This window comes from Streptomyces sp. RLA012 (genome assembly GCF_056270325.1).
This window is the reverse complement of record NZ_JBWDPA010000002.1, coordinates 1310907-1541592: the sequence shown is the minus strand read 5'-3', so window position 1 is coordinate 1541592 and position 230686 is coordinate 1310907. Positions and strand designations below refer to the sequence as shown.

The 230686-nt window shown below is 71.2% G+C and carries 170 protein-coding genes, 2 tRNA genes, 5 pseudogenes and 1 riboswitch (2 of these 178 only partly in view); of the genes and pseudogenes, 109 read left to right on the top strand and 68 right to left on the bottom strand.

Going from position 1 to position 230686, the window contains the following annotated elements:
• The 7 genes from RV986_RS07340 to RV986_RS07310 all read left to right on the top strand — a co-directional run.
• A protein-coding gene (locus RV986_RS07340) for an ABC transporter ATP-binding protein (protein ID WP_475916613.1) crosses the window boundary here: on the top strand, window positions 1-1143 show its 3' portion. It extends 672 nt beyond the left edge of the window; 1143 of the gene's 1815 nt are visible here — the last part of the coding sequence; its start codon lies beyond the left edge, outside the window; it ends in the stop codon at window positions 1141-1143.
• A 599-nt stretch (window positions 1144-1742) separates the two neighbouring features.
• Window positions 1743-2930 (top strand): ATP-binding protein, encoded by a 1188-nt coding sequence (locus RV986_RS07335; RefSeq protein ID WP_475916612.1) that lies wholly within the window; start codon window positions 1743-1745, stop codon window positions 2928-2930.
• Window positions 2927-3328, top strand: coding sequence for a roadblock/LC7 domain-containing protein (locus RV986_RS07330; protein ID WP_475916611.1), 402 nt, complete (start codon window positions 2927-2929; stop codon window positions 3326-3328). Before RV986_RS07335 ends, RV986_RS07330 begins: the two co-directional genes overlap by 4 nt.
• Window positions 3325-3702 carry a DUF742 domain-containing protein gene (locus tag RV986_RS07325; RefSeq protein WP_475916610.1) on the top strand — a complete coding sequence of 126 codons (378 nt, stop codon included), beginning with the start codon at window positions 3325-3327 and terminating at the stop codon, window positions 3700-3702. The genes RV986_RS07330 and RV986_RS07325 overlap by 4 nt, the downstream gene beginning before the upstream one ends.
• Entirely contained in the window at window positions 3677-4270 is a 594-nt protein-coding gene (locus RV986_RS07320; protein ID WP_095851307.1) for a GTP-binding protein, read from the top strand. The genes RV986_RS07325 and RV986_RS07320 overlap by 26 nt, the downstream gene beginning before the upstream one ends.
• 8 nt (window positions 4271-4278) lie before the next feature.
• Window positions 4279-5625 (top strand): cytochrome P450, encoded by a 1347-nt coding sequence (locus tag RV986_RS07315; protein ID WP_475916609.1) that lies wholly within the window; start codon window positions 4279-4281, stop codon window positions 5623-5625.
• Window positions 5626-5963: 338 nt separating this feature from the next.
• Complete coding sequence (locus tag RV986_RS07310) at window positions 5964-8579, top strand: tryptophanase (protein WP_475924204.1); 2616 nt, start codon at window positions 5964-5966, stop codon at window positions 8577-8579.
• 70 nt (window positions 8580-8649) lie between these two features.
• Here RV986_RS07310 and RV986_RS07305 read toward each other — a convergent pair whose 3' ends face one another.
• Together RV986_RS07305 and RV986_RS07300 are read right to left on the bottom strand one after the other, a co-directional pair.
• Window positions 8650-10302, bottom strand: coding sequence for a serine/threonine-protein kinase (locus tag RV986_RS07305; protein WP_475916608.1), 1653 nt, complete (start codon window positions 10300-10302; stop codon window positions 8650-8652).
• A gap of 102 nt (window positions 10303-10404) precedes the next feature.
• A complete protein-coding gene (locus tag RV986_RS07300; protein WP_475924203.1) occupies window positions 10405-10932 on the bottom strand; it encodes an NUDIX hydrolase family protein in 528 nt (175 codons plus the stop codon).
• Window positions 10933-12122: 1190 nt separating this feature from the next.
• Here RV986_RS07300 and RV986_RS07295 point away from each other — a divergent pair.
• The 8 genes from RV986_RS07295 to RV986_RS07260 all read left to right on the top strand — a co-directional run bounded on the left by RV986_RS07295 (window position 12123) and on the right by RV986_RS07260 (window position 21343).
• Window positions 12123-14519: a M4 family metallopeptidase gene (locus tag RV986_RS07295; protein WP_475916607.1), complete on the top strand. Its 2397-nt coding sequence runs from the start codon at window positions 12123-12125 to the stop codon at window positions 14517-14519.
• 421 nt (window positions 14520-14940) lie between these two features.
• Window positions 14941-15531, top strand: coding sequence for an RNA polymerase sigma factor (locus RV986_RS07290; protein ID WP_475916606.1), 591 nt, complete (start codon window positions 14941-14943; stop codon window positions 15529-15531).
• A 95-nt stretch (window positions 15532-15626) separates the two neighbouring features.
• The gene (locus RV986_RS07285) at window positions 15627-16214 is read left to right on the top strand and encodes a hypothetical protein (RefSeq protein WP_475916605.1); all 588 of its coding nucleotides are present in this window, start codon (window positions 15627-15629) and stop codon (window positions 16212-16214) included.
• Window positions 16215-16365: 151 nt separating this feature from the next.
• A complete protein-coding gene (locus RV986_RS07280; protein ID WP_475924202.1) occupies window positions 16366-17928 on the top strand; it encodes an ABC1 kinase family protein in 1563 nt (520 codons plus the stop codon).
• 55 nt (window positions 17929-17983) lie between these two features.
• Window positions 17984-18865, top strand: a complete 882-nt coding sequence (locus tag RV986_RS07275; RefSeq protein ID WP_475916604.1) for an SAM-dependent methyltransferase — start codon at window positions 17984-17986, stop codon at window positions 18863-18865.
• A gap of 2 nt (window positions 18866-18867) precedes the next feature.
• The gene (locus RV986_RS07270; RefSeq protein ID WP_475916603.1) at window positions 18868-19335 is read left to right on the top strand and encodes a hypothetical protein; all 468 of its coding nucleotides are present in this window, start codon (window positions 18868-18870) and stop codon (window positions 19333-19335) included.
• On the top strand, window positions 19332-20348 hold the full coding sequence (locus RV986_RS07265; RefSeq protein ID WP_475916602.1) for a phosphatidylglycerol lysyltransferase domain-containing protein: 1017 nt from the start codon (window positions 19332-19334) through the stop codon (window positions 20346-20348). The genes RV986_RS07270 and RV986_RS07265 overlap by 4 nt, the downstream gene beginning before the upstream one ends.
• A 41-nt stretch (window positions 20349-20389) precedes the next feature.
• The gene (locus RV986_RS07260; protein WP_475916601.1) at window positions 20390-21343 is read left to right on the top strand and encodes a ferritin family protein; all 954 of its coding nucleotides are present in this window, start codon (window positions 20390-20392) and stop codon (window positions 21341-21343) included.
• Between the two features lie 193 nt (window positions 21344-21536).
• Here the strand turns inward: RV986_RS07260 and RV986_RS07255 are convergent, their stop codons facing one another.
• The 8 genes from RV986_RS07255 to RV986_RS07220 form a co-directional block, all read right to left on the bottom strand.
• A complete protein-coding gene (locus RV986_RS07255; RefSeq protein ID WP_475916600.1) occupies window positions 21537-22406 on the bottom strand; it encodes an esterase/lipase family protein in 870 nt (289 codons plus the stop codon).
• 104 nt (window positions 22407-22510) lie between these two features.
• The gene (locus RV986_RS07250; RefSeq protein WP_475916599.1) at window positions 22511-23086 is read right to left on the bottom strand and encodes a flavin reductase family protein; all 576 of its coding nucleotides are present in this window, start codon (window positions 23084-23086) and stop codon (window positions 22511-22513) included.
• On the bottom strand, window positions 23079-23561 hold the full coding sequence (locus RV986_RS07245; protein ID WP_475916598.1) for a type II toxin-antitoxin system RatA family toxin: 483 nt from the start codon (window positions 23559-23561) through the stop codon (window positions 23079-23081). The genes RV986_RS07250 and RV986_RS07245 overlap by 8 nt, the downstream gene beginning before the upstream one ends.
• A gap of 45 nt (window positions 23562-23606) precedes the next feature.
• Window positions 23607-25004 (bottom strand): aspartate aminotransferase family protein, encoded by a 1398-nt coding sequence (locus RV986_RS07240; RefSeq protein WP_475916597.1) that lies wholly within the window; start codon window positions 25002-25004, stop codon window positions 23607-23609.
• Window positions 25001-26155 carry an SDR family oxidoreductase gene (locus RV986_RS07235; protein ID WP_475916596.1) on the bottom strand — a complete coding sequence of 385 codons (1155 nt, stop codon included), beginning with the start codon at window positions 26153-26155 and terminating at the stop codon, window positions 25001-25003. Before RV986_RS07235 ends, RV986_RS07240 begins: the two co-directional genes overlap by 4 nt.
• A 396-nt stretch (window positions 26156-26551) precedes the next feature.
• On the bottom strand, window positions 26552-27700 hold the full coding sequence (locus tag RV986_RS07230; RefSeq protein WP_475916595.1) for an acyl-CoA dehydrogenase: 1149 nt from the start codon (window positions 27698-27700) through the stop codon (window positions 26552-26554).
• 107 nt (window positions 27701-27807) lie between these two features.
• Entirely contained in the window at window positions 27808-28470 is a 663-nt protein-coding gene (locus RV986_RS07225) for a hypothetical protein (RefSeq protein WP_475916594.1), read from the bottom strand.
• A 54-nt stretch (window positions 28471-28524) separates the two neighbouring features.
• Window positions 28525-29337, bottom strand: a complete 813-nt coding sequence (locus tag RV986_RS07220) for an SAM-dependent methyltransferase (RefSeq protein ID WP_475916593.1) — start codon at window positions 29335-29337, stop codon at window positions 28525-28527.
• Between the two features lie 256 nt (window positions 29338-29593).
• Here RV986_RS07220 and RV986_RS07215 point away from each other — a divergent pair.
• From RV986_RS07215 to RV986_RS07205, 3 genes and pseudogenes are all read left to right on the top strand, one after another.
• Window positions 29594-30775 (top strand): annotated as a pseudogene (locus RV986_RS07215) (thiolase family protein); the annotation flags it as partial.
• 124 nt (window positions 30776-30899) lie between these two features.
• Window positions 30900-31673, top strand: coding sequence for a sulfite exporter TauE/SafE family protein (locus tag RV986_RS07210; protein WP_475916592.1), 774 nt, complete (start codon window positions 30900-30902; stop codon window positions 31671-31673).
• A gap of 21 nt (window positions 31674-31694) precedes the next feature.
• Window positions 31695-32486, top strand: coding sequence for a cobalt-precorrin-6A reductase (locus RV986_RS07205; protein ID WP_475916591.1), 792 nt, complete (start codon window positions 31695-31697; stop codon window positions 32484-32486).
• A 13-nt stretch (window positions 32487-32499) separates the two neighbouring features.
• On the opposite strand, the gene RV986_RS07200 is transcribed toward RV986_RS07205, so the two are convergent.
• The 4 genes and pseudogenes from RV986_RS07200 to RV986_RS07185 form a co-directional block, all read right to left on the bottom strand.
• Entirely contained in the window at window positions 32500-32685 is a 186-nt protein-coding gene (locus RV986_RS07200) for a hypothetical protein (RefSeq protein ID WP_475916590.1), read from the bottom strand.
• Window positions 32639-33166, bottom strand: a pseudogene (locus tag RV986_RS07195) (MFS transporter); the annotation flags it as partial. The pseudogene RV986_RS07195 and the gene RV986_RS07200, both read right to left, overlap by 47 nt.
• 200 nt (window positions 33167-33366) lie before the next feature.
• Window positions 33367-34137, bottom strand: coding sequence for a precorrin-6A synthase (deacetylating) (gene cobF / locus RV986_RS07190; protein ID WP_475916589.1), 771 nt, complete (start codon window positions 34135-34137; stop codon window positions 33367-33369).
• A gap of 251 nt (window positions 34138-34388) precedes the next feature.
• On the bottom strand, window positions 34389-34916 hold the full coding sequence (locus tag RV986_RS07185; protein ID WP_475916588.1) for a DUF309 domain-containing protein: 528 nt from the start codon (window positions 34914-34916) through the stop codon (window positions 34389-34391).
• Window positions 34917-35016: 100 nt separating this feature from the next.
• On the opposite strand from RV986_RS07185, the gene RV986_RS07180 reads away from it, so the two are divergent.
• Window positions 35017-35090, top strand: a tRNA-Pro gene (locus tag RV986_RS07180).
• Here RV986_RS07180 and RV986_RS07175 read toward each other — a convergent pair.
• Together RV986_RS07175 and RV986_RS07170 are read right to left on the bottom strand one after the other, a co-directional pair.
• Window positions 35072-35842, bottom strand: coding sequence for a class I SAM-dependent methyltransferase (locus RV986_RS07175; RefSeq protein WP_475916587.1), 771 nt, complete (start codon window positions 35840-35842; stop codon window positions 35072-35074). The two genes, RV986_RS07180 and RV986_RS07175, sit on opposite strands and share 19 nt — an antisense overlap.
• A gap of 62 nt (window positions 35843-35904) precedes the next feature.
• Entirely contained in the window at window positions 35905-37029 is a 1125-nt protein-coding gene (locus RV986_RS07170; protein WP_475916586.1) for a DUF2235 domain-containing protein, read from the bottom strand.
• 96 nt (window positions 37030-37125) lie between these two features.
• On the opposite strand from RV986_RS07170, the gene RV986_RS07165 reads away from it, so the two are divergent.
• From RV986_RS07165 to thiD, 5 genes are all read left to right on the top strand, one after another.
• A complete protein-coding gene (locus RV986_RS07165) occupies window positions 37126-37815 on the top strand; it encodes a class I SAM-dependent methyltransferase (RefSeq protein ID WP_475916585.1) in 690 nt (229 codons plus the stop codon).
• Entirely contained in the window at window positions 37812-38684 is an 873-nt protein-coding gene (locus RV986_RS07160; protein WP_475916584.1) for a dioxygenase family protein, read from the top strand. The genes RV986_RS07165 and RV986_RS07160 overlap by 4 nt, the downstream gene beginning before the upstream one ends.
• Window positions 38681-39778, top strand: coding sequence for a maleylacetate reductase (locus tag RV986_RS07155; protein WP_475916583.1), 1098 nt, complete (start codon window positions 38681-38683; stop codon window positions 39776-39778). Before RV986_RS07160 ends, RV986_RS07155 begins: the two co-directional genes overlap by 4 nt.
• Window positions 39779-39902: 124 nt before the next feature.
• A riboswitch (TPP riboswitch) is annotated at window positions 39903-39997 on the top strand.
• Complete coding sequence (locus tag RV986_RS07150) at window positions 39987-41390, top strand: purine-cytosine permease family protein (protein ID WP_475916582.1); 1404 nt, start codon at window positions 39987-39989, stop codon at window positions 41388-41390. (Overlaps the previous riboswitch by 11 nt.)
• A gap of 41 nt (window positions 41391-41431) precedes the next feature.
• The gene (thiD, locus tag RV986_RS07145; RefSeq protein WP_475916581.1) at window positions 41432-42256 is read left to right on the top strand and encodes a bifunctional hydroxymethylpyrimidine kinase/phosphomethylpyrimidine kinase; all 825 of its coding nucleotides are present in this window, start codon (window positions 41432-41434) and stop codon (window positions 42254-42256) included.
• A 72-nt stretch (window positions 42257-42328) separates the two neighbouring features.
• Here the strand turns inward: thiD and RV986_RS07140 are convergent, their stop codons facing one another.
• The gene (locus RV986_RS07140) at window positions 42329-43603 is read right to left on the bottom strand and encodes an ArgE/DapE family deacylase (protein WP_475916580.1); all 1275 of its coding nucleotides are present in this window, start codon (window positions 43601-43603) and stop codon (window positions 42329-42331) included.
• Window positions 43604-43736: 133 nt separating this feature from the next.
• Between RV986_RS07140 and RV986_RS07135 the strand changes: the two genes are divergently transcribed.
• The 5 genes from RV986_RS07135 (at window position 43737) to RV986_RS07115 (ending at window position 48101) form a co-directional block, all read left to right on the top strand.
• A complete protein-coding gene (locus RV986_RS07135) occupies window positions 43737-44174 on the top strand; it encodes an Lrp/AsnC family transcriptional regulator (RefSeq protein ID WP_475924201.1) in 438 nt (145 codons plus the stop codon).
• 319 nt (window positions 44175-44493) lie between these two features.
• Window positions 44494-44694 (top strand): hypothetical protein, encoded by a 201-nt coding sequence (locus tag RV986_RS07130; protein ID WP_475916579.1) that lies wholly within the window; start codon window positions 44494-44496, stop codon window positions 44692-44694.
• Window positions 44695-45436: 742 nt separating this feature from the next.
• Complete coding sequence (locus tag RV986_RS07125; protein ID WP_475916578.1) at window positions 45437-46204, top strand: NPP1 family protein; 768 nt, start codon at window positions 45437-45439, stop codon at window positions 46202-46204.
• A 195-nt stretch (window positions 46205-46399) separates the two neighbouring features.
• Window positions 46400-47914, top strand: coding sequence for a hypothetical protein (locus RV986_RS07120; protein ID WP_475924200.1), 1515 nt, complete (start codon window positions 46400-46402; stop codon window positions 47912-47914).
• A 113-nt stretch (window positions 47915-48027) separates the two neighbouring features.
• Window positions 48028-48101, top strand: a tRNA-Pro gene (locus RV986_RS07115).
• Window positions 48102-48173: 72 nt separating this feature from the next.
• On the opposite strand, the gene RV986_RS07110 is transcribed toward RV986_RS07115, so the two are convergent.
• Window positions 48174-49970 (bottom strand): FAD-dependent oxidoreductase, encoded by a 1797-nt coding sequence (locus tag RV986_RS07110; protein ID WP_475916577.1) that lies wholly within the window; start codon window positions 49968-49970, stop codon window positions 48174-48176.
• A gap of 266 nt (window positions 49971-50236) precedes the next feature.
• Between RV986_RS07110 and RV986_RS07105 the strand changes: the two genes are divergently transcribed.
• From RV986_RS07105 to RV986_RS07075, 7 genes are all read left to right on the top strand, one after another.
• The gene (locus RV986_RS07105; protein ID WP_475916576.1) at window positions 50237-51361 is read left to right on the top strand and encodes a SchA/CurD-like domain-containing protein; all 1125 of its coding nucleotides are present in this window, start codon (window positions 50237-50239) and stop codon (window positions 51359-51361) included.
• A gap of 69 nt (window positions 51362-51430) precedes the next feature.
• On the top strand, window positions 51431-51913 hold the full coding sequence (locus RV986_RS07100; RefSeq protein ID WP_475916575.1) for a cupin domain-containing protein: 483 nt from the start codon (window positions 51431-51433) through the stop codon (window positions 51911-51913).
• Window positions 51910-53178: a beta-ketoacyl-[acyl-carrier-protein] synthase family protein gene (locus RV986_RS07095; protein WP_475916574.1), complete on the top strand. Its 1269-nt coding sequence runs from the start codon at window positions 51910-51912 to the stop codon at window positions 53176-53178. The genes RV986_RS07100 and RV986_RS07095 overlap by 4 nt, the downstream gene beginning before the upstream one ends.
• Window positions 53175-54422 (top strand): ketosynthase chain-length factor, encoded by a 1248-nt coding sequence (locus RV986_RS07090; protein ID WP_475916573.1) that lies wholly within the window; start codon window positions 53175-53177, stop codon window positions 54420-54422. Before RV986_RS07095 ends, RV986_RS07090 begins: the two co-directional genes overlap by 4 nt.
• Before the next feature lie 24 nt (window positions 54423-54446).
• Complete coding sequence (locus tag RV986_RS07085) at window positions 54447-54704, top strand: phosphopantetheine-binding protein (RefSeq protein WP_475916572.1); 258 nt, start codon at window positions 54447-54449, stop codon at window positions 54702-54704.
• Window positions 54705-54706: 2 nt separating this feature from the next.
• Window positions 54707-55183, top strand: coding sequence for an SRPBCC family protein (locus RV986_RS07080; protein WP_475916571.1), 477 nt, complete (start codon window positions 54707-54709; stop codon window positions 55181-55183).
• A 25-nt stretch (window positions 55184-55208) separates the two neighbouring features.
• Window positions 55209-55541 carry a TcmI family type II polyketide cyclase gene (locus tag RV986_RS07075; RefSeq protein ID WP_475916570.1) on the top strand — a complete coding sequence of 111 codons (333 nt, stop codon included), beginning with the start codon at window positions 55209-55211 and terminating at the stop codon, window positions 55539-55541.
• A 139-nt stretch (window positions 55542-55680) separates the two neighbouring features.
• Here the strand turns inward: RV986_RS07075 and RV986_RS07070 are convergent, their stop codons facing one another.
• The 5 genes from RV986_RS07070 to RV986_RS07050 form a co-directional block, all read right to left on the bottom strand.
• Window positions 55681-56709: a methyltransferase gene (locus tag RV986_RS07070; RefSeq protein ID WP_475916569.1), complete on the bottom strand. Its 1029-nt coding sequence runs from the start codon at window positions 56707-56709 to the stop codon at window positions 55681-55683.
• Between the two features lie 41 nt (window positions 56710-56750).
• Window positions 56751-57818, bottom strand: coding sequence for a right-handed parallel beta-helix repeat-containing protein (locus tag RV986_RS07065; RefSeq protein WP_475916568.1), 1068 nt, complete (start codon window positions 57816-57818; stop codon window positions 56751-56753).
• 189 nt (window positions 57819-58007) lie between these two features.
• Window positions 58008-60227 (bottom strand): NADP-dependent isocitrate dehydrogenase, encoded by a 2220-nt coding sequence (locus tag RV986_RS07060; protein WP_475916567.1) that lies wholly within the window; start codon window positions 60225-60227, stop codon window positions 58008-58010.
• Window positions 60228-60557: 330 nt separating this feature from the next.
• Window positions 60558-61643: a mechanosensitive ion channel family protein gene (locus RV986_RS07055; RefSeq protein ID WP_475916566.1), complete on the bottom strand. Its 1086-nt coding sequence runs from the start codon at window positions 61641-61643 to the stop codon at window positions 60558-60560.
• Window positions 61644-62184: 541 nt separating this feature from the next.
• Window positions 62185-63156 (bottom strand): lysylphosphatidylglycerol synthase transmembrane domain-containing protein, encoded by a 972-nt coding sequence (locus RV986_RS07050; RefSeq protein WP_475916565.1) that lies wholly within the window; start codon window positions 63154-63156, stop codon window positions 62185-62187.
• 246 nt (window positions 63157-63402) lie between these two features.
• On the opposite strand from RV986_RS07050, the gene RV986_RS07045 reads away from it, so the two are divergent.
• Window positions 63403-65304 (top strand): ABC transporter ATP-binding protein, encoded by a 1902-nt coding sequence (locus RV986_RS07045; protein WP_475924199.1) that lies wholly within the window; start codon window positions 63403-63405, stop codon window positions 65302-65304.
• Window positions 65305-65318: 14 nt separating this feature from the next.
• Here the strand turns inward: RV986_RS07045 and RV986_RS07040 are convergent.
• Both RV986_RS07040 and RV986_RS07035 read right to left on the bottom strand, forming a co-directional pair.
• A pseudogene (locus RV986_RS07040) lies at window positions 65319-66114 on the bottom strand (dienelactone hydrolase family protein).
• Window positions 66115-66492: 378 nt separating this feature from the next.
• On the bottom strand, window positions 66493-67044 hold the full coding sequence (locus RV986_RS07035; protein WP_475916564.1) for a MarR family winged helix-turn-helix transcriptional regulator: 552 nt from the start codon (window positions 67042-67044) through the stop codon (window positions 66493-66495).
• A gap of 1045 nt (window positions 67045-68089) precedes the next feature.
• Here RV986_RS07035 and RV986_RS07030 point away from each other — a divergent pair.
• On the top strand, window positions 68090-68593 hold the full coding sequence (locus RV986_RS07030; RefSeq protein WP_475916563.1) for a CAP domain-containing protein: 504 nt from the start codon (window positions 68090-68092) through the stop codon (window positions 68591-68593).
• Window positions 68594-68733: 140 nt separating this feature from the next.
• Here the strand turns inward: RV986_RS07030 and RV986_RS07025 are convergent, their stop codons facing one another.
• Together RV986_RS07025 and RV986_RS07020 are read right to left on the bottom strand one after the other, a co-directional pair.
• A complete protein-coding gene (locus tag RV986_RS07025) occupies window positions 68734-70032 on the bottom strand; it encodes an MFS transporter (RefSeq protein WP_475916562.1) in 1299 nt (432 codons plus the stop codon).
• An 89-nt stretch (window positions 70033-70121) separates the two neighbouring features.
• Entirely contained in the window at window positions 70122-71438 is a 1317-nt protein-coding gene (locus RV986_RS07020; protein ID WP_475916561.1) for an MFS transporter, read from the bottom strand.
• Window positions 71439-71492: 54 nt separating this feature from the next.
• Here RV986_RS07020 and RV986_RS07015 point away from each other — a divergent pair, with 54 nt between their 5' ends.
• From RV986_RS07015 to RV986_RS07000, 4 genes are all read left to right on the top strand, one after another.
• Window positions 71493-72272: an AraC family transcriptional regulator gene (locus RV986_RS07015; protein WP_475916560.1), complete on the top strand. Its 780-nt coding sequence runs from the start codon at window positions 71493-71495 to the stop codon at window positions 72270-72272.
• A 130-nt stretch (window positions 72273-72402) separates the two neighbouring features.
• Window positions 72403-72822: an aspartate 1-decarboxylase gene (gene panD, locus RV986_RS07010; RefSeq protein ID WP_475916559.1), complete on the top strand. Its 420-nt coding sequence runs from the start codon at window positions 72403-72405 to the stop codon at window positions 72820-72822.
• A gap of 59 nt (window positions 72823-72881) precedes the next feature.
• Window positions 72882-73226 carry a GNAT family N-acetyltransferase gene (locus tag RV986_RS07005; RefSeq protein ID WP_475916558.1) on the top strand — a complete coding sequence of 115 codons (345 nt, stop codon included), beginning with the start codon at window positions 72882-72884 and terminating at the stop codon, window positions 73224-73226.
• Window positions 73226-73873, top strand: a complete 648-nt coding sequence (locus RV986_RS07000) for an aspartate/glutamate racemase family protein (protein WP_475916557.1) — start codon at window positions 73226-73228, stop codon at window positions 73871-73873. Before RV986_RS07005 ends, RV986_RS07000 begins: the two co-directional genes overlap by 1 nt.
• Window positions 73874-74233: 360 nt before the next feature.
• On the opposite strand, the gene gndA is transcribed toward RV986_RS07000, so the two are convergent.
• On the bottom strand, window positions 74234-75673 hold the full coding sequence (gene gndA, locus RV986_RS06995; protein WP_475916556.1) for an NADP-dependent phosphogluconate dehydrogenase: 1440 nt from the start codon (window positions 75671-75673) through the stop codon (window positions 74234-74236).
• A 384-nt stretch (window positions 75674-76057) separates the two neighbouring features.
• Between gndA and RV986_RS06990 the strand changes: the two genes are divergently transcribed.
• Window positions 76058-77278, top strand: coding sequence for a transglycosylase family protein (locus RV986_RS06990; RefSeq protein WP_475916555.1), 1221 nt, complete (start codon window positions 76058-76060; stop codon window positions 77276-77278).
• Here RV986_RS06990 and RV986_RS06985 read toward each other — a convergent pair.
• Window positions 77268-78443, bottom strand: a complete 1176-nt coding sequence (locus RV986_RS06985) for a DMT family transporter (protein ID WP_475916554.1) — start codon at window positions 78441-78443, stop codon at window positions 77268-77270. The two genes, RV986_RS06990 and RV986_RS06985, sit on opposite strands and share 11 nt — an antisense overlap.
• Window positions 78444-78653: 210 nt before the next feature.
• Between RV986_RS06985 and RV986_RS06980 the strand changes: the two genes are divergently transcribed.
• From RV986_RS06980 to RV986_RS06955, 6 genes are all read left to right on the top strand, one after another.
• Window positions 78654-79415, top strand: coding sequence for a (2Fe-2S)-binding protein (locus RV986_RS06980; RefSeq protein WP_475916553.1), 762 nt, complete (start codon window positions 78654-78656; stop codon window positions 79413-79415).
• Between the two features lie 81 nt (window positions 79416-79496).
• Window positions 79497-80648, top strand: a complete 1152-nt coding sequence (glgA, locus tag RV986_RS06975; protein WP_475916552.1) for a glycogen synthase — start codon at window positions 79497-79499, stop codon at window positions 80646-80648.
• An 80-nt stretch (window positions 80649-80728) separates the two neighbouring features.
• Window positions 80729-81949, top strand: a complete 1221-nt coding sequence (glgC, locus tag RV986_RS06970; RefSeq protein ID WP_475916551.1) for a glucose-1-phosphate adenylyltransferase — start codon at window positions 80729-80731, stop codon at window positions 81947-81949.
• Between the two features lie 170 nt (window positions 81950-82119).
• Complete coding sequence (locus RV986_RS06965; RefSeq protein WP_475916550.1) at window positions 82120-84723, top strand: PA14 domain-containing protein; 2604 nt, start codon at window positions 82120-82122, stop codon at window positions 84721-84723.
• Between the two features lie 238 nt (window positions 84724-84961).
• Window positions 84962-86293 carry a wax ester/triacylglycerol synthase family O-acyltransferase gene (locus RV986_RS06960; protein WP_475916549.1) on the top strand — a complete coding sequence of 444 codons (1332 nt, stop codon included), beginning with the start codon at window positions 84962-84964 and terminating at the stop codon, window positions 86291-86293.
• Window positions 86294-86522: 229 nt separating this feature from the next.
• Window positions 86523-88076 (top strand): SDR family NAD(P)-dependent oxidoreductase, encoded by a 1554-nt coding sequence (locus RV986_RS06955; RefSeq protein WP_475916548.1) that lies wholly within the window; start codon window positions 86523-86525, stop codon window positions 88074-88076.
• Between the two features lie 28 nt (window positions 88077-88104).
• Here RV986_RS06955 and RV986_RS06950 read toward each other — a convergent pair.
• From RV986_RS06950 to RV986_RS06935, 4 genes and pseudogenes are all read right to left on the bottom strand, one after another.
• Window positions 88105-88564 (bottom strand): annotated as a pseudogene (locus RV986_RS06950) (cytochrome P450 family protein); the annotation flags it as partial.
• 128 nt (window positions 88565-88692) lie between these two features.
• A complete protein-coding gene (locus RV986_RS06945) occupies window positions 88693-89313 on the bottom strand; it encodes a hypothetical protein (RefSeq protein WP_475916547.1) in 621 nt (206 codons plus the stop codon).
• A gap of 104 nt (window positions 89314-89417) precedes the next feature.
• Window positions 89418-89873 (bottom strand): hypothetical protein, encoded by a 456-nt coding sequence (locus RV986_RS06940; RefSeq protein WP_475916546.1) that lies wholly within the window; start codon window positions 89871-89873, stop codon window positions 89418-89420.
• A gap of 106 nt (window positions 89874-89979) precedes the next feature.
• Complete coding sequence (locus RV986_RS06935; protein ID WP_475916545.1) at window positions 89980-91209, bottom strand: permease; 1230 nt, start codon at window positions 91207-91209, stop codon at window positions 89980-89982.
• A 494-nt stretch (window positions 91210-91703) separates the two neighbouring features.
• Between RV986_RS06935 and RV986_RS06930 the strand changes: the two genes are divergently transcribed.
• Window positions 91704-91880, top strand: a complete 177-nt coding sequence (locus RV986_RS06930; protein WP_475916544.1) for a hypothetical protein — start codon at window positions 91704-91706, stop codon at window positions 91878-91880.
• A gap of 169 nt (window positions 91881-92049) precedes the next feature.
• Here the strand turns inward: RV986_RS06930 and RV986_RS06925 are convergent, their stop codons facing one another.
• Entirely contained in the window at window positions 92050-92463 is a 414-nt protein-coding gene (locus tag RV986_RS06925; RefSeq protein WP_475916543.1) for a hypothetical protein, read from the bottom strand.
• A gap of 273 nt (window positions 92464-92736) precedes the next feature.
• Window positions 92737-94080: an amidase gene (locus tag RV986_RS06920; protein ID WP_475916542.1), complete on the bottom strand. Its 1344-nt coding sequence runs from the start codon at window positions 94078-94080 to the stop codon at window positions 92737-92739.
• Window positions 94081-94334: 254 nt separating this feature from the next.
• Here RV986_RS06920 and RV986_RS06915 point away from each other — a divergent pair, with 254 nt between their 5' ends.
• Genes RV986_RS06915 through RV986_RS06905 form a run of 3 tightly spaced genes read left to right on the top strand, consistent with a single transcriptional unit; the run spans window position 94335 to window position 100092 of the window.
• Window positions 94335-96680, top strand: a complete 2346-nt coding sequence (locus RV986_RS06915) for an alpha-L-fucosidase (protein WP_475916541.1) — start codon at window positions 94335-94337, stop codon at window positions 96678-96680.
• Window positions 96673-98535, top strand: a complete 1863-nt coding sequence (locus RV986_RS06910; RefSeq protein WP_475916540.1) for a family 20 glycosylhydrolase — start codon at window positions 96673-96675, stop codon at window positions 98533-98535. Before RV986_RS06915 ends, RV986_RS06910 begins: the two co-directional genes overlap by 8 nt.
• An 18-nt stretch (window positions 98536-98553) precedes the next feature.
• Window positions 98554-100092: an alpha-L-fucosidase gene (locus RV986_RS06905; protein ID WP_475916539.1), complete on the top strand. Its 1539-nt coding sequence runs from the start codon at window positions 98554-98556 to the stop codon at window positions 100090-100092.
• Window positions 100093-100175: 83 nt separating this feature from the next.
• On the opposite strand, the gene RV986_RS06900 is transcribed toward RV986_RS06905, so the two are convergent.
• Window positions 100176-101219 (bottom strand): LacI family DNA-binding transcriptional regulator, encoded by a 1044-nt coding sequence (locus RV986_RS06900; RefSeq protein WP_475916538.1) that lies wholly within the window; start codon window positions 101217-101219, stop codon window positions 100176-100178.
• 217 nt (window positions 101220-101436) lie between these two features.
• Between RV986_RS06900 and RV986_RS06895 the strand changes: the two genes are divergently transcribed.
• From RV986_RS06895 to RV986_RS06870, 6 genes are read left to right on the top strand one after another with little or no spacing between them, the layout of a single operon-like run.
• Window positions 101437-102729, top strand: a complete 1293-nt coding sequence (locus RV986_RS06895) for an ABC transporter substrate-binding protein (RefSeq protein WP_475916537.1) — start codon at window positions 101437-101439, stop codon at window positions 102727-102729.
• A gap of 6 nt (window positions 102730-102735) precedes the next feature.
• The gene (locus RV986_RS06890; RefSeq protein WP_475916536.1) at window positions 102736-103650 is read left to right on the top strand and encodes a carbohydrate ABC transporter permease; all 915 of its coding nucleotides are present in this window, start codon (window positions 102736-102738) and stop codon (window positions 103648-103650) included.
• A 20-nt stretch (window positions 103651-103670) separates the two neighbouring features.
• Window positions 103671-104588, top strand: a complete 918-nt coding sequence (locus RV986_RS06885) for a carbohydrate ABC transporter permease (RefSeq protein WP_475916535.1) — start codon at window positions 103671-103673, stop codon at window positions 104586-104588.
• Window positions 104589-104627: 39 nt separating this feature from the next.
• Window positions 104628-105869 (top strand): glycoside hydrolase 5 family protein, encoded by a 1242-nt coding sequence (locus tag RV986_RS06880; protein ID WP_475916534.1) that lies wholly within the window; start codon window positions 104628-104630, stop codon window positions 105867-105869.
• 14 nt (window positions 105870-105883) lie between these two features.
• Entirely contained in the window at window positions 105884-107899 is a 2016-nt protein-coding gene (locus tag RV986_RS06875) for an endo-beta-N-acetylglucosaminidase (protein ID WP_475916533.1), read from the top strand.
• Window positions 107900-107942: 43 nt separating this feature from the next.
• Window positions 107943-110960, top strand: a complete 3018-nt coding sequence (locus RV986_RS06870; protein WP_475916532.1) for an alpha-mannosidase — start codon at window positions 107943-107945, stop codon at window positions 110958-110960.
• A 314-nt stretch (window positions 110961-111274) separates the two neighbouring features.
• Here RV986_RS06870 and RV986_RS06865 read toward each other — a convergent pair whose 3' ends face one another.
• Window positions 111275-111976 carry a FadR/GntR family transcriptional regulator gene (locus RV986_RS06865; RefSeq protein ID WP_475916531.1) on the bottom strand — a complete coding sequence of 234 codons (702 nt, stop codon included), beginning with the start codon at window positions 111974-111976 and terminating at the stop codon, window positions 111275-111277.
• A 194-nt stretch (window positions 111977-112170) separates the two neighbouring features.
• Here RV986_RS06865 and RV986_RS06860 point away from each other — a divergent pair, with 194 nt between their 5' ends.
• From RV986_RS06860 to RV986_RS06825, 8 genes are all read left to right on the top strand, one after another.
• Window positions 112171-113277 (top strand): sugar ABC transporter substrate-binding protein, encoded by a 1107-nt coding sequence (locus RV986_RS06860; RefSeq protein WP_475916530.1) that lies wholly within the window; start codon window positions 112171-112173, stop codon window positions 113275-113277.
• Complete coding sequence (locus RV986_RS06855) at window positions 113274-114767, top strand: sugar ABC transporter ATP-binding protein (RefSeq protein WP_475916529.1); 1494 nt, start codon at window positions 113274-113276, stop codon at window positions 114765-114767. Before RV986_RS06860 ends, RV986_RS06855 begins: the two co-directional genes overlap by 4 nt.
• Window positions 114760-115794 (top strand): ABC transporter permease, encoded by a 1035-nt coding sequence (locus RV986_RS06850; protein WP_475916528.1) that lies wholly within the window; start codon window positions 114760-114762, stop codon window positions 115792-115794. The genes RV986_RS06855 and RV986_RS06850 overlap by 8 nt, the downstream gene beginning before the upstream one ends.
• Before the next feature lie 86 nt (window positions 115795-115880).
• Window positions 115881-117251 (top strand): L-fuconate dehydratase, encoded by a 1371-nt coding sequence (locus RV986_RS06845; RefSeq protein ID WP_475916527.1) that lies wholly within the window; start codon window positions 115881-115883, stop codon window positions 117249-117251.
• Window positions 117248-118006 (top strand): SDR family NAD(P)-dependent oxidoreductase, encoded by a 759-nt coding sequence (locus tag RV986_RS06840; RefSeq protein WP_475916526.1) that lies wholly within the window; start codon window positions 117248-117250, stop codon window positions 118004-118006. Before RV986_RS06845 ends, RV986_RS06840 begins: the two co-directional genes overlap by 4 nt.
• Complete coding sequence (locus tag RV986_RS06835; protein ID WP_475916525.1) at window positions 118003-119040, top strand: aldo/keto reductase; 1038 nt, start codon at window positions 118003-118005, stop codon at window positions 119038-119040. Before RV986_RS06840 ends, RV986_RS06835 begins: the two co-directional genes overlap by 4 nt.
• Complete coding sequence (locus RV986_RS06830) at window positions 119037-119351, top strand: L-rhamnose mutarotase (RefSeq protein WP_475916524.1); 315 nt, start codon at window positions 119037-119039, stop codon at window positions 119349-119351. The genes RV986_RS06835 and RV986_RS06830 overlap by 4 nt, the downstream gene beginning before the upstream one ends.
• Entirely contained in the window at window positions 119348-120187 is an 840-nt protein-coding gene (locus tag RV986_RS06825) for an amidohydrolase family protein (protein WP_475916523.1), read from the top strand. Before RV986_RS06830 ends, RV986_RS06825 begins: the two co-directional genes overlap by 4 nt.
• Here the strand turns inward: RV986_RS06825 and RV986_RS06820 are convergent.
• Window positions 120175-121596: a lipase maturation factor family protein gene (locus RV986_RS06820; protein ID WP_475916522.1), complete on the bottom strand. Its 1422-nt coding sequence runs from the start codon at window positions 121594-121596 to the stop codon at window positions 120175-120177. The two genes, RV986_RS06825 and RV986_RS06820, sit on opposite strands and share 13 nt — an antisense overlap.
• A gap of 145 nt (window positions 121597-121741) precedes the next feature.
• On the opposite strand from RV986_RS06820, the gene RV986_RS06815 reads away from it, so the two are divergent.
• The 3 genes from RV986_RS06815 (at window position 121742) to RV986_RS06805 (ending at window position 125651) form a co-directional block, all read left to right on the top strand.
• Window positions 121742-122566 carry a hypothetical protein gene (locus RV986_RS06815; protein WP_475916521.1) on the top strand — a complete coding sequence of 275 codons (825 nt, stop codon included), beginning with the start codon at window positions 121742-121744 and terminating at the stop codon, window positions 122564-122566.
• 79 nt (window positions 122567-122645) lie between these two features.
• Window positions 122646-124721 (top strand): SpoIIE family protein phosphatase, encoded by a 2076-nt coding sequence (locus tag RV986_RS06810; RefSeq protein WP_475916520.1) that lies wholly within the window; start codon window positions 122646-122648, stop codon window positions 124719-124721.
• 69 nt (window positions 124722-124790) lie between these two features.
• Window positions 124791-125651, top strand: coding sequence for an Fpg/Nei family DNA glycosylase (locus tag RV986_RS06805; RefSeq protein ID WP_475916519.1), 861 nt, complete (start codon window positions 124791-124793; stop codon window positions 125649-125651).
• A 103-nt stretch (window positions 125652-125754) separates the two neighbouring features.
• On the opposite strand, the gene RV986_RS06800 is transcribed toward RV986_RS06805, so the two are convergent.
• From RV986_RS06800 to RV986_RS06790, 3 genes are all read right to left on the bottom strand, one after another.
• Window positions 125755-126411, bottom strand: coding sequence for a zf-HC2 domain-containing protein (locus tag RV986_RS06800; RefSeq protein WP_475916518.1), 657 nt, complete (start codon window positions 126409-126411; stop codon window positions 125755-125757).
• Window positions 126412-126693: 282 nt separating this feature from the next.
• Window positions 126694-127209 (bottom strand): hypothetical protein, encoded by a 516-nt coding sequence (locus RV986_RS06795; protein WP_475916517.1) that lies wholly within the window; start codon window positions 127207-127209, stop codon window positions 126694-126696.
• Between the two features lie 152 nt (window positions 127210-127361).
• Window positions 127362-127901 carry a sigma-70 family RNA polymerase sigma factor gene (locus RV986_RS06790; protein WP_266580368.1) on the bottom strand — a complete coding sequence of 180 codons (540 nt, stop codon included), beginning with the start codon at window positions 127899-127901 and terminating at the stop codon, window positions 127362-127364.
• Between the two features lie 242 nt (window positions 127902-128143).
• On the opposite strand from RV986_RS06790, the gene RV986_RS06785 reads away from it, so the two are divergent.
• Complete coding sequence (locus RV986_RS06785; RefSeq protein ID WP_475916516.1) at window positions 128144-129310, top strand: CapA family protein; 1167 nt, start codon at window positions 128144-128146, stop codon at window positions 129308-129310.
• Between the two features lie 27 nt (window positions 129311-129337).
• On the opposite strand, the gene RV986_RS06780 is transcribed toward RV986_RS06785, so the two are convergent.
• Entirely contained in the window at window positions 129338-129841 is a 504-nt protein-coding gene (locus RV986_RS06780; protein ID WP_475916515.1) for a universal stress protein, read from the bottom strand.
• A gap of 110 nt (window positions 129842-129951) precedes the next feature.
• Here RV986_RS06780 and lysX point away from each other — a divergent pair, with 110 nt between their 5' ends.
• Both lysX and RV986_RS06770 read left to right on the top strand, forming a co-directional pair.
• Window positions 129952-133320: a bifunctional lysylphosphatidylglycerol synthetase/lysine--tRNA ligase LysX gene (lysX, locus tag RV986_RS06775; RefSeq protein ID WP_475916514.1), complete on the top strand. Its 3369-nt coding sequence runs from the start codon at window positions 129952-129954 to the stop codon at window positions 133318-133320.
• A gap of 81 nt (window positions 133321-133401) precedes the next feature.
• Window positions 133402-134250, top strand: a complete 849-nt coding sequence (locus RV986_RS06770) for a polysaccharide deacetylase family protein (RefSeq protein WP_475916513.1) — start codon at window positions 133402-133404, stop codon at window positions 134248-134250.
• Window positions 134251-134415: 165 nt separating this feature from the next.
• On the opposite strand, the gene RV986_RS06765 is transcribed toward RV986_RS06770, so the two are convergent.
• A complete protein-coding gene (locus RV986_RS06765; RefSeq protein WP_475916512.1) occupies window positions 134416-135093 on the bottom strand; it encodes a class F sortase in 678 nt (225 codons plus the stop codon).
• 968 nt (window positions 135094-136061) lie between these two features.
• On the opposite strand from RV986_RS06765, the gene RV986_RS06760 reads away from it, so the two are divergent.
• Window positions 136062-136481, top strand: a complete 420-nt coding sequence (locus tag RV986_RS06760) for a hypothetical protein (protein ID WP_475924198.1) — start codon at window positions 136062-136064, stop codon at window positions 136479-136481.
• A gap of 149 nt (window positions 136482-136630) precedes the next feature.
• Here the strand turns inward: RV986_RS06760 and RV986_RS06755 are convergent, their stop codons facing one another.
• The 3 genes from RV986_RS06755 to RV986_RS06745 form a co-directional block, all read right to left on the bottom strand.
• Entirely contained in the window at window positions 136631-137248 is a 618-nt protein-coding gene (locus RV986_RS06755; RefSeq protein ID WP_475916511.1) for a hypothetical protein, read from the bottom strand.
• 286 nt (window positions 137249-137534) lie between these two features.
• Entirely contained in the window at window positions 137535-138299 is a 765-nt protein-coding gene (locus tag RV986_RS06750) for a bestrophin-like domain (RefSeq protein ID WP_475916510.1), read from the bottom strand.
• 15 nt (window positions 138300-138314) lie between these two features.
• A complete protein-coding gene (locus RV986_RS06745; protein WP_475916509.1) occupies window positions 138315-138443 on the bottom strand; it encodes a hypothetical protein in 129 nt (42 codons plus the stop codon).
• 46 nt (window positions 138444-138489) lie between these two features.
• Between RV986_RS06745 and RV986_RS06740 the strand changes: the two genes are divergently transcribed.
• The 6 genes from RV986_RS06740 to RV986_RS06715 all read left to right on the top strand — a co-directional run bounded on the left by RV986_RS06740 (window position 138490) and on the right by RV986_RS06715 (window position 145339).
• Window positions 138490-139011 (top strand): hypothetical protein, encoded by a 522-nt coding sequence (locus tag RV986_RS06740; protein WP_475916508.1) that lies wholly within the window; start codon window positions 138490-138492, stop codon window positions 139009-139011.
• Window positions 139012-139305: 294 nt separating this feature from the next.
• Window positions 139306-140253 (top strand): SCO0930 family lipoprotein, encoded by a 948-nt coding sequence (locus RV986_RS06735; RefSeq protein WP_475916507.1) that lies wholly within the window; start codon window positions 139306-139308, stop codon window positions 140251-140253.
• A gap of 860 nt (window positions 140254-141113) precedes the next feature.
• A complete protein-coding gene (locus RV986_RS06730) occupies window positions 141114-141926 on the top strand; it encodes an SAM-dependent methyltransferase (RefSeq protein WP_475916506.1) in 813 nt (270 codons plus the stop codon).
• Window positions 141923-144058: a putative bifunctional diguanylate cyclase/phosphodiesterase gene (locus RV986_RS06725; RefSeq protein ID WP_475916505.1), complete on the top strand. Its 2136-nt coding sequence runs from the start codon at window positions 141923-141925 to the stop codon at window positions 144056-144058. Before RV986_RS06730 ends, RV986_RS06725 begins: the two co-directional genes overlap by 4 nt.
• Before the next feature lie 196 nt (window positions 144059-144254).
• Entirely contained in the window at window positions 144255-144527 is a 273-nt protein-coding gene (locus tag RV986_RS06720) for an alpha/beta fold hydrolase (RefSeq protein WP_475916504.1), read from the top strand.
• A 32-nt stretch (window positions 144528-144559) separates the two neighbouring features.
• Complete coding sequence (locus RV986_RS06715) at window positions 144560-145339, top strand: SDR family NAD(P)-dependent oxidoreductase (RefSeq protein ID WP_475916503.1); 780 nt, start codon at window positions 144560-144562, stop codon at window positions 145337-145339.
• A 47-nt stretch (window positions 145340-145386) separates the two neighbouring features.
• Here the strand turns inward: RV986_RS06715 and RV986_RS06710 are convergent, their stop codons facing one another.
• Complete coding sequence (locus RV986_RS06710) at window positions 145387-146268, bottom strand: LysR family transcriptional regulator (RefSeq protein ID WP_475916502.1); 882 nt, start codon at window positions 146266-146268, stop codon at window positions 145387-145389.
• Between the two features lie 119 nt (window positions 146269-146387).
• Here RV986_RS06710 and RV986_RS06705 point away from each other — a divergent pair, with 119 nt between their 5' ends.
• From RV986_RS06705 to RV986_RS06685, 5 genes are all read left to right on the top strand, one after another.
• On the top strand, window positions 146388-147059 hold the full coding sequence (locus RV986_RS06705; RefSeq protein ID WP_475916501.1) for a succinate dehydrogenase: 672 nt from the start codon (window positions 146388-146390) through the stop codon (window positions 147057-147059).
• 2 nt (window positions 147060-147061) lie between these two features.
• Window positions 147062-149008, top strand: coding sequence for a fumarate reductase/succinate dehydrogenase flavoprotein subunit (locus RV986_RS06700; RefSeq protein WP_475916500.1), 1947 nt, complete (start codon window positions 147062-147064; stop codon window positions 149006-149008).
• Entirely contained in the window at window positions 149005-149754 is a 750-nt protein-coding gene (locus RV986_RS06695; RefSeq protein ID WP_475916499.1) for a succinate dehydrogenase/fumarate reductase iron-sulfur subunit, read from the top strand. Before RV986_RS06700 ends, RV986_RS06695 begins: the two co-directional genes overlap by 4 nt.
• A 316-nt stretch (window positions 149755-150070) precedes the next feature.
• Window positions 150071-150841 (top strand): GNAT family N-acetyltransferase, encoded by a 771-nt coding sequence (locus RV986_RS06690; RefSeq protein ID WP_475916498.1) that lies wholly within the window; start codon window positions 150071-150073, stop codon window positions 150839-150841.
• The gene (locus RV986_RS06685) at window positions 150841-151755 is read left to right on the top strand and encodes a lysophospholipid acyltransferase family protein (RefSeq protein ID WP_475916497.1); all 915 of its coding nucleotides are present in this window, start codon (window positions 150841-150843) and stop codon (window positions 151753-151755) included. Before RV986_RS06690 ends, RV986_RS06685 begins: the two co-directional genes overlap by 1 nt.
• Before the next feature lie 240 nt (window positions 151756-151995).
• Here RV986_RS06685 and RV986_RS06680 read toward each other — a convergent pair whose 3' ends face one another.
• Window positions 151996-152982 carry an LLM class flavin-dependent oxidoreductase gene (locus RV986_RS06680; protein ID WP_475916496.1) on the bottom strand — a complete coding sequence of 329 codons (987 nt, stop codon included), beginning with the start codon at window positions 152980-152982 and terminating at the stop codon, window positions 151996-151998.
• Between the two features lie 268 nt (window positions 152983-153250).
• Between RV986_RS06680 and RV986_RS06675 the strand changes: the two genes are divergently transcribed.
• The 3 genes from RV986_RS06675 to RV986_RS06665 all read left to right on the top strand — a co-directional run bounded on the left by RV986_RS06675 (window position 153251) and on the right by RV986_RS06665 (window position 156978).
• Window positions 153251-155032 carry an FAD-binding dehydrogenase gene (locus RV986_RS06675; RefSeq protein WP_475916495.1) on the top strand — a complete coding sequence of 594 codons (1782 nt, stop codon included), beginning with the start codon at window positions 153251-153253 and terminating at the stop codon, window positions 155030-155032.
• A gap of 108 nt (window positions 155033-155140) precedes the next feature.
• Window positions 155141-156724: an amidohydrolase gene (locus tag RV986_RS06670; RefSeq protein ID WP_475916494.1), complete on the top strand. Its 1584-nt coding sequence runs from the start codon at window positions 155141-155143 to the stop codon at window positions 156722-156724.
• Window positions 156721-156978 (top strand): hypothetical protein, encoded by a 258-nt coding sequence (locus tag RV986_RS06665; protein WP_475916493.1) that lies wholly within the window; start codon window positions 156721-156723, stop codon window positions 156976-156978. Before RV986_RS06670 ends, RV986_RS06665 begins: the two co-directional genes overlap by 4 nt.
• Window positions 156979-156998: 20 nt before the next feature.
• Here RV986_RS06665 and RV986_RS06660 read toward each other — a convergent pair whose 3' ends face one another.
• A complete protein-coding gene (locus tag RV986_RS06660; protein WP_475916492.1) occupies window positions 156999-158348 on the bottom strand; it encodes a lysine N(6)-hydroxylase/L-ornithine N(5)-oxygenase family protein in 1350 nt (449 codons plus the stop codon).
• Between the two features lie 54 nt (window positions 158349-158402).
• On the opposite strand from RV986_RS06660, the gene RV986_RS06655 reads away from it, so the two are divergent.
• Window positions 158403-159350, top strand: a complete 948-nt coding sequence (locus tag RV986_RS06655) for a methionyl-tRNA formyltransferase (RefSeq protein ID WP_475916491.1) — start codon at window positions 158403-158405, stop codon at window positions 159348-159350.
• Window positions 159351-159488: 138 nt separating this feature from the next.
• On the opposite strand, the gene RV986_RS06650 is transcribed toward RV986_RS06655, so the two are convergent.
• From RV986_RS06650 to RV986_RS06640, 3 genes are read right to left on the bottom strand one after another with little or no spacing between them, the layout of a single operon-like run.
• Window positions 159489-160394 carry an ABC transporter ATP-binding protein gene (locus tag RV986_RS06650; RefSeq protein WP_475916490.1) on the bottom strand — a complete coding sequence of 302 codons (906 nt, stop codon included), beginning with the start codon at window positions 160392-160394 and terminating at the stop codon, window positions 159489-159491.
• Window positions 160395-160399: 5 nt separating this feature from the next.
• Window positions 160400-161488, bottom strand: coding sequence for a FecCD family ABC transporter permease (locus tag RV986_RS06645; RefSeq protein ID WP_475916489.1), 1089 nt, complete (start codon window positions 161486-161488; stop codon window positions 160400-160402).
• A gap of 2 nt (window positions 161489-161490) precedes the next feature.
• The gene (locus RV986_RS06640) at window positions 161491-162516 is read right to left on the bottom strand and encodes a FecCD family ABC transporter permease (protein ID WP_475916488.1); all 1026 of its coding nucleotides are present in this window, start codon (window positions 162514-162516) and stop codon (window positions 161491-161493) included.
• 197 nt (window positions 162517-162713) lie between these two features.
• Here RV986_RS06640 and RV986_RS06635 point away from each other — a divergent pair, with 197 nt between their 5' ends.
• Together RV986_RS06635 and RV986_RS06630 are read left to right on the top strand one after the other, a co-directional pair.
• Window positions 162714-184997: a non-ribosomal peptide synthase/polyketide synthase gene (locus RV986_RS06635; protein WP_475916487.1), complete on the top strand. Its 22284-nt coding sequence runs from the start codon at window positions 162714-162716 to the stop codon at window positions 184995-184997.
• Window positions 184998-185112: 115 nt separating this feature from the next.
• Window positions 185113-185322, top strand: coding sequence for an MbtH family protein (locus RV986_RS06630; protein ID WP_475916486.1), 210 nt, complete (start codon window positions 185113-185115; stop codon window positions 185320-185322).
• A 78-nt stretch (window positions 185323-185400) separates the two neighbouring features.
• On the opposite strand, the gene RV986_RS06625 is transcribed toward RV986_RS06630, so the two are convergent.
• The 3 genes from RV986_RS06625 to RV986_RS06615 all read right to left on the bottom strand — a co-directional run bounded on the left by RV986_RS06625 (window position 185401) and on the right by RV986_RS06615 (window position 190042).
• Window positions 185401-186480 (bottom strand): iron-siderophore ABC transporter substrate-binding protein, encoded by a 1080-nt coding sequence (locus RV986_RS06625; protein WP_475916485.1) that lies wholly within the window; start codon window positions 186478-186480, stop codon window positions 185401-185403.
• Window positions 186481-186581: 101 nt separating this feature from the next.
• Window positions 186582-188363 (bottom strand): ABC transporter ATP-binding protein, encoded by a 1782-nt coding sequence (locus tag RV986_RS06620; RefSeq protein ID WP_475916484.1) that lies wholly within the window; start codon window positions 188361-188363, stop codon window positions 186582-186584.
• Entirely contained in the window at window positions 188360-190042 is a 1683-nt protein-coding gene (locus RV986_RS06615) for an ABC transporter ATP-binding protein (RefSeq protein WP_475916483.1), read from the bottom strand. Before RV986_RS06615 ends, RV986_RS06620 begins: the two co-directional genes overlap by 4 nt.
• 290 nt (window positions 190043-190332) lie before the next feature.
• Between RV986_RS06615 and RV986_RS06610 the strand changes: the two genes are divergently transcribed.
• A complete protein-coding gene (locus RV986_RS06610) occupies window positions 190333-191310 on the top strand; it encodes an aldo/keto reductase (protein ID WP_475916482.1) in 978 nt (325 codons plus the stop codon).
• Between the two features lie 131 nt (window positions 191311-191441).
• Window positions 191442-192692 carry a L,D-transpeptidase gene (locus RV986_RS06605; protein ID WP_475916481.1) on the top strand — a complete coding sequence of 417 codons (1251 nt, stop codon included), beginning with the start codon at window positions 191442-191444 and terminating at the stop codon, window positions 192690-192692.
• Here RV986_RS06605 and RV986_RS06600 read toward each other — a convergent pair.
• Window positions 192685-194542, bottom strand: a pseudogene (locus tag RV986_RS06600) (glycoside hydrolase family 9 protein). The gene RV986_RS06605 and the pseudogene RV986_RS06600 overlap by 8 nt on opposite strands.
• Window positions 194543-195089: 547 nt before the next feature.
• Between RV986_RS06600 and RV986_RS06595 the strand changes: the two are divergent.
• Window positions 195090-197006, top strand: coding sequence for a ricin-type beta-trefoil lectin domain protein (locus tag RV986_RS06595; protein ID WP_475916480.1), 1917 nt, complete (start codon window positions 195090-195092; stop codon window positions 197004-197006).
• Between the two features lie 28 nt (window positions 197007-197034).
• On the opposite strand, the gene RV986_RS06590 is transcribed toward RV986_RS06595, so the two are convergent.
• The 3 genes from RV986_RS06590 to RV986_RS06580 all read right to left on the bottom strand — a co-directional run bounded on the left by RV986_RS06590 (window position 197035) and on the right by RV986_RS06580 (window position 200858).
• Window positions 197035-198288 (bottom strand): polysaccharide deacetylase family protein, encoded by a 1254-nt coding sequence (locus RV986_RS06590; protein WP_475916479.1) that lies wholly within the window; start codon window positions 198286-198288, stop codon window positions 197035-197037.
• A 309-nt stretch (window positions 198289-198597) separates the two neighbouring features.
• Entirely contained in the window at window positions 198598-199335 is a 738-nt protein-coding gene (locus tag RV986_RS06585; protein ID WP_475916478.1) for a DUF4232 domain-containing protein, read from the bottom strand.
• Window positions 199336-199460: 125 nt separating this feature from the next.
• Window positions 199461-200858: a serine/threonine-protein kinase gene (locus tag RV986_RS06580; RefSeq protein WP_475916477.1), complete on the bottom strand. Its 1398-nt coding sequence runs from the start codon at window positions 200856-200858 to the stop codon at window positions 199461-199463.
• A gap of 674 nt (window positions 200859-201532) precedes the next feature.
• Here RV986_RS06580 and RV986_RS06575 point away from each other — a divergent pair.
• The 3 genes from RV986_RS06575 to RV986_RS06565 all read left to right on the top strand — a co-directional run bounded on the left by RV986_RS06575 (window position 201533) and on the right by RV986_RS06565 (window position 205450).
• Window positions 201533-201733, top strand: a complete 201-nt coding sequence (locus RV986_RS06575; RefSeq protein WP_475916476.1) for a DUF6229 family protein — start codon at window positions 201533-201535, stop codon at window positions 201731-201733.
• A 264-nt stretch (window positions 201734-201997) separates the two neighbouring features.
• Complete coding sequence (locus RV986_RS06570) at window positions 201998-204850, top strand: type 2 lanthipeptide synthetase LanM family protein (RefSeq protein WP_475916475.1); 2853 nt, start codon at window positions 201998-202000, stop codon at window positions 204848-204850.
• Between the two features lie 48 nt (window positions 204851-204898).
• Window positions 204899-205450 carry an RNA polymerase sigma factor gene (locus RV986_RS06565; protein WP_475916474.1) on the top strand — a complete coding sequence of 184 codons (552 nt, stop codon included), beginning with the start codon at window positions 204899-204901 and terminating at the stop codon, window positions 205448-205450.
• A 96-nt stretch (window positions 205451-205546) separates the two neighbouring features.
• On the opposite strand, the gene RV986_RS06560 is transcribed toward RV986_RS06565, so the two are convergent.
• The 4 genes from RV986_RS06560 to RV986_RS06545 all read right to left on the bottom strand — a co-directional run bounded on the left by RV986_RS06560 (window position 205547) and on the right by RV986_RS06545 (window position 212442).
• The gene (locus RV986_RS06560) at window positions 205547-206896 is read right to left on the bottom strand and encodes a jacalin-like lectin (protein WP_475916473.1); all 1350 of its coding nucleotides are present in this window, start codon (window positions 206894-206896) and stop codon (window positions 205547-205549) included.
• 42 nt (window positions 206897-206938) lie between these two features.
• The gene (locus RV986_RS06555; protein WP_475916472.1) at window positions 206939-208324 is read right to left on the bottom strand and encodes a glycoside hydrolase family 43 protein; all 1386 of its coding nucleotides are present in this window, start codon (window positions 208322-208324) and stop codon (window positions 206939-206941) included.
• A 53-nt stretch (window positions 208325-208377) separates the two neighbouring features.
• Complete coding sequence (locus tag RV986_RS06550; protein ID WP_475916471.1) at window positions 208378-209787, bottom strand: AbfB domain-containing protein; 1410 nt, start codon at window positions 209785-209787, stop codon at window positions 208378-208380.
• Window positions 209788-209880: 93 nt separating this feature from the next.
• Window positions 209881-212442 (bottom strand): beta-L-arabinofuranosidase domain-containing protein, encoded by a 2562-nt coding sequence (locus tag RV986_RS06545; RefSeq protein ID WP_475916470.1) that lies wholly within the window; start codon window positions 212440-212442, stop codon window positions 209881-209883.
• Between the two features lie 246 nt (window positions 212443-212688).
• On the opposite strand from RV986_RS06545, the gene RV986_RS06540 reads away from it, so the two are divergent.
• The 3 genes from RV986_RS06540 to RV986_RS06530 all read left to right on the top strand — a co-directional run bounded on the left by RV986_RS06540 (window position 212689) and on the right by RV986_RS06530 (window position 215300).
• The gene (locus tag RV986_RS06540; protein ID WP_475916469.1) at window positions 212689-213180 is read left to right on the top strand and encodes a phosphatase domain-containing protein; all 492 of its coding nucleotides are present in this window, start codon (window positions 212689-212691) and stop codon (window positions 213178-213180) included.
• Between the two features lie 781 nt (window positions 213181-213961).
• A complete protein-coding gene (locus RV986_RS06535) occupies window positions 213962-214408 on the top strand; it encodes a hypothetical protein (protein WP_475924197.1) in 447 nt (148 codons plus the stop codon).
• A 52-nt stretch (window positions 214409-214460) separates the two neighbouring features.
• Window positions 214461-215300 (top strand): transposase family protein, encoded by an 840-nt coding sequence (locus tag RV986_RS06530; protein WP_475916468.1) that lies wholly within the window; start codon window positions 214461-214463, stop codon window positions 215298-215300.
• 501 nt (window positions 215301-215801) lie between these two features.
• On the opposite strand, the gene RV986_RS06525 is transcribed toward RV986_RS06530, so the two are convergent.
• Window positions 215802-216710, bottom strand: a complete 909-nt coding sequence (locus tag RV986_RS06525; RefSeq protein ID WP_475916467.1) for a DUF6424 family protein — start codon at window positions 216708-216710, stop codon at window positions 215802-215804.
• A 295-nt stretch (window positions 216711-217005) separates the two neighbouring features.
• Between RV986_RS06525 and lpdA the strand changes: the two genes are divergently transcribed.
• From lpdA to RV986_RS06505, 4 genes are all read left to right on the top strand, one after another.
• A complete protein-coding gene (gene lpdA, locus RV986_RS06520) occupies window positions 217006-218406 on the top strand; it encodes a dihydrolipoyl dehydrogenase (protein ID WP_475916466.1) in 1401 nt (466 codons plus the stop codon).
• A 23-nt stretch (window positions 218407-218429) separates the two neighbouring features.
• On the top strand, window positions 218430-219164 hold the full coding sequence (locus RV986_RS06515) for a hypothetical protein (RefSeq protein ID WP_475916465.1): 735 nt from the start codon (window positions 218430-218432) through the stop codon (window positions 219162-219164).
• 320 nt (window positions 219165-219484) lie between these two features.
• Window positions 219485-220279 (top strand): alpha/beta fold hydrolase, encoded by a 795-nt coding sequence (locus RV986_RS06510; RefSeq protein ID WP_475916464.1) that lies wholly within the window; start codon window positions 219485-219487, stop codon window positions 220277-220279.
• Window positions 220280-220479: 200 nt separating this feature from the next.
• A complete protein-coding gene (locus RV986_RS06505) occupies window positions 220480-221310 on the top strand; it encodes an alpha/beta fold hydrolase (RefSeq protein ID WP_475916463.1) in 831 nt (276 codons plus the stop codon).
• A gap of 75 nt (window positions 221311-221385) precedes the next feature.
• Here the strand turns inward: RV986_RS06505 and RV986_RS06500 are convergent, their stop codons facing one another.
• The gene (locus RV986_RS06500; protein WP_475924196.1) at window positions 221386-222345 is read right to left on the bottom strand and encodes an ABC transporter substrate-binding protein; all 960 of its coding nucleotides are present in this window, start codon (window positions 222343-222345) and stop codon (window positions 221386-221388) included.
• A gap of 332 nt (window positions 222346-222677) precedes the next feature.
• On the opposite strand from RV986_RS06500, the gene RV986_RS06495 reads away from it, so the two are divergent.
• From RV986_RS06495 to RV986_RS06480, 4 genes are read left to right on the top strand one after another with little or no spacing between them, the layout of a single operon-like run.
• Complete coding sequence (locus tag RV986_RS06495; protein ID WP_475916462.1) at window positions 222678-225518, top strand: sensor histidine kinase; 2841 nt, start codon at window positions 222678-222680, stop codon at window positions 225516-225518.
• Window positions 225519-225520: 2 nt separating this feature from the next.
• Window positions 225521-225994 carry a roadblock/LC7 domain-containing protein gene (locus tag RV986_RS06490; RefSeq protein ID WP_475924195.1) on the top strand — a complete coding sequence of 158 codons (474 nt, stop codon included), beginning with the start codon at window positions 225521-225523 and terminating at the stop codon, window positions 225992-225994.
• Window positions 225995-226053: 59 nt separating this feature from the next.
• Window positions 226054-226485: a DUF742 domain-containing protein gene (locus tag RV986_RS06485; RefSeq protein ID WP_475924194.1), complete on the top strand. Its 432-nt coding sequence runs from the start codon at window positions 226054-226056 to the stop codon at window positions 226483-226485.
• A complete protein-coding gene (locus tag RV986_RS06480; RefSeq protein ID WP_475916461.1) occupies window positions 226436-227047 on the top strand; it encodes a GTP-binding protein in 612 nt (203 codons plus the stop codon). Before RV986_RS06485 ends, RV986_RS06480 begins: the two co-directional genes overlap by 50 nt.
• Before the next feature lie 53 nt (window positions 227048-227100).
• Here RV986_RS06480 and RV986_RS06475 read toward each other — a convergent pair whose 3' ends face one another.
• Genes RV986_RS06475 through RV986_RS06465 form a run of 3 tightly spaced genes read right to left on the bottom strand, consistent with a single transcriptional unit; the run spans window position 227101 to window position 229627 of the window.
• Window positions 227101-227775: an ABC transporter permease gene (locus tag RV986_RS06475; protein WP_475916460.1), complete on the bottom strand. Its 675-nt coding sequence runs from the start codon at window positions 227773-227775 to the stop codon at window positions 227101-227103.
• On the bottom strand, window positions 227772-228479 hold the full coding sequence (locus RV986_RS06470) for an ABC transporter permease (RefSeq protein ID WP_475916459.1): 708 nt from the start codon (window positions 228477-228479) through the stop codon (window positions 227772-227774). Before RV986_RS06470 ends, RV986_RS06475 begins: the two co-directional genes overlap by 4 nt.
• On the bottom strand, window positions 228476-229627 hold the full coding sequence (locus RV986_RS06465) for an ABC transporter ATP-binding protein (protein ID WP_475916458.1): 1152 nt from the start codon (window positions 229625-229627) through the stop codon (window positions 228476-228478). Before RV986_RS06465 ends, RV986_RS06470 begins: the two co-directional genes overlap by 4 nt.
• Window positions 229628-229927: 300 nt before the next feature.
• Between RV986_RS06465 and RV986_RS06460 the strand changes: the two genes are divergently transcribed.
• A protein-coding gene (locus RV986_RS06460) for a GH92 family glycosyl hydrolase (RefSeq protein WP_475916457.1) crosses the window boundary here: on the top strand, window positions 229928-230686 show its start. It continues 1326 nt past the right edge of the window; only the first 759 of its 2085 coding nucleotides appear in the window; the start codon lies at window positions 229928-229930; the stop codon falls past the right edge of the window.

The following is a 230686-nucleotide window of genomic DNA, read 5'->3' as shown; positions in this document are numbered from 1 at the left end:
GACACGGTGCGGGCATTCGCCGCCGAGGAACGCGAGGCCGCCGAGCACCGGTCCCGCGTCGCGGTGTCGCGACGGCTCATGCTGCGGTCGTGGGACTACGGCAACCTGCGCATCGACACCCTCGTCGCGCCGATGTCCGTGCTGACCAACGGGCTGGGCCTGCTGCTCGCGGTCGCGCTCGGCGGGGGCAGCCATGGCGTCGAGGCGGTCGTGGTGGCCTTCACGTACTACAGCAACGCGACGCGGATCATGTTCGAGTTCAACCAGATCTACCGCCGCATGGAGAGCTCGATGACGGAGGCCGCACAGTTCACCGAACTGCTGCTGGCGCCGCCGACCGTGCTCGACCCGGTGTCGCCGGAACCGCTCTTGCCCGGGGCCGCCGACGTCCGCTTCGACCAGGTGACCTTCGCCCACGCGGGCGCGGAGCCGCTCTTCGAGGGCCTCGACCTGGCTGTGCCCAGCGGGGCGAAGATCGGGCTCGTCGGCCGGTCCGGCGGGGGCAAGACCACACTCAGTCGGCTGCTGCTGCGGATGACGGACATCGACGCCGGCCGGATCCTGATCGGGGGTCAGGACATCAGCATGCTGCGCCAGGCCGATCTGCGCAGCCTGATCGCCTATGTGCCGCAGGACCCGGCGATGTTCCACCGCACGCTGCGGGACAACATCGCGTTCGCCCGGCCCGACGCCACCGACGCCGAGATCCGCCGCGCGGCGGAGGCGGCGCACGTCACGGAGTTCGCCGACGCCCTGCCGGACGGCTTCGACACCATGGTGGGCGAGCGCGGAGTCAAGCTGTCCGGCGGACAGCGCCAGCGGGTCGCCCTCGCCAGGGCGATCCTGCGCGACGCGCCGATCCTGCTGCTCGACGAGGCGACCAGCGCGCTGGACTCCGAGAGCGAGATCCTCGTCCAGGAGGCGCTGTGGCGCCTGATGGAGGGGCGGACGGCGCTCGTCGTGGCGCACCGGCTGAGCACGGTCGCGACCATGGACCGGCTCGTCGTCCTCGACCGCGGACGGATCATCGAGCAGGGCACGCATCAGGAACTGCTCGCGTCGGAGGGCGCCTACGCGAAGCTGTGGCAGCACCAGTCGGGCGGCTTCCTCGACGACAACCCCGCGCGGGCCCACCTGCACTGAACGCGAGGCCCGCGCACGCCGGCGCCCCACGCTGCCTACGACATCGGCGGCGCCGGCGTACACAGGGCAGGGCAGGCAAGGCAGACAGGGCAGGGCGGCCAGGGCGGGCAACGCCGGCAGGGCGGGACGGGCAAGGCGGCCCGGGTCGCACGGGCAAGGCGGGACGGGTGAGGCGGGCAAGGCCGACTGGGCAGGCGCCGCCGGGTGGTTGGGCGTACGGCGCCCGTTCGCCCGTGACCGTTCGCCCGTGACCGTTCGCCCGTGACCGTTCGGCGGGAGCTCTCTCCCCGATGTGTATTCCGGGCCCGCTCCGGGTCCACTCCGGGCACCGCTTGACGAAAGCCGCAGAGCCGCCTTTTCGGATACCCCTCACAGGAGCTGACTGACCGTCAATGTCCGCAACTGCTCCCCATATTGACGGTCCGTCATGAGTTGGCGCGATGATACGATCGCCGCACTTGCCGAGCGGGCTATGGGCACAAAACGACTTTTCTGGCCAACGGTACGGCCCGGACGGTAAACCCTGCGCAGTGGGCTGTCAGCCCGCCGCACTGATGGGAATTTTAGTAGCTGGCTGTCAGTCGCTTGAAGAGAGTCTTATGACGCAATACATGCAGGACCCGGCTCTCTGGGCTCTTATCGCTGGAACTCCGCTTGCAGCTACCGCCATTATTCGTGGACAGCGGGCGGTGCGGAGTTTAAAGCGGGAGAATCAAGGGCTCAGAGATCACTACGCCGAGCTTGAGAATCAATACTCGGCCTCAGTGAAGAAGGCTCAGGAGCAAGCAGAAGAAGCAACGAGAACCGCGCTCAAATCGGCGATGCGAACCCTTCAGGGTCTCGCCGGCGAGCAGCAGCTGGCCATTTCGAAACTGCAGAGCAAGTACGGTGAGTCGGTGATTCTCCAGGATCTCCTGGAAATCGACCACATGAACTCGCAGTTCGGACGGCGCGCCCAGTCCATCGCGGTGCTCTGCGAAGGCTGGCTCGGGCGGCAGCGTGACATCGCGTCGGTCTACGACGTGGTCCGCAGCGCGCAGGGCAGGATCCGGCACTTCCAGCGGGTGGACATTCTTTCGCAGGTCGATTTCGCGGTCACCAGCCGGGTGGTCGAGCCGGTGGCACTGGCTCTTGCCGAGCTGCTCGACAACGCCACCAGCTATTCGGCGCCGGAAACCAGTGTCGAGATCAATGTCCGTGCCGTGCCCAAGGGCATCTGCATCGTCGTCGACGATGCCGGTGTCGGCATGAACGAGGAGGAGAAAGCCCGAGCGGCGAAACTTCTTTCGAGTGAGCGGGCCTCGGGCGTCTCCGGGCTCGGCAATCCTCCGCAGTTCGGCTTCGCGGTGATCGGTGTGCTCTGCGAGCGTTACGGCTTCACGGTGTCCGTCGACTCGACCTCCCCCTACGGGGGTGTGCGAGCGGTGGTCCTGCTGCCGGACGAGCTGCTCACGAGCATGCCCGAACCAAAGGAGCGAGCACAGACCGTGAGCACTGTTCCCTCGCTGAACCCGAGTGGTCCCGAACCCGCCGTGGCCGCGTCCACGACCGCCGACGGTCTTCCGAAGCGTCGCCGCAGGCGGGCCATGGCCATCGTGCCCCAGAGTTCCGACACCGCGGGCAGTCCGATGACCGCGGGCACCCCGATCCGCTCCGAAGAGGAGACCGCCTCGATCATGGGTGCCTTCCAGCGTGGCACGCAGTCCGGTCGAGCCGTGCACTCGGAGCCCGCGGGCCGGACGAGCAACGCACATGATGCAAGCAGCGAAGGGCATGAGGTTTCGTGAACAACGATCTGTCATGGATGCTTGACGGCGTCCTGGAGATTCCCGGGGCTCTGCACGCGGTCCTGGTCTCCGCCGACGGGCTCTTGATGGCCTCCTCGAAGGGGGTCGGCAGGGACCATGCGGACACCGTCGCCGCCGCGATGAGCGGTGTGCAGTCATTGAGCCGCTCGATCGGGTTCTTCTGCGACGGGTCCGATCTGAAGTGGCGGCAGACGCTCGTTGAGTTCGACGGCGGCTGGGTCTTCCTGATCTCGGCCGGTGACGGTGCCTACCTCGCGGTCTCGGCCTCCACCGACATCGACATGGCGGACATCACCTTCCGGATGCAGCAGCTCGTCGGCCAGCTGGGCAAGGCGCTGACGACTCCGCCGCGCGAGAACATCGGCGCACGCCAGTGACCGATTCCGACAGCCAGGAGCCCGAGGCCGCGGAGTTAGTGCGGCCGTACGTCATCACCAACGGCAGGGATCTCCCCGACGGGGACCAGTTCTCCCTGATCACGCTGGTCACGGCGGCCGCCGACCACCCTCAGCGGCGGACCCGGCTCTCGCCCGAGGAGCAGAGCCTGCTGGAGATGTGCTCCGGCGGTTACCTCTCGGTTGCCGAGATCGCGGGGCACATGCGCCTGCCCATGGGCGTGGTGAAGATCCTTCTCAACGCCCTCGCCGAAGGCGGTTACCTCATCACGCGTGCGCCGGTGGCGCGCGCCCGCCTGGTCGACGAGCAGATTCTTCAGGAGGTGCTGGATGGTCTCCGGGCCCGTTTTGGATGAGAAGGCCTACGTACGCGGTGGAGCGGCACAGACCGCCGTGAAGATCCTGATCGTCGGGCACTTCGCGGTGGGCAAGACCACCTTCGTCGGGACGATGTCCGAGATTCCTCCGCTGTCCACGGAGGAGACGATGACGCAGGCCGGCGAGGAGATCGACGACCTCAAGGGCGTCCGCGGCAAGACCACCACCACGGTCGCCATGGACTTCGGGCGCCTGACGATCAGTGATCACGTCGTGCTGTATCTGTTCGGCACGCCGGGCCAGCAGCGGTTCGTACAGATGTGGGAGGACATGGCACGCGGCGCTCTCGGGGCGCTGGTGCTGGTCGATCCAGAGCGGCTGGCGGATTCCTTCGCCGTCATCGACCTGATCGAGCAGTACGGACTCGCGTACGCCATTGCCGTCAACCACTTCGACGGAACGCCGCTTCGTGGTGAAGAAGCACTGCGTGAGGCGCTGGATCTGCTCCCCGACACTCCTGTCGTCACCTGCGACGCCCGTGACGAGAATTCATCAGCCAGTGCCCTGATCACCCTCGTTCACTATTTGCAGGACCGTGCCCGCTAGGAGCAAGCATGAACACTGATTCCACCGTCCCCGTGCCGCCACCCGGCTGCCCGGCCCATGCCACGGGTGAGCCGGTGCCGCTGCACGGGCCGGAATTCGCGGCCGATCCGCAGGCCTTTTACGAGTACATGCGTCACTACGGGCCGACCGCGCCGGTCGAACTCGCCCCCGGTGTCGAGGCGACTCTGGTCACGGATTACTCCGCGGCGCTCCAGATGCTGCAGAACGCCGGTGCCTTCCGGAAGGACTCGCGGCGCTGGCGGGATTTCAACGAAGGCGCGATCAGCCCGGACAGTCCGGTGCTTCCGCTTCTGGCATACCGGCCCAATGCCATGTTCAGTGACGGGGCCGAGCACATGCGGCTTCGGCAGGCGATCACGGACAGTTTCGCACGGGTCGACTCGCACTGGCTGAGCCAGAGCGCCGAGCGGGTCTCCAATTACCTCATCGCACAGTTCAGTGCGCGCGGCTCGGCCGATCTGCTCAACGACTACGCGAAGCTGCTGCCGCTCTTCGTGTTCAATGAACTCTTCGGCTGCCCCGCGGAGATCGGCGACCGGGTCCTTTTCGGTATATCCGGCATCTTCGACGGCGTGAACGCCGAAAAGGCGAATGAGGTGCTGGGCCAGGCGGTGGGCGAGCTGGTGGCCCTCAAGCGGTCCCGGCCCGGCGACGACGTCACCTCCTGGCTGATGCAGCATGAGGCGCGCCTGACCAATGAGGAGATGGTCCATCAGCTGGTGCTGCTGCTGGGTGCGGGCGCGGAGCCGTTGCGCAACCTCATCTCCAACACCCTGCACCTGCTGCTGACCAACGACCGTTACGCGGCGGGCGGGTTGATCGAAGAGGCCATCGACACCACGCTGTGGAAGAACCCGCCCATGGCGAACTACGCGCCGCACTACCCGACGGCCGACATGGAGTTCGGTGGGCAGAAGCTGGCGGCGGGTGACCTCGTGCTGGTCAGCTTCGCGGCCGCGAACACCGACCCGGCGCTGGCGGCCTCCCGCCATGCCTCCAGCAACCGTTCCCACCTGGCGTGGAGCGCGGGACCGCATGCCTGCCCGGCAAAGGATCCCGCCCGGCTCATCACCGTGGCAGCCATCGAGAACCTCTTCAACCAGCTGCCCGATGTCGAACTGGCCGTGCCCGAGGACAGTCTGACCTGGCGTCCCGGCCCCTTCAACCGGGCGCTGGCCGTGCTTCCCGCCCGCTTCACCCCGGCTCGGGCCGCACGTCAGCCGGAACAGCAGCACCGGACGGAGACCTCCGTGCGCAGCGATCAAGGGGGTGCGCAGGGCAGGCAGGAGCGGGGCGGGCTGTGGAGTTCGTTCCTGACTTGGTGGAAGGCGTGAGCTACGCAACATCGACCAACATTCTTGCACTGCATCAAACTTCAACCGAAGGGGTAGTGAAGAGCGCGGCAACCGTGTTGTTCACAAGTTAAAGGAGGTGTCGTGGAGCCCTCGGCCATCGACGCCACTTCAGCACAGCACTCCGCAGCTACCCCCCACCCCCGACGACGAACCTCCCCGGAGGCCTCCGACCTCCGCGCCATACCCATCGACCCGCATCGGCCGGATGGTGAGATACCCGCCCGCACAGGCGGGTATCTTTTTGCCCTCCCGCCGCTCCCATCCTCCTCACCCATCCCACCCGCCCCATCCGTGCCCACCCGTCGGGAGGGCCCGTGATCACCTCCCGTGTCAGCGGTGGAAAGATCTCGGGAACTCAACCACTCGGCGGGTACGTGGCCGACCAGTTACTTCGACTGTGCGAAGTCGTGGGGCTGGAACGGTCCGACGCCGAGATCTACGCGCGTGTCCTGACGGACAGTCTGGGACCGGTCGCGGAGCGTCCGCTGGACCAACCGCCGCTGTACCCGAGCTTCCTGTCCGACGACCACACGCCGGTGGAGTACTCCCTCGCCTTCCTGCCGGACGCGCCCCCGACCCTGCGCGTGCTGTTGGAACCGGGCTACGGGGCCCAAGGGTTCGCCGAGAACGGACGCACCGGACTGCGCACGGTCCGCGCCATGGCCGAGCGCTGGGGCTTCGCCACCGGCCAACTCGACCGGCTGGAAGACCTGTTCTTCCCGTCCGCCCCCGAGGGCCCGCTGGCACTGTGGCTGGCCCTGGAGCTGCGTCCCGGCGGAGTCCCCAAGGTCAAGATCTACCTGAACCCCGCGGCGTCCGGGGCGGACCGGGCCGCCGAGACGGTGCGCGAGGCACTGGACAGGCTCGGCCACCGGCAGGCGTTCGACGCCCTGCCCCGGGCCGACGGCTATCCGTTCCTGGCCCTCGATCTCGGTGACTGGGACACACCTCGGGTCAAGGTCTACGTCACCCATCGGAACCTGTTGGCAGCCGACGCCGGCAACCTGTCCCGCACGGCCCCCGGCCCGCGGCCCGAGACCGTACGAGAGTTCCTGCGCGTCGCGGCCGGTCTCGGGGGTGCGGCGCAACACCCCGAGGCGGCGGAAGGCGTACGGCCGGAGGCAGGGGAAGGCATACGGCTCGAAGGGCGCCCCGTGCTCTCGTGCCACTCCTTCACCGAGTCTGTGACCGGTCTTCCGAGCGGCTTCACCCTCCACGTACCGGTCAGGGACTACGTCCGGCACGACGGGGAGGCCTATGCGCGCGCGGTGGCCGTGCTTCGCCGACATGGCATGGACACCGCCGCGCTCGACCGGTCGCTGGCCACCGTCACCTCGCGACTGCTGCACGACGGCGTGGGGCTCATCGCCTACCTGGCGCTGGTCCACGAGGAGGGCCGGCCGCCCCGGGTGACCGCGTACATCTCCTCGGAGGCGTACGAGGTACGGCCGCCGTTGGCCGCCCAGCCGCATCGTCAGACTTTCTTCCCCCACCGCTCGGTGCGTACCGAGCCCCGCGAATCCCTTCACTCGGTAGGAAACGGAAAGGCAGGCGCAGAAACCAGGATGGAGCCGTACCGGATCAAGGTCGTGGAACCTATCCCGCTGACGACGCCCCAGCAGCGCAAAGCGGCACTCGAACGAGTGCACTACAACCTGTTCGATCTGCGTGCCGAAGAAGTGACCATCGATCTGCTGAGCGACTCCGGCACCGGCGCGCTGTCCTCCGCGCAGCTCGCCGTGGGCATGGCCGGTGACGAGTCCTACGCGGGCTCGCGCTCCTTCTACCGTTTCCGGGACACGGTGACGGAACTGACCGGCTACGCACACATATTGCCGGCCCATCAGGGGCGCGCGGCGGAACGACTGCTGTTCTCCAACCTCCTCGAACCCGGCGACACCGTGCTGTCGAACACGCACTTCGACACCACCCGGGCCAATGTGGAGCTGGTGGGCTGCGTGGCCCGTGACCTGCCCTGCCCCGAGGCACGGAACCTGGACAGCCGGGCGCCCTTCAAGGGGAACATCGACCTGGAGGCCCTGGAACGGGGGCTCAGCGAGACGACCGGCTCGCGCGTCGCCGCGGTGGTCATGACCATCACCAACAACGGTGGCGGCGGCCAGCCCGTCTCCATGGAGAACCTGCGGCGGACGTCCGAACTCTGCCGTCAGCACGGTGTCCCGCTGATCCTGGACGCCGCCCGGTTCGCCGAGAACGCCTGGCTGGTCACCCGTCACGAGGCGGCCTACCGGAACCACACCCCGCGTCAGGTCGCGGAAGAAGCGTTCCGTCTGTCCGACGGCTGTGTGATGAGCGCCAAGAAGGACGGCATCGTCCACATCGGCGGCTTCATCGGACTGAACGATCCGGAACTCGCCCAGAAGTGCGAACTCCTCCTCATCGCCACCGAGGGGTTCCCGACTTACGGAGGCCTGGCCGGCCGCGACCTCGACATGATCGCCCAGGGTCTGCAGGAGGTGACCGAACCGTCCTACCTCGCGGAGCGTGCGGAGAGCGCCGACCATCTCGCCCAACGGGTCCGCGCCGCCGGCGTGGACATCCTCGAACCGCCCGGTCTGCACGCCATCTACCTCAACGCCGGCCGGCTGCTGCCCCACATACCGCCCCACCAGTACCCCGGCCACGCCCTCGCCTGCCGGCTCTATCTGGAGGGCGGAATCCGGTCGGCCGAGCTCGGTTCGCTCTACCTCGGTGAGGAGGACGAGGACGGCAATCCGGTGAAGAGCCCGCCGTACGAGCTGGTCAGACTGGCGCTGCCGCGCCGCGTCTACACCCGCAGCCACTACGACCACGTCGGCAGGACCCTGGAAAGCATCGCCAAGAACGCCGACTCCGTGCACGGCTACCGGATCGTGGAACAGTCCCCGATCCTGCGGCACTTCCGCGCCAAGCTCCAGCCGGTGACCGTCTAGCACGCCGACGGTTCTTCGGGGCCGCCGCCCGGGTCGCGTCCGCGCCCGTGCGACCCGGGCGGCGGCCCGCCTAACCGAAGTGGCTGTCGGTGATCTGACCGTCCTCGGTGACCGCCGCGGCGACACAGCGGAAGATCCGTAGCCCGTCGGCCCATTCCTGGGCGGTCGGCGGAATGATGTCGGCCTTCCACTGGTCGGTGACGGCCCGGCCGGTGGCCGACCGGGACTTCAGCATCACCTGCTGCGCACACAGCGCCCGCACGGTGGGATGTCTGATCAGGTCACGGGCGTTGTTCGTCATCCCGTCCTTGGGCAGCGGGGCGATGGCGAAGGTCTCCCACACATGCTCGATGTGGCAGTCCGCGCGGCTGACGGTGATGGTTCCCGAGATGTCGGTGATGCCGCTCCAGCACTCGGGTGGCGTGACGCACCGGCCGCCCGCTCCTTCGACGGCCGCCGCGGGGCAGTCCCGGGTGCTGGTCGGCACGCCGCCGAAAGCGTCGCTCCGGCCGGACGGGACGGCCGCGGACCGGGACGCGGTCGAGGGGGACTCGGAGGTGTCCGACGTCCGGTTCTGGTAGGTGATCACGGTGACCGACACGCTCACCGAGACCGCCACCGCCGCGAGTACGGCGATCAGCCGGGGGCGTCGGCTCCGCTTCTCCCGGTCCTGCGGCCCGGCGACGGTGGTCGCGCCCGGCGGACCGGGTTCGGGCGGCGGCGGGGCGTCCCGGTGCGCGGGAACGGTGGTGGTCGTGCCGGGCGCCGGGGCGGTGGTGGCCATGCGGGGTGCGGGGCCGAAGGCTCCCCGGCCGACGGCGCCCGTGTTCGCGGGAGCCGCGTTCACGGCGCTCGGGTCCACGGCGTCCAGGTCCACGGCGGCAAGCGCGTCGCGCAGCATCCCGGCGTCGGACATCCGGTGCGCGGGGTCCGTGGCCAGGGCCTGTCCGAGCACCTCGTTGAGTGCCCTCGGTACGCCGGGCAGGTCGGGGTAGGGCCAGGTGTGCCGCACGATGAGTTCGGCGAGACTGAGCTGGGTGCCGTCCTCCGGGAAGTGCGGCGGGCGGCCCAGGAGCAGGGCGTAGACCGTGGCGGCGAGTGAGTACACGTCGCCGGTCGGGGCCGGTTCGGCCATGTGGAAGGCCTCGGGCGGTGCGTACGCCGGGGTCAACGCCTCCCGTGTGACCGACAGTTCCCGGCCCGGCCGGGGCATGGCCGCGAGCCCGAAGTCGGCGAGGCCGACGCCGCCGTACCGGTTGATCATGATGTTGCCGGGTTTGATGTCCCGGTGCAGTACCCCGGCGGCGTGCGCCGCGGCCACCGCGTCGGCTATACCCACGCCGATGTCGCGCGCCTCCTTCACGGGCAGCGGTCCGTGGCGGTGCAGACGATCGCCCAGCGAACCCCCGGGGCACAGTTCCAGCACCATGTACGGGCGGTCGTCGCCGAGCACCCCGGCGTCGTACACGGACACCACGTGCGGGTGCCCGGACAACTGCCCGGCCGCGGTGACCTCCCGCATGAACCGCTGCCGGTCACGGGGCGAGACCAGCACCCTGCTGTCCACCTTGAGCGCCACCTCGCGGCCCACGGCCCGCTGGTAGGCGCGATACACCGTGGCGAACCCGCCCTGGCCGAGGACCTCCTGGATCTCGTACCCGGCCAGTTCCACCTGTTCGAACCGCATCGTGCCCGTCATCCCCCAGCGCAGAACCACCCCCACGGCAGCGGGTCTGCCCGGGGACGGCGCAGACTCTAGCCGAGGCCTCCGACAGCGGTGCGGCCCGTGCTGCGGAAGGGTTCGGCGCCGGGCTGGGCCATCCCGTCAGGACAGGCGGCCCACATGTGCCAGGGCCTGCTTGAGGAGGGCTCCGTGGCCGCCCGGCATCTCGCCCAGGACCGCGGGCGAGGAGGCCTCCTCGGGGCTGAACCAGACCAGGTCGAGGGCGTCCTGCCGGGGGCGGCAGTCGCCGGTCACCGGGACGATGTAGCAGAGGGACACCGCGTGCTGGCGAGGGTCGTGGAACGGGGTGACCCCGTGGGTCGGGAAGTACTCGGCGACGGTGAAGGGCTGCAGGGAGGTCGGGATGCGGGGGAGTGCGACCGGGCCGAGGTCCTTCTCCAGGTTCCGCAGAAGGGCGTCGCGGACCCGCTCGTGGTGCAGCACCCGGCCGGAGACGAGGGTACGGCTGACCGTTCCGTCCGGCCCTATGCGCAGCAGCAGTCCGATGCTGGTGACTTCGCCGTTGTCGTCGACGCGTACCGGCACGGCCTCGACGTACAGGATCGGCATGCGTGCGCGCGCGAGTTCGAGTTCGTCGGGACTCAGCCAGCCCGGCGTGGTCTCGGTCATGTCAGACATTGGGTGATCATACTTTCAACCCCTCCGGATCCGCGCGCGCCGCTCGCCATGACATCTGACGGTCATCCTCTTCTCCCCACCGCGCGTGTTCGTCCACCGCGTGTTCATCTACAACGTGCGTGACGCCCAACGGGTACGCCCGGCGGTTCCAGGAACGGCGGCTCGTCACCCGGAACGGGCGAGCCGACGCGTTCCTCGGAACCGCCGGTCCCGCTGCGTCCTCTCCGGGCGGCCCGTGAGGTCGCCGAACGGCGGGCGGGCCGGCCCGATCAGTAGGGGAGGAGGCGGCCCGACGGGGTCCTCCGGTCGATCTCGGCCTCGCGTGCGGTGCTGGGCCGGCGGCTGGGGCGGATACGGATCTGGCGGTTCATGGCGCCCTCCTCGGAGTCGTACGACCAGCTTCCACGCCCCCCGTCGCGGGCGCGTCGTGCTCACGGAGGCATCCGCTCCTCCCCCTGGGGGCAGGTGCGTGGTCCGGTCGTACTCCCAGGGAAGGATGTCGCCCCTGGGGGTACGGCCCGGTGCTCGCCGTGTACTACGGGCTTATCCCCACTGAGCCCTCGCGTACTCCGTCGCCGGGCCTCCGACGAAGTCGTGGACCACGCACTGTTCGTCACCGACGACTCGGCCGTCGGGTCCGGGCGGGTCCGGGCGGGTCCGGGCGGGCGCGGGCAAGGGTCGGTGCCCGTCGGCGGTTTCACGGACTCGGACCGGCGTCACCTCGGTTCGAAGGTTCCCGCGGCGAGGCCGAGGCCGGTGAAGTGGACGGCTTCGAGGCGGTCGCGAGGGAAGGCGCGGCGCTCGTCCGGGTTGCCGACCGTCTTGGCCCCCGTCATGACGCATCCTCCGATGCGGCCGTGTGCATCCTTCCCTCCCCTCTCCTCCCGTCGTCAGCCCGCCCGCTCGGTACCGCCGTTCGAGTGAAGGCTGTTTCTCTGGCGTCCCCTGTGAACCCCGCTCGCCCGTGGGACGTGAACGTCGTAGAGGGATAACCCTCGATTGCCCTCCAGGCCCATGACATGTCTCAGTCAAGCTGTCATTCTTCCTCCACCTGCCGTACAGGCCCCCACGGCCTGACCAGGGGCCCCGCACCGCACTGCTCAGCTCGTCCCGGGCAGCACATCCCGTCTGCCCGGGCTGTCACCGGCCGTCGACGCGCGGCCGCAGCAGTAGGAGTACGAGTGAGACGAATCCCCCGTCAGGCGGCCGCAGCCGGAGCACTGGCGGCCACCGCCGCGCTCCTGGCCGTCGGCATACAGACGGTTCCGGCGGTCGCCAAACCCGCCGCCCCCCACCCCAGTCCGCTGCGCACGGGAGGCCTGGAGGCCAAGCTCACCCCGGCCCAGCACACCGCGTTGCTGAAGAGCGCGGCGCAGCAGACCACGGCGACCGCCGACACCCTGGGCCTCGGGGCCCAGGAGAAGCTGGTCGTCAAGGACGTCGTCAAGGACCAGGACGGCACGCTCCACACCCGCTACGAGCGCACCTACGCCGGCCTTCCGGTGCTGGGCGGCGACGTGGTCGTGCACACCCCGCCGGCCTCGCTGGCCGCGGGTACGGTGAGCAGCACCTTCAACAACAAGCGCACCATCAAGGTCGCCTCCACCGCCGCGACCTTCACCAAGTCGGCCGCCGCGAACAAAGCGTTGAAGGCCGCCAAGTCACTCGCCGCCGAGAAGCCCACCACCGACAGCGCCCGCAAGGTGATCTGGGCCGGCAACGGCACCCCGAAGCTCGCCTGGGAGACCGTGATCGGCGGCTTCCAGGACGACGGCACCCCGAGCCAGCTGCACGTCATCACCGACGCAACCAGCGGCGCGGAGCTCTACCGCTACCAGGGCATCAAGACCGGTACCGGCAACACCCAGTACAGCGGCACGGTCACGCTGAACACCACGCTGTCCGGTTCGACGTACCAGCTGTACGACACCACGCGCGGCGGCCACAAGACGTACAGCCTCAACAACGGCACGTCGGGCACGGGCACGCTGATGACCGACGCCGACGACACGTGGGGCACCGGAGCCGGTTCCAACACCCAGACCGCCGGCGCGGATGCCGCCTACGGCGCCCAGACGACCTGGGACTTCTACAAGAACACGTTCGGCCGCAGCGGTATCAAGAACGACGGCGTCGCCGCCTACTCGCGCGTCCACTACAGCACGGCGTACGTCAACGCCTTCTGGGACGACAGCTGCTTCTGCATGACCTACGGCGACGGCACCAGCAGCACCCACGCCCTCACCTCGCTCGATGTCGCAGGGCACGAAATGAGCCACGGTGTCACCTCCAACACCGCGGGCCTGAACTACACCGGTGAGTCCGGTGGCCTGAACGAGGCGACCTCCGACATCTTCGGCACGGGTGTCGAGTTCTACGCCAACAACAGCAACGACGTCGGTGACTACCTCATCGGCGAGGAGATCGACATCAACGGCGACGGCTCGCCGCTGCGGTACATGGACAAGCCGAGCAAGGACGGCGGCTCCGCGGACAGTTGGTACTCCGGTGTCGGCAACCTGGACGTCCACTACTCCTCGGGTCCGGCGAACCACATGTTCTACCTGCTCTCCGAGGGCAGCGGAACCAAGGTCATCAACGGCACCACCTACACCAGTACCACCTCCGACGGCGTCGCCGTCGCGGGCATCGGACGGGCCGCCGCCCTGCAGATCTGGTACAAGGCGCTGACGACGTACATGACGTCCAGCACCAACTACGCGGCCGCCCGCACCGCCGCCCTGAACGCGGCCACCGCGCTGTACGGCGCGAGCTCCACCCAGTACGCGGGAGTGGCGAACGCCTTCGCGGGCATCGCCGTCGGCGCCCACGTCACGCCGCCGTCGAGCGGGGTGACCGTCACCAACCCGGGCAGCCAGTCCTCCACCGTCGGCACCGCGGTGAGTCTGCAGATCTCGGCCAGCAGCACCAACACCGGCTCGCTGACCTACGCCGCGACCGGGCTGCCCACCGGCCTGTCGATCAGCAGCTCCACCGGCGCGATCACCGGGACGCCCACCACCGCCGGGACCTACAGCAGCACGGTCACCGTCACGGACAGCACCGGAGCCACCGGAACGGCGTCCTTCACCTGGACCGTCAGCTCCTCCGGCGGCGGCGGCACCTGCACCTCGACGCAGCTGCTCGGCAACCCGGGCTTCGAGTCGGGCAACACCACCTGGACCGCGACCACTGGCGTGATCACCAACTCCAGCAGCCAGGCCGCGCACGCCGGTTCGTACAAGGCGTGGCTGGACGGCTACGGCTCGACGCACACCGACACGCTCTCCCAGTCGGTGACGATCCCGTCCGGCTGCAAGGCCAGCCTCACCTTCTACCTGCACATCGACACGGCGGAGACGACCACCAGCACCGCGTACGACAAGCTGACGGTCACCGCGGGCACGACCACGCTGGCGACGTACTCCAACCTCAACAGCGCCACGGGGTACGTACAGAAGACCTTCGACCTGTCCTCGCTCGCCGGTACCACCGTCGCCCTGAAGTTCAGCGGTGTCGAGGACTCCTCGCTCCAGACCAGCTTCGTCGTCGACGACACCGCCGTCACGACCAGCTGATCGACAGCATCTGACGCCTCCCCGGCATCAGCAGCGGCGTGGGCCACCCGCACGGGTGACCCACGCCGCTCTGCTGTGTCCTGGTGCCGGCTCGGGCTCCGGACCGGGCTCCCGTCCGCGGTCCAGGATTGGCGCGATCGGGACGTGCGGCGCTGATGCGGGTGTGATGGCGGCGTCCTCATGGGGTGGCCCCGCTCGTGGCGAGACGTTTCCGCAGACGTGAGGCGCCGCACGGGCCCGCAGGGAATGTGTAGCACGACGGACAGAGCGCCGGAACATGATCCTCCGTTTTCCATGCGGATGAGTGGTAGATATTTCCCTTGGTTTGTTGGTGTGTTCGCTCGGAAAAGAACCTTCGCGACGGGCGGGGGATAGACCGTGCGAATATTACGTTTCGCACCAGGAAATCAATCTCGGGGTCATGGATCACAGGGAATTGCTAGACCACTTAGATGAGATCGAAATCGTCGATCGAGCGATTGATCGAGCAAGTCATGAATCCCAGGAAGAAGTACGGCGGGAGCTCTCCTGGGGTGTGATCGCCAGTCACCGGGAGCGGCTGATGAGGCTGGTCCGTCGCCGACTGCCCAATGCTCAGGACGCGGAGGACTGTGTCCAGGAAGCCATGCTCAGAGCGGCCGCCCACGGCGATCTCGACCAGGACCGGATCGGTCCCTTTCTGACCTCGGTCGCTCTGCGCCTGTGTGTCGACCACTATCGCGAGCTGGAGCGGAGACGGCGGCTGTTGCGGCGCGCGGCGGATGTGGGCGGACCCGAGCTGCCGGACGAAGGAGTGTGCGACCAGGACTTCGGTCGCTGGCTGCTCGGTCAGGTCCATCTGCTGCGCGGCCGGGAGCGGCAAGTGGTCCTCGCCCGCGCCCATGGGATCTCCACGCTGGAATTCGCGCGCATGCACCAGATCTCGGTCAAGGCGGCGGAGGGCGCGTTCACGCGGGGGCGGGCCCGGCTGCGGCTGGTCTGCGCCAAGGCCCTGGACGGCGTCGCGGCATAACGGATTTCCGCCTTCTTCCCGTTTTCGACACAGGCCGGGAGCGGGGACGAAAACGGCTCCCGAATTCCGGGAGTGCACATGAAATGGAAAGGGTAGTGACCGTGGGCAAGAATAACACCCAGGACACCATCAAGGATTTCATCGGCGATATCGCCGACAGCACCAAGAAAGCGTTTGACGACATCCTCGACCGGAAAGGCGATGATGGGCACTCCACGGACTGGCTTACCCCGGGAAATCCGTATCAGGCGCTGAACGGGCTTCCCGGTGATGTGCTGCGGACGGTCAGCGCGCTGTCCGCCCTCGGTGGCGTGGCCAACCCCGTGGCAGCACTCGCCAACGCGGCCAACGCCGCGGCCGGCATCGGCGCCGCCAACCCGCTGGCCGCTCTCGCCGGCGCGGCCCCCAACCCGCTGGCCGCACTGGCAGGCGGGGCACCCCATCCCCTCGCGGCCCTCGCGGGCGGCGGTGTGAACCCGCTCGGCGCCCTCGGACAGGTCGCCGGCGGGGCGGCCTCGGCCGTCTCGGGCGCCGCCGACATGGCCGAAGGCCTGGCCGCCCTGCCCCGGCAGATCGCCCAGCTCTCCGAGCTCGTCGCCTCCCTGGTGAACGTGCTGGAGGGCGTCCAGGGGGTGGCCGGTGCCGTGGCCGGGCGTGCCCCGGCGGCGAGGAAGAGCGGCTGAGCGGCCGCTGATCCGGGCCCCATCGGCCGCCGCCGGGCGCGTACCGCCTCACCTCGGTGAGTGATCGCGCCGCATGACCCACGTGCGTGGGCGATCGCACGGATGACCGACGGAACTCGTCAGGCACAGGAGGTTGTGACACGTGGGTGCCATGCTCGGCAATCGGCTCCGGCTGGTTGTGAAGGTGCTGGGAAGCCTCGTCGCCGACGAGGTCGGCCAGGTGACGCGGGAGCGCCGGCGGTCCCGGCAGGACGCGCACTCCCCGGCGGAAGCCGAGGCCTCCGCCGGGGACGGGACTGCTTCCGTGGACGGGGCACGCCGTGCGAAGGCGGTGCGGCACGCCCTGGAGAGCCTCGGCCCGTTCTACGTCAAACTCGGCCAGATCCTCTCCACCCGGCCCGACATGGTGCCCGCCTCCATGATCAGCGAACTGCAGAACCTCCACGACCAGGTCGATGTGCAGCCCTTCTCGCTCTTCGAACCCGTACTCCAGGAGGAGTTGGGAACGGACTGGAAGCGCCGCTTCGACGACATCGAGACGGTCCGCCCGCTCGGGGCTGCCTCGCTGGCCCAGGTCTACCGGGTGACCCTGCCGGGCGGACGGCCCGCCGTGGTGAAGATCCAGCGGCCGGGCATCCGGGACACCGTCCACGCGGACATGGCCCTGATGCGCAGGGCGTCCAGGATCATCGCCCGCACCGCACCCCGTTTCAACGAGGTCATCGACGTCGAGGCGATGCTCGGCTCCATCTTCGACGCGATGGAACCCGAGCTGGACTTCACCGGCGAGGCCCGCAACATGGACGAGGCCCGCGAGAACGTCCGGCGCTATCCGACGCTCGCGGTGCCCCGGGTCATCCACGCCACCCCCAAGGTGCTGGTCCAGTCGCTGGCGCCGGGCGCCTCCGTACGCCACCTCGACCGCCGCTCGTTCAGCGACCGGGAGCGCGCGGACATCGGCAAGGACCTGCTGCGCTTCATGTACCGCGGGTACTTCGTCGACCGGATGTTCCACGCCGACCCGCACGCGGGCAACGTCTTCGCGCGGCCCGGCGGTCCGGCCACGCTCATCGACTGGGGCATGGTCGGCCGCCTCGACCGGCGGACGAGTCTGCAACTGCTGCCGCTCCTCATGGCTCTCGCGCAGAACGACGGCCACGGCCTGGCCTGGGCCTGGGCGGACATGGGCCGGGTCACCGCCTGGTCGAACCTGCCCGCGTTCGCCTCCGACATGGCGGCGTTCGTGCCCAAGGTCGCCACCGCCTCCCTCGAAGACATGAACTTCGGGGTGTCCCTGACCACCGTCCTGGAGAAGGCGACCAAGCGGGGCATCGGCTCGGCCCCCGCCATCTCCCTGCTGGGCAAGTCCTTCGCGAACCTGGAGGGTTCGGTGCGCTGCCTCGCGCCGGAACTCGCCCTCGCGGAGGTCTTCAAGGCGGAGGCGCGCGGGATCATCCTGGCCCTGATCCGTGAGTACTTCTCCCTGGACCAGGCCGCCCGCAACACGATGGACCTGCTGTCCGCCGCGGCGTCCGCCCCCGAACAGTGGCGCGGGCTGCTCTCCGACGCCTCCAACCGCCAGTTCGCGCTCCAGCTCCACGAGCCGCACACGCCCGCCGCCATGGGCGGGCAGCGGTCCTGGTCGCCCTCGCGCGGCCTGCTCGCCCTGGGCGCCGCGGCCCTGTTCCTCGACCGCCGCCGCGCGCCCCGCTGACGTACCCGTCCTCTCTGACCCATCGTCACCAACCGTACACACAAAGGGATCACCCATGACCACGCAGCACCACGACACCCAGCGCGACGCGGGGCCCGGCGGCTCCCTGGGCGGAGTCTCGGAGACGGCCCTGTGGACCGCGCGCATGCGGGCCCAGGAGTCGGCCCGGACGGACGCGCTCTTCCAGGACCGGCTGGCGGCCGAGTTCCTCGAAGCGGCGGGGGCGGCCGGCGCACCTCCGGGAACCGGTGTCCTGCAGAAGGTGTTGCCCGACTGGCTGGCCATCCGTACCCGCTTCTTCGACGACTACCTGCTGACCGCGACGCGTGCGGGATGCGAGCAGGTCGTGCTGGTGGGAGCGGGGCTCGACAGCCGGGCCTACCGGCTCGACTGGCCGACCGCGGCACATGTCTTCGAGGTCGATCTGCCGGCCGTACAGACCTTCAAGGAGCGAGTCCTCGCGGGCCGGAGCCCCGACCTCGTCCGCCGCACCGCGGTCGCCGCCGACCTGCTGGGGGACTGGCGGAGCACGTTGCTCGCCGCCGGGTTCGACCCGGGCCGTCCCACCGCCTGGCTGTGCGAGGGGCTGCTCTTCTACCTCGCGCCCCAGGCCGTGGAAGGGCTGATCGGCACGGTCAGCGAACTGTCCGCGCCCGGCAGCGCCCTCGGCGCCGAGTGCCTGAACGCGGACACCGCCGACTCGCCGTTCCTGAAGCCCTGGCTGGAGGCCCTGTCCGGCTCGGGGACACCGTGGCAGTGGCGACTCGGGGACACGGAGCGCTGGTGGGGCGGATACGGCTGGCAGGCGCGGGCCGCGGACCTGCTCGCCCTGCCGTACGCCGTGGAGCGGTTCGCCCCGCACCTGGCGGCGTTCTCGGGGGTCGAGACGGACACCATGATCCTGGTGACGGCGGCGATGCCGGCCGGCGGACGGTGACCGTGGACGGCCACAACCTCTGCCAGACCCCCACCACCTACCGGCTGCTGCGCCTCGAATACCTGTTGGGGCTCCTGGTGGCCGCCGGATTCTTCCTCGCGCACCTGACCGAGGTGCGCTGGTGGGTCGCCGTCGTCCTCTTCGTCTACGTCGACCTCATCGGCTATCTGCCGGGGGCGATCGCCTACCACCGCAGCCCCGACAAACGGGTCTCCCGTGTCTACTACGTGCTCTACAACACCATGCACAGCCTCAGCGTGCAGGGCGCGGTCCTCGGCACCTGGGCGCTGGTGCACGGCTGGGAGTGGGCGCTGCTGGTGCTGCCCATCCATCTCTTCGGGGACCGCGCGTTGTTCGGCAACTTCGCCAAGTCGTTCACCGTGTCCTTCGAGCCGGTTCCGCACCCTTCCGTCCAGTCCGCGCTGCGGGACTTCGCCACCGTGCCCTGGCACGAGGCGGCGGTGCGGTGAGCGCCCCGCAGGCACTCGCCGACACGCAGGCGTACGAGATGCTGCGTCGGTACGGCAGCCACAGCAGCGCCTTCCTGGCCATGAACCGCGGCAACCGCCGCTTCCGCACGGACGGTGTCGACGGCTTCGTGCCGTACCGGGAGGCCGGACGGCGGCACCTCTTCCAACTGGGCGGTCCCGTCTGCGCGGTCGAGGACCAGCCACGGCTGCTGACCGCGCTGCTGGCCCGGGCCGGGAGCGGGCGGCGCCGGGTCACCGCCGTCCAACTCTCCCGCGCCCAGGCCGAACTGCACGCCGGACTCGGTTTCGTCGTCAACCAGTTCGGGGCCTCCTTCAGCATCGAGCTGGACGGCTACAGCCTGGGCGGCCAGCGCATGGTCAAGGTCCGCAACATGGTCAACCGGGCCCGCAGAGAAGGGGTTTCGGTCACCGAGGTGGCCGCCGAGCAGCGGGACGGCGAGGCGGTCGCTTCGGCCCTCGACGCCGTGGACGCCGCCTGGCTGCGGGCGAAGGGCCGCCACGTCAAGGAACTCGAGTTCCTGATCGGTGAGCGTGGCGGCCCCGGCGCACCGCACCGGCGGCTGTTCACCGCCGTTCACGAAGGCCGGACCGTCGGTTACGTGTCGTACTCCCCGGTCTTCGGTGAGCAGGCCGGATGGCTGTACGACCTCACGCGCCGGCTGCCCGACGCCCCGCCCGGCACGGTGGAACTCCTGTTCGCCACTGCTCTGCGTCAGTTCCAGGACGAGGGGTGCGGCTGGCTGCATCTCGGCTTCACCCCCTTCGTCCAGCTCCGCCCCGAGACTGCCGCGCCCGGCCCGACCAGCGGCTTCCTGCACCGGTGTGTGGAGGTGCTGGCGGCCAAGGGACGGGCGATCTATCCCGCGGCCGCACAGGAGTCCTTCAAGCTCAAGTGGCGTCCACAGCTCATCGAACCGGAGTACCTGGCCTTCCACGGCGGGGTGAGCCCGGGCGCGGTCTGGCAGCTGATGCGCCTCACCAAGTCGGTCTGAGTACCCGTGACAGTCCACGATCCAGAGAGGTTGAGACGACCATGCTCGATTCCAAGATTCCGGTGGAAGCCGACCGGCACCGCGCCCCGAGCCTGCTGGAGGGCGCGCTGCACACGGACCTGACACCGGAGGGCTGCGACCTCGGCTACTGGTTCCGATCCGTACCGCAAGGCACCCTCGGCGGCGATCCGATGGGCCGCTCGCCGGACGTACCCGTGCCGGCGCACATGATGGAGGACGGGCCGCTTCGGCGGGCCGTCATGCAGGAGCTCGCCTTCCGCTCGATGGCGGAGGAGAAGGCGACCCGTGGTCTCTCCTTCCTGGTCGCGTACGCCCCCGACCTCGCCGAGATGGACTTCTACACCTCCCAGCTGATGGACGAGGCCCGCCACGCCTACGCCTTCCGCGGCCATCTGCTCGAACTGGGCACTCCCGAGGACGAGTTGGAAGCGACCATGGAGTCGCTGGCCGGGGCCGACCGGGACGCGATCCTGACGCCGCTGGAGGAGTTCGGACTGGCCGTCGTGGAGAAGGACCGCGACTACATCGGTGGCGTGATCACCCAGACCGTCCTGGTCGAGGGCGTGCTCGCGCCCACCGCGGAGCTGAGCGAGCGCAAGTGGCGCCCCTTCGACGCGCCCGCCGCCGAGATCGAGCGAGCCGCGGGCATCGACGAGATCCGGCATCTGGCGGTGGGCACCACGATCGTCCGACGCCATGTCCAACGCCACCCCGAGGATCTGGACCGGATCAGGGAACTGGTCGCGCGCGGCAGCGAGCTGTGGTCACGGCTTCCCGTGCAGGAGCTGACCTGGCGACGCGAGCAGCTCTATCAGGAGGGTCTGGAGCAGCACCGCGATCTGGTCGGTGACTACGAACTCTGGCCGGGCCGCAAGCTGGTCGACACCACCGCCGAGGAACGGATGGTCACCGCTGCCGAGTGGGCGCACGCCACCCAGAAGGCACAACTCGCCGACATGGGCCTGACTCCGTGAACTCGGTGGGCTCGGTGGGCTCGGTGGGCTCGGTGGGCTCGGTGAGCCCCGTGCGCGCCACCGCCGACATCCGGTCGTCCCCGGACTAGCGGCGACCACGACAGAAGGGGGGTGCGGGCCGAGTCGGCCCGCACCCCCTCTCGTATGTCCGCGGCTGTGGCGCGATCTCTGTGAGACCCCGGCGGTACGGGCATCAGTCGGCCAGCGCCTTGAGCGTCTCCCGCACCACGAGCGGGTCGAACGTCATGGCCAGGTGCGTGGTCCGGTTCCGCGGGGCGAGGAGCTGCAGGCAGATGTTGGTGACGGGGTGGTCCGGCCGGGTGGGCTTCAGCTGCTGGGCCTCGGGAGGCTGGACCACCTCGTCCCGGGTCGACCAGATGACGGTGTAGCCGACCCCGTCCACGGTGTCGCCCGACGCCACCAGCTCCCTCACGAACTCCGAGTCGTTCAGCAGCTGGGTGAAGGCGGGGCTGATCCGGAACAGCACCTGGTCCTCCACGATCGCCTGCACGCCCGGCATCAGACGGACCAGCTTCGTCAGTCCGGCCACCTCGACCCCGTGGTTGCTGGGCGCGATCCCCACGACGCGCCGTACCTTCCCGGCCCCGCCGAGGTACTTGAGGTAGTAGTGCGGGATCATCCCGCCCTGCGAGTGGCCCACGAGGTCCACCCGCGATGCCCTGGTGTCCACCAGCACCCGTTCGACGAAGTCCGCGAGCTGTTTGGACGACTTCCTGATGTCGCCAAGACCGTAGAGGTGCGGGAAGGCGGCCAACTCCCCGTAGTTGAGGCGGAAGATGCGGTGACCGGCTGCTCTGAGCGCGGGTGCGGCCGTCCGCCAGACGGACTCCCGTTCGCCCAGTGTGCCGTGCACGAGGACGACCGGATACGGGCGCGCCGGTGTCGGGGGCAGCCCCCAGTCGTCCTCCGCGGTGTCCGCGTCGAGGGCGGCGCCGATCACGTTCGCGCCGTACCGCGCGTCGCCGGCCAGCCGCTCGGCGGTCCGGAGCAGTTCGGTCGCGGCGCTTTCCGAGTTCACGCCGGGAATGTGGGGCAGGGACATGGGGCCTCCTCGGGCTCGGGTTCTGTGGGCGGGGAGATGCGGGACAGACGGAAGGCCCGGCCGGGAAAAGCCCGGCCGGGCCTCTGTCGAGACATGCGGTGGGCTCAGCCTTCGTGCGTACCGGGCAAGGTGTGGAAGGCGCGGTCGTGCCAGAGCAGCGGCCGTCCGCCGTTCACCTCCACCGCCATCACCCGTCCGACGACGGCGTGGTGATCGCCGTACGGGCGTACGTCCTCGACCAGGCACACCGACCACGCGAGCGCGTCGGCGAGCACCGGCAGGCCGAGCACCTGGCGTACCGGGCTGCCCTCGAAGCGCCTCGCGGGCGGCACGGAGGAGTCGGCGAAGAGTTCAGCGATTGATTTCTGATGATCCGTCAACAGGCTGACGGCAAAGGCGCCTTGTCGCCGCAGCGCGGTCAGGGTGCGGGAACTGCCGCGCAGACAGGCGAGGACCAGCGGTGGCCGCGCCGACAGGGAGGTCAGCGCGGAGACCGTCATCCCGGTCGGCAGGCCCGCACCGTCCAGCGCCGTGACGACCGTGACGCCGGCCGTGAGTTTGGCGTAGAGACCGAGACAGCGGACGGTGTCGGGGCCGGGCTCGTCCCGCAGGGTGTCCCAGCCCGCGGCGGACGGGCCGTCGGGCCGGGACCGCGGGGGTACGAGGGCGAGGTCAGCCATGCGCGGGGGCGACGCTGTCGGCGAGCTGGCCGGTGGTGGGCGTGACCCTGCCCAGCAGTCCGCGCAGGATCCGCTCGATGTTGCTGCGCAGGGTCGAGTCGGCGACCGGGTCGAGGAGTTCCGCCAGTGTCGGGATGCCGAGGTCGAAGACGGCGTCGAAGGTCACGGCCGTGCCGTCCGCGCCGGACGCGCACTGCCAGGTGCCCTCGAACAGCTCGAAGTCGCCCGTCAGTTGGGTGAAACCGATGGTCCGCGTCTTGGGGAAGAACGCGTCCCGCTCCGTCCAGCGCATCAGACCGTTGCGGAAGCGGACGGTCCAGTCCGACACCACCGTGCCGTCGTCATGGGGTGGATGGACCACGACTTCGCGGACCGTCTCGGTCACTTCGGGATACCGGCGGAAGTCGCGGATCCGCTGGTAGGCGGTCTCGGGGTCGACGTCGTGGGCGGTCAGCCGTACGGTCACGTGACGCATGGGAGGGTTCCCTTTCGTAGCGGGTGGGGACGGGACGGGTACGGGTCAGCCGACGTGGGTCGCGACGACGCGCAGGGCCTCGGTCAGGGCGGAGAGGAACAGCCGTACTTCCTCCTCACCGACGATCGCGGGCGGTGTCAGCCGCAGCACCCGGGTCGCGTTGAGGGAGTGGTTCACGAGGACGCCGCGCCCGACCAGTTCGAGGATCAGCTCACCGACGGCCTGGTCCTCGGTGAACTCCAGGCCGATCAGCAGCCCCCGCCCGCGTACCTCGTGCACCAGGCCGCCGGTGTGCGGGGCGCAGGCGGCCCGGACGCCCGCGAGCAGGCGCTCTCCCAGGGCCTTGGCGCGGGGGACGATGTCCTCCCGGTCCAGGGCCTCGACCGTGGCGAGCGCGGCGGCGCAGGCGATCGGGGAGGCCGCGAAGGTGGACGTGTGCAGATAGGGGTCGCGGGAGAACGGGCCGTAGGACGCCTCGGTCGCGACCATCGCCGCGACGGGCACGACTCCGCCGCTGAGGCCCTTGCCGACGAGCAGGACATCGGGTTCAGGTGACTCGGTGTCTTTGGTGCCTTCGGTGGACTCGGTGGACTCGGTGGATGTGGTGGACTCGGCGTCCATGCCCCACCACGAGCCCAGCCGCCCCAGGCCTGTCTGGATCTCGTCGATGATCAGAAACGCCCCGTACGCCCGGCACAGCCGGCTCACCTCCGTCAGATATCCCGGCGGTGGAATGCGTACGCCGCCCTCGCCCTGCACCGGCTCGACGATCACGCAGGCCCGGCGGCCGAGTTCGGCGAGCGTGGCCTCCAACGCGGCCGTGTCCCCGAACGGGACCGCCGTGCTGTCCGGCAGCAGTGGCTGGAAGGGCTGCTGGTACTTGGGGTTGGCGGTGGCGGTCAGTGCGCCCAGGGTCTTGCCGTGGTAGCCGCCGGTGGTGGAGACGAGGGCGGTGTGGCCGTGCGCCCGGGCCAGTTTCAGACCGGCCTCGGTCGCCTCCGCCCCGGAGTTCACGAAGTGGACGTGATCCAGACCGGGCGGAGTCCGTGCGGCCAGTGCCTGCGCCGCGCGCGCCGCGACCGGCTCCAGGAAGACCCGCCCGGCCAGCGGGTGAAGGTCCACCTGACGGTGCACGGCCGCGGTCACGTGGGGATGCCGGTGCCCGAGGATGAAGACGCCGTAACCGCCGAAGTCGAGGTAGCGGCGGCCGTCCTCGGTGAACACCCACGGGCCGTCGGACGCGGTCTCCAGCATGCCGCCGAGCACCGTGCCGAGGAGGGAACGGCCGGAGGACAGGTGCTCGCGGTAGAGCCGGGCGATGTGCGCGCGATCCGTGCCGGGGACGGCGACCGGAGCTGCCGCTGGGGCGGGGGTAGGGGCAGGGGCTGTATCCGTGTTGGTGTCCGTGGCGGGGACGGTGACAGGCATGGGGGCCGCGGTCATGACGCCAGCTCCTGGGCGTGTGTGCTCTGCGAGGCCTGGGTCCTCGGCGCCGTGTCCTGCGCGGGCTGCGTCCGGAGGTGGGCGCGCATGCCGCCGCGCCCGGTGGACCAGGCGGCGAGGTTGCGGACCAGGGCCCGGCGCAGGTCGTCCTTGGAGAGGGCCGAGCCGCAGTGCGGCGAGCCCAGGGACGATTCGAAGGGGAGCGCCCGCTGGAAGACCAGCAGCAGTTCCGCGTACGTCTGGAAGCGGCGGCGCAGCGACTCCGGGAACGTGGGGCCCTCGATCAGCGGGAGCAGCAGACGGTGCACCGACTCCAGCGGGATGAGCCGGGGCGGATGCGGCCGGGGTCCCCACTGGTCGGCGAACTCCAGGCAGGTGTCGACCACTTCACGCTGCAGCAACGCCTCCGCGCCGGCCGTCAGCCAGTACTCGCCGTCCGTGACGCCGGCCCGCAGCAGGTCACCCACCGCACGCGCGACGATGTCCTGCGGCACCATGTCGATCCGCGCGTCCGGCGCTCCGGGAAGTACCGGAACCTGGCCCTTGACGATGGCGCCCAGTGCCCGTGTCAGCCCCTGCATCCCGGCGATCCGACCGGTGACGGAGTCACCCATCACCACCGAGGGGCGCATGATCACACCCGGCACGGGGGCCTCGCGCACCACCTGCTCGGCCGCCGTCTTCGAGGCGAGATACGCGGCGGCGCCGGGGAAGCGCTCCTGCTCCTCCGGCGCCAGCGGATTGGCGACGAAGGCGGTGCTCATGTGGAAGAACCTCGCTCCGGCGCGGACGGCGAGGTCGAGCATCGCGATCGTGCCGTCGAGGTTGGCGCGCCGGATCTGGTCCGGCTCCGCCTTCCAGTTGGTGGCGGCGGCGGAGTGCACGACCAGGTCCACGTCGGCGGTGAGCTGAGCGAGGTCCGCCCGGGTCAGGCCGAGTCCGGGTTCCAGCAGATCGGCTCGGACCTCACGGACCCGGTGGTCGTTGACCGGCGTGCGGTGGCGCAGGCAGATGATTCTGAAGTCCGGCGACAGTTCCTCGATCAGGGCTCTGCCGAGCACTCCGGCGCCGCCGGTGAGCAGAATCGTGGGGCGTTTCGCGGACTGTGGCGGGCTGGTCGGAGCGCTGGGCCGGGGCCGGGACAGAGGCATGGCGGTGTTCCCCTCGGTCGAGTGAGCGCAGGGCGCGGTGGTCCTGTCGGACGGGCGGACGGACAGGCGGGTGGACGTACGGGCGGGTGGACGTACGGGCGGGTGGTTGCGGGGGTTTTGCGCGCAGGGCGCCTATGAGCTCGGTTCTTGCCGTTGTTCGGCGGCGCATGCGGGTTGCGCGTGGCTGGGCGCGCCGTTCCTCGCGCCCCTACGGCGCGCGGTCGGGTCGGCGCACAGCGATGCGGGGCGCGTCCACCGGGCCCACGGATCGGAACGTGTGATCAGGTGGGGGGACTGGATCCGGGTGCACGGGGCGTCGGGTGTGCGATCCCCTGGCGGGAAGGTTCCGCTCGGGCCGGCCGAGGGCAGGGCGGTGCCGGCCCGAGCGGAGTCGGGTCAGGCGATGGTCAGCGGCTCGTCGGCGAGGTAGGCGGACAGCGGACCGGTCATCCGCGACCGCGACGGCGGGTGCAGGGCCAGGCCGTTGGCACAGGCGGCGAGATACCCGACCTCGTCGGAGGTCATGAAGTTGAGTCCGCCGAGCAGCTCGACCGACCGGGGGACGATCCGGGCGAGGGCGTCCTGCACGGTGTAACGCGCGTACAGCGAGTCGGCGAGCGCGGACTCGTCGGGCTCGCCCTCGTCCACCCGGCGGGCGAGGCCCTCGACCGCCGCCGTCGCACCCTCGATCTCCACCAGCAGCCGGACCCGCTCGGCGTCGGGCACCCGGTCGTTGAGCAGTACCCGCTCCACGAGGGCGCTCGCGGCACCGAGATAGCTGCCGGTCATCAACAGTTCGAACCAGACGAGACCGGCGGTCTGCACCGTGTCCAGACGGGCCCCGGCCGGACCGGCCGTGCGCACCAGCAGCTCCTTCGGCACCAGTACGTTGTCCAGGGTGACCTGGTCGCTCTCGGCGCCCGCGAGGAAGCTGCTCGACCAGAACCCGCTGACGGTCAGCCCTTCGCTGTTGGCGGGAACCAGTGCCACGGCCAGCTCCTGACCCTCGCCGTCCTGCCCCGTGCCCTCCTCGCACGGCACCATCACGCTGGCGGTGAGCAGATCCATGGAACGGGCCAGGCTGCAGGGCCGCTTCACCCCGGTGATCCGTACGCCTTCGGGCGTCACCGTGGCGGACATGGAGGGGGACAGGATGCCGGTGCCGCTGCGCCCTTCGGCGAAGCCGGACGCCATCAGCCGGTTCTCGGCGGCGACACCCTGGACGAGCATCCACTCCAGTCCCTCACCGGAGTCGCTCAGTCCGACCAGCGTGGCCATCGAGAAGTGGTGCATGGTCGTCGCCACCGCGAGCGAGGGCGAACGACTGCCCAGCGCGCGCTGCACCCGCAGGGCCTCCAGTGCCGTGGCACCGCGGCCCTGGAAGGCGGTCGGGGCCAGCAGACCAGGGCCTCCGCTCTCCCGGAACAGCCCGATGCCGGGGCTCTTGGGTCCCTCCAGTATCATCAACGGCACCGTCCTCAGACTCTCGTCGAGGCCGGGCAGCAGTTTGGTGAGGGCCGCGCGCTCACGCTCCAGGAATCTCATGTCGTCCCCTGCTCCTTGATCCTCAGGTGTGGCCGGCAGCGTCGTTTCTGTTTACGCGCGAACCGGCCGAACCCCTCGGGGCAAAAGGATGTTGGAGCGTTCGACGGTCAGCGATGCGGCTGCCGGGGCGAGTTCCGCACGACGACGAGGCGGGTGGGCCTGGCCTGTGTCGGTTCCACCCAGCGGGCCGGCTCCTGGTCGTGCGAACCGGTGCGTGTCGCCCGCGCCACGACGGCCGCCGCGGTGTCGTCGGCGCGGCCGTCCCGGGTGAGCAGCCGCAACGGCCAGACGGGCGAGGGCGGTTCCTCCCCGTCGAACGGGTGCCAGTCCCACGGCGCGTCGAACCGCCAGGCGCGCCCCGCGGCATCCGCGACCTCGTCACCCGCCACGAGGCAGGCGTACGGGCGCAGCAGCAGGTCGAGGGCGATCGGGACCCCGTCGTCGGGGGCGATCTCGTAGCCCTGCCACTCCAGGTCGGGATCGTGCGACTGCCCCGCGCGCAGCACCATCACCTGTCTCCCCAGGCGCGGGAGGCGCCCCGTCTCCAGCGGTGGCTCGAACCGCTCGACGCCCATCAGATGCACCACCGTGGGAGGGATACCGACCCGGCACACCGCGCCGACCTCAAGATCCTGGGCCGGCCGTTCGGTGCGGAACAGCTCCAAGTCCCCTTCGTACGAGGCCGGATCGCAGGCCAGGGCCACCTGGCCGTTCCACTCGATCCAGTCGCACTCCGGGTCCACCTCCCACCACGGCCACTCGACGACCACTTCCGTGGTTCCCGAGGCCGAGCGAGCTCGACTGACCCAAGTCCCTTTCCGCGGCTAGGACTTGAAGCTGACCCCGCCGTACAGCGGGACCGGCGTGTCACCGATCTCGTCCTGGTCCAGGGCGAGTTCGGGATGCCAGTCCGCCACCGACACCACACCCGGGTCGACGGGGTCGAGCCCCTTGAAGAAGCGGCTCACCTCTGCGTGCGTACGGGCGACGAGGGTCACGCCACCCGCCGCGTACGCCGCGATGCCGGTCGCGACGGTCACGGGGTCGTAGTCGGCAGTCATCGCCGACAGCACCAGGCAGCTGCCCGGCGCCAGCGCGTCGACCAGGGTGTCCACCAGGTCGTACGCGCCGTCCTCCTCGGCGATGAAGTGCATCAGGGCGATCAGCGACAGCGCGATGGGCTGGTCGAAGTCGAGTGCCTCCGCGGCCTGTTCGAGTACCTTCGCCGGTTCCCGCGCGTCGGCCTGGAGATACTCGGTGACGCCTTCGGGGGTGCCGCGCAGCAGGGCCTCCGCGTGCGCGAGCACGATCGGGTCGTTGTCGACATAGACGATCCGCGCGGCCGGGTCGGCGGCCTGGGCGATCTGGTGGAGGTTCGGCTCCGTGGGAATGCCGGTGCCGATGTCGAGGAACTGACGGATACCCGTCTCCCGGACGAGATAGCGGGTGGCGCGCTGCATGAACCAGCGGTTGCTGCGCGCCGAGCGCGGGGCACTCGGGTCCGTGGACATGATCCTTCGCCCGAGTTCCTCGTCGACCGGGTAGTTGTCCTTGCCGCCGAGGAACCAGTCGTACATCCGTGCCGGGTGCGGCCTGCTGGTGTCGATCCGCTGGGCGGACGGCCCGGTCGCGGTCATGCGGCACTCCTCTGCTCGTGTTGATGTTCGAGCAGTCTGCCACGGGTGGCGCGGGCGGCGGAGCCGTTCCGCCGGGCGCGGCTTCCCCGGGAGCGTACGTACGGGCTATAGTCGAAAACTAGCAGTGCTAATTAATGGTTCTCGGCCCGGCGCCCGATGTCCGTCGCGGGCAGCCGCAGGCGGCCGCAGGCCGCCGCAGGACGTTGCTGTCCGTTGCCGTTCGTCGATGTTCGTCACTGTTCGTCAGGAGTCCGTCGTGCGTCCTGTCCACTTCGCGGCCGCCCGCCGCACCCCCATCGGCAAGTTGCGCGGCGCCCTGTCCGGCGTACGGCCCGACGACCTCGCCGCGACCGTGATCCGCGGCCTGCTCGCCGAGGTGCCCGGGCTCGACCCGGTCCGGATCGACGACGTCTACTGGGGCGCCGCCAACCAGGCAGGGGAGGACAACCGCAATGTCGCGCGCATGGCCGCGCTCCTCGCCGGGCTGCCCGAGTCCGTGCCCGGCGCCACCGTCAACCGGCTGTGCGCCTCGGGCCTGGAAGCCGTCACCACGGCGGCCCGCACCATCGCCGCGGGCGAGGCCGACATCGTCCTCGCGGGCGGCTCCGAGTCGATGAGCCGCGCCCCCTTCGTGCTGCCCCGCCCCGACGAGGCCCTGCCGCACCGCATCGAGACCGTCGACACCCGACTCGGCTGGCGCCTGGTCAACCCCGCGATGAAGGAGCTGCACGGACTGCTCTCGATGGGGGAGACCGCCGAGGAGGTCGCCGAGCGCCACGGCGTCTCGCGCGAACGCCAGGACGCGTTCGCGCTGCGCAGCCACCAACGCGCCGCGGACGCCCGCAAGAACGGCCACTTCGACGAGGAACTCCTGCCCGTGGAACGCCCCGACGGCGTGATCGTGGACACCGACGAGTGCGTACGCGAGGACACCTCGCTGGAGAAGCTGTCCCGCCTCAAGCCGGTGTTCCGCGAGGGCGGCACGGTCACCGCCGGCAACGCCTCGCCCATGAACGACGGCGCGGCCGGCCTTCTCCTGGTCAGCGAGGAGGCCCTGAACGAGCTGGGTCTGGAGTCCCTCGGACGGTATGTCGCCGGAGCCTCGGCCGGGGTCCACCCGGACGTCATGGGCATCGGCCCCGTCCCCGCCACGCACAAGGCGCTGGCCCGGGTCGGCTGGAGCGTCGGCGACATCGAGGAGGCGGAGTTCAACGAGGCGTTCGCCGCCCAGGCCCTCGCCTGCGTGGACCGCCTCGGCATCGACCCGGAACGGGTGAACCCCACCGGCGGCGCCATCGCTCTCGGTCACCCCCTCGGGTGCTCCGGCGCCCGCATCCTCACCACCCTGCTGCACCGCATGCGCCGCACGGGCGGCGGACGGGGTCTCGCCACCATGTGCGTCGGTGTGGGACAGGGCAGCGCGGTGCTGGTCGAGCGCCCCTGGCGGCCGGGCTCACCGGCTGACACAGGGGTGGGGTCACCTGGTGAGACGGTCATACAGGTGTCACCTGGTGAGACGGTCATTACGTGAGGGGATACGTGCGCCTAGCATCGGTTCCCGCATGAACACGATGACGCTCTGGCACATATCCGGCTGGGAATTCGCCGCGCTCGCCGCCGCGGCCCTGCTCGTCGGCTTCTCGAAGACCGCTGTCAGCGGGGCCAACACGGTCAGTCTGGCGATCTTCGCCGCCGTGCTGCCCGCCCGCGCCTCGACCGGCGTACTCCTGCCCATCCTCATCGTCGGGGATGTGCTCGCCGTGCTCACCTACCGGCGGCATGCCCACTGGCCCACGCTGTGGCGGCTGTTCCCGGCGGTCGCCGCGGGCGTCGTGCTCGGCACGCTGTTCCTGGTGTGGGCCGACGACGGGATGGTACGGACCTCGATCGGCGCGATCCTGCTGCTGATGGCGGCGGTGACGATGTGGCGCCGCCGGGCCGCCGAGAAGGACGAGGAACCCGACTCGGTGACGACACGGGCGGGCCGGGTCAAGGCCCGCTCGTACGGCGTCCTCGGCGGCTTCACCACCATGGTCGCCAACGCCGGCGGCCCCGTGATGTCGATGTACCTCCTGTCGGCGGGCTTCCGCAAACTCGGCTTCCTGGGCACCTCGGCCTTCTTCTTCCTCATCGTGAACATCTCCAAGGTGCCCTTCAGCGTGGGCCTCGGTCTGATCGACGGGCATTCGCTGCTCCTCGACGCGGCGCTCGCGCTCTTCGTCGTGCCGGGCGCGTTCCTCGGCAAATGGGCCGTGCACCGCATCAACCAGTTGCTCTTCGAACGACTGGTCATCGCCGCGACGGTGGTGGGCGGGGTGCAGCTCCTGCTGCGCTGACCACCTCGTACGCTCGACGTCATGTGCCCCCATGTGCTGGTCCTCGGCGGCACCACCGAGGCGCGCGAGCTCGCCGCCACGCTGGCGGCGCGCCCCGGCCTGCGCGTGACGACGTCCCTCGCGGGGCGCGTGTCGCGGCCGGGGGCCCTCGACGGGGACGTACGCAGCGGAGGCTTCGGCGGAGCGGACGGGCTCGCGCGGTGGCTGCGGGAGCACCGTGTGGACGCCGTCGTCGATGCCACGCACCCCTTCGCCGCGACCATCACGGCGAACGCGGCGCGCGCCGCCGCGGCCACCGGCGTCCCGGCCGTGGTGCTGCGCCGCCCCGGTTGGACCCCCGGCCCCGACGACCGCTGGCACTGGGCCGCCACCCTCGCCGAAGCCGCCGCGCTCGTCCCGCCCCTGGGCCGTCGCGTCTTCCTCACCACGGGCCGCCTGGGCCTCGCGGCCTTCGCGCACCTCACCGAACTCCACTTCCTGGTCCGCTCGGTCGAGGCGCCCCGGCCGCCGCTGCCCCCGGACGCGGAGGTGCTGCTCGCCCGTGGCCCGTTCACCGTCGACGACGAGAAGACCCTGCTGCGCGCACACCGCGTCGACGTCCTGGTCACCAAGGACAGCGGAGGAGACGCGACAGCCGCCAAACTCGCGGCCGCCCGCGATCTCGCGCTCCCCGTGGTCGTCGTACGCCGTCCACCCCTCCCGGAGAACGTGACCACGGCACCGGACGTACGGTCGGCCCTGGACCTGCTGGATCTGCTGGATCTGCCGAACCGGCTGCACCTGCCGAACCCGCCGGACCCCGGCCCGTCGTGACAGCCGGGTGGGGTCAGCCGGACGTGCTGGACTCCAGCTCCCGGGTGCGGGTGGGCAGGCCGTCGCTCAGGTCCTCGACCGGGAGGCGTTTGGCGATGGCGTCGACGGCGGCTCGGAGGTCGTCGCCGGAGGGACGGCCGAGGTCCTCTTCGATCGGTGAACAGCCCCCCCAGCAGCGGTCCGATGACGGTGGCGACACCGAAGATGGCACCGATCGCGCCCTGGTACTTGCCGCGCTCCCGCAGCGGGATGACATCAGCGATCAGCGCCATCGCGGTCACCAGCAGACCGCCCGCGCCGATGCCCTGCATCCCGCGCCAGGCGATCAGCATCGTCATGTTCGTGGCCGGCCCGCACAGGAACGAGCCGGTGATGAAGATGATCACCGACGCCTGGAAGACCACCTTGCGGCCGAAGAGGTCACCGAACTTGCCGACCAGCACCGTCGCGACGGTCTCCGCCAGCAGGTACGCCGTCACCACCCACGACATGTGCGCCGCGCCGCCGAGGTCCGACACGATCGTCGGCAGGGCGGTGCCCACGATCGTCTGGTCCAGGGCCGCGAGGAGCATGCCCAGCATGATCGTCACGAAGACGATGTTGCGGCGAAGCCGCTTGTCCAGCACCGGGGGCGTGGGCGCCTCCACGGCGGGTCGCGCGGAATCGTCGGTGGTCGTCACACACGGCACCCTCGCACCGCGGTGCCCCCGCCGCCTATGGGGCGGACGTGCCCGGCGCATCGACCCGGAATCCGGCCCTCCGCCATACCCGGGCCGCCGTACCCGGCCCCGAAACAGGACTCCCGAACAGGACTCCCGAACAGGACTCCCGAGCAGGGATCCCCAACAGGGCTCCGAAACCGGGCCCTTGGCGGAGGGACCTATCCGCGCGGATTCCTGCGCAGCAGATATGTGTCCATGATCCAGCCCTTGCGCTCCCGTGCCTCGGCCCGCAGCCGCTCGATACGGGGAGCCGCCTCGGCTATCGGCCCGGAGGCGAGGATCTCGTCGGGCGTGCCGATGTAGGCGCCCCAGTAGATGTCGATGTCCTCCTCGGCGTACTGCCGGAAGGTCTGATGGGCGTCGAGCATGACCACCACGTCGTCGACGCCCTCCGGGAAGCCCTCCGCGAGCCGCCGCCCCGTGGTGATCTGGACGGGACGGGCCACCCGGTTCAACCCCGTCCGATGCCTGGCGACGAGCGCGGAGACACTGCTGATACCGGGCACGACGTCGTACGTGAACGCCACCGCGCCGCGGTTCAGGATCTCCTCCAGGATCCCGAGCGTGCTGTCGTACAGCGCCGGATCGCCCCACACCAGGAACGCGCCGCTCTCGTCCTCGCCCAGTTCCTCTGCGACGAGCCGCTCGTAGATGTCGGCGCGGGCACTGCGCCAGTCCCCGACCGCGGGGGAGTAGGCGGCGCCTCCGGCGGCCCGGTCGCGGTCCGGGTCGCGGGCCTCGACCAGGCGGTACGCCCCCTCGGGCAGATGCGCGTCGAGGATGTCACGGCGCAGCTGGACGAGGTCCGACTTCACCTCGCCCTTGTCCAGGATGAAGAACACGTCCGTGCTCCTCAGCGCCTTGACCGCCTGCAGGGTGAGCTGGTCGGGGTCGCCCGCGCCAATGCCGATGACATGAATCTTTCGCACCCCCCGAGTCTGCCGCACGCCACTGACAACGGACCCACCGCACCCGGTGATGCCGCTCGCACCGCACCCGGGTGACACCACTCGCACCGCACCGGGGTGCATCGACCCGCAACATGGCCGGGGTGAATCGACCCGCACCGCAGCCGGGTGCGCCGACCGCGCAGCAGTGGTACACCACGGGGCCGCGCCGCAGCGATCAACCCCGGGGTCCACTCCGCAGTGGTCAACCCCCGGGGGCAACTCCGCAGTGGTCAAGCCCGGGGTCCGCGCAGCCGAGGCGCCCAGGTCACCGCGCTGATCGTGGGACCCCCGCGCTCCACGACCGCCGCCAACTCCCGTGCCCAGGCGGCCAGTCCGGCGAGGTCCAGCCCGTGCGGACGGGCCCTGCCCGCCGCCCCCGCTGCCCACTCCTCCACGGCCCCGGCCCCGCGCCGCAGCAGCCGGGCACCGCCCGTGGTGTTCCCGCGGGCCGCGTGGGTGAGCCCCACCGCGAGCTGCGCCAGCCCCCGCCAGAGGGTGCGCTCGCCCTCGGGGCCGGACTTCCAGGCGTCCTCGAAGACCTCGTGCGCATGGAACGGCTTCCCCGCGTCCAGCAGCGCCTGCGCCTCGGTCACCGTGTCCTCGGGGCTGCGCACGACGCCCTCCGGCTGCCGCTGCACGCCGTCCGCGCCGTACGGCAGCGGCCGCCCCAGCCCGTCCCGCGGCCGGGCACTGCGCGCCCGCCCCGCCGTGTCCCGATCCCGCCCGCCGCCTCGGCTACCTCCGGATGTTCCGTTCATGCCCCGATTGTCGCGCGCCCAGTGCCGCCTTCGGAGCAGCCACCGACGTGGGGTAAAGTTCTGTTCGCACGATCACGCGGAACACTGCGGGTGACGGCATCGGGACGTGGCGCAGCTTGGTAGCGCACTTGACTGGGGGTCAAGGGGTCGCAGGTTCAAATCCTGTCGTCCCGACTTTTGAAGTCGCGGGTCGGAGGCTGTATCGGAAGAGTCCGATACGGCCTCTTGGTCGTTTCGTAGTACGACGCGACGGCGGGCTGGCCGGTGTAGTTGGGGCCTGCCTGTGGGTCGGCGCCGAGGTAGGCGAAGGGCAGCGCGATCGGGCGGCCGCCCCGCAGGCTGAGGCGGTGGTGGCGGGCCGAGTAGTGGAAGCCGGCGGCGCGCAGTGCCGCCAGGACCGGGCGGGACGCGTCGCCGCCGTCGGGTCGCCGCAGCGTCGAGGGATCGAGGTGGGCGACCAGCAGACCGGTGCCGCTGAGCCAGGACGCGGCCCGCTCCAGCAGGGCGAGCCGGTCGCCGATGTAGTGCAGCCCGTGGACGCAGGTGATGAGGTCGTAGCGGCGCGCCGGGGACCATCGGGCGAGGTCCGCGGTGATGAGTTCGAGGCCGTCGGGCAGTGCTGTCCGCTGCCGCGGGCCGACCAGGTCCACGCCCGTGATGACGGCCTGCGGGAGGTGCCGCGCTGCCGTACGGAGGGCGAGACCCTCCCCGCTGCACAGGTCCAGCCAGGACGGGGCGGGGCCGTGCTCGCTCAGGAACTCGGCGGGGGAGAAGCCGAGTTCGCGGGTGTAGCTGTTGACGCCGGTCAGGACCCGTTCGCGGTTCATGGTGCTGTTGGCGACCACGGAATGGCCGGTCAGTTCGTCGTCCTTGATCAGCCGGGGTGGTGGTGTGGCCGCTGCTGTCGGCGAAGTACCGTCGATCATCGGACCATTGTGCGCGACGGCCGATGTGTCCCGGGGCCGCCGCTCGGCGTGCACGGCACTGGTCAGTGGCGAGGGGGCGGTCCCGTGTGGCCGGTGGCGAAAGGCCGGTTCCGGGAGGCCGGTTCCGGGTGGTCGGCCCGGGCGGTCAGCCAGTCGGGGTCGGACCAGGTCACGGTCGACGGGATGCGGTCGGCGTAGCCCGGTTCCCGCTCCAGGCGCGCGCGGACACTCGCGTGCACCCGCGCGTCCCGCGGAAGCCGACGGCGACGGTAGGTGAGCAGGGCCCAGACCCAGCCCATCCGGTGCACCGTACCCAGGGCGTTCTCGGGGGCGAGCGTCACGTCGCGTGCGTACGCGCCGGGCTTCAGCAGGAGCCGCTCCTCGACGGCGCCGTCCACGATCCACTTGAGTGCGACGCCGGCGAGGCGGGGATCGTCGTCGAAGGTCCCGCCGACGTCGGAGTGCACTCCGGCGAACCACACCTGCTCGACCGACGCGGGCACCGGCCGCTTCTTGTCGCCGGACGTGACGAGGTACTCGGCGTAGGGCCGGCGCTTCTCGTCGATGGCGACCGCGTGCCGCACGCGCAGGACGTTCGGGATCTGACGGGTGTACGGCCAGCGCAGGTTCCAGCGCAGGACCCCGGCGGCCTTCACGGAGTCCCAGATCCCCAGATAGGTGACCGGGATGCCGGTACGCCCGTCCACCGCGTTGCTGAAGGCGGCGGCGAAGTGGTGCAGTTGGTCCCAGTCCTGCCGGGTCCAGTCCTTGTTCTTGGCGTACACGGACACGGCGTACGGGACGAGGTTCTCCATGCCCGGCCGCATCAGGCCGACCGCCCTGAGCATGCCCACGAGGGCCCGGGCCGTGTACGCGCCGCGGCTGAAACCGAAGATGTGGATACGGTCGCCCGGTTGGTAATGGTTCATCAGATACGTGTAGGCCTCGGCCAGGTTGGCCTTCGTCCCGGAGCCGAAGGCGAGACCGAAGAGCCTCGACAGGCGACGGCCGAGGGGTGTCCGGACGCCCGCGGCGGAGAAGGTGCCGACGCCGGGGTCGTAGTAGGCGATCTGCCGGGTGGGATCGGAGAGGTCGAGCATTTCGTAGAGCCGGATGACGTTGGTGTTCCCTTGCGCCTTCAACTGGTTTCCCGTGCCGTCCAGGCAGATGACGAGATTCTTGGCCATGCCGGGCCTCACGTTCGCGCGTTCACGGGCGTACCGGAACATATGGCACTTACCATCTATAATAATTGAAATGCCTCCTCCCGTACCATCGGCGGTATGAGTCCTGGGGCGACAGCGCCGTACGACGAACACGCCGACTGGTACAACGACTTCATGTCGTCGGGGGCCGGCGACTACATCCAGCGGGTGCACGCCACGCTGCGGGAGCTGCTGGGCCCGGGCGACGGCCCGTGCCTGGACGTGTGCTGCGGCACGGGCGCCCACGCCTCCGTGCTCGCCGGGCTGGGACGGACGCCGGTGGGGGTGGATCTCTCGCGCGGACAATTGCGCCACGCCGCCCAGCGGCTGCCCGTCGCCGTGGCCGACGCGGCGGCCCTTCCGTTCGCCGACGACTCCCTCCCCGCCGCGGTGTGCGTGCTGGCCAGCACCGACGTACCCGACTACGCCGCCGTACTGCGCGAGACCGCCCGGGTGCTGCGCCCCGGCGGACACTTCGTGCACCTCGGGGTGCACCCGTGCTTCATCGGCGCGTTCGCCGACTGGAGCGACCGGCCCCGGATCGTGGTCGACGAGCGGTACACCGACCGTTCGCGCAGCTTCGACGCATGGAACCCGGCCGGCGTCCGCGCCCGGGTCGGCGCCCGGCACGTCCCCCTCGCGGACCTCCTCAACGCCACCCTGGCGGCCGGCCTGCGGCTGGTACGGACCGTGGAGGCGGGCCCGGGCGGTGTCCCCGATCTGTTCGGGTTCCTCGCCGTGAAGCACGATGTTCCGGGAGTGGCATGACCGTCGAACCGGGCGATTTCACGAACGACATCACCGATGCCGTCGTCGACAGCCTGCGGGACACGGCCGATCCGCGCCTGCGTGAGCTGCTCGGCGCGCTCACCCGTCACCTCCACGACTTCGTGCGCGAGACGGAGCCGACGATGGCGGAGTGGGAACGCGCGATCGGATTCCTGACCGCGACCGGGCAGCAGTGCACCGGCACCCGCCAGGAGTTCATCCTCCTGTCGGACGTGCTCGGCGTCTCGATGCTCGTGGAGACACTCAACGGTCGTCGCCACCCGGGCACGACCGAGTCCACGGTCCTCGGCCCGTTCCACATGACCGAGTCGCCGGTCCGCGCGCTCGGCGCGGACATCGACCTGGTGGGCACCGGCGAGCCGTGCGTGGTGAGCGGCCGGGTGCTGTCCCAGGACGGCACCCCGCTGCCCGGCGCGGTCCTCGACGTGTGGCAGGCCGACGCCGAGGGCCATTACGACGTGCAGCGGCCGGACGTCCAGCCGCCCGGGAACGGGCGGGGACTGTTCACCGCGGACACCGAGGGCCGCTTCTGGTTCCGCACCTGCGTACCGAGCCCGTACCCGATCCCCACCGACGGCCCGGTCGGCGCACTGCTGCGCGCCACGGCCCGGCACCCCTACCGCCCCGCCCACATCCACTTCATCGCCTCGGCCGAGGGCCACGTCCCCGTCACCACACACATCTTCGTCGCGGGCAGCGAGCACCTCGACTCCGACGCGGTGTTCGCCGTCAAGAAGAGCCTGGTCCAGGACTTCACCGAGACCGACGACCCGCCCCTGGCACGGGAGTTCGGCGTCCCGAACCCCTTCCGCCATGCACGCTTCGACCTCGTACTGGAGCAGGAATGACCGGATCGACGGGAGGGAACACACCCCTCGACTTCTCGTACGAGACCCAGCCCGCGCGCGTCGTCTTCCGGCCCGGCGCCGCCGTGTCCGCGACCCCCGGCGAGGCCGCCCGGCTCGGGCTGCGCCGGGTGCTGGTGGTCTGTGGCAGCCGGGGCGCGAGCACCGCGCGCGCGGTCGCGGACGCGCTGGGCGAGGCCTGCGCGGGGCTGCACGCCGGGGCCCGGATGCACGTACCCGCCGAGGTCGCCGACCGGGCGGTCGAGGCGGCGCGCGCGGCGGGCGCCGACGGCTGTGTCGCGGTCGGCGGCGGCTCGGCGATCGGCCTCGGCAAGGCGATCGCGCTGCGCACCGGCCTGCCGTTGATCGCCGTGCCCTCCACCTACGCCGGCTCCGAGATGACCCCGGTCTGGGGCCTCACCGAGCACGGCGCCAAGCGCACCGGACGCGACCCCGCCGTCCAGCCCCGAAGCGTCGTCTACGACCCCGAGCTCACCCTCGGGCTCCCCGTCCCCCTCACCGTCACCAGCGGCATCAACGCGCTCGCGCACGCCGTCGAGGCCCTGTACGCCCCCGACACCTCGCCGCTCGTCTCGCTCATGGCCGAGGAGGGCGTACGGGCGATGGCGGGCGCCCTGCCGCTCGTGGCCGCCGCCCCCGACGACCTCGAAGCGCGCGGCCGCGCCCTGTACGGCGCCTGGCTCTGCGGCGCCTGCCTGGGCGCCACCACCATGGGCCTGCACCACAAGCTGTGCCACGTCCTCGGCGGCACCTTCGGCCTGCCGCACGCCGAGACGCACACGGTGGTCCTGCCGTACGCCCTCGCCCACAACGCGCCCGCCGCGCCCCGGGCGATCACCGCCCTGTCCCGCGCCCTGGGCACCGACGACGTACCCCGCGCCCTGTGGGAGCTGGCGGGAAGCCTCGGCGCACCCCGCACCCTCGCCGAGCTCGGCCTGAAGGAGAGCGACCTTGCGGTGGCGGCGGCGCAGGCCACCGCGCAGGCATACCCGAACCCCCGCGACATCACTACGGACGGGGTGCTGGGACTGCTGACGGCGGCGTACGAGGGCCGGGAGCCGCGCGTCGACTCCTAGGCCGTACGGGCTCGTACGGCTCGTACGGCTCGTACGCCTCGCACGGCCCGCCTGCCCCGTCCCGGGTGGGGGCACCCGCCCCTCCCACTGGGGCGAACGCGCCGGCCGGGCTATCCTGACCGCCGAACCGGACACGGGGTGCCCCGCACGAGGGCTGAGATCACACCCGTCGAACCTGAACCAGTTAGGACTGGCGGAGGGATGTCTCATGTCGTTGCCGTATGCCCGTAACGCCCGCGGCGAGGTGGCCGCCGGAGGCCCGCAGGGCGTCTTCGACGGGCGGATGCCCACCGCCCCGGGGGATCTGCACGTCGAGGCGCGCGGAATCGCCCCGGTCCCGGAGGACCACCGCTACGGCGGCCCCGGCCGCCTCTTCACCGTGTGGTTCGCCCCCAACCTGACCATGACCGGCGTGTTCACCGGCACCGTCGGCATCACGCTCGGCCTGGACTTCTCCACCGCGCTCACCGCCGTCGTGCTGGGCACCCTGCTGGGCGCCGTACCGACCGCGTACCTCGGCACCTGGGGCAGCCGGACCGGCGCCGGACAGCTGCCGCTGGCCCGGCTCGCGTTCGGGCGGGCCGTGGCGGTGCCGGGCGTCCTGCAGTGGCTGTCGTCCATCGCCTGGGACGCGCTGATCGGCCTCTTCGGCGGGGACGCGCTGGCCCAGCTGTGCGGCTGGCCGTTCTGGCTGGGCGTGCTGGTGATGATGGCGGCGCAGGGCGCGCTCGGCGTCCTCGGCTACGAGGCCATCCACCGGCTCCAGAGCGTGATGACCTTCGCCCTCGCCGCCGCCTTCGTGGCCCTGACCGTGAAGCTCCTCAGCGGCGCCCACACCACCCCCGCCGCCACCGCACACGGCGCCGACCGGGCCGGGGCCTTCATCCTGACCTGCACGATCGCGCTCAGCCTGGCGCTGTCGTGGGCCCCGTACGCCAGCGACTTCAGCCGCTATCTACCGCGTACGACGTCCCGCCCGCGCATGTTCTGGTACACCCTGGCCGGCATCGGCGTGTCCTTCGTGGCCGTCCAGGCGCTCGGACTGTGGGGCGCGGCCGTCTTCACCGACCAGACCGCCCGCGGCGTCGACACCCTGCTCGGCGGGGGCGCCCTCGGCGCGTTCGGCCTGCTCGCCGTGGCGCTCGCCGCGCTGAGCAGCAACGCCATGAACGACTACAGCGGCTCGCTCGCCCTGCAGACCATGGGCGTACGTCTGCCGCGTCCGGCCGCCGCCGCGCTGGCCGCCCTGCTCGGCTTCCCGCTCGTGCTGTGGATGCACGCGGCCGACACCACGGCCCGCTTCCAGAACGTCCTGCTGTTCGTCGGCTACTGGATTCCCGGGTTCGTCGCGATCGTCGTCGTCGACTGGCTCGCCCGGGCCAGGGCCCGCGGCGGCGCACCCGTCGACCTGGCCGCCGAGAGCGCCCGCCCGCAGCCGTGGTGGCCCGCGCTGGTCTCCTTCGGCGCGGCCTTCGCCGCGGCGGTGCCGTTCATGAGCACCAGCCTGTACGTCGGCCCGGTCGCCGATGCCCTGCACGGCGCCGACCTGGCCTACGGGGTGGCGTTCGTCGCGGCTCTGCTGGTCTACGCCCCGCTGCGCCTGCGCCGCTGACCCCGCCTCCACTCACCCCCTCGTACGGAGTGACACCCGCCATGCTTCCGAACACACCCACCGTCCCGCCCACCGCCCCGCCCCGTGTCCTGACCATCGCCGGATCGGACTCCGGGGGCGGCGCGGGCATCCAGGCCGATCTGAAGACGATGCTCGCGCTGGGCGCGCACGGGATGAGCGTGCTGACCGCCGTCACCGCACAGAACTCCGTGGGCGTACAGGGCGCTTGGGATCTTCCCGTCGAGGCGGTGCGCGCGCAGTACCGCAGTGTCGTGGACGACATCGGGGTGCAGGCCGTGAAGACCGGGATGCTCGCCTCGCCGCTGCTCGTCGAGACCGTCGCCGAACTGCTGTCGGACGTCGGCGCGCCCGTGGTGGTGGACCCGGTGAGCGTCTCCAAGCACGGGGACCGGCTGCTGGCCGACGACGCGCTGGACACCGTACGGACGGTTCTGCTGCCCCTCGCGACGGTGGCGACACCGAACCTCGACGAGACCGCCGAGCTCACGGGGATCAAGGCGACGGGCGAGCCGGACATGCGCCGGGCCGCGCAGCGGCTGCTGTCGTACGGGCCCCGCTGGGTCCTGGTGAAGGGCGGCCACCTGCCCGGCGAGGCCGTCGACCTGCTGACCGACGGCACCGAACAGCACTGGTTCCGGGCCCCGCGCCACGACAACCGCCATACGCACGGCACCGGCTGCACCCTGGCCTCGGCCATCGCGGTGGGGCTGGCGCAGGGCCGGGCGGTGCCGGAGGCGGTGCGGCTCGCGAAGGAGTACGTCACGGGCGCGATCGCGGCGGGATTCCCGCTGGGCTCGGGCCTGGGACCGGTCGACCACGGCTGGCGGATCCGCGCGGGGCGGTGAACCCCGCTCGGCGGTTCCCGCGGTGCCGGTGTGCGGCTCGTGCGGTGCTTCTGTGCTGTTCGTGCGGTGCTGCTACGCGGTTCCCGCCGTGCGGAGCGCCGTGAGGACCAGCGTGCGGGCGACCGCGACCGTCTCCGTCAGGGACACCCGCTCGTCGGGACCGTGGGCCAGGCGCACATCGCCTGGACCGTACTGGAGCGTGGGTATGCCCGCCCCGGCGTACAGCCTCAGATCGCTCCCGTAGGGGGCGCCGCGTTCCCGCGCGCCGGGCGCACCGGTGGTGTCCGCGTGCGCCCTGCTCACCACCTCGCGCAACGGATGCCCGGCCGGCAGCCGTCCGCTGGCGAACTGGCCGCCGGGCCAGGTGACGACCGCGGGATGCTCGCTCAGCCACGGATCCGCCGCGCACGCCCGAGCCACCCGGCCTTCGAACTCCTCGCGGGCCGCGGCCGGTTCCTCACCGAGCCGCAGTCCCAGCCGCCCGTCGGCGACGAGCAGCCCCGGCACACTGCTGGCCCAGTCACCGGCCTGGAGCATGCCCACGGACACGGTGTACGGGATCGGGTACTCCGCCATCAGGGGATCCGGCGCCTTGTTGCGGGCGACCTCCAGCCGGGCGAGGCAGGCGGCGATCGGCGCGTAGGCGTCGATGGCGCTCACCCCGGCGTCCCGGGTGCTCGCGTGCGCGGACCGGCCCGGCACGGTGATACGGAAGGTCAGGGCACCCGCGTTGGCCGTGACCAGCGTGCCGCCGGTCGGCTCGGTGATGACGCAGGCGTCGCCGCGGTGGCCGCGCCGCAGGGTTCCGAAGGCCCCGATCCCACCGTCCTCCTCGCCGACGACGAAGTGGCCCGCCACGCTGCCCCGCAGCCGTACTCCCGAGGCCCGGATCGCCGCGAGTGCAGCGATGTTGGCGACCACACCGGCCTTCATGTCGCAGGCGCCCCGGCCGTGCACGACATCGCCACGCACCCTCGGCACGAAGGGGTCACCCGCCCACTGCGCGAGGTCCCCGGGCGGTACGACGTCCACATGACCCTGGAGGATCACGGTGGGACCCTCCCCGGTGCCCGGCAGCGTCGCCACCAGCCCCCACGCCTCCTCGCGCGGTACCTCCGTACCGGGGAAGCCGGGCGCGGCGCGCAGGCCGGGCAGATCCATGGACCACAGGTCGACGTCCAGGCCGAACCGGCCGAGATCCCGTGCGAGGCGGTGCTGCAGTTCGGACTCGGCCGCGCTTCCGGTCACGCTCGGCACGGCCAGCACATCGAGCAGCAGCGCGGCGAGCGCCGCTTCGTCGAGGGCCTCCAGAGCGGCGGTCTCCTGGGCAGTGAGCACTGTACGCATGCCAGGGGATGCTACGAACGGGGAGCGTGCGCAATCAATCGCCGTTTGTTTCGGTCCAGGGCTGTTTTCTTGCGAAGATGCAGCCTCCTTGGAGATTTCTTGCGCGAGGGGAAGGGGTGAGAGGGGCATGACCATGGACGCGATCGACGAGGCCATCGTCCGCTGTGTGCTGAGCGACGCGCGCAGTACGTACGCCGAGATCGGCAAGGCGGCCGGACTGTCGGCACCGGCGGCGAAGCGGCGCCTCGACCGACTGGTGGCCGACGGCACGATCCGGGGCTTCACGGCGCTCGTCGACACCCAGGCGCTGGGCTGGCGGACCGAGGCGTTCGTCCAGGTGTACTGCAAGGGCAATCCGACGCCCGCGGAGCTGCGGCGGGATCTGGAGGCCGTCCCCGAGGTGGTCGAGGCCTACACGGTCTCCGGCGCCGCGGACGCCATGGTGCACATGATGGCCCTGGACATTCCGCATCTGGAACGGGCCATCCAGCGGGTGCGCGAGGCCAGGGTCATCGAGCGCACCGAGAGCGTGATCGTGCTCTCCGGACTGATCAACCGACCGCGGGTCTGAGGCCGACGGCTCGCCGCACCGGGCAGGAGCTCGAACGGCCTAGCGTCACGGGATTCCCGCCCCGTAGCGCGCTTCCGATTCGATCCGATCCGGTCCGTCCGTCAGTGGCTCGTCGTGATCGGGAACTTGCGCAACGGGCCCGCAGGGTACGGGGCGTGCGCCGTAAATCGAACATGTGCTTGAATTAGCGCATGGCGTACGAAGACTTTCCCGACGGCCTGATCACGACGAACGGTGGTCAGGTGCGGCACGGGGCCGGGATGCAGGCCGGGACCGGAGAAGCGAGGCTGGATCCATGTCCGAACCGTTGCCTGTAATCGTGGCTCCGCCCGCTGACACCGGTGGCCGCCGAGTGCGTGTGCGCGGCGAGAACCTCGGGTTGGCGTACAACCTGGAGGATCTGTCCGAGTTCCTGCGTCGAGTGGGTCTCGACGTGGACCCCGTGACCGCGGCGGTGTCCCCGCTCATCGACTGGCGCGGTGTCGGCCCGGAGTACTGGGGGCCCGAGACCGGAAGGTGAGGCACCGCGGCTGTCGCGGGCCTGAAGCCGTACGGGTTGTAGCCGTACGCCTTGTCCTCCACCGAGGACGGTCCGCCGGGCGAGGCGGACTTGGTGCCGGTCGGACGGGCGGCCCGACGGCCGCGTTCGCGTTTGCCCTGCACGTATGGGGCGCGGTCGGTGCCCTGAAGGGCACGGGTCAGCGCACGGCGGTTGTGGTGGGGCCGAGGGCGAGCCGGACCTGAAGCCGCCGCAGTGCCGGGGACGCAGCCGGCCGATGGGCGGAAGCCGCGGGGCACGGGTGTCATCCGTGAGGTGTGCCGGAGGGCGGGGCGGTTCCGGGAGGCGTAGCCGCGACGGACTTTGCGGCGGGGGAGCCGTTCGCCCGGGGCGGTGAACGGAACGGGCCCCGGGCGGTGGTCCGGGATGGCTGGCGTACAACTTCCCACTCCATGGACAGAGGGACACGGCATCGTCGCGCGCCCTGCCCGGCGGAGGCGAGCCGGACGGCTCGCCGGACCGACCTGCGCCGACTGTTGCCGCCCGGGCCGCCCTGCGTCGACCGACCCACCTACCCCGACGGACCCACCCCAACTGGTGCACCTCAACTGGCCCACCTCGTCCATTGGTTGGTCATTCATCACTCCGACACCCCCTGACGCTTGCGTTGTCGACGGAGCGGGGAAAAGCTGATCTGGGCATGCCAATATCGATCGCCTGCCCGGCCCCACCCCCCCGCATCGCGGTCGATCAGGAGGACGTAGTGAAGAGAAGTTCGCGCATCCGCAAGGTCTCGCTCATTCTGGGCAGTGCGGTCGCACTGGTCGTCGCCTTCCCGGGCAGCGCGCTCGCCGCCCCGCCCCAGGCGCTGCCGGCCAACGCGGACGGACTGGAGCAGACGTTCCAGCCGGCCTTCGACTACGACACGGACGGCTGCTACCCCACCCCCGCCATCGGCCCCGACGGGACGGTCAACCCGGGCCTCAACCCGTCCGGAGCCCTCAACGGCCAGTGCCGTGACGCTTCGGACCTCGACAACACCAACGGTTACTCGCGCGAGAAGTGCAACAACGGCTGGTGCGCGATCATGTACGGCCTCTACTTCGAGAAGGACCAGGCCGTGCTCGGCAGCGGCCTCGGCGGCCACCGCAACGACTGGGAACACGTCGTGGTGTGGGTGCAGAACAACCAGGCCCAGTACGTCTCCACCTCCGCCCACGGCAACTTCAACATCTACGGCCGTGACCAGATCCGTTGGGACGGGACCCACCCCAAGGTCGTCTATCACAAGGACGGTGTGAGCACCCACTGCTTCCGCCCGGCGAACTCGAACGACGAACCGCCGGAGAACCACTACCACGGATGGCAGTTCCCCGACCTGGTCGGCTGGGAAGGCTACCCCGCCGGTCTGCGCGACAAGTTGAGCGCCTACGACTTCGGCAGTGCCGTCTTCGGCCTCAAGGACGGCAATTTCAACTACCACTTGGAGAAGGCCAAGCCGGCCGGCATCTCGTTCGACCCGAATGCGTGATGACCCGTCAATTGACCTTCCTGTCTGGCGAGTTGGAGGAGCTGCTGGCGACTCTCGGCTCGTGATCGTGGCGTAGATCACCCTGGAGGGGGTGGAAACGTGAAGCAGTGCTTCGCGTCTTCATGGCATGCTCACATCTAGTTACTCGCTGGTAATCGCATGCCTCCTTCACCCCCCTCAGGACTGATCTTGCGCATCCGCAAGCGGCCCTTGCGCGCCCTCGTGCCCGCGCTCGCCGCATCCGCCCTCTTCCTCGCCGCCGGCTGCTCCGCAGACTCCGGCACGCGCTCCGCCGCCGCCGAACGGACCCCGGACGCCGGTGCCTCCTCCGCGGAGACCGCGAACAGCGACCAGCCGCTCGCCGTCGCCGCCGCACCCGCGGTGGCGGCCACCTCGACCGCCGTCGCGCGGCCCGGTACGGCCGGCGGGAAGGCCCGCGAGACCTCGCTCAAGGTGAAGTCGTACGACAGCCGCACCCGACGAGTCGTCATCTCCGCTGTAGGCAAGGGGAGTTCCTCGCCGACTCCGACACTGACTCCGACACCGACTCCGACTCCGACTCCGACTCCGGGTTCGACTCGGTCCGCGACGTCGAATCCGAACCCGCACCCGAACCCTTCCGGCACCGCGGCGCCCGGCCGTACCGCCGTCGGCGACGTCATCGCCAGCGCCCCCGTGCCCGGTGCCCCCGACGGGCTTCTCGCCAAGGTCACCAAGGTGATCGGTGAGACGGCCGACGGCACCGAGGTACAGACCGCGCCGACGACCCTCGACACGCTGCTCGGCGACGACGAGGCGAAGGGCACCGTCCCCGTCGACCCCGCCTCCTTCGACGTCGAGCGGCTGCTGCCCGACGTGAAGGTCTCCTGGGCGAAGGCGGGAGACATCCACTCCGGGCCGGAAGGGGCGAAGGTCCCGCTCGGCAGCCTGCGGGTCGATGTCGCCACCCGGGTCGGCACGGCCGAGGGGGCGCCGGCCTCGGCGGCGGCATCCGTGTCAGGCTTCGTCCAGGTCAAGCCCGAGGTCGACTTCTCCTACGGCGGTGGCTCCGCCGCCTCCACCGGTTCCGGGCCGGGGGCGGCCTCGCTCGGGGTCTCCGGCGACTGGACCTCGCAGTGGGCGCTCAAGGGTCGCGCCGCCGCCTCCAGCAAGCCGGTCCGGCTGCCGTTCGCGAAGCTGCACGCCGACCCGGTCCTCCAGGTCGGCCCGGTCCCCGTCGTCGTGAACCTTGACCTGACCTGCTACTTCGAGATCAGCGGCGACGGCAGCGTCACCGTCGACGTCGAACAGGACCTCAAGGGCGACTTCAAGGTGGGCGGCACCTTCGGCACGGCGAACGGCTGGACCCCGCTCAACGAGTCCCACATGGACAGCACCCCGGTCCGTACGTCCGTCACGACGGCCGGGCGTGTGAAGGCGGCCCTGGGCGCGCAGGCCGCCGTCGGCCTCTACGGCACCGTGGGCGTCACCGCCGACCTGGCCCCCTATCTGCGCGGTGAGGCCGCGGGCACGGTCAGTGCCACCTCACCGGTCGGCTCCGACACGAAGTCCGACGTCGCGGCGACGGGTTCCTGGGCCCTCTACGGCGGCCTCGACCTGAGCGGCACCCTGCAGATCCAGCTGTCCGTCTTCGGCACCCCCGTCCTCCAGCACGGCATCCCGCTGGGCGCACTGCACCGCGAGTGGAAGCTGGCCGACGGCAGGATGTAGTGACGGACGCTCTCCGAGCAGGCGCCCGCCGACCTCCTCGTGTGTGGGCCCTCCCCTGCGCGTGCGGTAGTGTTTACCTGCACGATCACGCGGAACACCGCGGGTGACGGCATCGGGACGTGGCGCAGCTTGGTAGCGCACTTGACTGGGGGTCAAGGGGTCGCAGGTTCAAATCCTGTCGTCCCGACTTTTGAAGTCGCGGGTCGGAGGCTGTATCGGAAGAATCCGATACAGCCTCTCGGTCGTTCGACGGCAGCGGTCAGTCCCGGTCCAGAACCGCCGTGAGGGCTTCCCGCAACGCCGTTTCGGGGCTCGCCGACGGTCCTTCGGACCGCCACGCGACGAAGCCGTCGGGACGGACCAGCACCGCACCGTCCGCGGTGACGCCGTGGACCTCCGCCCAGTCCATGTCGCTCGCGGGTGACAGCTCCGCGTCGGACCCGTTGCCGATCCGGTACGAGTCGAGCGGCACGGACAGCTGTTTCGCGACCTCCTTCGCCGCCGTGTGCCACTTGCCCGCGGAACTCAGGAGCACCATGGACCGCTCGTACAGATCGAGGGTGGAGATCCGGGCGCCGGCGCGGTTCAGCCACATGTGCGGCGCCCGGCTGCCCGGTTCGCCCGTCAACCGCATGCCGTCGGGGACGACCGGCGCCGACTGGTCCGCGCCCAGCACCGCACCGCGCGGGTAGCGGTAGGCCAGCGCCACGTTGAGGATGCCGCCCCTCTCGCCACCGGGGCCACCGGGACCGCCGGGACCGCCGGCTCCGGGGCCACCGGGACCGCCGGGACCGCCGGCTCCGGGGCCGCCGGGACCGCCGGGACCGCCGGCTCCGGGACCACCGGGACCACCGGCTCCGGGACCGCCGGGACCACCGGCTCCGGGACCGCCGGCTCCGGGGGCGGGGGTGTACCCGGGGTGGCTGTGCTCGACCGAACGCGAGGAGGCACGGGCGCTGGTCGCCTCCGCGACCGGGCGGCGCTCGGCGTCGTAGGACTTCAGCAGTCCGGGCCCGGCCCAGCCGCCCAGCACGGCGGCCAGCTTCCAGGCGAGGTTGTGCGCGTCCTGGATCCCGGTGTTGGAACCGAACGCACCGGTGGGGGACATCTCGTGCGCCGAGTCGCCGGCCAGGAACACCCGCCCGTCCGAGTAGCGCTCGGCCACCCGCTCGGCTGCGTGCCAGGCGGCCCTGCCGGTGATCTGCACATCGAGGTCGGGTACGCCCACAGCCCGCCGGATGTGGTCCGCGCAACGCTCGTCGGTGAACTCCTCCAGGGTCTCGCCGTGTTCGGGGTGCCAGGGCGCGTGGAACACCCAGTGCTTCTCGTTGTCCACCGGCAGCAGGGCGCCGTCGGCCTCCGGATTGGTCAGGTAGCAGACGATGAAGCGCCGGTCGCCCACGACCTGCGCGAGGCCGCGCGAGGCGAAGGTGACGCTCACGTTGTGGAACAGGTCGCCCGGGCCGTTCTGCCCGATGCCGAGCTGCTCACGGACGGGGCTGCGCGGACCGTCCGCCGCGACCAGGTAGTCCGCGCGAATGGTGCTGTGCTCGCCCGTGTCGCGGCTCTTGAGGTGAGCGGTGACGCCCTGGGCGTCCTGTTCGAACGACATCAGCTCGGTGGAGAACCGCAGGTCTCCGCCCAGCTCCCGGGTGCTCTTCAGCAGCACCGGCTCCAGGTCGTTCTGGCTGCACAGACACCACGCGCCGGGGCTGAAACGGGCGAGCCCGTTCCCCGGGTCGATCTCCTTGAACAGCCACTCGCCCGCATCGCCCACCAGGGTCGGCGTCTGCATGATGCCGTGGTTTTCCGCCAGTACCGACGCGGCCTCCTCGATGCGCCGTTGCACCCCGGCCACCCGGAACAGCTCCATCGTGCGGACGTTGTTCCCGCGCCCGCGCGGATGGATCGAGGTGCCCGAGTGGCGCTCGACGAGCAGGTGCGGCACGCCGAGTCGCCCCAGGAACAGCGAGGTGGACAGGCCCACCAGGGAGCCGCCGACGATGAGGACCGGTGTGTGCCGGCCGACCTCGCCGGCCTCTTCCAATCGGTTCATTGATTGCCTCCAGCGTCACCTGCGACGTGAGGCGACGTGAGTCGGGGGATGGGATGCCGGCCGCATTCGGACGGCCACCGTTTTCCATGCCCGCTGCGGAGCGGATCGCGCGCTCCGGGCACCCGGATGGCACGCGGTTCACTCGTCCGCACCGGCGGACTCGCGCACATCGGGGGCCGCGTCAACGATCGGCTCATGGCGACCCCGGCCTTTGGGACACGGCGGTCGTTCCTGACCTTCCGTGAGAAGAGAAAGAGGTGTGCCGGATGACCACTTCGGGACGTATATCGCAATCGGCCTTCGACGGGTCCAGGCTTCGGGTGATCCTGCTGCTCGACCTGTACGAAGGAGCCCAGCAGCAGTTCCTCGACGCGTACGAGCACATGCGCAATCAGGTCGCGTCCGTCCCCGGGCACATCAGCGACCAGCTCTGCCAGTCGATCGAGAACCCCTCGCAGTGGCTCATCACCAGCGAATGGGAGAGCGCCCCGCCCTTCCTCGCCTGGGTGAACAGCGAGGAGCATGTCGAGACGGTCCGGCCGATGCACAGCTGCGTCCGGGACACCCGCTCGATGCGCTACAGCATCCTCCGGGAGACCAGCCCCTCTCAGCCGGTCTCCTCGAAGTCGGCCAGGGCGGGCACGCAGGTCGCGGCCCGTGTCGGTGACGGTGTGGCACGCCACGCCCTCACCTTCACCGTCAAGCCGGGCTCCGAGTCGAAGGTCGCGGAGATCCTGGCCGGGTACAAGTCACCCCAGGCGCAGGTCGACGACACCACCAGGCTGCGGCGCACCTCGGTCTTCATGCACGGCAACCGCGTCGTGCGAACCGTGGAGGTGGAGGGCGACCTCATGGTGGCGCTGCGTCACGTCGCCCGCCAGCCCGAGGTGCGGGCGGTCGAGGAGACCATCAACCTCTACCTGGAACAGCACCGGGACCTGACCGACGACGACTCGGCGCGGGTCTTCTTCACCCGGGCCGCGCTGCCGTCCGTGCACCACGTGGTGTCCGGCGGCAAGGTGCCCGCCGATCTGCGGCGGCACGCGCTCTACTACCCGGCAAAGAAGGGCTTCGGGATGGAGCTGGCCCGGCTGCTCGCCCACCAGGACGAGGCCGCGGCGGACGACCCGAAGAGCCCGGTGTACGGCAGCACGGTCTTCCAGCGCGACGACATCGTGGTGCGTCTCATCGACATCACGGGCGAGCTGGACAAGGACCCCGTCGCCTCCCTCGGCCTCAAGGGTCAGAAGAAGATCGCCGCGGAGCTGGAGCGGCTCCTCGACGGCGCCGCGATCGGCGTCGAGGGCTCCCTGGAGACGGAACGCAACATCAACCGCCTCCTGTCGCACGCCGACATGATGCCCATCGTCGACCGCTCGGCGGATTCCTGACGGACGGCCGCGGCCTCGGCCGCGGCCGTATCACCCGGACGTCACTGCCACACCCGGAGGTATCAACCCATGTTCAAGAAGCATCCACGCATCGTGGATCTGAGCGAGACGGAGCCCAACCGCAGACGCGGAGGCGACATCCGGGCCCTGCTCACGCCCGCCACGTCGGGTTCCACCAGCGGCTTCATGGGCCTGGCCATCATCCAGCCCGGCGAGCGCATCGGCGAGCACTACCACCCGTACTCCGAGGAGTTCGTGTACGTCGTCACGGGCGCCCTCGAAGTGGACCTGGACGGCGACGCGTTCGCGCTGCGGCCCGATCAGGGCCTGCTGATCCCGATCAACATGCGGCACCGCTTCCGCAACGTCGGGGACACGGAGGCCCGCATGGTCTTCCACCTGGGCCCGCTCGCCCCCCGTCCGAGCCTCGGCCACGTCGACACGGAGGTGACCGACGACACCGCGCCGGGCCCCGAGTTCGCCACCGCCGGTGCGGACCTGTCCGCGTCGGACCACGGACAGCCGTCCGAGCGAAGTGGGGCCATAAAGTGACCCGGCGGGTGGCCGTCACCGGTATCGGTGTGGTCGCTCCGGGCGGCACCGGGGCGACGGCGTTCTGGGACCTCCTCGTTGACGGCCGTACCGCGACCCGCGGCATCACGCTGTTCGATCCGGCGGGCCTGCGCTCGCGCATAGCCGCCGAATGCGACTTCGACCCGGCCGCGCACGGCCTCGACCCGGAGCTGAGCGAACACGCGGACCGGTACATCCAGTTCGCCGTGGTCGCCGCCGGAGAAGCCGTACGCGACTCCGGACTCGACACCGGCCGGGAGAACCCCTGGCGGGTCGGAGTCTCGCTGGGCAGCGCCGTCGGCGGCACCACCCGCCTGGAACACGACTACGTCAAGGTCAGCGAGCGCGGCCGGCGGTGGGACGTGGACCACCGCGCGGCCGACCCGCAGCTGCACCTGGCGTTCTCGCCCAGCACGCTCGCCTCGGTCGTCGCCGAACGGTTCGGTGCGCAGGGCCCGGTACAGACCGTCTCCACCGGCTGCACCTCCGGCCTCGACGCGGTCGGCTACGCCTTCCACACCATCGAGGAGGGCCGGGCGGACGTGTGCATAGCCGGGGCGTCGGACTCTCCGATATCCCCGATCACCATGGCCTGCTTCGACGCCATCAAAGCGACCTCACCCGACAACGACGACCCCGAGCACGCCTCCCGGCCCTTCGACGCGAACCGCAACGGGTTCGTCATGGGCGAGGGCGCCGCGGTGCTGGTCCTGGAGGAGTACGAGCACGCCCGAGCCCGCGGCGCGCACATCTACTGCGAGATCAGCGGCTACGCCACCTACGGCAACGCCTACCACATGACCGGTCTGACCAGCGAGGGACTGGAGATGGCCCGGGCGATCGACACCACGCTCGACCAGGCCCGTCTCGACCCCGCGCTGATCGACTACGTCAACGCGCACGGCTCGGGCACCCGGCAGAACGACCGGCACGAGACCGCCGCGGTCAAGCGGTCCCTGGGCGCGCACGCGTACAAGACACCCATGAGTTCCATCAAATCCATGGTGGGTCACTCGCTGGGCGCGATCGGCGCGATAGAGGTCGTCGCCTGTGTCCTCGCCCTGAAGCACCAAGTGGTGCCGCCCACGGCGAACTACGAAACTCCCGACCCCGAGTGCGACCTGGACTACGTGCCGCGCACCGCACGCCCCCGGAAGCTGAAGAACGTGCTCTCCGTAGGCAGCGGATTCGGCGGTTTCCAGTCCGCGGTGCTCCTGACCGGGGCGGGTGGGAGGACAAGATGAGCACTCAGCGCCCCCGGCGTGCGGCCATCACCGGTATCGGTGTGATCGCGCCCAACGGACTGCGCGCCGACGCGTACTGGAAGTCCGTCAGGGAAGGCCTCGTCGTCCTGGACCGGATCACCCGCGAGGGATGCGAGCACCTGCCGCTCCGCGTCGCGGGCGAGGTCCGGTCCTTCGACGCCGCGGACCTCATCGAGGAGCGGTTCCTGGTCCAGACGGACCGCTTCAGCCACTTCGCCATGGCCGCGACCGTCCTCGCCCTGGACGACGCCGGCCTCGGCCACGGTGATTCCGACGACCCGTACGACATCGGCGTGATCACCGCGGCCGGGTCCGGCGGCGGCGAGTTCGGGCAGCGGGAACTCCAGAAGCTGTGGGGTCAGGGCTCCCGGTATGTCGGCCCGTACCAGTCCATCGCCTGGTTCTATGCCGCCAGCACCGGCCAGATCTCCATCCGGGGCGGCTTCAAGGGGCCCTGTGGAGTGGTCGCGAGCGACGAGGCGGGTGGACTGGACTCCATCGCCCTCGCCGCCCGGGGCGTACGGCGTGGAACCGGCGCGGTGGTCGTCGGATCCGCGGAGGCGCCCCTGGCCCCGTACTCGATGGTGTGCCAGCTCGGCTACCCCGAGCTCAGCACCGTCGAGGAACCCGGTCGCGCCTATCGGCCCTTCACCGCGGAAGCCTGCGGCTTCGCTCCCGCGGAAGGGGGCGCGATGCTCGTCGTGGAGGACGAGACCCGTGCCCGCGAGCGTGGGGCGGCCGTCCGGGCCACCGTGGCCGGCCACGGGGCCACCTTCACCGGGGCCTCCCGCTGGGAGCGGTCCAGAGAGGGGCTCGCCCACGCGATCCGGGGCGCCCTCGACGAGGCCGGCTGCGCCCCGGAGGAGATCGACGTCGTGTTCGCCGACGCCCTGGGCGTACCGGAGGCGGACCGCGCCGAAGCCCTGGCCATCGCCGACGCCCTGGGGGCGCACGGCACCCGCGTACCCGTCACGGCACCCAAGACCGGAATCGGGCGGGCCTACTGCGCGGCACCCGTGCTGGACACCGCGGCCGCGGTGCTCGCCATGGAGAACGGTCAGGTACCCCCCACCCCCCAGGTGTTCGACATCTGCCACGACCTCGACCTGGTGATGTCGAGCGCTCGACCCGCCGAGCTGCACACGGCCCTGATCCTCAGCCGGGGACTCATGGGCTCCAACGCGGCGCTGGTAGTGCGCCGCGGCGGCGACTCCGCCCGGTAGGACCGGGCGGGAAGGAGAACACACATGATCATCGAAGTGACCGTCGACGAACTGGCCACGCTCATGAAGAAGGCCGCCGGGGTGACCGTCGACCCCCAGGAGCTCAAGCACGCGTCGGACTCACCCTTCGGCACCCTCGGGCTCGACTCGCTCGGCCTGCTCGGCATCGTCGGCGAGCTGGAGAACCGGTACAGCAAGCCGCTTCCCCCCGACGCCGAGCGCTGCAAGACCCCCCGTGAATTCCTCGACCTCGTCAACAGCACCCTCAAGGCTGGAGCCTGAAAGTGGCCGGACACACCGAGAACAGCATCACCATCGACGCCCCGCTCGACGTCGTCTGGGACATGACCAACGACATCGAGAACTGGCCGCGGCTCTTCAGCGAGTACGCGTCCCTGGAGGTGCTCTCCCGCGAAGGGGACACCACGACCTTCCGACTGACCATGCACCCGGACGACAACGGCACGGTCTGGAGCTGGGTCTCGGAGCGGACCGTGGACCGCGCCGGGCGGACCGTCCGGGCCCGCCGCGTCGAGACGGGTCCCTTCGACCACATGAACATCCGGTGGGAGTACAAGGAGACCCCGCAGGGCACCCACATGCACTGGGTGCAGGACTTCGCCATGAAGCCCGAGGCGCCGGTCGACGACGCCTGGATGACGGACAACATCAACCGCAACTCCCGCGTCCAGATGGAGCTCATCCGGGACCGGATCGAGAAGGCCGCCCGCGACCGCCAGAACGCGCCGATGCCCGGCTGACCGCCGGCTCAAGGAAGGACACCCGATGCATCACGCCCTGATCGTCGCGCGCATGGCGCCCGGCTCGGCCCCCGCGATCGCCGATGTGTTCGCCGCCTCCGACCGCGGTGAACTCCCGCACCTGATCGGCGTCAAACGACGCAGCCTCTTCCAGTTCGGTGATGTGTACATGCACCTCGTCGAATCCGACCAGGACCCGGCGCCCGCCATCGCGAAGGTGGTCGGGCACCCCGAGTTCCGCAGCATCAGCGAGCAGCTGTCGGCACACGTCAGCGCCTACGACCCGCAGACATGGCGCAGCCCCAAGGACGCCATGGCCCAGTGCTTCTACCGCTGGGAGCGGGACGCCGTCTCCTGAGGCAGCGCCCGGACACAACCCGAGGCCGCCGACCCCGCGCAGGACGCGGAGCCGGCGGCCTCGGGTTTTCCCGGGCCGGCGGGGCCTCGGGGCGGCCCGGGTCAGCCGGGTCGTTCGGGGCTGCCGGGCCGTTCTGGGACTAGCCGGGGATCGTGCACTCGAAGGCGTGCAGATACGGATTGACGGGACGGAACTCGTCGATGACCAGCCCCGCGTCCGTCAGCCGGTCGACCATGCTCTGCCGGGTGTGCTTCGCACCGCCGACGTTGAGGAGCAGCAGCAGGTCCATGGCCGTGGTGAACCTCATCGACGGGGTGTCGTCCACGAGGTTCTCGATGACGACGACGCGGGCACCGGGCCGCGCCGCCTTGCGGACGTTCGCCAGCGCCCTGCGGGTGCTGTCGTCGTCCCACTCCAGGATGTTCTTGATGATGTACACATCCGCCTGGACCGGGATGTTCTCGCGGCAGTCCCCGGGCACGATGCGCACCCGCTCGGCCAGCGAACCGCCGCCCCGCAGGCGCGAATCGGCGTTCTCCACCACTCCCGGCAGGTCGAGCAGCGTGCCGTGCATCCCGGGGTGCTTCTCCAGCAGACTGACCAGCACCTGCCCCTGGCCGCCGCCGATGTCCGCGACCGAGGACACACCCCGCAGATCGAGGAGGTTCGCGACGTCCCGCGCCGACTGCTCGCTGGACGTCGTCATGGCCCGGTTGAAGACGTACGCCGACTCCGGGGCCTCCTCGTTGAGATAGTCGAAGAACTCCCGCTCGTAGACGTCCTCGAAGACGTTCCGGCCCGAGCGCACCGCCTCGTCGAGCTTCGGCCAGACGTTCCACGTCCACGGCTCGGTGCACCACAGGGCGATGTACCGGAGGCTGTGCGGGTCGTCCTCGCGCAGCAGCCGGGACATCTCCGTGTGCGCGAAGGTGCCGTCCGGGAGTTCGGTGAAAACCCCCTGGCAGGACAGCGCGCGCAGCAGCCGCCGCAGGGTCTTCGGCTGGGTCTTCACCGCCGCCGAGAGGTCGTCCACGTTCATGGGCGTGTCTTCCAGGGCGTCGGCGACACCCAGCCGGGCGGCCGCGCGTACGGCGGCGGCGCACGCCGCTCCGAAAACGAGCTCCCGCAGCCGCATGGGCGGCGGGGGAGCCGGATCGACAGTCGTCATTTCTTGCCTCGCTTCTGCTGTCGTGCTGGAGGGGGACCGGGTCAGCACAATCCGGCGGGCTTGGAGACCGCGCAGTCGTTGCCGTGGAACGTGTTGCCCTTGGCCTTGCCGGTCTCGCCGTTGGCCAGATCGGCCGGGCTGTTGCGCCGCACCACGTTGTCGCGGATCTCGTTGCGCTGGCTGAGGGCGCCCACGAAGCTCTTGAAGAGCACGATGCCGCCCGACAGCGGGGAGGTGCCGACGTTGTCCTCGACCCTGTTCTGCGCCACCAGCGTGTCCTCGGCGCCGGTGAGCACGATTCCGGAGCCCTGCAGGAAGGGCAGCCGGGGTGTCTTGGGACAGCGCTTGTTGTTGGCGTGGACGTAGTTGTTACGCACGCTCAGTGCTCCGACGCGTGGCTTGTTCTCGTCGCCCACGATGAACACCGCGGTGCAGTTGCCGGTCGCCTCGTTGTGATCGACGGTCAGCTCTCGCAGCCGCCGTACGGTGATGCCGATCCGGTTGCCGGTGAGCCGGTTGTGGCTGACCACCGTGCCCTTGGCACTGCGGGCGCCCTCCTCGGTGGTGACCGTGTTGGACAGGAACAGTCCGGCGTCGCCGTTGTTCGCGGCGGTGTTGTGGCGGAACACCGAACGGACGGACCGCTCCTCGGCGATGCCCCACTGGCCGTTCTTCTCGGAGGTCACGCCCTGGACGGTCAGCCGGTCGGTGCCGGACGCCCACAGGCCGTGCTTGGCGAAGCCCCTGAGGGTCAGTGAGCTGATGGTGACGCCCCTGACGGGCTTCTTGTCCGTCCCGGTGACACAGATGCCGCTGCCGGCCTTCACGCAGCTGCGGTCACCGGAGGACTTGCCCGGCACGATGACGGTGCGGGCGCCGGCGCCCCGCAGTTTCAGGTCCGGCACGGTGACGCGGACGCTCTCGTGGTAGGTGCCGGGGGAGACGAAGACGGTGTCCCCCGGTCGTGCTTGGTTAACGGCCTTCTGGATCGACTCACCCGGTTTCACCCAGTGCACCGGTCGGCTGTCGGCCGACGGGGCGGCGGCGCCCAGCCCCGACGCCACAATTGCCGCGGTGCAGGCGAGGGAGGCCATCTGTCGTTTGGTCATAGGCCGAAGCTATGAGCGGGTGTTCCGGCCCGCCACCGCTGATCACCCAGGTGGACCGACGGTGTCACCTCAATTGCGCGCGTACGGGTGAGCCGCCCGGGGCCGGGGCGTCACCCCGAACGCGACCGCCCCGGCCGGAAGTCCCGGCCGGGGCGGTGCGACGGTGGCCCGTGGGCCGCCGACGGTGTGTCAGGCGAGCGTCGCCAGCGCCTCGTTCCAGGCGGCCGACGGACGCATGACGGCCGCGGCCTTGGCCGGGTCGGGCTGGTAGTAGCCGCCGATGTCGGCCGGCTTGCCCTGCACCGCGAGCAGCTCGTCGACGATCGTCGCCGCCTGCGCGGTCAGCGTCTCGGCGAGCGGGGCGAACGCCTTGGCGAGGTCCGCGTCGTCGGTCTGGGCCGCCAGCTCCTGCGCCCAGTACAGGCCCAGGTAGAAGTGGCTGCCGCGGTTGTCGATGCCGCCGACGCGACGGGTCGGCGACTTGTCCTCGTTGAGGAAGGTCGCCGTGGCGCGGTCGAGGGTGTCGGCGAGCACCTGGGCGCGCGCGTTGCCCGTGGTCTGCGCGAGGTGCTCGAAGCTGGCCGCGAGGGCGAAGAACTCGCCCAGGCTGTCCCAGCGCAGGTAGTTCTCCTTGACCAGCTGCTGGACGTGCTTCGGGGCGGAGCCGCCGGCGCCCGTCTCGAAGAGGCCGCCGCCCGCCATCAGCGGGACGACCGACAGCATCTTGGCGCTGGTGCCCAGCTCCAGGATCGGGAACAGGTCGGTCAGGTAGTCACGCAGCACGTTGCCGGTGACCGAGATGGTGTTCAGGCCCTTGCGGATGCGCTCCAGGGAGAACTTCGTCGCCTCGACCGGGGACAGGACCTTGATCTCCAGGCCCTCGGTGTCGTGCTCCGGCAGGTACGCGTTGACCTTCTCGATGAGCTGCGCGTCGTGGGCGCGGGTCTCGTCCAGCCAGAACACCGCCGGGTCGCCGGTGGCACGGGCGCGGGTGACGGCCAGCTTGACCCAGTCCTTGATCGGGTCGTCCTTGGTCTGGCAGGCGCGGAAGATGTCGCCCTCGGCCACGGTCTGCTCCAGGACGACGTTGCCGGCCCGGTCGACGAGACGGACCGTACCGGCGGCCGGGATCTCGAAGGTCTTGTCGTGGCTGCCGTACTCCTCGGCCTTCTGCGCCATCAGACCGACGTTCGGCACCGAGCCCATGGTGGCCGGGTCGAAGGCGCCGTGGGCGCGGCAGTCGTCGAGGACTACCTGGTAGACGCCGGAGTAGCTGCTGTCCGGGAGGACGGCGAGGGTGTCGTGCTCCTGGCCGTCCGGGCCCCACATGTGGCCGGAGGTGCGGATCATGGCCGGCATCGAGGCGTCGACGATCACGTCGGACGGCACGTGCAGGTTGGTGATGCCCTTGTCCGAGTCGACCATCGCGAGGGCCGGGCCCTCGGCGAGCTCGGCGTCGAAGGACGCCTTGATCGCGGCGCCCTCGGACAGCGTCTCCAAGCCCTTGAAGATGCCGCCCAGACCGTCGTTCGGGCTCAGACCGGCGGCGGCGAGGGTCTCGCCGTACCGGGCGAACGTCTTCGGGAAGAAGGCGCGCACGACATGACCGAAGACGATCGGGTCGGAGACCTTCATCATCGTGGCCTTGAGGTGCACGGAGAACAGCACGTCCTCGGCCTTGGCGCGGGCGATCTGCGCGGTGAGGAACTCGCGCAGCTCGGCGACGTGCAGGACGGACGCGTCGACGACCTCGCCCGCGAGGACGGGTACGGACTCGCGCAGCACGGTGGTGGAGCCGTCCTCGGCCGCCAGCTCGATGCGGAGCGAACCCGGCTCGGAGATCACCGCGGACTTCTCGGTGGAGCGGAAGTCGTTCTCACCCATGGTCGCCACGTTCGTCTTGGACTCGGCGGACCAGGCACCCATGCGGTGCGGGTGGGTCTTGGCGTAGTTCTTGACCGACGCGGGGGCGCGGCGGTCGGAGTTGCCCTCGCGCAGCACCGGGTTCACGGCGGAGCCCTTGACCTTGTCGTAACGGGCGCGGATGTCGCGCTCCTCGTCCGACTTCGGGTCCTCCGGGTAGTCCGGCAGCGCGTAGCCCTGCCCCTGCAGCTCGGCGACCGCGGCCTTCAGCTGCGGGACCGAGGCCGAGACGTTCGGCAGCTTGATGATGTTCGCCTCGGGCGTCTTCGCCAGCTCACCGAGCTCTCCGAGGGCGTCGGGAACGCGCTGACCCTCCTGGAGGAACTCGGGGAAGAGCGCGAGGATGCGCCCCGCCAGCGAGATGTCACGGGTCTCCACAGCGACACCCGCCTGCGCGGCGTACGCCTGGACCACCGGCAGGAACGAATACGTCGCCAGGGCCGGGGCCTCGTCAGTGTGCGTGTAAATGATGGTCGAGTCAGTCACCGGGTGCTCCGCTCCACGTCTGCAACATTGCTCGACATCAAGATATCTCGTGAGCGACCCCGGCTCGACAGGGGTCCGCCCGCCATCGTCGTGAACAAGCGACGGCCCCCGCGGCCGCCCTGATCGGCACGGCCGCGGCGCTCACCGGGAGGATCCAGGCGGCGACCCGTCTGGACGTCACTGCCGTGCGAGTCGAGGGCCGCTCGCCACGGTCGAACACATCCCGCCATGTTCGAACATATGAACGAATGGCTGCGGGTGAGGCCCGCCCACTGCCGGAGCTCGCCCGGATCCCCCGTGAACCTCCTCGACACCCGGCCCCACCCGGCTCTACCGCGGAGCCGTGACCTCCCGCGGATGCGGTATCCCCGCCTCCAGGAGCTCCGCCCCACCCGACTGCAGCGCGACCGTCCGCGTCGGCGCCGGAATCCGGATGCCCTCGTCCCGGTACCGCTTGTGCACCCGCTTGATGAACTCGTGCTTGATCCGGTACTGGTCGCTGAACTCGCCCACGCCGAGAATGACGCTGAAACTGATCCGGGAATCGCCGAAGGTGTGGAAGCGTACGGCGGGCTCGTGGTCGGGGACGGCGCCGGTGATCTCGGTCATCGTCTCGGTGACGACCTCGGTGGTCACGCGCTCGACGTGTTCCAGGTCGCTGTCGTAGCCGACGCCCACCTGGACGATGAGGGTCATCTGCTGCTCGGGGCGGTTGAAGTTGGTCATGTTGGTGCCCGCGAGCTGGTTGTTGGGGATGATGACCAGGTTGTTGGAGAGCTGACGGACCGTCGTGTTGCGCCAGTTGATGTCGACGACATAGCCCTCCTCGCCGCTGCTGAGACGGATGTAGTCGCCGGGCTGCACCGTCTTCGAGGCGAGGATGTGGACGCCCGCGAACAGGTTGGCGAGGGTGTCCTGCAGGGCGAGCGCCACCGCCAGACCGCCCACACCCAGGGCGGTGAGCAGCGGAGCTATCGAGATGCCCAGCGTCTGCAGCATGACGAGGAAGCCCATCGCCAGCACCACGACCCGGGTGATGTTGACGAAGATGGTGGCCGAACCGGCGACACCCGACCGGGACTGGGCCAGCGACCGGACGAGGCCGGTGATGACCCGGGCCGCGGTCAGCGTCGCGACGAAGATGAGCACCACGGTCAGGACCCTGTTGACGTTGCGTCCGACCGGAGCCGTCAGCGGAAGCACCGCGCCCGCCGCCGAGACGCCCGCGGCGATCGCCCCCCAGGGAACGAGCGTGCGCAGCGCGTCGACGAGGAAGTCGTCACCGTTCCACCGGGTGCGCGAGGCGTGCTTGCCGAGCCAGCGCAGCAGGATGCGCGACAGGAAGGCCGCCAGCAGGCCCGCCACCACGGGGATTCCGGCCATCATCAGGTCGTTCAGCGTGAGGGAGTGTTTCACCGGCGGCCTCCCGTGCGACCGAGGGGAAGGCCCGCGGGCCGGATGTGCTGTGTCGTCACTTGCCACCTGCTCGAATCAGGGAATGCACGATCATGCCCGGACGCGCGTTCGGCATCCGGGGCGACCGCTCATCCTGCCGTACTCGCGCGTACGTCCGTCACCGGGCCCGCACGATTCCGGCACCCCCGCTCCCGCCTCCGACCAGCTGCACCTGCCCCGTGCCCCACTCCTGTCCATCCGTCACCAGGCGTGCCCGGGCCCGCGATCGAGGTGTACGAGTCCGTCGTCGACGCCGGGCGCCCAAGATGGCCGGGATACGACGTCGCCGGGGCCTCGTCGGCAGGACCGGGGGAACTCGGCGACGGCGGCGGCGAGTTCCCCCGGCCCGGGCGCGAGCGCCGACCTGTCCACCGCGTGCCGAACCGGCAGAGTGCGGTCCCCTCCCCGTGGCCGACGTACGCCGAGGCCACTCCGGGGTGTCGCGGCTCCCGGCGGAACGAACCGCCCGGCCCGGCGCCCGGGAAGACGGCCGGCCGTCGGCTCAGATCACCTTCAGACGTACCAGCGCCCCCAGCGTCAGCGCCCCGGGCACCAGCGGCAGCCACACCGTGATGATCCGGTAGGCCAGGACCACCGCCGTGGCCAGGGCCACCGGACCGCCCGCCGCCACCAGCGCGACGATCAGCGCGGCCTCCACCGAGCCGATCCCGCCCGGCGTGGGCACCGCCGCGACCGCGACCGTCGCCGCCAGATACGCGAGAGCCATGTGCAGGGGCGGCACCGGCAGATTCATCGCCTGCCCCACCGCGGTCAGCCCGGCGGCCTGCAACAGCGGGAAGGCGAGCGATCCGCCCCACAGGGCGAGGGCGCGCGCCGGGCGGGAGTGCACGGAGCGCGCCTCGCCCAGCGCGGTGCGCAGGAAGGAGAACACGGCCGTACGCAGCCGACGTACCAGCAGGAGCGCCGCCACCGCGGCGCAGACGATCAGCGCCGCGGCCAGCAGCAAGGGGCCGGTCGCCCCGGAGGGGACGAGGCTTCCGACACGCAGCGCTCCCGGGAACGCGATGAGCAGCCCCATCAGCAGGGTCAGGCGGGCGATCGACTCCGCGAGCAGGTAGAGCGCGAGCGCGGCCGAGGAACGGGCCAGCGGCACGCCGCACACCGTCATGAAGCGCAGATTGACCGCGCCGGCGCCCAGGCCCGTCGGCAGCAGATGGTTGGCCGCGCCCGCCGCGAACTGGGTGGCGAGCAGTCGGCGGGCGGGCAGTCGCTGCACGACCGCGCCCTGCCGGGTGAAGGCCGCGGCGACCCAGGTCAGACAGGTCGCCGCGGCGGCGGCCAGAAGCCACGGCCACTCGGCCGAGCGCAGATGGCCGAAGCCCTCCACGAGGACGGACCGGTGGCGCACGCCGACCACCAGAACGAGGGCGAGCGGGATCATGCACAGGACCGACCGGAGGGGGAAACGTCGGGGAAGCCGCACTGCTGTCACATCGGGGGAGCGTTTCCACATCGCACCAACGCCGGGTTGCGGGCGCGGGTCCGGAGCCTGACGCGCCGGGCAAGCTGTGGGAGCGGGCTTCGTCGTCGTGGATGCCGTCATGGGTTCCTTACTGTGTTCTTCTACGCGTTCCTCGGTGTGTACCTTCGCGCGGTCCTTTGTGCATTCCCTCGTGCATTCCTTTGTGCTGTGCGTGGACTGTGACCGGCAGTCATTGACCTCAACGATGCTTGAGGTCTTACGGTCACTTGCATGAGCATGGAGACCACAGCCTGGACCCAGCTGCACAGCGTCATGAACGCGCAGCAGGAACGCCGCCCCTTCGCCCGCGCGACACTGCGCCGTATCGCCGTATTCGCCCGTCCCCACCGCCGCCGTATCAACCAGTTCGTGGTGCTCAGCGTGCTGACCGCGCTGCTGGCCGTCGCGACGCCGGTACTCGCGGGGCGTGTCGTGGACGCCATCGTGTCCGGCGGCGACGAGCGCACCGTCGTCCGCCTTGCCGTGCTCATCGCGGTCATCGCGCTCGCCGAGGCGGCGTTCGGGATTCTCGGCCGCTGGCTGTCGGCGACGCTCGGCGAAGGACTCATCCTGGACCTGCGGACGGCCGTGTTCGATCATGTGCAGCGGATGCCGGTCGCGTTCTTCACACGTACCCGTACGGGCGCGCTCGTCAGTCGACTCAACAACGACGTGATCGGCGCCCAACGCGCCTTCAGCAACACACTGTCGGGAGTCGTCAGCAACCTCGTCACCCTGCTGCTCACCCTCGCCGTCATGCTCACCCTGTCCTGGCAGATCACCCTGCTCGCGCTGGTGCTGCTGCCGGTGTTCGTGGTGCCGGCGCGACGGATGGGCCGCCGGATGGCGCGCCTGCAACGCGAGGCCGCGGACCTGAACGCCTCGATGGGCACCCGGATGACCGAGCGGTTCTCCGCGCCCGGCGCCACGCTCATCAAGCTCTTCGGACGCCCCGAGGAGGAGTCCGCGGAGTTCGCGGCGCGGGCCAGTCGGGTGCGGGACATCGGGGTGCGTACGGCGATGGCGCAGTCGGCGTTCATCACCGCCCTCACGCTGGTCTCCGCCCTGGCGCTGGCCCTCGTGTACGGGCTCGGCGGCTGGTTCGCGCTCCGCGGCAGCCTGGAACCCGGCGCCGTGGTCTCACTCGCACTGCTGCTGACCCGTCTGTACGCGCCGCTCACGTCGCTCGCCGGGGCGCGCGTCGAGGTCATGAGCGCCCTGGTGAGCTTCGAGCGCGTCTTCGAGGTGCTCGACCTCAAGCCGCTCATCGAGGAGAAACCGGACGCCCGTACGGTCCCGGCGGGCCCGGTGGCCGTGGAGTTCGAGGACGTCCGGTTCGCCTATCCCTCCGCCGACAAGGTCTCCCTCGCCTCCCTGGAGGAGGTCGCCGCCCTGGACACCCGCGGTGGCGCCGAGGTCCTGCACGGCATTTCCTTCCGCGCCGAACCCGGGCGGACCGTCGCCCTCGTCGGCTCCTCCGGAGCGGGCAAGTCGACCATCGCGCAACTGCTGCCGCGGCTGTACGACACCGACGCGGGCACCGTCCGCATCGGCGGCGTCGACGTCCGCGACCTGAGCGCCGAGTCGATGCGCGAGACCCTCGGCATGGTCACCCAGGACGGCCACCTCTTCCACGACTCGGTCCGCGCCAACCTGCTGCTGGCCGGCCCCTCGGCGACCGAGGACGACCTCTGGGACGTACTGCGCCGCGCCCGCCTCGAAGATCTCGTACGCTCCCTGCCCGACGGCCTCGACACCGTGGTCGGCGAACGCGGCTACCGGCTCTCCGGCGGTGAACGCCAGCGCATGACCATCGCCCGGCTGCTGCTCGCCCGCCAGCGTGTCGTGATCCTCGACGAGGCCACCGCCCATCTGGACAACACCTCGGAGGCGGCCGTCCAGGAGGCGCTCACCGAGGCGCTGGAAGGGCGGACGGCCGTGGTGATCGCCCACCGGCTGTCCACCGTGCGGGCCGCCGACACGATCCTCGTGGTGGAGGCCGGGCGGATCGTGGAGCGGGGCACGCACGAGGAGTTGCTGCTGCTGCGGGGACGGTACGCGGAGCTGTACCGGACGCAGTTCAAGAAGGCCGGGGAGGACGAGACGCAGATCGCGGCCGCGGGGGAGGCGGTGGCGTAGGCCCGGGTCCGGCGTCAGGCGCCGTGACCGGTGGGACGACTCGTCGGCAGGGCGCGGTGGAGGAGGTCCAGCAGCGCTGTCCAGTGACGTTCGGCGGCCTCGGCGTCGTGGACGGCGGTGTCGGCCATGGTGTAGCCGTGGCGGGCGCCGCTGTAGACCTCGGAGCGGTGGCGGACACCCGCCGCGGTGAGCGCCTTGTCGAGGCGTTCGATCTGCTCCGGGGGCAGCGCGGCGTCCTGGTCGGCGTGGCCGAAGTACAGTTCCGCGGTGATCCGGTGGCTGAGCAGGTGCGGGCTGTCCGGGGCATCGGACGCCAGCTGCGCGCCGTGGAAGCCGGCCGCGGCCGCCACCCGCTCGGGACAGGTGCCCGCGGTGCGCAGGGCCAGGCCCGCGCCCATGCAGTAACCGGTGATGCCGACCGGCCCGTCGGTGGCCTGGGGGCAGGCGGCCAGCCAGTTCAGATAGGCGCCGGCGTCCCGCATGGCCAGTTCGGGGGTCAACTCCCGCATGAGCGGGACGATCCGCTCGAACAGCGCGGGGCGGTGGGCCGCTTCGATGCGGTCGGGCAGTTCGACCACCGGTGCGGGCCCGTGGCGGTAGAGGACGTTTGGGGACCAGCACGGTGTAACCGGCCCCGGCGAGCCGGTCGGCCATCTCCTTCAACCGGGGGCGCAGTCCGAAGGCATCCATGTACAGCAGCACCGCGGGGTGCGCGGCGTCGTCGTCGGGGTGCGCCAGATAGGCGTCGGCGGTGCCGTCCTGGGTGGGGACGGCCACGATGGTTCCACGTACGTCGTGCACGGCAGTCATTCGCGTTCTTCCGCTCTCTGTCACTCGTCGGGTACGGGCCCGCTGTGCAGGCATGATGGCACTCGACACGCGGCGCACCCGCGAGGGACTCAGGCGGCCTCCCGCACGGGTGCCCCGGTGGCCGCCCGAAGATCGTCCAGACCGACGTCCGCCGCGTTCCGCCTGTGAGGGGGTCGGAGCGGCTACCGGACGCGGTTGTACCGTGAAGTCGGTGTCGGAGCGGGCGGGCCGATGCCGCTCGTCCGGGACGGAGGATCCGGACGCGCTCGGCGCACCGCGGAGGCGCCCAGGGCCTGCCGGCGTCCACCCGGTGAATGCACACCCCGCAGCCAACCATTGCAGTATGCAATTCTACGCCCGGCGGTCGACCCGTCGCTCTCAGGGCGCGGTGGCGGACCCCGCGCCCGGCCCGGGGACGGGGTCCGCCCAGCCCGGCGGATACGGCTCCGCGTCGTCCGCCGCGGGGGCGGTCGGCTCACCGCCGGCTTCGTTGAAGGCGGTCAGGGCCTCGACGAGCGCCGCTCGTTGCTCCGGCGTGAGTCGCTGGACGATCGTCGTGATCTCGGCGCGCCGCCGGGCGGTGACGTCGCCGACGGTACGACGGCCCTCGCCGGTGAGCCGCAACAGCGTCTCGCGGCGGCTGTCCGGGTTGACCTGACGGTCGACGAGACCGGTCGTGACCAGCCGGTCCACCATGCGCAGGGCCGTGGAGGGCGCGACCTGGAGCGCTTCGGCGAGCGTCACCAGTTTGGTGGCACCCCGGGTCGACAGCACCACCAGCATGCGCATCTGCGGCAGCGTCACCCGCTCCTCGACCTCGGCGAGCGAACGGGCCGACACCGCGACCAGCAGCCGGGACGCGGTCAGCACCGCGCGCGTCACCGCATCCACGTCGTCCAAGTCCGCCAAGGGGTTTCTGCGCTCGGCCATGCTCCCTTTCTATCGCGGGACGCCGGATATGACGCGCCCCGCAGCGCGCAGTTGCCGGGCGGTCTGCCGGTACGGATGCTCGGCAGGCTCCGCTCGGACCCGGTGATCTGTCCGAAGCCCGCCGGTAGTTGCCGGTAGTTGATCCAGCCCACGCTCAGGGCATGGCGGGTCGGGTGGGAGAGCTGAGCGGAGGAGTCGAGTGGAGGAGTCGGGTGGAGGAGTCGGGTGGAGGTAGGGCAAGTGCCTGGGGGCCGGTCGCCCGCCCGAGCGTGACCCACGCCCTCTTCGCCCGGCCCGACGGCCTCCCGCGCCGGCTGGGACCAGGGTACGAAGGCACGGCCTCTCGGCAGCTCGGGGGAACCGGTCCGAGGAACGGGAAGCTCTGGTGCCGTGGCTGTACGAGCTCACGTCCGCGGAGTCCAACTCGCCCTCCCCGCCGGGTGAGCGACGCGCGCACGGGTTCGGGGGCGCTGCAGCCGTGCCGGATCGCCTCCCGTGCCACGGCCCGGTGGCACTTCGGCCACCGTCACCCGCGCCGCAGTCGTTCGCCCCAACTGACGTACCGCTTCCGGGTGTTCGTCCCGCGCGAGCGACGCGAGCGGAGGAGCCGGCCTCATCTCGCCTGCCGAGGACCGGAGTTAAGACCCGACCAGCGACGCGAGCATGTCGTGACGGGACCTCCGAGGAGTCGATGTCCCACCGGTCTGGAGAGGGCGATGGGGGCGGCCATGTCATCGTGTCCACCAGCGGCCCGGCCGCACTCCGCGGCTGAACTCGTGGGCCCACCGCAGCGGGCGTACGGTGGGAATGTACGAGCGCAGGCGTCGGGCACACTCCGACGGGGCCGCCGGTGACCGAAGGTTTTCCGGGCGGTCGCGTTCCGTGTCCACGCCCACCGCGCACGCCCGCGGTCAGTCCCCGCCAGTGGGCCGGGGCTTATCAGGCCGGGGCCGCCCAGAGCCGGGCCGTGCCGCGCGGACTCATCCCAACACCTCACGGAGTCCCGGGGGACTTCTCACCGACACTTCCGATCGAAGGTATTTCCATGAGCACCACGACCACACGCATACGCCGTCTGTGCGCCGCCGCGTGCGCGGCCCCCCTGCTGGTGTTCGCCGGAGCGGCCGGCGCCGGCGCCACAGCGGCGGCCACCAGTCCCGCCGACGTGCCGCGCGCCCTGCAGGCCTCGCCCGGCGAGATCCTGCAGCTGGTCAATGCCGAACGGGCCAAGGCCAACTGCCCCGCCCTCCATGAGAACGGGCAGCTGGCCTCGGCCGCCAAGACCTTCGCGGACGACGCGAGCAAGAACAACCTCACGAACCACACGGGCTCGGACGGCTCCAGCCCCCAACAGCGCATCAAGGAAGCCGGTTACACCGCGGGTCCGACAGCGGAGAACATGGCCTGGGGCTCCACTGACGCCAAGCAGATAGTCGACAACTGGATCAAGAGCCCGGGTCACCATGGCAACATGGTCAACTGCGCATACAAGGACACCGGTGTGGCCGTCAGCGGCAAGTACGCCGTTCAGGTCTTCGCGGCACCCTGATGATGTCTCCTCCCCGACGGGCCCTCATCCACGCGACGGGTGAGGGCCTGGGAGCGGTTGCGTTCTGACGGTGCGTCGGACATCTGACGATGCTTCGGAGAGGAGGGACAGGGGGACTGTGGTCGAACAGGTTCCCCCTGTCAGCTCCCGGCGGCGTGCGCCTGCTCCGGCTCGTAGGTCTGCGGAAGATCGCGTTCGCGGCGCATCGGGCTCATGACGAGGACGAGCCAACAGGGCGCGACGAGACCCGTCATGATCCACATGGCCGGCCGGTACCCGACCGCGTCGCCGAGCACGCCGCCGAGCAGGGACCCGAGCGGGATGGTGCTGTGGTTGATCATCATGGCCGTCGCCACGACCCGGCCGAGCATGTGCGGCGGGCAGTAGGTCTGCCGGAAGCTGCCGACCACGACGTTGGCCACGGAGATGCCGATCCCGACCACGAAGCCGCCCATCGCGAACAACAGCAGGCCCGGCCCCGCCGTGGTCATCGGCAGGAGCAGCGCGAACGGCGCGGTGGCAGCCTGCAGAAGAAGCAGTCCGCGCGCGGTGCCGAACCGTCGGCTGACCCTGCCGGCCATCAGCGCGCCCACGATGCCGCCGATGCTGCCGCCGGACAGCAGCAGCCCGACCACGGCCGGGTTCAGCCCGACGGTGCGTATCAGGAACACGACCTGGACCGCCTGGTAGCCCATCAGTGCCATGTTGATCAGGGCGCCCCACGTGACCATCGGCCGCAGGTACGGATCGCGGCCCACGAAGCGGAGCCCTTCGGTGATCTGCCGCCGGAGAGGGGCGCGTTCCCCGTCGGGAGTGTGGTCCGGCTCGACCACCCTGATCCGCTGCAGACAGACCGCGGAGACCAGGAACGTCACCGCGTCGGCCATGAGCCCGCTGACTCCGCCGAACGCCTGGGCGAGCAGGCCCGCCGCCCCCGGCCCGGCGACCCGGGTGGCGGCCTCGCTGCCCTGCAGTTTGGCGTTGCCCTCCAAGAGGGCGCGGCCGTCGAGCACGATCGGGATGTACGAGTGGTAGGCGGTGTTGAAGCACACCGCCGCGGTGCCGCAGATCAGCGCGACGACGACCAGGTGCTGGAGGGTGAGCGCGTCGAGCCACGCCGCCGGCGGAACGCTCACCAGCGCCGCGCCGGCCGCCAGATCGCAGGCGATCATCAGGGGCCGTTTACGCATCCGGTCCACCCATGCGCCCACCGGCAGACCCACCAGCAGCCAGGGCAGCCACACCGCCGCGGCGAGCAGACCCACGGCGGTGGAGTCGGCGTCCAACACCTCGACCGCGATCAACGGCAGGGCCACTACGGTGATGCCGTTGCCCAAACCGCTGACGGTCTCGCCCATCCAGAGCCGGCGGAAGTCCCGTTGGGCGAGTACTCCCCGGCTCGTTCGGGGCCGGTCCGGTGTGTCATTCGTCGGGTCCACCCGGGGCATCATGCCGTGCGCTCCGACAACCTGCCGTACCTGCCGTACCTGCCGTACCTGTCGGGCAGTTGGGCCGGCCTCCTGTCGGCTCAGCTTTTCGCCGTCTCCGCGTCCCGCACGGCCGCGCTTCGCACGGAGGCGGTCGGCGTCGCCGTTGTGGAGTCGTAGGTCCAGAAGGGGCGTACGGCCACGGCGGCGCCGATGACGAGCACGGCGCACAGCAGCGAGCCGCCCGACCAGGCGACGCCGAGCGAGGTCGCCGCGGCCATGCTTCCGGCGCGCAGGTCGCCGAGCGGCGGCCCGCCTGAGACGACGACGGTGAAGACGCCCTGCATCCGCCCGCGCATCTCGTCCGGGGCATGGGTCTGGAGGATCGTCTGGCGGTAGACCGCGCTCACCAGGTCGGCCGCACCGGCGAGTGCCAAGAGCAGCACGGCGAGCCAGAGTGTGTGCACCAGGCCGGCCAGCGCCATGGCCAGCGCCCAGCCGACCACCGCGCAGGTGAGAGCGACGCCTTGGCGGCGCACCCGGCCGATCCATCCGCTGAACAGGCCGGTCAGTACGGATCCGATGGCGATCGAGGCGTACAGCAGGCCGATCCCGCCGTGGAAGCGCTCGGCGGCCGCCTGCGGGAAGAGGGCTCGCGGCATGGCCAGCGTCATGGCGGCGATGTCCACCGCGAAGGACATCAGGAGCACCGGACGCCCGGCGATGAAGCGCAGTCCGGCGAGCACGGCGCGTGCTCCGGCGCGGGCGGCTCCCTCGGGAACGATCGGAGGGAGCCGCACCGTGGCGTACAGCACGCCGCTGAACAGCAGCGCATCGAGACCGTAGGCGTAGCAGAGGCCGTACGGGAGCGAGACGAGGACACCGGCCAGCAGCGGCCCGAGCACCTGGCCGACATTGCCCATGGTGAAGCTGAGCGTGTTCGCCGCCGGGACCATGGCGGACGGGACGAGTTGGGGGATGATCGCGCCGCGGGCCGAGGAGGCCACGGCGAACCCGGCCGCCTGGACGGCGACGAGCACGAGGACGACGGCGACCGACCCGAGGCCCAACACGGCTTGCCCGAGCAGCAGGAGCGTCACCGTCCAGGTCACCAGCGACGCCGCCAGGTTGAGGCGGCGGCGGTCCACCGCGTCGGCGATGGCGCCGCCGTACAGCCCGAAGGCCACGATGGGCACGATGCCGGCGAGTCCGCACAGGCCGATGTCGAAGGACGAGTGGGAGATGCCATAGATCTGCACCGGGACGGCGACCTCCGTCACCATCGTCCCCACGAGCGCGGCTCCCTGCCCGAGCAGAACCCGCCGGTAGGCGGGAACGGCCAGCGGGCGCGTGTCGAGTGCGATGCGGCGCAGGCCGCGGAGGAAGGGGCCACGGGCGGCCCTGTTCGCGGTGCTCATGACATCACGCTGGCATGAGCCGGGGGATGCGGGCTTCCGGTATTCTGCCGGTATATGTCGAAGAACGGCCAAGACGGCCAAGACGGCCAAGCTGGTCGAGCCGGTCGAGCTCCGGTACGGGCCCAGGCGGAGCGGCGGACGGCCGGCGAGGTCATCGAGCGCCACTCGCACGACCACCATCAACTGATCTATGTGAGCACCGGGGTGGTAGCCATCCAGACCGCGCGAGGAGCGTGGGTCGCCTCGCGCGAGCGCGCCGTGTGGACCCCTGCGGGCGTCTGGCACGAGCATCGCGTCTACGGGGACAGCGCGCTGCACATCGTCGACTTCCCCACCGGTGAGACCTCGCTGCCACCGGACACGCCGACGGTCCTGGCCGTCGACCCGCTGCTGCGCGAACTCCTGGTCGCCTACACCGAACCCGGTCTGTCCGGCGGGGAGGCGGACCGGGTCCGGGCCGTGCTGCGCGACCGGCTCCGCCGGGCACCCGTTCAGCCGCTGGAACTGCCCGCGGCCCGTGACCCCCGGCTCGCCCACGCCTGCCGACTGGTCACCGAGGACCTGAGCCGACCGCGCGCCCTGAGCTGGCTGGCCCGTGAGACCGGCGTCGGCCAGCGCACCCTGAGCAGGCTCTTCCACGACGAGTTCGGTACGACCTACCCCCAGTGGCGCACCGGCCTGCGGGTCTTCCACGCCATGGTGCTCCTCGCCGACGGGACGTCCGTCACGGAGACGGCCCACCGCTGTGGCTGGGCCACGACCAGCGCGTTCATCGACACCTTCACCCGCACCATGGGCCAGACCCCCGGCGCCTACCGCGCCCCTGCCGTCTGAGCCCGTGGGCTCGCAGTGGCCAACGTCACGGAGGCCGGCGAACGCCGATGTGTAGGCTGTCATAAGATAAGGAAACAGCCCTTGACCTGCAAAAACGCAGGCAGGGAGCCTAGGTTCCGGGAGTGTCTCCATGCTGCGCACCATGTTCAAGTCCAAGATCCACCGTGCCACGGTCACCCAGGCCGATCTGCACTACGTCGGGTCCGTCACCATCGACGCCGACCTGCTTGACGCCGCCGATCTGCTGCCGGGCGAGCTCGTCCACATCGTCGACATCACGAACGGTGCCCGCCTGGAGACGTATGTCATCGAGGGGAAGCGCGGCTCCGGAGTCGTCGGGATCAACGGGGCGGCGGCCCATCTCGTCCATCCCGGAGATCTGGTGATCATCATCAGTTACGCTCAGGTGTCCGACGCCGAGGCGCGGGCACTGCGGCCGCGGGTCGTGCACGTGGATCACGCCAACCGGATCGTGGCCCTCGGCACCGATCCCTCCGACCCGGTGCCGGGTTCGGACCAGGAGCGCAGCCCGCAGGCGGTCACCGTCTGAACCCCACGCCCGGGGTATCGGCTGAGCAAGCAGTGGACCAGAGGACGCGAGGAGTGCCCATGAGCGATATCGAGATCCGCGACGACCGGGCGGCCGGCCGACTGGACGCACGGGCCGGGGACGAAGTCGTCGGCCACATCGAGTACTTCGTCCTCGAAGCCCCCGCGCGCGCCCTCGTCCCCGTGCACACCATCGTGGAACCCGAGCACGAGGGGAAGGGCATCGCGGGCTCCCTCGCCCGTGAGCTGTACGGCATCGCCGCGCGCGAGGGCATCGTGGTCGCGCCGCTGTGCCCGTACGTCGTGAAGTGGGCGGCACGCCACCCCGAGGAGGCCCCGGAGGCCGACCCCGAGCTGCTGCGGGCGGCTGTGGAGTGGCTTGAGGCGCACCCCGGACGCTTCTGATGGACCAGCAGGGTCCGCTCGCCCTGCTGCACACCTCGCCGCTGCACATCCCCGTCTTCGACGCGCTGCGCGACGAGGACCACCAGGGGCTGCAGCTGCGGCACTTGGTGGACGAGGAGCTGTTGGCACGGGCCCGGAGCGAGGGCCCGGCGGCGGTGGCCTGCGAGGTGCGGGCGGCGCTCGACCGGGCCGTCGCGGACGGGGCGCGTGCCGTGTTGTGCACCTGCTCGACCATCGGCGCCGTCGCAGAGCGGGCGGGCGCCGCGGTGCCGGTGCTCCGGGTGGACCGCCCGATGGCCGCCGCCGCGGTCGCCCTGGGCCCACGCGTCGTGGTCCTGGCGACGGTGGGGAGCACATTGGAGCCGACGGTCGCCCTCGTCGAGGACGAGGCGCGCGGCGCCGGGCGCCCCGTACACATCCGTACGCTGCTGGTCGACGAGGCGTGGGCCCGCTTCGAGGCGGGCGACACCGACGGCTGCGCCTACGCGGTGGCGGCGGCCGCCGACGCGGTCACCGACGCCGACGCGATCGTCCTCGCCCAGGCGTCCATGGCCCCGGCCCAGCGGCTGACCACGACCGCGGTCCCGGTGCTGTCGAGCCCCCGCCCGGGGCTCGCGGCGGGGGCGGACGCGGTGCGTCGGCGGTAGATCCACCCGGTCCGCATCCCTCGCGCGACGGGGTGCACGACGGGGCGAGTGGGAGCGCGGGGGCCGGGTACGCGTGGGACAGGGCCAGAGCCGACGCAGCGACTGGCTGGAGGACACCATGACGCACCCGAACCCCGATCCGGCGAAACCGGGTCCCATACCGGGTCCGGGTCCCACACCAGGGCCGGGCCCCGACCGCCCACAGCCCTTCCCGGACCCGCACCCCTTCCCCGACCCGACGCCGGACCCCGGCCCCCATCCCGCACCGGAGCCCGCCCCGCCGCCGTCCCCGATTCCGACGCCGCCGGGCCCCGAGCCGATGCCGGCCCCGGAACCGGGACCCCCGCTCTCCTGAACGGACTACGCCTCGACCTCGGACCGGTCCCCGCCCCACAGCGTGTGGAACGACCCCTCCCGGTCCGTACGCCGATAGGTGTGCGCCCCGAAGAAGTCGCGCTGCCCCTGGGTCAGGGCGGCCGGCAGCCGCTCGGCGCGCAGCGCGTCGTAGTAGGCGAGGGCCGCGGAGAAACCGGGCGTCGGTACGCCCTGGCGGGTCGCGGCCACCAGAACCTCGCGCCAGTCGTCCTGGGCCGCCGCGATCTCCTGCGCGAACGTCTCGTCGGACAGCAGGCTGGGCAGCTCGGGCCGGGCGTCGTACGCGGCGCGGATACGGTCCAGGAAGGCCGCCCGGATGATGCAGCCGCCGCGCCAGATCGCGGCGACGGCGCCGAGGTCGATGTTCCAGTCGTACTCGTCGCTGCCCGCGCTGATCTCGTGGAAGCCCTGCGTGTACGACACGATCTTCGAGGCGTACAGCGCCTGCTCCACCCGGTCCGCGAAGGCCCCCGCCTCGGACTCCGCGAGCGGCTTCGCCTGGGGACCCGCGAGATCGCGCGAGGCGGCGCGCAGGCCGGCGTGTCCGGACAGCGAGCGGGCGAAGACCGCCTCCGCGATACCGGACACCGGGACGCCCAGGTCGAGCGCGATCTGCACGGTCCAGCGGCCGGTGCCCTTCTGCTCGGCCCGGTCCTGCACCACGTCCACGAACGGCTTGCCCGTCGCCGTGTCCACGTGCGACAGGACCTCCGCCGTGATCTCGATGAGGTAGGAGTCGAGCCGGCCGGTGTTCCAGGTGCGGAAGATGTCGGCGATCTGCGCGGGGGAGTATCCGGCGACATCGCGCAGCAACTGGTAGGCCTCGCCGATCAGCTGCATGTCGGCGTACTCGATGCCGTTGTGCACCATCTTCACGAAGTGGCCGGCGCCGTCGGGACCGCAGTGGGTCACGCAGGGAGCGCCGTCCGGCGCCTTCGCGGAGATCTTCTCCAGCATCGGACCGAGCGAGGCGTACGACTCCCGTGAGCCGCCCGGCATGATGCTCGGCCCGTTCAGCGCGCCCTCCTCACCGCCGGAGACGCCCGTGCCGACGAAGTGGATGCCCTGCCCGCGCAGGTCGCGCTCCCGGCGCCGAGTGTCCGCGAAGTGCGCGTTGCCACCGTCGATGATCATGTCGCCGGGCTCCAGCAGCGGGGCGAACTCCTGGATCACCGCGTCGGTCGGCTCGCCGGCCTTCACCATGATCATCAGGCGCCGCGGCCGCTCCAGCGCCTCGACGAACTCCTTCGCGGTCTCGGCCGCGACGAAAGAGCCCTCGTGGCCGAATTCCTCCACCAGCGCGTTCGTCCGGGCCACGGTGCGGTTGTGCACGGCGACCGTGTAGCCGTTGCGCGCGAAGTTACGGGCGAGATTGCGCCCCATGACCGCGAGACCCGTGACGCCGATCTGGGCTGAAGTGCTCATGCGGTTGGCTCCTAAGAGGTCCTGTAAGGGGTCCTGGTATCGGTGATGCCAGTCGTGCTCGTCAGCACTGCCGGTCCTGCTCGTCAGTACTGTCTCCGGCCCATCCTGACGCGTCGCGGGTGTGTACGCAGAAGAACCACTCCGTACCTCATCGGTCGGCATCGGTCGGCAGCCATCGGCATGGATGGGCATCGACCGGCATCGACCGGCGCGACCGTACGGCCGTGAACCTCCGTCCTGTCCGGCCGGTGCCGGAAGGGGTGCTTTTCGCCCGTCGCCCGATGGCGGGATATGGCGGCGTACACGACCGATTGCTGTCTTGTCATGGCCTGTTCGCAGCGCTTACTTTTGCCGCTCCTGACGCATGTCGATGGGGGCTCCCACATGGCCGTACGCGGCCGGCACCGCCGGTATCAGCCGAACAGGATCAACCGCGCCTCACTCACTGTCACGGCGGGCGGCGCCGGGATGGCACTGCCGCTCATCGGCACCGGCGTGGCGCACGCGGCCGACGTGGACACCTGGAACAAGGTCGCCGCCTGCGAGTCCACCGACAACTGGAGCATCAACACCGGCAACGGCTACTACGGCGGACTGCAGTTCACCCAGTCCACCTGGGAGGCGTACGGCGGCCAGATCTACGCCCAGCGCGCGGATCAGGCCACCAAGGACCAGCAGATCGCCATCGCCGAAAAGGTGCTCAAGGGCCAGGGGCCCGGCGCCTGGCCGGTCTGCTCGGTCCGCGCGGGCCTCACCCGCGGCAGTGACACCCCCGACATCAACCCGTCCGGCACCTCGGCGCGGACGAGCACGTCCGACAGCGCCGCGCAGACCACCAAGCGCTCGGTCCGCGACGTCCAGCCGCAGACCACGCCCCAGTCCCGGGCGGGCACCGCCGAGATGTACACCGTCGTCCACGGCGACACGCTCTCCGGCATCGCCGGCTCCCGGAACGTCAAGGGCGGCTGGCAGCGGCTGTACAGCGCGAACCGCCAGACGGTCGGCTCCGATCCGGACCTCATCCTTCCGGGCCAGCGGCTGAACCTGCGCGGCAAGGGCCAGACCCCGGTACGCACCGAGAGCGCGCCCTCGTCCACATCGACGGAGAAGACGTCCGACAAGACCGCCGACAAGGCCTCTGACAAGACGTCCTCCAAGACGTCCTCGGAGAAGAAGTCCTCGGGCACCGCCAAGAAGACCCACACCCTCGTCGCCCCCGTGCACGCCGCGACCGGTACGCCGTACCGCGCCGCCGGTGCGTCCTGGTCGAAGGGCTACCACACCGGCGTCGACTTCCCCGTCGCCACCGGCACCTCCGTGAAGGCGGTCGCCGCGGGCCATGTCGTCAGCGCGGGATGGGGTGGTTCGTTCGGCTACCAGGTGGTGATCCGGCACGCCGACGGCCGCTACACGCAGTACGCCCATCTGTCGGCGATCTCGGTGAAGGACGGGCAGAGCGTGGTGGGCGGACAGCGCATCGGCCGCTCCGGCTCCACGGGCAACAGCACGGGCCCGCATCTGCACTTCGAGGTGCGGACGGGGCCCGGCTTCGGCACGGACATCGACCCGGTCGCCTACTTGAGGGCCGGCGGCGTCAGGATCTGACGCGCGTGCGGTGCTGGTCGAGGAGGGGCGTCGGTACGACGTAGGGCCCGCACAGGGGACCGAAATAGGCCAGTGCGGCGGACGGCGCGTCCTCCTCGGACTCGGACGCGCCCTCCACGGCCGCCACCGATACCGCCGCCGGAGCCGGTACGAAGACGTCCTCACGGGCCGTGGCGAAAACGTCCTCATGAGCCGGTGTGACGGGCTGCTCGGGAAGGGCCGAGAGCAGCAGCGCCTCCATGGCGGAATCCGACGTGGCAGCGGTCGACCCGGTCCCGGCCTCCGCGGTGGCGGGTACGGCGGTGGCGGGTACGGCGTCCTCGGTGGGAGGCCGGGTGCCGCCGATCTGCTCCGTCGTGAGGAGGATCAGACCCCCCGTGGCGACGACACCGCAGGCGAGCGCCAGCAGGATGCCCGTCTCGCCGTACCGGAAGGTCTCGTCGAACATCGTGATGCCGACGGCGGCCGCCACGACGGGGTTCACGACCGTCAGCGTGGCCAGCGGCGCCGCGAGGCCGCCGCCCCGGTAGGAGGCCTGCGACAGCAGCATTCCGGCCGTCGCGAAGACACCGATCAGGGCGAGGCTCGGGAAGTCCGAGAGCGAGACCTTGTGCGACCAGTCCACCGCGACGGTCTTGGTGAACACCGAGGACATGCTGAAGGCTATGCCGGACCCCACCGCGAGCATCACGCTGCGCACGGCCGGGTGCCGGTGCGCGGCGCGGCCGGCCACCATGAACGCCACCACCGCACCGGCCGCGACCACGGCCAGCACCGTCACCTGGGTGTCGCTCAGGGACTGCGAATCGGCCGAGCCGACCAGGGCGAGCAGGACCGCGAGGCCCACCGTGGCCATGATCGCGCCGCGCCAGGCGGTCGCCCCGGCCCTGCGGCCGACGAAGACGGCCGCCATGGGGAGGGCGAACACGATGGTCAGCGCGCCCAGCGGCTGCACGAGGCTGAGCGGGCCGTAGGCGAGCGCCACCACGTGCAGCACCCCGCCGAGGCCGCTCAGGGCGACGGCCGCCCACCAGCCGGGTCGGCGCAGCGGGGCGTACGTCTGGCCGGGAGAGGTCAGCGCGACCTGCTCCTGGACGATCGCGCCGCCCGCGTACGCGACGGCGGAGACGAACGAGAGCAGGACGGACAGCGCGAGTGCGCTCATGAGTCCCTCCTCTGCGTGCGGCGGGGGCGGTGAGCCCCGCGCGGCGAACGATCGGCCTTCATAGTCACTACGATGCCTCGCTCATCCGTTCACGTCGTCGTACCTGAGCAGGCAATGAGTAGTACTGCCGATGGAGTACGAGATGCCCCATGTCCTCCCCTGGGTGGGCGACACGAGGAGGAGACCCTCCGGTGGGACCCCCTAGGGGGCTTGGTACTACTGCTCTTCGTGGATCTCGACCCCGAACTCGCGGCGCTCGGTTCGCTCGGCGGCTTCTTCGTACTACGCACCGGCGTATCGCCGCGCGCCCCACTGCCGACGCTCGCGCGGGCCTACGCGGCACCCCGAAATGATGATCCCAGAGATGTTTATGCGAATCCTTTAATTTTCCGCGTCGACAAGGTCACGAGGACTCTCCGGGCGCCCGAGGCGCGGATCGCCGTCTCGATCGCCCACCAGGGACTCGTGGCCCGCCTGTGGTCGATCGCGCTCGGTGCCGCCGCGCTGTACGGGCAACTGCCCGATCTCGATCCCGGGCTGCTGCGATGGGATCCGGACGGCAGCGCTCCGGACGACCTGTGGCTGTCCGAGGTGCGCGCCCTGCCCGCGGCGGCGATCGGGGAGGTCGTACGGGACGGCCATCTCGTCCCGCTGGCGGCGGCCCTGCGAGCCGAACACCGCATCTCGGAGGGACTGTTGTGGGGCAACGCCGGCTCCGCGCTGGCGGGTGCCTGGCGTCAGCTGGACCGCTGGGCCACGGTCAACGGCCGTACGGACGTGGCCGACCGGGCCCGCGCGCTCGCCGGCGACCTGTTCGCGCATCCGGACCTGTCCCCGACCGTCGAGCCCGGCACGCTCCGCCGCCGCAGCTGCTGCCTCTACTACCGGCTCCCCGGCGGTGGCCTCTGCGGCGACTGCTGCTTCACCCGCCCTCCGGGCCACCCGCCGGACCGGACTCCGGGAGGCCGCTGAGAACCGTGGTCTTCCCCAAGCGCCCCATCTGGGTGACCATGAAAGGCACCAGCCGGTATCCGGTACGACGGGGGGCTCTGCGTGCGAGTGGGACTGCTGACCCGGGAGTACCCGCCGGACGTGTACGGCGGCGCGGGTGTTCATGTCGAGTTCCTCGCCCGGGAGTTGCGGACCCTCACGGACCTGGACGTGCACTGCTGGGGCGAGGGCGCCGCGGGCGGCGTCGTACGCCACCGGCCCTGGTCCTCGCTCGACGGCGCCAACGACGCGCTGCGCACCTTCTCGGTGGACCTCGCCATGGCCGCCGCCCTCGACGGCCGCGAACTCGTCCACTCGCACACCTGGTACGCCAACCTGGCCGGCCACTTCGGCAAGCTCCTGCACGGCATCCCGCACGTCATGACCGCCCACTCCCTGGAGCCGCTGCGCCCCTGGAAGGCCGAGCAGCTCGGCGGCGGCTACGCCCTCTCCAGCTGGGCGGAACGCACCGCCATCGAGGCCGCCGACGCCGTCATCGCCGTCTCCGGCGCCATGCGCGAGGACATCCTGACCTGCTATCCCGCCCTGGACCCGGCCAAGGTGCGCGTCGTGCACAACGGCATCGACACCACCCTCTACCAGCCGGACCACGGCACGGACGTCCTGGACCGCATCGGCCTCGACACCGGCCGCCCGTACATCCTGTTCGTCGGCCGCATCACCCGCCAGAAGGGCGTGCCCCACCTCCTGCGCGCGGTACGGGACATCGACCCGGCGGTGCAGGTGGTGCTGTGTGCGGGCGCCCCCGACACCCCGGAGATCGACCGGGAGTTCCGCGACCTCTTCCAGGAACTGAGCGGCGTACGGCAGGGAGTGCACTGGATCCCGCAGATGCTGCCGCGTCCGGACGTCATCCAACTCCTCACGCACGCGTCCGTGTTCGTCTGTCCCTCGGTGTACGAGCCGCTCGGCATCGTCAATCTGGAGGCCATGGCCTGCGGAACGGCCGTGGTGGCGTCCCGGGTCGGCGGGATTCCCGAGGTGGTCGAGCACGGCGTGACGGGCCTCCTCGTGCGGGTCGAGGAGAACTTCGAGGCCAATCTGGCGCTCGCCCTCGACTCGGTGCTCGCCGACCCGGAGCTGGCCCGGCGGATGGGCGAGGCCGGACGGGAACGCGCGGTGCGGGAGTTCGGCTGGGACGCGGTGGCCCGCCGGACCGTTCAGCTTTACGAGGAAGTCCTCAAACCGGGGTAAGCATCGGACAGGTGTAGTTCAGCAACGGGGCCGGCCCGGCACATCGGGTGCGGCTCGACCGGGTTTAGAGGGGCGGCGGCATGCGGCGCGGTGGACCTTCGGTGCTGGGAATCGTACTCGCGGGAGGAGAGGGCAAACGGCTCATGCCCCTCACCGCGGACCGTGCGAAACCCGCGGTCACCTTCGGCGGCACGTACCGACTGGTGGATTTCGTACTCTCCAATCTCGTCAACGCCGACATTCTGCGCATCTGCGTGCTGACGCAGTACAAGTCGCACTCCCTGGACCGCCATGTGACCACGACCTGGCGGATGTCGAGCCTGCTCGGCAACTACGTGACACCGGTCCCGGCCCAGCAGCGGCTCGGCCCGCGCTGGTACCTGGGCAGCGCGGACGCGATCCTGCAGTCCCTCAACCTCGTGCACGACGAACGGCCGGACTACATCGCGGGGTTCGGCGCCGACCACGTCTACCGCATGGACCCGCGGCAGATGCTCGCCCAGCACATCGAGGGCGGCGCCGGGGTGACCGTCGCCGGGATACGGGTGCCGCGCGCCGAGTCCTCGTCGTTCGGGGTCATCAGCCCCGGCTCCGACGGCCAGAGCGTCCAGGGCTTCCTGGAGAAGCCCGCCGATCCGCCGGGCCTGCCCGACGCCCCCGAGTGTGTCTTCGCCTCGATGGGCAACTACATCTTCACGACCAAGGCGCTGGTGGAGGCGCTCCAGCGGGACGCCGAGGACGAGCACTCGCTGCACGACATGGGCGGCTCGATCCTGCCCATGCTCACCGAGCGCGGCGAGGCACAGCTCTACGACTTCAGCGACAACCACGTGCCCGGCGAGACCAGCCGTGACCAGGGCTACTGGCGTGACGTCGGCACCCTCGACGCGTACTACGACGCCCATATGGACCTGATCGCCGAACGCCCCGCCTTCAACCTCTACAACCGCAGCTGGCCCATCTACACCCACTCCGGACAGCTCTCGCCGGCGCGGTTCAACGCCGGGGGCATCGCCAGCGAGTCGATCATCAGCGCGGGCAGTCTGATCCGGGGGCAGGTCACCAGGTCCGTGCTCTCCCCGGGCGTCGTCGTCGACCCGGGGGCCGTCGTCCAGGGCTCGGTCCTGCACGACAACGTCCACATAGGGCGGGGCGCGGTCGTGCGGGGCGCGGTTCTCGACAAGAACGTCGAGGTGCCGCCGGGCGCGACGATCGGCGTCAACCCCGACCGGGACGCGGAGCTCTACACGGTCTCCAAGGGCGGGGTGATCGCGCTGGGGAAGGGCCGGCTCGTCTCCTAGGACCTGTTCTTCGGATTTTTGGAACTCGGACAAACGGCCCCGGTCACCGGGGCCGTTTGTCATGTCCCTAGACAGGGAGGGGAACCCGTGTTGTCATGCCAACTGCTGTCCATGACAACGTTGTACCTCCTGAGCTACGAGCCGCCACCCGTCCTCGAAGGGGAGGATCCGTGCGCATCAGACGACTCAGAGACCGACTCGCGTTACTGCTCGCCGCCGCTCTCGGCGCAGCGGGGCTGAGCGCGGCACCCGCCCTGGCCGACGATCCCGTGGAGGTCCATGGCCTGAAGGGCGAGTACTACACCCAGTCCGCCCCCGGAGCCTTCGACTTCCACGAACTCAAGGCCACCGCCTTCGACCCCCGGCTCGACTTCGACGACCTCGAACCCCGGCTGCGCTTCACCACGGGTCAGGACAACGATGTCAGCGCTCGTTGGACCGGTCAGATCGTGCCGGAGGAGACCGGCCCCACCACCTTCTCGATCATCGGCGACAACGGCTTCCGCCTCTGGATCGACGGCCGGCTCGTCATCGACCACTGGGTCGACGACTGGGACCGCGAACAGACCGCCGAGCCCGTCGATCTGACGGCAGGCCGTGCCTACGACTTCAAGCTGGAGTACTTCGAGCACTACGGCGGCTCCAACCTCCATCTGCGCTGGACCGAGCCCGGCGGCAGCAAGGTGCCCGTCCCGCAGTCCGCGTTCCGGCTGCCCGACGGCTACGACTACGACGGCGCCCTCGCGACCACCGTCCAACCGGACGGCCGCACCCTCAAGCTGGACTTCGCGCACGACCTCGGGTCCGTGCCGGACGGCCTCGCCGGCCACTTCGAGACGGTGATCGGCGGCGCCAAGTGGTCCCTGACCACCGCCGAGCCGGACCCCGCCGACCCGAAGTCGCTCCTCCTCGGGCTCAAGGAACCCGTCGTCGGCAACAAGACCGGCACCGCACGCGGCACCGCCGACCTCCGCTACGACGGCACGGGCGGCCTCGCCGTCGCCGGCGGCCGGGCGATCGGCGCCTTCGTGAGCAGCGGCCCCAACCGCTCCACGTACGAACTGAGCACCCGATGGGCCGACGAGGTCGGGCCGGACAACGCCCTCCCCGAATACCCCCGCCCCCAACTCACCCGTGGCGCCTGGCAGAACCTCAACGGGCGCTGGCAGTTCGCGGCGGCGACGGCGGGCGAACAGCCCCCGGTCGGCAGGACGCTCGGTGAACACATCCTCGTCCCCTACCCCGTGGAGTCCCAGCTCTCCGGCCTCGAACGGCACGAGGACCGCATGTGGTACCGGCGGACGTTCACCGTCCCGGCCGGCTGGCACATCGGTTCCGGAAAACGGCTGCTGCTGCACTTCGGCGCCGTCGACTGGCAGTCCGAGGTGTACGTCAACGGGACCAAGGTCGTCGAACACCGGGGCGGCTACGACAAGTTCAGCGCCGACATCACCGACGCGCTGAAGCCCGGCCGCACCCAGGAACTGATCGTCGGCGTGTACGACCCGACCGACGCGGCATCCGGCGAGAACCCGCCGGTCGGCAAGCAGCGCCTCGACCCCAGCGGCATCTGGTACACCCCGACCTCCGGCATCTGGCAGACGGTGTGGACGGAGCCGGTCGCCGCGGACCACGTCGACTCCCTCAAGCTCACACCGGATGTCGACAGTGGCCGGCTCACCGTCGAACCGAAGGGCGTGCGCGACGGACTGCCGGTCACGGCGACGGCGTACGACGGGCGGCGGAAGGTCGCCACCGTCACCGGCCGCACCGGGCGGCCGCTGACCCTGAAGATCGCCCGTCCGCACCTCTGGTCCCCGGACGACCCCTTCCTCTACGACCTCAGGGTGAGCGTCGGCGGCGACCGCGTCGGCAGCTACTTCGGTATGCGCTCGATCGCCGTGGAGAAGGTCGACGGCACCCCGCGCACGGTCCTCAACGGCAAGCCGGTCTTCATGATGGCCACACTCGACCAGGGGTTCTGGCCCGACGGCCTGTACACCGCGCCCACGGACGAGGCGCTCGCGTACGACCTGCGGATGCACAAGGAGATGGGCTTCAACGCGGTGCGCAAGCACATCAAGGTGGAGCCCGACCGCTGGTTCTACTGGGCGGACCGGCTCGGGCTGCTGGTCTGGCAGGACATGCCCGCCATGACCGCCGGGGTGAACCCGAGCCCGGCCGCGCGCGCCGAGTACGAGCACGAGATGAAACAGATGATCGACCAGCACATCAGCAGCCCGGCGGTCGTGATGTGGGTGACCTTCAACGAGGGCTGGGGCCAGTACGACGAGGGCCGCATCGCCGACCAGGCCAAGGCGTGGGATCCGACCCGGCTGGTCAACGGCATGTCGGGGCTGAACCTCGGGGCCGACGGCGGCACCGGCGACATCATGGACGAGCACGGCTATCCGAGCCCCGCGCTGCCACCCGTCCCCGACGGCGAACGAGCACTGGTCAGCGGTGAGTACGGCGGTCTGGGGCTCGCGGTGCCCGGGCACGCCTGGTCGGTCCAGCAGTCGTACGTGGACGTGGACCCGGCGGCCTACACCGACGACTACCTCGCCCGCCTCGCCGAGGTCCGGGCGCTCGCGTGCCGGGGGAGCAACGGCGCCGTCTACACCCAGATCTCGGACGTGGAGGGCGAACTGAACGGGCTCCTGACGTACGACCGCGCGATCGTCAAGCCGGACGTGGGGCGGCTGAGGGCGGCGCACCGGGCGCTGATCGCCGACGCCTCCCGGGCGGCTCCCGCGGGCTGCCCGCAAACCTGACACCGCTTCCGTACGGCAGCGCGTCGACAGGTTCGTCGAGCGGCCGCGCGTCGGCGCGCGTGTCGCGGTCGGGACGCTTATCCTGATCCGACCTCAGCTGTCCCTTGTGTCCCGCCCCTGCCATAGGGGGCGGGACTTAATCTGCTATTAACTGAGCGTAGCTTGATCGTACTTGACCGTAATCGCCTGCCGGGGTTTGACTGCTTGCTCACCCTGTCGTCGACGCGAGAGCAAGCCTTTGACTCCTGACCTCCTCGCACCACTCGACCTGGCGTTCTGGAACATCGAGTCCGCCCAGCACCCGATGCACCTCGGCGCCCTCGGTGTCTTCACCGCGCACTCGCCCACCGCCGGCGCGCACGCCGCCGACCTGCTCGCGGCCCGCGCCGTCGGGGTGCCCGGGCTGCGCATGCGGATCCGTGACGTCTGGCAGCCGCTCGCCTTTCCGCCCCACTTCGGGAGCGCGGCCCGGGAGCCCGCGCCCGACTTCGAGCCCCTCGACCACGTCCGGCTGCACGCGCCGACCGCGGACTTCCCCGCCGCCGCGGGACGGCTCATGGAACGGCCGCTGCGGCGCGGTCGGCCGCCGTGGGAGGCGCATGTGCTGCCCGGCGAGGACGGCACCTCCTTCGCCGTGCTCTTCAAGTTCCACCACGCGCTGGCCGACGGCCTGCGGGCGCTGATGCTGGCCGCCGCCATCATGGATCCGATGGACATGCCCGAGCCCCGCCCGCGCCCCGCGCAGCCGCCCCGGGGTCTCCTCCCGGACATCCGCAAACTGCCCGACCTGGTCCGCGGCACCCTCTCCGACCTGGGCCGCGCCCTCGACATCGGCAGCTCCGTCGCCCGCGCCGCCCTGGGTGCCCGCTCCTCGCCCGCCCTCACCTCGCAGCCCACCGGTACCCGCCGGATCGCGGGCGTGGCCCTCGAACTGGACGATGTGCACCGTGTCCGCAAGAGCGTCGGAGGCACCGTCAACGACGTGCTGATCGCCGTCGTCGCGGGCGCCCTGCGCAACTGGCTCGACGAGCGCGGCGACGGCAGCGAGGGGGTCGCGCCCCGCGCCCTGATCCCCGTCTCCAGGCGCCGCCCGCGCACCGCGCACCCACAGGGCAACCGGCTCTCCGGTTACCTGATACGGCTTCCCGTCGACGACCCGGACCCGCTCGGCCGGCTCCGCTCGGTGCGCACGGCGATGGACGCCAACAAGGACGCGGGTCCCAACCGGGGAGCGGGCGCCGTCGCCCTGCTCGCCGACCATGTGCCGCCGCTCGGCCACCGCCTCGGCGGTCCCGTCGTCGGCCAGGCGGCCCGGCTGCTCTTCGACATCCTGGTCACCAGCGTGCCGCTGCCCAGCCTCGGCCTGAAGCTCGGCGGCTGCCCGCTCGCCGAGGTCTACCCGCTCGCCCCGCTGGCCCGCGGCCAGGCACTGTCGGTGGCCGTGTCGACGTACCGCGGGCGGGTCCACTACGGGCTCCTCGCCGACGCGCAGGCCGTGCCGGACCTCAACCGGCTGGCCCGCCTGCTCTCCGAGGAGGTGGAGACGCTGATCATCGCCTGCGGACCGTGAGCCGTCGCCCGCGGTCCGTGGGTCACCGTCCGTGGCCGTGGGTGACCATTCGTGGCCGAGTGTCATCGCCCGCGGTTTCAGGAGTCGCCGTCCCACGGTCCCGGAGAGGGCCCGGTGGGTCCGGTGATCTTCGCGGGTTTGGCGCCTTGCCCCCTTGCTCCGTAAAATTCCGCCTTCGAAAGCGAGCGCGGTTCGAGCGCGGCGCGAGACCCGAGGAACGGCACACGCGATGACGGTGACAGAGGACGGCCAGGCGGCTCTCGCCGTGGACACGGCGCAGGACGACCGGGCGACTTCCGCCGTGGCCGGGGAAGCCGTGGACGGGGAAGCCGTGGACGGGGCAGAGGTCTCGTACGGGCCGGGCATCGACGCGGAGCGGCTGGCCGTCTGCCTCAGCGTGCTCGACGAACTCGACAGGATCGAGGTCGACCACCCGGACGCCATCGCCGTGCGCCGCGCCACCGCGGGCGTCTACCGCACGGTCAAGCAGCGCCGCCGCCAGGAGCGCCGGGCCGCCAAGACCGCCCACGACAAGGCCGTCACCGAGTCCACCGCCACCGGCTCCGCCCAGCGCATCGACGACGAGACCGAGGGCATCCTGCCCTCGTCCGTCACCGACGCGGGCGAGATCGCCGGGATACTCCAGCGCCCGCGCTCCTGCTACATCTGCAAGAAGCGGTACACCGAGGTCGACTACTTCTACCACCAGCTCTGCCAGGACTGCGCCGCCGAGAACCGCGCCCGCCGTGAAGCCCGCGCCGACCTCACCGGCAAGCGCGCGCTGCTCACCGGCGGACGCGCCAAGATCGGCATGTACATCGCGCTCAGGCTGCTGCGCGACGGTGCGCACACCACCATCACCACGCGCTTCCCGAACGACGCGATCCGCCGCTTCAAGGCCATGCCCGACAGCGACGAGTGGATCGGCCGACTGAAGATCGTCGGCATCGACCTGCGCGACCCGGCGCAGGTCGTGGCCCTGGCCGACTCGGTCGCCGCCGAGGGCCCGCTCGACATCCTGATCAACAACGCGGCCCAGACCGTACGCCGTTCCCCGGGCGCCTACAGCGAGCTGCTCGCCGCCGAGTCGGGCCCGCTGCCCGCCGGTGAGCTGCCGCCCGCCGAGGTGATCGGCACCTTCGGCTCCGGCGCCGTGGCCGCGCTTCCGGTCGCCGGGGGCGGCGCGCTGACCGCACAGGACGTCACCGACCTGGCACTGGTGTCCGGCTCGGCCTCCCTGGAGCGGATCGCGGCCGGTACGGCCATCGACGCGGGCGGGCTCGTGCCCGACCTGCACGACACCAACAGCTGGATCCAGTCCGTCGAGGAGGTCACCCCGGTCGAGCTGCTGGAGGTCCAGCTCTGCAACTCGACGGCTCCCTTCATCCTGATCAGCCGGCTGCGCGCGGCGATGGCGGCCTCCGGGGCCAACCGCACGTACATCGTGAACGTCTCCGCCATGGAGGGCGTCTTCAACCGCGGTTACAAGGGCGCGGGGCACCCGCACACCAACATGGCCAAGGCCGCCCTGAACATGCTCACGCGCACCAGCGCCCAGGAGATGTTCGAGAAGGACCGCATCCTGATGACCGCCGTCGACACCGGCTGGATCACCGACGAGCGCCCGCACCCCGACAAGATGCGCCTCGCCGACGCGGGTTTCCACGCCCCGCTGGACCTGATCGACGGTGCGGCCCGTGTGTACGACCCGGTCGTGCGCGGTGAGCAGGGCGAGGACCTGTACGGCGTCTTCATGAAGGACTACGCGCCCGGCAAGTGGTAGGCCCTCGGGCTCTTCGGGCTCTTCGGGCTCAAGGACGGATGCCCTCGCAGGCGATCGGCAGATGGCGAGGGCCGCGCAGGACCGCGTTCTGGCGGTAGGGGGGCGGGTCCTCCAGCAGCCGGGGGTTCTCCGGCCTGCGGGCCGGTTCGCTCAGCGCGAGCTGTGCCTCCGGGCGGGCCAGGGGCGCGCCGAAGCAGCTGTGGATGCCGCTGCCGAAGCCGAGGACATCGGGGTTGCGCAGCAGGGGCAGCATGCCGTTGGTGATGAGGTCGACCGTCGTCTCATGGCCGGCGATCAGCAGGAGCGACGCGGTGCTCAGGACCTCCATCGTCGTCATGACACCGTCCGGCCCCTGCACGGTGGGACAGCTGGGACAGCATGTCGTCGCCGGGCTTCTTGCGGCGTTCCTCGATGAGCCCGGCCAGATACATGCCCAGCTCCGTACGGGCGTGGTGCGTGACCTTGGCGCGCCCCGCGGCGTCGCCGTCCAGGCCGGTGACCATGACACCTGCGCGTATCCCTGGCAGCGGTTGAGATCGACGACAGGCCTCACCCGAGGACCAGCCCTTCCATGGCCCCCTTCGCGCCCCGCCTTCCAGCATGCGCGAGCGAGCGTTCAGCCGCTCGCCGGGGCGCGCAGGCCGACGCGGAGCATGTGGACGCTGACGACCAGCGCCCAGACCGGAAAGACCAGTTCGGACCAGGGCATCGAGGACCCCACGACGAGCAGGACCAGCCCCACGAGATACCCGAAGGCGGCGAGCGGACGGGGGAAGACGCCGAGGCGGTGCCCGATGGTCGAGGTCGTGAGGACGAACACCGCCGCCATCCGCAGTGCGTATGTGGTCATCAGCGTGTACGCGAAGTGGCGGCCGAAGCTCGAAGGCGGAGTCCCGTGCAGCACGGTGCCCGCGGCGGCGCCGGCTCCGAACATGGTGGCCACGAACACGACTCCACTGCCCAGGAAGACGGTGGCGACGAATCGGTCCTCGGCGTGGCCGACCTGGGCGCGCAGCGCGCCTACGAACCACAGGAAGAAGATTCCCGTGAACGGGAGGATCTCCAGGGCCAGCCGCACCGCCCAGCGCTGGTCCGGGTCGACCGCCGCGTCGGCGGCGTCTCCCGCGGGGATGGCGATCCGCACCAGCACGATGGCCGTCCCCAGCAGTACCGCGAACACCGCCCCCGCCACACCGGCGGCCCGCGGCGTCCGCAGCCGCTTGTCGTTCGGCTCCATCGACGCTCGCTCTCTGTCCCGATTCGCCTCTCGGTCCAGCAAGCGGCCACGAGTGTGTCCGCGCCAGCGGGGTCACCCGGGGGAGTGACAGCCATGTCGGGCTGTCAGTCGACGGCCCCCAGGCGGGAGTGCTGCGCCGCCACCAGTTCGAGCAGCGTGCGCCAGTCCTCCAGGACCCCGGCGTCGAATCCGGCGAGCGTGCCGGCTTCGTCCGCCTGGCGCAGGGTCTGTACGTCGTCGGCGTCGGCGGGGTCCGCCCATCCGCCGGCGTGCAGGTGGACGAGCCGGGCGACCCGTTCGCCGAGCAGCGGCCGTACCAGGTCGGCCGCGAGCCCGGCGGGTCCGGCCTCGTCGCCGGTCCGCAGCAGATGCCCGGTGGCGTGGACCAGGCCGGCCACCTGGAGTTCCTTGTCCGCGGGACGACTTCGGCGCAGCAGGGCGGCGGTCTGCAGGGCGTGGTCGTACAGATCGATGCGGCCGCCGCAGTGGCTCGGGGTGCCCTTGGCGCCCCGGCAGGCGTGCAGCAGATCCATCAGCTCTTCGACGCTGCGCAGCTCCATGCGTCAGTCCTCCCGAGTCCTCCCGCGGGAAAAAGCCGTTGCCGGGCGCAAGCAGATCATGGCCGGCTTGCGAATCGGCCAACGGCACTTGAACTGCGCCCCGTGTTCAATGGTGACCGTGATGGTGCCCGTCCGCCTCCGGTGCCGAGTGCCGGTGCCCCTGTTCCCCCTGTTCCCCCGGCATCCCGTGGTGGTGCCCTTCGGCCTCGGGAGCCCCTCCCATCATCCGCAGCATCGCGGGACCGCCCGTGCGCAGGAACCGCCACACCAGCGCCGCCGCGAGCAGCAGGAAGGCGATGTTGAGCCAGGTCGTGTAGTTCCAGGAGACGCCTTCCATGGGGATCTCCGCGTCGGCCTGGTCGGGGATGAGTCCGAGGCCGCCGAAGAGGAACTCCACCGCGTAACCCGCGAGCACCATGGAGGCGTAGAAGGTGACCAGAAGGAAGCCGGTCGTCCGCAGGCCGTAGTACTTCCGGTAGATGTTGAGGATCGGCAGGATCAGCAGATCGGCGAAGATGAACGCGACCACACCGCCGAAGCTGATGCCGCCCTTCCACAGCACGACGGCCAGCGGCACATTCCCGATGGAGCAGACGAACGAGGCGATCGCCACGAGCGGACCGACCAGGGGACCGATCAGCTTGGCGGCGAGCGGATGGCCGTCCAGGAAGAGGGACTGCCAGAACGTGTCGGGCACCCAGGCCGCGATCGCGCCCGCGATCAGCAGGCCGATCACCAGATCGCGCAGGATCGCCGCCCACTCCATGACGAACACGTGTGCGACTGAGGTGAAGCCCTCGCGCGAGAACAGCCGCCGTGCGAACGAGCCCTCCCGCCGGACCGACATGTCCATCGCGGCATGCCCCTCCATGGATCCGGCCAGCCCGCGCTCCGCCTGCTCCCGGGCCTCCCTCAGGAGCCGCTCGCGCAGGAAGATCCGGAAGAGCACCGCCAGCAGTACGATCATGATCGGGCCGCCGAGGAACTCGGCGGCGGTGAACTGCCAGCCCATCAACAGGGCGAGGATCACGCCGAGTTCGATCACGAGATTGGTCGAGGCGATCTCGAACGCCATCGCCGCGGTGAAGTTCGCGCCCTTGCGGAACAGTGAGCGCGCGAGGGCGACGGCCGCGTACGAGCAGGACGAGGAAGCCGCGCCGAGCCCGGCGGCGAGGGCGAGCGTCCGCGGCCGGTCGTCACCGAGCAGCCGGATGATCGTCGCGCGGCGCACCACGGCCTGGACGACGGCGGAGAGGCCGAAGCCCAGGATCAGTGCCCAGGTGATTTCCCAGGTCATCGACCCGGTGATGGACAGCGCGTGCAGGATCGCGTGCATCGGCTTCGCTCTCTCCCTGTCGGCCTTCTCCGGCGCACGGTGCGACTGTACCCCTAGGGGGTATTGATATGGCGTCGCCCTGATGTGGCAGCGACTTCGGGCGCGCCAAACTTCCGTAAAGATCTGAGGTGCCTCCAGGGGTGGGTGCTGCGCCGAAACGGTGGTGTGAATAGGCTATATGTCACCAAATAGTCACAGATCGGGGTCTGGTGGACGCTGATCGACTCAAGACAGTTACCTCTTGTTATCAGCCCCATCGAGCGGGCCCCCGCTCATTTGGTTACCCTGTATCGGACGGACAGCCCGTAGGGGCTCCACCCACACCCCACGGTCCGTCCCGGGACAAGCCGGTCATCACGGCTTGCTCTCGCACGAGTTACCGGCGCCACCGCGTCCTTAACTGCCTTCGACTCATACCCGAGGGGACGTAAAGCGACCGGAAGCAGACTGGCGCTGTACATCCCGAGGGTGACCCGACACATAAGGAGTGCGCGGTGACACCGGAGAAGACGAATAGCGATCAACGCCCCAAGGAACGCACGGAGCGCTCGGGCGGCCGGCCCGAGGAGACCCTCGGCAGCCTCGACGTCTGGGCCAGGTCCGCTCCGATCCGCCTCGCGGGTTACGAGGACGACCTCGCCGAGCCTCACATCCTGCCCAGCGTGGACTGAGCGACCCTCCGCGGGACACCCTCGCGATCGCTGACGGCAGGGGCGCGCCGGACTCGCGCCCCTGCCGAGTGGAGAAGCCGCGGCCGACGACCGGCCGCGGCTCCGGCTTTTTCCGGCCTCGGCTTTCGCCTCGGCCTCGGCCTCGGTGGAGTCGACGGTCTCGGCGGGGTCAGTTCCACAGCGGATAGTTGGCTGTTCGCTCGTATCCGGCCGGCCTGAGGTCGGTGTAGACGAGGCTCATCCGGGTGTAGTGCGGCAGTTGGGGGTCCTTCTTCCAGGGCCGCGGGTTGTCGAGCCACACGGTGACCTGGTATGCGTGGAACGTGCCCTTGGCGCAGTACGGCTTGCAGTCGTTCACCACGTTGATGCCCGTGGCCATGGCGGAGTTCGGGCCCCAGTACGACCAGCGGAGCGAGGCGAGGCGGCTGTTGCCGTCACCGCAGGCGAGCAGGAAATCGGCGGGGCGTATGTGCGGCTGCCAGAAGCAGTCGACGATCACGGGCTGCCGGACCTGCCCCGGCAGCTGTTGCGCGGAGTGCGAGGACGGCGGTGACGCCGCCGGGGTGGCGGGGGAAGCTCCCATGAGTGCTGCGAGCGACGCAGTGGCACAGAACGTGACCGTCGCCCTGACTGTACGTCTTGGCATGTCGTCTCCCAGCCCGCCGCCCGTCGCGGATCCACTGGCCCCCGCGCCCGGTCCGCCCGTCGGTGCCGGGTCCCGCCGTGCGGCAGGTGTCGACCGGCTGTCCTCTTCGGGTGGCGGTTGTCTCCTCTATCGACGCTACGACCCTGCCCCGAGATGCACCACTCGCACGGGGCGGCGCACCTCCCCTCCGCAGGACGAGATGGACGTCCGCTAGTCCAGCGGCGCCGTCCGCCGCCATGGTCGCAGCTCCTCCAACTGGCCCGCCAGTTCGAGCAGTTCGAGCTCGGAACCGGGCCGGCCGACCAGTTGTACGGCGCCGGGGGCGCCGCTCGGCAGCGTGCCGAACGGCACCGCCATGGCGGGCCACCCGAGGAGGTTCCAGGGCGGAGTCAGCGGTGAGTGGTTCGTGTTGGCCAGGACGTTGCGCAGCCAGCCCCGCTCGTGCCAGGGCCCGGCGGCCGGACCCCGCCGGGCCAGCGCCGGGGTGAGCAGCACGTCGTGCTCCGCGAAGAACGGCTCCAGGCGCTCGCGCAGCTGCTCCCGGCGCTTGCCCGTGCGCACCCCGGAGACGAAGCGGCGCCCCACGGCGGCGTGCACCCGGGTGCGCCGGGCGAGCCGGCGTACGTCCAGGCCCTCGGCGTCCACCGCGGTGCCCGCCGTCCAGTGGGCGAGCGAGGTGGTGCCCAGCCAGAGCGGGTACGGCGGGTCGGCGGGCCGTACCTGGTGGCCCGCGTCGGCGAGCAGCTCGGCCGCCTCCCGGGCCGCCGTCGCGTACGGGCGGCCGATGGTCACTCCGGCCAGGGGGCTGCGCACGGAGACGGCCACGGTGCGGACGAGGCTCCCCGAGGGGCGTATCGCCCCGGTGCCGGACAGCACCGCGAACATGGTTCGCGCGTCCTCGACGGTGGTCGCGAGCGGCCCGTTCTCCGACATGCCGAACCAGTCGCCGTGGCCGATGCCCGCCGGGATCACGCCGTGGCCCGGCTTCAGACCGATGAGGCCGCAGTTGGCTGCCGGGATGCGCAGCGAGCCCATCCCGTCGTTGCCCAGCGCGAGCGGCACCATCCCGGCGGCCACCGCGGCCGCGCTGCCGCCCGAGGAGCCGCCCGCCGTGCGCGAGGTGTCCCAGGGGTTGCGGGCGGTGCCGTGCACGCCCTCGGTGGTGCCGAAGACGCAGAGCTCGGGCACGTTGGTCAGGCCCACGACCACGGCGCCCGCGGCGCGCAGTCGCGCCACGGTGACGTGGTCGTGGTCGGCGGGGGTGTCCGGGGTCGCGGCGGAACCGTTGCGGTTCGACTCGCCGCGCACCGGGAGGTTGTCCTTGACCGCCACGGGCACCCCCGCGAGGGGGAGTTCGGCCAGGTCGGCGCGCTCGGCCAGCTCGTCGGCCTCGGCGAGCGCCGCCCGGGCCCGCAGGACCCGGAAGGCGCCGACACGTGCGTCGAGCCGCTCGATCCGCGCGAGGTGTTCGGCCACCACCTCGTGGGGCGTGACCTGCTTCTCGCGTACGGCCGCGGCGATCTCGGCGGCGGTCCGGCCGGCCCAGTTGGTCACGGGTGCTCCTCGGGGGCATGGGATTACTGGTGAGTACGAGGAGCACTGTGCCCGGGGACGGGGTGCCGCGTCGAGAGCCGTCGCGCTTGAACATTCGGTCCGGGGTTCTTGGACTTTTCGCACGGCGCCCGTCGGGTCGTCCATGCGAAGTGGCTGGTCATCGGATCACTCAGGCAACTTCCGCCTTTTCAGGCCTCGTTGACAGTCACCGTCACCGGTTCCATCATCAGACGTCCGATGAATTGGAGCCGCTCATGAGTACGTATCCAAGACGTCAGGTTCTGGGGGCCGCGGCCGGAGTCGCCGTCGCCGCCACACTTCCCCTCGGGGCCACGGCCGAAGCGCGATCCGGGGCCGAGGCGCTGTCCGAACACCCGTGGGTCGCCGTCCCCGACCCGATTCCCGTACCGCTCGACGCCTACGTCGACAACGACGGCATCGACACCGCGGCCGCCCCCGGTGGCGACTTCGACGGCTCGGGCTACACGTTCCCCGGCGAGGAGCTCCCGGCGGGCCCCGTCGAGGTGGACGGCATCGCCTTCCTCTTCCCGGCCTCCGCCGCGGGCACCCGGAACAACGTTGTCGCGCTCGGCCAGCGCCTCGACCTGCCCCGGGGCCGCTATCTGTCGGCCCACTTCCTCACCGCAGGCAGCTACGGCGACGCCTCCGGTGCGGCCACCGTGCACTACGCCGACGGCTCGACGACCACCGCCGGGCTCGGCGGCGCGGACTGGTACGCGACGGGCGGGTCGCTGTCGGCCCCGTACCGCTATCGACCGGACGGCACGAAGGACGAGCACGGCGTGGGGATCGGCACGGCCGAGGTCTGGATCGACCCCCAGCGCGAGGCGGTCGCCCTCACCCTGCCGACCACCAACCCCGCCGAGGCGGGCAGGGCCTCCCTGCACCTCTTCGCCCTCTCCCTCCAACCAGCCGCCCAGGGAAGGGCGTTGGCCCTGCGGGACGCACACTCCACCTTCTCCCTGCTGGAGTCGAGCGGTGCCCAGAGCGTGGAGGCCACGGTCGTCAACGCGGGCACGGTCGCCGTCCTCGCCGCCGACCGGGTGTCGGTCGGCGTCGAGGTGCCCGGCGCCCGTACCGTCGAAGCCGCGCGGGTGACCCGCCTCGACCCCGGCGAACAGGCGCGGGTCCGCATCGGCATCCGCAACCGCGTCGGTACGGCGCCCGGCACCGTGCGGGACGGGCAGGTGATCGTCGGCGGACGCGGGCGGCGCATCGCCTCCGGCGGCCGCACGCTGACCCTCGGTGTCCCCGACTACCGGCCCACCGAGGAGTCCCTCGCCGGCCACCAGGCCCCGTACTGGTTCCACCGCGCCAAGTTCGGCATCTTCATCCACTGGGGCGTCTACTCGGTGCCCGCGTGGTCGCCGGTCGGCAAGCAGTACGCCGAGTGGTACTGGAACCACCTGCAGAGCCCGGACAACGCGGTCCACGCCTACCACCGTGACACCTACGGCGAGAACTTCGCCTACGACGACTTCATCCCGATGTTCACGGCCGAGAAGTTCGACCCGCGGGCCTGGGTGGAACTCTTCCGGGACGCGGGAGCCCAGTACCACGTCCTCACCTCCAAGCACCACGAGGGCTTCGCCCTGTGGGACACCAAGGTCGCCGACCGCAACGCCGTGAAGATGGGCCCGAAGCGCGATCTGGTCCGCGAACTCTTCGACGCCTCAAGGAAGTACACACCGGAGCTGCACCGCGGCCTGTACTTCTCGATGCCCGAGTGGTTCAACCCGGACAACCCGTGGATGGGCCACGCCCCGCGCAATCCGTACACCCTGGAGCCGCTGCCGTACACCGGTTACACGCCCGGAAAGGACTATGTGAAGGACTATCAGGGCCCGCAGATGCTGGAGCTGATCCACGGCTACGACCCGTCCCTCATCTGGTGCGACATCGGCGGCGCGAACGACAGCCTCCAGGTGCTCGCCGAGTACTTCAACCACGGCAAGAACCGGCCGAAGCCGTACGAGGTGACCGTCAACAACCGCTCGGGCATCGGCTTCCACGACTTCACGACCCCCGAGTACACGACGTACGAGAACACGGTCGTCGCGAAGTGGGAGTCCAGCCGGGGGCTCGACCCCTTCAGCTACGGCTACAACCGGGCGACACCCGACGCCGCGTACATGACCGCCGAGGAGGTCGTGCGGAGCCTGGTCGACATCGTGTCGAAGAACGGCAACTTCCTGCTGGACATCGGGCCGCGCGCCGACGGCACCATCCCGGAGATCATGCAGACCCGGCTGCGGGAGACCGGCCGGTGGCTGAGGACCAACGGCGAGGCGATCTACGGCACGACGTACTGGTCGCGCATGGCGCAGCTCGGCGCGGACCTGCGCTTCACCGTCCGGCAGAACGAGGCGTTCTACATCCACTCGCTGGCCGCACCCGGCGCCACCCTGACCGTCGAGGCACCGGTGCCGATCCGCGGCGGGGACAAGGTCACCCTGCTCGGTCACGACCGGCCGCTGACCTGGCGGGTGCGCGGCGGGTCGCTGGTGATCGACGTGCCGCAGGCGGCGCGCAACTCGGGTGAGTACGTATGGGTGTTCAAGGTGGAGTGGCATGACTGACCTTCGTGGCCGGTGGATCCGGCTGACCGGTGTCGTGGCGGCTCTGCTGCTGCTCGCGGTGCCCGTACCGGCGGTGGCACGGACAGGGGCGGCGGCGGTGCCGCCCACGACGGTCCCCGCTCTCTCCAACTGGACCGCCGAGCAGGGAAGTTACGTCTTCGGCCCTGACTCACGCATCGTCGCGCGGGACGATGCGGCACGTGAGGTCGCGGACACGCTCGCGGACGATCTGCGCGCCGCGGGCCACGGCACGGTGCCCGTCGTACCGGAGGGCGCGCGCACCGGGGACATCGTGATCGGCGTCGAACCGGCGTCGTCGAACCTCGGTACGGAGGGATACGAACTGCGCGCGGGCAACCGCCTGTCGCTGACCGGCGCGACCGGCACGGGCGCCTTCTACGGCACCCGGACCCTCCTCCAACTCCTCGCCCGGAGCGACCGCGTCCCCGCCGGGCGCACGGTCGACGTGCCCCAGTACAGGGAACGGGGCGTCGGCGTCTGCGCCTGCTACGTGCACATCTCGACGGCCTGGCTGGAGAACCTCGTACGCGACATGGCGTACCACAAGCTCAACCAGCTGCTGCTCGAACTGAAGGTCAAGAGCGACACCCACCCCGAGGCCAACACCTGGGGCTACTACACCAAGGACGAGATACGCCGGCTCGTGGCCCTCGGCGAGAAGTACCACGTGGAGATCATCCCCGAGATCAACTCGCCCGGCCACATGGACCCGTGGATCCAGAACCGCCCGGACCTCCAGCTCACCGACGCGGCCGGCGCCAGGCAGCCCGCCCGGCTCGACATCACACAGGACGCGGCGTTCACCTACTACACGAGCCTGATCGACGAGTACGCGCAGGTGTTCAAGGCCGGGTCCTGGCACATGGGCGCCGACGAGTACATGCTCGGTTCCGACTTCGCCAGGTACCCGCAGATCCTCGCCTACGCGCGGGCCAAGTACGGCGCGAACGCCACCCCGCAGGACGCCTTCATCGACTTCGTCAACCGCGTCCAGGCCTACGCGGCGGGCAAGGGCAAGAAGCTGCGCATCTGGAACGACGGTCTCACCGGGGCCAACACCGTGCCGGTCGCGGCCGGTACGACGGTCGAGCACTGGCTGAACGTGACGACGAAACCGAGCCAACTCATCGCTCAGGGCCACCCGTTGATGAACGCCGCCTACTCCCTCTACCTCGTCCGCGGCGGCTTCCACACCGACACGAAGGCGCTGTACGACCAGAGCTGGGACCCGCGCAGCTTCGAGGGCGAGAAGCTCGCCTCGCGCGCCGGCGTCACCGGGGCGAAGATCAGCCTCTGGCCGGACAACGGCCGCGGGGAGACCGAGAACGAGGTCGCGACGGCCATGGACCCGGCCCTGCGGCACATCGCCCAGGTCACCTGGGGCTCGGCGCACCCCGACCCGACGTACGCCGAGTTCACCGCGCGTGCCGCGGCGGTGGGGCACGCGCCCGGATGGCAGGACCTGACCCGGGTGGCGGTGCCCGAGGGGACGTACACCTTCCGCGGTGGCGCCGCGACCGCCGAGCTCCAGGTCACGCGGACCCCGGACGGCTATGTGACCCTGCGGTCCACCGCGAGCGGCGCCTGTCTGGAGGTGAGCGGCGGAAAGCTCACGCTGAACGTGCCCCTGGACCCCGGCGTCGAGGTGACCGCATCGCCGTGCGCCGGCGCGAACACCTTGCAGCGCTGGGAGCTGGAGCCGGTGCCCGACGGCGGACACCGGCTCGTCAACGCGATCACGCGGATGGCGGTGCACGTGACGGACGACGGCCGCCTCCTGCAGTACCCGCCGGATCAGGAGCAGCCGACCGACTGGCAGTTGACCGTCCACTGACCCGAGGAGCCCCCACCCATGGCCGTCTCCAGACGCCTCTTCGTCCTGGCATCCGCCGCCCTCGTCGCCTCCACCGGCACGTCCGTGGCCCTCGCAGCCCCCGCCGAGCCCCTCTCCCGCATCCCGGTCGGCCCCTCCGACACCGAGGACGACCTGGTCCGCAAGGCCTCCCAGGTCCGCCCCACCGCACGGCAGATCGCCTGGCAGAGCCTCGGGCGCACCGCCTTCCTGCACTTCGGCGTGAACACCTTCACCGGCCTGGAGTGGGGGACCGGCGACGAGGACCCGAACGTCTTCCAGCCGGTGGGGCTCGACACCGACCAATGGGCACGCGCCCTGCGCGACGGCGGCTTCGAACTCGCCATCCTCACCGTCAAGCACCACGACGGCTTCGTGCTGTACCCGTCGCGCTACACCGATCACTCGGTGGCGTCCAGCAGTTGGCGCGACGGCCTGGGCGACGTGCTGCGGTCCTTCGCCGACTCCATGCGCAGCCACGGGCTCAAGGTCGGCGTCTACATTTCACCGGCCGACGAGAACCAGTATCTGCACGGCGTGTACGCCAACGGCAGCGCGCGCTCGCAGCGCACGATCCCGACGCTCGTCGACGGCGACGACCGTACCGGCACCGGCGCGTCGGCCTTCACCCTGGACGCCACCGACTACGGCGCCCACATGCTCAACCAGCTCTACGAGGTGCTCACCGAGTACGGGCCCGTCGACGAGGTGTGGTTCGACGGAGCGCAGGGGCGCATCCCGCCGGACAAGGTGGAGAAGTACGACTGGGACAGCTGGTACGCGCTGGTCCGGGCCCTCGCACCGGACGCCTCCATCGCCGTGTCCGGACCCGATGTGCGCTGGGTCGGCAACGAGGGCGGCCTCGCCCGCGAGGACGAGTGGAGCGTCGTACCCGTCACGGAGAAGGACTACGGCCGGACGGACTACGCGCTCGCCTACGACGCACCCGACGAGGGCAGCCGCGCCGCGCTCGTCGCGGCCCGCCCGGTGGCCGACTACCTGCAGTGGTGGCCCGCCGAGTGCGATGTGTCCATCCGGGACGGCTGGTTCTACCACGCCGAGCAACAGCCCAAGAGCGTCGACGAGTTGACCGACATCTACTTCCGGTCCGTCGGCCGCAACTCGGTCCTGCTGCTCAACATCCCGCCCGACACACAGGGCTTGCTGCCGGCCGCCGACGTGACCCGGCTGCGGGAGTTCCGGGAGCGGGTCGACCGGGAGCTGCCGGAGGACCTGGGGCGCGGGGCCGTGGTCGGCTCCTCGCCGGGCGTCTTCACCGTCGACCTCGGCACGGAGCGCGAGGTGGACCGGATACGGCTCGCGGAGGACATCGGATACGGCCAGCAGGTGGAGAGCTTCGTGGTCGAGGTGTACGCAGGGGGCGCCTGGAGTCGGGTGGCCGGGGCGGGCACGATCGGAGCGAGCCGGATTCTGCTGCTCCCGGCGCCGGTACGGGCCCGTCGCTGGCGCCTTCGGGTGACCCGGTCACGGCAGACCGTGCGGATCGCGGAGTTCGGCTTCTATCGCTCGCAGATCTGACACGGACGGGGGTGGACGCCCCGCACGGCGTCCACCCCCGGCCACGCACACTGTCTCCGGCTCCGCGCCCACGCCTCGCCCTCTCAAGCCCCGCAGGGCCCCGTGCTCTCCCGCTCGATCAGCCGCGGCACCGGCACCTGCACCGTCCGCGCCGGGCCGCCGTCCAGCAGCGCCATGAGTTGCTGTGCGGCCGTGCGGCCGAACTGCACGGTGTCGCGGGAGAGCGCGGACAGCCACGGCCTGACCATCCGGCACAGGGCGGAGTCCTCCCAGGCGACGACCGAGACGTCGCCCGGGACGGAGAAGCCCAGCTCCGTCGCCGCTGCCACACCCGCGACGGCCATCACGTCGTTGTCGTAGACCAGCGCGGTCGGCGGGGTGCCGCTCTCCAGGACGCGGCGGGTGACGGCGGCGCCCTCGGCGTCCGAGTAGTCCGTGGGGACCGAGCGCACCTCGGTCAGACCCCGGCGTTCGGCCTCCGCGCGCAGGGTGCGGATACGTCGCTCGGTGTGGGCGAGCCCCGGCAGGCCCGCGATGTGCACGATCCGGCGGTGGCCCCGCGCGTACAGCTCGTCCACGACCGAGGCCATCGCGCCCGCGTCGTCCGCCCAGACGGTGGACATCCCGGGGTGCCGCGCGTCCGGCACGCCGCCGATCACCACGGCGGGCAGGCCCAGCTCTTCGAGCAGGTCGGGACGCGGGTCGTCGGTCCGCGGGTCGACGACCAGCACACCGTCGACGCGGTGCTCGGCCCACCAGCGCCGGTAGACCGCGCACTCGTCGGCCACGTCCTCCACCACCTGGAAGAGCAGACCGAGGTGACGCTCGGCCAGCACCTCCTGGATGCCGGAGATCAGCTGCAGGAAGAACGAGTCCACGCCCAGCGTGTCGGCGGGGCGGGCCACGACCAGCCCCACCGTGGCCGCGCCTTCGCCGGACAGCTGGCGGGCCGCCGTACTCGGCCGCCAGCCGAGCTGTTCGGCGACACGGCGGACCCGGTCACGGGTGATCTCGGAGACCCCGGGCCGGTCGTTGAGCGCGAAGGAGACCGCGCTCTCGGAGACCCCGGCGCGCTGTGCGATGTCCTTCATCGTCGGCCGGCGCGCGGGTGACCGCTTGGCTGACAACCTCGTTCCCCGTTCTCCTGAGCTGGTGTACTAATGCGCTTGAGCTGATGCAATCTAAAGCGCATTAGTGATCGTTGGCAAGAGGCTTGAGATCCGCTGTGACCAGGCACGTTGTGTCACTAATGAATTTAGCTCGACCAAATCCATTGACTTGGCAGTGGAGTTGGCAGCAAGGTCTGCCCCGGCACCGTTCCCCCGCCGCAGAGGAGCCTCATCCGTGCGCATCTCCCGCAGAAGTCTCGCCGCCGCCGCGGCCGTCGCCCTGGTCCTGCCGCTGAGCGCCTGCGGCTCCGGGGACGACGGCGGCGGTTCGACGGACGCGTCCGGCAAGGTCGAGGGCGACATCACCTTCCAGACCTGGAACCTGAGGGCCAACTTCAAGTCGTACTTCGAGGGCGTGGTCGCCGACTTCGAGAAGAAGTACCCCGGCACCCATGTGAAGTGGATCGACCAGCCCGCCGAGGGGTACGCCGACAAGATCAGCGCGGACGCGGCGGGCGGCACCCTGCCCGACGTCGTCAATGTCTCGCCCGACCTGGTCGCGCCGCTCGCCAAGGCGGGCCTCGCCCTCGATCTCGACAAGGCGGCGGCCCAGTACAAGAAGGAATACCTGGACGGCGCCTGGGCCGGCCACCAGATACCGGGCATGACCGGGACGTACGCCTTCCCCTGGTATCTCAACACCGGCCCGCTCTTCTACAACAAGTCGCTCTTCAAGGAGGCGGGACTCGACGCCTCCAAGCCACCGACGACGTACGACGAACTCTTCGCCGACGCCCTGCAGCTGGCGAGCAAGAGCGACGGCAAGGTCGCCACGCTCGCCAATGTGCCCACCGTCGAGGACTTCGGCCGCTACGGCGTCGAGCTGATGAACAAGGAAGGCACCGCCTTCGCCTTCGACGACACCAAGGGGGTCGAACTCCTCACCAAGTACAAGGAGTTGTACGACGCCAAGGCGCTCGACCCACAGGCGCTGACCGCCACCCCGGAGTCCTCCGGCAAGAAGTTCCTCACCGGGGCCGTCGCCATGAACCCGGGCAGCGCCCTGGACCTCGGCAACTTCAAGAAGCAGGCGCCGAACCTCTACAAGAACATCGGCATCACGGACCAGATCACCAGCACCGGCAAGGTGAACATGTACGTCATGGGCGTGATGGTCAACTCCCGCACCAAGCACACCCCGGCGGCCGTCGCCTTCGCGCACTTCGTCACCGACGCGCAGAACCAGATGTCGTTCGCCAAGAAGGTCGCCATCTTCCCGAGCACCGCCGGCTCGCTCGACGACCCGTACTTCACCAAGGAGGACGGCACCGACGAGACGCGGGTGCGGATCGCCGCCGCCAAGTCGCTGAAGAACGCGGTCAATTACACCCCGGTCCTCTTCAGCGAACAGATGAAGACCGCACTGCGCAACGAGGTCGCCAAGGCGCTCCAGGGCAAGGAGAGCCCCGAGACGGCTCTTGACAACGCTGTCAAGGCCTGCGACACCTTGCTCAAGCAGCAGGGCTGAGCGGACATGGCGAGTTCCTCCACGGTCGCGAAGGCACGGGGGCCCCTGCGGGTACGGCGCCATCTGCCCACCAGCCCCTGGCTGTTCGCGGCGCCCGGGCTCGTGGTCGTGGGCACCTTCATCCTGTATCCCTTCGTCTCCACGCTGATCAACGCCTTCACCGACCGGCGGACCCTGATCCCGGGCAGGTTCGTGGGCCTCGCCAACTTCCGGGAGCTGCTGCACGACGACATGTTCTGGATCGGGCTGCGCAACAGCACGCTGTACGTCCTCGGGGTCGTTCCCGCGCTCGTCCTGCTGCCGCTGCTGCTCGCACTGCTGGTCCAGAAGAACATCCCCGGCATCACCTTCTTCCGGTCGGCCTTCTACACCCCGGTCGTCGCGTCGATCGTCGTGGTCGGTCTGATCTGGGTGTGGCTCCTGGACGAACGCGGCCTGGTGAACTCGCTGTTGGAGGCGATCGGCGTCGGCAGGGTCGGCTTCCTCAGCGACCAGTGGCTGCTCCTGCTGAGCGCCATGGCCGTCACGGTCTGGAAGGGGCTCGGCTACTACATGATCATTTATCTGGCCGCGCTCGCCAATGTGCCGCGCGAACTGCACGAGGCCGCCTCGGTGGACGGCGCGGGCGCAATCCGCCGCTTCCTCACCGTCACCGTGCCCGCCGTCCGCTCCACCATGGTGCTGGTCGGCGCGCTCTCCTCGGTCGCCGCCTTCAAGGTGTTCTCCGAGGTGTACCTGATGGCGGGCCCGGACGGCGGCCCCGCGGGCGAGGACACCACCCTCGTCATGCTCGTCCAGCGCACCGGCACCGGACTCACCGGCCGGGTCGGATACGCCTCCGCCATCTCGGTCGTCGTCTTCGTCGTCACCGTCGCGCTGATGCTGCTCGTGCTGCGCGCCGACCGGAGGGAGGACGCGTGAGCGCGCCGGAAGGAGGACGCGTGAGCGTGCTGGAGAAGGCACGTCCCGTCGAGCGGCGTCCGCCGGCCGGGCGCGGGCCCCGTCGCCGCCGTGTCACCGACGAGCACGGCCGCCGCATCCGGGGCTGGGAACTCGCCCTGCGCTACCTGCTGTTGCTCGTCGTTCTGGCGCTCACCGTCGGTCCGTTCCTGTGGCAGCTGTCCACCTCGCTCAAGGGCCCGACCGAGGACATCTTCAGCTCCCCGCCCAAGTTGCTGCCCGGCGACCCGACCCTGCACAACTACCAGCGGGTCGCCGACACCATCCCCGTCTGGGACTACGCCCTCAACTCACTCAAGGTCGCGGGCGCCAACGTCGTCACGAACTGCGTCGGTTCGGCCCTCGCGGGCTACGCCCTGGCCCGGCTGCGCTACCGAGGCCGGCGCGTGGCCACCCTCGTCTTCATCCTCGCGATGCTGGTCCCCGTCGAGGGCATCATCATCGCCCAGTTCACCACCATGCGTGAGCTCGGTCTGAACAACACACTCATCGGGGTCGTGCTGCCCGGCTGCATCGGTGCGATGAACGTCCTGCTGATGCGCAACGCCTTCCTCAACCTGCCGTACGAGATCGAGGAGGCGGCCTTCGTCGACGGAGCCAACGCCTGGCAGCGGTTCCTGCGGATCGCGCTGCCCTCGGTGAAGGGCACCCTCGCCGTCGTCGCGATCTTCGCCTTCATGGGCGCCTGGGACGACTTCCTGTGGCCGCTCATCGTGCTCAGCGATCCCTCGAAGTTCACCCTCACCATCGGCCTCAACTATCTGCACGGCACCTTCGCCAACGACGAACGGCTCGTCGCCGCGGGCACGATCATCGCCGTGGCACCGCTGATCGCCCTCTTCGCCTGCCTCCAGAGGTACTTCTTCCGCGGGGTGGGCGAGGGCGCCGTCAAGGGCTGACCGCTGACCCCCGATACGCACAACAGAACCAGGATCTCCATGTCTGCTGCCGTGCGCTTCGGCGTCAACTACACCCCCAGCGAAGGGTGGTTCCACCACTGGCTCGACTTCGACCTGGACTCCGTGCGCGCCGATCTCGACTCCATCGCCGCGCTGGGCCTCGACCACATCCGGGTGTTCCCGCTGTGGCCCTACTTCCAGCCCAACCGCGCCCTGATCCGCCCGCGCGCCGTCGAGCAACTGCTCCAGCTCGCCGACGCCGCCGGTGAACGCGGGCTCGACGTCAATGTGGACGGGCTGCAGGGCCACCTGAGCAGCTTCGACTTCCTGCCCGCCTGGACACGGACCTGGCACCGGCGCAACCTGTTCACCGACCCGGAGGTGCTCGACGGCCAGGCGGACTATCTCCGCACACTCGCCGCGGCCCTCGCCGACCGCCCCCACTTCATCGGCATGACCCTCGGCAACGAGGTCAACCAGTTCTCGGCGGGCCCGCCGCACCCCGACCCCGACCGGGCGAGCAGCGCCGAGATCGACGCCTGGCTGGAGCGGATGCTCGCCGCCTGCGAGGAGGGCGCCCCGGGCCGGCTGCACCTGCACGCCGAGTACGACGCGACCTGGTACCAGGACGACATGCCGTTCACCCCGGCCCAGGCCGCCCGGCGCGGCGCCGTCACGGCCGTGCACTCCTGGGTCTTCAACGGCACCGCCCAGCGGCACGGCCGTACCTCCGTCCCGACCGAACACCACGCCGCCTATCTGATCGAGCTGAGCAAGGCCTGGGCCGACGCACCGCGGCGGCCCGTCTGGCTCCAGGAGGTCGGCGCACCCGCCCCGCTGATCCCGCCCGAGCACGCCGCCGCCTTCACCGAGGCGACCGTCGCGGCCGCGCTGGACTGCCCCGACCTGTGGGGCATCACCTGGTGGTGCTCCCACGACGTCTCCCGCGACCTCGCCGACTTCCCCGAACTCGAATACGGGCTGGGCCTGTTGACCAACGACCGGCGACCCAAGGACACCGCGCGGGCGCTGGCCCGCGCGGCCCGCGAGCACACCCGCACGCCCGCCCCCCGCACCACGGCGCTGATCGTCCCCGCCGACCCCGCCGTCCGTTCGCTCTGTGCCCCGGGAGGCCCCGTCTTCGACGCCTTCTTCCGGCTCACCGCCGACGGCGCCCGCCCCACCACCGTCCTCGACGCGCGCGCGGACGACAAGGAACACCTCGCCGCGCGTGGCATCACCGAAGTCGTCAGTCCCGATCAGGTACTCCCCACCCCCTAAGGAGAAACCCGCTCGTGAACCCCACCAGACGCACCGTCCTGCTCGCCGGCGCGGCCGCCGCGCTGCTGCCCGCCCTGCCCGGTCTGCCCGCGGTCGCGGCGACCGAGGCCGCCGCGACCGCGGCACCGCCGTACGCCTCCTACTGGTACCCCGACTCGCTGCCCTCGGGCACCCCGGGCACCGGCATCACCTGGCACAGCCTCAAGGCCTGGAGCGCCGCCACCGACACCGACCTGGCGTTCAACGCCTCGACCGTGCCGCTCGCCGCGCGCTTCACACCGACCCCGGCCAATACGACGGCCCGCAGCGGCCAGGCCCGCGTCCAGTCGCTGGTCTCCTTCGGCCCCACGTCGAGCAACCCCTCGCAGGGCGCCGCCACCGCCGACTACTACGCCCTGACCCACTGGGCGTACCTCGACGAACTCGTCTTCTGGGGCGGCTCGTCGGGCGAGGGTCTGATCCTCGCGCCGAACGCGCCGATCGTGGACGCCGCCCACCGCCACGGGGTGCCCGTCCTCGGCAATGTCTTCCTGCCGCCCGTCGCCTACGGCGGACAGCTCCAGTGGACCCGTGACCTGGTGCAGAAGGACTCCGGCGGGCACTATCCGCTGGCCGCGCAACTCGTCGCGGTGGCGGCGGCGTACGGCTTCGACGGCTGGTTCATCAACGCCGAGACGAGTGGCGGAAACGCCGCGCTCGCCACCGACATGCTCGGCTTCATGACCGAGCTGAAGGCGCTCGGAACGGCCGCCGGACAACGCGTCACCTGGTACGACTCGATGACCGTGAGCGGCTCGGTGAGCTGGCAGGGCGCGCTGAACAGCCAGAACAGGACCTTCTTCCAGGCCGCCGACTCCATGTTCGTCGACTTCCGCTGGTCCCAGAGCAGCCTGGCCTCCTCGGCCACGACGGCCCAGCAACTCGCCCGGAGCCCCTACGAGTTGTGGGCGGGCGTCGACGTCGAGGCCAACGGCACCAGCGCGTCGGTCAATTGGGACGCGATCGTGCCGAGCACCAGGGCGCACGTCACCTCCCTCGGCTTCTACCGGCCCGAGTGGACCCGCAACCACCTGCCCGCGAGCCGTACCCCCGGCGACTTCCACGCCGCCGACGACCTGTTCTGGACCGGCTCCTCCTTCGACCCCTCCAAGCCCAGCACGAGCGCGAGCTGGCGGGCCCCGGCCGTCTCCGTCGCCGACCGCTCCACGGTCGCCTCGGTTCCGTTCGCGACCGTCTTCAACACCGGGCACGGGCTGAAGTGGTACGAGGACGGCGCGGCCACCTCGGGCACGGCCTGGAACCACCTCGGGCTCCAGGACCGGCTGCCGTCCCGCCGCTGGGTCGTACGGACGACGGGGCAACGCCCCGCCGTCACCTTCGACTTCGCGGATGCCTGGCGCGGCGGCAGCAGCCTCCTGGTCGCCGGCGCCCTGGACGCGCCGACCACGCTGGACCTGTACGCCACCCGGCTTCCGCTCACCTCGGACACGGTGGTCGAGCTCACCTACCGTACGGACGCGGGCGCCGTCTCCGTGGAGCTGGCCCTCGCCACCGCCGAGCCGAGTGCGGCGGGCGGCGCACCCCCGTACACCTACCTCCCGGTCACCACGGCCTCGGACGGCGACTGGGCGACCGCCACCGTGCCGCTGACCGGACTGACGGGAACCGTGTACGCGCTGGGTGTGCGGCTGACGGCGAGCAGTGGGCCGGTGCGGTGGCGGCTCGGCGGGCTCGCCGTCCGCGCTGCCGTGGTCACCCCCGCCGCGCCCACCGACCTGCGCATCACCGGCGCCGACGGCGGCAACCTGCGCTTCGCCTGGCAGGGCGCCGCCGGCGCCGTGCGCCACTACGAGCTGTACCGGACGCTCCCCGACGGCACGCGCCGCTTCCTCGGCGGCACCTGCCAGAGCGCGTTCTACGTGGGCGGTCTCAGTCCCGAGCAGGGGGAGACGGCCGCAGGGTTCGAACTGCGCGCGGTGGGGGAACTGTTCACCGTCTCGACCGCCGCCACGACCACCCACACCTGGTAGCAGCAGCACCTTCACGCATCGCCCTCACCCCACGGAGCACCTCATGCATGACGACCGCACCCTGGTCGAAGCCCGCCTCAAGCGCGTCCTCGACGAGCGCATCCGACCCGCCGTCTATCCCGAGTCCGTGCCGCTGGACGTGAGGGTGTGGCACGCGCCCGGCGAGCCGGTGCCCGTCGCCGAGGGGCTCGCGGCCGTACCCGAGCCGATCGAGGTGGGCGCGCGCTGGGGCGCTCCGTGGGGCACCAGCTGGTTCCGTGTCACCGGGACCGTCCCGGAGGCGTGGGCCGGGAAGACCGTCGAGGCCCTGCTGGACCTCGGCTTCGACGAGAACATGCCCGGCTTCCAGTGCGAGGGGCTGGTCTACCGGCCCGACGGCACTCCGGTGAAGGGCCTCAACCCGCGCAACCAGTGGGTACGGATCGGCGCCCCGGTCGAGGGCGGCGAGGAGGTCCGGCTGCACATCGAGGCCGCCTCCAACCCGGTGATCCTCGACTACCACCCCTTCCTGCCCACCCAGTTGGGCGACAAGGAGACCGCGGGCAGCGAACCGCAGTACACCCTCACCCGGATGGACCTCGCCGTTCTCGACGAGACCGTGTGGGAGCTGGTGCTCGACCTGGAGGTGCTCGGCGAGCTGATGGCCGAACTTCCGGTGGAGTCGGCGCGGCGCTGGGACATCCTGCGCGCGGTGGAGAAGGCGCTCGACACGGTCGACCTGCAGGACGTGGGCGGGAGTGCCGCCGCGGCGCGCGCACGGCTGGCGGGGGTGCTCGCCGAGCCCGCCGTGCCGTCCGCGCACCGGATCAGCGCCGTCGGGCACGCGCACATCGACTCGGCGTGGCTGTGGCCGCTGCGTGAGACGGTCCGCAAGGTGGCGCGCACGACCGCCAACATGACCGCGCTCATCGAGGACGAGCCCGAGTTCGTCTTCGCGATGTCCCAGGCCCAGCAGTGGGCCTGGGTGAAGGAGCACCGGCCCGAGGTGTGGGCACGGGTGAAGAAGGCGGTCGCGGAGGGGCGGTTCGTGCCCGCGGGCGGCATGTGGGTGGAGTCGGACACCAACATGCCGGGCTCGGAGGCGATGGCCCGTCAGTTCGTGCACGGCAAGCGGTTCTTCCTCGACGAGTTCGGCATCGAGAACGACGAGGCCTGGCTGCCCGACACCTTCGGCTTCGCCGCCGGACTCCCGCAGATCATCAAGGCCGCGGGCTCCAAGTGGCTGCTGACGCAGAAGATCTCGTGGTCGCAGACCAACAAGTTCCCGCACCACACCTTCCAGTGGGAGGGCATCGACGGCACCCGGATCTTCACCCACTTCCCGCCCGTCGACACCTACAACTGCTCTATGCGGGGCAGCGAGATCGCCCACGCGGCCAGGAACTTCAAGGACAAGGGCGTCGCCCGGCACTCCCTCGCCCCCACCGGCTGGGGCGACGGGGGCGGCGGCACCACCCGCGAGATGATCGCCAAGGCGGCTCGCCTGCGTGACCTCGAAGGTTCCGCGACCGTGGCGTGGGAGACCCCGGCGGAGTTCTTCGAGAAGGCGGAGGCCGAGTACCCGGGCGCGCCGGTGTGGGTGGGCGAGTTGTATCTCGAACTGCATCGCGCCACCCTCACCAGCCAGGCGAAGACCAAGCAGGGCAACCGCCGCAGCGAGCACCTTCTGCGGGAGGCCGAACTGTGGGCGGCGACGGCGGCCGTACGGACCGGATTCCCGTACCCGTACGAGGAGTTGGACCGTATCTGGAAGACGGTGCTGCTCCACCAGTTCCACGACATCCTGCCCGGCTCGTCCATCGCCTGGGTGCACCGGGAGGCCCGTAGGACCTATGAGCGGGTCGCCGGGGAACTGAACGGCGTCATCGACGCGGCGCAGCGCGCGCTGGCGGGCGAGGGCGCCACGGAGCTCGTGTTCAACTCCGCTCCGCACCACAGGGACGGGGTCCCGGCGGGCGGGGCCCTTCCGGCCGCCGTCCCGGGCGAGGTCGCGCTCGCCCCCCGGGTGAACGGCGGTCACGTCCTCGACAACGGTCTGCTGCGGGTCGAGATCGACGCCCGGGGGCTCGTGGTCTCCGCGTACGACATCGACGCGGACCGCGAGACGATCGCCCCCGGACGCGCCGCGAATTTGCTCCAGATCCACCCCGACTTCCCGAACATGTGGGATGCCTGGGACGTCGACGAGTTCTACCGCAACACGGTCACCGACCTGGTCGAGGCCGACGAGGCCGTCCCTGGTGAGGACGGCGTGTCGGTGCGGATCGTACGGTCCTTCGGCGCGTCGCGGGTCACCCAGGTGCTGTCGCTCGCGCCGGGGGAGCGGCGGCTCGGCATCGACACCGAGGTCGACTGGCACGAGACGGAGAAGTTCCTGAAGCTGGCCTTCCCGCTCGACGTGCACGCCGAGCGGTACGCCTCCGAGACGCAGTTCGGGCACTTCTACCGGCCGACGCACACCAACACATCCTGGGAGGCGGCGAAGTTCGAGGCGTGCAACCACCGGTTCGTGCACCTGGAGGAGCCGGGCTGGGGTGTCGCGATCGTCAACGACTCGACGTACGGCCATGACGTGACCCGTACCGTCCGCGACAGCGACTGCGGTACGACCACCACCGTGCGCGTCTCGCTGCTGCGCGCCCCGCGCTTCCCCGACCCCGAGACCGACCAGGGCGTCCACCGCTTCCGGCACGCGCTGGTACCGGGGGCCGGGATCGGCGACGCGGTGCGCGAGGGATGGCGGATCAATCTGCCGGAGCGGCGGGTGAGCGGCTCGCGCGAGGTCGCGCCGCTGGTGGGCGTCGAGCAGGACGCGGTCGTGGTGACCGCGGTCAAGCTGGCCGACGACGGCAGCGGGGACGTGGTCGTGCGCTTCCACGAGTCCCGGGGCGGGCGGACCAGGGCCACGCTGACGGCGGGCTTCGAGATCGGGGGAGCGACGGTGACGGACCTGCTGGAGCGGCCCCTCGCGGAAGCCGCGACGCCGCGGCGCGACGGCGACCGGGTCACCCTGTCACTGCGCCCCTTCGAGCTGGTCACCCTGCGGCTGACGCGCGCCTGAGCACTGGCTAGGCGTCCGGCCCTTCCCGTGCTGCGGATCCGGCTACCGAACGCTTGCCCAGTGATCCACCCTTCAGGGTGGAGGTGTAGGGCATCCTCGCCCTGGCGGCCCGGGGGACCGCAGGGCCATGGCAGTATCGCCTTGTCCGACAACGCAGTTGTCGGACCTACCGCCGGACGGGCGGGAAGTCAGGCCTGTGGAGGTCTGGTAAGACCGGTTCTTACGGACCGGCGCGGACTTGTGAAGCAGGAACCCAAGGTGGTACCGCGAAGCGGTACGGACCGGAATCTCCAGCCCTCGGGCTGGAGAGGACGTCAATGCGTGAGCTGGGTCCGCAGCCACTGCTCCACCTCGCCCACGTGCGCGGCGGCGGCCGCTCTGGCCGCCTCCGGGTCGTGGGCCACCAGAGCGCGATGGATCGCCGCGTGCTCGCGGCGGGTGCGCGCGAAGGCGCCCTCCTCCTGGTAGCCGCGCCAGACCCGGGCGCGGAAGGTGCGCGAGGACAGGCCCTCCAGAATGGCCGCCATGGTCTCGTTGCCCGCGGCGGCCGCGATCTCGCGATGGAAGGCCAGGTCGTGGGCGAGGATCTCCTCCGGATCGTCGGTCGCGTTCATCGCCGTGAGGTGTTTCTCCACCTCGGCGAGCTGGTCCGCCGTGATCCGGGCGGCGGCCAGCGCCGTGGCCGTCGACTCCAGGATCCGCCGCACCTCCAGCAGCTCGACCAGCCGCGGTCCGCGCGAGAGGTCGGCCACCACACCGAAGGTCTCCAGCAGGTCCCCGGCCTCCAGCTGGGTGACGTAGATGCCCGAGCCGTGCCGGGCCTCCAGCACGCCGAGGACCGTGAGCGCGCGGATCGCCTCGCGCATCGAGCTGCGGGACATGCCCAGCTGGGCGGCCAGATCACGCTCGGTCGGCAGCCGCTGCCCGGGCTCCAGCCGGCCCTCGCCGATCATCGCCTTGATCCGCTCGATGGCGCGCTGGGTCACGGTGCCTTTCTGCGGGGCCGGCTCGTCCACGCCATCTCCTCCTGTTGCCTGATGCGCCGCAGTCTAACCACCGATGTGGTCGGACCACTACGGCTGAAAACCAGGAAAATTTGACGCCACAGGGTGTTGCGGACCCGAAGTGGTCTGATAAATATTCGTCCCGGCTGGAAGAGGGACCTCCGGCCACGCATCCTGCTCGATCTCGCTCGATGAGGAGCCGTCAGATGGCCGGCAGAACAGTGCGGAACAGGCGAATACCGGCGTGGGGTTCGGCGCGGGTCTCGTCGCGAACCTCGTCGCGGGCCGTGCGTGCGGCGGCCGCGGTCGCCTGCGCGACCCTGGTGCTCGCGGCGTGCGGCAGCACCAAGGACTCCGTGTCCTCCGGCGGAGGGGGCGGCACCGGCAAGGTCGGGGTGATCCTGCCCCTGCTGACCTCGCCGTTCTGGCAGTCCTACAACGACTACGTGCCGAAGATGGCGAAGTCCGAAGGAGTCGACGCCCTCAAGACCGTCAACTCCAACAGCGACCCGTCCCAGCAGATCACCGACATCAACAACCAGCTCAACCAGGGAGTGAAGGGCCTCGTCGTGGCCCCCCTGGACAGCGCCGCGATCGCCGCGGGCCTCGACCAGGCCGAGCGCAAGGGCGTGCCCGTGGTCGCCGTCGACGTGGCGCCCGAGAAGGGCAAGGTCGCCATGGTCGTACGCGCCAACAACGTCGCGTACGGCGAGAAGGCCTGCGAGTACCTCGGCAAGCAGATCCCCTCCGGCAAGGTCGTGCAGATCATGGGCGACCTGGCCTCGGTCAACGGCCGGGAGCGCTCCGAGGCCTTCCGCACCTGTGTGCAGAAGAACTACCCGAAGCTGAAGGTCCTGGAGATCCCCGCCAAGTGGGAGTCCGACACCGCGGCCTCCAAGCTGGACACCCTGCTGAACGCCAACCCCGACATCAAGGGCATCTACATGCAGGCGGGCGGTGTCTACCTCGCGCCGACCCTGCAGACCCTCAAGTCCAAGGGCATGCTGAAGAAGACCGGCCAGGCGGGCCACATCGCCATCGTCTCGAACGACGGCATCCCGCAGGAGTTCGACGCCATCCGCAAGGGCGAGATCGACGCCACCGTCTCCCAGCCGGCCGACGCGTACGCCAAGTACGGCATGTACTACATCAAGGCCGCGATGCAGGGGAAGACGTTCAAGACCGGCCCGACCGACCACGACTCCGAGATCGTCAAGCTGCCCAGCGGCATCCTGGAGGACCAGCTGCCCGCGCCGCTGGTGACCAAGGACAACGTCGACGACGCCACGCTCTGGGGCAACACGGTCAAATGAGCACCCCACTGGTGGAGGCGCGCGGGATAGCCAAGCGGTACGGTCCCACCGTCGCCCTCCAAGACGGCCGACTCACCGTGCTGCCGGGTGAGTCCCACGCCCTCGTCGGGCGCAACGGCGCGGGCAAGTCCACCCTCGTCACCATCCTCACCGGCCTGCAGGCCCCCGACGAGGGCACGGTCCGCTTCGACGGCGAGCCCGCGCCCGCGCTCACCGACCGGGACGCCTGGCGCCGCAAGGTGGCCTGTGTCTACCAGAAGCCCACCGTCGTACCGGAGCTGACGGTCGCGGAGAACCTCTTCATCAACCGGCAGCCCGTCGGGCGCGGCGGCATCATCAGCTGGCGCAGGCTGCGGGCCGAGGCGGCGCAGGTCCTGGAGACCTGGGACGTGCGCGTCGACCCGGAGGCCCGCACCGCCGACCTCAAGGTCGAGGACCGCCAGATGGTGGAGATCGCCCGGGCGCTGAGCTTCGGCGCCCGGTTCATCGTCCTCGACGAACCCACCGCGCAGCTCGACAATCGGGAGATCGAGCGGCTCTTCACCCGGATGCGCGCGCTCCAGGAGTCCGGTGTCACCTTCCTGTTCATCTCGCACCACCTCCAGGAGGTGTACGAGGTGTGCCAGACGGTGACCGTGCTGCGCGACGCCCGCTGGATCACCACCGCGCCGGTCGCCGAACTCCCGCGCCCGGCGCTGGTGGAGGCCATGGCAGGGGAGTCGATCGCCGACAGCGTGACCTCGCACCAGTCCGTGGCGGCCGACGCGCCGGTGCTGCTCGACGCCCGGGGGCTCACCTCGGTCGCGTACGAGGACATCGACCTCACCGTCCGCCGGGGCGAGGTCCTCGGCCTCGCCGGCTCCAGCGGCAGCGGCAAGATCGAGCTCGCCGAGTCCTTCGCCGGACTGCACACGCCGACCGGAGGAACCGCCCGGCTAGACGGCGAACCGCTGCCGTTCGGTGATGTGCAGGCCGCGCTCAGGGCAGGGGTCGGCTGTGTCCCGCGCGACCGGCACGAACAGGGCCTCGTCCCCGGCATGACCATCGGCGACAACACCACCATGAGCGTCCTGAGCCGGCTCGGCCGCTACGGCTTCATCGGCACCTCCCGCAAACGCGGCTTCGCCACCGAGCTGATCGAACGCCTCGACATCCACACCGAGGGCCCCGAGCAGCCCGTCTCGGACCTCTCCGGCGGCAACGCGCAGAAGGTCGTCATGGCCCGCGCGCTCGCCTCCGACCCCCGCCTCCTCGTCCTCATCAACCCCACCGCGGGCGTCGACGTGAAGTCCAAGGAGTCACTGCTGTCCCGTATGGACAGCGCCAGCGAGGACGGCACCGCCGTGCTCGTCGTCTCCGACGAACTCGACGACCTGCGCCGCTGCGACCGCGTCCTCGTCCTCTTCCACGGCCGTGTCGTCGCCGAGCACCCGGCCGGCTGGCACGACCATGAGCTGATCGCCTCCATCGAAGGAGTGGACCATGGCTGACACGAAGGCCCCGTCGGCCTCGTCGCCCACCTCCGCGCGCGTCCCCGACGCGCGGGCCGCCAAGGCCGTACTGCTCCGCCGGGCCCGTGAACTCGCCCTCGTGCCCGCCCTGTTGGTGCTCCTGGTGCTCGGTGCGATCGTCAACGACTCGTTCCTCACCGAACGGAACCTGATCTCCATCCTGGGCGCCTCGGCGGCGCTCGCGATGGTGGTCCTGGCCGAGTCGCTGGTGCTGATCACCGGCAAGATCGACCTGTCGCTGGAGTCGGTGGTCGGTATCGCGCCCGCCGTCGGCGCCCTGCTGGTGCTGCCCGCCGCGCAGTCCGGCTGGGGCACCGAGTGGCCGGCCGCGCTCGCCCTGGTCGCGGTCCTCGTCGTGGGCGGGGTCATCGGCGCCTTCAACGGTGTCCTCGTGGTGAAGTTCAAGCTCAACGCCTTCATCGTCACCCTCGCGATGCTGATCGTGCTGCGCGGTCTGCTGGTCGGCGCCACCAAGGGCAAGACGCTGTTCGGCATGCCCGACGCGTTCTTCTCCCTGGCCACCTCCACCTTTCTGCGGGTCCCGCTGTCGGTGTGGCTGGCCGCGGTCGCCTTCGGCGTCGCCGGGCTGATCCTCAAGTACCACCGGGTCGGCCGCGCCCTGTACGCGATAGGCGGCAACGCGGAGGCGGCCCGCGCGGCCGGTATCCGCGTCGACCGGATGCTGCTCGGGGTGTCCGTCGTCGCCGGTGTCCTCGCCTCGGTCGGCGGGATCATGCAGACCGGTTACGTCGGTGCGATCAGTGCCAACCAGGGCAACAACATGATCTTCACGGTGATGGCGGCGGCGGTCATCGGCGGTATCAGCCTCGACGGCGGCAAGGGCACCATGTTCGGCGCCCTGACCGGCGTACTCCTCCTCGGTGTGGTGCAGAACCTGCTCACGCTCGCCCAGGTGCCGTCCTTCTGGATCCAGGCCATCTACGGCGGAATCATCCTGGTCGCCCTGATGATCGCCCGCGTGACCACCGGCCGCGCCCAGGACTGACCCCCCTCTCGATTTCGTACGGATCCCAGGATTCACGGATCCACGGACCCCTCCGTACGCCCCTGTCCCGGACCGAAAGGCCTCCCGTGTCCCCAACTGCCGCTCGCATCACCGCGGTCGACACCTACGACATCCGTTTCCCCACCTCGCGCGAGCTCGACGGCTCCGACGCGATGAACCCGGACCCCGACTACTCGGCTGCGTACGTCGTGCTGCGCGCCGACACGCCGGACTGTCCCGAGGGGCACGCGTTCACCTTCACCATCGGGCGGGGCAATGACGTCCAGGTCGCCGCGATCGAGGCACTGCGCGGCCATGTGGTGGGACGTTCGGTCGAGGAACTGTGCGCCGACCCGGGCTCCCTCGCCCGGGACCTGATCGGGGACAGTCAGCTGCGCTGGCTCGGCCCCGAGAAGGGCGTGATGCACATGGCGATCGGCGCCGTCATCAACGCCGTGTGGGACCTGGCCGCCAAACGCGCCGAGAAGCCCCTGTGGCAGCTGCTCGCCGACGCCGAACCGGAGTGGCTGGTCCGCCAGGTCGACTTCCGCTACCTCACCGACGCCCTCACCCCCGAGGAGGCGCTGGAGCTGCTGCGCCGCGGCCGGGAAGGCGCCGCCGAGCGTGCCGCGACCCTCCGGGAAAAAGGTTTCCCCGCCTATACGACCTCGCCCGGCTGGCTCGGCTACAGCGACGAGAAGCTCAGCCGCCTCGCCGCCGAGGCCGTCGCCGACGGGTTCCGGCAGATCAAGCTGAAGGTGGGTGCCGACCTGGCGGACGACGTACGCCGCTGCCGCGTCGCCCGCTCGGTGGTCGGCCCCGACATCCGCATCGCGATCGACGCCAACCAGCGCTGGAACGTGGACGAGGCGATCGCCTGGACCAAGGCCCTCGCCGAGTTCGAGCCCTACTGGATCGAGGAGCCCACCAGCCCCGACGACGTCCTCGGCCATGCCGCCGTCCGCAAGGCGGTCACCCCCGTCAAGGTCGCCACCGGCGAGCACGTCCAGAACCGTGTCATCTTCAAGCAGCTCCTCCAGGCCGGCGCCATCGACGTCCTGCAGATCGACGCGGTCCGCGTCGCCGGAGTCAACGAGAACCTCGCCATCCTGCTGCTCGCGGCCAAGTTCGGCGTGCCCGTCTGCCCGCACGCCGGCGGCGTCGGCCTGTGCGAACTCGTTCAGCACCTGTCGATGTTCGACTACGTGGCGCTCTCCGGCACCACCGACGACCGGGTGATCGAATACGTCGACCATCTGCACGGCCACTTCCTCGATCCCGTGGTGATCAGGCAGGGTCACTACAGGGCACCCACCGCGCCGGGCTACTCCGCGGCCCTGCGGCCGGAGTCCATCACGGAGTTCACCTACCCCGGTGGCACCTTCTGGGCCGCCGACCTCGCCCAGCAGCAGTCCGACCACCCGACGAGCGAAAAGCAGAAGGGGGAAGCCGCGTGAGCGCCGACTTCGAAGGCCTCAAGGCGCTGGTGACCGGGGGCGCCTCCGGCATCGGCCGGGCCACCGCCGAGCTGCTCGCCGCCCGTGGAGCCCAGGTCGCCGTCCTCGACCTGGACCCCTCGACGGTCGAGAAGCCCCTGTTCGGCCACCGCGCCGACGTCACCGACGACGCCTCCGTACGCCAGGCCGTGGCCGCGGCGGTCGCGGACCTCGGCGGACTCGACGTACTGATCAACAACGCGGGGGTCGGCGCCCAGGGCACCGTCGAGGACAACGCCGACGAGGAGTGGCACCGGGTCCTGGACGTCAATGTCGTCGGCATGGTCCGCACGGCCCGCGCCGCCCTGCCCCACCTGCGGGAATCCGCGCACGCGGCGATCGTGAACACCTGCTCCATCGCCGCCACCGCCGGGCTGCCGCAGCGCGCCCTGTACTCCGCGACCAAGGGCGCCGTCCTCTCCCTCACCCTCGCCATGGCCGCCGACCACCTCCGCGAGGGCATCCGCGTCAACTGCGTGAACCCCGGCACCGCCGACACCCCCTGGGTCGGCCGCCTCCTGGACGCCGCCCCCGACCCGGCCGCCGAACGGGCCGCGCTGGCGGCCCGCCAGCCCTCCGGCCGGCTGGTCACGGCGGACGAGGTCGCGGGCGCCATCGCCTATTTGGCGAGCCCGCTCTCCGGCGCCACCACCGGCACCGCCCTCGCCGTGGACGGCGGCATGCAGGGACTGCGACTGCGGCCGGTGGGCCAGTGAGCACGCCCGGAAGGAGCACGCCCGGAAGGAGCACGCTCGGGAGGAGCACGCTCGGGAGGAGCGGTGTCGAGGTCAGCGCCCTGTCCTTCGGCGCCGCGGGCATCGGCAACCTGTTCACCGCGGTCGGCGACGAGCAGGCGTACGAGGCCGTGGACGCCGCATGGTCCGGGGGCATCCGCTACTTCGACACCGCCCCGCACTACGGCATCGGCCTCTCCGAACGCCGTCTCGGCGCGGCTCTGCGCGAGCGCCCCCGCGCCGAGTACACCCTATCCACCAAGGTGGGCCGCCTCCTGGAACCCACGGAGGCGGACCCGGCCGGCGACGACCTGGCCGACGGGTTCGCGGTGCCCGCCACGCACCGCCGCGTCTGGGACTTCAGCGCGGACGGCGTACGACGCGGACTGGAGGCCAGCCTCGAACGCCTCGGCCTCGACCGCGTGGACGTCGTCTACCTCCACGACCCCGACGACCACGCCGAGCAGGCCTTCCACGAGGGCTACCCGGCGCTGGAGAAGCTGCGCTCGGAAGGCGTGGTGGGCGCGATCGGCGCGGGCATGAACCAGACCGAGATGCTCACCCGCTTCGTCCGCGACACGGACGTGGACGTGGTGCTGTGCGCCGGGCGGTACACACTGCTCGACCACGGCGCGCTGACCGAGCTGCTGCCGGCCGCCGAGGAGCACGGCACATCGGTCGTCATCGGCGGCGCCTTCAACTCCGGTCTGCTGGCCGACCCGCGGCCGGAAGCGACCTACAACTACGCGGCGGCGCCGGGCGAGTTGCTGGCACGCGCCGTGCGGCTCAAGGAGATCGCCGAGCGGCACGGCAGCACCCTGCGTGCCGCCGCACTCGCCTTCCCCGCCGCGCACCCGGCCGTGGCGAGCGTCCTGGTCGGCGCCCGCTCGCCGCACGAAGTCCGCGACTGCGTCGAGCAGTTCGAGGCGCCGGTGCCGCGGGACCTCTGGCAGGAACTGCGCGCCGAGCGCCTGTTGCCCGAGAACGCCCCCGTACCCGTACAGGATCCGTCATGAGAGTCGCCCTGCACACCAAGGTCCGCGCGGACCGCGTCGCCGCGTACGAGTCCGCCCACCGGGAGGTCCCCGAAGAGCTCAGCGAGGCCATCCGCGCCGCCGGAGCCACCTCCTGGACGATCTGGCGCAGCGGCACCGACCTCTTCCACGTCCTGGACTGCGAGGACTACGGGCGCCTGCTCGCCGAACTGAAGGACCTCCCCGTCAACATCGCCTGGCAGGCCCGCATGGCCGAGCTCCTGGACGTCGTGCACGACTACTCCGGCGAGGGCGCCGAGGCGGGGCTGCCCGTCGTCTGGGAGCTGCCATGAGGGTGGACGCGCACCACCACGTGTGGGACCTCACGGTTCGCGAGCAGGACTGGATCACCGGACCCGAACTCCAGCCACTGCGCAGGAACTTCGCCGTGGCGGACCTCGCTCCGCAGGCGCGCGCCGCAGGGATCGACGGCACGGTCCTCGTCCAGACGATCACCGTGCCCGAGGAGACCCCGGAGTTCCTCGCCCTGGCGCAGGAGAGCGAACTGATCACGGGCGTGGTCGGCTGGACCGACCTGACCGCCCCGGACGTCTCCGACGCGCTCGCCCGGCTGCGGGAGCTCCCCGGCGGCCGGTACCTCAAGGGCATCCGCCACCAGGTGCAGGGCGAACCCGACCCGGAGTGGCTGCTGCGTCCGGAGGTACGGAACGGGCTCGCCGCCGTCGCGGCAGCGGGCCTGGTCTACGACCTGCTCGTACTGCCGCAGCAGCTGCCCACCTGCGTCCGGGCGGCCGCGGACCATCCCGAACTCACCTTCGTCCTCGACCACTTGGGCAAGCCGCCGATCGCCACGGGCGTGCTGGAACCGTGGGCGACGGCCCTCCGGGCGCTGGCCGCGCTCCCCAACACGGTGTGCAAGCTCTCGGGGATGGTCACCGAGGCGGACCTCGCGAAGTGGACGGCCGACGATCTGCGCCCGTACGCGGACACCGTCCTGGAGGCCTTCGGTCCCGGCCGTGTGATGTTCGGCTCGGACTGGCCGGTGTGCACATTGGCGGCGTCGTACGACCAAGTGGTGGCGGTGACGGAGGAGTTGACCGGGGGACTGGGAACGGGGGAGCGCGCCGATGTGTTCGGCGGCACCGCCGCCCGTGTCTACCGGCTCTGATCCACCCATTCCAGCCGCATCGGCGGCAGGAACTCCCGCACGTACGTCCGATGCCAGCATGCGCCCGTCTCCCGCAGCTCACGCCAGGTCGTGTAGCGATAGCGGTAGAGGCGGGCGCGGACGTACCGGGGCGGCGCGTCCGCGGGGAACGGGGAGCGGCGCAGCAGCCGCAGTGTGTCGCGGTCGTTCTCCAGGAGCCGTTCGACCAGCCCGGTGAACCATGAGGCGGCGTAGGCGGGGGAGAGCGCCGCGAACCACATCAGCCAGTCGAGCCGCAGATGGTACGGCGCGAACTGCCGCGGCCAGTGACGGGGATCGCCCGGCTTGCCCTTGAACTCGTACTCCCGCCAGTCCGAGTCCTCGTGCGGCAGGGCGTCCGCCGTGCCCTCGACGATCACCTCGTGGCGCACCCGGCTGACGCTGCCGAACGCGCCGTAGGTGTTGACCAGGTGCAGCGGGTCGAAGGAGCGGTTCATGACCTGGCGCCGGGAGACGAGATTGCGGGCGGGGCGGTAGCTGAGGGTCAGCAGACCCGTCGCGACCGTGAGCACCACGATCTCGTACCAGAGGGGTGGGGCGGACACGTGCGGGGGAGTGGTGGGGAACTTGATGGTGGAGAGGGCCAGCACGATCGTGGTCCAGTTCAGCCAGGAGAAGTTGCCGGACAGCACCAGCCACAGCTGGGTGAGGGCCATCAGCGAGGCGGCGGCCGTCGCGATCGGCTGCGGGGTGAACAGCAGGACGGGCACGACGAGCTGCGTGAAGTGGTTCGCCGCCACCTCCACCCGGTGGAAGGGCCCCGGGAGGTGATGGAAGAACCAGCTCAGCGGGCCCGGCATCGGCTGGGTCTCGTGGTGGTAGTCCAGGCAGGTCAGCTTCCGCCAGCAGGCGTCGCCCCGCATCTTGATCAGCCCGGCGCCGAACTCCACGCGGAACAGCACCCAGCGCAGCAGGAAGAGGACGACGATCAGCGGGGCCACCTCGTCGTTGCCGAGGAACACGGCGAGGAAGCCGACCTCCAGCAGCAGGGACTCCCAGCCGAACGCGTACCAGGTCTGGCCCACGTTGACGATCGACAGGTACATCGCCCAGGGCGCCAGCCACAGCAGCATGGCTCCCCAGAGCGGGAGACGCTGGTCCAGGCCCGCGACCAGCGCCGCCGACACCGCGCAGCCCGCCCAGGACCAGGCGGCGAAGAAGCGGTCCGAGTAGCGCAGTTGGAACACGCTCGGCGCCTGGCGGAACGGCACCAGCGCCACATATCGGGGCACCGGCAGCATCCCGCGCTCCCCGATCAGCGCACGGAACTGCAGCGCGGCGCTCAGGAACGCGACGAGATAGACCGCGGCCAGGGCCCGCTGGAAGACCAGCCGGCTCAGCCAGTAGTCGGGGGCGATGAACCACTCCACGGTGAGTTGCTCCTCTCCCTTCCGTTTCCCTCCATTGTGACGCTGGGTGACCGCCTCCGCTTGCGTAAGCCAACTGGGCGACGCAGACAATAGTGGACGAAATGCCCGGAGTGAGCGGGCGAACGCGGTGCAACGGGAGAATGTGGTGCGACAGAAGACCGTGGTGCATATACCCACCCGAACCCTCGTCATGGTCTGTGTGCTCTCGGCGGCGCTCCTTGTCGCCGGATGCGACCGCGACGGCGACAGGAACACGACGTCCGGTGTGGAGGGCGGTGAACTCCTCCTGCAGCCGGGCGTGGCCGACGGGCCCGACGCGTTCACCGCGTCCACGGCCGCCGCGCCGCCCGTCACCCGAATGCCGCACACGGCGCCGCCCACGGACCGTGTCGTCGACCCACGCGGCGTGCGCTCCTTCCCGGGCTCTCCGGACCTGCTGGACCTGCTGGACCTGCTGGACCCGCAGGGCGCGGCCGAGGTGAACCCGGGCACCCGAGGGCGGTCCGGGCCCGGGTTCCGGCCCGCCGGTGTCGTCGTACGGCCGCCGTCCCTGAGTCCGAGCCTGCCTGCGAGCCCGGAGCGGAGCCCGTTGGCTGCTCCGCCCTCCGAAGGGGTGGCGTCCGACTGTCTGCCGGAGCTGCCGGAGCTGCCGGAGCTGCCGGAGCTGCCGGAGCTGCCGGAGCTGCCGGACGTGCCGCGTGCGCCGGACCTGCCCGGCGTACCGGACCTGCCGGACGGTGGCGTGCCGACGGACGCTCCGGTGGCCGCGATGGTGGACTGCGCCCCACCCACCGCGACGCCCCCGTCGATCGAGGAGCCCGTGTTCCCGCCGGACCCCTTGGACGAGGAGATCGGTCCCGACACCGTCCCGGAGATCCCCGATCTGCCCGACGGCGGCGGAATGATCCCCGACGAGTCAGCCGGGGAGGACTCCGTCTTCGAGTTGCCGGCCGACGTCTTCGACGGCTGAGTGTCCGAGTGGTGTGGGGAGCCCGGATCCGGGCTCCCCATAACTCGAATAATCGGGCAAATCCTGGCAAGGTGGCCCCATGGTTGATCGGGGAGCGAGCGCCCTGTCACTCCCGGACGACCGGCCCGCCCACCCGGATCCGATCCTGGCGCTCAACCACATGGGCAGTTTCGACTGGGACCTGGACACCGGTCAGATGCAGATGGACGCCCAGGCCCACGAAGTGTTCGACCTGCGCCCCGAGGAGTACGACGGCAATCCCGACGCCCTGTCCCTGCGGATACCCCGGACCGAGTCCATCCGCCTCGACACCCTGGTCTCCCAGGCACTGAAGGACGGCAGCGAGAACTACGGAGCCTACTTCCGCATCCGCTGCCGCGACGGCTCGCTGCGCTGGACCCACGCCCAGGGCTACATCCGCCGCGACGAGACCGGCCGGCCGCGCCGGATCATCGGCATCGTCCGCGACGCCACGCGGGAACTGGGCGAGAGCGCGGCGCGCCGTGAGCAGGCCGCCGAGGTCGAGGCCCGGCGCCAGCAGACGAACGTCGTGCAGATCACCACCGCCGCGCTCGCCCACGCCCGTACCGTCCAGGACGTCATCGACGTCCTCAAGGACTCCCACGGTCTGACCCACCTCGGCGCGACGAGCCTGGTCATGGGCCTGGTGGAGGCCGGACGCATCCGGCTGGTCGCCGAGGGTCCCGAGGGCAGCTTCGTGCCCGGCACCCTGGTCACACGGATCGACGAGCAGTACCCGATGAGCGAGGTCGTGCGCACCCTCTCCCCGCGCTTCATCGAGTCCCCGGAGGACTTCGCCGACTCCTATCCACTGCTGTGGCCGCACATCACCGACCTGAAGATCACCTCGGCCGCCTATCTGCCGCTCATCGTGCAGGCCCGCCCGATCGGCGCGATGGGCCTGCTCTACAACGACCGCAGCGGCTTCTCCGCGGAGGAGCGCAACGTCCTGGTCGCGCTGGGCAGCAGCATCGCGCAGAGTCTGCAGCGGGCCATGTTCTACGAGCAGGAGAAGGACCTCGCCCAAGGCCTCCAGCAGGCCATGCTGCCGCGCTCCATCCCCAGCGTGCCGGGCGCGGACATCGCCGTCCGGTACCGTTCCGCCTCCCTCGGCCGGGACATCGGCGGCGACTGGTACGACGTGATCCCGCTGCCCGGCGGCCGCGTCGGCGCCGTCATCGGGGACGTCCAGGGGCACGACACGCACGCCGCCGCCGTCATGGGCCAGCTGCGTATCGTGCTGCGCGCCTACGCCGCCGAGGGACACACCCCCGCCACCGTGATGGCCCGCGCCTCCGTCTTCCTGCACGAACTCGACACCGACCGCTTCGCGACCTGTTTGTACGCGGAGGCCGACCTGTCGACCGGAGTCGTCCAGCTGGTACGGGCCGGCCACATCGACCCGCTGATCCGGGAGAACGACGGCACCTGCCGCCGACTGCCTGTCGCGGGAGGCCTGCCACTGGGTCTCTCCGCCCTGTTCGGGCGCCTCGAATACCCGGTCGACACGGTCGAGCTGGACCCCGGTCAGACCCTGCTGGTATGCACCGACGGCCTCGTCGAGCAGCCCGGCGTCGATCTCGACGAAGGCCTGGACACCCTGATGGAGCTGATCCGCTCGGGCCCGGACGACGTACGCGACCTCGCCGACCTGCTCATCGACGTGGCCGAGGAACGCGGTGGCGACGACGACGTCGCCCTGCTGGCCCTGCGCCGCCGTGGCCCCGGCCCCCATCGGTCCGGCGGGCGGCTCCAGCAGCACGTGGCGCCCGGCGACCCCGAGGCGCTCACGGAGGCCCGGCACATGATCCGGGCCGCGGTCCGCGCCTGGGGCGCCGCTGAGCGCGCCGACGACGTCGAACTGGTCGCCGACGAGCTGATCACCAACGCCCTCATGCACACCGAGGGCGCGGCGATCGTCACCCTGCGGGTCCTCAGCGGCCCCGACCGGAGGCTGCGCGCGGAGGTCGAGGACTCCTCCAGCGCCCTGCCGCGCCGCCGGGAGGCGGGCGAGTCCGGCGTCTCCGGCCGCGGACTCCTCCTGGTCGACCGGCTCGCCGACATCTGGGGCGTGGAGGCACGCGGCGGCGGCAAGTGCGTGTGGTGCGAGTTCCTGGTCCCGCCACGGGACTGACCACCGTCCCGCCACGGGACTGACCACCGGGGCGCTCGGGGCCGACGGCCTCGGTGGCACCCTGGACCTATGCCGGAACTGCCAGAGGTCGAGGCGCTCAAGGATTTCCTTGCCGACCATCTCGTCGGCCGCGAGGTCGTGCGCGTGCTGCCCGTCGCCATCAGCGTCCTGAAGACGTACGACCCGCCCGTCACCGCCTTCGAGGGCCGCGAGGTCACCGCCGTGCACCGGCACGGCAAGTTCCTCGACATCGAGGCCGACGGCCTGCACTTCGTGACCCACCTCGCCCGCGCGGGCTGGCTGCACTGGAAGGACACGCTGCCCGACGGCCCGCCCCGCCCCGGCAAGGGCCCGCTCGCGCTGCGCGTCGCCCTGGAGACCGGCGAGGGCTTCGACCTCACCGAGGCCGGCACCCAGAAGAGACTCGCGGTGTACATCGTCCGGGACCCGGCGGAGATCCCCGGCGTCGCCCGCCTGGGCCCGGACCCGCTCACCGCCGAATTCGACGAGGCACGCTTCGCGGAGCTGCTCGCGGGCGAGCGGCGCCGGCTCAAGGGCGCGCTCCGGGACCAGAGCCTGATCGCCGGTGTGGGGAACGCGTACAGCGACGAGATCCTGCACGCCGCCAGGATGTCCCCCTTCAAACTCGCCGCCTCGCTGACCCCCGAGGAGACGAGCCGCCTGTACGAGGCGCTGCGCACCACCCTCACCGAGGCGGTGGAGCGCTCCCACGGGCTGGCCGCGGGGCGCCTCAAGGCGGAGAAGAAGAGCGGGCTGCGGGTGCACGGCCGGACGGGCGAGCCCTGCCCGGTGTGCGGCGACACCATCCGCGAGGTCTCCTTCAGCGACTCCTCGCTGCAGTACTGCCCGACCTGCCAGACCGGAGGGAAGCCGCTCGCGGACCGCCGACTGTCCCGGCTGCTCAAATAGCGCAGGATCAGGCGGCCGATCACACGACGGATCAGGCGGCCCATCACACGGCGGATCAGACGGCTGATCGGACGGCCGATCGGACGCCGGACCAGGCGGCCGATCAGGGGGACTTGACCGTCACCAGGTGCTTGCCGTCCGTCGTGCGCACCTCGAACCGGCTGATCTCTCCGGCTTTGAGCGCGGCACCGCCCTGCAGGGTGGTGGCCTCACCGTTGTGCGGCGGCACCATCCAGCTCGTCACGGTCTCCTCCGAACCGTCCTTGCCGAAGGCGACGAGCTGGCAGGGATGCGGGCCCCCGACGTCCTTGACCTCGATGTTGATCTGGCTGCCCCAGACCCGGTCCTGTGTCGTGATCTGGGCCCAGACCCCGGTCTGCGGGTCCGTCGCGGCGAACGGTGTCGCCTGGGAGGCGGATCCGTGCGACGTGACCATCGCGATCATGGGCCCGCCCGCCGCGAGCACCACGGCGGCGGCCACCGCGTACAGCCAGCGCCTGCGCCCGGCCCGGCGCGTTGTCGCCACCTCGCCGAGCAGCTTGTCCAGCAGCCGCGGCCCGGGGGAGGCGAAGGGGTGCACGGAGCGCGGGGTGGCCTGCCGGTACAGCATCAACTGCCGCGCGGCGGGTCGGAACTCACTCACGTGCGCCGCGCACTGAGGGCACTCCATGAGGTGATCCTCGAAGCGGAAGGCCTCCGCCTCGTCCAGCACGCCGAGCGCGTAGGCGCCGACGTCACGATGCCGTTCCAGGGACCTCATACCGAATACCGAATCCTTGTGGCGATGGTGCGGGGTGGGAGTGGTGTTGCTGTTGCCCACGGGTACGCACCAGACCGTCGAATCATTCAAGACTCGTTCGGAATCGCGGCCAAGACATTCGGAGTGGGAGCGCCCGCGGATTGGTGCGAGCTCAAAAAAAGTTGTTCGGAAAACTTGTTTGGAGGAGTGCGCCGCGGTCGGGTGCTCCGGTCGGGCGCCGTGGTCGGTCGCGCGCAGTGGTCGGAAGAGGTGGTCAGACGTGGTCGGAAGAGGAAGGGACGGTCAGAAGAGATGGATCGCCAGGTGCCCCAACGGCAGTCCCAGCCGCCAGGCCGGTGTCCACACCTTCGGTCCGTCGTCCTCGCCCGGGACGGGGCCGCCTCCCGGCACGGCGTCCAGGTCGGGAGCGAGCAGTTCGGTCTCCTCCAGCCAGCGCCAGGCCGCCGAAGCCAGTTCCAGGTCCGGAGCGGGGCCGCCGGACTCGGCCGCCTCGGCCGCGCGCCGCGCCATGTGCTCACACACCCAGTCCTGCCACGGCTGGTCGTACGCCGTCAGCGAGAGCCAGGTCTCCAACTGCGAGACGACCCGGATGCCCGAGAGCTCGCCCTCGGTGTCGGAGAGGAAGATGGTCAGCGCCAGGGCGTCGCGCCCGGCACGGAATTCGAAGGACGTGGGCGGCATCAGGTCGCCGGTCCGCAGCAGCTCGTCGGCGATGTACTCGGCGTACAACCACGCCATGGGGACGGTGAGTTCCCCACCGCCGGTGCCGTCCGTGCTCTCTTGGCCTCTGTGCAGCATCCCTTCCCGCCTTCCTCCGGTTTGCCTGCGCGTCGCCCGATCCCGGGGGCGGGGGGTGTCCCCCTCCATCCGGAACACGGATGAGAACAGCTGATTGCTCAACCATGGTCCTCAGCAAGGCGCTTTACGGAGGTTTGACTCGGCCTTCGGTTTCACCGCAGGTCGGCCGCGTATCCCGGAAGAACCCGGCGCAGGGCGCGCAACGCGTAGTACGCACGAGATTTCACGGTACCGGGCGGAATGCCGAGCGCCGCAGCGGCCTCCGCCACACTCGCCCCCTGGAAATACACCAGCACCAGGACTTCACGGTGCTCGGGAGTGAGTGTCTTCACAGCCTCCCGCACATCGAGCGTCGCCGCCGACCTTTCGGCGTGATCCGCACAGACCCGCGCACTTTCCAGTACCGCGTCCCCGACCTCCGGCGGCCGTGCCTGCCGGGCCCGCCGTGCGTCGATCGCGAGCCGCCGGCCCACGGTGAGCAGCCAGGGGCGTACGGAGTCGAAGTCGTCGGCGCGCAGTGCCTCGGGGTGTTGCCAGGCGCGCACGAACGTCTCCTGGAGCAGGTCCTCGGCGCGCTGCCGGTCGCCGTCGGAGAGTCGCAGGAGCAGGGCGAAGAGGGGCCGGCCGTGCTCGCGCTGCAGCGCGGCCAGCTCGTGTTCGGCGGTCGTCTTGGTGGTGGTTCCGGCCGTCATGGCCTGTATGCCAGCGGGTACCGCCCTGGTGGGACAGGGGCGGGGCACGGGTCTGCGCCGGGCGGTCGATGCTGTCGGTGAACGGCGCGGCGAACGGTCCAGCGGGCCCCGCCATCGCCCCGATCGGCTCGTTCGCCGGCGCCGGACGGGCTACCGGTACGCGTCGGTCCTTGACTCCGCCCCTCCCTGGTAGATGGATTCATCTCACTTCGTACTCATATATGACTGCATCGAGGCTGGGCATGATCACACGTAGGCGACAGACCGCCGCGGCCCTCGCGGCCGTACTCGTCGTGGGCACCGCGGGCTGTCAGGCCGCGCAGAAGCCGCCCGCCCGGAGCGCCGGGCAGCCCGGCGGACCCGCCGTACCCTCCGCCCCGAGCGGCTTCACCCTCGTCGCCTCCGGCGACCTGCTGCCGAGCACCTCGATCATCGAGCGGGCGAACTCCGACGCGGGCGGCGCCGGGTACGACTTCCGGCCGATGTTCGAAGGGGTGAGACCCCTGGTCGCCGGCGCCGACCTGGCGATCTGCCATATGGAGACCGTGTACGGCCCCGACGGCGACTACTCCTCGGCCTCGGCCTTCGACTCCCCGCCGCAGCTGGCCGGGGCACTCGCCGCGACCGGCTACGACGCCTGCTCCACCGCCTCGAACCACACCCTCGACGACGGCGCCGAGGGCGTCCGGCGCACCCTGGACGTGCTCGACCGCGCGGGCGTACGGCACGCGGGATCGGCGCGCACGGAGGTGGAAGCGACCGTGCCCACCCTCATGCGCGCGGGCGGCGCGAGTGTCGCCCACCTCGCCTACACCTACGGGACGGACAGCCTGCCGATGCCCGCGGGGCAGCCCTGGGCCGTCAACCTCATCGACCGCGACCGGATCCTGGTGGATGCCCGGGCCGCCCGGCGGGCGGGCGCCGACGTGGTCGTCGTATCCCTGCACTGGGGCACCGAATGGCAGGAGGAGCCCGACACCCGGCAGACGGCGCTGAGCCGGGAGCTCACCGCGTCCCGTACGGACGGGCGCCCCGACATCGACCTGATCCTGGGCGCCCAGGCCCACGTCCCGCAGGCCTACGAGAAGGTCAACGGCACCTGGGTGGTCTACGGGACGGGCGACCAGGTCGCGGGCGAGATGTTCAACCACCAGGGCGTCCAGGACCCGCGGGGCAACGAGAGCACCCTCGCCCGCTTCACCTTCGCCCCGCCCACGCGGCGGGGGGCACGCTGGGAGGTCACGAAGGCGGAGTTCGTGCCGCAGCTCTTCGACATCGACGCCGGGCGGGTCGTCGATCTCAACGCGGCCGTGGCGCAGGGCGCCGACCTCGCGGGCGTACGCGACCGGATCCGGGACGTCGTGCTCGGTCGGGGCGCGGCCAAGGACGGGCTGATGATGGCGCAGTAGGCCGCTGGGCCGCCGGGACCCTGGGGCCTACGGGACGACCGTGACCGGCCAGTGGCCCGCCTTCACCAGCCGGATCGCCACCGATCCGATGATCCGGTGCCCCGCCTGCTCGGAGGCACCGACCACCACGGCGTCCGCCTTGAGCTCGTTCGCCGCCGTCACCAGGCCGTTGAAGGGGTCGCCGCGGAAGGTGTGGAACTCCCAGCGCACCTCGAATATGTCCTTGACCTTCTCGGTGCCCTCCCGGAACTGCGCGATGAGGTCCTCCGCGATCCGGTCCGTGGTGTCGGCGACCGGCGCCCCGAACGCCGCTCCCGCGGCCATGACCGGCTGGACGTACACGAGGGCGAGCAGTGCGCGCTGCCGCCTGGCCAGGCCGGCCGCGTAGGCCGCCGCGCGCAGCGACGACTCGGAGCCGTCCACGCCGACGACGATGACCTTGGGACCGTCCGTGCCTCGCTCGAACCGATGCGAGGGTTGCTTTTCCGCCACACTGCCGAGGCTATCGGAAGCCCCAGGTCCGCGAACCATCCGGGCTGGGCACGGCCCGCATGCCGTGGCGGGTGCCGGGTGGCAGGTGACGCCGGGCGACCCGGGCGCTCGACGGGCGGGTCCGGCAGGCAGTTCCTAGAGTCGGAACCATGAGCACCACCGCGCAGGCCCGCGGACCCAGGGGCGTCTCGGGCCCCGTACGGCTGTCCCGGGGCGGATTCCTCAGCAAGGTGCCCGAAGCGTTCGCGACCTTCTTCGGCGCCCTCTCCCTGCTCTGCGCCCTGCTGGCCTTCGTCGCCCCGCTGCGCCGTCTGCTGCGGCCCCTCGTGGACTTCCTCGACCTGCTGATCGTCCCGGTCAGCGCCAACCTCGCGTACGCCGCCTTCCTGTTCCTGCTCGCCGCCGCGACCGCCGCCCGCAAGAAGATCGCCTGGTGGCTGGTGGTCGTCTATCTCGGCCTGCTGGTCTTCTTCGACATCGTCGGCCTCTCGATGGGCCTGTACGCCGAGTCGCTGCCGTCCTTCGTCGTCTGCGCACTGCTGCTGGTGCTCCTGCTCGTGGCGCGCCGCGAGTTCTACGCCGACTCCCGGCGCGCCGCCGTACGGCGGGCCCTGGCCGTGCTGCTCGTCGGGCTGATCGTGGCGATCCTGCTCGGCTGGGGCCTGGTCGAGCTGTTCCCCGGCACCCTGCCGCGCGGCGAACGGCTGCTGTGGGCGGCCGGCCGGGTGTGCGGCGGACTGGTCTCCAGCAGTTCGTTCAGCGGACGCCCGCCCCACAAGCTCTACTTCGTCCTCGGTCTCTTCGGCGCCCTCGCCCTGCTCAACGCCGCCGCCGCGCTCTTCCGCTCGCAGCGCCTGGAGGCGGCCCTGCGCGGCGACGAGGAGGCCCGTATCCGCGCCCTGCTCCAGGCGTACGGCGCCGACGACTCGCTCGGCTACTTCGCCACCCGCCGCGACAAGGCGGTCGTCTTCTCGGCCAGCGGCAAGGCCGCCGTCACCTATCGCGTCGAGGCCGGCGTCTGCCTGGGCAGCGGCGACCCCGTCGGCGACCGTGAGGCCTGGCCGCACGCCATCGAGGCCTGGCTCGCCCTGGCCCGCCGCCACGCGTGGGCGCCCGCCGTCATGGGCGCCTCCGAGGACGGCGCCAAGGCCTTCGCCCGCGCCGGGCTCGGCGTGCTCCAGCTCGGCGACGAGGCGATCCTGCAGGTGGCCGACTTCGACCTGGACGGCCGGGACATGCGCGTCACCCGCCAGGCCGTCCACCGGGTCCGGCGCACCGGCGCCACCTGCCGGGTACGCCGCCACTCGACTCTCACCGACGAGGAGATGGAGGAACTCGTCGACAAGGCGGACGCCTGGCGCGACACCGAGACGGAGCGCGGCTTCTCCATGGCCCTGGACCGGCTCGGCGACCCCGCGGACGGCGACTGCCTCCTCGTCGAGGCCCTGAGCCCCGACGGCAAGCTCCTCGCGCTGCTCTCCTTCGTGCCCTGGGGCCGGGACGGCATCTCGCTCGACCTGATGCGCCGGGACCGCGGCGCCCCCAACGGCGTCATGGAGTTCATGGTCGCGGAGGTGTGCGCGGCGGCCGGAAGGTTCGGCGTGCGCCGTATCTCCCTCAACTTCGCGGTGTTCCGGTCGGTCTTCGAGGAGGGCGCCCGCATCGGTGCCGGGCCGGTGCTCCGGCTGTGGCGCAGGCTGCTGCTGTTCTTCTCCCGGTGGTGGCAGCTGGAGGCCCTGTACCGGTCCAACGCCAAGTACCGCCCCGAGTGGTACCCCCGCTTCATCTGCTACGGCGACACCGGCTCCCTCGCCCGCATCGGACTGGCCTCCGGCATCGCCGAGGGCTTCGTCTCCGTGCCCTCGCTGCGCAAGCTCTGGGGCAAGGGGCGCCCGAAGGCAGGAGCCGAACCCGCGACCACCGCGGGCCTGCCCCCGCTGTCGGTCCTCGGCCCGGAGCCGGGCGACGAGGGCGCGGCCGCCGATCCGACCGCGGGCCTGCCCGAACAGGTCCGTGTCCGCCACCGCACGCTCGACCGGCTCCGGGCCGCCGGCACCGACCCGTACCCGGTGGGCGTTGCGCCGCGCACCCACACCCTCGCCGAGGCCCGCGCGGCACAGGCCGAACAGGCCCAGCAGGCCCAGCAGGCCCAGCAGGCCGAACAGGCCGAACAGGCCGGACGGGCGGTACAGGCCGAGCCGGCACACCGGCACGTGACCGTCGCCGGGCGCGTCATCCTCGTACGGGACTTCGGCGGGATCCTGTTCGCCGTCCTGCGCGACTGGTCAGGCGACCTCCAACTCGCCCTCACCCGCGAGGAGTCCGGGCCCGCCCTCACCCGGTTCCGCGAGGACGTCGACATCGGCGACCACATCACCGCCGACGGCCTCGTCGGTGCCAGCGACAAGGGCGAACCCACCGTCTTCGTCAGCGACTGGCGGCTCACCGGCAAGTGCCTGCGCCCCCTGCCCGACAAACACCGGGGCCTCGCCGACCCCGAGGCGAAGGTGCGCCGCCGCTATCTCGACCTGGTGTCCAGCCCCGATGCGCGCCAGGTCGTACGCGCCCGCTCCACCGCCGTCCAGGCGCTGCGCCAGGGACTGTTGGACCGTGGCTACCTGGAGGTCGAGACACCGATGCTCCAGCAGATCCACGGCGGCGCCAACGCCCGCCCCTTCACCACCCACATCAACGCCTACGACCTGAACACGTACCTCCGCATCGCCCCCGAGCTCTACCTCAAACGGCTGTGCGTCGGAGGTTTGGAGAAGGTCTTCGAGATGGGCCGCACCTTCCGCAACGAGGGCGTCTCCTACAAGCACAACCCCGAGTTCACCATGCTGGAGGCCTATCAGGCGTTCGCCGACTACGACGTGATGCTCGACCTCACCCGCGAACTGATCCAGGGCGCCGCGACCGCCGCCTTCGGCGCGCCGGTCGCCCGCAAGGACGGTGCCGAGTACGACATCTCCGGTCCGTGGCCGGTCAGGACGGTGTACGGCGCGATCTCCGAGGCCCTGGGGGAGGAGGTCGACGCCGACACACCGCAGGCGGCGCTGCACGGGCTGTGCGACCGCGCGGGCGTGCCGTACCGGGCGGACGACGGACGTGGTGACGTCGTGCTGGAGATGTACGAACGACTGGTCGAGGAGAAGACCCGGCAGCCCACGTTCTACAAGGACTTCCCGACCGAGGTCTCCCCGCTCACCCGGCAGCACCGCGGCGACCCGCGACTCGCCGAGCGCTGGGACCTCGTCGCCTTCGGCATCGAACTGGGCACCGCCTACTCGGAGTTGACCGATCCCGTCGAGCAGCGGCGACGGCTGACCGCACAGTCGCTGCGGGCCGCCGGGGGAGACCCCGAGGCGATGGAGCTCGACGAGGACTTCCTCGACGCGCTGGAGTACGCGATGCCGCCGACCGGAGGGCTCGGTATCGGCGTCGACCGGCTCGTCATGTTCCTCACGGGGCTGACGATTCGCGAGACACTGCCGTTCCCCCTGGTGCGCTGCCGCTGAGCTGGTCCCAACGGGTGCTTTCCTGGGGCCACCGCGGTGTTGCTCAGCTGTGCCACGCCGTCATTGGGCGACTGATGAGTCATGAAAAAGGATCAGCTGCTCACGCGGCGCCGGGCGTTGATCGCCGGTGCCGCCGTCCTGGGGGCCGCGGGAGCGGCGGGCGAGGCCCGCGTCCTCACCGCCGCACCGGCCGCGGGCCCGGTGCGCGACGAATCCGTGGCCGCCGGTCCACAGGCGCGCCGGGCCGCGCTCAAGCCCTCCGCCTACCGCCTCCAGCCGATGACCGGATACGGTCCGCCGCGCCGGACACCCCCGCGGACCGTCGTACGTCACGAGCCGATCCTGCAGGTGAGCGGGCGCGGCCGCAGAATGGTGCTGACCTTCGACGACGGCCCCGACCCGCGCTACACCCCGGACATCCTGCGCACGCTGCGCGAACACGATGTGCGGGCGATGTTCTTCGTGTGCGGGGAGATGGCCGTCGACAACAAGGACCTGCTGGCCGAGATGGCCGAGGACGGGCACATCGTCGGCAACCACACCTGGACCCATCCGTTGCTGACCGAGCTCCCGCGCTCCGAGATCCGCTCCGAGATCGCGCGCACCAGCGACGTCATCGAGAAGGCCTATGGTGAACGGCCCGTCTGGTTCCGCGCGCCCTACGGGGCCTGGAACCGGGCGACCTTCGAGATCGGTGCCGACCTGGGCATGGAGCCGCTCGCCTGGACGGTCGACAGCCTCGACTGGACCACCCCGGGCACCGGCACCATCATCGACCGGGTCGAGAACGGGGCCGCCCCGGGTGTCGTCGTCCTCTCCCACGACGCGGGCGGCGACCGCTCCCAGACCGTGCGGGCGCTGCGCGACTATCTCCCCGAACTGCTCGACTCCGGCTACCACCTCACCGTGCCGCGACGCCAGTACAGCTGACCGGGCAGGCGGGGCGACCACGGAGACCGGGTGCGGCGGCCGGTGCGTCAGGATCCAGCGCCCCACCACACGAACCGCTCGGGGCCGGGCTGCCCGGGATTCCGAGGGGCCGGTGGCTGGGCCACCGGCCCCTCGGGTGGAATGTGCCGGTCCGTCGGGGAGCGCTCAGCGCACCCCGACCAGGCGGGCGAAAACCACGACGTTCCCCTCGTAACCGTGCTGCTTGGAGAAACCACCCCCGCAGGTGATGACCCGCAATTCCGGGGTGCCCTTGCTGCCGTATACGCGGTCGCCGGGGAAGTTGCTCTTCTGGAAAACATCGATGCCGTAGATCTCGAATGTCGCGGTCCTGCCGTCCTTTCGCAGTACCTCGACCCGGTTTCCCTTCTTGAGGGCTCCGAGCCCGTAGAAGACGGCCGGGCCCCGGGTGTTGTCCACATGGCCCACGATCACGGCCGTGCCCTTCTCGCCGGGTGACACCGCGCCGGTGAACCACCCCGCGAGATTCGGGTTGTCGGGCGGCGGCGCGTCGACCCAGCCGCCCGAGTCGAGACCCACCGGCACGACCGGGGCGTCGACCTGGATCGCCGGGATCCTGACCCGGTTCACCGCGGAGTACGACAGCGAGGCGGGCGCGGCGCTGGGACTGGAGAAGACGTTCCCGTTCCCGGGAGTCCGGTTGTCCGCCGCTGCCGCCGAGGCGGGCTGCGGAGGGCCCACGTCGAACTCACCGGAACCATTCCGAATGAGTGCGAGGCCGGTCAGCAGAACAAGCGCTATCACGCCCCACGGGGCGCGCTTCTTCTGCCGCTCCTCCTCTTCGGCCAGCTCGGACGCAAACATTCGCAATCCCCTCTCGACGCGGCCGTCGCCGCGTCCGTCGCGCATACGAGAAAGCTAAGTGGAGCATGCCCGGCGAGCGACGGGACGCGGGCGAACGGGTGTCGGCGTACCGCCGTGGTGAGCCATCCGAGTTGCCGAGGGCAGGAAATTTCTGACAGTCCGTGACCTGCGGCAATATCCGATTGTGTGGAATTCTTTCGGCGTGTCTTCTCACCAGGACGGACCATTCTCGAAATGCGGCCCTGTGCAGGGCATCTGAGGGTCTGTCTGGGAGGCGCTTTCTCGCCGATCGACCGGGGACGGTTCCCGGGGCGTCTTCCGCGGAGGATCACATGCGTACAACTCGTGCCCTGGCGGTCTCTGCCGCCGTGGTCGCCGCGGTGGGGCTCGCCGCCCCGGTGGCGGCGGCCTCGAACGAACCGGGCAACAACGAACCGGGCAACAACGAACCACTCGGCAACAACGGTGGACCGGGCGCTGGTACCGGACTGGAAGGCGGTGTAGTGGGTGGCGGCGGTGTCGTAGGTGGCGGGGGTGTAGTGGGTGGCGGCGGTGTCGTAGGTGGCGGGGGTGTAGTGGGCGGTGGCGGTGTCGTAGGCGGCGGCGTGGTGGGCGGTGGCGGGGTACTGGGTACCGGCGGCGTAGTGGGCGGCGGCGGGGTACTGGGCAACGGTGCTGGGCTCGGCAACGGCGGGGTACTGGTCTACGACGGCCGCCTGGGCGACAACGGTCGGTTCAATGGCAACGGCCGTTTGGGTGACAACGGCCGGTTCAATGGCAACGGCCGCCTGGGCGACAACGGTCGGTTCAACGACAACGGCCGCCTGGGCGACAACGGCCGGTTCAACGACAACGGCCGGTTCAACGACAACGGCCGCCTGGGCGACAACGGCCGGTTCGACGACAACGGTCGGTTCGATGACAACGGTCGGTTCGACGACAACGGTCGGTTCGATGACAACGGCCGGCTGGGCCGCAACGAGGTGAGAAACATCGTCGTCCGGCCCAACGTCATCGCGCGGGGCGGCCGGCTGACGATCACCGTGGACGGCGACGCCTGCCAAAGGCCCGGCAGCACGGTCTCCTCGCGGGCCTTCCGAACCACCCCGCTGCGCCGGGTGAGCGGCGACTCCGCCATCGCCACGGTCACCGTCGACCGCGACGCGCGCCCGGGGACGTACGACGTCACGGCCCGCTGTGACGGCAACCGAAGGCTGACCCGGCCCGCCGCCTTCACCGTCGTCGGCGGTGTCAGAGGTGGTCTCGGCGGGAGCAGCGCCAACGGGGCGACGCCCGCCGACATGGCGATCGGCGGCGGACTGGTGGCCTCCGGAGTGGTCGGTGGCGGCCTGTTCTGGATGCGCCGCAAGTCCGACAAGCAGGTCTGACCGGCGGGTCGGAGCGGTGGATCGACCGATCACCTTCTTCGGCGCCCCTGTGCGCGCCTGCGACAGTCCTTCTCCCCGGTCCCCGCGGAGAGGGTCCGGGGAGAAGGGCTGTACGTCCGGGGCATACGAGCGCTGTGAGTGCCGCGCGGTCAGGAGTCGTCGGCGGCGGTACGGCGGCGCGTCATGTGCCACGCGGTGCCGACGCAGCCGGCGATGAGCGCGGTTCCCAGGCCGATCTCCTTCAGGTCGAAACCGCCGCCGCTGCTGCCGCCGACACCCGCCCTGACACCCCGCTGAGCGGTGACCGGGACGGACACCTGATCGCGAGTCGTGTGGGTGCTGGAGTTGGTATTGGTGTTGGTGTCCGAGTCGGTGTCGGAGCGGTCGGTGGCGATGGTGAGTTCGGTGCGCCCGCTCTCGTTGCCGCACTGGAACGTCACCTCGTACACGGCGCCCGCTTTGGCGTCCCGGTCGACCAGGGCCGTGGCCGACGACTGTCCACTGGGGATGGTGACGGTGTCGAAGACGCCGGAGGAAACCCTGGTGACGGAGTCGCAGCTCTCCGCGTTCAGCCGGAGCCGCCCGCCCGCCTCGATGGTCTGCGGCTGCACGTTGAAGCCGAACGAGGTGATGTTGCTGTTGCTCCGGCCGCTGTCTCGGCCGCCGTCGCCGCTGTCGTCGTCGTTCCCCGCGAGGGCGGCGGATGCGGTGAAGGTCAGGGCGGTCACGCCCAGTAGGGCGGCCGAAGCGACGCCTATCGCGTGCATGGGTGAGCCTCCGGGTCCACGAGGAGCCTCGCTGCGGACCGTTTCCGCCTGCGCCTGAAATGCACCTCGATGATCGGAACGCTAGGAAAGGGCGCACGACGGCGCGATCGCTGTCGCCCGAACGGGGCAATCATGTGGGCCGTTCGGGTGGCGGTGCGCGGGTGGCCGGGGGACGGACCCGGCGTGGCGCCCGTCCCCCGACCCTCCGTCTCCCGACCGTCCGTCTCCCGACCGTCAGTCCCTCGACCGTCAGTCCCTCGACCGTCCGGCCCCTAGCGGGGGTCCGTCACTTCGGAAGGTGCGGGAACAGTGCCGTGAACGGTTCCGCCGAGGCCGTGATCCCCCGGCTGTAGGGCGCGTCGAAGTCCCAGATCAGGAAGAGCAGGAAGGCGATCAGGGCGGAGAAGAGCCCGGCGAGGATCAGCTCGCGCTTGGTGCGCCGGATCTGCAGCGCGAACACCATCCCGATCGTGACCAAGGCGCCGGTGATCAGGCCGAACCACACCACCCCGGGCATGGTCGCGCCGGTGGAGTCGGCGCGGTTGCTGCGTGCTCCGTCGGCCACCGTCACCTGGTCGACGAGCGGCTGGTACGCCTGTGCCTCGAAGTCCGTCTTCGGCTGGTAGTCGGTGACGTCGTGGCGGATCACCTCGAAGAGCCGACCGCCCTTGGCGGTCACCTGGCCGTGGTCGGCCATGCTCTTCCACTCGGTCCTGACGACGTAGCCGACATACGCGTCGACGTCACCGCGGATGCGGTCGCGCACCTCCGGAGGATAGACGCGGACCCGCTCCGAGATCTCGTGCAGCGCCTGGGCCTCCGTCTGCACATGGTCCTGGGCGGCGCTGCGGGCCTCCCAGACACCGGCGATCGCCAGCCCCAGGACGATGGCGTAGACCACGCCGATCATCATGGTCATGTACTCGATCACGTCCGGGGTCTCGGACGGATCCTCGTCATCCGGGGCCCTTCGGGTGCGTACGAGGGACACGACGAGGACGACGACACACGCCGCCGCCATCGCGAGGACGAGAACAAGCCATTCCGACAAGGATGCCTCCAGGGGTCAGCGCGGACGCAGCGCCGCGACGGCGAGCAGCGCGGGCACGGTGACGAGCAGGGTCAGCGAGACCAGGGACGGTCCGCTGCGGGCCGAGTGCTTGCGCGTCGGGGTGCGGTACGCCGGATAACTCACCGGGGTCGCCGACGGCTTGGGACGCGCCTTGTGTGTAGGTGTGGGAGTGGGCGGGGGTGTGGGTGTGGGGGAGGGCTTCGGTGCCGGCCGCGGAGCGGGCGGGGGCGCGGGCGGTGGTGCCGGCCTCGGCGGCGGTGCCGGGACGGGGTGCCGCGGGGTCGGCGAGGCGGGTGGCGGCGGTGGCGGTGGCGGCGCGGGAGGCGGTGGCTTCGGCCGGGGGCTGGGCGGGGGCGCGGGGGGCGGTGGTGGTGGCGGTGGCTTCGGGGTGGGCGAGGGCGATGGGGGCGGCGGGCTGATGGTGCAGAAGCCGCCGCCGGCGACCGCCACCCCGTCCGAGCCGTCCGGGCCGATGGAGGCGTACGCGCAGGAGTCGGCGACCGCCGCCGAGGCCGGCGCGCCGCCGATGATCCAGGTCAGCGTCAGCAGCGCCAACACGCGTATGACGAGGGCGGACCGGGTCCGCTGTGGTGCATGCACGACGGAGATCATGGGGCGCGCCGCGCCCACGCACGCCGGTGTGGACGGGTATTGCCCCCGAACGGAGGACTTGCGGGTCGGAGCGGTTTGACGGCCGCGCGGGACACGGCCACCGGGGTGGGCACAGGTGCGCGAGGAACGGCGGCCCCGGCCACCGCGCGGATCGCGTCACGCGGCTTGGCCCGGACGCCGTCGAGCACTTCGCGAGGCGGCTGTCCAGCCCACCGCGCGGCGGCTGGCGGAGGGTTGGCGCCGGCGGTGTCACAGCTTTCGGAAAGTTTTTTGTGAGCCCGTTGAACACATCTGCCACTCCCGGCCGTACCTAGGGCCATGCGCGGCGCAGCAGGGCGCTGCAACCCTTAACGCGAACAGTGGGAGTTACCCAATGAAGACCTCCTGGCGGAGCGCCTCCCTCGTAGCGGCAGCTGCGGCCGTGCTGGCGCTCACGACGGCGTGCGGTCAGGAATCGGGCACCCCGTCGACGGGCACCCAGAACGTGGGCGCCGCCGCGGCTGCCAACGGTTATGGCCAGGCCACCAGCAGCAGTACTACTTCTCCCAACGGCTATGGCGCGGACCAGCAGAGTGCCGCGCCCAAGGCGGAGTCCGCGGGGCAGCTCGCCGTCGCGGAGAACACGACGCTCGGCAAGGTGCTGACCGACAGCGCCGGATTCACCCTGTACCGCTTCGAAAAGGACACTCCCGAGCCGCCGAAGTCGAACTGTGACGGCGACTGCGCGACCGCTTGGCCGCCCGTTCCCGCCGACGGCGCCGTGGCCGCCACCGGTGTGGACAAGGCCCTGCTCGGCGAGGTCACCCGTTCGGACGGCACCAAGCAGCTGACCATCGGCGGCTGGCCGATGTACCGGTTCGCCAAGGACACGAAGGCCGGCGACACCAACGGCCAGGGTGTCGGCGGTACTTGGTACGCGTCCGCTCCCGATGGCAAGAAGGCGACCCTGGCGTCGCTGCCGGGCCTGTCGACCCGTAAGGACCCGACGCTCGGCGAGATCGTCGTCGACAAGAACGGCATGACGGTCTACCGCTTCCTGAAGGACCAGGCGTGGCCCGTCCCGAAGTCCGCCTGCGTCGGCGCCTGCCTGGAGAAGTGGCCGGCCGTGGCGCCGGTCGAGGCCAGCGACACCAAGGGCGTTCAGAAGAAGGGCCTGATGGGCTTCACCCGCCCGGACGGCACCAAGCAGATGACCGTCAACTGCTGGCCCATCTACACCTTCTCCGGTGACTCGGCTGCCGGGGAGACCAACGGTCAGGGCGTGGGCGGTACGTGGTACGCCGTCGCCCCCGACGGAAAGCCGGTCGGCGCGCCGAAGTAGAGGATCACCTCCCCAGGGTCGATCACCTCGCCCGGAACAACGGATCGCGGAAGGGAGTGGACCAGGACTGGCAAGTGTGCCGGACGAACAGAACAGAACGCGCGCGACCTCGGTCCGCCCCCTCCGCACCGCACGGAGGGGGCGGGCCGCTCGGCGTTTCCCGACCGCTCGGCACGCTCCCACCGCTCGATGCGCGGGCCGCCCGGCGCGCTCAACGCCCGGCTCCCTCGGCATGGCCCAATGCCCGGCTCACTCGCCCCGCTCGGCATGGCTCAACGCTTGGCTCACTCGGCTCCCTCGGCATGGCCCAACGCGCCTGGCTCACCCTGCCCGCTCGGCATGTGCCAATGCCCGGCTCACCCGCCCCGCTCGGCATGCGTGGAACGCCCGCCTCGCCCGCCTCGCTCGGCATGCGAGGAACACCTGGCTCATCTGGCCCATCCAGCGCATCCGGCCTGTCCGGCCCTTCCGGCTCATTCAGCTCTTCCGACCCATTCGGCTCGCTCGGCTCAGTCGTTTCACCGGACACGCGAGGAACACCCGGCTCACCGGCCTCATCCGGCTCACTCGGCGCGTGAACGCCCGTAAATTTTCCACACCTGGGATACCCGACGCTCCCGATACCGTCGCGACGCTTGGTAACTCCCGGGAACTTTTTGGAATGCTTCGCATCGATTTCGCGGTGACAGCGGACGGCGTGTTCGAACGCCCTGCGCAGCGCCCCATTCGGCACATGCCCGAGGCAGTGCCGGTGAACGGACGGTCAATTTCCGTTTTGGCTCGCTCCTTTGGCGGGCGATCAGTAGCCTCAGCTCGAACACCGGATCGCCTACGCCGTCGACTACGCCTTGGAGAGATAGATGGAGCGTCCCGCCTGGGCCCCCCGGAGTATTGACATCTCGGTGCCGAGCGTGTCCCGTATCTATGACTACTACCTGGGCGGTTCGCACAACTTCGAGGTCGACCGGGAAGCCGCGCGCAAGGCGATGGAGTTCATGCCGGGACTGCCCAAGATCATGCAGGCGAACAGGGCGTTCATGCGCCGCGCCGTGCGGTTCGCGGCCGACGAGGGCATCGACCAGTTCCTCGACATCGGCTCCGGTATCCCGACCTTCGGCAATGTCCACGAGATCGCCCAGACGGCCAGACCCGGCGCACACGTCATGTACGTCGACCACGACCCGGTCGCCGTCGCGCACAGCGAGGCCGTCCTGCGGGACAACGAGGACGCGGACGTGATCGCGGCCGATCTGCTCAAGCCCCAGGAGATCCTGGCGAGCCCCCAGGTGCGGCGGCTGATCGACCTGAACCGTCCGGTCGCTCTCCTCCTCGTTGCCATACTGCACTTCGTGGAGGACGCGGACGACCCGTACGGTGCGGTGGCCGAGCTGCGCGACGCGCTGGCGCCGGGCAGCCTGCTCGTCGTCACGCATGCCTCGTACGAGGGAATTCCGCTCCCCGAGGAGCGGGCCGCGGGCGCGGTCGACGTGTACAAGGACATCCGCAATCCGCTGATCATGCGCTCGCGCGACGAGATCGCGCGGTTCTTCGAGGGGTACGACATGGTGGAACCCGGACTGGTGCCGATGCCGATCTGGCGCCCGGACACGGCACCCGAGGACGAGGATCCGTATTCCTTCTCCGGATTCGCCGGCGTGGGGCGCACGGCGTGATCGCCGAGCCGGACGGGCCGGAGGACAGACTGCGCAGGTTCGCGACGATCTGGAGCCGGGCGGTCTTCCCGGTCACCTCCACGTCGCTGACCCGGCCGGAGCTCGAACAGCAACTGGTGCCGCTCGCACGGCGGTTGAGCGAAGCGTTGCGGGCCAGGACCTTCGAGGCCGGCGAGGGCAAGGCGGTCGGCGCCGCGCTCATCACCGCGCACTGCACGGACCCGGAGGCACTCAGCCGCACCCTCGACTGCGTCGACGCCTATCTGGTGCTCTACTGCGGCGAGGACGGGCCCCAGGAGGCCCTGCGGACCCGTTCGGCGCGTCTGCAGCACGCCATGGCCGCGGGGTTCGCCGCCGCGCTGCGGGAGCGGACGCTCGGCGAGCAGGAGGCCATCTACCAGGCGGCGTTGAACGCGCGCAGCACGGTGGCCGAGGCGCTGCACGCGAGTGAGGCCCGCTTCCGCGCGGTCTTCGAGGGTGCGGCCATAGGAATCGGCATCGCCGACCTCGAAGGCAACATACTGCAGGTCAACGGAGCCCTGCTGCGTATGTTCGGCGGCTCCGAGCAAGGGGTGCGCGGCCGCAGGGTCCCCGAGTGGACGCACCCCGAGGACGCTCCGCAGGTCTGGCGGCTGTACGAGGAGTTGGTACGCGGCGAGCGCGAGCACTACCACGTCGAAAAGGCCTTCTACCGGCCCGACGGCACCGCCCTGTGGACCAATCTGACGGTGTCCCTGCTGCGCGACGCGGACGGCCGGCCCCAGTACCAGCTCGCGTTGATGGAGGACACCACCGAGCGGCGGCTGCTCAATCTGCGGCTGCGCTACGAGGCCACGCACGACGCGCTCACCGGACTGCCCAACCGGACCCTCTTCTTCGAACGTCTGGAGAAGGCGCTGTCCGGGGGCAAGGAACAGCGTTTCGGCCTGTGCTACCTCGACCTCGACGGCTTCAAGACCATCAACGACAGCCTCGGGCACGCGGCCGGCGACCGGCTGCTCGTCGAGGTCGCCGACCGGCTGCAGTCCTGCGCGACCGCGCCCGGCGAGATGGTCGCCCGGCTCGGCGGTGACGAGTTCGTGGCCCTCACCACCGGGCCCGACACCGAGCGCGAGGTCGACGAGCTCGCCGGGCGCATCATGAACGCCCTGGTCACCCCGATCAGCATCGACGGCCGCGAGCTGACCGTGCGCGGCAGCATCGGAATCGTCGAGGGCCCGGCGGGCGAGCGCGGCCCCGCGGAGGTGCTGCGCAGCGCCGACATCACGATGTACCGCGCCAAGTCCGCGGGCGGCAACCGCTTCGAGCTCGCCGACCCCGAGGCCGACGCCCGCGCCATCACCCGGCACGGCCTCACCACCGCGCTGCCCGCGGCCCTGGACCGGGGCGAGTTCTTCATCGAGTACCAGCCGCTCGTGCACCTCGGCGACGGCCGGGTGCACGGCGCGGAGGCGCTGGTGCGCTGGCTGCACCCGCAGCACGGCGTCCTCGGCCCGGACCGGTTCATCCCGCTCGCCGAGCACACCGGGCTGATCGTGCCGCTCGGCCGCTGGGTGCTGGAGCAGTCGGTCCGCCAGGCCCGCCAGTGGCAGGAACGACACGCCGACGCGGGCCCGCTGCGGATCAACGTCAACCTCTCGCCCTGCCAGCTGACCCACCCGGGCCTGGTCCAGGACACGGTCGACATCCTGGAGCGTGAAGGGCTCGACGCCGACACGCTGTGCCTGGAGGTCACCGAGTCCGCGCTGATCGGCGCCGACGACGATCTCCTGAAACCGCTGCGGCGGCTCGCCGAGATGGGCGTCGACATCGCCCTCGACGACTTCGGCACCGGCTACTCCAACCTCGCCAATCTGCGCCGCCTGCCCGTGAGCATCCTCAAACTGGACCGCTCCTTCACCCAGGGCATGCAGCAGTTCCCGGCGGACCCAGTCGACCTCAAGATCGTCGAGGGGATCGTCTCGCTCGCCCACAGCCTTGATCTCGCGGTCACGGTGGAAGGCGTCGAAACGGGCGCCCAGGCCGAGCAGTTGCGGATACTGGGCTGCGACACGGCCCAGGGCTGGTACTACGCCCGCCCGGGTCCGCCGGAGCGGCTGCACGAGCTGGCGCTGGTGGACGCCACCGGCTGAGGCCCCGCGCGCGGCATGGTCTCCCGAAGCGGAGGCCGCGCCGCCGCGCTGCCCGGGCGCCGGGGGCGACAAGGAGATCGGCGCCCATGACTGCCGACGGAGTCCGGACCCGTCGCGCCGTCCCGGGACGGCCCCGAGAAGTCCGGGAGAAGGCCATGTCCGATCCGCGCACTCCCGCCGTCCTCGTCCACGGCCGGTGGCTGCACGCCGGCTCCTGGGAGTCCTGGTTCCCCGGATCGACCTGGCCGAGGAGCACGGCCACGCGCCGCCGCGACCAGGCCGGCCCGGCACCGGCGCCGAGGCCCGGCGCCACCCCGAGGCCGGCGCGGGGCTCGGCATCGACGACGTCACCGAGCACGACGCCGGGATCAGCCGCTCCCTCGACCGCCCGCCGGTGCTCATCGGGCACTCGTTCGGCGGTCTCCTCGCACGCCGCGTCGCACGTACCCGCGCTCACCGCAGAGACTGAAGACACCGCAGAACCTGAAGGAGCTGAGAAGGATGAGCACGGAACTCCAGGGCAGGACCGCCGTCGTCACCGGTGCGAGCAAGGGCATCGGACTGGCCGTCGCCGAGGCGCTGGCGGGTGCGGGCGCGACGGTGATCGCGGGGTCCCGCACCACGACGCCGGGCCTCGACGCGCTGATCAAGCAGGGTGACGTGACCTGGGTGCCGGTGGACCTGGCCGAGCAGGGGGCCGCCGAACGCCTGGTGGAGGCGGCGGACGGCCGGCTGGACATCCTGGTCAACAACGTCGGCGCGGCCCCCGCCCGCACCGGCGGCTTCCTCTCGGTGACCGACGAGGACTGGCGGCGCACGATCGACCTGAACCTGTACACGGCCGTACGCATCACCCGTGCCGCCCTGCCGCTGATGCTGAGCGCCGGTCAGGGCTCGGTCGTGACGATCGCCTCGGTCAACGCCACGCTGCCCGACCCCCTGGTGATCGACTACAGCGCCGGCAAGGCCGCCCTGGTCGCCTTCTCCAAGGCCCTGTCCAAGGAGGTCGGCCCCAAGGGCATCCGGGTCAACACCGTCAGCCCCGGCCCGGTGGAGACCGAGCTGTGGCTCGGCGGCGGCGGAGTGGCGGACACGGTCTCGGCCGCCGCCGGGATCACCCCGGACGACGTGGTCGCCCAGGCGGCAGGCGCCGCGGTCACCGGCCGCTTCTCCCAGCCGTCCGAGGTGGCCGACCTGGTGCTCTTCCTCGCCGGTGACCGCTCGCGCAACATCACCGGCAGCGACTTCGTCATCGACGGCGGCTTCATCCCGACCTGGTGACTGCGGCGCCGGGCCGGTGGGGGGCGCTCCCGAGCGGGATCCCCGGGTCAGCGTTCCAGCAGCATCCGCTGGAGTTCCCTGGCCGCCCGGGGCGGAGCCACGTCACTGCGGTGGGCCAGCGCGATGATGCGGTGCAGTCCGGGCCGCGCCAGCGGCGTCACCCGTAGGCCGCGCCCCGACCGCGTCGCGACCATGCGCGGTACGACGGCCACGCCGAGACCCGCCCGGACGAAGCCCAGCACGGCGTCCATCTCACCGCCCTCGACGGCGAAGTCCGGCTCGAAGCCCTCCGCGTGGCAGGCGGCGACGGTCAGTTCCCGCAGGTCGTAGCCGTGCCGGAACATGACCAGGCGCTCGCCCTCCAGGTCGGGGATCCGTACCGTACGGCCGTTGCCCGGCGCGGGCGCCTCCGGTGACGACACCACCACCAGATCTTCGCGCAGCAGTTCCACCGTGGTCAGGGCGGGGGAGGGGGTGGGCAGCGGGAGCACGACCAGGGCCAGGTCCAGGGCGCCGCGCGCCAGCTCCCGTACGAGATCGTGGGAGCCGCCCTCCTCGATCAGCAGCCGGATGCCGGGATACCGGTCGTGGAAGGCCCGCAGCACGTCAGGCAGCAGACCGGTGCACACACTCGGTGTCGCCCCCAGCCGCACCCGGCCACTGCGCAGCTGGGCGAGTTCCTGCACCTCGTGCCGGGCGGTGTCCGCGTCGGCCAGGATGCGCCGGGCCAGCGGCAGCAGCGCCTCGCCCGCGTCCGTGAGCGTGATGTTGCCGCGCGCCCGCAGGAACAGATCCGCCCCCAACTCCCGTTCCAGCGCCTTGATCTGCTGGGACAGGGACGGCTGGGCGACATGGACCAGATCGGCGGCCCGGGTGAAGTGCCGGGTCTCGGCGACGGCCACGAAGTACTGGAGCTGCTGGAACTGCATGCCGTCATCATAGGCATCGGCTATCGAAACGAGCCGGACCATGTCTTGGACCGATCAGCGCCTTCCGCCTAGCGTTCTGAGACATGGCTCTGGCAACGCGGACGGACCGGCGACCGTCCATGACCCGCACTGTGTGGGACAGCTCCGTCGGGAAGAAGACCGTGATGGCCGTCAGCGGCCTGATCATGCTGCTGTACCTGGTCGCGCACATGCTCGGCAATCTGAAGATCTTCTTCGGGTCGGGCGACTTCAATCACTACGCGCACTGGCTGCGCACCCTCGGCGAGCCCGCCCTGCACTACGAGTGGGCCCTGTGGATCATCCGCGTGGTCCTGGTCGTCGCCGTCGTCGCGCACGCCACCGCCGCGTACCAGCTGAGCCGCCGCGACCTCAGGGCGCGCCCCAGCAAGTACGTCCACAAGAAGCCGCGAGCGAGTTACGCCACGCACACCATGCGCTGGGGCGGGATCATCCTCGGCCTCTTCATCGTGTGGCACATCCTCGACCTGACGACCGGCACCGTCCACCCGGACGGCTTCCAGTCGGGACACCCGTACCAGAACGTGATCGACACCTTCTCGACCTGGTACGGCGACGTCATCTACATCGTCGCGATGCTCGCCCTCGGCCTGCACATCCGGCACGGCTTCTGGAGCGCCGCACAGACGCTCGGCGCGGGCAGCCGCAGCCGCGACCGCGCCCTGAAGACCATCGCCAATGTTCTCGCGCTGCTGCTCACGGCCGGCTTCATCGCCGTACCCGTGGGTGTCATGACCGGAGTGGTGAGCTGAAGATGACCTACACCGATTTCTCGACCGGCGAGCCCCTCGTCGACGCCAAGGCGCCCTCCGGCCCCATCGGCGAGCGCTGGGACAACCGCCGTTTCGAGGCCAAACTGGTCAACCCCGCCAACCGGCGCAAACACACGGTGATCGTCGTCGGGACCGGCCTCGCCGGCGGCTCCGCCGGTGCCACGCTCGCCGAGCAGGGCTACCACGTCGTGCAGTTCTGTTATCAGGACTCGCCGCGCCGCGCCCACTCGATCGCCGCCCAGGGCGGCATCAACGCGGCGAAGAACTACCGCAACGACGGCGACTCCGTCCACCGCCTCTTCTACGACACCGTCAAGGGCGGCGACTTCAGGGCGCGCGAGTCCAACGTCCACCGCCTCGCGCAGATCTCCGTCGAGATCATCGACCAGTGCGTGGCACAGGGCGTGCCGTTCGCCCGTGAGTACGGCGGTCTGCTGGACACGCGTTCGTTCGGTGGTGTGCAGGTCTCCCGTACCTTCTACGCCCGCGGCCAGACGGGGCAGCAGTTGCTGCTCGGCGCCTATCAGGCGCTGTCCCGGCAGATCGCGGCGGGGAACGTCGAGATGCATCCGCGGACCGAGATGCTCGACCTGATCGTCATCGACGGGCGGGCGCGCGGGATCGTGGCGCGGGATCTCGTCACCGGCCGTATCGGCACGTACTTCGCGGACGCCGTCGTTCTCGCCAGTGGTGGCTACGGCAACGTCTTCTACCTCTCGACGAACGCGATGAACTCCAACGCGACCGCCGTCTGGCGGGCGCACCGGCGCGGTGCCCTCTTCGCCAACCCGTGCTTCACGCAGATCCATCCGACCTGTATCCCGCGTACGGGCGAGCACCAGTCGAAGCTGACGCTGATGAGTGAGTCGCTGCGCAACGACGGCCGGATCTGGGTGCCCAGGGCCAAGGGCGACACGCGTCCGGCGAACCAGATCCCCGAGGACGAGCGCGACTACTACCTGGAGCGCATCTACCCGGCCTTCGGCAACCTCGTGCCGCGTGACATCGCCTCCCGCGCCGCGAAGAACGTGTGCGACGAGGGCAGGGGGGTCGGCCCCGGCGGGCAGGGCGTCTATCTCGACTTCGCCGACGCCATCCGGCGGATGGGCAGGAAGGCGGTCGAGGAGAAGTACGGCAACCTCTTCGACATGTACGCGCGGATCACCGCCGAGGACCCGTACAGCGTGCCGATGCGGATCTACCCCGCCGTGCACTACACGATGGGCGGCCTGTGGGTCGACTACGACCTGCAGACCACCGTTCCCGGCCTGTTCGCGATCGGTGAGGCCAACTTCTCCGACCACGGCGCCAACCGCCTCGGCGCCTCCGCGCTGATGCAGGGCCTCGCCGACGGCTACTTCGTGCTGCCGGCGACCATCAACGACTACCTGGCCCGGCATCCCGGACACGAGAACATCGACGCCGAACACCCCGTCGTACAGGAGGTGTTGGCCGAGACCGAGGACCGCCTCAACCTGCTGCTGTCCGTCGACGGCGACCGCACCCCCGACTCCTTCCACCGCGAGGTCGGCGAGCTCATGTGGGAGTTCTGCGGGATGGCCCGCACCGACAGCGGACTGCGCAAGGCGCTGGAGCGCATCCCGCAGATCCGCGAGGAGTTCTGGCGGCGCATCAAGGTCCCCGGCACCGGCGAGGAGTTCAACCAGTCGCTGGAGAAGGCGAATCGCGTCGTCGACTACCTGGAGCTCGCCGAGCTGATGTGCCTCGACGCACTGCACCGCGCCGAGTCCTGCGGCGGGCACTTCCGCGAGGAGTCCCAGACCCCCGACGGCGAGGCCGCCCGCCGGGACGAGGAGTTCTCCTACGCGGCCGCCTGGGAGTTCACGGGCACCGGCGAGGCGCCCGTCCTGCACAAGGAAGACCTGGTCTTCGAGTACGTCCACCCCACTCAGCGGAGCTATGCATGAAGCTCACCCTGCGCGTCTGGCGGCAGAAGAACGCCGACGCCGAAGGCGCCATGTCCACCTACCAGGTGGACGACATCTCGGCCGACATGTCGTTCCTGGAGATGCTCGACACCCTCAACGAGGAACTCATCCTCAGGGGCGAGGACCCGGTCGCCTTCGACCACGACTGCCGCGAGGGCATCTGCGGCGCCTGCAGCCTGGTCATCAACGGCGACGCCCACGGACCCGAACGCACCACCACCTGCCAGCTGCACATGCGCTCCTTCCACGACGGCGACACCATCGACATCGAGCCCTGGCGCGCCGCCGCGTTCCCGGTCGTCAAGGATCTCGTCGTCGACCGCAGTGCCTTCGACCGGATCATCCAGGCCGGGGGCTATATCACCGCTCCCACCGGCGCCGCGCCCGAGGCGCACGCCACGCCGGTGCCGAAACCGGATGCCGACTTCGCCTTCGAACACGCCGAGTGCATCGGCTGCGGCGCCTGCGTGGCCGCCTGCCCGAACGGCGCCGCGATGCTCTTCACCTCCGCCAAGATCAACCACCTCAACACGCTCCCCCAGGGCACACCCGAGCGGGAGACCCGCGTGCTCGACATGGTGGCGCGGATGGACGAGGAGGGCTTCGGCGGGTGCACGCTCACCGGAGAGTGCGCCACCGCCTGCCCCAAGGGCATTCCGCTGGTTTCCATCACCGGAATGAACAAGGAATGGCTGCGGGCCGCACGCAAAGCGGGGCGGCGCTGAGGTCGCTTTTCGCCTGCGGGCCGGTGGGGGCTGGGCGCGCAGTTCCCCGCGCCCCTTTGGGGCGCGCTCTCGCCGAGGTCACTTGTTCAGAAAACGTTCGCCGGATCTGTGCGGACGGGCGGGGCCGGGAGTGGTGCTCAGTCCCGGTCCCGTCTCGCATTCGGGGGCAGCCCCTGGCATTCAACATCCCCACATCCGGGCTCCTGGCACAGGTCACGTGCAGGCCAACCGGCATCGGAAGAACAGGAGCGCGCGGGCCGTAACGAACCGGCCTGCCGCCGATGAGCCGAAACCGGCCCGTGACCAGGAGAGTGCCATGACCGGCGTTTCCACCCTCGACAGCCCCCCGCAGCCCCTGGCCCCCACCCGTTACACCGTCTCCCTCGCCCGCTCCGAGGCCGACGTCCGGGCCGCCCAGCGGCTGCGGCACGACGTCTTCGCCGGGGAGATGGGTGCCCTGCTGACCACGCCGCAGCCGGGCCTCGACGTCGACGCCTTCGACGCGTACTGCGACCACCTGCTGGTCCGTGACACGCTGACCGACGAGGTCGTCGGCACCTACCGGCTGCTGCCGCCGGAGCGGGCCGCGATCGCCGGGCGGCTGTACTCGGAGGGCGAGTTCGACCTCGGCCCGCTCGACGCGATCCGCCCGGGACTCGTCGAGGTGGGCCGCTCCTGCGTGCACCCCGATCACCGCGACGGCGCGGTCATCGGCCTGATCTGGGCCGGGATAGCCCGTTACATGGTCGAGGGCGGCCACGAGTGGCTCGCGGGCTGCTGCTCGATCCCGCTCGCCGACGGCGGCGTCCTGGCGGCCGGCACCTGGGACCGGGTGCAGGACAAGCACCTCGCGCCCGAGGAGTACCGGGTACGACCGCTGCTGCCGTGGTCCGCGGAAGGCGTCGCCCGCCCCGCCCGCACCGAACTGCCCCCGCTGCTGCGCGGCTACCTGCGGCTCGGCGCCTGGGTCTGCGCCGAACCCGCGCACGACCCGGACTTCGGGGTCGCCGACCTGTACGTGCTGCTGTCGATGCGCCGGGTCAACCCGCGCTATCTGCGGCACTTCCTCTCGCTCGTCCCGGCCTGATGAGCGTCTGGCTGCCCAGCGCGCCCTGCACCCCGCGGGCGTGCGTGGAGCCGACGGGGTCCGTCACGGCCGTACCGCGGGCGGTGCTGCGGCTCGCGGCGGTCGTGGTCGTGGTGGTCACCGGGGTCGCGTTGCTGCCGCTCGGCGGGCGGATCCCCGCCGGGCTGGTGAGGCGGTGGTGCCGGGTGATCGTGCGGGCCGCCGGCGTCCGGCTGCGGATCACCGGGGCCGCCGCCCCCACCGGCGGGCTGCTGATCGTCGCCAACCACATCTCCTGGCTGGACATCCCGCTCCTCGCCGCGGTCCGGCCGGCCCGGATGGTCGCCAAGTCCGAGATCCGGCAGTGGCCGGTGGCGGGCCCGCTGGCGGCGCGCGGCGGCGTCCTGTTCATCGAGCGCGACCGGCTGCGCGCGCTGCCGGACACGGTGGCGCGGATCGCCGGGCTGCTGCGCGGCGGCGCGGCAGTCGTGGCCTTCCCGGAGGGCAGCACCTGGTGCGGCCGGGCGCAGGGGCACTTCCGGCGGGCCGTCTTCCAGGCGGCGCTCGACGCGGGGGTGCCGGTCCAGCCGGTGCGCATCCACTACCGACTGGCCGGGGGAGCGGCGAGCACCGCGCCCGCCTTCGTCGGCAACGACTCGCTGCTCACCTCGCTGTGGCGGGTGGCGTCGACGCGCGGGCTGGTGGCGGAGGTCGAGGTGCGGCCCGCGCTCGCGCCGGGCAGCCATCCCGACCGGCGGGAGCTGGCCCGTGCGGCACAGGAGGGGTGGCAGCCGCTCGACGCGACCGCCGCGGTCCCCGCACACCTCCGAAGCACCGTCCCCGCGGGCAACACCGAGTCCGGGACCCGGCCGGGCTCCGGCCCGGCGACCGGGAAACCGGCCGAGCAGCCCGAGCCGGCACTGAGGACGGCCTAGGACCTGAGCGCCGGTGGGCGGAAGGGCGAGCGCGCGGGCGAGGCAAGGAGCCGTCGCGCTCCCCGTCGTCCGCGCCACTTCTGCCGGAGCGTCCGCCGACACGATCCGTCCCGCCGTCGCCGCCGGGACCCAGGTCGATCACCCCGTCGGAGCCCGCGGCCACCGCCATGTGGCCGGATGTGAGCGCGGGGTACGGCCGACGGGCCCCCGGTCGACACGGACGAGCCGTCCGGCCCGCTTCTAGGCCGCGGCCAGTCCCGCGACCCGGGCGAGCCTCCGGTAGGAGTCCAGCAGCGCCTCCCGGTCGTACGTACTGGTCGTGACCAGCACCTCCTGCGCGCCCGTCTCCTTGATCAGCGTCTCCAGCTCGTGCGCGACCTGCTCCTCGGTGCCCGCGATGTGCCCCGTGAGCCCGGACTCGTAGAAACCCCGCTCCTTGTCGCTCATCACCAGGCTCTCGACCCGCTCGGCGGGCGGCAGCGGCGGGAACGTGCCGTGCGTACGGGAGTACGCCATCGACCAGGCCTCCGGGAGCAGCAGCCGGTGCGCCTCCTCGGGGGTCCCGGCGACCGCGACCGTGCCGGAGACGACGACGTACGGCTCCGCGGCCCAGACGGACGGCCGGAACTCCGCGCGATAGTGATCGATTCCGCGCCGCATCCTCTCCCGGTTCCTGAGGTCCCCGATGACCATCGGCAGTCCGGCCCGCGCCGCGATCGTGGCCCCTTCGCCCAGGGCGAGCACGAAGGGCGGCACGGTCAGGCCCTCCGTGGGGCGCGCGTGCACCCCCGTCGGCGATGTGCCGCGGAACCAGCCGAGCAGTTCGGCGAGCTGCCCCGCGAAGTCCTCGGCGACGTCCTTGTCCCGCCCCAGCGCTCTGCGCACCCCGTCCGTGAAGCCGACGGAGCGCCCCAGCCCCATGTCGATCCGCCCGGGAAACAGCGACTCCAGGACGCCGAACTGCTCGGCCACGACCAGGGGTTGGTGGTTCGGCAGCATCACCCCGCCGGTACCGACCCGGATCGTCCGGGTGGCGGCGGCGACCGCGGCGGCCAGCACGGTGGGAGCGGAGCCGGCGACCCCGGGCACACCGTGATGCTCCGAGACCCAGATCCGGTGGTAGCCGAGCCCTTCCAGCTCCTGGGCCAGGCGCACGCTGTCCCGCAGGGCCTCGGAGGCGTCGTGCCCCTCGCGGGTGCGCGAGCGGTCGAGGACGGAGAAACGCATGGCTGCTCCGGAGGGGGCGGTGTCTGTCGTCTCGGCTGTCACTGTGCTCACTCTCCGCTGCGGTTTCCATGATCCGCCCGGTCTCCGGGGCGGGCAAGGTGATCGTGATCTCCGCGGCGCCCGTTCGGTCACGGGTCCTCCGCGCTCTTGGTGCAACACCGCTGTCGCCGCCGGGTTTCCCGGGTGCTACCGGCGGTAACAACAGGGGTGTCGCAGCAACCCCAGCGGCGTCTCCCGCACCTCGCGTACCTCTCCCGGAAGGCGGCACATGGAGAATTCGGCATCCCCCGCAGCGATCAGCAGACGTCGGGCCCTGACCGTGGCAGGAGGTGTGTTCGCCGGTGCCGCCCTCGCGGCGCAGGCGGCACCGGCCTTCGCGGCCGGGTCGTCGGACGCGGACGCGATCGTCGTCGGCGGCGGCCTCGCCGGTCTGGTCGCGACGGCCGAACTGGCCGCCGCGGGGCGCAAGGTGCTCCTCCTGGACCAGGAACCGGAGACCAACCTGGGCGGACAGGCGTTCTGGTCCTTCGGCGGTCTGTTCCTGGTCGACTCCGACGAGCAGCGCCTGATGGGCGTCAAGGACTCCCAGGAACTGGCCTGGCAGGACTGGCTGGGCGCCGCCGGTTTCGACCGCGGCGTCGGCGACCCGGGCGGCCAGGACCACTGGGCCCACAAGTGGGCCGAGGCGTACGTGGACTTCGCCGCGGGGGAGAAGCGGTCCTGGCTCTACGGGCTGGGGATCCGCTGGTTCCCGCTCGTGGGCTGGGCCGAGCGGGGCGGTGGCCTCGCGGACGGGCACGGGAACTCGGTGCCCCGCTTCCATGTCACCTGGGGCACGGGTCCGGCCGTGGTCGAGCCGTTCGAGAAGCAGGTGCGGGCGGCGGTAGCGGCCGGGAAGGTGACCTTCAAGTTCCGCCACCGCGTCGACGAGATCGTCCGTACCGGCGGCACCGTGACGGGTGTACGCGGCGCGGTGCTCGAACCGAGCACCGCGGCGCGCGGCAAGGCGAGCTCCCGCACCGTGGTCGGCGACTTCGAACTCCGCGCGCCGGTCGTGATCGTCACCTCGGGCGGCATCGGCGCCAACCACGATCTCGTACGGCAGAACTGGCCGGCCCGGCTCGGCGCTCCGCCCAAGTTCATGGTCACCGGCGTGCCGGCCCATGTGGACGGCCGGATGCTCGGGATCACCGCGGCGGCGGGCGGGCGCATCGTCAACCCCGACCGGATGTGGCACTACACCGAGGGACTCAGGAACTACGACCCGATCTGGGCCAACCACGGCATCCGGATCCTCCCGGGCCCGTCGTCGATGTGGTTCGACGCCACCGGCAAGCGCTTCTCCGCCCCCGACCTCCCCGGGTACGACACCCTCCACACCCTCAAGTCGATCACCGACACCGGCTACGACTACTCCTGGTTCGTCACGACACAGAAGATCATCGCGAAGGAGTTCGCGCTCTCCGGCTCCGAGCAGAACCCGGACCTCACCAACAAGGACATCTGGATGCTGCTCTCGCGCATCTGGCAGACCCCCGAGCCGATCGAGAAGTTCAAGAAGAACGGCGTCGACTTCGTCGTGGCCTCGACGCTCTCCGAACTGGTCACCGGCATGAACAAGCTGACCGGGGACGGCCTGATCGATCTCGCCGACCTCAAACGGCAGATCGACGCGCGGGACCGGGAGATAGACAACCCGTACACCAAGGACGCCCAGGTCATGGGCATCCGCAACGCGCTCACCTACCCGGGGGACTCGCTCAGCCGCACCGCGCCGATCCACAAGATCCTGGACCCCGGTGCCGGACCGCTGATCGCCGTACGGCTCAACATCCTCACCCGCAAGACCCTGGGCGGCCTGCAGACCGACCTCTCCGGCCGTGTCCTGGACGCCGGGGGCAGCCCGGTTCCCGGACTGTACGCGGCCGGTGAGGTCGCCGGGTTCGGCGGCGGCGGAGTGCACGGATACCGCTCCCTGGAAGGCACCTTCCTGGGCGGCTGCCTGTTCTCCGGGCGCCAGGCGGGACGGGCGGCTGCCGCCGCGATCTGAACCGCGCGGCCCGTCGAGCGCCGGCCTTCAGGAGTCGCTCCCCTGCCTCCCACCGACAACTTAGGTTAACTTAACCTAAGTTGTCGGTGAGCGAAGGACGGTTGCCCCATGCTGTGCACGAGGCTCACGAACGCCAACGTCGTCACCATGGACCCGGACCACCCCGTCGCCCACGACCTGGGGATCTGGCGGGGCCGGATCGTGGGCCTCGACGAGGCGGTGACCGGACTGCCCGCGCGCAGGGTGCTGGACCTCGGGGGCGCGACCGTACTGCCCGGCTTCATCGACAGCCATGTGCACCTGGCCTGGACCGGGTTCAAGGCGAACACCCCCGACGTGGCCCCGTGCGAACGGGTCGAGGACGTCCTCGACGTGGTGGCCGACGCCGTCGCCCGCAAGCCGCACGGTTCCTGGGTGAGCGTCGCGGGGTACGACCAGCGGTCGCTCGGGCGCCATCTGACCGCCGCCGACCTGGACAAGGTCGCCGACGGCCGCAAGGTCTTCCTGATGCACGAGTCCGGACACGCCTGCGTGGTCAACAGTGCCGTCCTGGACCTGCTCCCCGCCCATGTTCCCCACGACGACGGCTGTCTCGTCGAGGGCGCCATGGGCGCGGTGCGGCAGCTCCGTATGCCGTACTCCCAGGAGGAACTGGCGGACGCGGTCGCGCGCGCGGCCCGGATCTGCCGTGCGGAGGGAGTGACCGGCTGCGCCGAGGCCGGCATCGGCGGTGCGCTGTTCGGCCACAGTCCGGTCGAGCTGGCGGCCTATCAACTCGCGCGCGAACAAGGCCTGTTGCCCCTGAGGGTGCAGCTCATGGTGGCCGCGGACACCCTGCACCCGGTCGGCGCGCACGGCGACGACGGCATACCTCGCGCCCTGGACCTCGGCCTGCGTACCGGGTTCGGCGACGACTGGCTCTCGGTGGGCGCGCTCAAGGTCTACACCGACGGCGGCATGATGGCCCGTACCGCCGCACTGAGCAGCCCGTACCGCGGCACGGACCACACCGGGCAGTTGCAGGACGACCCGGACCTCCTCGCGGACACCATCGTCGACGGTCATCTGGCCGGCTGGCAGCTCGCCGTCCACGCGATCGGGGATCGCGCCGTCGACCTGGCGCTGGACGCCCTGGAACGGGCACAGCGCGTCCGGCCGCGCCCGCGGGCCCGGCACCGCATCGAACACGCGGGCCTGGTCCGGCCCGACCAGCTCCCCCGCTTCGCCCGGCTCGGTGTCGCCGCCGTCGTCCAGCCGAACTTCCTGCGCTCCTTCGGCGACGACTACGCCTCGGTCATGGGCGAGGACCGGGCTCCCTGGCTGTACCGGGGCAAGGGGTTCCTGGACCACGGCGTCACGCTGGTGGGCAGTTCGGACCGGCCGGTCGCGGACGGATCACCGCTGCGGGCCGTTCAGTTCATGGTCGAACGCGCCTCCGGGTCCGGCCGGGTGATCGGCCCGGACGAGGGCATCACGGTGGACGAGGCCCTGCGCGCGTACACGGTCGGCGGGGCGTTCGCCTGCAACTGGGACGACAGCGCGGGCAGCATCACCCCGGGCAAGCGGGCCGATCTGGTGGTGCTGGGCGACGACCCCCGGCGCGTCGACCCCTCGCGCATCGGCGGCATCGACGTGGTCGCGACCTTCGTCGACGGCCGGGAATCAGAATCCGAGGAGGCGACGGCCCTGTGAGCACCCAGGCGGACCGTGTCGAGGACTACGCGTACCTGTGGCGGGGCTCCACGTCCCCCCATCGGTGGGTGATCTGGACCACCGACGGGGAGACCATGGTCTTCGACCGGAAGATCAACTGTCCGGTGGACGTGGACATGGACGGTGAGGCGACCCTGCGCGAGGTGCTGCGCAGGATGTGTGCGGCGGGTGTGCCGGTGACCGACGAATATCCGGGGCGCCCTTGCGGGGCCGGCGGTTCCGGCCCCTGGTGACCTAGGACCTGTCCGGCCGGTCAGACGAGGGCCCGGCGTGCGAGCAGCGAGTCGTGGATCTCGCCCGCGCGGATGGCCGTGGTGGACAGCAGGGTCGAGGTGAGTCCGTGGGTGTGCTCGGTGCCGCCCTGGAGGTAGATGCCCGCGGTCACCTCCGGCGCGACCTCCACCCGGTGGTCGCGGCCGACCCGGACGGCGTCGCCGTCGTCGCGCAGACAGATCTTGGCGGACTCGCCGAGCAGGGTGCCGATGTCCTGGGAGCGGTAGCCGGTGGCATGGACGAGGAGGTCCGCCTCAAGGGTCTTGAGTTCGCCGGTCGGCAGGAACTCCACGGCGATGTCGAGGCGGTCGTCCAGGACGCTCACCTCTCGGATGCGGGAGACGTTGAGGAAGCGCAGCCGCTCGTGGCCCTGCACCTTCTCGCGGTACGAGGTCGCGTACAGGGCCTCGATGAGGTCCATGTCGACGACCGAGTAGTTGGTGGAGCGGTGGTAGTCGACGAGTGACTGTTTCACCTCGGACGGAGCCCGGAAGTAGACGTCGACGGCCTCGGGGTCGAAGATCCGGTTGGCGAAGGGGCTGTCGTCGGCGGGCGTGTAGCCGTACTTGGCGAACACCGCGCAGATCTCGGCCTCGGGGAAGGAGCGGTGCAGATAGTCGACCGCCTCGGCGGCGCTCTGGCCCGCGCCGAGCACGACGGCCCTGCGCACCGGCGCGGCCGAGGCGTGCAGTTCGGCGATCCGTGGCATCAACTGGCTGTTGTGCCAGACGCGTTCCGACAGGGTGGTGCCCGGCGGCAGATGGGGTTCGAGGCCGACGGCCACACTGATGTTGCGCGCCCGGTGGGTCACCGTACGGTCGGGGTCGGCCGGGTCGCGGCAGGTGACGTCGAGGTACGCGATGTCGCCGTCCTCGCCCCGCACCGGTTCCACGGAAAGCACTTCCGAGGAGTAGTGCACCAGGTGTCCGACGCGGGCGGCGGCCCATTCGAAGTAGTCGTGGAACTCGACGCGGAGCGGGAAGAGTGTCTTCTGATTGAGGAAGTCCACCAGTCTGCCCCGCTCCCGCAGATAGCAGAGGAAGCTGTAGTCACTGGTCGGATTCCGCATCGTGACCAGGTCCTTGAGGAAGGACACCTGCATGGTCGCGTCGTCGATGAGCATGCCCCGATGCCATCCGAAACGCGGTTGTCGTTCGAGGAACAGAGCGTCCAGACGCTGCCCCTCGGGGAGTTGTGCGTTGTGTTCTTCAACGGCTATCGCCAGTGCCAGATTTGATGGTCCGAAGCCGATTCCGAGGACATCGTGGATGACGTCCGGCCCGCCGTGCGGTGCTTTCACCGTTGCATCGCCTCCCTCAGCGCGGCTCATAGTAGATAAGGTAAGGCTTACCTTGCAATAATGTCGTCGAAGGGGAGAACCGCTATGCGGGTCGTCATGTTCGGCTACCAGACCTGGGGTCACCGCACGCTTCAGGCGCTGCTGGACTCCGACCACGAGGTCGTCCTCGTCGTCACCCACCCCAAGAGCGAGCACGCCTACGAGAAGATCTGGGACGACTCCGTCGCCGAACTGGCCGCCAAGCACGACGTCCCGGTCCTGCTGCGCAATCGTCCCGACGACGCCGAACTGCTCGACGCCGTACGGGCGGCGGCCCCGGACATCATCGTGGCCAACAACTGGCGCACCTGGCTGCCCCCGGAGATCTTCGACCTGCCGCCGCACGGCACGCTCAACGTCCACGATTCGCTGCTGCCCGCCTACGCGGGCTTCTCGCCGATCATCTGGGCCCTCATCAACGGCGAGGAGCGGGTCGGCGTCACCGCGCACCGGATGAACGGCGAACTCGACGCCGGGGACGTGCTGATGCAGCGCGCGGTGCCGGTGGGCGCGGCCGACACCGCGACCGACCTGTTCCACCGGACGGTCGACCTCATCGCGCCCCTCGTACGCGAGTCGCTGGACCTGATCGCCGCGGGCGAGGCGCAGTGGCAGCCGCAGGACCGCACGCGCGCCAGCTTCTTCCACAAGCGGTCCGTCGAGGACAGCCGGATCGACTGGTCCTGGCCGGCGGAGGACCTGGAGCGGCTGGTGCGCGCCCAGTCCGACCCGTACCCCAACGCCTTCACCCACCACCGCGGCGAGCGCATCCGTATCGTGTCCGCGGCCCTGTCCGAGGGACGGTACGGCGGCACACCCGGCCGCATCTTCATCCGGGAGGGCGACGGGGTGGTCGTGGTGGCCGGAGTGGACGCCCGTGGCGGCGGGCGTCGGGGGCTGCTCGTGCGACGGCTGCGCACCGAGGACGGCACCGAGTACGCGGCGGGCGACTACTTCCGCACCATGGGCGGCTATCTCACCGCCCGGCCCTGAACGACCCCCGGTCGGGGGAGAGTTGCCCGTCCCGAGATCGGAACGGCCGAGATCGGAACGGCCGAGATCGGAACGGTCCGACAGTGGAACGGTCCGGCGGCGCCAAGGTGCTGCCGGGCCGGCCCGGGGCACGCCCGGTCAGTCCGCGGCGGCCGGGACCGCGTCGTGGTGCCGGCCCATCGGTATCACCAGCGGCGTACCGCTGACCGGGTCGGTGGTGACCTGGCAGCGCAGGGAGAAGACGTCCTCGACCGTGGCCGCGGTGATCACCTCGGCCGGCGGGCCCTCTGCGACGATCCGGCCGGACTTCATGGCGATGACGTGATCGGCGTACCGGCAGGCCTGGTTGAGGTCGTGCAGCACCATCACCACCGTACGGTTCTCGTGGCGGTTGAGGTCCGTGATCAGATCCAGCACATCGATCTGGTGGGCCAGGTCCAGATAGGTCGTGGGCTCGTCCAGCAGCAGTACGGGCGTGCCCTGGGCGACCGCCATGGCGATCCAGGCGCGCTGCCGCTGGCCGCCGGACAGCTCGTCGACCGCGCGGTCGGAGAGCTCGGTCAGCCCGGTTGCCTCCAGGGCCCCGTGCACGGCGAGCTCGTCGGCCTTGGACCACTGCCGCCACCAGGTCTGGTGCGGTGAACGGCCCCTGCTGACCAGGTCGATGACGGTCAGTCCCTCCGGCGCCACCGGGGTCTGCGGCAGGATGCCGAGCTGCTGCGCCAGCTCCCGGGAGGGTATGGAGCGCAGCGCCCTGCCGTCCAGCTGGACCGTGCCCGCGCGCGGAGTCAGCAGCCGGGCCAGGGCGCGCAACAGGGTGGACTTCCCACAGGCGTTGGCGCCGACGATGGCGGTGATCCGGCCGGTCGGAACGGCCAGGTCGAGATCCTCGACGACCAGTCGGCTGTCGTACGCCAGTCGCAGGCCGCTCGCCCGCAGGTCGGGCCCGTCGGCGGGGACCACGGGGGAGCCGGATCCCGGGCCGGTGCCGGGAGCGGAGCCCGCGTCGGGGCCGGGGGCCTGGCCGGGGGTGGTGGTCGTCATGCGTGTCAGCCTCCTGAACCCGCGCGGTTGGTGCGGACGAGCAGCCAGAGCAGTACCGGTGCGCCGAGGACGCCGGTGACGACACCGACGGGCAACTCGGTGCCGTGGATCGCCTCACGGGCGATGAGATCGGAACCGAGGACGACGAGCGCGCCGGTCAGTCCGGCGGCGACCGGCGGCGGCCACGAGGTACCGGCCAGCCGCTGGGCGATCTGCGGTGCGGACAGTGCCACGAAGGCGACCGGTCCCGCGGCGGCCGTACCGAAGGCGATCAGCCCCACACCGGTCAGCATCAGGGCCAGCCTGACCAGCTGTACGGGAGTGCCGAGCCCGGTGGCCACGTCGTCACCGAGTTGCAAAGTGCGCATCCAGCGGCCGCAGCCCAGGGCCACGGGCACCAGGACCACCAGCGCGACGCCGAGTGTGGAGACCTGGTCCCACGTACGGCCGTTGAGGTTGCCGACCAGCCAGCCGAGGGCGGCCTGCGCCTCGAACTGCCGGCCCCGGGCGAGCAGGAAGTCGGTGGCGCTCGTGCAGATCCAGGACACGCCGATGCCGACCAGGATGATGCGGTAGCCGGTGGCGCCGTGCTTCCAGGCCAGCGCGTACACGACGAGGGCGGTGGCCAGGGCGCCGAGCAGTCCGAGGCTCTGGGTGCCGAGGCCGCCGTCCCAGCCGAGCACGATGCCCGCCACGACGGCGGTACCGGCCCCCTCGGTCAGGCCGATCATGTCCGGGCTGGCCAGCGGGTTGCGGGTGATGGTCTGGAACAGCGCCCCGGAGATCCCGAAGGCGATGCCGACCAGCAGACCGGTCAGGGCGCGGGGCAGCCGCAGGTCCTGTACGACGATCACCGTTCCCGGATCGCCGGTGCCGGCCAGCGCCTTGACCACGTCGGGCAGCGCGATCGGATAGTCGCCGATCGACACCCCCCAGCAGAACAGCAGGAACACCCCGGCGGTCAGGGCCGCGCAGACCAGGACCAGCCGGGGGCGCAGCACCCCGGAGACGGGCGGCGCGGTCAGCCGGAAGTGTCTGCGGCCCCGGTTCGCCCCGGGGCGCCGTGCGGCGGAGGAGGTGACGGGCGTGGACATGCTCACACCTCCGCGAGCTTGCGTCGGCGGACCAGGGCGATGAAGAACGGGCCGCCGACGAACGCGACGAGCACCCCCGCCTGGATCTCGACGGGCCGGTCCACGACCCGTCCCAGGATGTCGGCGGTGAGCAGCAGACAGGGCGCGAGGCCCGCCGAGAGCGGCAGCAGCCATCGGTGGTCGGGCCCGAGCCCGGCCCGCTGGGCGAGGATGCGCGCGAGATGCGGGACGACCAGCCCGAGGAAGACGACCGGGCCGATGACCGCGACCGACGCGCCGGTCAGCAGCATGACGGCGGTGACACCCTGAAGCCGTACGAGACCCAGCCGGCGCCCCAGCGAGGCGGCCACGTCGTCGCCCAGGGCAAGGCTGTTGAGGGCCGGCGCGCCGGCGACGGCGAGCACCGCGCCCACGGCGAGGAAGGGCAGGACACGCAGCACCACGTCGCCGTCCGGGGCGGCGAGCGAGCCGGCCGACCAGAAGCGGTAGCGGTTCAGGGCGTCGGGGTCGGTGAGGACGACGGCGCTGGTGAGCGAGGAGAGCAGCGAGGTCACGGCGACTCCGGCGAGCGCGAGCTTGACCGGGGTGGCGCCGGACCGCCCCAGCCTGCCCAGCAGAAAGACCACCACGCTGGCGACGAGCGCGCCCGCGAAGGCGAACCACACGTATCCGTAGAACGATCCGACGCCGAACACCCCGACGGCGACCACGATGGCGAAGGAGGCACCCGCGCTGACCCCCAGGATCCCGGGGTCGGCGAGCGGATTGCGGGTCAGGGCCTGCATGAGGGCGCCGGACAGGCCGAGCGCCGCGCCGGTGGCCAGACCGAGCGCGGTGCGGGGGACCCGTACCGACCAGATCACGTCGTCGACGGTTCGGTTCGGGGGGTGACCGAAAACCGTCTGGACGACCTGGACCGGCGGGATGGTCAGGGCGCCGAGGCCGACGGACAGCAGACACAGCAGGGCGAGGACCACGACGACCGAGCCCACGAGCAGGGTGGGCCGCAGTCTTTCCGCCCGGGTCACCGACCTGGCTCCACGTCAACATCCTTAGGTTAGGCAGGCCTTAACTCTAGCGCCCTGAGCTGTGCGCCCCGGCTCCGGGTGAGGGCTATCTAGTTAGGTAATCCTTACCTTAATATGGCGATCGGCTGCGGCTCGGTCGAGTCGATTCCGCATGTTTTCCACATGTTTTCGGCATGCTTGAGGAGGCGCGGGCACCTGTGTCGGGTAACTCGGGATATGAAGAACTGACGGCGGCGGTGGCGGAGTACTGGCGTGGGCGGCTGGTTCCACTCCCTCAGGAGACCGCCCTGCCCGTCGATTTCGCCTATCCTCAGCGCCCGGGCGGGCAGACCCTGACCCGTGCTCGCGCGCTGACCGCCGGGGCGCCCGAGACCACGCTGCTCGCCGCGTACGCCGCGCTGTTGCACCGCTACGGCGGCCGTGCGGGCGACCTCGCCGTCGCGCACCGCGGACTGCCGGTGCGGATCGCGCTCGACGCCGGAACACCTTTCGCGGAGCTCGCCGCGCGGACCGCCGCGGCGCACGAGGAGGCTGCCGCCCACCGCGTGTCGGTGTCCGCGCTGGTGGCGGCGCTGGAACCCGAACCCACGCGGGGCGGCGGGTGGTTCTGCAACACCGGTTTCGGCGTGGCCGGTTCCGACGCGTGGGACGGTGGGCCGCTCGATCTTGTTCTGCATGTCGGCGCGGGCGAGGTCCGTGCGACCTATCGGACCGATCTCTTCGAGGCCGCCACCGTCGACCGGCTGCTCGGCCACTACGCGACCCTGCTGGCCGACGCCCTGGCCCGGCCCGGCGCGGCGGTCGGTGACCTGGCCCTGCTCGGCGACGAGGAACGGCACCGTCTCCTCGTCGAGTGGAACGACACCGGACACGACGTACCCGCCGCGACCTGGCCGGAGATGTTCGCCGCCCAGGTCGCGGCCCGTCCGGACGAGGTGGCCCTGGTCTTCGAGGAGACCCGGCTCACCTACGCCGAACTCGACGCGCACGCCAACCGCCTCGCGCACGCCCTGGTCGCACGGGGCGCGGGACCCGAGCGGGTGGTCGCCCTCGCCGTACCGCGCTCGGCCGAACTGATCGTCGCCGAGGTCGCGGTGCTCAAGTCCGGCGCCGCCTATCTGCCCGTCGACACCGACTACCCGGCCGACCGCATCGCCTACATGCTCTCCGACGCCGGCCCGGTCTGCCTGGTCACGACCTCGGAGGTGGCCGCCGACCTGCCCACGGCCACGGATACGGCCCCGCTGGTCCTCGACGACCCCGCCGTCGCCGCCGAGTTGGCGGCCCTCCCGGCCCACGCCCCGGACCTGCGGGGCCCGTTGTCCGTCGGCAACGCCGCGTATGTCATCTACACCTCCGGTTCCACGGGCCGCCCCAAGGGCGTCGTGCTGTCCCACGGGGGCGTGGCCAAGCTCGTCGCCACCCAGCGCGAGCGCTTCGGCATCGGCCCGCACAGCCGGGTCCTGCAGTTTGCCTCGCCCAGCTTCGACGTGGCCTTCTGGGACCTGTGCCTCGGTCTGCTCTCCGGCGGCCGGCTCGTCGTCGTACCGGCCGAGCGCCGGGTGCCGGGCGCACCGCTCGCCGACTACGCGAACGCCCATGGCATCACCTTCATGATCCTGCCGCCGGCCCTGCTCGCGGCCATGCCCGAGGACGTGCAACTCCCCCCGACGGCGACCCTGTTGGCGGGCACGGAACGTGTCTCGCCCGAGCTGGTCGGGCGGTACGCGCGCGGCCGCATGATGTTCAACGCCTACGGACCGACCGAGGCGACCACCAACTCCACCCTCGGCCGGTGCGACCCCGACACCCCGCCCGGCACCATCGTGCCCATCGGCGTCCCCGACCCCGGCACCCGGGCGTACGTACTGGACGGCCGACTGCGGCCGGTCCCGGCCGGGGTCCCCGGCGAGCTGTACCTCGGCGGCGCCGGACTCGCCCGCGGCTACCTCGGCCGCCCCGACCTGACCGCCGAGCGCTTTGTCGCCGACCCCTTCGGAGCGCCCGGCGAGCGGCTGTACCGCACCGGTGACCTGGTGCGCTGGAAGGCCGACGGGCGGCTGGAGTTCCTGGGCCGGGCGGACAGCCAGGTCAAGATCCGCGGCTTCCGCATCGAACCCGGCGAGATCGAGTCGGTGCTGCGCTCCCACCCCGCCGTGGACCAGGCCGCCGTGATCGTCCGCGAGGACCGGCCCGGCGACCGGCGGCTCGCCGCGTACGTCGTGCCCTGCCTGGACCCCTCCACGGACGGCGAGTCGGAGGTCGCCGAATGGAAGGACCTGCACGAACTGCTGTACGCGGCCGCCGGCTCCGAGGGCTTCCAGGAGAACTTCGCGGGCTGGAACAGCATGTACGACGGGCTGCCCATCCCGCTGGCCGAGATGCGCGAGTGGCGTGCGGCCACCGTCGACGGCATCACCGCGCTCCGGCCGCGCCGCGTCCTGGAGATCGGTGTCGGCAGCGGCCTGCTGCTGTCCCGTATCGCGCCGGACTGCGAGGCCTATTGGGGCACCGACGTCTCCGAAGAGGCGGTCCGCGCTCTCGGCGCACAGGTCCGGACCGTCCCGGGCCTCGCCGACCGGGTCGAACTGCTGGCCCGCCCCGCCCACGACACCTCCGGCCTCCCGGCCGGCTTCTTCGACACCGTCGTCATCAACTCCGTGGCCCAGTACTTCCCGAGCGCCGACTACCTGACCGACGTGCTGCGCAAGGCCGGGCGACTGCTCGCCCCCGGCGGTTCGGTGTTCCTCGGAGACGTACGCAACCTCCGGCTGCTGCGCACCCTGCGGGCCGCGGTGGAGAGCGGCCGCACCGGCACCGGCACCGCCACCGCCACCGCCACCGCCATCGCCATCGACGACAAAGACGCCCTGCGCGCCGCCGTGGACCGGTCGGTGTCCTGGGAGGGCGAACTCCTGCTGGATCCGGACTACTTCGCCTCGCTGGACGGGTTCGCCGCCGACATACGGGTCAAGCGCGGCGCCCACCACAACGAGCTGACCCGGTACCGCTACGACGTGGTGCTGCGGCCCACCGGCGACAGCGCCCGCCCCGCCCCGGCCACCCCCGCCGCACAAGCCGGTGCCACCGCGAGCGCCGCCGTCGCCCCGAATGCCGCGAATTTCGCGAATACCGAGGCCGTCGAGGACGTCGAGGAGGTGGCCTGGTCCGGCTCCGCCACCCTCGCCGTGCTCGACGCCCGGTTCGGCGCCGACGGCCGGCCCGCTCTGCTGCGCGTCACCGGTGTCCCCAACGCCCGGCTCATCGAGGACCTCGCCGCGCTCGGCACACTCGACGGCAGCAGCCGTCCGCCCACCGACGCGACCGACCCCGAGACACTGCACGAACTGGCCGCCCGGCACGGCTACCGCGCCGCCGTGACCTGGAACGGCTCCGCCGGGGACGGCAGCCTGGACGCGGTGTTCGCGCTCGGCGACACCCCCCTCGGCACGCTCTACCGTCCCGGACACACCGGTGACCGCCCGGCCGCCAACCGTCCGGCGCCCTTCCGTGACGTGACCGCGCTGATGCGGACCCTGCGCGCGTACGCCGCCGAGTGGCTGCCCGAGTACATGGTGCCGGGCGCGCTCGTCCCCCTGGACCGACTGCCCGTCACCCCCAGCGGAAAGCTGGACGGTGCCGCGCTGCCCGTACCCGACTACGGCGCGCTCAGCTCGGGCCGCGCCCCCCGCGATGCCCGTGAGGAACTGCTGTGCGGGCTGTACGCGCAGGCCCTCGGCCTCAGGTCGGTCACCGTCGACGACGACTTCTTCGCCCTCGGCGGCGACAGCATCGTCGCCATCCAGCTGCTCGTCCTCGCCCGCCGCGCCGGCCTGCGGCTCACCTCCCGCGATGTCTTCCGCCACCGTACGGTTGCGCAACTGGCCCGGGTCGCGAAGGCGGACACGGCACCGGACGCGGAAGCCGACGAGACTCCGTTGCCGGCGCTGACCGACGCCGAACTCGCCGCGCTCCAGGGCGGGCATCCGGTCGCGGTCGAGGAGGCGCTGCCGCTGAGCCCGCTCCAGGAGGGCTTCTTCTTCCACGCACTGGTGGACGGCTCCGACCACGACGCCTACGTCGTACAGCAGGTCGTGGAACTGTCCGGGCCCGTCGACGCCGAGACCCTGCGCCGTGCCGCCCAGGCGCTGCTGGACCGGCACGCCCCGCTGCGCGCCTGCTTCCGGCAGCTCGCCGACGGGCGGCCGGTCCAGCTCGTCACCGGGAATCCGGAGCTGCCCTGGCGCGAGGTGGACCTGTCCGCGCGGGACACCGGAACCCGGCACACGCTCGCCGACGCCGTCGCGGCCGAGGAGCGCGCCCGCCGCTTCGACCTGGCCCGCCCGCCGTTGCTGCGCTGCGCGCTGGTGCGGCTCGGCGAGGACCGCAGCCAACTTCTGATGACGTTCCATCACATCGTGGCCGACGGCTGGTCGTTGCCGATCCTGCACCGCGAACTGCTGGCCCTGTACGGAGCCGGGCCGGCCGCCCTGCCGCCCGTCGCCCCCTACCGCGCCCATCTGCGCCGGATCGCCTCCGCCGACCGCGACGCCGCCCGCGAGGCCTGGCGCACCGCGCTCGCCGGTCTCGACGAGCCCACCCGCTTCGTCGAGACGCCCGCCGACGGTACGCCGATCGAGCCCGCGCAGATCCGGGTCGAGCTCTCCGAGCGGATCACCGCCCGGCTGGCGGCCCGCGCACGGGAGCACGGGGTGACCCTCGGCACCCTCGTACAGGGCGCATGGGGCCTGCTCCTGGGGCGGTTGACGAACCGTCAGGACGTGGTCTTCGGCGCCACCGTCTCCGGGCGCGACGCCGCCGTCGACGGCATCGAGTCGATGGTCGGCCTCTTCATCAACACCCTGCCGACCCGCCTGCGCTGGCAGCCCGCCGACACCCTGGCGCAGCTGCTGCGCCGCCTCCAGGACGAGCAGAGCGCGCTGCTCGACCACCAGCACCTCGGTCTCGCCGAACTCCAGCGCCTCGCGGGACTCGCGGGCAGCGGTGAACTGTTCGACACCCTCGTCGTCTTCGAGAACTACCCGGCCGAAGCCGGGCTCACCGACCCCACGGGCACCGTCCGGATCGCCGGACACGCCTTCCACGACGCCGTCCACTATCCGCTCGCGCTGATCGTCAAGCCGGGGCGCCGACTCGATCTGCGGCTCAAGCACCATGCCCAGCGGCTCGGGACGCACGCCGTGCAGGTCCTCGCCGACCGGCTCACCCTCGTCCTGCACGCCCTCGCCGACGACCCCGGCCGTACCGTGGCCGACCTCGGCCTCCTCTCCGCTCGGGAACTGGCTTCCGCCCACCTCACCGGAGCGGTCCACGACGTCCCTTCGACCACCCTTGCCGCCGCCTTCGAGGCACAGGCCGCGCGCACCCCGGACGCCCCCGCCGTGGTCTTCGGCGCCGAGACCCTCAGCTACGCCGAGCTGGACGCCCGCGCCGAGGCCGTCGCCCGCCGTCTGCGGGCCGGTGGTGCGCGCCCGGAGCGGTTCGTCGCCGTCGCGGTGCCCCGCTCGGCCGAGTTGATGGTCGCCCTCCTCGGCGTACTGAAGTCCGGTGCCGCCTACCTCCCGGTCGACCTCGACTACCCGGCCGACCGGGTGGCGTACATGCTGGCCGACTCGGGCGCCCGCACGGTGGTGACCACGACCGCGGCGGCCGCGCGCCTGCCCCGGCCGGACGGGCTCACCCTGCTCGCCGTGGACGCCTCGGACGCGCCGGACACCCAAGACACCCAAGAGACCCAAGACACCCCGGACGCCCAGGACACCGTGGCCGCGCCGGACTCGCGGGACGGCGAGGCCGCACCCCGCGCACGCGGCGCGGCCGGTCCGGACCATCCCGCCTACCTGATCTACACCTCCGGCTCCACGGGCCGCCCCAAGGGCGTGGTCGTCACCCACCGGGCCATCGTCAACCGCCTCGCGTGGATGCAGGGCGAGTACGGACTCAGGCCCGACGACCGGGTGCTGCAGAAGACGCCGTCCAGCTTCGACGTGAGCGTCTGGGAGTTCTTCTGGGCCCTGTGCGAGGGCGCCGCCGTCGTCCTCGCCGCACCGGACGGGCACCGTGATCCGGCGTATCTCGCGGGGCTCGTCCGTGAACAGCGCGTCACCACCCTGCACTTCGTACCGTCGATGTTGGAGGCCTTCCTCGCCGCGGACGAGGTGACCGGCGATCCCACCTGGGCGGGCAGCCTGCGCCGGGTGTTCAGCAGCGGCGAGGCGCTGGCGGGTGAGGCGGCCCGACGCTGGCGGGCCCTGACCGGCGTCCCGCTGCACAACCTGTACGGCCCCACCGAGGCCGCGGTGGACGTCACCCACCACCCCTACGACGGTGAGCCCGGCACCGGTGTGCCCATCGGGCGGCCGGTGTGGAACACCGGGCTGCGCGTTCTCGACGGGTGCCTGCGGCCGGTCCCGGCCGGGGTACCGGGCGAGCTGTACCTCACCGGGGTCCAGCTGGCCCGGGGTTACCACGGGCGCCCCGGGCTGACGTCGGAACGCTTTGTCGCCGACCCGTTCGGCGCGCCCGGCGAGCGCATGTACCGCACCGGCGACCTGGTACGGCGGCGCGAGGACGGCACGGTCGAGTACCTGGGCCGCACCGACCGCCAGATCAAGGTGCGCGGCAACCGCGTCGAGCCGGGGGAGATCGAGGCGGCGCTCGTGCACCGGCCCGACATCGCCCAGGCCGCGGTGACCGTACGCGACCGGCGGCTCCTCGCGTACGTCGTCCCGGCCGGCCCGGTCACCACCGGCACCCCGGCTTCCGAGGCCGCGCGCATCGACACGGCCGCCCTGCGCGCCGCGATGGCGCAGGCGCTGCCCGCGCCCCTGGTGCCGGACGCCTATGTCGTCCTCGACGCACTGCCCCTCACCCCCAGCGGCAAGCTGGACCGCGCGGCGCTCCCCGCCCCCGAGGCGGAGCGGGCGGCCGTCCGGCGAGCCCCGAACAGCGAGCGCGAGCGCGTGCTGACGGAGATCTTCGCCGCTGTGCTGGGCCTCGAAGAGGCCGCACCGGACGACGACTTCTTCCTGCTCGGCGGCGACAGCATCCGCGCCATCGGCGTCGCGGGCCGGGCCCGCACGGCGGGCCTGGCGGTGAGCCCGCGCGATGTGTTCGAGCACCGTACGCCCGCCGGACTCGCCACCGCGGCCACCGCGGCCACGGCCTTGCCGACGCCGACCGCCGACCGGTCCACGACCGACCTCACCGACGAGGAGACCGCACACGTCCACCGGCTCGCGCCGGGCGAGGTCGCGGAGATCTGGCCGCTGGCCCCGCTCCAGGAAGGCCTGTTCTTCCACTCCACGTACGACGACGGCGCCCTGGACGTCTACACCGTCCACGAGACCTTCGACTTCACCGAGCGGCTGGACGCCGACCGGCTGCGCTCCGCCGCCCGCGCCCTGCTGGTCCGCAATCCGAGCCTGCGCGCCGGGTTCACCAGTGACGGACTGCCCCGGCCGGTGCAGTTCATCGTCGACGCCCCGGAGATCCCGCTCGAAGTGGTGGATCTGTCCGCCCTCCCGCGGAGCGAGCAGGACGTACGACTGCGGGAGGTGACGGACGCCGAGCGGACCCGCCGGTTCGACCTGACCGCGCCCCCGCTGTTCCGGCTGCTGCTCGTCCGCCTCGGCGCGGAGCGCGGCGACCGGCTCGTCGTCGGACGCCATCTGATCCTGTGGGACGGCTGGTCCGCCTGGCTCTTCCTCGACCAGCTCTTCGCCCTGTACGAGTCGGGCGGCGACGACGGCGCACTGGCCCGCCCCGGCTCGTACCGCGACTATCTGAGGTGGCTGGACACCCAGGACGACAGCGCGGCCACCACCGCCTGGCGAGCCGCCCTTGCGGGTCTCGACGAGCCCACCCTGCTCGCCCCGGCCGCCGCCGAACAGGGTCTGGAACCGGTCATCCCGGAGCAACTGGAAACGCTGCTCCCGGCCGCGCTCGGCGACCGGCTGCGGGAGATGGGCCGCACCCACGGTCTGACCCTCAACACCCTGCTCAACGCCGCCTGGGGCCTGACCCTGGCCTCCGCGACGGGCCGCGACGACATCGTGTTCGGCACCACCGTCGCCGGACGGCCCAGCGAGGTGCCGGACGTCGAGAACGTCATCGGCATGTTCCTCAACACGGTGCCCGCCCGGATCGCCTACGACCCGGCCGAACCGGTGCTCGACCTGCTGCGGCGCATCCAGACCGAGCGGCTGGAACTGATGCCGTACGAGTATCTGGGCCTCGGCGTGCTGCAGGCCGAGACCGGTCACCGGCGGCTGTTCGACACCCTCTTCGTGCTGCGCGACAACGACACCGGGGAGCGGCTGGAGCGGCTGCGCGAGCGGTACGGCGCCACCGCCGTCGCCAACGTCGACGCGACCCACTACCCCGTCAACCTCGTGGTGACCCCGGGGCCGCGGATCAGGGTCACCCTGTCCCACCGTCCCGACCTCCTCGCACCCGAGCCGGCCCGGGCCCTGCTCGACCGCTTCACGCTGCTGCTGGAGCGGCTGGCCCACGACCCGACCGCCCAGGTCGGCGGGCTCGACCCGCTGCTGCCCGGCGAGCGCGCCGCACTGGAGCTGGAACGGGCCGGCAGCCGGGTGCCCGACCCCGAGGAGACCGTCGCCGACCTGCTCGCCGCCCAGGCCCTGCGCACCCCGGACGCCGGCGCCCTGGTCTTCGGCGAGGACACCCTCACGTACGCCGAACTCGACGCGGCCGTCAACCGCATGGCCCGGCTCCTGCTGGCCAGGGGCGCCGGTCCGGAGCGGGTCGTCGCCCTCGGGCTGCCCCGCTCGCTCGACATGGTCGTCGCCCTGTTCGCCGTCCTGCGCACCGGCGCCGCCTATCTGCCGCTGGAACTGGACTACCCCGCCGACCGGCTCGCGCTGATGCTGGCCGACGCCCGCCCGCTGCTCCTGCTGACGAACCGCGCCGTCTGCGCGAACCTGGACGGCGATCTGCCCCGCGTCCTGCTGGACGACCCGGAAGTGGCCGCCGAGCTGGCCGCGGCGGCGGCCGGCCCGGTCACCGCGCGCTTCAGCCTGGAACACCCGGCGTACGTCATCTACACCTCCGGCTCCACCGGCCGCCCCAAGGGTGTCGTCACGCCGTACCGCGGTCTGACGAACATGCAGCTCAACCACCAGAAGGAGATCTTCGAACCGGCCATCGCCGCGGCCGGCGGGCGCCGGCTGCGGATCGCGCACACCGTCTCCTTCGCCTTCGACATGTCCTGGGAGGAACTGCTCTGGCTGGTCGAGGGCCACGAAGTCCACGTCTGCGACGAGGAGTTGCGGCGTGACGCGCAGGCCCTGGTGGCGTACTGCGAGCGGCACCGCGTCGACGTCGTCAACGTCACCCCGACCTACGCCCGGCTGCTCATCGAGGAGGGGCTGCTGGAGGGGCATGTGCCCCCGCTGGTCCTGCTCGGCGGCGAGGCCGTCTCGGAGACGGTCTGGTCCCGGCTGCGCGACACCGAGGGGACCTACGGCTACAACCTGTACGGCCCGACCGAGTACACCATCAACACCCTCGGCGGCGGGACCCACGACAGCGCCACCCCGACCGTCGGCCGGCCGATCCGCGGCACCCGCGCCCACCTTCTCGACGCCTGGCTGCGCCCGGTCCCGCAGGGCGTCCCCGGTGAGCTGTACATCGCGGGCATCGGCCTCGCCCGCGGCTATCTCGACCGGCCCGCGCTGACCGCCGAACGCTTCGTGGCCGACCCGTTCGGTGCGCCGGGCGAGCGCATGTACCGCACCGGTGACCTGGTGCGCCGCCGCGAGGACGGCAATCTGGACTTCCTCGGCCGCACCGACGACCAGGTCAAGATCCGCGGCTACCGCGTCGAGCTGGGCGAGATCGAGACCGCGCTCAGCCGCCACCCGGCGGTCTCCCAGGCCGCCGTGACCGTCCGCGACGACCGTCTCGTCGGCTATGTCGTCGCCGCCCGGCCGACCGGGGAGGAACGGGAGTCCGCGGAGCGGGCACAGGTCGGCGAGTGGCAGGAGATCTACTCCGACGAGTACGAGGAGATCAGCACCGCCGTCTTCACCGAGGAGTACGCGGGCTGGGACAGCTCGTACGACGGCCGGCCCATCCCCTTCGACCACATGCACGAGTGGCGCGAGGCGACGGTGGAACGCATCCGCGCGCTCCGGCCCCGCCGCGTCCTGGAGATCGGGGTCGGCTCCGGACTGCTGCTCTCCCGCCTCGCGCCGGACGCCGAGGCCTACTGGGCGACCGACTTCGCGGCCCCGGTCATCCGCAAGATGGGCGAGGACCTGCGGCGCGACCCCGAACTCGCCGCCAAGGTCGAGCTCCGCTGCCGCCCGGCCGACGACCTGAGCGGACTGCCGACCGGTTTCTTCGACACGGTCGTCATCAACTCCGTCATCCAGTACTTCCCGAGCGTGGACTACCTGACGTCCGTGCTCCACGGCGCGATGGAACTGCTGGCCCCCGGCGGCGCCCTGTTCGTCGGTGACGTCCGCAACCTGCGGCTCGCCCGGACCTTCCACACCGAGATCCAGCGCGCCCGCGGCACGGCCGAGGCCGACCTCGGCCAGGCCGTCGAACGCGGGCTGCGCCTGGAGAAGGAACTCCTCGTCGATCCCGACTACTTCACCCGGCTGGGGTACGGCGTCGACCTGCGCACCAAGCGGGGCCGCCACCACAACGAACTCACCCGCCACCGCTATGACGCGGTGCTCTACCCCGCCGAGGCCGACGTCGAACTGCGCCTCGGCGAGGAGCCGGTGGTCGCCTGGGAGGCGGACCCCGACCCGGCCGGACGGCTGCGCGCCGAGCGGCCGGCGCGGCTGCGGATCACCGGTGTCCCCGACGGCCGAACCGTCCCGGACGGGGTGGACCCCGAGACGCTGCACACGCTCGGCGCCGAACTGGGCTACCGGGTCCTCACCACCTGGTCCCGTACGGCGCAGATGTACGACGCCGTGTTCGTCTCACGGGAAGTCCCGGGGGATCTCTCAGGGGGCGAGGACGAGGGCGGTACACCGACCGTACGCGTGACCGCCGGACTCTACGCCCCGGGCGGCGGCGAGGCGCCCTACGCCAACGACCCGACCGCCGCCCGCGACGCGAGCGCGCTGGTACGGCGGCTGCGCGAGGACCTGAAGCGGGAGCTGCCCGACTACATGGTCCCGGCCGCCTTCGTCACCCTCGACCGGCTGCCGATGAACGACAACGGCAAGCTGGACGTAAGGGCGCTGCCCGACGCCGAGCCCGCGGTCGCGCTGGGCGGCGGACGCGGGCCGCGCACCCCGCGCGAGGAGGTGCTCTGCCGGCTCTTCGCCGAAGTGCTGGGGCTGGCGTCGGTCGGCGCCGAGGACAACTTCTTCGACCTGGGCGGCCACTCGCTGCTCGCCACCCGGCTGGTCAGCCGGGCGCGTACGGAACTGGGCGCCGAACTCGCCATCCGTGATCTCTTCGAGGCCCCCACTCCCGAACTGCTCGCGAGCCGCGCCGGCGAGGGCGGGCCCGCCCGCCCGGCGGTCACCGCGGTGACGCGGCGGCCCGAGCGGATCCCGCTGTCGGCGGCGCAACGGCGGCTGTGGCTGGTGGAACGGATCGCGGGCGGCGAAGCCGGGGGAGTCGCCTACAACTTCCCGCTGGTCCTGCGGCTGCGCGGCAGCCTGGACCCGGGCGCGCTGCGGCAGGCGCTGCACGATGTGGCGGGGCGGCACGAAGCACTGCGCACGGTCTTCGAGGAGCACGAGGGCGAGCCCTACCAGCGGATCCTCGCGGCGGACGACGCCGAACCCTCGTTCACCGTGACCGACTGCGCCGAGGACGAGCTGCCCGGGCTGATCGAGACGGCCCAGCGGCGCCCCTTCGACCTGTCCCGTGAACTGCCGCTGCGCGCCGAGGTGTTCCGGCTCGGCCCCGCCGACCACGTGGTGGCCGTCGTCCTGCACCACATCACCACCGACGAGTGGTCCGACCGGCCCTTCCTCGCCGACCTGAACACCGCCTACGCGGCGCGCGCGGCCGGCGACGTGCCCGGCTGGGCGCCGCTGCCGGTCCAGTACGCCGACTACACGCTCTGGCAGGAGCGGCTGCTCGCCCAGATCGGTGAGGCCCAACTCGCCCACTGGACCGAGACCTTGCGCGGCCTGCCCGACGAGCTGACGCTGCCGCTGGACCGGCCACGCCCCGCCGAGCCCACCGGACGCGGCGCCACCGTACGCCGCGAGGTGCCCGAGGAGGTGGGCCGGGCGCTGCGCGAGCTGTCCGGCGCCACCGGCAGCAGTATGTTCATGCTGCTCCAGGCGGCCACCGCGGCGCTGCTGCACCGGCTGGGCGCGGGTGAGGACATCCCGCTCGGCGCACCGATCGCCGGCCGTACGGACAGCGGCCTCGACGACCTGGTCGGCTTCTTCGTCAACACGCTCGTCCTGCGCACCGACCTGTCCGGCAGCCAGCTGACGTTCCGTCAACTGCTCGGCAGGGTGCGGGAATCGGCCCTGGCCGCCTTCGAGCACCAGGACCTGCCCTTCGACCGGGTCGTCGAAGCCGTCAACCCGCCGCGGGTGGCGGGCCGCAACCCGCTCTTCCAGGTGATGCTGGGCTACCACTACCGCCCCGACGGCGACCCCGATCTGCTGGGGCTGCCGACCGAGTGGTACGACATGGACACCGGCACGGCCAAGTTCGACCTCGACTTCACCTTCGTGGACGAGGGCGAACGGGGCGGCCGGATCGTCCTGCTGCTGGAGTACGCCACCGATCTGGTCGACCCGGGCACCGCCGCGCTGCTGGCCGAGCGCCTGGTCCTGCTGCTGCGGCAGGCCGGCGCGACCCCGGACGCCCCGATCGGCGCGCTCGACGTGCTGACCGCCGCCGAGCGCGAAGCCGCCGCGAACGTCTGGAACGACACCGCCCACCCGGCCGAGACCCGTGCGGTGCCCGAGCTGTTCGCCGCCACCGCACGGGCGTACCCCGACCGCACGGCCCTCGTCACCGGCGCCGGACCTCTGACCTTCGCCGAACTCGCCGAACGGGTCGACGCCGTCGCCGACCTGCTGCGCCGGCACGGTGTCCCGGACGGCGCCGTGGTGGGCCTCGCCCTGCCCCGGCACGCGATGGTGCCCGCGATCCTGGGCGTGCTCACCGCCGGCGCCGCCTATCTGCCCCTCGACCCGGACTACCCGGCCCACCGGCTGGAGTTCATGCTCGGCGACGCGGCACCGGTGTGCCTGCTCACCACCTCCGCCCTGGCCGACCGGCTGCCGACGGCCCCGGGTGTGACAAGGCTGCTGCTCGACGGCCCGCCGCCGGCGGCCCCGAGCGGGGCCGCACCCCGCACGTACCACCCGGAGGCGGCCGCCTACACGATCTACACCTCCGGCTCCACCGGCACCCCCAAGGGCGTCGTCGGCACCCACCGGGGCCTGAGCAACCTCTACGCCTCCCATCTGCGCGACCTGATGGAACCGGCCGTACGGGACACCGGACGCGACGCGCTGCGCGCCGTGCACGCGGCCTCGTTCAGCTTCGACGGTTCCTGGGAGCCGCTCATCTGGCTGCTCGCGGGCCATGAGCTGCACGTGGTCGACGAGGCCACGATGCTGGACCCGGCCGCGCTGCTGGCGTACCTGGGCGACCGGGCCATCGACTTCGTCGACCTCACCCCCACCTATCTGCGGGAGCTCCGGCACCACGGCTTCCTCGCCCCCGGCAGCCGCACCCCCGCCGTCCTCGCCGTCGGCGGCGAGGCCACCCCGGCGGCGCTCTGGCGGCGGCTCACCGCGCTGCCCGGCACGGCGGTCCACGACCTGTACGGGCCCACGGAGTGCGCCGTCGACGCCTACGGCTGGCACAGCGGCGACAGCGGACGGGCACAGTGGGCGGCCCCGCTCGACAACCTCCGCGCCCATGTGCTGGACGACCGGCTGCGGCCGACCCCGGTCGGCGTGCCCGGTGAGCTGTACCTCGCGGGCGCCGGACTCGCCCGGGGCTATCTCGGCCGCCCGGCGCTGACCGCCGACCGCTTCGTGGCGAACCCCTTCGACGGGCCCGGCGAGCGCATGTACCGCACCGGCGACCTGGTGCGCCGCCGCCCCGACGGCACCCTCGAATTCCTCGGCCGGGCCGACGACCAGGTCAAACTGCGCGGCTTCCGTATCGAACCCGGCGAGATCGAGTCCGCCGTCACCACACACCCGGACATCTCCGCCACCACCGTGGTCGTCCGCGAGGACACACCGGGCGCACGACGCCTCGTCGCGTACGTCGTGCCCGCGCCCGGCCGCACCCCCGACCCGGCGGCCCTGCGCACCCACGCGGCCGGCGCGCTCCCCGAGCACATGGTCCCCGCCGCGTTCGTCGCCCTCGACACGCTCCCGCGCACCATCAGCGGCAAGCTGGACCACGCCGCGCTGCCCGCCCCGGACTTCACGGCGGCGGTCACCGGACGTCTGCCGCGCACCCCGCGCGAGGAGCTGCTGTGCGAGCAGTTCGCGGCGGTGCTCGGCGTGCACCGGATCGGCGTCGACGACGACTTCTTCGCCCTGGGCGGGCACTCGCTGCTGGCGATGCGGCTGGTCAGCCGAGTACGTACGGTCCTGGGCGCCGAGGTGTCGCTGCGCGAGGTCTTCGACGCCCCGACCGTGGCCCGGCTCGCCGCCCGGCTGGAGGGGGCACGCGGCACGGCCCGCCCGGCCCTCACCGCCCGCCCGGTCCACCCGGAGCGGCTGCCGCTCTCCTCCGCCCAGCGGCGGCTGTGGCTGCTGCACCAGGTGGACGGCCCGAACCCGGCCTACAACATCCCGGCCGCCTGGCGGCTGACCGGCCCGCTCGACCGCGCCGCCCTGGCAGCGGCGGTCAACGATCTCGTCGCCCGGCACACCACCCTGCGCACGGTCTTCCCCGCCGAGGACGGACTGCCGTACCAGCGCGTGCTGGACCCCGCCGAGGCCCGGGTCGAGATCGCGACCGCCCCCTGCACACCGACACAACTCGCCCGCGCCGCCGCGCACGGCTTCGACCTGGAGCACGAACTCCCGTTGCGGGCCACCCTGTTCGAGAACGGCCCCGACGAGCACGTACTGCTGCTCCTGCTGCACCACATCGCCACCGACGAGTGGTCCGACCGGGCGCTGCTCGCCGACCTGGGCACCGCCTACGCCGCCCGCGCCGCGGGCCGCGCCCCCGACTGGGCTCCGCTGCCCGCGAGTTACGCCGACTACACCCTGTGGCAGCGCGACCTGCTCGACGACACCGGTGAGGACCTGCTCGCGTACTGGACCGAGACCCTGCGCGGCCTTCCCCAGGAACTCGCGCTGCCCACCGACCGGCCGCGCCCGGCCGAGTCCGGCCACGGCGGCGGTACCGTCGGCTTCACCGTCCCGCCGGAGCTGGAGCGTGCCCTGCGCGAGCTGGCCCGGCGGGAGGGCGCCAGCATGTTCATGGTCGCCCAGGCGGCCGTGGCGGCCCTGCTGCACCGGCTGGGCGCGGGCGAGGACATCCCGCTCGGCGCCCCCGTCTCCGGCCGGGCCGACGAGGCACTGGAGGACCTCGTCGGCTTCTTCGTCAACTCGCTGGTCCTGCGCACCGACCTGTCCGGCGACCCGGACTTCGCCGAACTGCTGCGCCGGGTCCGGGAGACCGACCTGGCCGCCTACGAGCACCAGGACCTGCCCTTCGAGCGGCTGGTCGAGGCGGTCAACCCGGAACGCTCGCTCGCCCGGCACCCGCTGTTCCAGGTGATGGTCGTCCACCTCGCGGGACCCGGCTCCGTACCGGACCTGCCGGGACTCACCGCACGGCCGGAGCCGGTCGGCCAGGAGAGCGCCAAGTTCGACCTCAGCTTCGACTTCGTCGAACAGGGCGACGGCAACGGCATCCAGGGCTGGATCGAGTACAGCACCGACCTGTTCGACCGGACCACCGCCGAACTGCTGGCCCGCCGCCTGGTCCACCTCCTGGAACAGGTCGCCGCCGCCCCGGAGCGGCGGCTCGGACGGCTCGACGTCCTCGCCGGGCAGGAGCGCGCCCTCGTCCTCACCGGCTGGAACGACACCGCCCACGAGGTGCCCGACCTGACCCTGCCCGAACTGTTCCGCGCCCAGGCCGCCCGCACCCCCTCCGCGACCGCCCTGGTCCACGAGGACACCGCCCTCACCTACGCGGAGCTGGACCTGCGCGTGGAGCGGCTGGCGCACACGCTGGCGGAGGCCGGCGTCCGCCCGGGGAGCGTCGTGGCCGTCGCACTGCCGCGCTCGGTGAACCTGGTCGTGGCCCTGCTCGCCGTGCACCGCGCGGGCGGCGCCTATCTGCCCCTGGACGCCGACTATCCGGCCGAGCGGCTCGCCTTCATGCTGGCCGACGCGCGCCCGGTCCGCGTCGTGACCGGCGCCGGTGTCGCGCTGCCCGACACGGACGTGCCGCGCCTGCTCGTCGACGACGACACGCCCGCGCCGCACGCTTCACCCACGCCGCTGCCCACCTCGTACGACCCGCGCCACCCGGCGTACGTGATCTACACCTCCGGTTCCACCGGCCGCCCCAAGGGCGTGGTCGTCCCGCACGCGGGCATCGCCAACCGGCTGCTGTGGATGCAGGCGCAATACGGGCTGACGCCCGCCGACCGGGTGCTGCAGAAGACCTCGTCGAGCTTCGACGTGTCGGTGTGGGAGTTCTTCTGGCCCCTGATCACCGGCGCCGTACTGGTCCTCGCCCGGCCCGGCGGACACCAGGACCCGGCGTACCTGGCCGGGCTGATCCGGCGCCGGGGCATCACCACGGCACACTTCGTGCCCTCGATGCTCCGGGCGTTCCTCGACGAACCGGCGGCGGCCGACTGCGACGGACTGCGGCGGGTGCTGTGCAGCGGGGAGGCGCTGCCCGCACCCCTGGCCGAACGCTTCCACCACGTCCTGGGCGGCGCACGGCTGCACAACCTCTACGGGCCCACCGAGGCGTCCGTCGACGTCACCGCCCACGAGGTCGCGCCGGGCGGGGCCGCCGTGCCCATCGGCCGACCGGTGTGGAACACCCGGACCTACGTCCTGGACGCGGCGCTGCGCCCGGTGCCGCCGGGCGTGGCCGGGGAGCTGTACCTCGCCGGGACCCAACTGGCCCACGGCTACCTGGGCCGCCCGGCCCTGACGGCCGAGCGGTTCACGGCCGACCCGTACGGCCCGGCGGGCAGCCGCATGTACCGCACCGGCGACCTCGCGCGCTGGACGCGGGACGGCGAGCTGGAGTACCTGGGCCGGGTCGACGACCAGGTGAAGCTGCGCGGCTTCCGGATCGAACCCGGCGAGATCGAGACCGTGCTCGCCGGGCACGACACCGTCGCCCACGCGACGGTCCTGGTCCGCGACGAGCACCTGGTGGCGTATGTGACCGCGGCCGCCGGCCGGACCCCCGACACGGCGGAACTGCGCGCCCACACCGCCGCGAACCTGCCGGACCACATGGTCCCGGCCGCGTTCGTGACCCTGGACGCCCTGCCGCTCACCCCCAGCGGCAAGCTGGACCGCCGGGCGCTGCCCGCGCCCGACTTCGCCGCCGCGGTCACCGCCGCCCTGCCGCGCACCCCGCGCGAGGAACTGCTGTGCGAGCTGATCGCAGCCGTCCTCGGACTCGAACGGGTCGGCCCCGACGACGACTTCTTCACCCTCGGCGGGGACAGCATCGTCGCCATGCAACTGGTCGGCCGGGTCCGCGCGGCGGGCCTGGCCCTCACCCCCCGGGACGTCTTCCGGCACAAGTCGGCCGCCGCGCTGGCCGCCGTCGCAGTGGACTCCGTACGGCGGGACGAGGACGAGCCCGCCGCCGGGCTGCTCGACCCGACCGAGGAGGAGCGGGCCGAACTGCCCGCCGACGCCGAGCTGTTGCCCCTGTCGCCGCTCCAGGCGGGACTGCTCTTCCACGCCTCCTTCGACTCCGGCGACCCGGGCCCGGACGTCTACACGGTCCAGGTGTCGTACGACATCGAGGGCCCCCTCGACGCCGGCCGGCTCCGCGCCGCCGGGCAGGCCCTGCTCGACCGGCACGACAGCCTCCGCTCGGGCTTCCGGTATCTCTCCTCGGGGCGCCCGGTGGCCGTCGTCCCGCGCACGGTGCCGCTGCCCTGGCGCCAGGTGGAGCTGAGCGATCAGGAGGAGGACCGGGGAGCGGACTGGGAGCGGCTGCTGCTCCAGGAACGGCGCCGCTTCGACCCGGCCGAGCCGCCCCTGCTGCGGCTGCTCCTCGCCCGGCTCGACGACGGCCGGCACCGGCTCGTCCTGTCCCACCAGCACCTGCTGCTGGACGGCTGGTCGGTGCCGCGGCTGATGGACGAGCTGACCCGGCTCTACGACGGCCGGACCGCGCTGCCCGCCGTCGCCCCCTACCGGGAGTACCTGCGCTGGCTCGCCCGGCAGGACACCGCCGCCTCCGCCGCCGCCTGGGCCGGGGCCCTGGACGGTCTGGCCGAGCCCACGCACCTGGTGCCCGCCGACCCCAACCGGGCCCCGGCCGTCCCGGACACCCACACCGTGACCGCGGACGCCGGTCTGAGCGCCGCGCTCACCGAGCTGGCCCGGCGCCGCGGACTGACCGTCAACACCCTGGTCCAGGGCGCCTGGGCGATCCTGCTGGCCCGGCTGACCGGCCGCGACGACGTGGTGTTCGGCGCCACCGTCGCCGGGCGTCCGCCGGAGTTGGACGGGGTCGAGTCGATGATCGGCCTGTTCATCAACACCGTGCCGGTGCGGGTCCGGCTGCGCGACGACGAGCCGGTGGCCGCCTTCCTGGACCGGCTGCAGGACGAGCAGTCCCGGCTCCTGGACCACCAGTACCTGGGCCTGTCCGACATCCAGCGCGCCGCCGGGCTCGGTGAACTCTTCGACACCCTGATGGTGTTCGAGTCGTACCCCGTTGATGACGCTGCCGACGACGAGGGCGACCCCGGGCTGCGGACCACGGTCCGCGACCACGAGGACTCCACCCACTACCCGTTCGCCTGGGCCGTCGAGCCCGGCGAACGGCTGCGGCTGACCGCCGAGTTCCGGTCCGACCTGTTCGCGCCGGCCGCGGCCCGCCGGATGGCCGCCTCGATGCTCACCCTGCTCACGGCGCTGACCACCGCACCCGAACTGCCCGTCGGGCGGCTCGACATCCTCACCCCCGCCGACCGCCACACCCTCCTGGAGACCTGGAACGACAACGCCCTGCCGACCGGCGGGACCACCGTCCCGGACCTCTTCGCGACCCAGGTCGCGGCCGCACCGGACGCGATCGCCGTGACCGACGCGCACGTCACGTGGAGTTTCGCCGAACTGAACGAGCGCGCCGACCGGCTGGCCCGGGTGCTCGCCGCGCGCGGCGCCGGGCTGGAACGGATCGTGGCGCTGTCCCTGCCCCGCACCGCCGACCACATCACCGCGATCCTGGGCGTGCTCAAGGCGGGCGCCGCCTATCTGCCGCTGGACGCGGAGCTGCCCGCCGAGCGCGTGCGCGACATGCTCGCCGACGCCCGCCCGGTCCTCATCCTCACCACCGCCGAATCGGCCGCCGCGCTGCCGCCGACCGACATCCCGGCCCTGTTCCTGGACGCGGCGGACGACGAACCCGGGAGCGAGCCGACCCTGCCCGCCGCCGACCACCCCGCCTATGTCATCTACACCTCGGGCTCGACCGGCCGGCCCAAGGGCGTCGTCGTCACCCACCGCAGTGTCGCCAACCTCTTCCACAGCCACCGCCGCGACCTGCACGAGCGCGCCCGCGAACTGACCGGCCGCCGCCATCTGCGGGTCGGGCACGCCTGGTCGTTCTCCTTCGACGCCTCCTGGCAGCCACAGCTGTGGCTGCTGGACGGACACGCCCTGCACATCGCCGACGAGGAGACCCGCCGCGACCCCGAACTCCTCGCCGCGCTCATCCACGACCGTCAGCTGGACTTCATCGAGGTCACCCCGTCCTTCCTGGACCGGATGGCGGACAGCGGACTGGTCGACGCGGACGGCGGCTGCCCGCTGGCCGTGGTCGGCTTCGGCGGCGAGGCGGTCCCCGACTCCCTCTGGTCCCGGCTGGCGGCCCTGCCCTCCACCGAGGCGTTCAACCTCTACGGCCCGACCGAGGCCACCGTTGACGCCCTCGTCGGCCGGGTGCGCGACAGCGACCGCCCGGTCGTCGGCCGCCCCGTCCACAACAGCCGCGCCTATGTGCTGGACGCGGCACTGCGCCCGGTGCCGCCCGGCGTCACCGGCGAGCTGTATCTGTCCGGCGCGGGCCTGGCCCGGGGCTATCTGGGCCGCCCGGACCTGACGGCGGAGCGGTTCGTGGCCGACCCGCACGGACCGGCGGGCGCCCGGATGTACCGTACGGGCGACCTGGCCCGCTGGACCGAGAACGGCCTCCTGGAGTACGCGGGCCGCTCCGACGACCAGGTCAAGATCCGCGGCTACCGCATCGAACTCGCCGAGATCGAGGCGGCGTTGGACAGCCACCCGGCCGTCGCCCAGGTCGTCGTCATCGCCCGGGAGGACCGGCCGCGGGTCAGGCAACTCGTCGGCTACGTCGTTCCCGCCGAGGGCACCGCCGCCGAGGGCACCGCCGCCGAGGGTACCGCCGCCGATGGCGCCGCCGTCGATCCGGTCGTCCTGCGCGCCCATGTCGCGGCCCTGCTGCCGGAGTACATGGTCCCGGCCGCCGTGCTGGTCCTGGACCGGCTGCCCCTGCTGTCCAACGGCAAACTGGACCGCAAGGCGCTGCCCGCCCCCGACTTCACGGCGACCACGGGCGGCCGCAAGCCGGGGACCGACACCGAGCGCGCCCTGTGCGCGGTCTTCGAAGAGGTACTGGGCCTGCCCGCCGCAGCCCTCGGCACCGACGACGACTTCTTCGCCCTCGGCGGCGACAGCATCGTCGCCATGCAACTGGTGGGCCGGGCCCGCGCGGCAGGACTGCGGATCACCCCGCGCCAGGTCTTCCAGCACCGCGACGTCGCCGCCCTGGCCGCCGTCGCCGTCCCGCTGGACCCGGCCGAGTCGCCCCGCACGCACGACGACGGCACCGGCACCGTCCCGCTCACCCCGATCATGCACGCCCTGCGCGAACGCGGCGGCCCCGTCCAGGGCTACCACCAGGCCGCCCTGCTGCAGACCCCGGCGGCGCTGGACGAGCCCGCGCTGCTGACGGTGCTGCGGGCCGTCGCCGACCGGCACGACCTGCTGCGCGCCCGCCTCGAACGCACCCGCACCGGGGACCCCTCCGACGACGGGCACGGCGAGCAGTGGACCCTGCGGGTGCCTGCGCCGGGCACCGCCGACGTGGCGGAGTGGCTCGTACGGGCCGAGGTGACCGGCGCGGACGACGCGGCCCTGCGCGCGGCCATCGCCGCACACGCGGCAGCGGCCCGGGACCGGCTCGACCCGGACAGCGGCGCCATGGTGCGGGCCGTGTGGTTCGACGCGGGCCCGGAGCGGCCCGGACGGCTGCTGCTGCTCATCCACCACCTGGTCGTGGACGGGGTGTCGTGGCGCGTCCTGCTGCCCGACCTCGCCGCCGCCTGGCAGGCGGTCGCGGCCGGCCGGACCCCGGAGCCGGCCCCGGTCGACCTCTCCTTCCGCCGCTGGTCGGAGCTGCTCGGCGCGCGCGCCACGGACCCGGTCACCGAGGACGAACTGCCGCTGTGGACCTCGGTCCTGGCCGACGGCGCCGGGCTGCCGCTGGCCCGGCCGCTCGACTCCGCGCGGGACACCGTCGAGACCACCCGCTATCTGTCCCTGACCCTGCCCACCGGGATCACCGCCCCGCTGCTCGGCCGGGTGCCCGCCGCGTTCGGCGCGACCGTCAACGACGTACTGCTGACCGCGTTCGGCCTGGCCGTCGCGGACTGGCGGGCCCGTACGACAGCCGCCGGGACCGCGACCGGCAACGCCGTGCTGGTGGACCTGGAGGGCCACGGACGGGAGGAGGAACTCGCGGGCAACGCCGATCTGTCCCGTACCGTCGGCTGGTTCACCAGCGTCGTGCCGGTCCGCCTGGACCCGGGCCCGATCGACCTGGCCGACGCCCTCGCGGGCGGCCCGGCCCTGGACACCGCACTGGCCCGGATCGGGGAGCACCTGGCCGCGCTGCCCACGGCGGGCATCGGCCACGGCCTGCTGCGCCATCTCAACCCACGGACCGGACCCGGGCTGGCCGAACTCGGGGAGCCGCAGATCGAGTTCAACTACATGGGCCGCTTCGACCACCCCGAGGCCGCCGACTGGTCCTACGCCGACGAGAGCGACGCCGCCGACCTCGACGCGGACCCCGGCATGCCGATGTCGCACGCCCTCGCCGTCAACGCCCTCACCGAGGACCGTCCTGACGGCCCGGAGCTGAGCGCCCACTGGGCCTTCGCCGACGAGCTGCTGACCGAGGAGGCCGTACGGGACCTGGCGCGGACCTGGTTCCGGGCCCTGGAGGCCCTGGTGGCCCGCGCCGACAGACCGCGGCCCTGACCCACTGACTCACTGCCCGACTGCCCGACTGCCCGACTGACCCACTGACTTACGCAACGACGAATCCGCTGCACGCAACGACGAATCCACTCCGCGAATCCGGGAGGAACAGAGAATGAGCAACCCGTTCGAGAACCCCGAGGGCGTCTACTCCGTCCTGGTCAACGACGAGGGCCAGCACAGCCTGTGGCCCGACTTCGTCGACGTCCCGGCCGGCTGGACGGTCGTCCACGGCCCGGCCGGACGGCAGGACTGCCTGGACCACATCGAGGCCAACTGGACGGACATGCGCCCGAAGAGCCTCGTGGAGCAGCCCGTGGAGTAGCCCGTGGAGTAGCCCGTGGACATGCGAGTGGGGGACGGCCCGGAGGCCGTCCCCCACTCGCATGTCACTGCGTACGGATCAGGAGGCGGGCTGCTCGACCTTCGTCGAGGTCTTGCCGTCCACCGCTGCCGCGAGCTGCGGCTCCAGACGCTCCAGGACATAGGGAATGCTGAGCACGGTCGACAGGGACACCGCGTTGCCGTAGTCGCTGGTCTCCTTGATGAACACCTCACGGCCCTGCTTCACCACGTTCAGGTCGCCGTAGAGCTTGTCCTGGTGCAGCTTGGTGACGGCGGAGGTGGTGTCCGGCACGATCCACACGGCGACGTCCTGGTCGAGCAGATCGGTGCGTTCCTTGCTGATGTTGGCGCCGAAGGTGTCGCCGATCACCTTGTCCAGGCCCTGGGGAAGGGTGAAGCCGAGGTCGGTCAGCAGCCGGGAGCGGGGGTCCTGGCTGCCGTACACGAACGTGCCCTCGTACGGGGTGGCCATGACCGCCGTGGCCTTGGTGAACTCCAGGTACTTCTGCTGGGCGGCGGAGAAGTCGGCCTCGACGCCGTCGACCAGCTTCTTCGCCTCGTCCGGCTTGCCGAGCGCCTTGCCGATGGTCTCGGTCTGCTGCTGCCAGGGGACGCCGTAGTCGTTGTACTCCTTGGGCTGGGCCACGACCGGGGCGAACTTCGACAGGGTCTGGTACTGGGCCTTCGTCAGACCGGAGTAGACGGCGAGGATGAGGTCGGGCCGCAGGGCCGCGATCTTCTCCACCTGGGGTCCGGTGCCGGTGTCCTTGAGCACGGTCGGGGCCGCGGCGCCGCCGAGCTTGTCCTGCGCCCAGGGGCCGATGGCGCCCTTGTAGCCGCCGAGCCACTCGGTCGTCCCGACGGGGACCTTGCCGAGGGCCAGCACGGCGTCCTGGTCGGTCAGGCCGACCGTGACGATGCGCTTGGGCTCGGCCTTGACGGTCGTGGTGCCGTACTTGTGCGCGATGGTGACGGGGAAGGCACTGCTCGTGGCGTTCTTCCCGGCGCCGACGGAACCCGAGTCCGAGTCCGAGTCCGAGCCGGAGTCGGAGGAGCCGCAGCCGGCTGCCGCGCCGACGAGCAAGAGGACGGAAGCGAGCAGGCCGGCGAACCGGGTGGCTCTCTGGGCGCGGGGCATCAGGTGATCCTTCTGTTCGTGTCGGTTCTGATCGTTTCTGATCTGTTCTGAGCTGTTCTGATCGGCTTTCGGGGCTGAGCCGGGCGGGGCGGCGGCCCGGGTCAGGGCTCGGTGCTGCGGTTCTCCGACCAGGCACGCCACAGGGCGGCGTACGGTCCGCGGGCGGCGCGCAGTTCGTCGTGGGTGCCGCTCTCGGCGATCCGGCCGTTCTCCATCACGACCACCCGGTCGGCGGCGGCGGCCTGGCTGAGCCGATGCGCGACCACCAGCGCGGTACGGCCGTCGAGGGCCCGCTCGGCGGCCTGTTCCAGCAGCTGGGCGCCGGAGCTGCCCGCTTCGGCGGTGGCCTCGTCGAGCACGGCGACCGGGGGATCGGCCAGTACCAGCCGGGCCAGGGCGAGTTGCTGCGCCCGGTCGGCGGTGAGGCGGTGGCCGCCGTCGCCCACCACGGTGCCGAGTCCTTCGGGCAGAGCCTCCGCCCAGCCGAGGGCGCCGACGCGGTCCAGGGCCTCGCGGAGTTCCTCGTCGGTGGCGCCGGGCCGGGCCAGCCGCAGGTCGTCGGCGAGCGGACCGGCGAAGACATGCACCTCCTGGGTGACCAGCGCGACCGTACGGCCGGACTCGCTCGGCTCGGTCCCTCCGATGTCGACCCGGCCCTCGGTGGGACGGTGGATGCCCACGACCAGCTTGGCGAGGGTGGTCTTCCCCGCGCCGCTGGCGCCGACCAGGGCGACCCGCTCCTTCGGATGCAGCACGAGGTCCACGTCGTGCAGCACCGGGCGGCCCGGCAGATAGGCGTGACCGACACCGGTCAGGGTGACGGTGGGGGCGCCGCGCGGGGCCTCGGGCGCGATCCGCGGCGCCGGTTCGTCGACGACACCGACCAGCCGGGCCAGGGCGGCGGACGCCGACTGGGCCTCGTCGAGCAGCACCAGCGCGGTGTTGACCGGCCCGAACAGGCTGTGGAAGTACAGCGCGGCCGCCGTCGCCGTGCCGATCGACGCCGATCCGTCCCGTACGAGCAGGAAGCCGGCCACCAGCACCGCCGCCAGACCGGTGTACTCGGCCAGGTGCAGCCGGCTGTAGAAGCGCAGCACCAGCCGCACCCCGCTCAGTGTCAGGTCGACGGCCGCGCGGGAGCGTTCGGTGACCCGCTCGGTGTGCGTGGCCTCCAGCCGGTAGGCCCGTACGGTGCCCGCCCCGCCGATGGTGTCGAGCAGTTGCTGCTGCTGGACCCCGGTGGCCACGCGTTCCTTCGCGTACAGGGGCGTGGCATGGGTCAGGTACCAGCGGGCGGTGTGCGCCTGTACGGGCACCGCGAGCAGTGCGGCGAGCAGGAAACGCCAGTCGAGCACGGCCAGGGCGGCCAGGGTGAGCACGATCGACAGCCCGGAACGGGCCAGCTCGGGCAGCGCGGAGCGCACCGCCTCGGCGACCCGTGAGACGTCCCGGGTGACGCGGGCGGTCAGGTCGCCCGAGCCGGCCTTCTCCAGCCGGTCCAGCGGCAGCAGCAGGGCCCGTTCCACGAACCGCTCGCGCAGCTCGGCCAGTACGGTCTCGCCGAGCCGGGAGACCAGCGACATGCCGAGCGCGGTCGTGACGCCCTGCACGGCGGCGACGAGCGCCAGCAGCACCGCGGGCAGGGTGAGCGCACCGGCCGGGCTCCGGTCGGTGACCAGGTTGACGATGTGGCCCAGCAGCGGCTGGGTGAGCAGCCCCACGGCGGTGGCCACCACCAGGACGCCGAACCCGGCCCAGGCCAGTGCCCGGTGCGGGCCGAGCAGTTCGCGCACGGCGGCCCGGGTGCGGGCGGGCGTGGCGGTGGGCAGCAGCTCGCGGTCTCCCACTGCCGCCGCGGTGCTGTCGTCGGGTCGCGTGGTCATGCCAGCACCGCCGTCCGGTAGGCCGCGTCCTCGCGTACGAGGTCGGCGTGCGGACCGTCCGCGGCGACCCGTCCGGCGTCCAGCAGCACCACCCGGTCGGTCACCGCGAGCAGCGCCGGGCTGTTGGTGACCAGCACCGTGGTGAGGCCGTGCCGGAACTCCCGCACGCCCGAAGCGATCCGGGCCTCGGTGACCGCGTCCACGGCGGTGGTGGGGTCGTGGACCACCAGTACCGGGCGGCGGGCGTTCAGCGCGCGGGCGAGGGCGACCCGCTGACGCTGGCCGCCGGAGAGCGATCGGCCGCCTTCGCCGACCTCGGTGGCGGTGCCGAGCGGCAGGGTGCGGGCGACCTCGTCGGCGGACGCGGCGGCCATCGCGGGCCCGGCGCCCTCGGCGGCGCCGACGTTGTCGCCGAGCGTGCCCTCGAAGAGGTCGGCGTCGTGCGCGGCGACCAGTACGGCCGTCCGCAGCCGCGCCGGGTCGAGGTCCGGCAGCGGTACGCCGTCGAGCTCGACGACCCCCGCCTCGGGGTCCTCGGCGCGACCGAGGCAGCGCAACAGGGCCTCGGCGGCGGCCGGGTCGGTGGTGGCGACGCCGAGCAGTTCGCCGGGCGCCACCGTCAGGTCGGCCCCGCGCAGTCCGCCCAGGCTGACCCCGCGCAGCCGCAGGCCCCCGCGGACCGGCTCCGGCAGCTGCCCGTCGCCCGGGGTGATGTCCGGCGCCGCACCGAGCACCCCGGCGATGCGCGCGGCCGAGGCCCGGCCCTGGGCGAACTCGGCGTTCACCCAGGCGAGTACCTCAAGCGGTCCGAGCAGGAACAGCGCCAGCCCGACGGCCGACACCAGCTGACCCAGCGTGATGTCGCCCTGTACGGCCAGCCGTCCGCCGATCAGTGCCACCAGCGCGATGAAGCCCCCGGTCAGCGCCAGGACGACACCGCTCTGCCAAGCCTCGGCGCGGGCGGCGCGCAGGGTGGCGGCCAGCGAGTCGCGGCTGGTGCGCCGATAGCGCTCCACGGCCGTGGCCTGGGCGCCGATCCCCTTGAGCACCCGCAGCCCGGCCACCAGATCGGCCGCGACGCCGGAGGCATGGGCGGCCTGCTCCTGCTCGGCCTCGCTGCGCCGCTCCAGGGGCTTGCTGAGCAGGTGCCCGAGCCACAGCAGCACGGGCGTGCCCAGCAGGACCACCAGCCCGAGCGGCACGGACACCACCAGCAGCGCCACCGCGCTGACCACCAGTCCGGCGAGGGCCGAGACGCCGGTCATCACGGCCATGTTGACCGCGCCGACCCGCTTGGCGTCCTCGGTGGCGATGTTCGCCAGCGCCCCCGGCAGTCGCCCGGTCTCCGCCCCGCCCCGGGGATCGAGGACGCGCCGCACCAGGGCCACCCGCAGGTCGTGCGCCGCCACTTCGGCGGCGCGCTCCCCGGCGCGTGCGCCGAAGCGGAAGCTGAAGGACAGTCCCACGTACACGACGGCGAGGACGGCGAGCCAGCGCACCAGGGCCCCGGTGTCGTCCTTTGCCACCGCCTGGTCGATCACCAGGCCGATCAGCACCGGAACCAGAGCCTCACCGAGCTGGTGACCGGCCCCCAGCAGAGCGCCGGTGGAGACGTCCCGCCACTGCCCCCGGACGGCCCCCACCAGGACGTCCCGCCCTTGCGATTCCTCTGCCCCCATGGGCCCGCCCTCCGGAACCAGCCAGCACGAATTTAGGTAAGGCTAGTCTAAGTAGGGGCTTGATGGTCAAGGTTGACGATGCCGGCGGTGTCCGCGCCTTCCGACGCCCGGCCGTGGGCGTGAGCCGTCCCGCTGAGCCGCTTCCCCGAGCCGTTCCCCTGAGCCGTTCGTACGAGCGGTGCGACTAACCGAACCGCGATCGGGAATGGCATCCCCGGAGCGCCGAGCGACGGCTCGCCGCGGACGCGTCGGCGGAATCCGTCCCACCCCCACGGAAAGCAGGAGTGAGCATGCAGTACGTGAAGCTCGGTTCGACGGGCCTGGACGTGTCCCGGATCTGCCTGGGCTGCATGAGTTTCGGGCTGCCCGGCCGGGGGACGCACGAATGGACCCTCGACGACGAGGCGGCCCGGCCGCTGATCCGCCGTGCGCTGGACGCCGGGATCACCTTCTTCGACACGGCGAACGTCTACTCCGACGGCACCAGCGAGGAGATCGTCGGCCGTGCGCTGACGGAACTCGCGCGCCGCGACGAGATCGTCATCGCCACCAAGGTGAACGGCGCGATGCACGACGGCCCCAACGGGCGCGGCCTGTCCCGCAAGGCGGTGCTGACCGAGATCGACAACAGCCTGCGCCGACTGGGCACCGACTACGTGGACCTGTACCAGATCCACCGGTTCGACCCCGCGACTCCTGTCGAGGAGACGATGGAGGCGCTGCACGACGTGGTGAAGGCGGGCAAGGCCCGCTACATCGGGGCGAGTTCGATGTACGCCTGGCAGTTCTCCAAGGCCCAGTACACGGCCCGGCTGAACGGCTGGACGCGGTTCGTGTCCATGCAGAACCACTACAACCTCCTCTACCGCGAGGAGGAGCGGGAGATGCTGCCGCTCTGCGCGGACCAGGGCGTCGGAGTGCTGCCCTGGAGCCCGCTCGCCCGCGGCCGGCTCACCCGCGACTGGGACACCACCACCGGGCGCAGCCGGACCGACGAGTACGGCAAGAAGCTCTACCAGGAGGGCGACCGGGAGATCGTCGATGCCGTCGCCCGGATCGCCGCCGAGCGCGAGGTCCCGCGCGCCCGGATCGCCCTCGCCTGGCTGCTGCGCCAGAGCACCGTGACCGCGCCCATCGTCGGTGCCACCAAGGCGGGGCACGTCGACGACGCGGTGGCCGCCCTCGACGTGGAGCTGGCGGAGAAGGAGATCGAACAGCTGGAAGAGCCGTACACGCCCCGGGCGATCAGCGGCCATGGATCCAACTGACCCACAGGATGGTTTTACTTGAACCATAAATAAGATGCTTTAGGGTTCAAGTGAAGAGGGGGGAGGCCCCGCGCCGACGCGCGGGGCGGACCCGCCGGACCTCTGCCCGGAAGACTCGTAAGGACTCCCGCGTGAACGACGATCACAGCTGCCGCACCCCCCGGACAGCGACCGCCCGGCGGCTGGGCAGACGCTCCGTCCTCGCCGTCCTCGGCGCCTCCGTGGTCAGCGCCTGTACGTCCGGCAGGTCCGAGACCAGGAAGGCGTCCGACTCGGCCTCCCCCTCGGCCTCCCCCTCGGTCGTCTCCACCGCCCGCGTCACGGTCGCGCCCAGGACCGGCGCGGCCAACACGGCGGTCGAGGGCGCGCTCGCCGTCTCCGTCCGCAGCGGCACCCTCACCTCCGTGACGGTCACCGCGGAGGACGGCACCCGGGTGTCCGGCGCCTTCTCCGCCGACCGCGCCCGCTGGACACCGTCCGGCAGGCTCTCGCCGTCCACCAAGTACTCCGTACGCGCTGCCGCCACCGACAAGAACGGCCGCGAGGCGCTGGCCAACACCAGCTTCACGACCATCGCGCCCGAGGCCACCCTCGTCGGCTACTTCACCCCCGAGGACGGCTCGACCGTGGGTGTCGGGATGCCGGTCTCCCTCAACTTCGACCACGCCGTCACCGACAAGAAGGCCGTCGAGCAGGCGGTGACCGTGACCTCCACGGCCGGAGTGGAGATCGCCGCCCACTGGTTCGGCGACACCCGGCTCGACTTCCGCCCCGAGAACTACTGGCCCGCGGGCACCGAGGTCACCCTCTCCCTGCGGCTGCGCGGCGTCGAGGGCGCGGCGGGCCGCTACGGCGTCCAGCACAAGGACGTCACCTTCACCGTCGGCCGCAACCAGACCAGCCTGGTCGACTCCGAGAAGAAGACCATGGTCGTACGGCGCGAGGGCCGCGCGGTGCGCACGATCCCGATCACCTCCGGAGCGCCCGAACACACCACCTGGAACGGCAGGATGGTGATCTCGGAGAAGTACCTGCAGACCCGGATGGACGGCTCCACGGTCGGCTTCGGCGGTGAGTACGACATCCCCGACGTCCCGCACGCCATGCGGCTGACCACCTCCGGCACCTTCGTCCACGGCAACTACTGGTCCTCCGCCTCGACCTTCGGCGCGCAGAACGTCAGCCACGGGTGTGTCGGTCTGCACGACACCCAGGGCGCGAAGGACACCGGCACGCCCGCGAACTGGTTCTACGAGAACTCGCTCGTCGGTGACGTCGTGGAAGTGGTCAACTCCCACGACGACACCGTCCGGCCCGACAACGGCCTCAACGGCTGGAACATGAGCTGGGACCGGTGGCGGGCGGGCAGCGCGCTCAGCTGAGGCGCCCCGAGCGGCCGTCGGGGCAGTCGTCCTCGGCGGCGTAGGCGGCCAGCCACGCCAGTGGCGCGTTCCAGTTGACGGCGACCTCGTTCGTCGAGTACGAGCCGATGTCGTCGATGTAGCAGGCCTGGGGCGCGCAGCCGGGCAGGTGCTCCTGCGCGACCGGGTCCTGCAGTCCGCTGTTGGGCCCGCCCGTGAGGGAGCCCGCCGGCGGGTGGGGGAGCGAGGGGTCGTACTGGTGCGCCCAGAAGCGGTGGTGCTGGTTCTCGGAGTACCGCTCCCCGTGTCCGGTGACGTACGACTGGCCCAGGGCGTTGCGGCCCAGCAGGTAGTCCATCGACTCCAGCGCTCCCGCGCGGTAGCGGGGGTCCCCGGTCAGTTCCTGCGCGACGGCCATGACGATCGCGTTGTCGGTGACCGCGCTGTTGGAGCCCCAGACATACCCGGTGGCGGGGATCGGAACGGCATAGCCCTGAGCGGCCATGGTGGACAGATAGCCGTCCGCGGCGGCCGTCACCGAGGCGCGCACCCGCCTCAGGTCGGCCGCGGGCAGCCCGTTGCGGACCGTCGCCAGGGTCAGCCTGCCCAGCGCGGCGGTGTCGGCCCAGCTGAAGCCGCCGGGTGTGAAGGCGTTCGACGCGCTGTGCCAGGGCGAGGAGGTCACCGTGTCCCGGTAGGCGCGCTCACCGGTCGTGGCGTACAGCTCGGCGGCCGCCCAGTAGAACTCGTCGGTGACCTGGGTGTCGCCGTAGGCCCCGCCGCCCGTGCTGTCCGTGTCCGGCGCGTACCGCGCGGGGTTGGCCTCGGCCGCCGTCCAGGCCTTGCGGGCGGCGGTCAGGCACCGGCTCGCGAACGCCGCGTCGTACGGCCGGAAGACGCGGGCGCACTGGGCCGCCGCGGCCGCCAGGTTGAGGGTGGCCGCGGCGGACGGCGGGTGGAGCTCACGCGGCTGGGCGTCCTGCTCGGGCCGCGTCGGCAGACCGGTCCAGGCGGCGTCGTGCACTTTGTGGAAGGCCATTCCGGCGTACGGTCTGCCGTCGGGCACCTGCATCCGCAGCAGGAAGTCGAGCTCCCAGCGAGCCTCGTCCAGTACGTCGGGGACGCCGTTGCCGCGCTCCGGAACGCGCAGTGTGGAGTCGCCGAGCGCGGACGCGGTGCCCGCTCTCCTGGCCCGCTCGAAGGAATTGACGAGCAGCCAGGTGGAAATACCACCGTTCACGACGTATTTGCCCTGGTCGCCCGCGTCGTACCAACCGCCCCTGACGTCCTGGGTGTAGTCGCACACCCCGGACTGACAGGGCACGCTCGTGTCGCCCTGGTTCGGCGCGACTCCTAGATGTCCGGCCGGACGGGCGTATGCGGATCCCAGGAGGGAGGCCTCGATGGGGATGCCGCTGCGCTGGTGGGAGAAGAAGGCCAGCGCGTCGGAGCGCAGTCCGTCGTACAGATCCGCGCGAATGTCGAAGGGATCGCTGACCATTGCGTCGACCATCAGGACGTAGCCCGAGCCGGGTCCGTCCGTACGAGGAGAAGTCGGCGACCTGGGCCGGCTGCCCGGAGGCCGCGTCGGTGCCCCGGCCGACGGTCGAGCCCGAGGCGACCACCGTGCCCGAGGCGGCGCGCAGCCGCCAGGTGAGCGGCCCGGTGGCGGAGGTGACCACGGTCGCCCGCTTGGGGCCGTCCGGCAGATAGCCGACTTGGTTGACCCGTACGGCGGTTGGCGCCGTGACGGCGGCGGAGAGCCCCGCCGCGGAGGGGGCGGCCGTGAGGCCGCCGATGAGTAATGTCCCCGCGAGCAAGGCGGCTGACAGGTGTTTTTGACGGCTGCGGGGCAAGGGGAATGCGGACATGAACGGCTCCCAGCGGGTGAATGAATCCGGGGCCGCCGTCACGAGAGGGCGGACGGCGGATAATGGGAGCGCTCCCAATATCGAGCATTACATGGGCATGTCACGTCTTCAATGGGTGTGCCGGGCGCCTTTCCGGTCCCTGGTCGGCCCTGGTGCGAGCCCTCCGTCGCGTAGTGGCCCGATGGGCGCAGGGGATTCCGAATTCCTTTTGCGGGGCCCCGGCTGACTGTTCGTCAATGGGTCCGCGCTCGGCGGAATGGGGAAAGTGACGAGATCTCTTGTTTCGGCTCGGCGCACTGTGCAAAGGTGTGCCTGTTGGCGTGCAGACAATTCACTTCCTTCTGTGCGCGTACGGTGTGCCCGCTCGTCCCCCCGCTTCAAAAGAGCTGTCGGGGAGGGTGTTCGCGGCAACAACCCCCCATGGGTAGTCCCTCCGCTTCGACGGGCGGGCTACATACCCATTGGTATGGACTATTCCTGCGTTACCTTTGGGAGGAAAGCGGACGTGAATGACGCAGCGCTGTCTCATTCCCCGACCCCCGCTCGCTTGTTCGAGATTTCGGACGAACAGCTCGCGGCAGAACTGAAGATGAGCTCGGGGAAGACGCCCGCGCACCACCCCGTCGGGGAACTCCTGGACCGGCACTGGGAAGCGGTCTACTCCTACGCGCGCCTGTGCACCAACGGTGCGCGTCCCGCCGGAATGCTCACCACGGCCGCATTCACCCGGCTGTTCGGGGAATCGCTGCGGCAGACCGGGCCTACGGCCGCCTGGCGGCCGCAACTGCTGCTCACCGTACGCCGTATGGCCACCGAATGGCTCGGGGACCAACGGCGGGGACTGCTCCATCCCGAGTTGCTGGCCGAATCGGACGGCCGGGAGCGGGTCATGGCACGGCTGGTGCCGCCGGAGAACAGAAGACACCTGTCCCGGGCGTTCCAGAGACTTCCCGAGCCGGCCCGCTGTCTGCTCTGGCACACCGAGGTCGAGTCCGAGCAACTGGAGGTCCCGGCAGGGCTGTTGGGCATCGGCGACGACGCGCCCGTGGAACTGCGGCGGGCCCGGGAACGGCTGCGCGACGGCTGCCTGGAGATCCATCGCGAGCTGGCCCCCGAGGAGGAGTGCCGCCGCTACCACCGCATGCTCGACGTGTCGCTGCGCCGCGGCGCCATCGAACTCGACGCGGATCTGCGCAAGCACATGGGCCGATGCCGGCACTGCCGTCACGCCGCCGACCAACTGAGCAGGTTCAACGGCGATCTCTCCGTCCCGCTGGCCGAGGCCCTCCTCGGCTGGGGTGCCGCCGCCTATCTGGACTCCCGCCCCGGACGCGTCGACACGATCGTGGAGGTGACGGCGCCCCTGGCCCTCGTCCCCGCCGCACACCGCATGCCGCCCGTTCCCCGTCATGCTCCCCTCCCACCGAACGAGCCCCCGCGCCCGGCGCCGCGGAGCCAAGCCTCGTCCGGCTCCCGCCCGGCGACGCACAAGGCGCCCCGGCGCTCCTCCCGTCGCGCCCCGCACCGCCGCAACATCGCGCTCGCCGCGCTCACGGTGAGCGGAATGATCCTGGTCCCGCTGGTCCTGTGGGTCGCCCAGAGCTCGGACGGCGTGGACGGCCTGGCCGACGGTGCCGACCCCTCGGCCACGCCCAGTTCGGGCTCCGCCAAGGCCTCCGGCTCGAACCCGTCATGGATAGGCACCGGCGAGAAGTCGAACGGCGCCGTGCGCGGTCTGCTGCGCAACACCGAGACCGGGCTGTGCATCGGCATCGTCGGCAAGACGCCCGTGAAGGGAGCGGAGACCGTGCTGACGCCGTGCTCCTCGGCCGCGAGCCAGGAATGGTCGTACGAGGAGGACGGACTGCTGCGCGACGTCGCCGCGCCCGACCTGTGTCTCGACTCCCACCTCGGCTACTCGGTCCAACTGGCGCCCTGCACCGGCGAGTCGCAGCCCGGTACCAAGAACGTGCGCTACGACTTCACCCTCCAGGGCACGGTGGTGCCCCGCTGGAACCAGGATCTGGCCCTCGCCCCCGCCTCCACCGCGAGCGAGGCGTCGCTGGTCCTCAAACTCCGCAAGGACGAGCCCGAGCAGCACTGGACGATGGACTCCTCCTCGCCCTCGCTCCAGATGGAGGCGGTCAACTGGGACTCCGCCGCGCAGGACGAGACCTCCGCGGGCCGGGCCGCTTCCACGCCCTCGACGGCGCCGTCGCCGAGCAGCGTGCCCAAGTCCGCGCCGAAGCCCTCGGCCAAGCCGTCGACGCCCACGCCGGCCCCCTCGGCCTCGACGCCCTCGTACGGCTGCTCCCCGTACTACTACTGCCCGACGCCGGGCGATCAGTACGGCGAGCCCGGTTACGGATCCGGCTACGGCGGCGACGGCGGCTACGGCGGGTATGACGGCTACGGCGGTTATGGCGGCTATGGATACGGCGGTGGCTACGGAGGCCACCACTGAGCCGAGGGAGCCACGGGGGAGCGGCAGGTCAGGAACTGGCGGTGGCGGACTGCGAGGCCGCGGTACCGAGGAACTCGGCCCAGCCCCCGAGGGGTGACTGCCCGGGGTTGAGGGTGCGGAGTTTGCGCAGGACCGCGGGGTCCTGCGCCTCCAGCCACTGGACCAGCTGGCGGAACGAGACCAGGCGTACGTCGTCGTGTGTGGTGATCTGCTCGATGGCCTGCTCCACGGCGTCCATGTATATACCCCCGTTCCAGCGCTCGAAGTGGTTGCCTATGAAGAAGGGGGCGCGGTTGCTTTCGTAGGCGCGGCGGAAGCCGGCGAGATAGCTGTCGCGGGCCTGGGTGCGCCAGGCGTCGTACATGCTCTTGTCGCCGAGCGGGTTGGCGTTCGACTGGTTGGCCATCAGGTTGTAGTCCATCGACAGGACCTGGAAGGAGTGGCCGGGGAAGGGGATGGACTGGAGCGGGAAGTCCCAGATCCTGCCGCCCTGGACCTTGCCGGGCCACATCTGCAGACCGCCGGGGGAGCTGGCGTCGTACTTCCAGCCGAGGGCGGCGGCGGTCGGCAGCAGGTTGGACTGGCCCTCCAGACAGGGGGTGCGGCCGCCGATGAGTTCCTTGTCGTAGTCGAAGGGGAGCGGTTCGAGATCGGTGAAGCCGGTGTTGGTCTTCCACTCGGTGACGAACTTCTTCGCCTGCGCGATCTCGCTGCGCCACTCGGCGGGCGACCAGCGGCGCACCCCGTCGGTACCGCAGAAGTGGCCGTTGAAGTGGGTGCCGATCTCGTGGCCCTCCAGCCAGGCGCCGCGGATCTGCTGGAGGGTGGAGTGGATGTGCCGGTCGGAGAGGTAGCCGATCGCGGAGGCGCCGACGGGGTGCTGCGGCGGGTTGTAGAGGTGCTTCTTCGACTCGGGCAGCGTGTAGATGCCGCTGAGGAAGAACGTCATGGAGGCGCCGTGATCGGCGGCCACCTTGCGGAATCGCGAGAACAGCTGGTTGCTGAGCTCGCCCGCGCCGTCCCAGGAGAACACCACGAACTGCGGCGGCCGCTCACCCGGCTTCAGCCGCTCGGCCTTCGGCTGCTTGGGCTGGGCCCCGGTGTCGGCGGTGGAGCCGTCGCCGATGAGCTTGGGCTGCGGAGGCTTGCTGCTCCCGGCTCCGTGGCCGCTGCTGCCCACGGTCCAGTCGCCCGTCGAGCACGCGGAGAGCGCGCCCAGGCTGCCCAGTGCGCCCGTCGTGGCCGTCGCGGTCAGCAGACGCCTGCGTGAGATACCCGTCATGACCATCCCCCGGTTCCTCGTTCCCTTGGTGCGGCTCCCGCCCCTGGGGGGAGCCTTCCGTGCGGTCCGTTCCTGTGACGCGCCGCTCTGCGGGGTGCGTCACACGGTGTGATGCGCGGATGTTCGGGAAAGGTCGCTCGGACGGTCACGTGTTGCTGTTCCGTGACAAACCCCGCCGATCCGCGGGGCGGACGGCGGGGCAGGGGGCCGGACCCGAAGGGCCGGGCCGGGGTCGGGCAGGAGTCGGGCAGGAGTCGGACGGGAGTCGGACGGGAGTCGGACGGGGCTCAGCTGGGGCTCGGGCCGGGGTCAGGCTCCGCTGCCGGCGCGGACGACGGTCAGGGACACCGAGGAGGAGTTCCCGGACACGGGCACCTCGCCCCCCTTCCACGCCGCCTTGAGCGGGTCCCGCTCGTCCGGCGGGGTCACGATCAGCGTGGCGGGCGTCGCGGTCTTCGCCCCGCTGATCTCCGGATTGGAGAACGTCAGGCCCGCCCACGCCTGCTGCCCGGGCGCCAGCTTGACGGTCGTCGGCGTCTCCGAGGAGCGCTTGGGGTCGGGCCCGAGCTGCTTGCCGGAGGCATCGACGAACGCCGCGCCCGGGTAGCCGCGCAGGGTGCAGGTGCGGTGGGAGGTGTTGGTGAGGACGACGGGGAAGTTCTCCTGACCGGCGCCCGGGCTGTTCGCGCCGACCGTCGCGCGCAGTTCGGAGGTGTGGCACCGCGCACTGCTGGACGTGCCACTCCCGGACGACGACGAGGAAGTGGATGAGGACGACGAGGACGACGATTTCGCGGCCGCTGCCGATGCCGCGGCGGAATCGGTCGGAGCCGTGCTCGTACCGGTGGTGGTGTCCGCCGTGGTGTCCCCGGACGCCGGCTCGGCCGCGCCGGGGAGCTTCTGCGGGGTGCTCGTCGTGCTGTCGCCGCTGCCGCAGGCCGAGAGCAGGCCCAGGGCCAGCGCGATGCCCGCGAACAGCGCCGCCCGGTGGGCGGGGGAAGACGGACGGCGTGCGGGAGCCGCCCCGCCGGGCCGGAAGGTCGCCATGTCACCACTCCTTGGGATTCACCGCACGCACCGTGACGCGGCGTGCGAACGGCGCTCTGTGCTCCGTCACCAGTCTCTGATGCTCCGGGCGACGGAAAAGTTCGCGGGTCCGACGCGCGAGGTCCTCAGGCCTTCACCCGTACGGAGCCGAGCACCCGGTCGGTCGTCGCGGCGCTGCCGACGGCCTGGCGGACCTGCACATACAGCTGCCGCTGTCGTGTTCCGTCCGCTGGGGTGAGCCCAGCCTCCGTCAGTGAGCCGCGGCTTCCCGGACAGGCGCTCCAGGTCCGGATCAGCCCGTGCCAGCGCGCCCCGGTGTAGGTCCGACTGCCCTCGTAGTGACAGCCGGTGTGGGCGATCGCCCCGACCTCGGCGCGGACGTCGCCGTGTTCGCCGAGGCCGACGAACACCCCGTCGACATCCGAGCGCAGATCCTGCCACTTCGCCAGGTCGTCGGCGACGGCGAGACCCGGCTCGTGGGTGTCCGACAGACCCACGGTCCGCGGATTCCATCCGGAGTCGCGCAGTTGGCGGGCCCAGCCGTCCGGCACCTCGACCGAGATCCGTCCGGAGGCGTCCTCGACCGTCACCGACGTGGCGTCGGACTGCCCGGTCATGAGCGCGGCGGTGACACCGGCCGCGCCGACCGCGACCGCGGCGGCCACGGACACGGCCGTGACCACGGTCCGCCGACGGCGCCGGGGCACGCGGACGGTACCCATCGACACCTGTTCGGCCAGCCGCTCCAACTCCACGGCGAGGCTCAGTGCCGTGGGCCAGCGCCGCTCGCGGTCGGGTTCCATGGCGCGCAGCAGCGCCCGCTGGACGTCGGGGGCCAGATCCGTACGGAGCCGGTCGGGCCGTACGACCTTGCCGGGCGGCCCGGGGACCGAGCCCGTGACCAGGTGGTAGCCGAGGGCGCCGAGGCTGTACACATCGGCCCGCGCGTCGATCCCCGACCCGGGCCGGGCCTGTTCCGGTGGGGTGTAGCCCGCGGAACCCGCCGCCATCGTCAACCCGGAGGCCTGCGCCAGACTCTTGGCGAGACCGAGGTCCGCGAGCAGGACACGGTCGGCGCCGCCGGTCGAGGTCCGCAGCAGCACATTGGACGGCTTGATGTCGCGGTGCACGATCCCCGCCTCGTGCAGCGCGGCCGCGCCCCGCGCCGCGAGCGCCGTCAGCCGCAGCGCGTCGGCGACGGCCGGCGGCCCGGTCTCGATCTGGTCGGCGAGGGTGCCCCCATCGGCGTACTCCATGACGAAGTAGGGCCTGCCGTCGGGGAGTTCACCGATGTCGTAGACCTGGACGACCCGGTTCGAGTCGGCCTTGCGGAGCAGCCGGGCCTCGGCGAGGAAGCGCTCCCGGACGTCCAGGTGGTCGATCCAGTTCTCGGAGAGCACCTTCACGGCGACGACGGCCTCGAGTATCTCGTCGTGGGCGAGCCAGACCACGCCGAACCCACCCGCGCCGAGGCGCCGGTCCAGACGGTAGCGGCCGATCCGCTCCAGGGGATCCCTCAGCATGGACGCCCCGCCGGAGTGCCCGTGGGCCGGTGGTGGCGACCGCGGTCGAGGTGGCCCGGCGCCGAGGGTGCGGAGTGACTCTGCCCTGGTGGCCGCGTCCGAGGCCGCGTACGCCTCCTGAGTTCACCAGCGGGCATGTGCTCTCCAGGGCGGGGCGGATGCCACGAGCGCGGCGCTGAGGCCGCTGTCCGTAGACGGGTTGCTGCTCCTGGCAACGGTCGGTTCGCCGAAGCCTACCCGTCACGTCGGCCGCCGGGCACACCGCACCGGGTGGAGGGAATGCCGGATCTCCTCACGTCAGAAGATCTCCTGCTCCGCCCGCACGGCGCACACGGTACGACGGACGAGGGTGCGCAGTACCGGCCACATCCCCGCGACACATCGTGCCGGGCGGCGGGCCCCGGGGCCGGCCGCCGACCGTGAGGGGCGGAGCCCTTCAGGGGCTTCCCCGTAGGCGCGGACTCGGTCCGGAGCCCGGGGCGGGGCCCGGAGTCCGCCGTGTCCGCCCGCTCTCCGCCCGGCCGTGCCGCCGTCCCGCCCGTCCCGTGGAAGGCGGTGGGCCGCACGAACACCACAGGGCTTTGGCCAGATTGGCCGTCTGACAGGTGTTCGGATACGGCGATACTCAGGGCTGGGCAATCCGCCCCAATTCCCACGTCCACCGGAGGTCGCTGATGCCCCAGACCAGTGTTTCCACCACCGCCGTGCTCGACGCCTGGCTGTCGGGCGCCGAGAGCGCGTTCGGCCGGAACAACCCCGCCGGGCCCCTCTATGTCGGCGGCGCCGCGGCCGAGGCCGCGCTCACCGACCCGAGCGACTCCCTGTACGGCTTCTGTTCCAGCCCGAGCGGGTCGCTGGGCAGCTGGTGTTGCTGATCACCCGCGGCGCCTCCAGGGTCCTTCGCGGAGAGCCTTCCCGCGAAGTGCCCTCTCCGGGGCGCGCTTTTTGACCGTACCCGGGAGCGCCGCACCCGGCCGAGCTGGTTGCCGCCCGCCCCTGTGCACGCCAGGGACACAGCGGCGGCCGGCTCGGTCGGCGGCTGCCGGGTGCGGAAGTGTCCGGGGCCGGTCGCGTAGTTGCCCGCGCCTCCTGGAACGACCGGAAGACGCGAGTTCACGGCGGAATGGGGAGGGTGGACGGTGAGCGGATCGGCGCCGGAAAGGCCGCGGAAGGCGGAGAAGAGGGACGAGGCGGAATGGTTCGCCCAACCCGTACGTGCCATCGCCCGCCCGTGGCGGGAGGAGCTGGCCCGGCGGCTGGCCGCCGTGGACGCCCTGGGCGGGGAAGAACGGGAAGCGGTACTGGAGGCCGGCCACACCGCGCTGCTCAAGTCCCTGCACGCGAAGCTGTCCCGCCTGTTCCTGATCGAACTGCACGCGCTGCGCATGGCGGCGGCCGGCGGACGGCACGCCGAGGGCACGGAGGCGGGTTCCGACACGGAGACGTGGGCCGCCTTCATCGAACAGGCAGGCGAGGAGGGCTATCTCGACCAGCTGGCCGGCCGATACCCGAGCGCCGGCCCGCGGATCGCGACGGTGGCACGGCTGTCGGTGGCGGCGACGGCCGGTTTCGCGGAACGGCTCGCTGCGGACCGTGAACTGCTGGGGCCGCTGCTGGGGGGATCCGCGGGGGAGATGCGAGCCGTCGAGTTCGGCGCGGGCGACACCCACCGGGGCGGACTGACGGTCAGCCGGGTCGACTTCGCCGGCGGGAGCGTCATGTACAAGCCCCGGCCGTCCGAGGCCGACGTGGCGCTGGGCGCGTTGCTGGACGAGCTCTACGCGGACTTCCCCGCCGCACCGTCGCCCGACGAGCGCATCCGGGTGCCGCGGACGCGGGCGCGCGAGGGCTACGGCTGGGCCGAGTTCGTCCGCCACCGCTACTGCGCGGACGAGGCCGAACTCGCCGCGTTCTACCGGAACGTCGGGCACTGGCTCGCCGTCCTCCGCTTCACCGGCGGCACCGACATGCACGCGGAGAACATGATCGCCGCGGGCCCGGTGCCGGTGATCGTGGACGCCGAGACGCTCTTCGACGCCCCCGCGCCCTTCCCGCCCAGCGGCCGGGGCGACGCGGTGGACGTGGCGGCGGCCGCCATCCGCCGCACGGTGCTGCGTACCGGACTGCTGCCCGTGCGCGGCACCGGCTTCGCGCTCGGCGGGGTGGACATCTCCGGGGTCGGTTCGCTGCCCGGACAGCAGCCGCTGATCCCGAACCCGGTGATCGCGGACGGCGGCACCGCGGCGGCCCGCTTCGAGGTGGACCTGGTGGCGATGCCCACCGCGGGCAACCACCCCAGCCCCACCCCCGTGCTGAGCACGTACTGGGACCGGATCCTGGCCGGCTTCCGCGAGATGACCGCGCACCTGCGCCGGCCCGGGACCGACCCCCACCGGCTGCTGCGCCGCTTCGAAGGAGCCCGGGCGCGGCGGATCCTGCGGCCGACGCAGGCGTACGTCGACATCGGCCGGATGTTGTGGCACCCGGCGTCGTTGCACGACGAGGCGGCGGCGGTCGAACGGGGCCGGGACATCCTGCGGCGCAACGCCGAGGTGCTGCCCGGCGCGCCGACCGACCGAGCGGCCATCGACGGCGAGATCGCGGACCTGCTGGCCGGCGACGTGCCGATGTTCACCTTCACCGTGGACGCGGCCGCCGTACGGGCCACCGTCGAGGACTGGCGCACCGCCGACCTGGCCATGGAGGAGGCGGTGATCCAGGACGCGCTGGTGGGCGCGTACCTCAACGAGCGCTCGCTGCCCACGCGGACGCAGGCCGCCGTCCGTGACCCGCACGCCCGGGAGCGGGAGCGGCGCCGCCGCGACCTGGCCGCGCAGATGGTACGGCGGCTGTGCGACGGGGCGGTGCACGGCGCGGACGGCACGGTCACCTGGATCAGCCCCGTCTTCACCCCCGCGGGGTGGTCCATCAGGGTGCTGCCCGCCGATCTCTACACCGGGCAGGGCGGGGTGGCGCTGACGCTCGCGGAGTACGTGACCGAGGTACGGGCCGGGCGGGCGGACGAAGTGCCGGGCGTCGACGAGACGTTCCAGGGGGCGCTGCGGGTCCTGGTCGGCACCGAGGACCGTACGCCGACGCCGTCACCCGGGGCGTTCAGCGGTGCCGCGTCGCAGGTGTGGACGTGGCTGGCGCTGCACCGGGTGCTCGGTGAGGACTGGCTGCTGGAGCGGGCCGCCGCCAGGGCCGTGCTGCTCGCGGAGGGCCGACTGGTCGAGGACGACGAGGAGGTGGACCTCCTCAACGGGGCGGCCGGCGGAGTCGTCCCCCTGCTCAACCTGGCCGCGGCGACCGGGCAGGACCGCTGGCTCGGCGCCGCCGCGCACATCGGCCGCCGGCTGACCGGGCTGGCCGCCCTGGACGCGAGCGGCGCCCGCTGGACGACCCGGCTCAACCCCGAGGGCATCGGCGGCTTCGCCCACGGCGCCACCGGCATCGGCTGGGCGCTGACCCGGCTCGCCCTCAGCGACGCGGGTTCCGCGGCCGAACGGCGCGACTGGACCGCTCTCGCCGAGCGGGCCTTCGCTTATCAGGAGTCCCTCTACCAACCCGAACACGGCAACTGGCTCGACGTGCGCATCGGCGCCGAGGAGGACTTCTTCACCAGTTGGTGCCACGGCAGCGCAGGGGTCGGCATCGGCATGCTCGACCTCCACCGGCGCACGGGCGATCCCGCCCACCTCGACATGGCCCACCGCGCCGCCCGCGCCTGCGCCGCCGAGGGCTTCGGCTGGAGCCATACCCTGTGCCACGGCGACCTCGGCCTCTGGGAATTCCTCACCTCCATGGGCTTCGGCGACCCCTCCGACCTCGACGCCGAGATCCTCACCGGCCTCGAACAACGCGGCCCGGTCGGCGGCCTGGCCCGCGAAGCGTTCTCCCCCAGCCTCATGTCCGGCCTCTCAGGAGTCCTGCACACCCTCCTGCGTATGCACCCCGCGGCCACCCTCCCCACTCCCCTTCTCCTCGACTGAGGGCGACTATCATGCCTGTCCTCTGATCGACGGCGAGGGGAGCGACCGGTGCAGGACGCGGCGGGGACCGAGGAACTCGCGCGGCGCGCGGTCGCGGGCGAGCCCGGAGCCCTGGACCTGCTGCTCGAACGGATCAGGCCGGAGGTCGTACGACGCTGCGGACGCTTCCTGCCCTGCCGCGAGGACGCCGAGGAGGCGGCGCAGGACGTCCTCCTCCAGGTGGCACGGAAGATCACCTCCTTCGAGGGCCGCAGCCGGTTCAGCACCTGGCTGTACACCGTCGTCGCCAACTGCGCCCGCCAGAAGTACCGCGAGCTGAAGCGGCGGGCCGTCGAGCTGCCGGACGTCATCGACGCCGCGCAGCAGGTCGACCCGCGCACCACGAGCGTGATCGCCGGCTCCCGTATCGACCTCCTGGAGGCGCTGGAACGCCTGGAGCGCGAACATCCGCATCTGGTCGCGCCGTTGGTCTACCGGGACATCTGTCAGCTGGAGTACGCCGAGGTCGCCGAGCGGGTCGGTATTCCGCTCGGCACGCTCAAGTCCCGGCTGCACGAGGCGCGTCGCCAGGTCAGGCCCTGGCTGGCCGACGCGTCCTGACGGACTGTTCGGCACGGATCGTTCGGCACGGCCGCGCTCAAGCCCGCTCCCCGCCGTGTTCGACTGCGCGGCGGGGAGCGGGTCCTTCACGCTTGTTCAGCGCTGGGTGTAGATGAAGCCGATCTTGTCGACCTCGTCACCCGTGCGGCCGTGGAACCCGGCGATCTGCCAGCCCGACGGCGCCGTGCGGGTCACACAGTCCGAGGTCGTCGTACCGCCCGCCAGGCTGTTGCCGAGGTTGGTGCCGAACTTGGCGTAGAAGATCCGGGTGTTGCCGTCCTTCACGCCCTGGCACAGCTGCGCCGAGGTGACGTACTCGCCGCTGCCGAGCGTGAGCGACGAGGCGGTGCCGCCCGTGCCGCCGTGGGTGAGCGTCGTGCCGTTGCTCAGCGTCAGGCCCATCTGGTCGACGCGCGAACCGCTGCGCAGGGTGATGGTGGTCGCCCTGGCGGCCGCGGGCACGCTGTCGATGTCGTTGAAGTAGTCCCCGTGCGGGCCGCCGAACTGGTCGCTCAGCTGGAAGGCGGAGTTGCGCGACCAGCTGAACTTGGCGGTGATCGGGTCGTGGTCGGAGAGCATGAGCCCGTCGGAGGTCAGGAAGCTCGCGTGCTCGTTGTTGTAGCTGGTGGCGTTGAGCGTGACCAGCTTGCTGCCGCGGTAGAGGATCTTGTCCACGACCTCGCAGGTGTTGGGCACGGTGGCGCCCGTCTGGTCGCACACCAGCGCGTCGCTGCCCTTGGCGGGCGGGGTGCCGCCGCGGATGAGCTTGACCCAGGCGTCGGTCAGGCCGTTGGCGGCGCCGAACTCGGCGATCGTGTCGCCGGCGCGCGTGTAACGGGTGTTCGTGTCACCCATGACCACCACGGCGTTGCCCTTGGAGTGGCTCTGGACGAAGGCCGTGAGCTGGTTGAGGTTGTCCGCCCGGGAGGCCAGGTCGCCGTCGTTCGTACCCGCGTTGGTGTGCAGGTTGTAGAAGTCGACGTAGACGCCCTCGGCCAGCCGTTCCCGCATGAACGTGAAGCCCTTGGGGGTCAGGCAGTCGCCCGAGTCGATCTGGCAGGAGTTCCAGTGCACCCGCTCGAAGTCGTCGGTGTCGTACGAGATCTTCGACAGGGTGTTGAGCCCGCTGCCGATCCCGGCGCCGCCGCTGGTGGGCGTGCGGTAGGCGTGCGTGGTGTCGCCCGCGTAGAGATAGGCGTGGTAGTTGAAGTCCTCCTCCACGTGGACGATGTCGTACGGGCCGAGCCGCTGACCGATCGCCGTGGTGCTGGTGTCGCGGGGTGTCGAGGCGCTGGAGATGATCTCGGGGAGTCCGGCGACGTTGTAGCTGAGCACGCTGAAGGTGCCCGAGTCGGCGGCCACCGCGGTGGGGGCGGTCGCCGTGAGTCCGCCGAGGGCCGCGGCGGCCGCGGCCAGAGTGGCGAGGACTCTTCGGAGAGGTGACATGGGGGTGTCTCCTGGGGACTGGGGACAGAGAGTGACGGAGCGTCAGTAGCCGACCGAGAACGTGGCGTCGGCCTTTTCGGTGCTGGTGGAGATGGGATCGATGCGCAGGACGTAGTTTGCGTGGCGGATGTGACGGTCCGGATAGTTGAAGGAGCGGAAAGATGACCAGGAGGTGTCGGCCAGGCCCGCGATCCGGTAGAACGTGGCGTCCTGTGCGAACGCCGTCGTGCTGTCGTTGACGTCCAGTTGCAGTTGGTAGTTGTAGTGCCGCAGATAGCGCGTGGGGTAGCCGACGGACTGGAAGGACACCCCGGAGCTGTCGGCGAGCCCCGGCACGAGCTTCCACTCCGCGTCGGTGTACGGGTCGAACGGGTAGGGGTCGATCCTTCCGACGAAGTTCGCGTGGCGGACGTAACGGTCGGGGTAGTTGTAGGATTTGACGCGGTTCCAGGTCGGCTTTCCGTACGCCGCCACGAGGTTGTCGTACTGGGTCGTGGTGATCGGCTGGATGGTGCCGTGCTTGGAGTTGACCGGCTGGGTGTAGAGCCGCTGGTCGACCGCGGTCCAGGTGCCGGCGGCCAGGTCGCCGGTCTGCCAGGCGTAGAAGACACCGTTCGGGGTGTAGGTGTCTCCCCAGAGGTACCACGTGGTCGACGTCTGGGACTTGACGAGGATCGGGGCCTCGGTGCCGCCGTGCGAGGCGGGCGTGCTGAACACGGTGAAGGTGCCTGGGTCCAGCGAGGTCGACCTGGCGCCGACCAGCGTCTGGTCCTTCTTGAAGTACAGGTAGTTCACCCCGCCGACGCCCGCCGCCAGGTCGCCGTCGATGATGTCGTAGCCGGGGTCGAAGAAGACCTGCGCCGCCGACGCCGTGACGAAGTCGGTGGTGTAGTTCACCATGATCACGTTGTGGCCGGTGGAGTTGACGGCCGAGTAGATGATCCCGTACTGCCCGCGCCCCGCGTCCCAGTACGCCTCCGGGGCCCAGCTGTGGGTGGCCATGTCGTGCAGCTTCAGCCGCCGGTAGCCGGTGAACGAGCGCAGGTCGGCGGAGTCCCAGACATGGATGTACTGGCTCTGCAGGCTCCAGTCGGTGCCCTTGAGGTCGGTGGCGAGCACCACGAACGCGCCGTCCTGCTTGCGCAGGATGAACGGGTCGCGCAGACCGCCGGTGCCCCCGGTCGGGGTCACGACCGGGTTGTTCTGGTTCAGCGGCATCCACTGGAGCGAGTCGGTGCTGACGGCCAGGTGAAGGCCGTAGTCGTCGCCGAGGCCGTTCGGGGACTCGGTGAAGTAGCCCATCACGTACGCGGATCCGGCCGCGGCACGCGCCGACGGGACGCCGATCGTGAAGGAGGCGGTGAGGGCGGCCATCGCCCCCAGCACGGTGCGGCGGGACGGCTGAAGGGGGCTGGGACTGTCGCTCATCGGGTTCTTCTCCCTCTCTTCTTCGGTTGCGGCTGCGGCTGCGGCTGCGGCGCTCATGCCCAGGCCGTCACGGGTGCGAAGGAGCTGTCCTGGCGGAAGAGGTCGGTGCCGTCCGACACGTCCACGCGGAGCTGGTAGGTGTAGTGGCGCAGGTAGTAGCCCGGGTAGTTGTACGACTCGAAGCGGACGGCGCCGTCGGGCGTGCCGGTGCGGAGGACGAACGTGGCGTCCTTGGCGAACGTCGACGTACCGTCGGTGGCGTCGAAACGGGCCCGGAAGTCCCAGTGCCGCAGGTAGTTGCCGGCCGCGTCCCGGAACGAGTAGCCGTTCGCGTCGGCGAGACCCGGCACCACGGTGAAGGTGGACGCCTGCTTCTCCGCGGTGGTGCTGGAGCTGCTCACCACGGGCAGGTTGAGCAGGGCGGACTGCTCCTGCCAGTAGCGGGTCGAGTAGTTGCCCGACCGGAAGGAACGGGTGACGTTGGTGGCCAGGTTGACGCCGCCGGACACCGTCTCCTTGATCACGGTGAAGTGCCGGGCCGTTCCGGAGATGCCGGGCAGCTTCTTCGGGGCGGTCCAGGTCGCGAAGGTGTCGTAGCTGTCGCTGTAGTAGTAACTGCCGTCGCCGTAGCCGTCGAAGAAGATCCGCCAGGCGCCGTTGTCGAGCTGGATCACCGAGGGGCCCTCACGCGTGCCGCCCCAGCCCGCCCAGTCGCCGGTCCGGGTGATGGTGTACGGCCCGGCCAGGCTGGAGGCGGTGGCGTACTCGATGTACTTCGTCGTCTCGTTCTTCGGGAACGCGTGGTAGGTGGAGCCGATCTTCACGATGAACGTGTCGATGTGGTTGGTGCCGATGCCCGACAGGGCGACGGGCGAACTCCACGCCGTGAGAGCGGAGTTGGACGCCTTCATCACATACGGCGTGAAGATCCACTCGTTGTCGGTGGTCGAGCAGGACACGACGATGTTCACGCTGCCGTCGCTGTCGACGAACCACTCGGGCGCCCATGCCCGGGACAGATTGGTGATCGGGACCGTGTAGTCGTACAGGAAGGTCCAGTTGGCCCGGTCGGAGCTGCGGGCGAAGCCGATGGTGGTGCTGACGTCCTGCCAGGTGTGCGTGGTGTAGGTGATGTAGTAGTAGCCGTCGGTGTGCTTGAACACGCCGGCGTCGCGGATGCGGTTGCTGGGCGGGGTGTAGGCGGAGGACTTGACGAGCCGGAAGTCGGTCGCGTCGTCGGACTGGTAGACGTTCACGGTGCCGTCGTCGCTGTTGAGGAACGGCACGATGGTGTAGCGGGTGGCCGAGCCGTGCGCGGGGGCCGCCGCGGCGGCCGAGCCGAGCAGGCCGGGCAGTTCGCCCAGCACGAGTGTGGTTGCGGGAATCGCGACCATCGCGCGCAGCAGACTGCGGCGGGACGGGTCGAGCGGCGTCGAGGACGCGTTCCGGTCGGGGGTGATCATTGTCTGCGGCTCTCCTTGTTTCTGTCGATCCGGGTGGGAACGCGGCGGCTCCGCGTCCCCACCCGCCCTGCGCACACGTCGAGATGCCGTCGCCTAGGCCTGGGCCAGTGCGGCGACTTCCTCGGCCGTGAGGGTCTTGCCGTACACACGGAAGTCGTCGACCGAGCCCCTCAAGTAGGGGTCGGCGTACTGCGACCTGCCGAGGTACCCGGCACGGATGTGGTTGCCGAAGTAGCGCGGATCCACCGTGACGTGGGCGTTGCGCCCGGCCTCCTGACCGTCCACGTACAGGACGGCGGTCCCGCTCCCGTGGGCCACCGTCACGTGCACCCAGCGGTCGGCGGGCAACGGCGCGGCGTCGATGCGCTGTTCGGCACCCGCGCCCCCGGCGGTGATGGCGTAACGGAGGGTGCCGTCGCCGCTCAGCGGGGTCAGGAACATATTGGCCGTGACGCCGGTGCCGAGGTCGAACACCCGGCTCCACACGCCGGGTTGGCCGTCCAGCCGCACCCAGGTGGCCAGCGTGTAGGCGGCGGCGCCCGCGAGGAGGTCGTCGGCCAGGCGTACGTACCCGTCCACGCCGTCGAGCGCCACCGCGCCGCCGCTGAGGCCGGCCGTCGTCCAGGCGGCACCGCCGACCAGCTGGGCCGCCTTGCCGTTCCCGGTGGCGTCGGCGGCCGTGCTCCCGGAGGTCTCGTCGAAGCGGTGCCAAGCGGCGAACTCCGGTGGCGGTGGCGGCGGTTCGCCGGTCTGCCAGTACACGGAGTAGTGCTGGTGGTGCACCCGGGAGATCGGCAGCAGTGACACGGCCTCGCCGTCGGCGCGGGCGGTGAAGCGCAGCGGGTCCTGGGACTCCTGCCGTACGGAGCCGGTGTCCAGGCGCGGCAGCCACGCGGTCGCGCGGTCCCCGTACGCCCCGGCCAGTACTACCGGGCCGTGCAGCACCGCCTGTACGTCGGGGTCGTCGGGCGTGGGTTCGACGACCGTGCGCATCGGCAGCGACACCTCGACCCGGTCCCCGGCGCGCCACTCCCGGTCGAGGGTGAGCCGGCTGCCGGGCTCCGGCCGGTCCGGCAGGACGCGGCCGTTGAGCTTCGCGCGGGCGTCCGCGGCCCAGGACGGGATGCGGACGAGGAGCTGGTGCGCGGCCCGTCCGGCGGTGACGGTCAGCACGGTGGACGACTGGTCGGGGAAGGAGGTGGTCTGCCGCCAAGTGATCTGCTTTTCCCGCCAGTCGACCTGGGACGGCAGGAACAGGTTGACCAGCAGCCGGTGTTGGTCGTGCGTGTAGACGGTGTCGGCGAACTTGGCCTGCGTCTCCATGCCCGTGCCGTGGTCGCAGGAGAAGTTGTCGTAGTCGGTGGAGTAGGCGTCCGGGTCGGTGCCCATGAAGGACGGCTGCTGCTTGAAGGCGCCGGGGCCCAGGCCCGTGTAGTAGATGTTGAAGCCGTGCGCGGAGTCGGGGTCCTGTTCACCGAGCATCTGGTTGAACAGGGTCCGCTCGTAGTAGTCGAGCAGGTCGGTGCGCCGGGGTGCGTGGAAGTGCAGCAGCCGGGTCAGCTTCAGCATGTTGTAGCTGTTGCAGTTCTCGCAGGTGTTGTTGGACAACTGACCCGCGATGACGTCCGGTTCGTGAAATCCCTCGCCGTTGCTGTTGCCGCCGATGACATATGTGTGGTGGTCGGTGACGATCTGCCAGAAGTTCTCGGCGATCGCGCGATAGCGGTCGGGCAGCCCTTCCTCCCACAGCCGCAGGGCGCCGACCATCTTGGGGATCTGGGTGTTGGCGTGCAGCCCCGCGAGCCTGTCCTCGTTCCTGGCCAGCGGATCGAAGACCCGGGCGTGCGTGAAGCGTTCGGCGACGTCCAGCCACTTGGCGTCGCCGGTGAGCGCGTGCAGATCGGCGAGCACGTCGTTCATACCGCCGAACTCCGTCTCCAGCACCCGCTGCATCTGCTCGTACGACAGTCGCGCGGTGCGCCGGTCGACCCACTCGGCCTGACGGACGACGACATCCAGGGCCTGGGCGCCGCCGGTCAGCCGGTGCTGGTGGACGAGGCCGGCCATGATCTTGTGGATCGTGTAGTACGGCGCCCACACGCCGGTCCCGGCTTCCAGGCGGTCGAAGAAGCTCTCCGGGAACGCGGACAGATAGCCCGCGCCGAAGCCCGCGGCGGGGGAGGCCGCCTGGCACTCGGCGAGCGCGGCGACGAGCCGGTTTCCCTTGTCGCGCAGGGCCCGCTCACCGGTGTTGGCGTAGGCCAGGGCGAGCCCCGAGAGCAGATGGCCGGTGGAGTGGCCGCGCAGCTCGACGGTCGGTCCCTCCCAGCCTCCGCAGGGCTGGGCGGTGCTGGGCAGGCCGACGTTGGAACGGAAGGTGTGGAGCAGCCGGTCGATGTCGACGAAGCGCAGATAGGCGGAGTTGCGCCGCTGGTTGGCCCGGAAGGCACTGTCCAGGAGAGTCACCGAGCCGAGGGGGAACGGCTCTACGGGCGTGTTGGCGTCCGGGGTGCCGGTGCCGGTGCCGGTGCCGGTGCCGATGCCGGTGCCGGTCGCGGCCCTGGCCGTGCCGCCGTCCGCCGTGGCCAGGGCGGCGGCGGCCGCGGACGTGCCGGTGACGGCGAGGAAGTGACGTCTGTCGAGTGGGGGGTTCACGAGGACCTCCGCATGTCGAAGAACCGGGCGGTGGTGTCCCTCCGCCACCCTGCTCTCGTTCGAAATACCGAATGGTGTGCGACATGCTGTGCAATGTGCGGTGCGCGGCATCACGGTAAGGGCTTGCTGGGCGATGTGAATAGTGCTTGTGGTGAACGAAGTTGGGCCAAGGGGCCCATGGGTTTACGGGGGTGGGCGGCTTCCGTGGCGTGCCGGGTGTCCGAGGCCGTGTTTAGGGTGGACCGCGTGACGGAGAAGAACAGCAGACCGCTCGCCGTGTTCGACCTCGACGGCACGCTCGCGGACAGCGGGCACCGGCAGCGGTTCCTGGAGCGCAAGCCGCGGGACTGGGACGCGTTCTTCGCGGCCGCGCCGCAGGATCCGCCGCTCGCGCGGGGTGTCGCGCTCGCCCGCAAGAGCGCGGAGGAGTGCGAGGTGGTCTATCTGACCGGGCGCCCCGAGCGCTGCCGCCGGGACACCCTCGCGTGGCTGGCCGCCCAGGGGTTGCCGGAGGGGCGCGTCTGGATGCGGCGCGACGACGACCGCAGGCCCGCTCGCCGCACCAAGCTGGAGACCCTGCGCCGGCTCGCCCGCGATCGCGAGGTCCAAGTCCTCGTGGACGACGACGAACTCGTCTGCGAGGAGGCGGAGCGCGCCGGGTTCAAGGTCGTCCGGGCCCGCTGGGCGACCGCGTCCGCGGCCCTGAAGGACGCGCAGGAACGGGAGGGGCGGACTTAGGTTCCGCGAGGGGGGAGCCGAGGGGAAGCCGGCGAATCGGGGAGGGGAGCCGGGGGGGCGACGGCCTGGCGTACCGGCCGGGTTGGTGAGGTGGCCGTGGCGTTGAACGGGTGGTGAGTGGGGGGCCGTTGGCCGGTGGCCGGTACGGGTCGCCGAGGGTCCGTGGTTCCTGGGGCAGGGCACAGGACCCAAGGCGCAGGCCGGGGCACAAGGTCGGTGACGCAGGGCGCAAGGGCAGGGCGCAGGCGCAAGGCCCAGGTGCAGGCGCAGGGCCCATGGAGCAGGGCCCATGGTGCTAGGCGCAAGGCACAGGTGCATGGGGCAGGACCCCATGGCGTTCGGCGCAAGGCGGGCGCAGACACAAGGCGCACGGCCCAAGGGGCCGGGACGGGGCGCAAGGCGCAGACTCAGTGAGCAGGGCCCATGGTGCTCGGCGCCAGGCGCAGAGGGCAGGGCACATGGGGTGCAGGCGCAAGGCGCAAGGCGCGGGCCCATGGCGCATGACGCAAGGCTCAAAGTGCATGACGCAAGGCCCTTGGCCCAAGTCCGTGGCCCGTGGCGAGTGACCAGTGAGTGGTGTGCATCGTGAAGTCGCAGGTCACGGGTCTGGTGTGAATGGCGAGTTGGGTACTCGTGCCGGTCGGCGGCCGATGACCATGGCGTAGATCGTCGGGCAGGTCCGGCTCCGGCGGGATGCCGGGTTCGGCTGCGCCCACGACAGGCCCCCGCCTACGATCCGTCAGCAGGTCGGCACACCGTGAGAACGCGGGAGGGCGCGGGGATGCAGGAGCGGCAGTGGATCACCGCCCGCCGGAGCGAACTGGACGCCCTCGCCGAGGAGTTGGCCAAGCAGCTTCAGGAGGTCCAGGTCGAGCGGGACGAACTGGCGATCGCGGAGCGGGTGTTGAACCGCCTGGCCGAGCAGGTCCAGGCCGATGCCGAGGCTGTCGCTCCGGTATCGGCGAAGGTGGCCGGGCGGGCAGTCCTGCTCATCCCGCACCGCAGCGACGCGGCCGACGAGGGCGCGCTGCCCGGCGACTACCGCAAGATCCTGTCGATCGTGCGGGAGGCCGACGGCCCGGTGCAGGTCAGGGCGGTCGGCGAGCGGCTGGGCCTGGACGCCTCGGTGCGCGGCAAGCTGGAACCTTTGCGGGCGAAGATGACCAAGCTCGCCGACCGCGGCTGGCTGCACAAGCGGGGCGACGGCCGGTTCACGGCACGCCCGTAGTCACGCGCGGTGCGCCCGTAACTGACGGGCCCCCAACGGCAGTTGAGTTTGTGTGACGAAAAACAACAGTTCCGTCGAGGGCCCTGACGGCCTTGTCTACACCGCCCGCCTGCCGCTGTCGAGCGCCACCCTGAACCATCTCGCCGACCTGATACGCGGCCACCTCAAGAAGATCGGCTCGCGGTGGCGCGTCCTGCCCGCCGGGAAGATCGCCACCATCGTGCTGGCAGTGCTGCGCTGTGACCAGCGGCCCGGCGACCTGGCCGGCGGCAACGGAGTACACCGCACCACCGTGACCCGATGGGTGAGGGAGGTCGTCGGCCTGCTCGCCGCCCGCGCCCCACGCCTGGACCGGGCCCTGAAGAAGATCACCCGAATGGGCGGCGGCATCGTACTGCTGGACGGATCGGTGATCCGCACCCGGCGCAGAACCGGGAAGGAAAACCGGAAGAACTACTCCGGCAAGAACAAATGCCACGGCCTGCTCGTGATCGCCCTCACTGACGACCGGGGCCGACTGCTGTGGATCTCGGCGGCCCGCCCCGGGCGCACCTCGGAGATCACCGCCTGCCGGCACGACAAGCTCACCCAGAAACTGCGGGAAGCCGGGCTCGGCGCCATCGCCGACCTGGGATTCGTCGGCCTCGACGACGGCGGCCCCGACGCCGACCCGGCGGTGATCACCGGCTACAAGGCCGCCCGGAACCGGCCCCTGACCCGAGGCCAGAAGCTGTCCAACACGGCACTGGCGGCCGTCCGGGCACCCGTCGAGCACGGCTTCGCCCACCTCAAGAACTGGCGCATCCTCGGCAAGGTACGCACCGACCCCTCCTGGGCGACCGCCCTGGTCCGGGCCCTGCTGGTCCTCACGAACCGCGAAGTCGCCCGATGACCGACGATCTTCACCAAAGTCACCTGCCGGCGACCAGCACGAGCATCCCGATGCCCACGCACACCAGCCCCGTGACCAGCAACTTCAGCTTGCACACCTCTCAGTGGACCTCGGCCCAAGCCCCAAGCCCCAAGCCCAAGCCCCAAGCCCCAAGCCCCAGCTCCAAGCCCCAGCTCCAAGCCCCAGCCCCAAGCCCCAGCCCCAGCCCCAGCCCCAGCCCCAAGCGCCAGCCCCAAGCCCCGTGGCCGGCGGTCCTTGGCCCGTGGCCCAAGGGCCATGACGCAGGGCCCAAGGCCCAAGCCCCAAGCCCCAAGCCCCAAGGCGCTCGGCACAGCGTTCTTGGTTGTCTGGCGGCTGTCTGGTGGCCGTCGGGCGGCCGCCGCTCGCGGCGGTTCGTTCTCGGGGTGTGGCCGGTGCCGCCCTGAGCGGCTGTCGCGTGGAGGCGGATGGCGGTGTCGTGGAAGGCGGAGGACGAGGCCGCGCGGTGTGGTCGTTCGGTGTCTAGGTGGAGCGCCGTCGGTCGCGTCGGCGTGTGCCGGTGTGCCCGTCCGTGTGGGCGGTGAGCGGGCCGGACGCGGTGCGGCGATCGGGATCGATCTGTTGTGCGAACGCCTGGAGGGCGGCGGAGCTGTTCGGCGGCAGGACCGCCATCAGCCCGAGGTCCTGCGCCTGTGCCATCGTCCCCGCCGCCAGGCTGCCCTCGGGTACGTAGGCCAGACGTACATGGCCGTCACCGGAGCCCCGCCGGTCCACCGGAGCGACGGCGCCATGGGTGCCGTCGGGCAGGGTCACCCAGAGCTGGAAGTCGTCGAACCGGATGAAGTCCGCACCCTTGACCGGCCACGGGTAGTGGTGCTCACCGGGCACCTTGGGCAGGATCCCCTGATGGTTGCCACGGCTCATCGGCACGCACGCGTTGAACAGGCAGTCGGTCCACGCCTCGACACCGTCGGCATCCTCGATCGGGGTGCGCAGGAGGTCCTCGGCTTCTTCGTATCCCAGGTCCCGCAGTGCGCTGAGGGTGAGCGGGAAGGCGGCGACGAGTTCGGCCGCCTCCCGTCGGAGCCGGTCGACCTTCGCCGGTTCGGCGCAGAACTGCATGCTCCACTCGATGCCCACCCGGGCGCGGTACATCCGCCAGCCGTCCGCCCCCTTGACCCAGAGACTGCCTCCGTGGTGCATCTCCCAGTGCTCGGAGCCGGTGGGCCGGGGGCCGTAGGGAAGGTCCTCGTCGCTCATCTCACGGAGGATCTTGTGCGCGGTCGTCTTCGCCGCGCGGAAGAAGGGGGATTCGAAGCGCGGGGGGTGATCGACCAGCCGTATCCGCCACGGATGGCTCTCCGATTCGGTACCGCCCGGCCGGAGTGTGGCGGGTATCCGGGACCTGACCGGAGAATCGGCGACGGCCATGGCTGGCCTCCTCGGAGCGACGGCGAAGGCTCGCGCCCGGTTCACGGCGCCGGAATGCCCCTGTCTCCATCGTGCGTCCAGGAACCGCCGACGGCCACTCGGCAGCGCGGCGGAACGCCGAACACCCGTGGGGTGGGTCGTGAAGTCGTCCGCACAGGCGGGAAGTTCGACTCCTCGGCGGTGGCCGGCGGGCAGATCGAGCAGGGACGCCGGGTCCCGCGACCGCGGCCTGAACTCCCGGTGTCCCCGATCGGCAAGATCGGTACGTAGGGGGTGGAGCGCTAGGCTGGCTGTCATGAGCGCACACTTTGACGTGGTGGTCCTGGGCGCCGGCCCGGGTGGATATGTCGCGGCGATCAGGGCCGCCCAGCTCGGTCTCAGCACGGCGGTCGTCGAGGAGAAGTACTGGGGCGGAGTGTGCCTCAACGTGGGGTGCATTCCGTCGAAGGCCCTGCTGCGCAACGCGGAGCTGGCCCATATCTTCACCCAGGAGGCCAAGACCTTCGGCATTCAAGTGAACGGCGAGGTGACCTTCGACTACGGCATGGCCTTCACCCGCAGCCGCAAGGTGGCGGACGGACGCGTCAAGGGCGTCCACTACCTGATGAAGAAGAACAACATCACCCAGTTCAACGGCCGCGGCACCTTCAGCGACGACCACACCCTCCAGGTGGCCCTCACCGACGGCGGCACGGAGACCGTCACCTTCGGGCACTGCGTCATCGCCGCCGGCGCCACCACCAAACTGCTGCCCGGCACCTCGCTCAGCGAGCGCGTGGTGACCTACGAGGAGCAGATCCTCTCCGACACTCTCCCGGAGAGCATCATCATCGCGGGCGCGGGCGCCATCGGCGTCGAGTTCGCGTACGTCCTGCACAACTACGGTGTCGAGGTCACCCTCGTCGAGTTCCTCGACCGCATCGTCCCGCTGGAGGACGAGGAGGTCTCCGCGGAGCTGACCCGCCGTTACAAGCGGCTCGGCATCAATGTGCTGACCTCCACCCGGGTCGAGGCGATCAACGACTCCGGCGACTCCGTCAAGGTCATGGTGACCACGGGCGGCCAGCGGCAGACCCTCCAGGCCGGCAAGGTGCTCCAGGCGATCGGCTTCCAGCCGCGCGTACAGGGCTACGGTCTGGAGAACACCGGGGTGAAACTCACCGACCGCGGGGCCATCGACATCGACGGACGCGGCCGTACGAGCGTCCCGCACATCTACGCCATCGGGGACGTGACGGCGAAGCTGATGCTCGCCCACGCGGCCGAGGCCATGGGGATCGTGGCGGCCGAGACGATCGCCGACGCGGAGACCATGGAGCTCGACTATGTGATGATCCCGCGGGCGACCTACTGCCAGCCGCAGATCGCCAGCTTCGGCTGGACCGAGGCGCAGGCCCGCGAGAAGGGCTTCGACGTCAAGGTGGCGAAGTTCCCGTTCACCGCCAACGGCAAGTCGCACGGTCTGGGCGACACCGCGGGTTTCGTGAAGATCCTCAGCGACGCCCGGCACGGCGAGCTGCTCGGCGCCCACCTGATCGGCCCCGAGGTCACCGAGCTGCTCCCGGAGCTGACCCTCGCTCAGCAGTGGGATCTGACCGTCCATGAGGTCGCGCGCAATGTGCACGGCCACCCGACGCTCGGCGAGGCGGTCAAGGAGGCCATCCACGGGCTGGCCGGCCACATGATCAATATGTGAGTCGGGACGGGACGCTCCTCGCCATGACCGACGGTAGGGACGACACCGAGAGCCGCCTGGCCAGGATCGAGCGGCTCCTGGAGAGCGGCGAGCGCGATGTGGTACCCGCCTGGCGGCGGGTGACGCACGACGAGCCGCGCTGGGCGGTGACCGCCGTGATCCTGGTGGCGGTCGCCCTCCAGTGGGTGCTGCCGCACCGGCTCACCTTCCAGCCGTACTGGGTGCTGCCGGTCCTGGAACTGTTGCTGCTGGTCGGCCTGATCGCCGCGAACCCCCGGCGGGTCGCGCCCCGGACCCGGTGGCTGCGCTGGCTGGGCCTGGCCCTGACCGGTGTGATCAGCCTGGCCAACGGCTGGGCGGCGGTACGGCTGGTGGCGGGCCTGCTGAACCACACCGAGGGAAGGGACGCCGGGCCGCTGCTGCTGACCGGCGGCGGCATCTGGCTGACGAACGTCATCGTGTTCGCCCTGTGGTACTGGGAGTGGGACCGCGGCGGACCTTTGGCGCGGGCCCGCGGCCATCACCAGTTCGCCGACTTCCTCTTCGTACAGATGCAGAGCCCGGAGACCGCGCCGCCGGACTGGGAGCCGACGTTCCTGGACTACCTGTACCTGTCGTTCACCAACTCCACCGCCTTCCGTCCGACGGACGTGATGCCGCTGTCGCGCTGGGCCAAGATGCTGATGATGCTGCAGTCCTCGGTCTCCCTGGTGACCGTGGTCCTGGTGGTCGCCCGGGCCGTCAACATCCTGAAATGACGCCGCGGTCGGGCCGGTCCGGTGCGAGTACGGGCCGCACCGAGCGATCTCCTCGACGCCGGACCAGGACGAACCCACCGGCAGAAGAACCGTCGTCATGCCTGGACGCCTGGCGGTCGACGCCCTTCCCGCGGGGGCACATTCTCGATTTCCTCGGCGAACGACGGTGACGGCGACCCGGGCGGCCGGTTACCGTACCCGTCAGTAACCGGACCGGACCGGACCGGACGGACGGACCGGACTGGACGGACCGGACTGGACGGACCGGTCCGGACCAGGCCGGGCCAGATCGCACCGCACCGCATCACAGGAGGCCACCCATGCCGCAGCTCGAAGTCGACGGCGCCACACTGACGTACGACGACGAGGGCCCCCGCGAGGGTGAAGGCGTCCCCCTGGTGTTCATCCACGGGTGGACCGCCAACCGGCACCGCTGGGACCACCAGATGGCGCACTTCTCCTCCACCCGGCGGGTCGTACGCCTCGACCTGCGCGGGCACGGCGAGAGCGACGGGTCGGGGCGGCGGAGCATCGAGGAGTTGGCCGGGGACGTCCTGGCCGTCCTGGACCACCTGAAGGTCGACCGGTTCGTCCCGGTCGGCCACTCCATGGGCGGGATGATCACGCAGACCCTGGCGCTGAGCGATCCCGAGCGGATCGAGCGGATGGTCCTGGTCAACTCGATCGGCCGGATGACCTACAGCCGGGGGCGGGGTCTGCTGATGGCGGTGTCCACGCGGGTGCCGTTCAAGCTGTTCGTCGCCGCCAACATCCAGCGGGCCTTCGCCCCCGGTTACCCGCGTGAGGAGATCCGCGAGTACATCCGGGCCTCCGCGGACACGCCCAGGGAGGTCGTCATGACGTGCTACTCCGCCATGCGGTCCTTCGACGTCCTCGACCGGCTCGGCGAGATCCGTACACCGACCCTCCTGGTCCACGGCTACCACGACATCCAGTTGCCCGTCTCCCAGATGCTGCGGATGGCGAAGGGCTATCCGGACGCGCTGGTACGGATCGTGGACGCAGGCCACGAACTCCCCGTGGAGAAGCCGGCGGAACTGACCTCGGCACTGGACCGGTTCGTGACCGACAGGTTCGTGACCGACCGGGCGTGACCGACCGGGCGTGACCGTCCGCGGCCGGGCACGAGCCGGATCGCGCTGACGGTGAGGGCGGGGCCGTGGAAGAGAAGCCCTCCCGACCTCGCGTCGCAGCGCGGGCCCCGCCGCTCGTCGGTACTGTCGAAGTGATCGCCGCTCGCTCCTCGCTCCCGGCCACCGGACCCGGGCGGCCGAGCGGAAGGAGGCAGGGCGTCGTGACCGTGATCTCCCTGAAGTCCGCGCCGGTGAGGGAAGGACTCACCCTTCCCTATGCCGATGCCGGCTACCCGAGTGGCACACCGGTCGTCTTCGTGCACGGGCTCGCCGACTCCTGGTGGTCCTTCGAGCCGCTCCTGCGGCGCCTGCCGGCGTCCCTGCACGGTTACGCACCCACTCAGCGGGGCCACGGCGACGCCGACCGCCCTCCCGACGGCTACGCACCCGAGGACTTCGCCGCCGATCTCGTGGCTTTCCTGGACGCCGCCGACATCGGCCGCACCCTTCTCGTCGGATCCTCCAGCGGCGGAGTGTACGCCCGGATGGTCGCGGGCAGCCACCCCGACCGCGTCTTGGGCCTGGTACTGATCGGCGTCCCCGGCACGCTCGCGGACAAGCCGGCGGTGACGGCCGTGCGGGAGACCGTCGCGGGCCTCCGCGACCCGGTCCCGCGCGAGTTCGTCGAGACGTTCATGGCGGGCATGGTGGCCCGGCCGATGGCCAGAGGATTCATGGAGACCATGATCGACGAAGGCCTCAAAGTTCCCGCGTACGTCTGGCAGGAAACCGTGCGCGGACTGCTCGAAGCCGATCTCCGCGCGTCCCTGGCAGGCATCCTGGTCCCCACGCTCGTCATCTGGGGCGACCAGGACGACATCCTTCCCCGCAGCGACCAGCAGACCATCCTGGACGCCATCCACGGAGCGCGCCTGCTCACCTACGAGGGCGCGGGCCATGCCGTCCACTGGGAACAGCCCGAACGCGTCGTCGCCGACCTCGCCGCCTTCGCCGGCCGTATCGAACACCCTGGCGGTCCTGGCACGCCGTGAACCCCGGGCGCACCCACGGCCCGAGGACCGGGTGACGGGCCGGAGCGGAGGTCCGCCCCGGCCGTTGCCTGTGCGTCAGGACAGGCCGGCGGACGACAGCCACGTCTTGGCCACGTCCAGCGGGTCCTTGTTGTTGTCCTGAACGTCCGCGTTGAGCTTGACCAGGGTGTCCGTGTCGAGCTTCGCCGATACGGCGTTCAGCGCGGAAACTCCGTCGGAGGTGAGACCGCTCTTGTAAGTCAGCGGCGTTACGTTCTCAAAACCAAAGAGATTCTTGGTGTCTTGGAGAACAACAAACTTGTTCTTGCCGATACCGGGGTCGGTCGTGAAAATATCTGCGGCCTGGATGTTGTTGCCCTTGAGCGCCGCCACGGTCAGCGGACCACCCGCGTCCAGCGCCTTGAAGGACTTGAATTCGAGGCCGTATTCGGATTTGAGGCCCACCAGCCCCTGCTTGCGCGTCTGGAACTCCGGCGATCCGCCGATGGTCAGCTTGTTGGCCACGTCGGCGAGGTCGGCGATCGTCGACGTGGCGGTGAGCTTGTACTTCTTCGCGGTCTCCGCGTTGAGCGCGATCGCGTCCTTGTCCTGGGCCTGGGAGGGCTCCAGCAGGGACAACTTGGCATCGAGCGCGGCCGTGATGGCCTTGCCGGTCTCCTCGACCGTGGTCGGGGCCGCCTTGGCGTCCAGGTAGGCCAGCAGAGCGCCGTTGTACTCGGGCAGGACCGTGATCGTACCGTTCTTGATCAGCCCGTATGTGGTCTCACGACTGCCGATGTTCAGTTTGTAACTGACCTTGATGCCCTTGGCCTTCAGGGCCTCGCCGTAGATGTCGGCGAGCAGGATGCTCTCGGGGAAGTTGTTGGAACCGACCACGACCGTCCCGCCCTTGGCGGTGTCGCCCTTCAACGGGTCCTTGCTGTCGGAGTCGTCGGAGGAACCGCAGCCCGTGAGCGCGGCCGTGGCCACAACCAGCAGGGATACAGCATACGTTGCGGTCGTTGTGATGCTTCTGGCGTGGGTCACGTTGGTCATCCAGACTTGTGCATGGGCGGTCGGCGGCCGAAAGGCATGGCGTGATGACGATCCAAGCGAGCCCAGTAACGCACCGTCAAGACACGAATAGATCACCGGTGGAGACCATACGGCTTCACCGTGTATGTGCAACCTGACCGAAAAGCTGGCGAATCAGACGTATTGCCGTGTCAGTTTTCGGTTGATCATGGCCGTACTCTTGCGGTTGCCGCTAATGTTGGCCGAGTCGGGGGACCTGGTTCCACTTGCTCGGCCCGAGCGTGCTGACATGACCGGAGTCCACGCAGCCCGGGCAGCGGGCTTCCCATGGGAAAAGAAGTCAAGGAGGTTTGGTGCCCGCGCACAGGAAAGCCGCCCGGGGGCCGCAGACCACGGCTCCCCGAATAGGCCGGACGCCCTCCCTCCTCGACCGTTGGCCTTTCCGCCGGAAACTCAACGTCCTGGTGATTGTCCCGCTCGCCGTCGTCTCGGCGATGATCGCCTACATCGTCTACGCCGAGGTCGACTCGGCCCGGTCCGCCGCCGCCACCGCCCGGCTCGTGCGGGACAGTGCGCAGGTCACCAAGCTGATCGACAGTGTCCAGACCGAGCACCGGCAGGCGCTCCTCGTCTCGCTGCGCTACGAGGCCGCCCGCCCCGGCGACAAGGCACCCAACACCTCCGCCTACCTCCAGGCCCAGCAGAAGGTCGCCACCCAGGCGGAGACCGTACGGTCCGCCTACGGGGACCGGCTGCCCGACGCCGAGGCGCAGGCGCTCAAGGAGTTGGAGGGTCTCGACAGCCTCCGCAAGACCATCGAGCAGGGCCCGATCCCCGCCGACAACATCGACCCCGCGTACGGATCGGTCATCGAGGGCCTCATCAACGGCCTCGGGCTCGGCCAGTCCGGCGGCGAGTCCTCGGAGTCCGCGGGCAATCTGCTCGACGCCCTGCTGCGTGCCGACACCGCCCACGCGTCCTTCGAGACCAGCGTCTTCGCCGCCCGCACCCGGGACCCCAACGCGCTCATCGAGTACACCGGCGCCGTCGGCGACTACGAGCAGTACACCTACCAGGCCGAGCGGTTCACCCGCTTCGCCAGCCAGGAACAGGGCGCCGAACTCGCCTCGATCGAACACAGCCCGTACCAGAGCGTCATCGCCCAGCACTACGCCGCGCTCCAGGTCGACCCCAGTGGTCTGGTCGCCGAGAACTCGTCGCAGCTGCGCGCGGCGCTCGACGACGCGCTGAGCGCCGATCCCACCTACGAGCGCCAGGCGCAGAACCGGCTGAAGATCACCGAGTCGCTCATCCACCAGATCGCCACCGACACCCAGAAGGCGTCCAGCGACGCCTGGTGGCAGGTGGTCTGGCTGGTGGGCGCCGACCTCGCCGCCTTCGTGGCCTGGATCCTGTTCTCCGTGCTGGTCCGCCGTTCCGTGGTGCGCACCGTGCGAAGCCTCACCATGGCGGCCCAGCACGTGGCCGCCGCCGCCGAGACCGAACTCGCCCGGGTCGCGGACGACGACGCCGACGACGCGAGCCCGCCGCGCCTCGAAGCCGTACCCGTGCCCGTCCGCGACGAGATCGGTGAACTCGCCGAGGCCTTCAACCAGGTTCAGGTCACCGCGAGTGCCCTGCTGGAACGCCAGGTGATCAGCCGCCGCAACATCGCCGAGATGTTCGGCAACGTCGGCCACCGGGTCAGCAACCTGACGGCACGGCAACTCGCGCTGATCGACTCGGTGGAACGCGGCGAGACCGACCCGGAGGTCCTGGACCGGCTCTACCGCATCGACCACATCGCGGTACGTCTGCAGCGCAACGCCGACAGCCTGATGCTGCTCGCCGGTATCCGCGATTCGGGCCTCAGCACCGGGCCCATGCGGCTGAGCAACATCGTCCGTGCCGCGCTCGGCCAGATCGAGGGCTACCAGCGTGTCACCCCGCATGCCGAGGGCGATGTCACCGTCGCCCCCGACATCGTCGGCGACCTCACCCTGATGCTCGCGGAACTGCTGGAGAACGCGGTGACGTTCTCCCCGGCGTCCAGCAGCGTCGAAGTCGTCCTGCGCCCCCGGCACGGTTCCGGCGGCGGCGCCCTGATCGAGGTCATCGACCACGGTCTCGGGATGAGCGTCGAGCGGCTGGAGAAGGAGAACGCCCGCCTGATCCGCCGCGAACGGCTCGACCTGGCCCCGACGGAGGTCCTCGGCCTCTTCGTGGTCGGCGGTCTGTCCCGGCGCTGGGGCATCGAAGTCGTCCTGACCCGTACCCCGGGCGGCGGCGTCACCGCCACCGTGGCCGTGCCCTCGTCCCATCTGCTGCTCGCCGACCCGACCGGAGCCGCGGCCAGGGCCCCGCACATCCTGCCGCCGCCGCGCCGCTCCGGCCTCTCCGAGCCGCGCCCCGCGGCGGTCGACCCGGAGCCCGGCCCCTCGTCCCTGCCCCGCAGGATCCCGGCCCGCAACCGGGGCGGGGAGTCGCCCGGGCACACGGGCCGTCAGGAACCGACGGGCGAGGGCGGCATGGGCTACAGCGGTCCCGCCGCGTCCCGGCCCAGGCCGGGCGGCGCGCCGGGCACCACGTCCCCGGGGACACCGGCGGGCAACGGTGCCGGTGCCCGCGAGACAGCGGGACACGGAGCGTCCAAGGACCCGGCCGACGGTCCGGTCGGACCGCGCGGCGCCGCCGCCGGCTCCGGCCTGGACAGCGGCCCCGGCCGTCCCTCGCATGACGCGGACACCGGCGTCGAGAGCGGTCCCGGCCGGCCTGCGCGCGGCGCGGACACCGGCATGGGAAGCGGGAGCGGTCAGCCGTCACGCGGCGCGGGCTCCGGCACGGCCCCGTCGGCGCCCGGCAGTGCCCCGGCCCGCCCGGACGGGGGCGGCGCCGGTCCGTTGCGCCGCCGCGTGCGCGGCGCGACCCTGCAGGCCACGACCGCGTCGACCCGGCTGCCGAAACAGGCCGTCACCAACTCACGGCCGCCCGCCTGGCAGGCCGCCGACGCGGAAGCGGCACGATGCGAGATCGACGAGTTCGAGGCCGCGGTCCTGCGGGCCGAACGCGAGAGCGCGGCCGAGGGCCGCGACACCGGCATCGGGCCGGCCCGTTCAGGGGGCCGTCCCGACATCTCTGGCGAACACAGCGCAGAGGACAACAGACCCTCATTCCCGGAAGGCATGAGCAAGTGACCATGTGGACAGGTGGACCGGAGTCCGCGGCCGTGGAACAGGTGGGGGACGTGAAGTCCGCCGCTGCCGACTTCAATTGGCTGCTCAATCGTTTCGCCACGGAGACCGCCGGGGTGGTCGACGTGATCGGGGTGTCCTCCGACGGTCTGCTGATCGCGGTGTCCCAACTGCGCGGCAAGGCCGACTCGGAGCGGCTCGCCGCGATCGTCTCCGGGATCACCAGCCTCGCCATGGGCGCGTCCGGCAACTACGGCCTGGGCGCGCTCAACAAGGTCATCATCGATCTGGAGGAGGGCCACGTCCTGGTATCGGCGCTCGGCGCGGGCGCGGTGCTCGGCGTGGTCGCCTCGAAGGAGGCGAAGCTCGGCAACATCGCGTACGAGATGACCCTCTTCGCCAACCGCGCCGGTGCCGCTCTGAGCCCGCAACTGGTCATGGAGCTCAAGAACACCGTGGGGATCGCGCCGACCGGTTGACGGTCGGCGGGGGCGTCGCGAAGGCCGGGACGACCCGCGAGGTGAAGGGTGAGGACGAGATGACGGCCGGCGAGCCATCAGCCGCCGACGACGACGCATGGGGAGTGGAGCACCCCCCGTCGATCGTCCGGCCATTCCTGCTGACCGCGGGGCGGATCGCCGGCGGTGACAGTCTGGTACCGCCGATGCCGATCGAGACGCAGGTCGTCGCGACCGATCTGGGTCTGGCGACGCTGGACGCCTTCGTCTTCGACCAGCACCGCGACATCATCACGGTCTGCCGTCAGCCGCAGTCGCTGGCGGAGATCGCGGCGAAACTGCGGATGCATTTGAATGTGATCAGGGTGCTCGCCGACGATCTGCGCGCCGACGGTCAACTGGCCTTGTACGCACCGCAGGCCGAATCCGCCCGCGACGCCTCCGTATTGCGAAGGGTTATCGATGGTCTCCGAGCTATCCCCGACTCCCGGGGCGCGATCCGTGAGCGCTGAAACCGAGGGTCCCCGGCCACCGATGCCGGTGAAGATGGTCATCGCAGGTGGCTTCGGCGTGGGCAAGACCACCACGGTGGGCGCCATCTCCGAAATCGAGCCGCTCACCACCGAGGCGTCCATCACCTCGGTCGCCGCGGGCATCGACGACCTCTCCCACACCCCGGAGAAGATGACGACCACCGTCGCCATGGACTTCGGCTGTATCACGCTCGACCCGACCCTGAAGCTCTATCTGTTCGGAACCCCCGGCCAGGAGCGCTTCGGGTTCATGTGGGACGACCTGATCGAGGGCGCCCTCGGCGGGCTCGTCATCGTCGACACCCGCCGGCTCGACGACTGCTACGCGGCCGTCGACTACTTCGAACACCGCGAGATCCCCTTCGCGGTGGCCATCAACGCCTTCGACGGCAAGGTCGAGCACGACCTGAACGACGTACGGTGGGCCCTCGACGTCGGCGACCATGTGCCGCTCACCGTGTTCGACGCCCGCGAGCGCGGCTCCGTACGGGACGCGCTGCTCGTCGTCCTCGAACACGCCCTGGCGACCGCGGAGAAGTGAACAGAAGAGAAGGAGGGGGGACGGGCCCGGGCCCGTCCCCCCTCCTTTCCTGTTCAGGCCGTACGCCGCCTGCGTACCCCCGGGGACACCGCCACCCGGGTCACGGCCCAGAACAGCGCCAGGACGAGCAGCGCCAGGATCGCGGTGAGGGCCGCGCCGCCCGTGACCTTCTCGTAGTTGCGCTGGTACAGGCCGTCCAGGATGTAACGGCCGACCCCGCCGAGGCTCACATAGGCCGCGATCGTCGCCGTCGACACGATCTGGATCGCCGATGAGCGCAGACCGCTGAGGATCAGCGGCAACGACGCCGGCACCTCGACCTGGAACAGGATCTTCGGCTCCGGCATGCCCATGCCGCGGGCGGCGTCGACGGGGGCGGGGTCCACCGTGCGGATCGCCTCGTAGGTGGTGATGAGGATCGGAGGAATCGCCAGCACCACGAGCGGGATCATCACGGGCACGATGCCGAGGCCCAGCCAGACGAACATCAGCACCAGCAGTCCGAAGGTGGGCAGTGCCCGGGCGCCCGCCGACACGAAGGCCAGCGCGTTGCCGCCGCGGCCGGTGTGTCCGGTGACGAGCCCGATGGGCAGGCCGATGGCCGCGGCGATCGCGAGCGCCCCGGCGGTGTACTGGACGTGCTCCCACACACGCTGCGGGATGCCGTCGTAGCCGTGCCAGTGGGAGCTGTCGGTGAAGAAGGACTGCATGAAGTCGAGCACGTTCACGAGACGCCCTCCGGGGTGCGGGCGGCGCCGTCGATCGTGGACGTACGGCGTGCGGCCTTACGGCTGGAAGGCGGCTGCCAGGGAGTGAGCACGCGCCGCAGCAGGACGAGCACGGCGTCGACCAGTACCGCGAGTACGGCGGTGGTGACCACCGAGTTCACGGCGAGGAGGGGGCGGTGGTAGAGCATCGCGGTGGTCAGCAGATTGCCGAGCGCTCCCTGGTTGCCGATCAGCGAGCCGACGCTGACCAGGCTGATGCTCGACGCGGTCGCCACCCGCAGTCCCGCCATGATCGCGGGTACCGCGATGGGCAGTTGGACCTGGAGGTAGCGCCGCACGGGACCGATGCCCATCGCCGCGGCGGCGGCGTTCGTCTCCTCGGGCACCGAGCGGACGCCGTCGACGACCGCCGGGACCAGGACCACCAGGCTGTACAGACACAGCGGGATGATCACCGTTGTCTGGCTCAGCCCCGTGTAGTCGATGAGCACCACGAAGAAGGCGATCGACGGGATCGCGTAGAGCACCGTGGTGAACCAGAGGACCGGCGGATAGATCCAGTTGACGCGGACGCACAACAGGCCGATCGGGAGCGCCAGCACCAGACCGACGAGCACCGGGATCAGCGCCTCCTGCATATGCGTGGAGATCAGGCCGAGATAGCTGCTCTGGAGGTCGCTCGGGATGTCGAAGAAGCCGTTCATCGCACGGCCTTGACCTGGGAGGGGCCCTCGCTGCGGCCCTCGGAGGAGCCCGAGGCGCGGCGCTGCCGGGCGGCGCGGATCGCCGCGGCGACCGTCTCCTGCCCGGCGAGCCCCAGCACGCGGCCCGCCCCGTCCACGGCGACGGCCTGACCGGTGGGCGAGAGCACCGCCCGGTCGAGTGCGACCCGCAGCGAGTCCTTGCCCACCTCGAAGGCCTGCCCGTACGGCTCCAGCGCCTGGACGTCACCGGCCCACACCGTCGGGTCGGCCCAGCCCAGCGGCTTTCCGGCCGCGTCGGTGACCAGGACCGTGTCCGCGCCGCCCGGCTGCCCGGCGAACTGCTGCCAGTCGGTGTCGACCGGGAAGACGCGGGAGCGGTCGAGTTCGAGGTCACGGGTGGACAGGAACGACAGCCCGCGGATGCCCCGGTCGCCGCCGAGGAACTCCTCCACGAACGCGTCGGCGGGCGCCGACAGCAGCTCGTCGGGGGCGGCGAACTGGGCGAGCTTGCCACCGGTGCGCAGCACGGCGACACGGTCGCCGATCGTGATGGCCTCGTCCATGTCGTGGGTGACGAACACGATGGCCTTGCCCAGTTCGCCCTGGATACGCAGCAACTCCTCCTGCAGACCCCGGCGCACGACCGGGTCGACCGCGGAGAACGGCTCGTCCATCAGCAGGATCGGCGGGTCCGCGGCGAGCGCGCGGGCGACACCGACGCGCTGCTGCTGACCGCCGGAGAGCTGGTACGGGTAGCGGCGGGCCATGCCCGGGTCGAGGCCGACGCGTTCCATCAACTCGGCGGCGCGGGCGCGGGCGCGCTGCTTGGACCAGCCGAGCAGCCGCGGCACCGTGGCGATGTTGTCGAGGATGGTGCGGTGCTGGAAGAGGCCCGCGTTCTGGATGACGTAACCCATGGACTGGCGCAGCGCGTTGACCGGCTTGCGCAGGATGTCCTCGTCGTTGACCCGGATGGTGCCGCTGCTGGGCTCGATCATGCGGTTGATCATCCGCAGCGTGGTGGTCTTGCCGCACCCCGAAGGCCCGACGAGCACGGTGATGGAGTGGTTCGGTATCTGCAAGGAGAGGCGATCGACGGCCACCGTGCCGTCGGCATATCGCTTGCTGACATCTTCGATGGCTATCAAGCGTCGAAACCCTTCGGGAACGGCTGTGATCGGACGTGACCGGATCACATGCACGAGGCTGCGTAGTCTAGCCAGTTGGCTCGTGTGTTCGGACACTGCAGGGTGGCTGGTTGTGGATGATGCGCAGGTGGAGCGTTCCGCGCCGTGCGAGCCCCTCCGATGACGACGGGCGCTGAGCCGCGCGGGGGACCTTCGGGCGCGGTGGCACGAGAACGGCGGTACTCCCGGGAAGACTGTCGCCCTCATGCCCAGCCGCCCTGGGACTAGGCACTGTCCCCGCCACCGCCCGGAGAGAACCTCGTGCGATTCCCCTTCCGCCGGGCCGCGTTGGCCGGCGCCGCCGTGCTCGTCGTGTCGAGCGCACCGACCGCACCCGCCGCGGCGGACGACACGGTCGTGGACCCCGCGCAGTATGTGAACCCCTTCGTCGGCACCGCGCCCGGAGGGGCCGATTTCGGCCACGGTGGCGGGGCCGGGAACACCTTCCCCGGAGCGACGGCACCGCTCGGCGGCGTCCAGTGGAGCCCCGACACGGTGACCTACCAGCACGGTGGATACGCCTACGGCGACAACCGGATCAAGGGGTTCAGCCTCACGCACCTCTCCGGGGCCGGGTGCAAGGACTACGGCAACGTTCCCTTCATGCCGACGCTCGCCGGGGACACCACCGGCCGGGCGACCTTCTCGCACGCCGACGAACAAGCCTCGCCCGGCAGTTACCACGTCACCTTCGACAACGGCATCAGCACCGGACTCTCCGCCACCCGGCGCTCCGGCATCGCCCGCTTCACCTATCCGGACACCGACGACCGACCCGCCGCGCTGAGCGTCGACGCGGGCAAGGCGTTCAACGCGGCCACCGGAACGGTCGACATCGGCACCGACACCCTGTCCGGGTTCACCGACAGCGGGGGCTTCTGCAAGTCCGGCAACCGCTACCGGCTCTATTTCCACGCCGTCTTCGACCACCCGTTCGCCGACACCGTGCACCCGGACGGCAGGCCGGGCGCCGCACGGGTCTCCTTCGGGCCCGGCGTGCGTACGGTCACCGTCCGGGTC

Excerpts from the sequence above, each read along its gene's own strand:
- RV986_RS06695 (WP_475916499.1), top strand. The coding sequence starts at position 149,005 with ATGAAGCTCACCCTGCGCGTCTGGCGGCAGAAGAACGCCGACGCCGAA.
- RV986_RS06715 (WP_475916503.1), top strand. The coding sequence starts at position 144,560 with ATGAGCACGGAACTCCAGGGCAGGACCGCCGTCGTCACCGGTGCGAGC.
- RV986_RS06925 (WP_475916543.1), bottom strand. The coding sequence starts at position 92,463 with ATGGGAGCTTCCCCCGCCACCCCGGCGGCGTCACCGCCGTCCTCGCAC.
- RV986_RS06700 (WP_475916500.1), top strand. The coding sequence starts at position 147,062 with ATGACCTACACCGATTTCTCGACCGGCGAGCCCCTCGTCGACGCCAAG.
- RV986_RS06535 (WP_475924197.1), top strand. The coding sequence starts at position 213,962 with ATGCAGGAGCGGCAGTGGATCACCGCCCGCCGGAGCGAACTGGACGCC.
- RV986_RS06790 (WP_266580368.1), bottom strand. The coding sequence starts at position 127,901 with ATGACGGCCGGAACCACCACCAAGACGACCGCCGAACACGAGCTGGCC.
- RV986_RS06630 (WP_475916486.1), top strand. The coding sequence starts at position 185,113 with ATGAGCAACCCGTTCGAGAACCCCGAGGGCGTCTACTCCGTCCTGGTC.
- RV986_RS06660 (WP_475916492.1), bottom strand. The coding sequence starts at position 158,348 with ATGAGCCGCGCTGAGGGAGGCGATGCAACGGTGAAAGCACCGCACGGC.
- RV986_RS06805 (WP_475916519.1), top strand. The coding sequence starts at position 124,791 with ATGCCGGAACTGCCAGAGGTCGAGGCGCTCAAGGATTTCCTTGCCGAC.
- RV986_RS07260 (WP_475916601.1), top strand. The coding sequence starts at position 20,390 with ATGCTCGATTCCAAGATTCCGGTGGAAGCCGACCGGCACCGCGCCCCG.
- RV986_RS07140 (WP_475916580.1), bottom strand. The coding sequence starts at position 43,603 with ATGCGTACAGTGCTCACTGCCCAGGAGACCGCCGCTCTGGAGGCCCTC.
- RV986_RS07175 (WP_475916587.1), bottom strand. The coding sequence starts at position 35,842 with ATGATCGACGGTACTTCGCCGACAGCAGCGGCCACACCACCACCCCGG.
- RV986_RS06560 (WP_475916473.1), bottom strand. The coding sequence starts at position 206,896 with ATGTCACCTCTCCGAAGAGTCCTCGCCACTCTGGCCGCGGCCGCCGCG.
- RV986_RS07255 (WP_475916600.1), bottom strand. The coding sequence starts at position 22,406 with ATGTCCCTGCCCCACATTCCCGGCGTGAACTCGGAAAGCGCCGCGACC.
- RV986_RS06830 (WP_475916524.1), top strand. The coding sequence starts at position 119,037 with ATGAGAGTCGCCCTGCACACCAAGGTCCGCGCGGACCGCGTCGCCGCG.
- RV986_RS06550 (WP_475916471.1), bottom strand. The coding sequence starts at position 209,787 with ATGATCACCCCCGACCGGAACGCGTCCTCGACGCCGCTCGACCCGTCC.
- RV986_RS07100 (WP_475916575.1), top strand. The coding sequence starts at position 51,431 with ATGTTCAAGAAGCATCCACGCATCGTGGATCTGAGCGAGACGGAGCCC.
- thiD (WP_475916581.1), top strand. The coding sequence starts at position 41,432 with ATGCTTCCGAACACACCCACCGTCCCGCCCACCGCCCCGCCCCGTGTC.
- RV986_RS07240 (WP_475916597.1), bottom strand. The coding sequence starts at position 25,004 with ATGACCGCGGCCCCCATGCCTGTCACCGTCCCCGCCACGGACACCAAC.
- RV986_RS07065 (WP_475916568.1), bottom strand. The coding sequence starts at position 57,818 with ATGACCAAACGACAGATGGCCTCCCTCGCCTGCACCGCGGCAATTGTG.
- RV986_RS06580 (WP_475916477.1), bottom strand. The coding sequence starts at position 200,858 with ATGCTGAGGGATCCCCTGGAGCGGATCGGCCGCTACCGTCTGGACCGG.
- RV986_RS07090 (WP_475916573.1), top strand. The coding sequence starts at position 53,175 with ATGAGCACTCAGCGCCCCCGGCGTGCGGCCATCACCGGTATCGGTGTG.
- RV986_RS06910 (WP_475916540.1), top strand. The coding sequence starts at position 96,673 with ATGACTGACCTTCGTGGCCGGTGGATCCGGCTGACCGGTGTCGTGGCG.
- RV986_RS06855 (WP_475916529.1), top strand. The coding sequence starts at position 113,274 with ATGAGCACCCCACTGGTGGAGGCGCGCGGGATAGCCAAGCGGTACGGT.
- RV986_RS07210 (WP_475916592.1), top strand. The coding sequence starts at position 30,900 with ATGAACACGATGACGCTCTGGCACATATCCGGCTGGGAATTCGCCGCG.
- RV986_RS06705 (WP_475916501.1), top strand. The coding sequence starts at position 146,388 with ATGACCCGCACTGTGTGGGACAGCTCCGTCGGGAAGAAGACCGTGATG.
- RV986_RS06905 (WP_475916539.1), top strand. The coding sequence starts at position 98,554 with ATGGCCGTCTCCAGACGCCTCTTCGTCCTGGCATCCGCCGCCCTCGTC.
- RV986_RS07085 (WP_475916572.1), top strand. The coding sequence starts at position 54,447 with ATGATCATCGAAGTGACCGTCGACGAACTGGCCACGCTCATGAAGAAG.
- RV986_RS06800 (WP_475916518.1), bottom strand. The coding sequence starts at position 126,411 with ATGAGGTCCCTGGAACGGCATCGTGACGTCGGCGCCTACGCGCTCGGC.
- lpdA (WP_475916466.1), top strand. The coding sequence starts at position 217,006 with ATGAGCGCACACTTTGACGTGGTGGTCCTGGGCGCCGGCCCGGGTGGA.
- RV986_RS06615 (WP_475916483.1), bottom strand. The coding sequence starts at position 190,042 with ATGGGGGCAGAGGAATCGCAAGGGCGGGACGTCCTGGTGGGGGCCGTC.
- RV986_RS06685 (WP_475916497.1), top strand. The coding sequence starts at position 150,841 with ATGAGCGTCTGGCTGCCCAGCGCGCCCTGCACCCCGCGGGCGTGCGTG.
- gndA (WP_475916556.1), bottom strand. The coding sequence starts at position 75,673 with ATGAGCACTTCAGCCCAGATCGGCGTCACGGGTCTCGCGGTCATGGGG.
- RV986_RS07105 (WP_475916576.1), top strand. The coding sequence starts at position 50,237 with ATGACCACTTCGGGACGTATATCGCAATCGGCCTTCGACGGGTCCAGG.
- panD (WP_475916559.1), top strand. The coding sequence starts at position 72,403 with ATGCTGCGCACCATGTTCAAGTCCAAGATCCACCGTGCCACGGTCACC.
- RV986_RS06480 (WP_475916461.1), top strand. The coding sequence starts at position 226,436 with ATGGTCTCCGAGCTATCCCCGACTCCCGGGGCGCGATCCGTGAGCGCT.
- RV986_RS06735 (WP_475916507.1), top strand. The coding sequence starts at position 139,306 with ATGAAGACCTCCTGGCGGAGCGCCTCCCTCGTAGCGGCAGCTGCGGCC.
- RV986_RS06890 (WP_475916536.1), top strand. The coding sequence starts at position 102,736 with ATGGCGAGTTCCTCCACGGTCGCGAAGGCACGGGGGCCCCTGCGGGTA.
- RV986_RS07245 (WP_475916598.1), bottom strand. The coding sequence starts at position 23,561 with ATGCGTCACGTGACCGTACGGCTGACCGCCCACGACGTCGACCCCGAG.
- RV986_RS06825 (WP_475916523.1), top strand. The coding sequence starts at position 119,348 with ATGAGGGTGGACGCGCACCACCACGTGTGGGACCTCACGGTTCGCGAG.
- RV986_RS07150 (WP_475916582.1), top strand. The coding sequence starts at position 39,987 with ATGTCGTTGCCGTATGCCCGTAACGCCCGCGGCGAGGTGGCCGCCGGA.
- RV986_RS07135 (WP_475924201.1), top strand. The coding sequence starts at position 43,737 with ATGGACGCGATCGACGAGGCCATCGTCCGCTGTGTGCTGAGCGACGCG.
- RV986_RS06490 (WP_475924195.1), top strand. The coding sequence starts at position 225,521 with ATGTGGACAGGTGGACCGGAGTCCGCGGCCGTGGAACAGGTGGGGGAC.
- RV986_RS06620 (WP_475916484.1), bottom strand. The coding sequence starts at position 188,363 with ATGACCACGCGACCCGACGACAGCACCGCGGCGGCAGTGGGAGACCGC.
- RV986_RS07035 (WP_475916564.1), bottom strand. The coding sequence starts at position 67,044 with ATGGCCGAGCGCAGAAACCCCTTGGCGGACTTGGACGACGTGGATGCG.
- RV986_RS06625 (WP_475916485.1), bottom strand. The coding sequence starts at position 186,480 with ATGCCCCGCGCCCAGAGAGCCACCCGGTTCGCCGGCCTGCTCGCTTCC.
- RV986_RS06955 (WP_475916548.1), top strand. The coding sequence starts at position 86,523 with ATGACGGTGACAGAGGACGGCCAGGCGGCTCTCGCCGTGGACACGGCG.
- RV986_RS06870 (WP_475916532.1), top strand. The coding sequence starts at position 107,943 with ATGCATGACGACCGCACCCTGGTCGAAGCCCGCCTCAAGCGCGTCCTC.
- RV986_RS06770 (WP_475916513.1), top strand. The coding sequence starts at position 133,402 with ATGAAAAAGGATCAGCTGCTCACGCGGCGCCGGGCGTTGATCGCCGGT.
- RV986_RS07275 (WP_475916604.1), top strand. The coding sequence starts at position 17,984 with ATGACCACGCAGCACCACGACACCCAGCGCGACGCGGGGCCCGGCGGC.
- RV986_RS06710 (WP_475916502.1), bottom strand. The coding sequence starts at position 146,268 with ATGCAGTTCCAGCAGCTCCAGTACTTCGTGGCCGTCGCCGAGACCCGG.
- RV986_RS06935 (WP_475916545.1), bottom strand. The coding sequence starts at position 91,209 with ATGCACGCGATCCTGCACGCGCTGTCCATCACCGGGTCGATGACCTGG.
- RV986_RS06500 (WP_475924196.1), bottom strand. The coding sequence starts at position 222,345 with ATGACCAACGTGACCCACGCCAGAAGCATCACAACGACCGCAACGTAT.
- RV986_RS06555 (WP_475916472.1), bottom strand. The coding sequence starts at position 208,324 with ATGAGCGACAGTCCCAGCCCCCTTCAGCCGTCCCGCCGCACCGTGCTG.
- RV986_RS06990 (WP_475916555.1), top strand. The coding sequence starts at position 76,058 with ATGGCCGTACGCGGCCGGCACCGCCGGTATCAGCCGAACAGGATCAAC.
- RV986_RS07005 (WP_475916558.1), top strand. The coding sequence starts at position 72,882 with ATGAGCGATATCGAGATCCGCGACGACCGGGCGGCCGGCCGACTGGAC.
- RV986_RS07335 (WP_475916612.1), top strand. The coding sequence starts at position 1,743 with ATGACGCAATACATGCAGGACCCGGCTCTCTGGGCTCTTATCGCTGGA.
- RV986_RS06575 (WP_475916476.1), top strand. The coding sequence starts at position 201,533 with ATGCCCCAGACCAGTGTTTCCACCACCGCCGTGCTCGACGCCTGGCTG.
- RV986_RS06515 (WP_475916465.1), top strand. The coding sequence starts at position 218,430 with ATGACCGACGGTAGGGACGACACCGAGAGCCGCCTGGCCAGGATCGAG.
- RV986_RS06915 (WP_475916541.1), top strand. The coding sequence starts at position 94,335 with ATGAGTACGTATCCAAGACGTCAGGTTCTGGGGGCCGCGGCCGGAGTC.
- RV986_RS06645 (WP_475916489.1), bottom strand. The coding sequence starts at position 161,488 with ATGTCCACGCCCGTCACCTCCTCCGCCGCACGGCGCCCCGGGGCGAAC.
- RV986_RS07045 (WP_475924199.1), top strand. The coding sequence starts at position 63,403 with ATGGAGACCACAGCCTGGACCCAGCTGCACAGCGTCATGAACGCGCAG.
- RV986_RS07160 (WP_475916584.1), top strand. The coding sequence starts at position 37,812 with ATGACCGTCGAACCGGGCGATTTCACGAACGACATCACCGATGCCGTC.
- RV986_RS06470 (WP_475916459.1), bottom strand. The coding sequence starts at position 228,479 with ATGAACGGCTTCTTCGACATCCCGAGCGACCTCCAGAGCAGCTATCTC.
- RV986_RS06675 (WP_475916495.1), top strand. The coding sequence starts at position 153,251 with ATGGAGAATTCGGCATCCCCCGCAGCGATCAGCAGACGTCGGGCCCTG.
- RV986_RS07300 (WP_475924203.1), bottom strand. The coding sequence starts at position 10,932 with ATGACCGAGACCACGCCGGGCTGGCTGAGTCCCGACGAACTCGAACTC.
- RV986_RS06940 (WP_475916546.1), bottom strand. The coding sequence starts at position 89,873 with ATGGAGCTGCGCAGCGTCGAAGAGCTGATGGATCTGCTGCACGCCTGC.
- RV986_RS07230 (WP_475916595.1), bottom strand. The coding sequence starts at position 27,700 with ATGAGATTCCTGGAGCGTGAGCGCGCGGCCCTCACCAAACTGCTGCCC.
- RV986_RS06510 (WP_475916464.1), top strand. The coding sequence starts at position 219,485 with ATGCCGCAGCTCGAAGTCGACGGCGCCACACTGACGTACGACGACGAG.
- RV986_RS07165 (WP_475916585.1), top strand. The coding sequence starts at position 37,126 with ATGAGTCCTGGGGCGACAGCGCCGTACGACGAACACGCCGACTGGTAC.
- RV986_RS07020 (WP_475916561.1), bottom strand. The coding sequence starts at position 71,438 with ATGAGCACCGCGAACAGGGCCGCCCGTGGCCCCTTCCTCCGCGGCCTG.
- RV986_RS07185 (WP_475916588.1), bottom strand. The coding sequence starts at position 34,916 with ATGAACGGAACATCCGGAGGTAGCCGAGGCGGCGGGCGGGATCGGGAC.
- RV986_RS06485 (WP_475924194.1), top strand. The coding sequence starts at position 226,054 with ATGACGGCCGGCGAGCCATCAGCCGCCGACGACGACGCATGGGGAGTG.
- RV986_RS07030 (WP_475916563.1), top strand. The coding sequence starts at position 68,090 with ATGAGCACCACGACCACACGCATACGCCGTCTGTGCGCCGCCGCGTGC.
- RV986_RS06590 (WP_475916479.1), bottom strand. The coding sequence starts at position 198,288 with ATGACGGGTATCTCACGCAGGCGTCTGCTGACCGCGACGGCCACGACG.
- RV986_RS07280 (WP_475924202.1), top strand. The coding sequence starts at position 16,366 with ATGCTCGGCAATCGGCTCCGGCTGGTTGTGAAGGTGCTGGGAAGCCTC.
- RV986_RS07155 (WP_475916583.1), top strand. The coding sequence starts at position 38,681 with ATGACCGGATCGACGGGAGGGAACACACCCCTCGACTTCTCGTACGAG.
- RV986_RS06850 (WP_475916528.1), top strand. The coding sequence starts at position 114,760 with ATGGCTGACACGAAGGCCCCGTCGGCCTCGTCGCCCACCTCCGCGCGC.
- RV986_RS06690 (WP_475916498.1), top strand. The coding sequence starts at position 150,071 with ATGACCGGCGTTTCCACCCTCGACAGCCCCCCGCAGCCCCTGGCCCCC.
- RV986_RS06670 (WP_475916494.1), top strand. The coding sequence starts at position 155,141 with ATGCTGTGCACGAGGCTCACGAACGCCAACGTCGTCACCATGGACCCG.
- RV986_RS07315 (WP_475916609.1), top strand. The coding sequence starts at position 4,279 with ATGAACACTGATTCCACCGTCCCCGTGCCGCCACCCGGCTGCCCGGCC.
- lysX (WP_475916514.1), top strand. The coding sequence starts at position 129,952 with ATGAGCACCACCGCGCAGGCCCGCGGACCCAGGGGCGTCTCGGGCCCC.
- RV986_RS06755 (WP_475916511.1), bottom strand. The coding sequence starts at position 137,248 with ATGCACGCGATAGGCGTCGCTTCGGCCGCCCTACTGGGCGTGACCGCC.
- RV986_RS06860 (WP_475916530.1), top strand. The coding sequence starts at position 112,171 with ATGGCCGGCAGAACAGTGCGGAACAGGCGAATACCGGCGTGGGGTTCG.
- RV986_RS07000 (WP_475916557.1), top strand. The coding sequence starts at position 73,226 with ATGGACCAGCAGGGTCCGCTCGCCCTGCTGCACACCTCGCCGCTGCAC.
- glgC (WP_475916551.1), top strand. The coding sequence starts at position 80,729 with ATGCGGCGCGGTGGACCTTCGGTGCTGGGAATCGTACTCGCGGGAGGA.
- RV986_RS06945 (WP_475916547.1), bottom strand. The coding sequence starts at position 89,313 with ATGGAGCCGAACGACAAGCGGCTGCGGACGCCGCGGGCCGCCGGTGTG.
- RV986_RS07050 (WP_475916565.1), bottom strand. The coding sequence starts at position 63,156 with ATGTGGAAACGCTCCCCCGATGTGACAGCAGTGCGGCTTCCCCGACGT.
- RV986_RS06780 (WP_475916515.1), bottom strand. The coding sequence starts at position 129,841 with ATGGTTCGCGGACCTGGGGCTTCCGATAGCCTCGGCAGTGTGGCGGAA.
- RV986_RS06585 (WP_475916478.1), bottom strand. The coding sequence starts at position 199,335 with ATGGCGACCTTCCGGCCCGGCGGGGCGGCTCCCGCACGCCGTCCGTCT.
- RV986_RS06810 (WP_475916520.1), top strand. The coding sequence starts at position 122,646 with ATGGTTGATCGGGGAGCGAGCGCCCTGTCACTCCCGGACGACCGGCCC.
- RV986_RS07290 (WP_475916606.1), top strand. The coding sequence starts at position 14,941 with ATGGATCACAGGGAATTGCTAGACCACTTAGATGAGATCGAAATCGTC.
- RV986_RS07320 (WP_095851307.1), top strand. The coding sequence starts at position 3,677 with ATGGTCTCCGGGCCCGTTTTGGATGAGAAGGCCTACGTACGCGGTGGA.
- RV986_RS06655 (WP_475916491.1), top strand. The coding sequence starts at position 158,403 with ATGCGGGTCGTCATGTTCGGCTACCAGACCTGGGGTCACCGCACGCTT.
- RV986_RS06795 (WP_475916517.1), bottom strand. The coding sequence starts at position 127,209 with ATGCTGCACAGAGGCCAAGAGAGCACGGACGGCACCGGCGGTGGGGAA.
- RV986_RS07170 (WP_475916586.1), bottom strand. The coding sequence starts at position 37,029 with ATGGCCAAGAATCTCGTCATCTGCCTGGACGGCACGGGAAACCAGTTG.
- RV986_RS06985 (WP_475916554.1), bottom strand. The coding sequence starts at position 78,443 with ATGAGCGCACTCGCGCTGTCCGTCCTGCTCTCGTTCGTCTCCGCCGTC.
- RV986_RS06765 (WP_475916512.1), bottom strand. The coding sequence starts at position 135,093 with ATGTTTGCGTCCGAGCTGGCCGAAGAGGAGGAGCGGCAGAAGAAGCGC.
- RV986_RS07110 (WP_475916577.1), bottom strand. The coding sequence starts at position 49,970 with ATGAACCGATTGGAAGAGGCCGGCGAGGTCGGCCGGCACACACCGGTC.
- RV986_RS07220 (WP_475916593.1), bottom strand. The coding sequence starts at position 29,337 with ATGACCGCGACCGGGCCGTCCGCCCAGCGGATCGACACCAGCAGGCCG.
- RV986_RS07070 (WP_475916569.1), bottom strand. The coding sequence starts at position 56,709 with ATGACGACTGTCGATCCGGCTCCCCCGCCGCCCATGCGGCTGCGGGAG.
- RV986_RS07250 (WP_475916599.1), bottom strand. The coding sequence starts at position 23,086 with ATGGCTGACCTCGCCCTCGTACCCCCGCGGTCCCGGCCCGACGGCCCG.
- RV986_RS06880 (WP_475916534.1), top strand. The coding sequence starts at position 104,628 with ATGTCTGCTGCCGTGCGCTTCGGCGTCAACTACACCCCCAGCGAAGGG.
- RV986_RS07015 (WP_475916560.1), top strand. The coding sequence starts at position 71,493 with ATGTCGAAGAACGGCCAAGACGGCCAAGACGGCCAAGCTGGTCGAGCC.
- RV986_RS06610 (WP_475916482.1), top strand. The coding sequence starts at position 190,333 with ATGCAGTACGTGAAGCTCGGTTCGACGGGCCTGGACGTGTCCCGGATC.
- RV986_RS06680 (WP_475916496.1), bottom strand. The coding sequence starts at position 152,982 with ATGCGTTTCTCCGTCCTCGACCGCTCGCGCACCCGCGAGGGGCACGAC.
- RV986_RS07235 (WP_475916596.1), bottom strand. The coding sequence starts at position 26,155 with ATGCCTCTGTCCCGGCCCCGGCCCAGCGCTCCGACCAGCCCGCCACAG.
- RV986_RS06785 (WP_475916516.1), top strand. The coding sequence starts at position 128,144 with ATGATCACACGTAGGCGACAGACCGCCGCGGCCCTCGCGGCCGTACTC.
- RV986_RS06650 (WP_475916490.1), bottom strand. The coding sequence starts at position 160,394 with ATGACGACCACCACCCCCGGCCAGGCCCCCGGCCCCGACGCGGGCTCC.
- RV986_RS07205 (WP_475916591.1), top strand. The coding sequence starts at position 31,695 with ATGTGCCCCCATGTGCTGGTCCTCGGCGGCACCACCGAGGCGCGCGAG.
- RV986_RS06525 (WP_475916467.1), bottom strand. The coding sequence starts at position 216,710 with ATGGCCGTCGCCGATTCTCCGGTCAGGTCCCGGATACCCGCCACACTC.
- RV986_RS07075 (WP_475916570.1), top strand. The coding sequence starts at position 55,209 with ATGCATCACGCCCTGATCGTCGCGCGCATGGCGCCCGGCTCGGCCCCC.
- RV986_RS06730 (WP_475916506.1), top strand. The coding sequence starts at position 141,114 with ATGGAGCGTCCCGCCTGGGCCCCCCGGAGTATTGACATCTCGGTGCCG.